Below are 212327 nucleotides of genomic sequence, written 5' to 3'. Positions count from 1 at the left end.
GGTGCCCGGCCGCCGTCGTCGGTGGAGGCCCGACCTGTCCCGGCCCGGCCCGGCCTGTCCCGTCCCGGAGTGGTCACGACACGCCGCCTGCGGAAAGGCGACGCGGCGTGTTGTGACCACTCTGGGTGGGGGTGGGGGTGGGGGTGGGGGTGGGGGCGGAGGTGGAGGTGGAGGCGGGGGTGGGGGTGGGGGTGGGGGTGGGGGTGGAGGACCGCTCAGCTCACAGGCGCACGTGCAGGCGGCGCGCCGCCTCCGCGATGGAACCGGACATGGAGGGGTACACGGTGAAGGTGTCCGCGAGGTCGTCCACGTGGAGCTTGTGGGTCACGGCGAGCGCGAGCGGGTAGATGAGGTCGGAGGCCCGCGGGGCCACCACCACGCCGCCGATCACGGTGCCCGAGCCCTGGCGGGCGAAGATCTTCACGAAGCCCTCCTTCACGCCCTGCATCTTGGCGCGGGGATTGGTCGCGAAGTCCAGGCGCAGCACGTCCGCCTGGTACTTGCCGGAGTCCACCTGCTCCTGGGTGACGCCCACCGTGGCGATCTCGGGGGAGGTGAAGATGTTGGAGGCCAGCAGGTGCGGGCGCAGCGGCTTGAGGGCGTCGCCCAGCAGGTGCGCGACGGCGATGCGCCCCTGCATGGCGGCCACCGAGGCGAGGGCGAGCGCACCGGTGCAGTCGCCCGCGGCGTAGATGCTGGGCACCGTGGTGCGGGAGACTCCGTCGACCTTGACGTGGCCGGACTCGGTCAGCTCCACGCCGACCTCCTTCAGGCCCAGGCCCGCGGTGTTGGGGACGCCGCCCACGGCCACGAGGCAGTGCGAGCCCTCGAGCACGGGGGTGTCCACAGCGCCCTCGCCGGAGAGGTGCACGCGCACGCCGGTCTCCGTGCGCTCGACGGCCTCGGCGCGGGAGCGGCCCACCACGTTCAGGCCGTTCTCGTGGAACACGTGCTCGAGCAGCTCGGCGGCGTCGGCGTCCTCGCCGGGGAGCACGCGGTCACGGGAGGAGACCAGGGTGACCTCCGCGCCGAGGCGGTCGTACGCGGAGGCGAACTCGGCGCCGGTCACGCCCGAGCCCACCACGATGAGGTGCTCGGGCAGCTCCTGCAGCGCGTACAGCTGCTTCCAGTTGAAGATGCGCTCGCCGTCCGGGAGGGCGGTGGGCAGCTCGCGGGGGCTCGCGCCCACGGCCACGAGGATCGCATCCGAGGTGATCACCTCGCGGTCGGCAGCCTCGGCCTCGTCCTCGGGGCGCACCTCCACCTCGTGGGGACCGACGACGCGCGCCGTGCCGTGGATGACGCGGACGCCGAGCGCCGTGAGGGCGGCCTCGATGTCCCGGGACTGCTCCCCGGCGAGGGCCAGGATGCGGCGGTCCACGTCGAGCATGTCCGCGCGGGGCTCGCCGCCGCCGAGGTCCACGCCGAGGTCCTTGGCGGACATCACGCGACGCATGGACTCGGCCGTGGCGATCAGGGTCTTGGACGGGACCACGTCCGTGAGGACGGCGGAGCCCCCCATGCCCTGGCGCTCGATGACGGTGACCCGGGCACCGAGCTTGGCGGCCACCATGGCCGCCTCGTAGCCGCCGGGGCCGCCGCCGATGATGGTCAGGGAGGGGATGAAGGTCGTGTTCTCGTCGCTCACGGTCCTCATTGTGTCCGCCGTGGGCCGGAAAGTCACAGCACCCGGGCCCGGCCCCGGGCCCCGCGCCTAGACTGGCGGCGTGAACGAGCAGACCTCCTCCCCCGCCCCGGCCGTACCCGACTCCACGACCGGCGCCCCCGGGGTCGCCGGTGAGTCCCGGCTCGTCGGCGACCACCCCGGCTTCGCCGAGGCCCGGCAGGCCGCCGCGGCCATCGCCGAGGCGACGGGCGTGCCGGAGCACCGCATCGCCGTCGTGCTGGGCTCGGGCTGGGGCGGCACGGGCGCGCTGCTGGGCGAGGAGGTGGCGGCCGTGCCGCTGGCCGACGTGCCGGGCTTCCACGCCCCGCAGGTGCCGGGCCACAGCGCCGTGGTCCGCTCCGTGCGCCTGCCGGACGGCACGCACGCCCTGGTCTTCGGCTCGCGCACCCACTTCTACGAGTCCCGCAGCGCGCAGGACGTGGCCCACACCGTCCGCACGGCGGCCGCGGCGGGCGCGTCCGTCGTCGTGCTGACGAACGGGTGCGGCGGGCTGGACCCGGCGATCGCCCCGGGCACGCCCGTGGTGATCTCGGACCACGTCAACCTCACGGGCGCCACGCCTCTGATGGGCGCCACGTTCGTGGACCTCACGGACCTCTACTCCCCGCGCATCCGCGCGATCGCCCGCGAGGTGGACCCCTCCCTCACCGAGGGCGTGTACGTGCAGTTCTCCGGCCCGCAGTACGAGACGCCCGCGGAGGTGCGCATGGCCCGCACGCTCGGCGGGGACCTCGTGGGCATGTCCACGGCACTCGACGCCATCGCGGCCCGCCACGCCGGCCTCGAGGTGTTCGGCATCTCGCTCGTGACCAACCCGGGCGCCGGGATCTCCGAGACGCCGCTCTCGCATGCCGAGGTGGTGGAGGCCGGCCGTGCCGCCGGGCCGCGCATCTCGCGCCTGCTCGCCGAGATCGTGGGGCGGATCTGATGAGCGCCCTGGACCCCCGCGTCGTCGCCCTCGCCGAGCGCTGGTCCGTGGAGGACCCGGAGCCCGTGCACCGGGAGATCCTGCGGGCCGAGCTGGACGCCGCCGAGGGCACCGGCCCGGAGGCCGACGCAGCCCGGGCCTCCCTGGCCTCCCGGTTCTCCGGCCCGCTCGCGTTCGGCACGGCGGGGCTGCGCGCGGAGGAGGGCCCCGGCGAGTCGCGCATGAACAGGATCGTGGTGCGCCGCACCGCGGCCGCGCTCGGCGCGCATCTCTGGCAGGTGCTCGGGGCGGACGCCCCGGCCCCGCTCGCGGTGGTGGGCTACGACGCGCGACGCGGCTCGGCCGCCTTCGCGCAGGACACGGCGGCGGTGCTCACGGCGGCCGGCGCGCAGGTGATCCTGCTGCCCTCGGCGCTGCCCACGCCGGTGCTCGCCTTCGCCGTCCGCCACCTCAACGCCGACGCCGGCGTGATGGTCACCGCGAGCCACAACCCGCCCGCGGACAACGGCTACAAGGTGTACCTCGGCGGACGCATGACGGACGCCGCCGGGCGCGGCGCCCAGCTGGTCTCCCCGGCGGACGCGCAGATCGCCGCCCTGATCGACCACGAGGCCTGGCCCGCGGACATCACCCTCGCCGCGGACGGCTGGGAGCTGGCCGGGCCGGAGCTGCTCGAGGCCTACCGGGAGGCCGCGCTCGGCCTGCTGGACCCGGACCGCTTCCCCCACCGCGCCCTGCGCGTGGTCTACACGCCGATGCACGGCGTGGGCGGGGCCGTGCTCCCCGAGCTGCTCGCCGAGGCGGGCTTCGCCGACGTCGAGGTGGTGCCGGAGCAGGCACAGCCGGACCCCGCCTTCCCCACGGTGGCCTTCCCCAATCCGGAGGAGCCGGGCGCCATGGACCTCGCGCTCGCCCTCGCGGCGGAGCGGGACGCGGACCTCGTGATCGCCAACGACCCGGACGCGGACCGCCTCGCCCTCGGCGTGCCGGTCACCGACGCCGCCGGCGCCCGGACCTGGCGGATGCTCTCCGGCGACGCCGTCGGGACCCTGCTGGGGGCCCACCTCATGCCGCAGCTCCGTGCCACGGGGCGCAGCGCCGCGAACTCCGTGGTCTCCGCTCCGCAGCTGGCCGTCCTCGCCGAGGCCGAGGGGGTGGCGCATCACGTGACGCTCACCGGCTTCAAGTGGATCTCGCGCGCCCCCGAGCTGGGCTACGGCTACGAGGAGGCGCTCGGCTACTGCGTGGCCCCGGACCTCGTGCGGGACAAGGACGGCATCACCGCCGCGCTGCTGGCGTGCGAGCTGACAGCCGACCTCGCGGCCTCCGGGCGCACGCTGGCCGACGCGCTGGCCGACGTCGACGCGGTGACCGGCGCGATGCCGGCCGCGCAGGTGTCCGTGCGGGTGCAGGACCTGTCGATCATCGGGGCGACGATGGCCGCGCTGCGCGAGCGGGGCCCCGCCGAGCTCGCGGGCCAGCCGGTGACCATGAGCCGGGACCTGGCCGAGGGCGGCGCGGGCCTGCCCCCCACCGACGCGCTGCTGTTCGCCACGGACTCGGGCACGCGCGTGCTCATCCGCCCCTCCGGCACGGAGCCCAAGCTCAAGTGCTACCTCGGCACGCGGGACGCGGACCCGGACGCGGCGGCTGAGCGGCTCGAGCGGCTGCGGTCGCAGGTGGCGGCGCTCGTCGGGGGATGAGGAGGCCCCTCGCCTCCACCCCGACACCCCGACACCCCCACGCCCCCACATTCCCGCACCCCCACACCCTCACGCCCCGACATTCCCGCGCCCCCGCACGCCCCCAAGGCAGGCAGACTCGCCGCTTCCAGAAAGTGAAGCGGCGAGTCTGCCTGCCTCCGCGGCGGGCGACGGTCATGCGCCCCGGATAGGCTGGCCCGCATGACCGACACCGCGCTCCCGCAGCTGTCCACCGCCGAGCTGGCCCAGTACATCGACGCCACCGCCCTCAAGCCTGAGACGTCCGCCGAGGACATCGACCGCCTCGTCGCCGAGGCCCGCGAGGCCGGCGTCAAGAGCGTCTGCGTGAACCCGGTGTGGGTGCCCCGCGTGCACGCCGCGCTCGAGGACTCCGACGTGCTGACCTGCACCGTCATCGGCTTCCCGCTGGGCGCCACGTCGTCGGCGGCCAAGGCGTTCGAGGCCACGCAGGCCATCAAGGACGGGGCGGACGAGGTGGACATGGTGATCGACGTCGCCGCCGCCCGCGCCGGTGACCGCGAGCGCCTGGTGCAGGACATCCGCGCCGTGGCCGACGCCGCGCACGCCATGGGCCCCGCGGGTGAGGGCGGCGCGCTCCTCAAGGTGATCGTGGAGACCGCCCTGCTCACCGACGAGCAGATCGTGCTCGCGTGCGAGGCCGCCGCCGAGGCCGGTGCGGACTTCGTCAAGACCTCCACGGGCTTCTCCACGGCCGGCGCCACCGCCGGGCACGTGGCGCTCATGCGACGCACGGTGGGCCCGGACATGGGCGTGAAGGCGTCCGGCGGGGTGCGCTCGCGCACCGACGCGCTGACCATGATCGCGGCGGGCGCCACCCGCATCGGCGCGAGCTCCGCACTTGCTATCCTGGGGGACGACTGAACCCCCCGGGCGACTCCGGGGACAGACCAGCAGCTGAAGGAGCTATGACGTGATCCGCAACGGCAAGGCCATCGACCACTCGAACGCGGGCGGCGTCGGCAGCTCCGTGCTCCTCTTCCTGCTCTCCTTCGGCCTGTTCCTCGGCTCGCTGTACGCGATGGGCTTCTGGAGCCTGGACAACGCGTGGCTCGCGGGCCTGATCGCCCTCGCGCTGGCCACGATCGCCTTCCTCATCCCGCAGGGCATCCTGGGCCGCGGCGACACCCTGCACACGCAGTCCATCCACGGCGCCCCGGCCGTCGCCACGCACACCGTGGGCACCACCACGACGCACGGCGCCGCCGGCTCGACCGCGGCGGGCGCGTCGCGCGGTCACTGACCCCGTCCCTGAGGGCGGCACCCCCGCCTCACACCGCCGAAAGGCGTCCACCGCAGTGCCGCGGAGGACGCCCTTCGGCGTCTGATCTGCCCGCCCCTGGCCGCGGGGAGGCTCGCCCCGAAAGGATCACCCCATGAGCTGGACCGCCCGACCGCCCATCCGCTCCCCCTTCGGCGCGCCGACGCCCGACGGCGATGCGCACCGTTCCGACGACGACGCGGCCGGTGCGACCGGTGCCGCCCCCGTGCGCATCCTGACGGTGTGCACGGGCAACATCTGCCGCTCGGCCTACGCGCAGCACGTGCTCCAGGCGCGGCTCGACGAGCTGCTGGGCTCCGGCCGCGCCGAGGTGAGGAGTGCGGGCACGGGGCCGAACCAGGCGCTGGCCGTGCCGGACGAGATCCTTCACCTGGCGCCGAGCAGCGGGGTGATGGACGCGCTCCTGAGCCACCGGCCGCGGCAGCTGACCGCGCGGGTGCTGGCGGGGCAGGACCTCGTGCTGACAGCCACGGAGGCCCACCTGGGCGCCGTGCTGCGCGAGGAGCCGGGAGCCGTGCGGCGGGCGTACACGCTGCTGGAGGCGGGGCGACTGGCCGCCGGGACGGACCTCCCGGACGCGGGCGGCCTGCCTGCCCTGACCACGGCCTGGGCCGCGCGGCGGGACGCCCTGACGGGCGAGCCGCTGGACCTCCCGGATCCCTTCCGCGGGCCGGTGGCCGGCTACGCGGCGATGGCGGACGCACTCGACCCGACGCTCGAGGCGATCGCGCAGGCCGTGGCCCGCGCCGTGGGGGGCGCGGGCACGCAGAGCTGAGGCGGGCGCCCTGAGCCAGGCGAGGCGGGGCGAGCGGGGCTGAGGCCGGGCCGACGTCACTCGGCCGCCGCCGCCGTCAGCCCCAGCGGGCGCGGGCGTCGTGGAGCACCTTCGCCCGTTGCCGCTCGGTGACCTCGGTCTCGAGCGGCGCGTCCTTCTCCTGCAGCGCCAGGCTCGCACCGGTGGCCAGGATGAGCATGCCCGGGATGGTCAGGAAGACCTCGCCGAGCTGGGCGGCGGTGACGAAGATGACCGCGGTGGCGGCCTCCACCGCCACGCGGGAGGGCGTGCGGAGGCGCGTGGTGAAGACCCGCAGGCCGAAGTACAGGTAGGCCGCGAGCACGGCGATCACCAGCACGTAGCCGCCCTCGGTGAAGAGACCCGCGTAGGAGTTGTGGTAGTGCCACGTGGCATCGTCGATGGTCACGTAGGCCTCGGTCAGGCCCCGGCCGAACCACGGGGTCTCCGCCGCCTTCACCGCCGTGGCGTCCTGGATCCAGGAGCGCAGTTGGTCCGTGCCGGTGCGGTCGCCGAAGACGCTCAGCTGGGCGAGGTTCTCCTCGGCGAAGGTCACGGCCCAGCCCATGGCGGCCAGGATCAGGATTCGGAAGACCGGCCCCAGACGCGGGGTGAGCCACATCCAGAGCACCGCGCAGGCAAACCCCGCCATCGAGGTGCGCGAGCCCGTGAGGAAGACGCACGGCGCGGCAGCCGCCAGCACCATCAAGCGGCGCTGCGGGGACCGGACGAAGGCCACCGCCAGCACCGGCATGGCCGCGTAGTAGAGGCCGGCCACGTTCTTGTCCCCCAGGAAGCCGGTGAGGTAGCTGCCGTACGGTGCGGGCACCACGCCCGCGTAGAACAGCGGGACGTTGACGGCCATCGCCGCCAGAAGGCCCCACAGCACCGAGCGCAGGTCCAGGCGCCGCGCGGCGAAGCACCCCACCAGGGCGGCCAGGGCACTGATGCGCACGAGGCGGCGCATCCACGCGAGATCCTCGATGCCGACGGACACCGAGACGACCGCGAGGAAGAGGGCCACCGCACCCGCGGCGAGGGCGGCGACGCCCAGGTCGGAGGCGTCCCGAGTGGCTCGGCGGCACAGGGCGAGCAGCAGGAGCAGCATCATGGCGAGCTCGCTGAGGGGAATGCGCGTGCCACCCACGGGGATGGCGAACACCTCCATGGCCAGCAGTGCACCCAGGAGCAGCTCGGGGATCCGCAGCGGGACCCGCTCGAGCGCGTGCTCGTCGTCCTCCCTGGTCCACGCCGACGTGCCCCGCGCAGTGCGCCGGGCCTGCTCAGCCCGGGCCGCGTAGACCGCCGCGAGGCGGGGGTCCGTCTCCAGCGGCCCCGCGCTGTGGTGCTGCACCGCCATCCGTGCCCTCCTCGTCCGTGCCCTGCCCTCGCGAGCCGGCGGCCCGCGCCGCACGGCCCAGCCTAGTGGCGGAGGTGGCCCACCTGTGCTCCTTGTTAGAGTGAGCTGAGCCGTCATCCCTCCGATCAGGGGCACCATGAACATCCTCGACTTCTTCAAGGTCCTGCGCGCGAACCGTCTGGTGCTCCTGGTGTGCCTCACCGTGGGCGCCCTCGCCGGGCTCGTGTACTCCCTCCTTCAGCCCACGCTGTACACCGCCACCTCCACGGGGTTCGTCACCGTGCAGGGCGAGGCCAGCATCTCCGGCACGGAGACGGCCCAGACCCGGGCGCAGTCCTACATCCCGCTCATCAACAGCCGCACGGTGCGCGATCGCATCGCGCAGACCGAGGGCCTGGACACGCGGGGGGCCCGCCTCAGCGCCGAGGTGGTGGCCGGCTCGAACCTGATCACCGTGTCCGCGACGGCACCGGACGCCACGAACGCGGCCAACCTGGCCAACACGGCCCTCGTGGCGACGGCCGAGGTGGCCAACAACCTGGATCCGACCTCCAACGTGGAGGTCACGGCCTTGGAGGACGCCCTCGCACCCACCGTGCCTTCCAGCCCCAACCATCTCCGCAACATCCTGTACGGGCTGGCCATCGGTGGGCTCATCGGCCTGGCGATCGCCTTCCTGCGCCGGATGCTGGACGTGAACGTGCGCACCACCACGGACGCTCAGGTGGGCGCGGGCGCCGGCCTGCTGGGCGCAATCCCGCAGGACAAGACCTTGAAGGCCGAGCGCACCTCCCGCATCATGGAGCTCTCTCCCCGCGCGGCCGAGACCATCCGCCAGCTGCGCACCAACCTGCGCTTCGCCGCGGTGGACGACCCGCCGCGCACCATCGCCTTCACCAGCTCGAACCCCAGTGAGGGCAAGTCCACCGTCGTCGGCAACCTGGCCCTGGCCATCGCCGCGGCCGGCCAGCCGGTCATCCTCATCGACGCCGACCTGCGCCGCCCCCGCCAGGCCAGCCAGTTCGGCGTGGAGGGCCGCGTGGGCCTCTCCGAGGTCCTCAACGGGGACGTGGAGCTCCAGGACGTGCTGCATCCCGTGGGCGACGACGGCCTCCTGCTCCTGCCGGCCGGTCGCACGCCCCCGAACCCCTCCGAGCAGCTCGGCTCGGAGCGCATGCGCCAGCTCCTTGCGGCGCTGGCCGAGACGCACATGGTTCTCGTGGACGCCCCGCCGGTGCTCCCCGTGACCGACTCCACCCTGCTGGCCGCCGCCGTGGACGGCACGGTGCTGGTGGTCCGCCACGGCAAGACGCGCAAGGACCACCTCCAGGTGGCCAGGGACATGCTGGGCGGGGTGAACGCCCGCGTGCTCGGCGTGGTGCTCAACGGCACGCCCACCTCCGGCGTCGGCGCCGACTACTACGGCGGTGGCTACTCCGCGCATGGTGACTCGTACGGCTCGTACTACCAGGCGCCGCGTCAGTCCCGGCTCGCCCGCTCAGGCCGCCGGGCCGCCCGGGTGGCACGCGATGCGTCCGCCCAGCCGGCTCCCCCGCATCCGGAGGCTCCCGCGGCGGGATCGCACGCCGTCGGCTGACTTGGACCTGGGCCTTGTGGGTGGCGCCGGTTCCCCATCGAGGGGAACCGGCGCCGCCGTCTGCGCCCCAGTCCAGCGCGCACTGCCCATCCGTGGGGCGACGCGAGAGGGCCCCGCCGGGTGGCGGGGCCCTCCATCGAGAGTGCTGGAATCAGCAGCCCTGCGGCGGGGTGTCGTTGAAGCACACCTTGGGAACGACGATGACCTCGCAGTGATCGGTGTCGACCGGCTGGCCACCGACGAGAGAGACGTTGAAGGTGGCGTAGATGCAACCGGAGTCGTTCGCGGAGTTGCCGGTGTCGTTCACGACGAAGAACAACGGAAGCTTCTCACCGGGCTCGAGCGTCAGCAGGTCGCTGCCGGACTCGATCGGCACGCCACCCTTGCACGGATCGGCGGTGTAGAGCAGGGGGGCACCGGACTTGTTGCCGAACTTCGTGAACTCGATGTAGGCGGAACCGCCGGAGATCACGATGGTCTCGGAGGTGTCGTTGGTGAGGGTGACGTCGAAGCCGTAGGCCTGCTTGATGCCTTTGATCTTGCTGTTGCCCGGGAACTTGATGGCGCCGCCGACACCCGAGACCTCGGGGCAGATGACCGGCGACGCGGCAGCGAAGGGGGCCGCGGCAACCGCGGCCACGGCGGGGACGGACCAGGCGATGCCAGTGGTCACCTTGCGGCGGGAGATGGAAGAGGGGGTGTTCATGTGGAGCTCACTCAGGTCGGGTCGAGGTCTAGAGGGCCGGAACGCCGTCGAGGAGGTCCAGCCGTAGAGAGCCCTGCACCGCCGATACATGTGTTTCAGCTGTGGAGCTCCATTCAGGAGTCTAGACGCATACCACGGATGCCACTAGCGACCAGGTGGAAAACACGGTAACGAATCGGCAACATTCGGGCACCACCGCTCCCCACTCGCTCCACTAGTCTGAGATCCATGACCGGCGTCTCCCCTTCCTCCCAGGTCGATGCCGTGCCGCCCCTCGAGCTTCGCGCGCGCGTCCACCTGGCGCACGCGCGCATCGCGCACATCCTCGAGCAGAACGGGGTCCGCGGGCTTCACGTGAAGGGCTACGCCATGGATCTCGGCGTCTACCGCGAGGCTCGCTCCAGCTCGGACGTGGACCTCCTGGTCCACCCGTCGGAGGCGGAGCACGTCCTGGACCTGCTGACGGGCCAGGGCTGGAACACGGTCGCCGCGTTCTCGGAGGGCTCGATCTTCGAGCACGCCGCCACCCTGTGGCACGACCACCTCGGCTACGTGGACGTCCACCGGCTCTTCCCCGGGCTGGGATCCTCGGACGAGCGGACGTTCGAACAGCTCTGGGCCGAACACCGCACGCGCGTCATCGCCGGCAGGGCCGTGCCCGTCCCGAGCCTGCGCCACCAGCGCCTCATCGTGCTGGTGCACGGTGCGCGGGACCCCTACCGCGGCGCCGCCGACGTCGCCCACCTCCGCGAGACCCTCAGTGATCCCGAATGGACGGAGGTGCGCGAGCAGGCCGAGGTCCTCGGTGCGACGGCCGCGTGGCACGTGGCCACGGACGAGGACGCCGCCGGCATGGACGAGCACGACCTCACCCTCTTCACCGCGCTCCGTTCCCAGGAGAGCGGCATGCAGCTGTTCACCACGCGCTGGCGCGCGGCCGAGTCCACCCGCGAGCGGGCCGCGCTCGTGCTGCACACCCTCCCCGTGAACCGGCCCCACCTCCAGATGCGGCTCGGTCGCCCGCCGACGCGCGCGGACATCCTCCGCGAGCAGGCCCACCGCGCTGGCGCCCTGGCCGGATGGATCCGAGAGAAGGCCGTGTCCCGTGGCCGCTGAGCAGCTCCGACCCGCTAACACCGCGACCGCCGCCGCCGCCCCCGCCACGTGGCGCGTGGACCCAGACACCGCGTGGACGCGCACGGCGGACGACGACGCCGTCGTGATGGGCATGGCCGCGGGCATCCCGCTGCGCCTCAGCGCCACGGGTTCGCTCGTGTGGGAGGTCCTCGTCGAGGGCCGCACCCCGGCGGAGGACATCGCCGCTCCCCCGCTCACCCCGTGGACGGAGGAGGACCTCGTGGCCGAGGTCGCCCGCGCCGCCGGCATGGCCCCCGAGTCGATCGCCGCGGACGTCTCCGCCTTCCTCGCCCTGCTCGAGCAGCACGGCGTGGTCGCCCGGGCCTGAGCCCGGGGCTGAGCCCGCAGCCGCCCCGTCCGGCCGCGCCTCAGCCCGCGGCGCCCTCCGGCGCGAACACCGCGCTGACCACCTGGTCCGCCCACTCCAGGAGCGGGGCGTCCACGAGGTCCTGGCCCATGACCGGCTTGGTCTTGGGCCGTGGGATGAGCACGGCGTTGATCCCTGGCTTCACCTGGGCGCCCTTGTACATGCGGGCCAGGCGCAGCCGGCGGGACTCGGGCAGGTCCGCGGCGGGGCCGAACTTCACGTTCTGGCCCAGCAGCATCACCTCGGTGACGCCGGCGGCGCGCGCCCGGTTGCGGAACCGCGCCACCGCCACGAGGGCCTGGGCGGGCTCCGGCGGCTCGCCGTAGCGGTCCTTCATCTCCTCCACCACGGCGTCGATCGCGGCGTCGTCGTTGGCCTTGGCCAGCGCCCGGTACATCTCGAGGCGCAGCCGCTCCCCCGGCACGTAGTCGTGCGGCAGGTGCGCGTTGACGGGCAGCTCCACCTTCACCTCGGCGGGCGTGGTGTCCTCCTCGCCCTTGAAGTCGGCCACGGCCTCGCCGACCATGCGCAGGTAGAGGTCGAACCCCACGCCGGCGATGTGCCCGGACTGCTCGCCGCCCAGCAGGTTGCCGGCGCCGCGGATCTCGAGGTCCTTCATGGCCAGCTGCATGCCGGCGCCGAGCTCGTTGTGCAGGGCCACGGCCTTGAGCCGCTCGAGGGCCACCTCGCCGAGGGGCTTCTGCGGGTCGTAGAGGAAGTAGGCGTAGGCGCGCTCGCGCCCGCGGCCCACACGGCCGCGCAGCTGGTGCAGCTGGCTCAGGCCGTAGCGGTGCGCGTCCTCCACGATCAGGGTGTTGGCGTTGGCGATGTCCAGGCCGGTCTCGATGATCGTCGTGGAGACGAGCACGTCGAACTTCCGCTCCCAGAAGTCCACCATGATCTGCTCGAGGCGGGACTCGGTCATCTTGCCGTGGGCGACGGCGATCCGCGCCTCCGGCACGAGGTCCGCGATCCGCTTGGCCACCTTGTCGATCGTGGTGACGCGGTTGTGCACGTAGAACACCTGGCCCTCGCGCATGAGCTCGCGGCGGATGGCCGCGGTGACCTGCTGGTCCGTGTACGGGCCCACGGAGGTGAGCACGGGGTGCCGCTCCTCCGGGGCGGTGGCCAGCGTGGAGGTCTCGCGGATGCCCGTCAGGGACATCTCGAGGGTGCGCGGGATGGGCGTGGCGGACATGGCCAGCACGTCCACATTGGTGCGCATCTTCTTGAGCGCCTCCTTGTGCTCCACGCCGAAGCGCTGCTCCTCGTCCACGATCACGAGGCCCAGGTCTTTGAACTGCACCTGGTCCGAGAGCAGGCGGTGCGTGCCGATCACCACGTCCACCTCACCGGAGGCCAGCCCGGCGAGCACCTCCTTGGACTCCTTGGCGGTCTGGAAGCGGGAGAGCGCGGCCACCTGCACGGGGAAGCCGGCGAAGCGGTCCGTGAACGTCTCGTGGTGCTGGCGGGCCAGCAGCGTGGTGGGCACCAGCACGGCCACCTGCTTGCCGTCCTGCACCGCCTTGAACGCGGCGCGCACGGCCACCTCGGTCTTGCCGAAGCCGACGTCGCCGGAGACCAGGCGGTCCATGGGCACCTCGGCCTCCATGTCCTTCTTGACCTCCTCGATGGTGGTCAGCTGGTCCGGCGTCTCGATGAACGGGAACGCCTCCTCCAGCTCGCCCTGCCACGGGGTGTCCGGGCCGAAGGCGTGCCCGCGTGAGGCCATGCGCGCCGAGTAGAGGCGGATCAGCTCGCCCGCGATCTCCTTGGTGGCCCGCTTGGCCTTGGACTTCGTCTGCGCCCAGTCCGAGCCGCCCATCTTGGACAGCGCCGGCGCCTCGCCGCCCACGTAGGCGGTGATGAGGTCCAGCTGGTCCGTGGGCACGAACAGCCGGTCCCCCGGAGCACCCCGCTTGGAGGAGGCGTACTCCAGCACCAGGTACTCGCGGTAGGACTCCTCGGCCCCCGGCGCGGTGCGCGGCCCGCCGGTCACCTTGCGGCGCTGCAGCTCCACGAAGCGGGCGATCCCGTGCTGGGAGTGCACCACGTGGTCGCCGGGCTGCAGGGTCAGCGGGTCCACGGCGTTGCGCCGCTTGCGGGCCAGCGGCGCGCCCGCGGCGCGCGTGCCCTGCGTGCGGTGGCGGCCGAACAGGTCCTGCTCGGTGATCAGGGCCAGCTTGGCCTCGGGCACCGTGAAGCCCGTCCCGACGGCGGCCGCGGCCACCGTGACCTGGCCCGCCACGGGCACGGCGGGCACGGGACCGGTCACCACCGACGCGGTGAGCCCGGCGTCGGCGTGCAGCTCGGCGACTCGGCGGGCCGAGCCCGGGCCGTCCGTGAGCAGCACGGCATGCCAGCCCTCGGCGAGGCGCGTGCGCGTGTGGGCCACCATGGCGGCCATGTCCCCCGCGAAGGTCTTCGGCACGCCGAGTGAGGAGCGCAGGGTGGCGGCGTCCGGCAGGAGCTCCTCGTCCGAGGAGAGGGCGGTGGTGGACCAGAACCCCTGGCGCCGGGTCAGCGACTCCTCGCGCAGCTCGGCCACGGAGAGGAAGCCGCCGGCGGCGGACTGGTCGAGCTCGGCCAGGTCCACGGGAGCGGCCGCGCCCTGGGCGGCGCCGGCCCACGCGGCGTGGAGGAACTCCTCATTGGTGGCCAGCAGGTCGTCCGCACGTCCGCGGATGCGCTCGGGCTCCACGAGCACGGTGAGCGAGCCCTCCGGCAGCTGGGCCGGCACGGAGGTCATGGCCTCGGCCAGCAGCGGGGAGAGGGACTCCATGCCCTCCACGGCCACGCCCTCGGCGATCCGCTCGAGCATGTCCGCCGCCCCCGGCAGGCGCACCTGCAGCTCGCGGGCCTTGGCGCGCACGTGGTCCGTGATCAGCAGCTCGCGGCACGGCGGGGCGTGCAGCTCGGTGGGGTGGCCGGTGCCGTCGCCGGACGTGTCCTGGAGGGAGCGCTGGTCGGCCACGGAGAAGAAGCGCATCTGCTCCACCTCGTCCCCGAAGAACTCCACGCGCAGCGGGTGGTCCGCCGTCGGCGGGAACACGTCGATCAGCCCGCCGCGCACCGCGAACTCCCCGCGCCGGGACACCATGTCCACGCGGGCGTAGGCGGCGTCCGCGAGCGCGGCCACGGTCTCCGCGAAGTCCGCCTCCTGCCCCACGCGCAGGCTCACAGGGGCCAGGTCCCCGAGGCCGGCCACGAGCGGCTGGAGCACGGCGCGCACGGGGGCGACGACGACGCGCAGCGGCGACTGCCCCTCCGCTTCCGGGTGGGCCAGACGGCGCAGGACGGCCAGCCGGGCGCCCACGGTGTCCGAGCGCGGGGAGAGCCGCTCGTGCGGCAGGGTCTCCCACGAGGGGAACAGGGCGGCGGAGCCCGCGGGCATCCACGCGGCGAGGTCGGCCATGAGGTCCTCGGCCTCGCGCGTGGTGGCGGTGACCACCAGCACGGCCGCGTCGGCGGCGTGAGCCGTGCCCAGCGCGTCGGCGAGGAGGGCGAAGAGCGGGGCGCGGGCGCCGTCGGGCAGGCCGATCTCCAGCTCCGTGCCGCGGGCGTCCAGGGGGCGGGTGGCGGAGGCGACGGCGGCCTCGAACGCTCGCTCGCCGCCCAGCAGCGGCAGGAGTCCGGCGAGGACGGGGGCGGCCGCGCTCACGCGGTGGCCTCGGCGGCGTCGACGGCGGGCAGCTCGGTGGTCATGATGTCCCGGATCTCCTCGAGGAAGTCGAGCACGTCCTGCGCCCCGCCCACGGGGCCGCCCGCAGTGAGGCGGTCCGTGCCCAGCAGCACGGCCATGGGGAAGCGGGTCAGGCCGACGGCGGAGGCGGCCATGCCGCCCGGGTCCCCGAGGACGAGCTCCGGGGGGATGGCGCCGAGGCTCGCGGGGGTCAGGGCCTCGGGAGAGTGCTGGGGCATGAGCACGCGCAGCTGGACGGGGCCGAGGGCGTCCTGGAACTCGGGCAGGCGGGCGATCACGGAGGAGCACGACCCACAGCCCGTGGAGAGGCGCAGCGCCACCACCGCGTGCTGGGAGACGATCTGGTGCAGGCCCACGTAATGGCCGTCCTGGATCACGACGGCGTCGCCGAAGGGCAGGCGCGGCGGGTCGTCGAGGCCGGCGTCGTCCGGGTGGGCACGGTCCGGGTGGGCGCCGTCATCGGCCGGGGGCACGGACTCCCGGCCCACCAGGAGCGCGGCGGCGGAGAGCAGCAGGACCACGACGAGGGCCCAGGCCCACGCGGCGGGGCCGAAGGCGTCCAGCGGGAGCCAGTTCACGGTGCCGCCGAGCCGCACGAGGGTGAGCACGCCCTCCGCCAGGGCCATGACGGCGAGCGCGAGGAAGAGGACGTTGCGGGCCACGGTGGTCCCGGAGATCGGCGCGGCCGAGGCCTCGCCGAAGCAGCCGCACGAGACGCCGTCGCCCTTGGCGCGCAGCACCAGGAGGAGGAACACCACGAACAGCGCGACGGCGGCCACGCCCACGAACGGGCGCAGCACGGTGAAGGGCTGCACGAGCCCCACGGCCAGGAGGAGCTCCAGGTACGGGAAGGCGCGGGCGAGCGCCGGGGCGTCGAAGGGACGCGGCACCTTGAGGCGCCGGAAGGTCTCCCCCACGTCCTCCCGGGAGCGCAGCGTGGCCACCCCGCTGCAGAGCATGATCACGGCCAGGGCCCACAGTGCCGGCATTCGGGCGCACCTTCTTCGAGGAGGGGGAGAGCGTGTGCGGAACGAGCGTCCGCGGGCCCCGGAGGCGCCGATGAGCGTGCCTCGCACCGCCCGGAACGCGACTGCCAGCATATAGGCTGAGGCGTCGATGCACGCCGCCCTCCCGGCGGCCGAACCCAGAGGAGAGACCGTGGCCTTTTCCGCTCAGCAGTCCATTCCGCACCCCCCGGCCGCCGTGGCCGAGGCCCTCGTCTCCGAGGACTTCCACCGCTCCGTGGTGGAGTCCTTCGGCGGCGCGCTGGTCTCCTTCTCCGTGACCGGGTCCCCCGAGGGCGAGATGACCGTCACCACGGTGCGCTCCGCGCCCGCGGACCGCCTGCCGGACATGGCCCGCAAGGTCATCGGCGGCTCGCTGCAGGTGGAGCAGGTGGAGCGCTGGGGCGCCCCCGCCGCGGACGGCTCCCGCACCGGCACCACCACCATCACCGTCCCCGCCGCCAAGGCGACCGCGGACGGCACCCTGAGCCTGGCCGCCGCCGGCGAGGGCAGCCAGTTCGCCGTGGACGGCACCCTGGTGTGCAAGATCCCGCTGGTGGGCTCCAAGCTGGCCGCCAAGGCCGAGCCCATGGTCGGCAAGGTCGTGGACCGCCAGGCCCGCGCGATCACCGCGTGGATCGAGCGCGGCGGTCAGCCCTCCCAGGCCTGATGCCCCTTCCCCCCTTCCGCCTCACCCGGCCTGGGCCCGCTCCTGCTCCCCGCCGCTCCGCGCGGCATTCGGCGGGCGCAGCCCCGGGCGCCGTGCTCCTCGTCTGCACGGGGAACATCTGCCGCTCGGCCTATGGGGCGCACGCGCTCCAGGCAGAGCTCGACGCGCGGGTGCCCGGCCGGGTCGAGGTGGCCAGTCTGGGCACGGCTCCCGACCGGGCCCTCACGGTGCCCCCGCCCCTCCTGGAGATCGCGGAGCAGCGGGGTGTGCCCGGCTTGGCGGAGCACCGTCCCGCGCCGCTCGTGGCGCCCGCGGTGCAGCACGCCGACCTGGTGCTCGTGGCGTCCCAGCGGCACCGCCCCGCCGTGCTGCAGGACGCGCCCCGGGCCGCCCACCGCACCTTCACCGTGCTGGAGTTCGCCGCGATCCTGCGCGCGATCCGGAAGAGGGCGCAGGCCGGCGCGGAGGTGAGCGAGGACATCGCGGGGATCGAGCTCCCGGACCTGGTGGCCCGCGCGGGGCGCGAGCGCGCACGGGTGCGCGCGGGTGCCGGCACACTGGACATCCGGGATCCGTACGGACTCCCCGACTCGGCCTACGCCGAGATGGCCGACGTCATGGACCCCGCCATCGAGGAGATCGCCCGTGCCCTCACCCGGGCGCTGTCCCCCTCGGAGGGCTGAGCGCCGGCTCAGTGGAACGACTGCTGGGCGGCCTCCAGCCCGTCGGCCAGGAGCTTCTCGACGGCGTCCGCGGCGCGGTCCACGTGGAAGGGCAGCGCCTTCTGCTCCTCGGAGGTGAAGGGACGTAGCACGAAGTCGGCCACGTCCATGCGGCCGGGCGGACGGCCGATGCCGGCGCGGACGCGGACGTAGTCCGGCGTGCCGATCGACCTGGTGATGGACTTCAGGCCGTTGTGGCCGCCCTCTCCCCCGCCGCGCTTCAGGCGCAGCGTGTCGAAGGGGATGTCCAGCTCGTCGTGCACCACCACGAGGTCCGCCGGCTCCAGGCCGTAGAACTTCAGGAGGGCGGACGTGGGGCCGCCGGAGGTGTTCATGTACCCGGTGGACATCGCGAGCACCACGCGGGGCCCACCGATGCCGAGCCGGCCCGTGGCCACCGTGGCGCCGGCCTTGTGGCGGGTGAACCCGCTTCCCATGCGGGAGGCGAGCTCACCCGCCACCATGTGGCCGATGTTGTGACGGGTGCGCTCGTACTCGGGCCCGGGGTTGCCGAGGCCCATGATCAGGTGCGTGCCCGTCACGGCGGATCAGTCCTCGGACTTCTCGGCGTCGCCCTCGGCGGACTCGCCGCCCTCGGACTCGCCCTCGGCACCCTCGGCCGACTCCCCGCCCTCGGCGGCCTGCTCCTCCTGGACGGACTCGTCGCCCAGGTCCTGCTCGACGACCTCGGAGACGGTCGCGATGACGATCTCGTCGTCGAGCTGCAGCACGGAGCCGGCGGGGACCTGCACGTCGGTGGCGTACGCGTGCTCGCCGGCCGCGCGGCCCTCGACGGAGATCGAGACGGACTCGGGCAGGTGGGTGGCCTCGGCCTCGACCGGCACGGTGGGGTAGTCGAGCACGTACTCGTTGCCCTGGGCGACCTCGCCCTCCACGTGCACGGTGACGTCCACGACGACCTTCTCGCCGCGGCGGACCTCGATGAGGTCCAGGTGCTCCACGGTGTCCTTCAGGGCGTGGCGCTGGATGTCCTTGGGGAGCACCATGTGCTCCTCGCCGGCCTCGCTCACCACGGTGAGCAGGGCGTTGGGGTTGCGGACGGCCAGCGTGGTCTCGCGGGCCGGCAGCAGCAGGTGGATGGGATCGGCGCCGTGGCCGTACACGACCGCGGGGATCTGGCCGGCGCGGCGGGCCTGGCGGGCGGCCCCCTTGCCGAAGTCGGTGCGGCGGGTGACCTTGATCTTGATCTTGTCAGACATGGTGTCCTCCTCTGGTGTTCTTGTCCCCACCCCGGGTGCGGGGCGCGGATGTGGCCAGGAAGGGTGCCGGGCCGTCGGGAGCGGAGCTCACCGGGACGGCGCGGCGGCCTCGTCGATCACGGAGCAGCGCTCCCTCGCCTGGGCAACCGGATCAGGATACCACCGGCGGTGGGAGAGCCGAGGCTGGAGCGGGCGACGGCGGTCGACGGCGGGCGATCCGAGGGGTCGAGCTGGAGACGCGCTCACGCGAGGCCGCGCAGCCGGTCCCGCCGCGCCTGCTCCACGATGCGGGCGGTGCGGGACGATGTCCCCGTCTGCGCCGTCTCCGCCTCGTGGGCGGCCAGGAGCAGGGCCATCCCCAGGGCGAGAGCTCCGTAGATCGTGATGAAGACCTCGCCGAGCTGGAGCGAGGTCACGAGGATGACGACCGCTGCAGCCTCCAGGGCCACCCGCGTCGGCGTGCGACGTGTCTGTGTGAACGGGCGCAGGCACACCAGGACATAGGCCCCCACCACGGTCAGGAGGAAGACCCAGCCGCCCTCCGTGATCAGCGCCCAGTAGGAGTTGTGGTAGAAGAACTGCCCCTGCTCCAGGTCGACGACGGCGGTGCTGAGCCCTGAGCCGTACCACGGGGCCGCGGCGGTCTTCGCCTGCGCCGCAGCATGGATCTGCTCGCGGAACCAGTCCGTTCCCGTGCGGTCCCCGAACACGGAGAGGGTGGCGAGGTTCTCCTCGGCGAAGGTCACCAGCTGGGCCATGCCCCACAGCAGGCCCAGCCGCATCACCCGGCCGAGGTACGGCGTCAGGAGGATCCACAGGGTGGCGCACGCGAGCGCCGCGAGCGACGTCCGGGAGCCGGTGAGGAACGTGAGCCCGAACGCCGCGGCCAGGATCGCGGCCTTCACCCACGTCCGCTGGACGGTTGAGACGAGGAGCGGCCCGATGAGCGCATAGAACAGCCCGGCGACGTTCTTGTCCCCCAGGAAGCCCGTCAGGTAGGAGCCGTAGTCCCGGGAGACGAGGCCGGCGTAGAAGAGCGGCACGTTGATCAGCCCGCCCATGGCCATGCCCTGCAGCAGCCCCCGTACGTCGAGGCGCTCCTCAGCGATGGCCACGATGAACAGCATGAGAACCATGATGCGCACGCCGCGCCGCAGCGGGTCGAGGTCGTTCATGAGGGTGACGACGACGAGATAGACGAGGAGCGCTGCCGCCGCCACCGCTACGAGCCCGAACCGGGAGAGGTCGCGCCGCGGCGGACGGAAGGCCGCCACCGCCAGCAGGAGGATGGCGCACATCTCGGGGAAGGGGATTCCGACGGTCCATCCGGGCACCGCCTCCATCATGAGGCCGGCTCCGAGCATCACGTCCAGGAGGCGGGGGGACGCGCTGGAGACCAGCGGGTTCCAGGCCGAGGCCGTCCACGCCGCCTGCGGAGCCGGGGCCAGGCCCGGGAGGCGCCTCGGGCGGCCAGACCGCGAGACACCCGCGGCCGCCCGGGATCCGTCGCCGCTGGTCAGGGTGAGATTCGTCACGGCGGCTGACGGCGGAGGGGTCGCGACCATGCGTCGGCACCCTTTCTTTCTGACGGCGGCGGGCTGACGCCCCTCAGCGTACTGGGCACGGTCGGACGCCACAGAAGGAGCACCGGCCACGCGGCCCGAGCCGCTCGCGTTCTGTTGATACCGTGGGCGCACTGGGGCACCACCCGCCCCGCCTACTGCCATGCCCCGAACGAGGTACCCGTGACGGTCGTCGACTTCCTCCGCCTCCTGCGGGCGAACCTGCTCCTCCTCGCGCTGACCGCCCTGCTGGGGGCAGCGCTCGCCTTTGGCTACTCGGCCCTGCAGCCGCGCCTCTACGCCTCGGAGTCCACGGGCTTCCTGGCGCCCAGCAACACGGAGAACAGCGTGATCACGGGCGGCATGCCGGGCGAGTCCCGCGGCGCGTCCTACCTCGCGCTCACCAACAGCGCCGCCGTGCTGGACCGCGTGCGGGAGGAGACGGGGCAGGACGTGAGCGGCTCGCTCACCGCCGCGATGGTGCCGGACTCCAACCTCATCAAGGTGACGGCCACCTCCACCGACCCTCAGATGGCGGCCACCCTGGCCAACTCCGCCCTCAAGGCGACGGCGGACGTGGCCGCGGAGGTGGACCGGAACAGCCCGGTGGAGGTCATCCCGCTCTCGGACGCCAAGGTCCCCAGCACCCCCATCAGCCCGGACACCTCGAAGAACGTCCTCACGGGTGCCCTGGCCGGCCTGGTCCTCGGCCTGCTGTGGGCGCTGCTGCGCCGCATGCTGGACGTCAAGGTCCGCACCCGGAACGACGTGCGAGAGATCACGGGCGTCGGCGTCATCGGCTCGATCCCCGAGAACATCACCCTGGCGAAGAAGGGCGAGTCCGCCGTGGACCTCGACCCCCGCGCCGGCGAGGCGATCCGCCAGCTGCGCACCAACCTCAAGTTCGTCTCGGTGGACCACCCGCCCCGCGCGGTGGCCTTCACCAGCGCCAACCCCTCCGAGGGCAAGTCCACCGTCGCCTCCAACCTGGCCCGCTCCCTCGCCCTCGCCGGTGAGCGCGTGCTGCTGATCGACGCCGACCTGCGCCGCCCCCGTCAGCACGACCTCTTCCAGGTGCCGGGCGACGTCGGCCTCTCCGAGGTGCTCGCCGGCCAGGTTCCCGCGGACGAGGCACTGGCCGACACGGGCATCGAGAACCTCACCCTCCTGCCCGCCGGGCGGACGCCCCCGAACCCCTCCGAGCTCGTCGGCTCCGAGCGCATGCGCGCCCTGCTCCAGCTGGCCTCCCAGGACTACTTCGTGGTGGTGGACAGCCCGCCCGTGCTGCCCGTTACGGACGCCGCGCTCCTGTCCACCGCCGTGGACGGCACCGTGCTCGTGGTGCGCGCCGGCCAGACCCGCAAGGACCACCTGGAGGCCGCCACCGAGCTCCTCACCGGCGTGGACGCCACGGTGCTCGGGACCGTGCTGAACGGCGTGACCTCCTCCAAGCGGGGCGGGTACGGCTATGGCTACGGATACGGCGACTACCACACGTCGCACGACGCCTACCTGAAGGGCAACGACGCCCGCCCCTCCCGCGCGGAGTCCAAGCGCGCCGCCAGGGAGGCGCATCTCAGCCGCCGCGCGGAGAAGACCCCCGGCCGGCGCCGCAACAGCTGACAGCGCCCCCACTCCGACGCGAAGGGCCCGCACCGATCATCGGTGCGAGGCCCTTCGCCGAGGTGATCCGGTGCGCCGCGCTGCGGGGTTTCCGGCCGGGGTGGGCTCAGCCGCGTGCGGCCAGGTACGCGCGCAGGCGTTCGCGCTGACCCGGGGCGGTGTAGCCGACGGCGGCCAGGGGCCCGAGGTCGAGAGCGCTGTTGGTCGGGCGGGGGGCGATGCCCTCCTTGCCGGCCGTGTACTCCGCCGTGGTGGTGCCGGAGACGCGGCCGGCGTCGTGGCCGGTCTCCTCGAACACCCAGCGGGCGACCTCGTGCCAGGAGACCGCGTCGCCGCTGTTGGTCATGTGGTAGGTGCCGGTGGGCGCCTCGGTGGTGACCAGGTGCAGCAGGGCGTCGGCGAGGTCGTCGGCGAAGGTGAGGCGGCCGTGCTGGTCGGCGACGACGGCCGGGTCGATCCCGCGTTCGGCGAGGGAGGCCATGGTGGCCACGAAGTTCTTCCCCTCCCCGATCACCCAGGAGGTGCGGACGATCCAGTGCCGCGGCACGGTGCGCACCGCGGCCTCGCCGGCGGCCTTCGACTGGCCGTAGACGCCCAGCGGCGCGAGCGGGTGGTCCACCGGGTGCTCCTGCCCCACGGGGAGGGTGCCGTCGAACACGTAGTCCGTGGAGACGTGGGCCAGGGGGACGCCGGCCTCGGAGCAGCGTCGGGCGAGCTCCGCCACGGCCGTGGCGTTGACCGCCCACGCCTGGGCGCGGCCCGCGGGGGTCTCGGCGGCGTCCACGGCCGTCATGGCGGAGGCGTTGACGACGGCGCGGAGGCCGCGGAAGTGCTCGCGCGGCCAGGCAGCAGGGTCGGTGAGGTCCCACGAGGCGCGGTCGTGGGCCTCCACGGGGATGCCCGCCGCTTCGGCCCGGGCCACGAGGGCGCGGCCGAGCTGGCCGCCGGCGCCGAGCACGAGGATCGGGGCGGGCGGCATGGGGGTGACGTCCGCGAGCATCGGGTGGGCGCGGTCCTTGTCCGAGAGCTCGGCGTCCTCGAGCGGGATGGGCCAGGCGATGGCCGCCGTCGGGTCCGCGAGGTTGAGGAACGTGTACCGGCCCTGCGCGTCGGCGGACCAGTGGTCGTTCACCAGGTAGGTGTAGGCGGTGTCCGGCTCGAGCGTCTGGTAGGAGTTGCCCACCCCGCGCGGTACGAAGACGGCCTTCTCCGGGCCGAGCTCCACGGTGGCGACGGCGCCGAAGGACGGCCCCTCGCGCAGGTCCACCCAGGCGCCGAAGATCCGACCGTGGGCGACGGCCACATACTTGTCCCAGGGTTCCGCATGGATGCCGCGGGTGGTGCCGACGGCGTCGTTGAAGGAGATGTTGTTCTGCACCGGGGCGAGCGAGGCGAGGCGGGGGTGCTCGGCGGCGAGGGCGCGGATCTTCTCCCGCTGCCAGTTCTCCTTGAACCAGCCGCGGTTGTCCCCGTGGACGTCGAGGTCGAGGACGAGCAGGCCGGGGATGGCGGTCTCGGTGATGCGCATCAGCGGTTCTCCCTCACTGACCCTGGGCAGCGTACTTGGCCTCGACGGCGTCCTTGGCGGGGCGCCACCAGGCCTCGTTCTCGCGGTACCAGCGCACGGTGTCCGCCAGGCCGGCGCGGATGTCCGTGAACCGCGGCTCCCAACCGAGCTCGGTGCGCAGCGCGGTGTTGTCGATCGCGTAGCGCAGGTCGTGGCCGGGGCGGTCGGCCACGAGGTCGTAGTCGTCTGCGGGGCGGTCGAAGAGCTCGAGGAGGATCTCCACGATCTGCTTGTTGTTCTGCTCCCCATCGGAGCCGATCAGGTACGTGCGGCCGATCTCCCCGCGTTCGAGGATGCGCAGCACGGCCGAGGAGTGGTCCTCCGTGTGGATCCAGTCCCGGACGTTGACGCCCTGGCCGTAGAGGCGGGGGCGGACGCCGTCGATCAGGTTGGTGATCTGGCGCGGGATGAACTTCTCGATGTGCTGGTACGGCCCGTAGTTGTTGGAGCAGTTGCTCAGCGTGGCCTGCACGCCGAAGGAGCGCACCCACGCGCGCACCAGGTGGTCCGAGCCGGCCTTCGAGGCCGAATACGGGCTGGAGGGGTTGTACGGGGTGGTCTCGGTGAACTTCGCCGGATCGTCGAGCTCGAGGTCGCCGTAGACCTCGTCCGTGGACACGTGGTGGAACCGCTTGCCGTGCTTGCGGACCGCCTCCAGGAGGACGAAGGTCCCGACGATGTTCGTCTGGATGAACGGCGAGGGATCGTTCAGCGAATTGTCGTTGTGGGACTCCGCCGCGTAGTGCACGACGGCGTCCGACTCGGCGACCAGGCGGTCCACCAGGGCCGCGTCGCAGATGTCCCCGACCTCGAGAGTGACGCGGTCCTCGGGCAGGCCGGCGAGGTTCTCCCGGTTGCCGGCGTAGGTCAGCTTGTCCAGGACGACGACGTCGTGCCCGGTCTCGCGGACGACATGGTGGACGAAGTTCGAGCCGATGAACCCGGCGCCGCCGGTGACGAGGAGGTGCATGGGGTCAGACTACAGAGGCTCCGGCTCGCCATGCCCGGCACGCTGTATCAACTAGGGCCACATCTCTATTTCCCGTGCAGGCGGCGCAGCCGCGTGAGCAATGCTGCGCCCTTGTTCCACCAGCGAGGCTCCCCCCAGGCGGCGAGCATCTCCCGTGTCGCTTCGATTTCTCGCCGTCGCAATGCCACGAACTCGGGGCTTCCTGACGTGGCACTCATATCAGTCGTGAAGCCACCTCCGCGGATCACCCAATTAGGCCGACGCTGAGCCTGGAACAACCAGTCGTCTCCGCCCCAGATCCGAGGACCGTCAGGGGGGGATGGGCACATAGTCAGAGCGTCGCAGAGCCATGAACACGCCGAAACCCGTCCTGACATCCTCATATGAGGCTGGGCGGAGCCGTAGGCGGGTGTCCCCGGGCATGTTCATCCCTGCTCCATCCACACCGATCATTCCCACCCAGGGAAGATTCAGCCATCTGGCCACCGCATCGAGAACGGAAGGATGGAAGAGGACATCGTCATTCAGGATCGCGACGAGCCTGCCCCGTGCCTGCTCGACACCCAGGTTCCAGGCAGGGTTCACAAAGATGTTCCCCTCCTGTTGCAGGACGCGGATCTTTCCCTGCACCCATGGGAGAGGCTGGGGCGCGTTGTTCACGATGAGCACTTCGAGAACCTGCGGATGGTTCCCACAGAGTTGAGCCACCTCTCGCAGCTCCGCGGATCTCTGCAGCGTGGGGATGATGACGGACAGCGGCGCGGGAGGAGGCATGGGCACGTCAGGAGACTAGCCGCCAGACGGAAGCCACGGGCCTAATTCCCTTGCATCTCGCCTGAAGAACTGCACCCGGTGCACCAACTAGGGTGAGCTCGTGCGATCGGTCGCCCACTCGCCTTTCGAAAGGGACCTCGGTGTCGAACAGCCCCATCCTTTCCGTCATCATCCCCTGCAGCCACAGCGGCGAGAGCCTTCGAGAACAGGTCCAAGCACTGATCGAGCAACGGAATGCGCCGCGGATGGAGATCCTCCTCTGCGACAACGGCGGCAACCCATGGCTCCGGCAGTGGGTAGCCAGACTCAACCAGACGGCTGCCGTGCTCCGTTGCATCGATGCAATGGAGACACGCGGTGCCGCCTACGCTCGCAACAGGGGCATCGCCGCGGCCCAAGCTCCCTTCCTCGCCTTCTGCGACGACGACGACCTCGTCCATCCTGAATGGACACGTACCGCCGTGGAACTGCTTGCCCAATACCCGGTGGTGTCCGGGGGGGTCGTCGTCAGGGACGACGTCGAACTCGCTGGACTCTCCCGAGAGGAACGCCAGAAGCTCCTTGAAGAGGAGACCCGCCCGATTCCTCCGAGACTCGCAGGCAGGGGCTCGCTCGGCCCGGCCCTCATGGGTGGGAACTTCGCCGCCCGGCGGGAGGTGCTGCTGCGGGTGGGGGGCTTCGACGCCGCCCTGGTGGACGGAGGGGAGGACAACGACCTCGGGCTGCGACTGCATCGGGCAGGAGTGCCCGTCTTCGACTGCGGCGCCATGAGCATCCTGTATGCACGCCCGGGGCGCCCCGTGGCCCGCATACGAACACGTCGCAAGGCCGGCCGCGCGCTGGCCCAGGTCGCAGCCACCCGTGGGGCGTGGGCGGATGCCACGGAATTCCGCCGGCCCCCGCTCGTCGAACTCGGGAAGGCGGTCGGAGCGGCGGGCGCCATGGCGCTCGGGATCAAGCGCCGAGACTGGCCCGGGGTCCTGGACCGCGGGGCTGCGGCCTGGGGTCTGACGGAAGGGTGGCTGCAGCATCGCATCCTGCGTCACAGCCCGGCCAGCCACGTCGGCCTCGGTCTCAACAGTCCCGGTGATTCTCCCCTCCAGCGGACGGCCCCTCCGGCATGCGTCGGAACCACTGTCCTCGTCGTCGCGTACAACCACCAGGACTACATTCTGGAGACGTTGGAAAGCATCCGGCGGCAGACGCGCCAGCCAGCAGCCGTGCTCATCACGGACGACGCCTCTCCAGGAGCCACAGCCACCGAGGCCATAGTGCAGGAGTTCCTGTCCGGTGCGCCGACGACCTGGCGGTACATCCCCCAAACGACGAACCTGGGATTGAATCGGACGCTCAACCGTCTGTTGGCGCAGGTCACCACGGAGTTCGTCACCTACATCGCGGCTGACGACACCATGGCTCCGACACGGATCGAGATCCATGAGGACCTGTTGCGCAACAGCGGCCCCGAGGTAGCGCTGGCGTACAGCGACGCGTCTGTCATCGACGGGGAATCCCGCGTCCTCCATGAGACGTCTCGTGTCGAATTCCCCTGGCCGGAAGAACCGGCTCGCAGTTCCGACACACAGGCCTGCCTCGTCCGGGCGAACTGGATCCCCGCCGCATCTTTCTTCATGCGCACAGAGGTGCTGCGCACCTCCGGGGGCTATGCAGAAGACCTGTTCTATGAGGATTTCGAGCTGCTGATGCGACTGTCGGCTCGGCACAGGTTCGTCTACACGGAGGAACCGCTCGTGTCCGTCCGCCGTCTCGAATCGTCGCTGGGGACGACCGGATTCGCGCACAGCAGCCCGCGCTTCATCCGGTCCATGTACGCGGCCCTCCTGCATGCGGAGGAAGGCACCTCCCTCGAAGCCCGCGAAGACGCGCGCGCCCGTCGATGGGAGCTGGCCAAGCGAGCCTCCGCCACCGGGATGCCCCGTTGCGAGGTCCTCGCCAAGATGCGGGAAGCGCGCACCGGTGCGGCATCCCCCCTTCGCGCGATGGCCCACACCGCACGCGCTCTCCTGCACAGGAGATAGAGGCTCACATCACGGCGGCATGACGCCGCAGATGGGCCACCCGGCGTGCAGTCGTCGACTCGAAGTCGTTCCGTCCCACGAGATCGAGGCCTGCACGCCGGGCCCGCTGGAGGAGGGCGGGATCGTCCAGGATGCGGACCAGCTGCTGCAGCAGGCCCTCCACGTCACCGCGGCGGGTCGCCCACCCGATCCCATGCTCCCGCACGAGCGGCGTGAGAGTGGCGTTGTGGAAGCCGAGCACAGGGGCCCCAGATCCCAGCGCCTCGACATAGGTGCATGACGGGTCGCCTTGCTGATGCGGCAACACCATGAGATCCACGCCTTGGCGGACGTCGTCGAGCCAGTGGGTGCGGAAGTCCCGGAACCCTCGGAACTCCATCCACGCCTCAGCCCCTGCCCGCAGGTCCTCCTCAAGGGGTCCGCTGCCGAAGACGCTGAACTCGACAGGCAGTCCTGCCGACCGGGCGCGCCGTGCCAGCTCCACTGCGTATTGCGGCCCCTTGATGGGATCGAGGCGGCCAGAGAACGCCAGCCTCAGGGGGCGATCCCCGTTCCACGCCTCGACACCATTCGCGGCGTGGACGTCGGCCCGCGTGATGCGGTGGTCCATGTAGGGCAAGGGATCCGCGGTGAGGGGCCCGTAGGTCTTGATCGCTGCAGGACCATTGCACTGCAATGACCGGGCGGCACGCGCCTGCTCCCGGATCCCCCGCTCGACCCTCACCAGCCCGACGGCCGCCCGGGCCAGGGGCAGCCCCTTCAGTGTCGCCCGGTAGATCCCCAACCGGATCCCGTAGTTCACCTCCGCGGTCAGCACCGCAGGGGTCCGTGCCGCCGTGAGACCACGCCACGGCGCGGCCAGCAGGCCCGTGACCAAGTCCAAGCCCTGGGCATCGATGGCCTCTGGTTCAGGCTCCGCCTCCACCACGGCGAAGGGGAGATCCGAGAAGGCGATGCGCGAGTGCGCCCGCAGCATGGGGGTGTCCACCGAGATGACAGCGGGGGCGATCACCACCAATTCCCCCGGCCAATGACGCGCCGTCGCTTCCAGAGCCGAGTAGCCGCGCGCCTCCATCAGGACACTGTCCCCGTGGGTCAGGACAGGGCCGGGGAGCACATAGCCCAGCCGGGCCGACTGAGGAGATCGGTGGGAGGGACCCATCACCGCTCCTGCTCGTATTCGTCAGCGGGAATCGCCAGCCACTCGGGAAGGAGCAGAGCAGACTCGCCGTAGGGGTAGTGGCGGCCGAAGAACAGCGGCGCCACCACCCGCTCCGGACGTTCCCCCCTGGGGCGTGAGGTCGCAAGGTACCCCGCCCAATAGGAGAAGGTGGAGTTGGCCAGGATCAGACGCCTCGCCGCCGAGAGCTGGGCGAGATCCTGGAACATGTCATGCGGTTCCGGCATCGTGGTCACGGATGCATCCCCGAAGAGGTCGCTGAGGTTCTCGACGCACCACGCCGGGTCGTCGGAGACCAGGACCACCGGCGAGTCGGCCGGGGCCCCCAAGGCCCGCAGTGCAGCCGAGAGATAACCGCGGATGTTCATCCCGTACTTCGCGCGGTGCTCGGGAACGCTGTAGTAGTCGCCCCGCCGGACATTCACCACCGTCGCATCAGGCACCACCGTGCCCCAACGCCGGGGGAAGTCCGACCCCGCGAGGAGGACCTCCCTGCAGAACGCCTTGAGGTCCGGGTAGAGGAAGTCCTCGTTGATGTCGTGCCCCCACTCCACGGTGCGCGGCTGGAGGAAGGAGACATCCTCTTCCTTGACCGTGAGACGCCACAACGCCGGGAACTCCTGGAGCCAGGGCTGCATCTTGGGCTTGTATCGCACCACCCACGTCGTCCCGGTCGCGCGGTGCCTGGCCCACGCGGTGGCCCACAAGAAGAGGAAGTTGCCCCCGTTCATCGGTTCGTTGCCCCAGATCACCGCGGGCTCGCGATGACGCACTGTCCTCAGCGCCAAGGCGGCGAGATGACGGGGGGCGTGGGAGATGCGCATGGACGTCGCCTTCCGTGGGGAACACGGTCATGGGGAGTGGCCTGCCATTCATGGTGCCGGCGGTTCCAAGGCCACGGGTCGCATGGGGCCCCAGGGGGCCGATACGCAACACCCCCGATTGTCGCATGGCGGGCGCCCACGGCTCCAAGCGCCCGCTACAGTCGTGCCCATGAAGGGCATCATCCTGGCCGGAGGCACCGGTTCTCGTCTGCACCCCATCACCCACGGCATCTCCAAGCAGCTCGTGCCGGTGTACGACAAGCCGATGATCTACTACCCCTTGTCCACGCTGATCCTGGCGGGCATCCGAGACATCCTGATCATCACCACCCCCCAGGACACGGAGCAGTTCCAGCGGCTCCTGGGCGATGGATCGAAGTTCGGCGTCTCTTTGACCTACGTCCAGCAGCCTTCGCCGGATGGCCTGGCCCAGGCCTTCATCCTCGGCGAGAAGCACATCGGCGCGGAAAAAGTTGCCCTCGTCCTTGGTGACAACATCTTCTACGGCCCCGGCATGGGCCAGCAACTTCGGCGTCACACGGAAGTGGACGGGGCCACGGTCTTCGGCTACTGGGTTGCCGATCCCACGGCCTACGGCGTCGTCGAGTTCGATGGGACGGGCAAGGCCATCTCCCTCGAGGAGAAGCCCGCAGAGCCCAAGAGCAACTACGCCGTCCCCGGCCTCTACTTCTATGACAACGACGTCGTGGAGATCGCCAAGAGCCTGAAGCCGTCCAGCCGGGGCGAGCTGGAGATCACCGACGTCAACCGCACCTACCTCCAGCGGGGAGCCCTCAATGTGGAGGTGCTCCCCCGAGGCACCGCCTGGCTGGACACCGGCACGTTCCGCGACCTCAATGACGCCTCCAACTTCATCCGCACGATCGACTCCCGCCAGGGCCTCAAGGTGAGCGCTCCGGAGGAGGTGGCCTGGCGCCAGGGGTTCCTCTCTGACGACGAGCTCCGGGAACGGGCGATCCCACTGGTGAAGTCCGGCTACGGCGCCTACCTGCTCGAACTCCTCGACTCGGATCACTGAGCCGGTCATGAGCGGCGCTGCCTTCCATCGCCCCTCCGGCGCCCGGCACTCGACCAACGTCGGCATCGTCCTCGCCCTCGTGGTGCTGACCATCGGCCTCCCGGCCGCCGCCGCTGCCGCCGCCGGCGCCCTCTGGATCCCCCACAACGACTCGTGGGCGCACTCACGGATCGCGGCAACGCTCGCCGAGACGGGGACGCTGCAGCTGATCGGCTTCAATCGCGCAGCGATGGTGGGGATGATGGCACCGCTCGGGCCCCTCGGTGCCAGCATCGTGGCACAGCACCTGTTCGTCATGGCGTGCGGCAGCGCCGTGGTGGGCTTCAGCTACGCTCTCGCCCGCCAGTTCCTCGGGCGTCGGGCCGCCGCGCTGGTGGCGGCGACCGTGGGCGCAGCACCCGGCTTCGCGCTTCTGAGCACGTCATACATGACAGACGTGCCGATGATGGCAGGGATCTCCGGGGCCCTCTACTTCGGCTCACGGTTCATCAGTGCAGGGAGGCCCCTTCATCTGGCGCTGGCTGCCGGATTCGGACTATGGGGCGTCACGGTCCGCGAGCAGGCCCTGGCCGCACTCGTCGCCGTACTCGCGGCCGGATTGGCATACCGCAGGGATCGTCGCGCAACGAGCGCGCTCATCAGTTTCCTCGCCCTCACGCTCGTCATAGTCTTCGAAGTATGGCGCCGCTCCCAGGCGGGGGACGATCCTCCGCAGCTCGGGCTGGGGCTGGGCTACGCCCTGCGCGGCACCGCTATGGGGTCCATGACACTTCTCTTCGTCTCTTCGCCGGTTCTGCTGGGAACGCTCCGTCGGGCTGGCGGGAAGACTCGGATCCTCATGGGCGCGGCCGCCGCCTTGGCCGGAGGAGCCCTGCTCGGACTGCTGGGGCCCGGCATGCTGTTGGGCAACTACTTCACCCTTGACGGCGCCTACCTGGCGATGTTCTACGGCACACGCGAGACCCTCCCGCAGGCGTATTTCTGGGGCGCTGGCCTCCTGGCGGTGGTCGCCCTCGTGGCCCTCGCCCTGCGCACGAGTGACGTTCTCCTCCTGTCACGGCGGGTGGGACGTGGGCGCATGACCTGGGGTCATGGCCAGACGGCACTGCTGGTCCTCTTCATCGCCCTGTACCTGGGCGGGACCTTCCTTCAGACGTTGAGCGGTCAAGGGATCTTCGAACGCTATTTCTATCCGGTGATCGCACCCCTGGCGATCCTGGCACTGCGTGGAGTGCGCCTGGACCGGGTGCGGACCCTCCTGGCAGTCAGCGCCCTGGCCTTCGTGAGTCTGGGTTCAGCGGCCATCGCCCTCCACACCTGGACCAGCACGGGCGCGGCGTGGCGTGCGGCAGAATCCCTCGTGGCCGAGGGTATGGATCCGAGGGACGTCGACGCCGGTTTCGCCTGGGTCGGCTACCACTCGTCCTCCGCTGTGGCCCCGCAGCCGGTTCGAGACGAGGCACTCGGCGGCTGGACCCTCTTCGAGGATTCGCGGCAATGTGCGCTCGTATCGCTCGCCACGCCCACCGGAGAGACCTCCGACGTCACCTCCGTCCCCTATTCCCGCTACCTCGTGGCGGGCCGCGACCAGGTTCTCATCGAACGACTGCCCGCGTGCCGCTGACCTCCAACCGGAGCCGGTCTGCGACCACCTCGCCCACCGCGGCCCATGTGAGAGTGCGTGCATGAGCCTGGGCGCGCTCTCCCGCCGCTCGGGCCGCCGCGGGATCCGCCATCCTCAGCATCGCCGCGGTGAGGGCACCGGCGTCCTCGGGATCCACGACTTCTCCCCCTCCCCCGATCATGTCTGCGGCACCGCCGACGGTGGATCCGATCGAGGGCATCCCTGCACTGGCGGCCTCGGCGTAGACGATGCCAGCCGGTTCGAGACGGCTGGGGACCACGAGGCAGGTGGACTGCCCGAAGAGGGCGGCAAGCCGGGCCTGCGCCGCCGGGTCTCCCATCGGCATCGGCCCGTGGACCCGGACGCCGGGCTCTTGGACTCCTGGAATCCCGTGGCCGACCAGGTGGAGCCGAGCCTGCGGGTGAAGACGGCGCACCGCCCGGAAGGCTCGGAGGACCATCTCACCATTCTTGCGCGCCCAGTCGTTGCCGACGAAGAGGAAGGTCGGCGTCTGCCAGTTCCGCTCCGACGGGGCAGGCGCCGCACGGTTGATGCCAAGTCCCGTCGCACAGACCTTCGCCGGGTCGATACCGTAGTCCTCCACCACTGAGCGTGCGGACCAGCGCGTGGCCATGAAGCACACAGCAGCGTCCTCATATGCCCGCCGCTGCAGCCTCTCACGCCCTTCGGCGACGCGGGCTGGCAGAGATGCGAACGGGCCCCATCGGTGGCGCCGCGCCTGGGCCACCGTCATGTCCTCGAAGGTCGCCACCACGGGATGCTCCACGCGGTAACCCGTGCCGATCTGCAGCACCGCATGGACGTCCCGGGGGATGCGCAGGCGAGCGACGGCACTCACCAACTGCGCATACGGAGCGCCCTGCCGGGTCACCCCGAGCAGGTGCTCTGGCGATGGGCGGAGCCGGCCAGCCACGGCCCGCGTCCACACCCGCGCCACAGCCGCCGGAGGCGTGAGGTCCACCGGGCGGACATCGACGTCGGCAGCACGGAGTCCTGCCACAAGCCCGGCAGGGGTCCCGGACCAGTGGCGCGGATCAGTCGGGTCTCCGGGGTAGGCCACCGCAACGGTGAGGGGTGCTCCACCTCGTGGTGTTGAGATCATTCGGGGGTGCTCCTCAGGTCGGGGACGGCGCACGGCCGTCACGTGGCAACTCCTCGAGCCAGAGCCGGGGGTGGGGCACGCAGGGGCTCGGCGCGTGCTGTCAGCGTCTCACTGTGGAAGAGCCCCGGCCATGACGCAGACGTCCGATGAGATCCACCGCCCGAGAGGCCTTGCCGACGACCTCGGCCTCGCGCGCGTGTCGGCGAGCCAGGCGCCCTGCAGCGGCATGCCACTGACGCGTTCCGACCAACGGAGCCAGGATCCGGAAGGATTCCTCAGCTTCCTGCCGCCGGAAAGCTTGGAATTCAGGCGATCGTGCGGTCGTGGACATCTCGGTGCGGAACCGTGGCCCCAGAAGCTCGACACTCGGGTACTTCTGGACGAGCAGGAGCCACGAATCGCCGCCCCACACCTTGATGCTCTCCGGGATCGGCACATAGTCCTCCCGACGGAGCATCATGCAGGTGCCGAACCCACGGCGCAGGGAGTAGTCCGATGCCAGCCGGTGTCTGATCCGACCACCGGCGAAACGGCCGAAGGCACGTGGAGAAGGTTCCACCAATCCGACATTCCCGTCGGCCAACAGCCGGGCCGCGTAGGGGAAGACGTCGTCGCTGAACAGCACGTCGTCGTTGACGATGGCCAGGTACTCGCCCTGAGCCGCCGCGGCCCCCAGATTCCATGCCGGGTTCACGAAGATGTTCTCCTCCTGCTGGAAGACGCGCACTTTCGGCGAGGGCCAGCTGAGAGGGGAGGGCGCGTTGTTGATCACGAGCACTTCAAGGACGTCGTCGTGCTCCGCACACTGACGGACCAGCGCGTCCAGGTCGTCCGACCGTTGGAGCGTGGGGATGATGACCGAGAATCGGCCGGTGCCGGGGGCGCGCATGGGCATCAGCTTAAGACCAATTCCCTGCGCGGTTCATCGGCAGAGGACTCCCCGAACCGAGGAACTCGATCTCCTCCAGGATGGCTGCCGCGAACTCCTGCTCGGAGAACCTCCCCGCATGCCTACGCATGGCCAGGCGATCCCACTCGGCTGCCCGGACCCTCCTCACCCCCTCCGCCACCGCGTCCACTCGGGGTCCCGCCACGAATGTCCCGTTCACACCCTCCGCGATCGTGTCCAGGTAGCCGCCTGCACGCAACGCCACCGTCGGCACGCCCCACGCACTCGCCTCCAGCGGGGTGATGCCGAAGTCCTCATGGCTGGCCGCCACGAGTGCCGTGGCGTGGGCGTAGGCCCAGCGCAGCTGGGCGTCGCTGAGATCCTGGCCGAAGACCACATTTGGCCCCGCCATCTCCTTCAGACGGGCCTCCTCCGGCCCTTTGCCGATCACCAGCAGGTTCTGCCCGGTCCGTTCAGCGGCCTGGATCGTCACGTCCACATGCTTGTAGGGCATGAGCCGGGCCACCGAGAGCAGGTAGCCTTCCTCTGCGATCCGTTCAGCCCCGGGAATGGCCTCCTGCGGCCCGTCCACGTCCACCGAATGCGGGGGGAAGACGATCGGCACCTCCCTCATCCCGTAGACGTCCTCGATGCGACGCTTCACCACGGTCGAGTTGGCCACGTAGCGTGATCGGCGCCGGACGGCCGCGCGGTCCCACCCGCGCAGACCCGGGCGCAGGACGCGGGCGATCCGGCCCTTGATGCTGTTCCGACCTCCCTCGCCCAGGTAGTCGTCCAGCAGGTACACCCAGCGCGCGGGCGTGTGGCAGTAGACGAGCGTGGCGCCGTCGTAGCGGAATCCGTGCGCCCAGCCGGAGGTTGAGACGACGGCGACCGGTTCCTTCACGTGCATCAGCGAGGAGGCCAGGGGCAGCAGCGGCAGTGCTCTCCGCGGGTCCGTCCGCAGGAGCCCCACCCGGTTCAGGGGTGAGGTGATGATGTGCGCGTCCTTGAACTCCGGGAAGGTTCCCTCGGGGTCGTAGAACGTCGTGTAGATGGGCGCGTCCGGCCACATCCGGTGCAGGGCGAGCACCACCCGTTCCGCCCCGCCCTTCTGGGTGAGGTAGTCGTGGGCGATGGCGATCTTTGCGGGGGTCTGTTCCGACATCGTGTCCCCTCAGATGGCCCGTTGCGCGCGGTGGGGGTGGGCCCGTCCGGCCTCGGCGGCACCCTCCACCTGGAGGGCGATGAGTCGACGGGCGAGCCCCCGGGGCAGGTGGTCCGCGACGGCGTCGATCAACGCACTGGAGCGCGTGAGCGTGGCTTCGGTGGTGCCCAACGCCACCAGGCGCACGGCAGCACCCCACACGCCTCGCGGAGCACCGATGGTGCCGAGCGGTGCTGCCCCGTGCTTGCTCACGAACAGGTTCCGCGCGGCCGTGCCGTGCAAGGCCCGCACCGCCTTCGAGTGCGTCGTCACGGCGGCGGCGTGGTGCCGCGTCTCCAGCTCGGGGCGGATCACCACGGGATAGCCTGCCGCGTGCAGCCGGTAGCCGTAGTCGATGTCCTCCCACCCGTACTGTCGGTAGTCCGGGTCGTAGCCGCCGCTCTGCTGGTGCAGGGCACGGGGGACGGACACGTTGCCGGCCCAGTGCCGCCACTGCTGATCCGCCGGCAGCGCATACGCGTGTTCGCGGTGCAGGACGTCCTGAGCGTCACCGTAGGCGCGCTGATACGGGGTGGGCTCCAGGACGTTCAAGTAAAGCCCGATCGCTCCGCCGGGCCCGCCCGAGTGGGCGGCCACGTGGTCCCGGATGTAGTGAGGTCCGGGCTCCAAGTCGTCGTCGGCCCGGATGAGGATGCGGCCGGACGTCGCGTCGGCACCTGCGTTGAGCGCGGCGACCCGTCCGCGGTTCTCGGGGAAGACGGTCCAGCTCAGGTCCAGGCCCGGATGTTCCGCGGCCAACTTGGCGAGCACCGCTTCCGACCCGTCCACGTCCCCGTCCACGACCACGTGGACCTCGAACGGCGGGGCGTCCTCCTGCGCGGCGAGCGCGCCGATCAGGCGCGGCAGCCGCTGGGCTCCGCCCCGGCTGGGGACGATCACGCTGGCCTCGGGGGTCAGGGGTGTCTCGGTCATGAGTCCTCCGCGGGGGTCATAGGGACAGGTCATCCAGGAGCTCGGCGACGGCGGCGCGGCCGGCCTCAGGTGAGAACAGCGACTCCCAGCGGCGCCGCTGGGAATGGGCCACCGCCCCCAGATCGACCGCGCGCACGGCCCGCAGGCAGTCCGCGAGCGCGGCAGCGTCCCGCTGCGGAACAACGAAGGGGTGCCCGCTGCCGACCACCTCGGGAACGGCCCCCGCATCGGAAGCCACCACCGGAACGCCCGCGGCCATCGCCTCGGCCGTCACCAGGCCGAATGACTCCGCCACATGAGACGGTACGGCCAGCACGTCCACGGTGGCCAGGAACTCGGCGGTGTCCTGCCAGCCGAGCACCTGGACGTCCTCGCCCGCCGTCTTCAGGGCGGTGGCGAGCCGCTCGGCCTCGTCATCCGCCACGAACCGGCTCTCCCCCGCGACGCGGAACACGAAAGCACCCGGGTCGGTCTTCCGCAGCAGCGCGGCGGCCTCCAGCAGGGTCACGATGCCCTTGTCCTCGGACAGCCGGCCGAGGAATCCCACGGTCACCGGCTCATCGGCACCGCGGGCCCGCCCTGTCTGCGGTGCCGTCGGGGCCGGGACCCAGTTGTGGAGCACGCGGGCCCCGCGGATGCGGTCCGCCGCGAATCGGGAGGGCACGAGGACCGCGAGCGCACCGGGACGCGCCAGGGCGGAGAACACGCGCAGAAGCGGCTTCTCGGGCACCTGGTGCAGGTGCACGATCCGGCGCGGCCGACCGGCCAGCGCCGTCGCCGGCAGCAGCCCGTTGCACCACGCGACGTCGTCCCCGCCTCGGCCACGGTCCCAGGCGCGGAGAGCGCGCAGATACCCCAGGCGTCCGGGCCCACCCAGTCGGACCACGTCGAAGCCGTCCGCGGCCAGGCGATCGGCGGTCTCGGCCGGGTGCGCCGGGGCCACGACGCCCACGTCCCGCCCGATCTCGCGCAGGGCCGTGGCGAGGTGGTGCAGCATCACCTCGCCGCCGCCCACCTCACCCTGGTTCGCCAGGATCCAGATGCGTCCGTTCATCGGGCCGGCTCCCGGGATCGGGGATGTCCGGTCCGCGCGTCCATGATGGAGCGGACGCGGGTCAGCCCCCGCTTGGCCGCGCGGCCGAGGTGCTCCTCGCCGTACCTCTGCAGGGCCCAGGCGAGTACGGAGACCACGGCCAAGGCCACGAGCATGGCCATGTTCCGGCCTACGTATGGCCATAGAGCATGGATGACCAGATAACCGGGAATGACGTGGATGATGTACAGGGAGTAGCTGATCCGGCCGTAGAACTGGAAGGGCGGCGTTGTGAGGAGCCACGTCCTTCGTCGGAGGGCCACAGCAGTGAACAGGGTCGCCGCTGCCAGCACCCAGAGACCAAGGGTCATGTCGCGCAAGACGAAGGGGCTCACGACAGCCGATGCATAGGCTGCGGCCACCGCTCGTCGGTGGCGACCCGTCTCCCGTGCCAGGAACACCACCATGCCCAGGACGAACATGGGCGCATACTCGGCAACAGTGATGTTGTTGACGAGTTTGACCCACGTGGGGTCCCCCGCTGGGCGTGGCGCCGCGGCCTGTGAAGTCACAGCCACCACCGTCCAGGACAACACAGACCAACCCAGGCATGCCCACAGGACCAGACGGTCCGACAGGCGACACCGGCTGAGGATGAGGAGGGTCAAGACAAGTGCGTAGAACTGCATCTCGACCGCCAGGGTCCAGTAGACGTCGACCACATCGTCGACCAGCAACCATCGTTGGACCATCGTGAGATTGACGAAGATCTGCCCCGGACTCAGCGAGTACCCCGGCACCTGAACGAGGGCGAGGATCACCACGGCGAATGCAAGCGAGAGCCAGTACGGCGGGTACAGCCGCGCCACTCGGGAGATGACGAAATCGCTGGGACGCGAGGCACGGCGCGCGGTCATGAGGATCACGAAACCGCTGATAAAAAAAACAGCTGGACCCCCGTGCCACCCCAGACGAAGTCATGAAAAGCCGGGGGATCGTCGCGGTAGTGGAAATTGTGCGTCCCGCCGAAGTGCGAGAACACCACGGCCAGCGCCGCGATCCCCCGAAGGCCGTCCAGCTCCCGGAACCGGGGCCCCGGCACTCGCTTCTCGGCCGGGGCCACCGACGCCGATCCCGGCTCGTTCGGGCTTGCCGCGGTCATCGGTGCCCGCCCTTCCCCGCCCGGCGCCCGAGCACCTCGAGGGTCGCCTCGGCGGTGGCCCGAGCCATGGTCTCCACGTCGCCCACGCGCACCTCGCCCGGGCCGTCGGCCGCGGCACGCACGACGGCGTCAGCGATGGCCGCCGGGGTGGTCTCGTGGACCAGGCGCTCAGGCGGCAGGATCTCTCCGTTGCCGCCCACATCCGTGGCGACGGCGGGCAGGCCGGCGGCCGCGGCGTCGAGCAGGGTGTAGCTGAGGTTCTCCCAAGAGGAGAGCTGCACCAGCACGTCGTGCTCGGCCATGGTGCCCCACGGCTCCACGAAGCCGGGCAGGTCGACCGCATCCGCGACGCCGAGGTCCTCGGCCTGCGCACGCAGCGCCGCCGCGAGCGGCCCGGTGCCGGCCAACGTCAACCGCGCCCCGGGGTCGCGCTCCAGCAGGGCGGGCAGTGCGGCGATCAGCCGGTCGAGGTTCTTCTCGGGGGCCAGCCGGGACAGGGAGAGGATCCGCAACCCCTCCCCCGGTGCGCGCCGCTGCCCCGCGGCCGCGGCGCGCACCGCGGGCCCGTCCACGCCGTTGCGCACCACGGTGAGGGGCGCCCCCGCGCCCCATTTGCGGCGCAGCACGTCCGCGGTGGACTGCGCCACCGCGATCACGAGGTCCGTGCCGCGCAGCCGGGCGCGGTGCGCGGCGTTCTTCACCCGGGCCGCCGCGGCGCGGTTGTACAGCCCGTCGTCCGGGGCGATCCCGTGCTCGGTGCTGAGCAGCGCCGGCGCACCGGCCCGCCGCAGGGCCCGCCCCGCGCCCAGCGCCGTGAAGGCCGCGAGGTCGGCGTAGGCCAGGTGCGTGTGGACCGCGGCCGGGCGCAGGGTGCGCACCGCCGTGCGGAGCGTGCGCACCGAGGCGGCCAGGCCGGCGTCGGGCCCGACGTCCCCCGTGAACACCGCCGCGCCCTGCTCGCGCAGGCGCTCGGCGAGCGGCCCCTCGGGGCAGAGCACCCCCAGCCGCAGGCCGGGCAGGCCGACGCGTGCGACGTCGAGGACGTGCCGGGCCACGCCGCCGAGGTCGGCGACGGGCACCACCCAGAGCGTCAGCGGGGCCGGGGTGGTCGTCGCCGCCTCCGGGATCACAGCCACTGCTCCAGGCGGTCCAGGGCCGTCCAGAAGCCCTCGCCGTTGTTGATGTGGCCCTGCCAGATCTCCGGGATGAAGCTCACCCCGGGCGCCAGGCGGTCCAGCTGCTCGCACAGCACGGGCCAGTCGACGTCGCCCTCTCCGATCTGCGGCCCCTCCCCGTCCACACCGGTGGCGTCCACGAGGTGCAGGTGGATGGTGTGCGGGGTCAGCTTCTCCACCATCTCCGAGAAGGGGATCCCCAGGAACGTGGCCGAGAGCTTGGAGTGGGAGATGTCCAAGCACAGGGGCACCCCCGTGGCCTCCACGAACGCCACGGTGTCGTCCGGGTCCATGAAGAGGTTGTGGTACTGCTGACCGCCCATCAACCATGGGAACGGCGGCAGCGTCTGCGCGGCGATCCGGATGCCGGAGGTGTCCAGGCGCTTCACGGCCTCGGCGATGCGCTCGTACTTCGGCAGCCGCTCCTCCGGGCGGATGTGCCGGTCCAGGGTGAACCCGCCCATGGTGATGACCATGATGGGCTCCTCCTCGGACGGGAACCAGCGCTTCAGGTCCCGGGTGATGTCGATCGTGCGCTGCACCTCGACGATCGAGCGCTCCCACACGGCGTCGTCGTCGCTGGCCAGGTCCACGAGGAAGTCGCCGGAGAAGATGTCCGGCAGGTGGGTGGTGAAGCCCATCGGCATGGGCTCGGTGAACACCGAGTCGATGTCGATCTCGAGGTCCTTGTAGGAGAAGTGGAACTCCAGGAAGTCCGGGGTGCAGTCCTTCGTCAGCGCCGCGACGTCGTGATAGCGCACCGGTAGGCCCCAGGGGCGCCGGAACTGAAACTGGCGCCCGGTGGGCACCGTGTCCGTGAGGTCGCCGGCGAAGAAGAAGTCGCCCTCGGCCATCTCGCGGTGCAACGTGCGGCCGACCAGGCGCGGCAGCTCGTTGGGCTGCAGGCCGCGGCCCGGGGACTTCACGGTCACGTCGTCCGCGGTGATCGTGGCGCCGGCCCGCAGCGGACGGGCCGCCACCAGGGACTTGGCCAGGTTGATGCGGTTCATCGCCTCGCCCGTGGAGACCACGCGCTCGTTCCCGACGCCGATCGACTCCTCGATGTCCCGGGTCTGCCGCACCATCTGCGCGAACTCCTCCGGCAGCAGGGAGACCTTGTGGTCGTTGCCCTCGAGCCCGCGGTCCACGGTGAAGTGCTTCTCGATGATCGCGGCGCCCCGGGCCACCGCGGCCAGGGCCACGTGGAAGCCGCGCTCGTGGCCCGAGTAGCCCACCGGCGTCTGCGCGATCTCCGCGAGCCGGTCCAGGTAGGCCAGATTCACGTCCTTGTAGGGGGCGGGGTACGTGGACTGGGCGTGCAGCATCGCGAAGGGGACGCCGGAGGAGCGCACCAGGGCCGCCGCCTCGCGGATCTCCTCCTCCCGGGACATGCCGGTGGAGAGCACCATCGGCAGGCCGGAGGCGGCCGCGTCCCGCAGCAGACCGTGGTTCGTCAGGTCCGCCGAGGCGATCTTCACGCCGTCCACCGGGTACTCGCGCAGCACCCGCATGGACGGGGCGTCCCACGGGGTGCACATCAGGGCGACACCGGCGTCCCGGACGTGGTCGAACACCCGCACCATGTCCTCGGCGGAGAGCGAGAACTTGGCCAGCTCGTCCAGGGTGCGCTGGGCCCCCAGGTCCTCACCGGCGGTGGCCGCACCGGACTGCCGGTACAGGGCGTCCATGTCCCGCAGCTGGAACTTCACGGCGTCCGCGCCCGCCACGACGGCCAGGTCCACGAGACGGCGGGCCAGGTCCACATCGCCCTGATGGTTGTTGCCGATCTCCGCGATCAGGAACGCCGGGTGGCCCTCCCCGATCCGGTGCCCGCCGATCCGCAGCTCCGCCTCCCGGTTGATCGCCAGGGCCGTCAGGCGGCCGCGCTCGTCCAACAGCGGCAGGTGCAGCGCCCCGGTGGGCAGGGCCTCGCGCATCTCGGCCGGGGAGGCGCCCAGGGGCGCCGTCGCCGGGTCGCGATGGGCGACGTCGGCCGCGGCCACGTCCAGCGACGCCTCCGGCCGCGCCACCAGCCAGCGGCGCACGTCCCCGTCCGTCAGCGAGCCGACGAGGAAGCCGTGGGAGTCCACCACGAACACGGTGCGCTCGCGGTTGTCGGTCATCTTCTGCAGGGCGGCCAGGAGCGAGTCCTCGGGGAAGACGAGATAGGGGGTGAGCCTGCGTTCGATGATCACTGCGTGCCTCCGAGGGTGCGGTTCGGGCCGGTGGTGGGGGTCTCGGCGGTGCGCGGGGCACCGAGGTCGGGGTGCTTCTGCAGCACCTTGTGCACGGCCAGGTACTGGTCCATCTGCTGCTCTGCGAGGGCGAAGTCGAGCTCGGTGTCGATGTCCACTCCCTCGAGGTCGTCCAGCTCCAGCATGCCGATCCGGCCGCCGAGGCGGTTGTGGAGCTCGTCGTACACCCACGGCTTCGTCAGGTAGAGCGAGCCGTTCTCCCGGAAGCGCAGGTCCGTGCGCGTCATGTCCTGACGGCGCTTGCGGTGCGTGACGTCGAAGTCCGGGATGGGGGCCGCCGCCGGGTCCGGTGCATGGCGCCACACGAACGGGGAGACCGGCACGACGCCGACGAGGGAGTCCACGCCGGTGGCGCGGAACTGCGCGACGGCGCGGTCCAGCGTGCCGGGCAGGCGCAGCGGGCTGGTGGCCTGGAGCAGCATCACGCCCTCGGGTTCGACGCCGGCCGCGCGCTCGGCCGCGAGCACGTGCTCGATCACGGGCTCGGTGGGGGTCGAGTCCTGGGCCAGGTGGGCCGGACGCAGGCCCGGCACGTCCGCGCCGTAGCGCGTGGCCACCTCGGCGATCTCCTCGGAGTCCGTGGAGACCACCACATGCAGGTCCGCCTCCGCCTCGAGCGCGGACTGAATGGTCCACGCCACGAGCGGGTGGCCGCCGAGCAGGCGGACGTTCTTGCCCGGCAGGCCGCGGGAGCCGCCGCGCACGGGGATGACGCACAGGATGCTCATGAGGCGCTCCTCCAGAGGTCGGCCGCGATGGCGGCGGCGGGATCGGGCGTGGGCGAAGCCAGCGGCGGCGTGGGATCGGGCCGGTGGCCCGGTCTCCAGCGGCGCATGCCGTAGCGCTCCCAGAACCCCTCGAGCCACGCCGGCGGGTCGGGGTGCGTGACCCACGCGGGCCGGCCCGACTGCGCCGCCTCCAGCACGCCCGTGGAGAAGACCGAGACCACGGGGCCCGTGGTCTGCGTGAGCGGGACGTCGGAGCGGTCGACCGTGATGCCCTGCGCCTCCCAGCGGGCGTGCTGCGCACGGGAGAGTCGGTCCTTCTCGGCCGGATGCGGGCGGTACACGGCACCGGTGACGCGGATGTAGTCCTCCGCCGCCCGGGCGAAGTCAGCACGGGGCAGCTCGGCGCCGTGCAGCTGGCCGAGGAAGACGCCGGGGCCCGCGGCGTCGGGGCCGGCGGGCCGGTGCGCCGCAGTCCGACGGGCGTCCTCCAGGAGGGCGGACCCGACCGCGCGGACGCGCACGTCGGCGCGGCCCTGCGTCCACCACGCGGCGTCCTCGGAGGTGAAGGCGTAGAGCGTGCTCTCGCGAGGCACCGGCGGGGTGGAGACGGCGAGCAGTCCGTGCTGCACCACCGCCACCTCGGCGCCGCGCTCGCGGGCCCAGCGCACGGCCGCGCGGCCAGAGGACAGGTACTCCCCCGCCACCAGCACGCGGCGCAGCCCTGCGAGGCGGGGCAGCAGCAACGGCCCAGCGGCCGCAGGGATCGGCGTCAGGCGCACGCCCGGGGTCCGTGCCCCCGGCAACGCCGCGATCTGCTCCGCGGTGGCCTCCCCGGGGAGGACCCATCCGACGCCGGCGGCAGCCTCCGGCGGCAGGGCCGCGACGGGCGCGGCCAGCGCGGCGAGCTGCGTGGGGCCGAAGGACTCCAGCGCCACGAGCGAGTGAACCTCCCCCTCGGGGAGCATCAGCATCGGGCTCTCGGCGCCGGCCGCGGTGCCCCGGGCGGCACGGATGGCAGAGCGCGCGGCGTCCGCAGCGCGCCGCGAGGCCGGCCACTGGGCCCGTTGCCACCGCTGCCACCGGGGCAGGTCCTCGGGCCTCCAGAACAGGGGGGCGTCAGCGCCGCCGGCCATCAGGTCCACCAGTCCTGCGCGGCGGCGGCGCGGTGCGCGAAGGTGTGCTCCGCGTGGGAGCGGCGGCGGCCGGCGGCGCGGATGCGCTCGCCCCACGCGGGCTCGCGCACCGCGCGGGAGCCCAGCTCCACGAGGTGCTCGGGGCTCTCGAACACGAGGACCTCCGCGCCGGGCTCGTAGAACTCCGCCACGTCCGCCCGGTCCACCAGTTGGAGCCCACCCATGCCGGGCACCTCGAAGGTGCGCATCGCATGGCCGGCCTGCAGGCCGTGGATGTTGATGGCGCCCGCGGCGGCCGCCTGCACGGCGTACGCCTCGTTGAGAGGGATGTCCCGTTCGGCCGGCAGGTCCGGCCGGGCCAGCTCCCACGTGCGCAGACGGTCCACGGGGTGGTGGCTCCACTGCCGGCCGTAGGCGCGCACGGGGACGCCCGCGGCGGCGAGGCGTTCGAGCAGCTCCACACGGTTGGGGTAGCGCGAGCCCACGAACACGAGCTCATCCCTCCGTTCGAGGGACGGCACCTCCAGGTCCGGGTCGAAGCCGTTGGGCAGATAGTGGGCGTCCACGCCGTCGGCCGTGAGCTCGTCCGCCTCGGAGCGGGCATAGCTCAGCACGGGACCCACGGTGCGCAGGAAGTCCAGGGAGTAGTCGTGACGGTGGAGGTCGTCGTAGAGCCACAGCATGCGGGGCACGCCGAGCGCTCGGACTTCGTCCCAGAACTGCTCGCCGAGGGAGTCGCCCTTGATGACGAGCACGCGGTCGGGCTTGGCCTCGCGCAGGGCGGCGACCGCCCGCTGGGTGTCCCACGCGACGCGGGCGGCCGTGCGGTCCATGCCGACCCTCTGCGGCAGCTCCAGGAGGGCCTTGTTGCGCAGCTTCATGGCAGGGGTGACGTACGCGTCGTAGCAGTGCACCGTGACGTCGAAGCCCTGCTGCGCCCACGCGCGGGCGATGGAGCGGTGATAGCCGTGGAAGGCGGGCGAGACGAGGAACAAGCGCTCGGTGCGGCGCCCTGCGGGCACGCCGACGCGGGCGGGAGTGGAGCCCAGGGGCGCGAGGACGGTGTAGGTGCGGGCGGTCATCGGCGGGTCCCCCGCCAGATCAGGCGCAGCTCGTCCTTCGCCACACGGCGCGCGTCCACGTCCGTGCCCCGGGCCTGCCGAAGGGCGTTGACGGCGAGGTTGGCACCCGTGGCCGCGGTGAGCGCGGCCCTGAGCGCGCGCGGCCGGCCGAACTTGCGGGCATAGCGGAACCGCGAGTCCACGAGCCACGCGCGACGCCGCAGCGGATCCGAGGAGCCGTGCAGGCCATGCGTGACGTGGATGGTGGGAATCACGATCGAGGGGATCCCCCGCCGGCGGAGCCGCTGCTGGAGGTCCACCTCCTCGGAGTTCATGAAGTAGGCCTCGTCGAAGCCCCCCACCGCGCGGACCTCGGCCATCGGCAGCAGCAGCACGGCGCCCATCACCCAGTCCACGGGCACGGGCCCGGTGGCCTCAGCCGCGTGCACGTCATGGCCCACGGCCTCGTGCAGCAGGGGCAGGTGGCGGAACCGGGCGAGCGGAGTGAGCCATTCCACGGTCTGGTGCAGCACCGTGGGGAAGTGACGCCCGGACCACTGAGGTGTCCCGTCCTCATTCACCACCTGCGGACTCACCACGGCCGGCTGGAACGGTGCCGCAGCGGCCACGAGCGCGTCGATCTGCTCGCCCGTGATGAGCGCGTCCGAGTTGAGCACGAGGGCGTACTCCGTGCGGACCTCGGCCAGACCGGTGTTCACGTTCGCGCCGAAGCCCCCGTTGGCGGGACGACGCACCACGGTGAGGCGGGCGTCGTCGCTGCCCGGGTAGGGCACGGGCGAGGCGTCATCGGCGACGACGACGCCGGCCAGGCAGGTGGACCGGGCCTCCAGGAGGGAGGCAGCGAGTGCCGCCGTGGGAGCCGGGTCCCCGTAGTGCGGGATCACCACCGTGACGGACGGTTCGGGGACGATCTCAGGCATGGGGTCCTCCGGCAGGCAGACTCAGCGGCGCGAAGGGTGCACGCTGCGGCTCCAGTATAGGCGGCGGGGCGTCGGCGGCCGGCGGCCAGCGGGCGCCGGCCCCGGGCCCCGCAGGCACTCCGTAGACTGGACTCGCCTCTCGGGCCCGTGCCGGAGGGAGGCGGTCGCTCGCCGTGACCTTCGCCCCGCTGCCGAATGGGAGACCTCGATGCCCACCTCTGATGCCGGGACGCCCCGCTCCCTGCGCCTGACGGCAGGCCTGGACACCCTGACGGTGAGCGGCCTCGACGAGACCGCCAGCGAGACGCTGTGCCGTGACTGGTCCCGGTGCAGCCCCACCCCGATCCCCACCCCGGCCGCCGCCGACCTCGAACGGGCCGAGGGTCAGGACTGGGACGTCTTCCACGAGTCGATCGTGTACGCGGCCACGTCCGCGGCGATCGGCTCCTGCCGCGGCACCCACCTGATGTTCCACGGCGCCTGCCTCGCCGTCCCGGAGACGGGCGCCGCCGTCGTGCTGGCCGCCGCCTCCGGCACGGGGAAGACCACCGCGACACGACGCCTCGGCCCCCACTTCGCCTACCTCACCGACGAGACGGCCATCGTGGATCCCGCAGACCTGGGGGTGACCCCGTACGCCAAGCCGCTCTCCCTGCTGGGGGACGCCGGCGTGCGTCCGAAGCACCAAGTGGGACCGGACGGACTCGGTCTGGGGCCGACCGTGCCGGGCACGGTGCGGTGTGTGGCCGTGCTGGACCGCGTGCGCGATGCGACGGAGGACGTGCCCGCCCGGGCGGAGCCCCTTCCCCTGCTGGAGGCGCTGCAGCTGCTGGTGCCGCAGACGTCCTCCCTCTCGCAGCTGCCCCGCGGCCTCGTGACGCTGTGCGGCGTCCTGGACCGCGTGGGCGGCGCCCACCGCCTGGTCTACACCGAGGCGGAGGGACTCCGCCCGGTGCTGGAGGAGCTCCTCGACGATGCTCCGGTCCGGCTCGACCGGTCATGGGATCCGCTGGAGGACGACGAGCTGGCTCCTTCGAGCGAGCCGACGTCCCCGACCTCCCCGACGGATGCGGGCGAGCCCAGCACGGACCCCCGGCGCATCCGCCGCCGCGGAGCCGACGACGGCATCCTCACCGCCGACCACACCCTCGTGCTGCTGCACGACACCGAGCTCGTGATGCTCGCAGGGCTCGGACCGGCGATCTGGTTCCTCTTGACGGAGCCCCTCACGCCGGAGGAGATCCTCGACCGGCTGAGCAGCAACGGGCCCGTGCCCCCAGACGCCGCCGACAGAGTGGAGGCAGCGGTGGCCCAGCTCTCCGAGCAAGGACTCCTCCGCGCCGAATGACCCTCTGCCCACAGCGCGCCGCGGGCCGCCACCCCTCGAGGGTGACGGCCCGCCGTCGTGTCCACGGACGGCTCAGTGCCCGCCCCAGTTCGAGGGCGGCCACACCGTGGTGAACACCTTCCCCACGATGTCGTCACGCCGCACGAAGCGGGCGCAGCCGTCGGTCTGCTCCCCCACGGTGCCCCGGCAGGCGATCACGGAGTCGGCGGAGTTCGAGCGGTGGTCGCCCATCACGAGCATGGAGTCCGCGGGGACGGTCACGGGGCCGAAGCACCGCGACGAGACCACGTCGGACTCGCAGTCGAGCCGGCCGGGCACGAACGGCAGGTCCCCGTACACGTACGGCTCGTCCTGGGGCGAGCCGTCCACCACCACCTGGCCGGCCGAGGTGCAGCAGGAGACCGTCTGCCCGGCCTCACCGATGACGCGCTTCACGAGCGCCTGCTCATGGGAGCGGCCGATGCCCGTGAGATCGCCGAATCCACGCACCACGGCCTCGAGCGGGCCGTCCTCGGGCATCTCCTGGGCCCAGTCCTCGTTGGCGTTGAACACCACCACGTCCTGCTGCTCCGCCCTGCCGTCCGGGTAGGCGGTCCGGTTCACCAGCATGCGGTCCCCGATCTCCAGGGTGTTCTCCATCGAGCCCGACGGCACGGAGTAGACCTTCACCCAGAACGCCTGGACCACCGCCACCACGATGATCGCGACGGCCACGTTCAGCAGCACCGCCAGCCATCCGGGCAGGCGGGCGTGCTTCGGCTCAGCGGCGGCCGTGGTACCCGTCATGCTCAGGCGTCGCCGTCGAACAGGCTGGTCACGGAGCCGTCCTCGAACACCTCGCGGATGGCGCGGGCGATCAGCGGGGCGATCGAGAGCACGGTGAGCTTCTCGAAGCGCTTCTCCGGCGGGATCGGCAGGGTGTTGGTCACCACGATCTCGCGGGCCCCGGAGTCGCCGAGGCGCTGCGCGGCCGGGTCCGAGAACACGGCGTGCGTGGCGGCGATGATGACGTCCTTCGCGCCGGCGTCCTTGAGGATGCGCACAGCGCCGGCGATCGTGCCGCCCGTGTCGATCATGTCGTCGATCAGCACGCACACGCGTCCCTCGACGTCGCCCACCACGGTCTTGGACTCGGCCTTGTTCGGCGTGGTGAGGTCGCGGCTCTTGTGCACGAACGCGAGCGGCACGCCACCCAGGCGGTCCGCCCACTGCTCGGCCACGCGCACGCGGCCGGTGTCCGGGGAGACCACGGTGACCTTCTCCCCCTCCACCTGGCCGCGGATGTAGTCCGCGAGCAGCGGGATGGCGAAGAGATGGTCCACCGGGCCGTCGAAGAAGCCCTGGATCTGCGCGGTGTGCAGGTCCACGCTCATGATGCGCGAGGCACCGGCGGTCTTGTAGAGGTCCGCCACCAGGCGGGCCGAGATGGGCTCGCGCCCGCGGCCCTTCTTGTCCTGGCGGGCGTAGGGGTAGAACGGGGAGACCACGTTGATGCGGCGGGCCGAGGCGCGCTTCATGGAGTCCAGCATGATGAGCTGCTCCATGAGGTGGTTGTTCAGCGGCGCCGGGTGGGACTGGATGACGAAGACGTCCTTGCCGCGCACCGACTCGCCCGAGCGGACGTAGATCTCCCCGTTGGCGAAGTCGTACGCGCTCATGGGCAGCAGCTCGGTGCCCAGGGCATCGGCGATCTCCTGCGCGAGCTCGGGGTGTGCCCGCCCCGTGGCCAACACCAGCCGCTTGTCCTCGCTCCGGCTCAGTTCACTCATGACGTCCCTGCTCTCCGTGGCCGCGGATCCGCGGCCACTGCTCGCTGCTTGTGCCTGCCAGGCGCCCCCCGCGCTGATCCTGCCTCCCATCCTAGGCGTGTGCGCCCAGGCCGAGCGCCCGCTCAGGCGCCCGCGCCGCCGCGCTGATCCGCATCGGTCCCCGTTCCGGCGGCCTCGGCGGCCTGCGCCGAGGAGGTGCCGGGCCGGCGGGAGGTGACCCAGCCCTCGATGGTCCGCTGGCTCACCGCGTTCAGGGCCAGCGCTCCGGCGGGCACGTCCTCGCGCACCACGGCGCCGGCGCCGGTGTAGGCGCCGTCGCCCACGGTCACCGGTGCGGTGAACACGGTGTTGGAGCCGGTGCGCACGTGGGCGCCGATCACGGTGCGGTGCTTGTTCACGCCGTCGTAGTTGGCGGTGATGTTGCCGCAGCCGATGTTGGTGTACTCGCCGATCTCCGCGTCCCCCGCGTAGCCGAGGTGGGAGAGCTTGGCGCCGCGGCCCACGGTGACCTTCTTGGTCTCGTAGAACGCGCCGATCTTGCCCTCCTCGCCCAGCACCGTGCCCGGGCGCAGGTAGGTGAACGGGCCCACGGAGGCGTCGTCACCGATCACGGCTTCGGTGGCGTCGGTGCGCTTGACGGTGGCGCGCTCCCCCACGCGGGTGTCGGTGAGCGTGGAGTCCGGTCCGACGACCGCTCCGGTGGCCACCGTGGTGGTGCCGTGGAGCTGCGTGCCGGGCGTGAGGGTGACGTCCGAGGCGAGCGTGACGGTGACGTCGACCCAGGTGGAGGACGGGTCCACGACGGTGACGCCCTCCTTCATCCAGCGGCGCAGCACGCGGTCGTTGAGCTGGCGGCCGAGGTCGGAGAGCTGGCGGCGGTCGTTGGCCCCCTCCACCTCCCACACGTCCTCCGTGCCCACGGAGGCCACGCGGCCGCCCTCGGCGCGAGCCATGCCCAGCACGTCGGTGAGGTACTTCTCGCCCTGCACGTTCTCCGTGGAGAGCAGCGGGAGGGTGCGGCGCAGCAGGGCGGCATCGAAGGCGTAGATGCCGGAGTTGACCTCGGCGATCTCCACGAAGGAGGAGTCGCCGGTGGACGCGGCGTGGGCCAGGGCGTCCTTGTGCTCCATGATGCGCTCCACGAGGCCCTCCGCGTCGCGGACGATGCGCCCGTAGCCGGTGGCGTCCTCGAGGGTGGCGGTGAGCACGGTGACGGCGTTGCCGTCCGCCTCGTGGGTGGCCACGAGGTCCGCGAGGGTCTCCGGGGTGAGCAGCGGGACGTCGCCGTACGTGACCACCACGGTGCCCGCGAGGTCCCCCGGCAGGGCGGCGAGGCCGAGCTCGACGGCCCGGCCGGTGCCCGGCACCTCGTCCTGGTCCGCGATTGCGAGGCCCGTGATGCCCAGGTCCTGCGCGACGCCCTCGATGTGCTCGGCCACGCGGTCCCGCTCGTGGCGCACGACGGCCACGAGGTGCTCCGGCTGCAGCGACTGCGCGGCGGCGAGCGCGTGGCCCACGAGCGAGCGGCCGCCGATGGCGTGCATGATCTTCGGCGTGGCCGACTTCATGCGGGTGCCCTGGCCGGCGGCCAGCACGATCACGGCGGAGGGACGGACGGCAGGCTGCGTCATGCGCGGGGCTCCTGATGCTCGGGGAAGCGGGGCGTGCCGCGCTCCCGGTCAGGGTGCGGGCGTTCCGCCCCTAGGATTCGAACCTAGACTGCACGGCTCCAAAGGCCGGCGTGCTGCCATTACACCAGGGCGGAGCGTCACGGCCCACGCCGGGCGCGACGACGGCTCATTCTTCCACAGGCTCAGTAGGCGCCCTCGGCGGCCACCACCGCACGGGCGGTGCGGGCGAGGATCACCATGTCCCCCAGGATGGACCAGTTCTCCACGTAGTACAGGTCCAGGCGCACGGCGTCCTCCCACGAGAGGTCCGAGCGCCCGGAGACCTGCCACAGGCCCGTGATGCCGGGCTGCACCAGGAAGCGGCGGTGCACGTGCTCCTCGTACTGCTCCACCTCGTGCGCCAGGTGCGGCCGGGGACCCACGAGGGACATGTCCCCCTTCACCACGTTCACCAGCTGGGGCAGCTCGTCGATGCTCGTGCGCCGGATGAGCTTGCCCACCTTCGTGATGCGCGGATCCTCCTTCATCTTGAACAGCACGTTGCCCTCGCCGGAATCGGACTCCAGCTGCGCCTTGACCTCCTCCGCGTCCGCCACCATGGAACGGAACTTGAGCATGGTGAACGGGACGCCCCCCAGGCCGATGCGCTCCTGACGGAAGAGGACGGGGCCGCCGTCGGTGGCCTTCACGGCGATGGCGACGGCCAGCAGCAGCGGGGAGATGACGACGAGGCCCAGGCACGCGGCCACCAGGTCGAAGGCCCGCTTGGTGAATGCCTTGCCCGGCGCCAGGCGAGGGGTGGAGAGGTGGATCAGCGGCAGGCCGGCCAGCGGCTGCGTGTGCAGCCGGGGCCCGGCCACGTCCAGCAGGGCCGGGGCCATGATGAGGGAGACCCCGCGCTCCTGCAGCCCCCAGCCCAGCTGCCGGACGTCGCTCGGCACGAAGGGGTGGCCCGAGGTGATCACCACCGCGTCGATCTCCAGGGCCTCCACCTGGGCGACCACCTCGGCCACGCCCTCCACGTCCGTGCGGACGGGAACGGGCAGCCATCCGGCCGCGCGCGGCTTGTAGCCGGGCAGCAGCGCGGCCACGGGCGCGTAGCCGGCACCGGCCTCCGAGTCGAGCGCGTCGAACACGTGCTGGACGGCCCGCGGGCCGCCCACCAGCAGCAGGCGACGGCGGAACGCGCCCGTCTGGCGCCGGCGGGCCACCCAGCCGCGCACCACGAACCTGCCGATCAGCAGGAGCAGGACGCCCAGGGGAAGGGCGAGGGCGATGTAGCCGCGGGCCACCTCGAGCCCGGCCGCGAAGGCCACGATGGCCACCACGCCGAAGAGGTGGAGCGTGGCGCGCAGGACCCGTTTGTACTCCTCCGCGCCGACGCTGAGGATGCGGATGTCCCGGGCGCCCTCCACCCCCAGCGTGAGCACCCACAGGACGCTCAGGACCACGTTGATGATCCCGTAGTTCACGGCGTCCAGGCCGGGGATCGGCTCGAGACCGGCGGCGCCGAAGCGCAGTTCGGCGGAGAGGAACGTGGCCAGCACCACGGCCAGCACGTCCACGAGGAGCACGAGTCGCGGCAGCCCCTGCTCCCACGGGGCACCGAGGACGCGGCGTCGGACCGTGGCGCCGGCCGACAGCCCCGAGGGGGCCGGCGACGCTGCGTTGGTGTCAGGCACCTGTCTCGACTCCTCACTCCGTGTTTCACCGTATGACGCAGGTTCCTGAAGAATCATAGACGGAGCGTTCCCCTCCGCACAGCGGATCCTGTGCTGCAGTGGTGCAGCACCCGCCCGGATCAGCCCTCGAGTTCTGCGGCGGCCAGCCACTCCTCCTCGAGGACCTCGAGCTGAGCATCCACGTCGCGCACCTCGGCGGAGACGGCGGACAGCCCGTCGAACTCCTGGGCCTGGCCGAGTTCGGCCATGCGGGCGTCCAGCCGGGCGCGCTTCTCGCGCAGCCGGTCCATCTGCCGCTCGATCCGGGCCATGTCCTTGCGCGCCTGGCGGCGCTCCGCCTCGGAGCCGCCGGAGGCGGCAGCCGACCTCGGGTTTCCCATCCCTGCGCACGTGCCGACGGCGTTGTTCCGCCCCCGCGACGGCGCGCCGGAGCCCGCCGGGGCCGCGGCGCCGTCCTCCATGGCGGCGCGCAGCTCGAGGTACTGCTCCACGCCGCCGGGCAGGCCGCGCACCTTCCCGTCCCCCAGCAGGGCGATCTGGTGGTCGGTGACGCGCTCGAGGAGGTAGCGGTCGTGCGAGACGACGACGAGCGTGCCGGGCCAGCCGTCCAGGACGTCCTCCACGGCGGCCAGGGTGTCCGTGTCCAGGTCGTTGGTGGGCTCGTCCAGCATGAGGACGTTGGGCTCCCCCACGAGCAGGCGCAGCAGCTGCAGACGGCGCCGCTCGCCGCCGGAGAGCTCGTCCACGCGGGTCCACTGACGGGTGGGACCGAACCCGAGCTGCTCCAGCAGCTGCCCCGCGGAGACGTCCTTGCCGCCCACCTGGAATGTGGTCCCCTCGCGTGCCATCACCTCGGCCACGCGCAGGTGGGAGACCTCGTCCAGCTCCTTCACGTCCTGCGTGAGAGTGGCGGTGACCACGGTCTTGCCGCGCTTGATCTTCCCGGAGTCCGGGGCCAGCCTGCCGTCGAGGAGGCGCAGGAGCGTGGACTTGCCCGCGCCGTTGACGCCCACGATCCCGAGGCGCTCGCCGGGGGCGAGGCGCAGGGTGACGTCCTCGAGGATCCGCTTGTCCCCCAGGGTCAGGCTCACGTCCTCGAGGTCCAGCACGTCCTTGCCCAGGCGTGCCGTGGCGGTCTTGGCGAGGGAGACGGAGTCCCGCGGCTCCGGCATGTCCGCGATGATCGCGTTGGCGGCCTCGATGCGGAACTTGGGCTTGGCGGTGCGGGCCGGGGCGCCGCGGCGCAGCCAGGCCAGCTCCTTCTTCATGAGCTGCTGGCGCTTCTGCTCCACCACGGCGCTCTGGCGGGCGCGCTCCGCGCGCGCGAGCACCCAGGCCGCGTAGCCGCCGTCGAAGGGGTCCACGGTGGCGTCGTGGACCTCCCACGTGCGCGTGCACACGGCGTCGAGGAACCAGCGGTCGTGGGTCACGATCACGAGGCCGCCGTCGGTGGGCCGCCAGCGGGAGTTCAGGTGCTGGGCGAGCCAGGCCACGCCCTCCACGTCGAGGTGGTTGGTGGGCTCGTCGAGGAAGACCACGTCGTCGTCCCCGGCGAGGAGCCGAGCGAGCGCGACGCGGCGGCGCTGGCCGCCGGAGAGGCCCTCGACCCTCTGCTCGAGGTCCAGGCCCGTGAGGAGGCCGCCGAGGACGTCCCGGATCGTGGGGTCCGAGGCCCACACGTGGTCGTCCACGTCCCCGACGACAGCGTGGCGCACCGTGTCCTCCGGGTCCAGGCGGTCCTGCTGGTCCAGCACGCCCACGCGCACCCCTCCACGCCGGGTGACGCGCCCCGAGTCCGGCGTCTGCAGGCCGGCGAGGATGCGCAGGAGGGTGGACTTGCCGTCGCCGTTGCGGCCCACCAGGCCGATGCGGTCGCCCTCGTCCACCCCCAGGGAGAGCCCCTCGAGGATGGTGCGGGTGCCGAAGGCGATGCCGATGTTCTCGGCGCCGAGCAGGTGGGCCATGGGGTGGAGGTCCTTCCGGAAGGAGGCGGGGAGAGGCGGGTGCGGGGGGCGAGAGCAGAGGCGCGCGGAGCGTCAGAGCACGTGGGACCCGGGAACGGGGCCGCGCACGGGCAGGGCGTCCACGCCGGTGCGCTCCTGGATGGCCGTGGCCAGGCGCAGGGCGTCCTGCTCCGTGTGCGTCACGAAGAGCAGGGTGGGCCCGGAGCCGGAGACCATGCCGCCCAGGGCCCCCTCGTCCAGGCCCAGGTCGAGCATGTCCGAGAGGTCCGGGAACAGGGCGACCGCCGGGGTCTGGAGGTCGTTGTCCATCGCGGTGGCGAGGTCGAGCGGGTCCGCGGCGGTGAGCGCGCGCAGCACGTCCTGGTTGACCTCCGGTGCCCCGGCGGCATCCGTCAGGACGCCGTCCCGGCGCAGCTCGTCCAGGGTGCGGAACACCACGGGAGTGGAGAGTCCGGCGTCGGCCGGCACGAGCACGAGGTGCACGGGGCGGCGCGCTGCCACGGGGGTGAGGTCCGCCCCGGTGCCCAGCCCGACGGCGGCGCCGCCCATGACGGCGAACGGCACGTCCGCGCCGAGGGGGGCCGCGATCTCGGCGAGCTGGCTGCGGGTCAGGCCCGTCTCCCACAGGGCGGCGCACGCGAGGAGTGCGGCGGCCGCGTCCGCGGAGCCGCCGCCCATGCCTCCGGCCACGGGCACCTGCTTGGCGACCTCGAGGTCCACGCCGTGGGTGTCCGCCTCCAGGCCGAGGGTCTCCCGGAGGTGGACGGCCGCCCGATGGGCGAGGTTGCGCTCGTCCCACGGCACGTCCGCGGTGTCGACGAGGCTCACCTGGCGCTGCGACGGGGCGACCGTGATCCGGGCGTCCGGGCGGACGATGGCCGTGACGGTCTCCCGCAGGCTGACGGCGAGGTACACGGTGGCCACCGGGTGGTAGCCGTCGAGGCCGGGCGGGCCGACCCGCAGGGACAGGTTGACCTTGCCGGGGGCGGTGGCCGTGACGTGGCGGGCGGTGGGGTCCTGGCTCACGGGCGGGCCTCCCCTGCCGCAGGGCGGTGCCGCGCGATGCGCGCGAAGGCGGCGATGTCCAGCTGCTCGCCCCGCGCGCGGGGGTCCACGCCGGCGGCGCGGAGCGCCTCCTCCGCGAGCGCCGGCGTGCCGGCCCAGCTCGCGAGGGCGGCCCGCAGGGTCTTGCGGCGCTGGGAGAACGCGGCGTCCACCGCGGCGAACACGTCCTGGCGGTCGACGTCCGAGACCGGGGGCTCGCGGCGTGTGAAGGCGACGAGGCCGGAGTGGATGCGCGGGGCGGGCCAGAACACCTGCGTGCCGATCACGCCGGCCTTGCGGACGTCCGCGTACCAGGCGGCCTTGGCGGAGGGGACGCCGTAGACCCGGGAGCCGGGCGGGGCGGCGAGGCGGTCCGCGACCTCGTCCTGCACCATCACGAGTCCGTGACGCAGTCCTGGCAGGACCGCGAGCGCGTGCAGCAGCACGGGCACGGCGACGTTGTACGGGAGGTTGGCCACGAGGGCCGTGGGGCCCGTGCCGGCGGCCGCGGGCCGGACCGCGTCCAGCTCGTGCGCGGAGAGGGTCATGGCGTCCGCGTGCAGCACCGCGAGGGCGTCCGCCGCCTCCGGCCGGTAGTCGGCCACCGTGCGGGGCAGCCGCGCGGCGGTCACCGGGTCGATCTCCACCGCGGTGACCGCGGACGCGGCGTCCAGCAGGCCCAGCGTGAGGGAGCCGAGACCGGGCCCGATCTCCAGCACGTGCTCCTCCGGGCCGACTCCGGCCGCCTGCACGATGCGCCGGATGGTGTTGGGATCGATCACGAAGTTCTGGCCCCACTGCTTGGTGGGGCGCAGGTCCAGCTCCGCGGCGATGCGCCGCACGTCCGCTGCGCTGAGGAGCGGGGCCGGCGCGGGTGCCTCGGGGTGCTGGGTCATGCGTGGGAGTCTATCGGCGGAGCGGGACGCGATAGGGGCGGGCGCCTCCGGATCACGTGGACAGGTCGCCGAGCTCGACGAGCTCGCGGAACTCCGGGCTGGTCTCCTGGAGTCCCTGGAAGGTCCCCTGGCCGGCGATGCGGCCCTGGTCCATGAGGACGATCTGATCGCAGTGCTTCACGGTGGAGAGCCGGTGGGCCACCACCAGCACGGTGATCCTCCCGCTGAGAGCCTGGATCACGTCCGTCACGCGGCGCTCCGTGAGGTTGTCGAGCGCCGACGTCGCCTCGTCCAGCACGAGGAGCCGCGGGCGCCGGTACAGCGCGCGGGCGATGCCGAGGCGCTGGCGCTGGCCGCCGGAGACGCCGACGGCGCCCTCGCCGATGACGGTGTCCAGGCCGTCGGGCAAGGCGTCCAGCCACTCGCCGAGCTGGGCGTCGCGGAGGACGCGCTCCACCTCGGAGCGGTCCACGGTCTCGGCGGCCTCGGTGTCCAGCAGGACGTTGTGCAGCACGGTGCCGTTGACCACGGTGACGGACTGCGGGACGAACCCCACGTTGTCCCACCAGCCGCGCGGGTTCGCCTCGAGCTTCTGCCCGTCCACGTACACGCCGCCGGCCTGCGCGTGGTGGAAGCCGATCAGCAGGTCGATGAGCGTGGTCTTGCCGGCGCCGCTGCCGCCCACGAAGGCGTAGGAGGAGCCGAACGGGATGGTGAGGTCGATGTCCTTCAGGACCGGCTCGTCCTTGCCGGGGTAGGTGAAACTCGCGTCCCGTACCTCCAAGGAGCGCGTGAAGTCGATGTGCTCGTACGCGCGGTCTGCCGAGGCGAGCACGGGCTGGGCGTCCTTGAGTTCCGACACTGTGCGCTCGAAGGCCGGCCAGGACGTCCGGATCTCGTTGCTCGTGGCCATGATGGCCGCCATCGAGGGGAGCACGCGGAAGCCCGCCATGGCGAGGAGCGCGAGGGAGCCGAAGGCCTCCTCGCCTCGCCCGGAGAGGAACGCGAAGGCCACCAGTCCGGCGATGGCGGCCACGAAGGCCACCTCGAGCACGTACCGGGGCATCATCGTGAGGATCAACTTGAGCCGGGTGGCGGCCGCGCCCGCGGTGCGGGCGTTGCGGTACTGGTTCATGAAGGCCGAGTCGTTGCCCCGGATCTTCACGTCCTTGTAGTTCTCCAGGCCCTGCAGCGCGGCGGTGTTCGCGGCCTCGCCCGTGGTCACCAGCATCCAGCCGAGCCTGCTGGCAGGGCGGCGGATGAACTGCTTGAGCGCGAAGGTGACCAGCAGGAAGTAGACCGCCATTCCCAGCGCCGTCAGCGGCATGGACACGCCCAGCACCACCGCAACGGCCACGAGGGTGACCGCCTCGGTCAGCAGGGTGACGGCGCCGTTGATCACCCCGGTGTACGCCATGGTGGATGTACCGGTGACATTGTTCACCAGCGTGCCCACCGTGCGGGTCAGATGCAGGCCGTAGTCGGCGCGCAGGTAGTACCGGAGGAGCTTGGACGAGGTTTCGATCAGGTTCCGGTTGGTGAACCCCATGGTCCACCAGCGGAAGGCCAGGACGAGCACGGCCTTGAGGAGGAACGCCACCACGATGATCCCGGAAAACGCGAGGGCCTGCCTGCCCACCGTGGTCGCGCCCCAGCTCGCCAGCAGGCCCTCGAGGACGGGGACGCCGGTCTTCCCGGAGGTCAGGAGGTTCACGAGCGGCAGGATGGAAGCCAGCGCCGCCATCTCCAGGAGCGCGACGACGATGGAGCCGAGCACGACGAACACCAGGCGGATGCGCATGCCCCGGTCGACGAGGTACTGCGTCCCGTCCGGGAGTCGCCTCTTCAGGAATCGGGTCAGCACGCGATCCATCGTAGGCGGAGTACCTGGATCAGCACTCGCCGTAGACCCGAGTGGTGTTGACCATCACGGCCCGTCCCAGGTCGGCCACGTCCTCGCCCCGCGTTTCCGCCATGCCCCGCAGGGTCAGTGGGATCAGGTAGGGCGCGTTGGGTCGGCCGCGGTGCGGGTGCGGGGTGAGGAAGGGAGCGTCGGTCTCCACCAGCAGCAGCTCCGCAGGTGCCAGACGCAGCGCATCGCGCAGTGCGTCGTTGGCCTTGAACGTGACGGGCCCGGCGAAGCTCATGTGCCACCCGTGCTCGATGCACGTCTGCGCCAGTTCGGGTCCCCCGGAGAAGTAGTGGAACACGACGTGGGGCGGCAGGCCGCCGTCGGCCTCCTCCTCGAGCAGGATCCGGACGACGTCGTCGTGCGCGTCCCGGTCGTGGATCTGCAGCGCCTTGCCGAGGGCGCGGGCCAGGCGGATGTGCCAGCGGAAGGCCTCGTGCTGAGCGGCCTGGCCCGCTTCGTCCTGCGTGCGGAAGTAGTCGAGTCCCGTCTCCCCCACCGCGCGCACCCGGGGGTGCCGTGCGAGCTCTTCGATCACCGCGAGCGCCGCGTCCAGGTCGCCGCGCTCGGCGTGCCGGGCGGCGTCGTTCGGGTGGATGGCCACGGCACCCAGCAGCCGCGGCTCGGCCTCGATCGCCTCCACCGTGAAGCGGGCCGACTCGACGTCGCACCCCACCTGCACCGCACCGACCACACCGACAGCCTCCGAGGCGTCCATGGCCTGATGCACGTCCACGCGGACCAGGCCGTCCCGGAAGTCCAGATGCGTGTGGTTGTCCACCACGGCCACCGGCAACGGCTCCGGGGCGGGCGGGTACTCGAGACGGCGCCGGCGTCCCGACTTCTCCTCCCGCGCGTCGCGGCGGGGTCCGGTCCCTGCGTCGTCCGCTGCCACGGAGTCCGAGATCGAGGGCGGCCGATAGGCCACCGGAACGCCGGCCTCGTGATCCGCGTTGTCGGAGTGCGGGGCAGTCGATCGGGGGGCATGCGGGTCGGTCATGCCCACCACTGTAGGTTCACGGCCGTGACGGCACGGCTCAGAGGTCGGACGTCAACGAGCCGACCGGCGCCGGCCGCGGACGCACCGGGGCCCCCGCTGCGGCGCGATCGCTCCACTTGCGGTGCAGCAGTGAGAAGTCTCCCTCGACGTCGTTCCGATGCTCCGTGAAGAAGCGGTTCCACGGGGGACGGGAGTGGTACGCGGGGAACGGCGCCGTGACGAACACGAGCGTGCCGCTGGCCCGAGAGAAGAAGTCCCGGTGGTCGACCATGCGGAGGTCCTCGTCCCACCCCACCTTCCGGAGGGACGCCGTGCGCGCCAGGTACACCTGCGGGGCCTTGGCCACCACGGGCAGCCCGGAGAAGATCCGCCGGGTGCTGCGCACGAAGCGGGCCATGACGGCCGGTCGCTCGAACGTCTTGACGCAGACGGTGACGTCGGAGGCGAGGTCGGCGGTGTCCCGGCCCCGGCAGCGCCAGGCGTCGAGGGCAGTCACGGCCGGCACCGCCGCGGCGAGCGCGGCACGGCGGGCGAGGTTCTTCACGGCTTCCCCCCTCGGAGGATAGCCCGGCGGCCGTGAACGGCACGGCGGCCCGCCGCCCCGTGCATTCCGGGGGCGGCGGGCCGCGTCATGCGCTCGGCGAGAGGTCAGTCGGCGTTGACCGCGCCGTCCTGCGGAGCGGCCGGGGCCGGCGCGTCCGCGTAGGGGTCGGCGATGCCGATGTACTGCACCGTGGTGTACTCCTCGATGCCCTCGGCGCCGCCCTCGCGGCCGAGGCCGGACTGCTTCATGCCGCCGAACGGGGCCGCCGGGTTGGAGATGACGCCCACGTTGTAGCCCATGAGGCCGAACTCGATCTGTTCGGCCACGCGGTACATGCGGGTGTAGTCGCGGGTGAACAGGTAGGAGGCCAGGCCGTACTCGGTGTCGTTGGCCATCTCGATGGCCTCCTGCTCAGTGGAGAAGGTGACGATCGGGGCCACGGGGCCGAAGATCTCCTGCTTCAGGATCGGGTTGCCCTTCTGGACCTTCAGCGCGGTGGGCGCGTAGAAGTAGCCGTCGCCCTCGATCTTCTGCCCGCCGGTGAGCACCTCGGCACCGGCCTCGACGGCCTCGCTGACGAGCGCGTGGATGTCCTCGCGGGCGTCCTCGGAGATGATCGGGCCGAGCGTGGACTCCGGATCGGTGCCGCGCAGGGGCTTGAGGGCCTCCAGCTTGGCGACGAACTTCTGCGTGAACTCCTCGGCGACGTCCTCGTGCACGAGGAAGCGGTTGGCCGCGGTGCAGGCCTCGCCCATGTTGCGCATCTTGGCTGCGAAGGCGCCCTCGACGGCGGCGTCGACGTCCGCGTCCTCGAAGACGATGAGCGGGGCGTTGCCGCCGAGCTCCATGGAGGTGCGCAGCACGTTGTCCGCGGCGTCCTTCATCAGGCGCACGCCCACCGGGGTGGAGCCGGTGAAGGACACCTTGCGCAGGCGCGGGTCCTGCATGATCGGGCCGGAGATGGCCGAAGCGGAGGAGCCGGAGACCACGTTGAGGACGCCCTTGGGCAGGCCGGCCTCCAGCATCACCTGGGCGAAGAGCTGGGTGGTGAGCGGGGTCAGCTTGGCGGCCTTGAGCACCATGGTGCAGCCGGCGGCGACGGCGGGGCCGACCTTGCGCGTGGCCATGGCCAGCGGGAAGTTCCAGGGGGTGATGAGCAGGCACGGGCCGACCGGCTTGTGGTGCACCTGCATCTTCAGGGTGCCCTCCGGCATGGTGAGGGTGCGCCCGTAGTGGCGGACGGCCTCCTCGGAGAACCAGCGGAGGAACCCGTTGCCGTAGACGACCTCACCGCGGGCCTCGGCCAGCGGCTTGCCCATCTCGAGGGTCATGAGCAGCGCGAAGTCCTCGGCGCGCTCGTTGATCATGTCGTAGGCGCGGCGGAGGATGTCCGCGCGCTCGCGGGCCGGGGTGCGGGCCCAGTCGGCCTGCGCGGCGCACGCGGCGTCGAAGGCGGCCATGGCGTCGTCGGAGTTCGCGTCCTGCAGGCTCGCGATGACCTTGCCGGTGGCCGGATCCTTCACGTCGAAGGTCTTGCCGGAGGAGGCGTCACGCCACTCGCCGTCGATCAGCAGGCCCGTGGGGACGGACTCCAGGAGGGCCTTCTCCTGCTCGGGGGTCACGGTCATGGGTGCACCTCTTTCAACTCGGTCGCGGGGGCCGAACGGCATCCCGCACACGCGCAGGTCAACCGCCTGGTGACCCGTCCTATTCCGACGCGCGCGGCACGCGGCGCCCACCTGGGATCCTAGCCAGCGCGCGCCGCCAGCACCGCCTGGTAGAGATCCCGGCTGCGCAGCCCGTGCGCCCCGGCGACGGCGGCCACGGCCTCCTTGAGGCGGGTGCCCGAGGCCACCAGCACGCCGACCTCGGCGACGGCGTCCACCTCGCTGACCTCCTCGGCTCCTTCCGTGGCCGACGCGGGTCCCACCACGAGCACGATCTCCCCCCGGATCCCACCCTCGCTCGCCTCGCGCTCCCGCGCCCAGGCGAGGACCTCCTGCGCGGGGCCGCGCACGACCTCCTCGTGCAGCTTGGTCAGCTCCCTTGCCACGCACACCGGCCGCTGCGGTCCCAGCGTCTCGGCCAGCAAGGCGAGTGCCCCCGCGATCCGCTGCGGCGACTCGAAGTACACCACCGTCCGCGCCTCGCCCCGGATCTCCTCGAAGCGACGGCGCCGGTCGCCGTCCTTGCGGGGCAGGAAGCCGTCGAAGGCGAAGCGGTCCGTGGGCATGCCGGACAGGGCAAGCGCCGTGGTGACCGCACTCGGCCCGGGCGCGCACGTCACGGGGATCCCCTCGGCGACCGCGGCGGCAACCAGCCGGTAGCCCGGGTCGGACACCGTGGGCATGCCGGCATCGGACACCATGACCACGGTCGCGCCGGCGCGCACCTGCTCCAGCAGCCCCCGCGCGGAGGCCTCCTCGTTGTGCTCGTGGTGCGCCATGAGGCGGCCGACGGGGGTCACGCCGAGTCCCTGGCACAGCCGCCGGGCCGTGCGCGTGTCCTCGGCGGCGATGACGTCGGCCTCGGCGAGCAGGTCCCGCAGGCGCTGGGAGGCGTCGCCGAGGTTGCCGATGGGGGTGGCGGCGAGGACGAGGCGGCCGGCGGAGGAGCCCGCCGCGGAGCCAGGGGGAAGGGGTGCCATGTGTCAAGATCGTAGGGGCATCTCCCCGCCCCATTCAGCCGTCGGAAGGCCCCGGACCATGAATGACCTCCCGCGCATCTGCATCACCTCCGGCGGGGATGAGATCCGCCTGCGCTCCTACCTGAACCACGCGATCTACGCCCGCGAACACGGCATGGATTTCCGCCTGGAGACGGGCATCGACCCGGAGATCCGCTCGAAGTTCGACTACAAGGTCTCCATCCTGCGCCGCCTGCTGCCGATGTACGACTGGCTCGTCTGGCTTGACGACGACGCCTTCGTCACGGACTTCGCGGCCACGAACATCCAGGACCTCATCGCAGACGCGGAGCGGGACGGGATCAGCCTGGTGATCGCCGAGGGCCCTCTCGAGCCCAATGGGTTCTGGTCCCGCATCAACACGGGCGTCATGCTCATCCGCAACGACGAGGTCGGGCGGGCGATCGTGGAGGAGACGGCCACGGCGGACCTCACCGAGGTGCGGGCCTGGTGGGATGACAACCGCGACGGGCTCTTCACGAACGGAGACCAGGACCAGATGTGGTGGGTCATCCGCACCCGCGGTCACGAGCATTCCGTCCGCATCGTCGGGCACCGCGAGCTCAACTCGCGAGGCCATTACTACGAGACGTCCCTGGCCGATTCGTTCGTCATGCACTTCACGGGATACCCGGACAAGGAGCTGGGCATCGCCCGGTTCGCCGAGCGCTGGGGCGTGGGTCAGGAACTGGTGCCGGAGGCGTTGCTGGACAAGTACCACGTGAGGGTCCGCAGCCCGTTCGGCGGCTGGCAGCGGACGTGGCGGGAGCGGAAGGGCGACGCCGTCGGCGCGGTGAAGTACCGCCTTCGTCCGCACAAGGAGCAGATCCTGCGGGCGGCGTCCCATCTGCCAGCCCCGGTGCGCAAGCGCCTCCCCATCGTCTTGACCTGAGTCGAGGCGTCAGCCTCGGCCCCCGCCCCGCCGCACCGCCCCCGTAGCATGGGCGCGTGCCCGCCTCCGCCCTCGCCTCGCGCCCGTCGTCCGGCCCTGCCGTCCCTCGGGGGGCGCATGCCGCCCGTCGCGCGCCGTTCTCCGCGCCCGCCCTCCGCGAGCGCCTGGGCGTCCCCGACGCGGCGCTGACCCGCTGGCACTGGATCGTGCCGCTGCTGGTCACGGCGCTGGCCGCCGTCGTCCGCTTCACCAACCTGGGCTTCCCGGACCAGCTGATCTTCGACGAGACCTACTACCCCAAGGACGCCTACTCCCTCCTGGAGTCCGGCTACGAGCGCCGCTGGGAGGAGGACGTGAACGACGCCTTCGCCCGCGGCGAGGCCGAGCCGCTCCCCGACCCCGCCTACGTGGTCCACCCGCCGCTGGGCAAGTGGCTGATCGGCCTGGGCATGCTGGCTTTCGGCGCGGACAACGGCGTGGGATGGCGGTTCAGCGCGGCGGTGGCGGGCACGCTCTCCGTGCTGATCACCACGCTGATCGCCCAGCACCTGTTCCGCTCCGTCGCCCTCGGCGCCGTCGCCGGGCTGCTGCTCGCCACCGAGGGCCACCACCTGGTGATGTCCCGCATCGGCCTGCTGGACATGTTCCTCTCCTTCTTCGTGATCGCCGCCTTCGCGGCACTCCTGGCGGACCGCGTGCACGGGCGGCGGCAGCTGGCCGCGCGCATCGCCCGCGACGTCGGGCGCGGCCACCCCGACCCCCTCGCCACCGGCCCGTGGCTGGGCTGGCGGCCCTGGCGCCTGCTGGCCGGGCTGCTGCTGGGCGCGGGCTGCGCCGTGAAGCTCTCCGGGCTGGCCTTCATGGCCGTGTTCGGCCTGCTCACGGTGCTGTGGGACATGGAGGCCCGCCGGACCGCAGGCATCCGCCAGTGGATCAGCGCGGCCGTGCGCCGGGACGGATTCCTGGCGTTCGCGTCCGTCGTGGGCGGCGGCGCGCTGACGTACCTGGCCTCGTGGACCGGCTGGTTCGTGACCGACGGCGGCTACCACCGGCACTGGGCGGAGGAGAACCCGGCGCAGGGGCCGGCGGCGCTGGTGCCCGGACCGCTGCGCTCGCTGGTGCACTACCACCTCGAGTCCACGGCGTTCCACGAGAGCCTGACGAGCCCCCACGACTACGGCGCCAGCCCGTACACATGGCCCTTCATGGGGCGCCCCGTCAGCTACTACTACGAGGGCGGCAAGCCCGGGGAGGACGGCTGTCCCGCGAGCGCCGCCGCGGACTGCGCGGCGGCCATCACGGACATCGCCAACCCGTTCGTGTGGTGGACCGGCCTGGCGGCCGTGCTCGTCTGCCTGGCCGTGCTCGTCCGGTACCGCGACTGGCGTGCCGGCGCCCTCCTGGGCGCCTACGTGGCCGGGCAGATCGTGTGGTTCCTGTGGCCCGAGCGCACCATGTTCTTCTTCTACTCGATCGCCTACGAGCCCTTCCTCATCCTGATGATCGTGCTCGTCCTCTCCCTGTTGCTGCGCCCCGGCCATCGGCCCGGCCCGCGCTGGGGCGGGGCGATCGTCGCCGCGTACGTGGCGCTCGCCGTCGCCGTGTCCCTGTTCTTCCTGCCCGTGTGGATCGGCGAGACCATCCCCTACCCGCAGTGGCGCTGGCGCATGTGGTTCAGCAGCTGGATCTGAGCGACCCCGGCCTGACATAGCCTGCCCTGACGTGGGTACATGGAACTGACGGCGACCACCGGTATGGCTACCCTCGGGGGGTGACCACTTCCAGCCCGCTCACCGAGTCCGCCACCGACCTCGTGGCGATGCCTCCCGCGGAGAGCAACCTCACCGACCTCATCCTCGCCTCCTGCGCCGAGGATCCGACGGCGCCCGTCTACGCCCTGCGCAACGGCGCCGGCGGCTGGACGGACGTGCGCTTCGGCGCCTTTCTGGACCGCGTCCGGGCCGTCGCGCGGGGACTGATCGCCCGCGGCGTGGCCCCCGGCGACCGGGTCGCGATCTTCGCCCCCACGAGCTACGAGTGGGCTGTCCTCGACCAGGCGGTGTGGTTCGCCGGCGCGGTCTCCGTGCCGATCTACGAGACCTCCTCCGAGAGCCAGGTCCGCCACATCCTCGCCGACTCCGGGACCCGCGTCCTGGCCCACGCCGATGACACGCTCGGCGACCTCGCGCGCGCCGCGGCGGACTCGGCCGGCGTCGAGCTGGACCTGTTCCCCCTGACCGAGGCGGGCCTGGCCGCCCTCGAAGAGGACGGCGCCGCCGTCGCCCCCGAGGAGCTCGAGGCCGCCCGCGCGCGCCCGTCCCTCGCCGACCCCGCCTCGATCGTCTACACCTCCGGCACCACGGGCTCGCCCAAGGGCGCGATCATCACCCATGGGAACTTCGCGGCGGCCGCGATCAACGAGCTGCACTTCGCGCGCGACGTCGTCCAGTGGGGGCCGGGCCTCCACTCCCGAACCCTGATGTTCCTGCCGCTCGCGCACGTGCTGGCCCACGCCGTGCAGGTCATCTGCCTCTACGCGCGGATCCAGGTGGCGCACGCCCCCTCCCCCGCCACGCTCATGCAGGACCTGCCCTCCTACCGCCCGACCTGGCTGCTCGCCGTGCCGCGCGTGTTCGAGAAGCTCGAGGCCGGCGTCGCGGCCAATGCCGAGCGCGCCGGGACTGGACGGATCTACGCCGCCGCGAAGCAGACGGCCATCGCGTTCTCCGAGGCCGAGGAGGCCCGCGCGTACGACGGCGGCCCCGGCCCCTCCCGCGCGCTGCGCGCCCGCCACGCCCTCTTCGACCGCCTGGTCTACCGCAAGATCCGTCAGGCGCTGGGCGGCGAGGTCGTCTCCTGCGTCTCAGGCGCCTCCGCGCTCTCCTCCGAGCTGGTGCACTTCTTCCGTGGCGTCGGCGTGCCGATCGTGGAGGGCTACGGCCTCACCGAGACGACGGCGCCCGCCACCGTGAACATCCCCGCCGCCATGCGCGTGGGCACCGTGGGCCTCCCCGTGCCCGGCGTGACCGTGCGCATCGCCGAGGACGGGGAGATCCTGCTCTCCGGCCCGGTGGTGTTCGGCGGCTACCACGAGCAGCCCGAGGCCAGCGCCGCGGTCATGGAGGACGGCTTCTTCCGCACCGGCGACCTCGGCTCCCTCGACGAGCACGGCTTCCTGCGGATCACCGGCCGCAAGAAGGACATCATCGTCACCGCGGGCGGCAAGAACGTCTACCCGGCGCCCATGGAGGAGAAGCTGCGCGAGCACCGGCTCGTGGGGCACGTCGTGGTGGTCGGCGACGACCGCCCCTTCGTCGGCGCCCTCCTGACGCTGGACCCGGACGAGCTCAAGCGCTGGAGCATGGACCGCGAGCTCGACCTCACCCTGGAGGAGGCCGCGACGCACCCCGCCGTCCTGGCGGCGATCCAGGAGCAGGTGGACGCCGTCAACGCGGGCGTCTCCCGCGCCGAGTCCATCCGCCGCTTCCTCATCCTGGACCACGAGCTGACCGAGGCCTCCGGCCACATGACGCAGTCCCAGAAGCTCAAGCGCTCCCAGGTGCTCGCCGACTACGCCGCGGACATCGAGGCGCTCTACCGCCGATGAGACGCGGCGCGGCCGTGCCTCCGGAATAACCTCCGGCGGCGGCCGGTTGGCGCGGAGGACCATCTCCCCGAGCGATCGGAACCACCGTGCCCTCCCTGTTCGACCCCCTGGACGTCGGCGCCCTGCGCCTGGACAACCGCATCGTCATGGCCCCCCTGACCCGCCAGAGGGCGGGCGAGGACGGCGTCCCCACCGAGCTGCACGCCGAGCACTACGCCCAGCGCGCCACCGCCGGGCTGCTCGTCACCGAGGGCGCCTTCCCCTCCTTCCGCAGCCGGGCGTTCCCCGGCCAGACCGGCCTCGCCGACGACGCCCAGACCGAGGGGTGGCGTGCCGTGGCGCAGGCCGTCCATGAGGCCGGCGGACACGTGTTCGTCCAGGTCATGCACGGCGGGCGCATGTGCCATCCGGACCTGCTGCGCGGCGCGGAGCCGGAGGCCCCCAGCGCCATCGCCCCCGGGGTGCCGGTGCGCGGGTTCAGCGGCAAGACGGAGGGGCCGGTGCCCCGCGCCCTGGACACGGAGGAGCTGCCCCGCGTGGTGGCCGAGTTCGTCGACGCCGCCCGCCGGGCCGTCGAGGCCGGGCTGGACGGCGTGGAGGTGCACGGCGCCAACGGGTACCTGCTCCACGAGTTCCTGGCACCCTCCAGCAACACCCGCGACGACGCCTACGGCGGCTCCCCCGAGAACCGGGCGCGCCTCACGGTGGAGGTGGTGCGCGCCGTCGCCCAGGCCATCGGCGCCGAGCGCACCGCCCTGCGCATCTCCCCCGAGCACAACGTGCAGGGCACCATCGAGGAGGACCGCGCGGACGTCCTGGCCACCTACGACGCTCTCCTGGCCGGCCTCGCCGACCTGGACCTGGCCTACCTCTCCGTCCTCCACCAGGACGTGGCCGGTGACCTCGCGGCGCACCTGCGCGAGTCCTTCTCCGGACCCCTGGTGCTCAACAGCGGCTTCGGCGCGGTCACGGGCCTGGAGGAGGCCCGCCGGATCGTGGAGGACGGCCTGGCCGACGCGGTGGCCGTGGGCCGCGAGCTGATCGCCAACCCGGACCTGGCGCGCCGCTGGCGCGAGGGGCTGCCCCTCAACGAGCCGGACCCGACGACGTTCTACACGGGCGGGGCGCACGGCTACACGGACTACCCGTTCGTGGACGGGTCCCCGTCCTCCTGAGACCCGCACACCCGCCGGACGCACCGCGCCCCGCCTCCCATCACAGGGGGGCGGGGCGCGTTCGTGCGGGGGCCTCAGCGGCCCGTCACCGCAGCTGCGCGTCCTCCTCGCGGGCCCAGCGCAGGCGCGTGGACTCGAAGGCACTGCGCTGGTCCGCGGTGCGCTCGCGACGGCGGCGCGTCGGCCAGGTGAAGACGAGCGTGAGCAGGGCGGTCAGCAGGCTGAGGAGGCCCACCGCGACGGCGGCGTCGATCCAGAACTGGCTCGGGTACAGGCGGATCAGCGCGTCCTGCACGGAGAACGTCCAGGTGCCGTCCGCGAAGAACAGCGAGTGGAAGCCCGCGAAGAACGAGGACCAGCCGATGACGGCCAGGACGGCCAGCACGATGAGGGCCACGATGAACCAGGCCGCCGCGGCGAAGAGCGCGCGGCGCACGCCGCCCGGGCTGTTCCGCAGCAGGTGCACGATCAGCAGGACGCACAGCACGGTCAGGGCCACGAGGGCCACGGTGGCCCAGAGCATCACGGTCTTGACGTCCGCCATGTGGGCGATCTCCGGATCCGTGAACAGCGGCGCCCCCTCGTGCGTCAGGCTCGAGAGGTAGCGCGTGCCCGCCAGATTGCCCAGGTAGTCCAGGCCCGCGGATCCGTAGTGCATGCGGTCGTCCATGGTGAAGCCGAAGCGGTCCGCCGGGAAGCCGGGCCGGTGGTACTCGAGCCACAGGAACGCCGGGCTCGCCACGAGCTTCACGGCGGTCAGCAGCAGCCAGAGCGGCGCCAGGATGGCCAGCAGCGTCTGCGCGACGCGCGGGCCGCCCTTGGGCAGCCGCGCCCGCTCCTCGGGGCTCGGCCCCTCGGCCACGGCGCCCGCCGGGCGGCCGCCCGCCGCCGGCGCGCCCGCAGCGCCCGGCCACGCCTGGGCGGCCGCGGCGGGGGCCACGGCCTCCATGGGCGCGGTGCGGCGCGCCGGCTCCTCGACGTGCAGGGGCGTGGTGCTGGCCACCGGCCGCGAGGCCACGATGTCCTCGGCCGGGGCCGCCGCCGAGGACCCCGCTGCCCCGGACGGGGCGTCGGCGCCGCGCAGGCGGGCCAGCTCGTCCGGGTCCAGGGCGGTGGTGTGCTGGTCGCCTCCGTCCGCGCCCGTGCGCGGCAGCGCCTGGGTGCGGTCGGTCTGCGGCTCATCCTCCGCGAAGGCGCCGTAGTCCAGGCCGGACTCGAACTCTCCGGAGTCGGCACTGCCGGACCCGGAGCGCTCCTCGCGCCCGCGGCCCGCCGGGAATGAACTCATGGGTGTCTCCTTGATCGGTCCTGCGGTGGGCACCCCGGAGGCTCCGCGGCGCGAGGGGGTCAGTAGCGGTAGTGGTCGGACTTGTACGGGCCGGCCACGTCCACGCCGAGGTACTCGGCCTGGGACTTGGTCAGCTCCGAGAGCCCGACGCCAAGGGCGTCCAGGTGCAGGCGCGCCACCTTCTCGTCGAGGATCTTCGGCAGGGTGTAGACCTGCTTCTCGTAGTGCTGACCGGTGAGGGCGCCGGTGCCGGTGGAGCCGCCGAACAGCTCGATCTGCGCCATCACCTGGTTGGTGAAGGACGCGGACATCACGAAGGACGGGTGGCCGGTGGCGTTGCCGAGGTTCAGCAGGCGGCCCTCGGAGAGGACGATGATCGAGCGCTCGGCGTCCGTGCCGGCCTCGAACGTCCACTCGTGGACCTGCGGCTTGATCTCGGTCTTCACCACGCCCGGCACGCGGCCCAGGCCGGCCATGTCGATCTCATTGTCGAAGTGGCCGACGTTGCCCACGATGGCCTTGTCCTTCATGCGCAGCATGTCCTCGGCCATGATGATGTCCTTGCCGCCCGTGGTGGTGACGAAGATGTCGCCGAGGCCCACGACGTCGTCGAGGGTGGCCACCTGGTAGCCGTCCATCGCGGCCTGGAGCGCGCAGATCGGGTCGATCTCCGTGACGATCACGCGGGCCCCCTGGCCGCGCAGCGCCTCCGCGGCGCCCTTGCCGACGTCGCCGTAGCCGCACACCACGGCCACCTTGCCGCCGATCAGCACGTCCGTGGCGCGCATGATGCCGTCCGGCAGCGAGTGGCGGATGCCGTACTTGTTGTCGAACTTGGACTTCGTGACCGAGTCGTTCACGTTGATGGCCGGGAAGAGGAGCGTGCCCTCCTGCGCCAGCTGGTAGAGGCGCAGCACGCCCGTGGTGGTCTCCTCGGAGACGCCGCGCAGGGTCTCCGCGGTGCGGGTCCACTGCTGGGGGTCCTCCTCGAGGGAGCGGCGCAGGGTCTCGAGGACGATGCGGTACTCCTCCGGGTCGTCCTCCGTGGCGGACGGCACGGCGCCGGCGGCCTCGAACTCCACGCCCTTGTGCACGAGCAGGGTGGCGTCGCCGCCGTCGTCCAGGATCATGTTGGGACCCTTCTCCGGGTCCTCGGCGGCGCCGGGCCACGTGAGGATCTGGGAGGCGGTCCACCAGTAGTCCGTCAGGGACTCGTTCTTCCACGCGAACACGGGCACGCCCGCGGGCTCCTCCGGGGTGCCGGAGCCCACCACGACGGCGGCCGCGGCCTCGTCCTGCGTGGAGAAGATGTTGCAGGAGGCCCAGCGGACCTCGGCGCCGAGCGCGGTGAGGGTCTCGATCAGCACGGCGGTCTGCACGGTCATGTGCAGCGAGCCGGCGATGCGCGCGCCGGCGAGCGGCTGGGACTGTGCATACTCCTCGCGCAGGGACATCAGGCCCGGCATCTCGTGCTCGGCGAGGCGGATCTGGTGGCGGCCGGCCTCGGCCAGGCCCAGGTCGCGGACCGTGAAGTCGAACGTGGCGCCGGGGACGGTGGCGCGGTTGGCGTAGGCCGGGTCGACGTCGGGGGTGCGGGGCACGGCGGGGCTGGCGGGGGTCTCAGTCATGCGGTCAGCCTACCGACGTGGGCGCCCCCGCGGGCCGGGTGCCCACAGAATCGTCGGCGGCTCCGTCACCGGTCAGCTCCCCCGGGGGCGGCCAGACGGTGTCAGGGGTGCACCGGATTCTCGGGCCCCTCGTCGCGGACGAGGCGCAGGCCCGGGCGCGCGGCGGGCGCGGGCGGAGCGGCGCAGGCGGACGGCGCGGGCGGCGCCTCGGCCGGGGGCACGGCGCCGGCGGCGCCCTGCGGCGGGACCGGCTCGTAGCGCTCGGGCAGCGCGAGGCGCAGCACCTCCCACCCGCGGGGGGCGGTGGTGCGGCGGGCGTGCTCGCCGCAGAGGTCGTAGGTGTGGGGCTCGGCGCGGCGCGAGAGCGGGCCGATCACCACCGTGGAGTCCGCGTAGTTGTACGTCAGCGTGGCCAGGGCGTCCCCCTGGCATCCGGTCTTGCTGCAGCGTCGCATGGCTCCCACGGCGACCCAGCCTACTCGGCCCCGGGCGCCGGGCCCGCCCCGGGCCTCGTGTCCTACAGTGTCCGCATGACCGCGCCGGACCCTCTCGACCCCCTCGCGCCCGTGCCGGGCGGCGGAACGGGTGACGCGCCGCGCGACGGGACGGGCGCGGGCAGCGGAGCGGACGACGGCTCCCCGGGGGCCGGCAGGCGACGACGGCGCCGTCGCTCCGGCCTGCGCGACCGCCACGCCCGCGGGCTCCGACACCCGCGCCCCTTCGGGGCCCGCTCGGAGCGCGGCCGCAGCGAGGCGCTGCTGACGGCCGTCGAGAAGGCGGTGGAGCGCCTGGGCGACCTCGAGGCGCCGGGCCTGGCCCGCGTGATCGTGCGCGTCGAGCGCATCCCGGACCGCCTGGAGGAACGGCTGCGGCTGCTCCACGCGGGCGCGGAGCAGGACGAGGAGTCGCTGTTCGCGCGGGCGGAGCGCGAGGGCCCGGACGGCGTGCTGCTCACCCTGTTCGAACGTCCCCTCGTGGAGTCGGCGGACCCGGGGGACCTGGACGGCGCGGTCTACGGCGTGGCGCTGAGCCGGTGTGCGCAGGCCCTCGGCGTGGACCCTCAGGTGCTGGACCCGAGCTGGGGCCGGGCCTAGCCCGAAGTGCGGGCCGGACGGCCCTGGGACTCAGCCGCGCTCACGGCGCAGGCGGCGGCGCTCCCGCTCGGAGAGCCCACCCCAGATCCCGAAGCGCTCGTCGTTCGCCATGGCGTAGTCCAGGCACTGGCGGCGCACGTCGCACGCGGCGCACACCTTCTTGGCCTCGCGCGTGGAGCCGCCCTTCTCCGGGAAGAACGCCTCGGGGTCCGTCTGCGCGCACAGCGCGTCCACCTGCCACGCGAGGTCGCCCTCCACGGGCTCCGTCACGACGCCGGGCAGCGCCTCCCACGGGGATCCGACGGCCGGGGCCACAGCGGGCGCGGGCCGCTGCGGCACCTGCTGCGGGAAGAGGGCGGTGACGGTGGCACGCGGGGCGTCGTCGACGTCGTGGGCGGCGAGGAAGGCCGAGGCCTGCGCCTCCAGGCCCTCCTCCTGCGCCCAGCCGGCGGCCGGATCCGCGGGGTCCAGGAACCAGTCGCTCGGCACGGCGCGGGCGCGAGCGGCGGCCTGACGCGACTCCCCCGCGAATGCGTCCTCGGCGCGCTGCATGCTCTCCATGATGACGGCCTCCCGGGGCGTTGCGTGCATGGTTCAGAGCACACCCTACACGGGGAGTTACACGGGTGTGATTCGCAGCCGCCGAGGCCGATCCGCCCCGCGGGAAGGGTGCCACACTGGCCCCATGGTCTCCCTCTCCACGCCCCGTTCCGGCGGCCCGCTCGTGGCCCGCCTCGCCTCCTCCCCGCGCCCCGCGATCGTGCAGGAGCCCTCCCCGGCCGGCGCCCCCGCGGCGGACGAGCACGGCGCCGTGGACCAGCGCATCGAGCTCTCCGGCGCGGTCACCGTGAACTGGGCGGCGAAGGCGGCCGGCCTGCTGGCGGACGAGGGCATCGCCCCCGGTGACGCCGTGCACGTGGACCTGCCCGAGCACTGGCTCTCCCACGCCCTCGCGCTCGGCGCGCTGTGTGCGGGCGCCGAGCTCTCGGCGGGGGCTCCCGACGACGGCGGCGCCGGCCCGGGTCCCTCCCCCGCGCCCGCCGCGGTGCTCACCGACCGGCCGCAGGACTGGACGGACCCGGCGACGGCGGTGCTCGCCGTCGCGCTGCCGCGCGGGCTCGAGCCCGAGTTCGGCGGGGACGCGGACCTGGAGCCCGGCGTCGTGGACGTGGCGGCGGAGATCCGCGCGCAGCCGGACGCGCTCCCCGGCCCCGTGGACCACGTGACGCCGGGGATGCTGCCGGCGGGGGCCGACGGCGTCGGGGAGAAGGTCGGGGAGAAGGAGGATGCCACGACGGGGTCGGGGCGGGCGCGCCTCAGCCTCGCCTCCGTGCGTCACGCCCTGGAGGCGTGGGACGCGGGTCGGGCGGTCAGCGTTCGGGGGTGACGGCGCCGTCCTGGGGCATGGGCTCGCCCGGGTGCCGGTCGTGGTGGTGGAGCACCGGCAGCTGGCCCGTGAGGAGGGCGATGTCCCCCTCGTAGCCCGGCTCGGCGTCCAGCTCGTCCTTGAACACCCAGAAGCGGTAGGCGAAGTACCGGAACGTCGTGCCGAAGAAGAGGCCGATCACGTTGCCGGCGATGAACAGGCCCGTGGGGTCGGTGACGCCCATGAGGTACTGCGCGATGAACACGCAGCCGGCCTGGATGCCCAGGCCGATCGCGTTCATCACGAGGAACATGACGAGCTCGCGGACCACGTTGGCCTGGCGCTTGTGGCGGAAGGTCCAGTAGCGGTTGGCCACCCAGCTGAAGAGGGTGGCCACCACGCCGGCCCAGATCTTCGCCTTGACGTTGGAGCCCTCCATGGGGCCGGTCATGAGCCACCAGAACACGGCGGAGTCGATCACGAAGGCCAGCGCGCCCACGGTGCCGAACTTGGCGACTTCGCGCCAGAGCATCGAGACGAGCCCCGTGAAGCGCTGCCAGAGATCGTTCATGGGCGGGGGCACCTCGTTCGGATGGGAGAAGGGAAGAGGGGGGAGCGCAGAGCGGACCCCCCGGACGGCTGGGAACACTGTAGCCCCGGGTGTGGGCGACGACGCGCCGCGGGCGGGGCGCGTGGGCGGGTTCACAGAGATCCGTGACGGACTTCCCAGACCGCCGGACTACCCTGGCGAGGTGACTTTCCCTCGACTCGGAGTGATCGGCGGCGGCCAGTTGGCGCGCATGATGGCGGCCCCGGCCGCGGAGCTGGGCGTGCCCTTCCGCGTCCTCGCGGAGGCGGAGGACTCCTCCGCAGCCCAGGTGGCCCCGCATGAGGTGGGCGACCACACGGACCTGGCCACGCTGCGCGCGTTCGCCTCCACCGTGGACGTCCTCACCTTCGACCACGAGCACGTGCCCACCGAGCACCTGCGCGCGCTGGAGTCCCTCGACGTCGCCGTGCACCCCGGCCCGGACGCGCTCCAGTACGCGCAGGACAAGCTGCTGATGCGCGAGGCGGTCGAGCGGCTGGGCCTGCCCAACCCCGCGTGGGCCGCGGTGGACACGCTCGAGGACGTGGTGGCGTTCGGCGACGAGCACGGCTGGCCCATGATCCTGAAGACCCCCCGCGGCGGCTACGACGGCAAGGGCGTCCTCACGCTGGACGACGCCGACGACGCCCGCGCGTCCGCGGCGGACGGCACGCTGGGCACGTGGCTCGCGGCCGACATCACGCCCCTGCTGGCCGAGGCCCTCGTGCCCTTCGCCCGCGAGCTCTCCGTCCAGGCGGCGCGCACGCCCTCCGGCGAGGCCGCCGCCTACCCCGTGGTGGAGTCCGTGCAGACCGCCGGCGTGTGCGACCTGGTGATCGCCCCCGCGCCGGACCTCGACCCCGCCGTGGCCGCGGCCGCGAGCGCCGCCGCCGCGCGGATCGCCGAGGAGCTCGGCGTGACCGGCATGCTGGCCGTCGAGCTGTTCGAGACCCCCGGCGTGGGCCCGGGCTTCCAGGTGAACGAGCTCGCGATGCGCCCCCACAACTCGGGGCACTGGTCCATGGACGGCGCCGTCACCGGGCAGTTCGAGCAGCACGTGCGCGCCGTGCTCGGCCTGCCGCTGGGCGAGACCGCCCCGCGCGGCACCGTGGTGATGAAGAACATCCTGGGCGGCGCGCGCGAGGACCTCTACGCCGGCTTCGCCGAGGCCATGGCGGCCCACCCCGCGGCCAAGGTCCACACCTACGGCAAGGACGTCTCGCCGGGCCGCAAGGTGGGCCACGTGAACGTGGTCGCCGCGCCCGGTGAGGCCCTCGCCGACGTCGTCGCCGAGGCTGAGTCCGCCGCGGCGATCCTGCGCGACGGCGCGGCGGCGGCGCCGTCGTCGTCCACCCGCCCGACCACCCCCGACGCCACCGCGTCCGACACCCCGGAGGCCCGCCCGTGAGCGCACCCGAGACCCAGGCCGACGCGCCCCTGACCCAGCCGCTGCAGGACGAGGCGCCCGTCGTCGCCGTCGTGATGGGCTCGGACTCCGACTGGCCCGTGATGAGCGCGGCCGCCGAGGCCCTGCGCGAGCTGGGCGTGCCCGTCGAGGTGGGCGTGGTCTCCGCGCACCGCATGCCCCACGAGATGGTCGAGTTCGGGGCGCGCGCCCACGAGCGCGGCATCCGCGTGATCGTGGCCGGCGCCGGCGGCGCGGCGCACCTGCCCGGCATGCTGGCCGCCGTCACCCCGCTGCCCGTGATCGGCGTGCCCGTGAAGCTCAAGAGCCTGGACGGGATGGACTCGCTGCTCTCGATCGTGCAGATGCCCTCCGGCGTGCCCGTGGCCACCGTCTCCGTGGACGGCGCCGCGAACGCCGGCCTGCTGGCCGCCCGCATCCTCGCCGCGGGCGAGGGCGCGGAGGCCGCCCGCCTGCGGGACGCCCTGGTGGCGCACGCCGCCGGCCTCAACGCCCAGGCCCAGGCCAAGGGCTCCCGCCTGCGAGACCGGATGGCCGCCGAGCGCTGATGGGCAGCATCGCCGCCGCCGACCGCCTGGATCCCGTGCGGGACCCCGTCCGCGACCCCCGCGCCGCCACGCCCACCGAGCGCACCCGCCGCGGGGCCATCCTGCTGGCGCTCACCGCCCTCGTGCCCGGCGGCGCGCAGGTGGTGGCGGGCAGCCGCCGGCTCGGCCGCCTCGCGCTGCGCGTGACCATGGCCGTGTGGGCGGTGCTGATCGTGGGGCTCGTGCTGTGGCTGACGGCCCGCGGCGTCCTGCTGAACCTCCTGGCCCAGGACAGCGTGCTGCTGGCGCTCTCCGCACTGCTGGCCGCGCTGGCCGTGGGCTGGGGCGTGCTGTGGGTGGACACCTTCCGCCTGATCCGCGTGAACCTCCTCGCCCCCGGGGCGCGCAACCTCACCGCCGCGTCCACGATCCTCGCCCTGCTCCTCACCACCGGCGGGCTGCTCTACGGCGGCTGGGCCATGAACGCGGGCCGGAGCACGCTCGGCCAGGTGTTCGGGGACGGGCCGGCGGTGGCCCAGGCCGACGGCCGCTACAACATCCTCGTGATGGGCGGCGACGCCGGCGAGGGACGCACCGGGCTGCGGCCCGACTCCATGCACGTGGCCTCCGTGGACGCGCGCACCGGCCGGATGGTGATGCTCTCCCTGCCCCGGAACCTGCAGAACGCGCCCTTCACGCAGGACTCGCCGCTGTGGCAGGCGTACCCGGACGGCTTCTCCTGCGGCGACGACTGCATCCTCAACGCCCTCTACATGGACGTCACCAAGAAGCACGCCGACCTCTACCCGGGGGCCGCCGACCCCGGAGCGGAGGCCATGATGGACGCCGCCGGCGGCATCCTCGGGCTGGAGATCACCGGGTACGCGCTCATGGACATGGGCGGCTTCGCCCAGCTGATCGACGCCATGGGCGGCGTGGACGTGGTCTCCGGCGGGTACGTCACCCACCGCGGACAGCGCCCGGACGGCGAGTGGGGCAACGTGTGGTGGGCCCCGGGCGAGCACCACTTCAACGGCGAGGACGCCCTCGCCTTCGCGCGCTCGCGGCACTGGTCCTCGGACTACGCCCGCATCCGCCGCCAGCAGTGCATGCAGGCCGCCATGCTGCAGCAGTTCACCCCGGCCACCGTGCTCACCCGCTTCGAGGAGATCCTGAAGGCGGGCCAGCAGGTGGTCACCACCAACCTGCCGCAGAGCCAGCTCGGCACGTTCGTGGACCTGGCCGAGCGCTCCCGCGGCCAGGAGATGGAGCGCCTGACCATCGGCCCCCCGGACTTCGGCACCGCCGAGGACCACTTCACCACCTACCCCGACTACGACGAGGTCCACCGCCGCGTGGACGAGGCGCTCGCCGGGACGGGCTCCTCCTCGGACGCGTCGTCGGAGAACGCGTCGTCGTCGGGCAGGACGGGCGAGGCGGGCAGGACGGGCGAGGCGGGCGTGAGCCCGCTGCCGCTGCTCGCCGTGCTGTCCCAGGCCGCCGCGGAGGAGGACGGCGTGGACAAGGACGACCCGAGGACCTGGCCCGCGGCCCCCACCCGGCCCGACGGGCAGCCCTACACCGCCGAGGACCTCATGCGGGCCGAGGACGCCGGGCAGGAGGACGTGCTGAACCTGGTGTCCTCGACCAACGGACAGTGCGCACCGGCCTGAGCCGCCTGCCCCGAGGCCCCTCGCCTAAGCTGGAGGGCATGCATGTCCTCGAGCCGATCATCCGTGACTACGCGTGGGGCTCCACCACCCTGCTGGCCGGTCTGCAGGGCCGCGAGCCCACCGGTGAGCCGGAGGCGGAGCTGTGGCTCGGCGCCCACCCCGGCGCCCCGTGCGGCGTTCCGATGGGAGACGGGCGGCGCGTGGGCCTCGACGAGCTCGTGGCCGCGGACCCCGAGGCCATGCTGGGAGCCGCGGCCCCCGGCGGGCGGCTGCCGTACCTCGTGAAGCTGCTCGCGGCGGGGCAGCCGCTCTCCATCCAGGCCCACCCCACGCTCGAGCAGGCCCGCGCCGGGTTCGCCGCCGAGGAGGCCGCGGACGTGCCGCGCGACGCGCCGCACCGCAACTACAAGGACGACAACCACAAGCCCGAGATGCTCGTGGCCCTCACGGAGTTCTCCGCCCTGTGCGGCTTCCGCCCCACCGAGGAGTCCTCCCTGAGCTTCGAGCGGCTCGCCCAGACCCTCACCGAGTACGCGGACGGGCAGACGTCCGTGGCCGCCGTCGCCGCCGCCCGCATGAGCCAGGCGCTCGCCACGGGCGATCTGGAGGGGACGTTCTGCGCGCTGCTCGACGGCGAGTCCGCGTGGTCCGCCCCCGGTGCCGTGGCCCAGGCCGTGGAGGCGCTGCAGGGCGCGGAGCAGCTGATCCTGCAGGATCCTGCGCTGGCCACGGCCGTCGAGCTGGCCCGGCACCACCCCGACGACCCGGGCGTGCTCGTGGCCGTCCTGCTCAACCGCGTGGACCTGGCCCCCGGCCAGGCGGTGCACCTGCCGGCCGGCAACGTGCACGCCTACCTGCACGGGCTGGGCGTGGAGGTCATGGCGGCGTCGGACAACGTGCTGCGCGGGGGGCTGACCGTCAAGCACGTGGACATCCCGGAGCTGCGGCGCGTGGTGGCGTTCGAGGCGCTGCCCGTGCCCTACACCGAGCCCGAGCGCGTGGCGGACTCCGTGGTGGCGTACCGGCCGCCGTTCGAGGAGTTCGAGCTGCTGCAGGCCACCCTCGACGACGACGGCGACCGCGCGCTGACGCTCTCCGGCCCGGGCCTCGCGGTGGTCACCCGGGGGCGGGCCCGGCTCGCCCTCGCCGGGCAGGAGGTCGTGCTCGGTCCGGGCGAGGCCGTGTTCCTGCCGGCCGCGGAGACGGCGGGCGGCCCGCTCGTCGTCGCGAGCGCGGACGGCGCCCCGGCGACCGTCCACGCGGCGGGCCTGCCCCGCCACTGAGCACTTTCGCTAGGGAAATCGTCGCCTCCATCCCAGAACGTTGGGATGGAGGCGACGATTTCCCTAGCGAAAAGGCAGGGGGTGGGGGTCAGCGGCTCAGCGCTCCTCGAGCCACTTGGCCCACTTCTTGACGTCGTGCTCGGCGTCCACGGTGCGGACGGTGCCGGACTTCGAGCGCATCACGATCGACTGGGTCTGCACGCGGCCGTTCACGAAGCGCACGCCGCGCAGCAGGTCGCCGTCGGTGATGCCGGTGGCGGCGAAGTAGCAGTGGTCCGAGGTGACGAGCTCGTCCGTGGTGAGCACGGCGTCCAGGTCCAGGCCGGCGTCGAGGGCCTTCTGGCGCTCGGCCTCGTCCACGGGGGCCAGGCGGCCCTGGATCACGCCGCCGGTGGCCTTGATGGCGCACGCGGTGACGATGCCCTCCGGGGTGCCGCCGATGCCCATCATCATGTCCACGCCGGTGTCCGGGCGGGCCGCGGCGATCGCGCCGGCCACGTCGCCGTCGAGGATGAACTTCACGCGGGCGCCGGCCGCGCGGATCTCCTTCACGAGGCCCTCGTGGCGCGGGCGGTCCAGCACGCACACGGTCACCTGGGAGACGGGCTTGCCGAGGGCCTTGGCCACGAGGTTCACGTTCTGCTTCACGGGCAGGCGCATGTCCACGAAGTCGGCGGCCTCGGGACCCACCACGAGCTTGTCCATGTAGAACACGGCGGAGGGGTCGAACATGGTGCCGCGCTCGGCCACGGCGAACACGGAGAGGGCGTTGTTGTAGCCCATCGCGGTGAGGCGGGTGCCGTCGATCGGGTCCACGGCCACGTCCACGGGGGCGCCGGCGCCGTCGCCGACCCTCTCCCCGTTGAACAGCATCGGGGCCTCGTCCTTCTCGCCCTCGCCGATCACCACGGTGCCGTCCATCGCCACGGTGTCCATGAAGGAGCGCATGGCGTCGACGGCGGCACCGTCGGCCTTGTTCTTGTCGCCGTAGCCCACCCACGGGCTCGCGGCGATGGCGGCCGCCTCCGTCACTCGCACCAGCTCCATCGCCAGGTTGCGGTCCGGGACATGGTTCTCGTAGCCGGTCTTCTCCGAGGACGCGTTCGTCATCGTGTCTCCGATCCTTCTCGCGGTGCGCCGTCGCTGCGGACTGGCGTGTGGGCAGCTCTGCCCTCCCCGTCATCCTACGGCGGGAGTGGCAGAATGCCTCGGGTGAGCTCCCCCGCACCCGAGACCGCACCGGCCGCGCCGGCGCCCCGCCCCGTCCTGACCGCCAAGCAGGCGCAGCGGGCCAACCAGCCGTGGATCGGCATGCTGCTCTCGGTGCTCGCCACCCTCGCCCTCGTGCTCGTGGTGGTCGCGCTCAACCCGAACCCCGCGCCGCGCGCTCCCGGGGACCGGGTGGACGTGGCGGAGGCCGCCGCCACGGTCCCTCACGACGACGGCGCCCTCCCGGCCCTGGCCCCCGAGGTCCCGGAGCCCTGGTACGCCAACTACGCCCGACTGCAGCCGATGGACGGGCTGCAGACGTGGGACGTCGGCTGGGTGGTGACGGACACCGTGTTCGCCGGGCTGCGGCAGACCGCGGACGCCGACCCCACCTGGCTCGCGCTCCGCGTGGGCACCGCCCCGGCCGAGGAGTCCGTGGACGTGGACGGGATCACGTGGCAGCACATGGAGCCCAAGGAGTCCGCCGAGCAGCACTTCGTGGCCGAGGTGGACGGCAGCATCGTGGTGCTGACCACCACCGGCGGACGCGAGGTCCTGGAAGACCTGGCCCGCGCCGTCGCAAAGGAGATCCGATGACCACCCCCCAGAAGCCCGCCGCCGCCGCGGCCCCGATGGCCCGGCGCCCGCACACCCCGGCCGAGGCCTGGCGCCTCCTGCAGGAGGGCAACCGCCGGTTCGTGGAGGGCGACCCCGGCCATCCCAACCAGGACGCCGAGCGCCGCTCCCACCTGACCGCCGGGCAGGAGCCCATCGCGGCGATCTTCGGCTGCTCCGACTCCCGCCTCGCCGCGGAGATCATCTTCGACGTGGGCCTCGGCGACGTGTTCGTCATCCGCACGGCGGGCCAGGTCATCGACGACGCCGTGCTCGGCACGCTCGAGTACGCCGTGGACGTCCTGGACATCCCGCTCGTGGTGGTGCTCGGCCACGACTCGTGCGGCGCGGTGACCGCCGCCGTCGAGGCCTACGAGACCGGGACGATGCCGGCCGGCTTCATCCGCTCGCTCGTGGAGCGCATCACCCCGTCCGTGTTCGCCGCGCAGCGCGCCGGCGTGACGGACGTGGACGGCACGGTCGCGGAGCACGTGGACCAGACCTGCGACCGCCTCGTGGAGAGCTCGCGCTCCCTGTACCGCGCCGTCCGGGACGGGCGCGCCGCCGTCGTCGGCCTGACCTACTCGCTGGCCGAGGGCACCGCGCAGCCCGGCCGCGTGCTCGGCGACCTCGAGGTCTGAGCCCCGGCACTTCCGTTCGGGAGATCGTCGTCTCCCCGTCGCCGTCGTGACGGCGAGACGACGGTTTCCCGAGCGAAAGCGAAAGACGGTGCGCGGTAGGGCCCGAGAACTAGGATGGCGGCATGACCGCACAGAACAGTGAGCCGCAGTTCCGCATCGAGCACGACACCATGGGCGAGGTGAAGGTCCCGGTCGACGCGCTCTACAGCGCCCAGACGCAGCGCGCCGTGGAGAACTTCCCGATCTCCGGCAAGACCCTCGAGCCCGCCCACATCCACGCGCTGGCCCAGATCAAGAAGGCCGCCGCGAAGGCGAACGCCGAGCTCGGGATCATCTCCCAGGAGCGCGCGGACGCGATCGTGGCCGCCGCGGACGAGGTGATCGCCGGCGAGCACGACGACCAGTACCCGATCGACGTGTTCCAGACCGGCTCCGGCACCTCCTCGAACATGAACACCAACGAGGTGCTCGCGAACCTCGCCACGCAGTCGCTCCAGGCGGCCGGCTCCGAGGAGACCGTCCACCCGAACGACCACGTGAACGCCTCGCAGTCCTCCAACGACGTGTTCCCCACCTCCGTGCACGTGGCCGTGACCGGCGCGCTGATCAACGACCTGAAGCCGGCCCTGGACCACCTGGCCGCCTCGCTGGAGAAGAAGGCCGAGGCGTTCTCCGGCATCGTGAAGTCCGGCCGCACCCACCTCATGGACGCGACCCCGGTGACCCTGGGCCAGGAGTTCGGCGGCTACGCCGCCCAGGTGCGCTACGGCATCGAGCGCATCGACGCCTCCCTGCCCCGCGTGGCCGAGGTGCCCCTCGGCGGCACCGCCGTCGGCACCGGCATCAACACCCCGAAGGGCTTCTCCGCCCGCGTGATCGAGCTGCTCGCCGAGGAGACCGGCCTGCCGATCACCGAGGCCCGCGACCACTTCGAGGCGCAGGCCAACCGCGACGGCCTGATCGAGGCCTCCGGCCAGCTGCGCAACATCGCCTACTCGATCATGAAGATCAACAACGACCTGCGCTGGATGGGCTCCGGCCCCAACACCGGCCTCGGCGAGATCGCGATCCCGGACCTGCAGCCGGGCTCCTCGATCATGCCGGGCAAGGTCAACCCCGTGATCTGCGAGGCCGCCATCATGGTGTGCGCCCAGGTGATCGGCAACGACACCACGATCGCCCTCTCCTCCACCAACGGCGCGTTCGAGCTGAACGTGGGCATCCCCGTGATGGCCGCCAACCTGCTCGAGTCCATCCGCCTGCTGGCCAACACCGCCCGCGTGATGGCGGACAAGATGATCGACGGCCTCGAGGCCAACGAGGAGCGCTGCACCTTCCTGGCCGGCGCCTCCCCGTCCATCGTCACCCCGCTGAACAAGGTGATCGGCTACGAGGCCGCCGCCGCGATCGCCAAGCACTCGGTGAAGAACAAGATGACCGTGCGCGAGGCCGTGGTGGACCTCGGCTACGTGGAGCGCGGCGAGGTCACCGAGGAGCAGCTCGACAAGGCCCTGGACACCATGTCCATGACGCACCCGGAGTGATCCTCCCGGGCGGCTGAGCGCCGCTGCCCTGACCCACGACGACGAAGGCCACCTCCCGGCGGGGGGTGGCCTTCGCTGTGCGTCGGGGTGTCGGCGACTCTGGCATCTGTGGTGGCCGCGCCGAAGAGTCTCTCAAGGACCCACCGTGACCGACCACGACGTCCGGGCGCCAGTCTGAGCCGCGCCCCCTGGACGTCGTCAGGACTCTCAGCGGACCATCACCAGCACCCCGACGGCCGCCGCCACCATCGCCGGCCCGAACGGCAGCGCAGTGGACCGGCTCGCCCGCCGCAGCGCCACCAGCACGAGCGCTGTGAGCCCGCCCAGCAGGATCGCCCCGACGCCGGCCGCCACCACGGCGGCCGGCCCGCCGGCCACGCCCGTGTAGAGGCCCAGGCCCGCGGCGAGCTTCACGTCGCCCATGCCGAGGCCGCCTCCGCTGAGCAGATGCAGCACGAACATCGCCACGGCGTAGCCGAGCCCGCCGAGCATGCCGCCCGCCACGAGGTCCCACCGTCCCGCGAGCGCCGCTCCCCCGGCCATCCCCACGAGCCCGCCCAGCGCGAGCCGCAGGGTCCAGCGATTCGGCAGCCGGTGCTCCCGCAGGTCCGTCCGCACGAGCACCGCGCAGCACAGCGCGAACCACGCGACGGCCAGCACCCACACCGCCGCCGTCGTGATGTGCCCGGCAGCCACCGCCCACGCCCACCAGCCCATGCGGACCACCCCCCTCCCCGGCCCAGCGTAGGGCCGTCTCCCTGGCGCGCACCCGCTCATCCACAGGCCGCGGATCCCGATGCGCCGCACTTCTCCCGGCCCGCCGTCAGCTCTCTCACATACGGAACACAACGTTGCGTCCCCCGCAAGAGTGGGGCTACAGTTCAGTGATGGTCAGGCCCCAGGGTCGGATCATTCCTGAGACTCCATGGCCCCGATCCCGTTTTTGAGGGGCCATGGTGGCGGGCTTCCTCGGTCCCCAATCCCCCCTCCGCGGGGCCGAGCACCCCCGCCGTTGGGGCCGCTGCCTTGTGCAGCGGCCCCTCTGTCATCTCCGGCGCGGCCTCCCGCTCAGCGCTCCTCCTCGAGCAGCTCGGTCACCAGCGCCGCGATCGGCGAGCGCTCGGATCGGGTGAGGGTGACGTGCCCGAACAGCGGGTGCCCCTTCAGGGTCTCCACCACGGCCGCGATCCCATCGTGCCGGCCCACGCGCAGGTTGTCCCGCTGGCCGACGTCGTGGGTGAGCACCACCTTGGAGTTCCTGCCCATGCGGCTCAGCACGGTCAGCAGCACGTTGCGCTCCAATGACTGCGCCTCGTCCACGATCACCCACGCGTCGTGCAGGGAACGGCCGCGGATGTGGGTGAGCGGCAGGATCTCGAGCATCCCGCGGTCCGTCACCTCATCGATCACGGACGGGGAGACGAGCGCGGAGAGGGTGTCGAACACCGCCTGCGCCCACGGGCCCATCTTCTCGCCCTCTCCGCCGGGCAGGTAGCCGAGCTCCTGGCCGCCCACGGCGTACAGCGGCCGGAACACCACGACCTTGCGGTGCTCCCGGCGCTCCATGACGGCCTCCAGGCCTGCGCACAGCGCGAGGGCCGACTTGCCCGTGCCCGCGCGGCCACCCAGCGAGACGATCCCGACGCTGGAGTCCATCAGCAGGTCGATGGCCAGGCGCTGCTCCGCCGAGCGGCCGTGCAGTCCGAACACGTCCTTGTCCCCGCGCACCAGACGCGCCCGACCGCCGTCGACCACGCGGGCGAGTGCGGAGCCGCGCGTCGAGGAGAGCACCAGCCCCGTGTTCACCGGGAGGCTCTCGGCGCCCGGCTGCTCCTGCCCCGGGCGCTCCTCCACACCCGTGCCGCGCAGGTCCGGGAGCGGCACGCCCTCGAGGGAGACCACGCCCTCCTCGTACAGCGTGTCGAGCCGCTCCTCGTCCAGCGGCAGGGCCACGGTGCCGCGCCAGCCCGAGTCCCGCACGAGCTCGTGGCGGTACTCGTCCGCGGACAGGCCCATGGCCGCGGCCTTCACGCGCATCGGCAGGTCCTTGGACACCACGGTCACCTCCCGCCCCTCGTCCGCGAAGGCCTTCGCGACGGCGAGGATGCGCGAGTCGTTGTCCGTCCCGCGGATGCCGAACGGCAGGACGTCCGTGGAGACGTGGTTCAGCTCAACCCGCAGGGTCCCGCCCTCGGGCGTGAGCGGGACGTCGCGGTCCAGGGCGCCGTGGCGCGTGCGCAGGTCGTCGAGGATGCGCAGCGCAGTGCGCGCGAAGTAGCCCAGGTCCGGATCGGCACGCTTGGCCTCGAGCTCGGAGATCACCACGAGCGGCAGGATCACCTCATGCTCGGCGAAGCGCAGCAGCGCCCGCGGATCCGAGAGGAGCACCGAGGTGTCCACCACATAGGAGCGCTCCCCCACGCTCGCCCTGTCCCCCCGCGGGCTCCGGGTGCCCGTCTCCGCGGTCTGCGCCTGCTGCTCCATGCTGCGTGCCTCCTGTGCCGGGGTGAAGGGCGGGCGGCGCCCGCCTGCGGCTCACGCTAGGTCCGCGCGGGGAACGCGGGCGACGCCGAGGGTGAACCCTGGATGAAGAATCCGGGCACCGGCCGGGTCGGCTTCCTAGACTGGGGCCCAGCCCACCCCGTCCTCCGTCAGGAGCCCCCATGCGCAGCACCCCCGGCCCCCTCGCGTCCCCCGAGTCCTCCCGCGGCGCCGGCCTCGCCTCCCGCGCCGACCGCGCCAGTGCCGGCCTGCTGCGCGCCGCCGCCCCCACCGCCGTGCTGATCGTCCTCATGTGGATCGCCCAGCTCGTGCTGATCGTGGGCGGCCGCCTGATCATCCCCGGCGCCGGGCTGATCCCGCGCCACCTGGCGGGCCTGGACGGCGTGCTCTTCTCCCCGATCCTCCATGCCGGCTGGGGCCACCTGATCGGCAACACCACGGCGCTGATCGTCCTCGGCCCGGTGGCCGCGCTCGTCTCCCGCCGCCCGGTCGCGCTCCTGGCCGCCTCGTGGCTCGGCTCGGGCCTGCTCACCTGGCTCATCGGCACGCCGGGGGTGCACATCGGCGCCTCGGGCATCGTCTACGCGCTCATCGCGTTCCTGCTCGTCTACGGCATCGTGGCCCGGCGCGCCCTGGCCGTCGTGGTCTCCGTGGTCGTGGCGGTCACCCACCTGGGCTCCTCGCTCCTCGGCCTGCTGCCCCAGCCGGGCCTGTCCTGGACGGGGCACCTGGCCGGCGCCGTCGTCGGGGTGCTGCTGGCGCTGTGGTGGGGCCGCCGGGACCGCGCCGCCCGCGCCCTGGAGCGGCGTGCCTCCCGCGACGACGCCGCCCTCGCCTCCGCCCCGGAGCAGCGCTGGTTCTGAGGCAGCACCCCCGCCCGCTGGGCGCAGTACTGCCAAGTAGGTCGCCGCTTACTTGGCAGTACTGCGCCCAGCACAGCGGTGAGGTGACCGGCAAAGCGGTACTGTGCCCGGCACAGCGGTCCGGTGCCCAGCACCGTGGCCGATGCGCCGCGCCTCAGGCGCCGAAGCGACGCTGCCGCGAGCCGTAGTCGCGCAGGGCACGCAGGAAGTCCACGCGGCGGAACGCGGGCCACATGGCCTCGCAGAAGTAGAACTCCGAGTACGCGGACTGCCACGTGAGGAAGCCGGAGAGCCGCTGCTCACCCGAGGTGCGGATCACCAGGTCCGGGTCCGGCTGGCCGCGGGTGTAGAGGCGCGAGGAGATCTTGTCCACCGTCAGCTCGGCGGCCACGTCCGCGGCAGAGCGGCCCTCGGCGTCGGCCTCGCGCAGCAGCTCGCGCACCGCGTCCACGATCTCGAGCCGGCCCCCGTAGCCCACCGCCACGTTCACGTGCACCCCGTCGTGCCCCTGCGTGCGCTCCGCGAGGGCGCGCAGCCGCCGGGCCATGCCGGGCGGGAGCAGGTCCACGGCGCCCACCGGCTGCACGCGCACGGGCCGCCGGCCCTCGGTCGGCTCGGCGAGGCGCTCGGCGGTGGACATGATGATCTCCAGCAGGGGCGCGAGCTCCTCCTCGGGGCGGCTGAGGTTCTCGGTGGAGAGCATGTACAGGGTCACCACGGGCACCCCGACGTCGTCGCACCACCCGATGAAGTCCAGGATCCGCTCCGCACCGGCCTGGTGCCCCTCCTGCGTGCTGGCGCCGAACGCGCGGGCCCAGCGGCGGTTGCCGTCCACGAGCACGCCCACGTGGTGCGGGAGGCGCTCCGCGTCCAGGCCGCGGGCCAGTCGCCGCTCGTACAGGCGGTAGAAGACGTCGGGCTGGCGCACGGCGCACCTCGCTTTCACGGCCGGCCGAGGGGCCGGGCGGCAGGTTCCGGAGGTCTCAGGATACGTGCGTCCGCCTCGGAGGTCCCTGGAGGCGGCACCACCGGCAGAGGAGGAAGATGGAGGGCATGGACGACGCGACGCCCCGCACGGACGCCACCACCCGGCCCCGACCCCCGCGCTGGCGGATCGAACGGGTCCGCGACCCCGAGCACCCCCTGTACAAGCCGCGGCTGCGCGGCTGGGTGCACGCGGTGATGGCCCCGCTCGTGCTCGTGGCGGGCATCGTGCTGATCGCCCTGGCGCCGCCGCACCTGCGCGCCGCGTGCGTGGTCTACGTGATCACCGGGCTGCTGCTGTTCGGCGTCTCGGCCACCTACCACCTCATCCAGTGGAACGAGACGGTCTCCCGCGTGCTCAAGCGGCTGGACCACACGAACATCATGCTCGTGATCTCCGGGACGTACACGCCGCTCGCGCTGGCGATGCTGCCGCCGGACACGGCCCGGCTGCTGCTCACGCTCGTGTGGGTGGGCGCGGTGGCCGGCGTCGCGTTCCGCGTCGTGTGGACGGACGCGCCGCGCTGGCTGTACACGCCCGTGTACGTGCTCCTGGGCCTGGCGGCGCTGCTGTTCATCGGCGACTTCTTCGCCGCGAGCGTGCCCGCCGCCGTCCTCGTGTGCGCCGGCGGCGCGGCGTACATCGTGGGGGCCGTGTTCTACGCCCTGAAGGCGCCCACGATCCACCGTGAGTGGTTCGGCTTCCACGAGCTCTTCCACGTGTTCACGGTGGGCGGGTTCGTGTGCCACTTCGTGGCCATCATGATGGTGGTCCTGGCCGCGCGCTGAGCGGCGACGGCGGCTCCCGCGTCCTGGGGGACGACGCGTGGGTCAGGGGCGTCCGGTGTCCGGCGCCTTCGGCTCCGGGGTGGGCTCGGCGAGGTAGCCGGGGTACTTGGCGCGGAGGCGCTCGAGGCGGTCCTCGGCGTCGGCGTCCAGGTGCTCGCCGCCCTCCCGGACCTCCTCCGGGAGGTGCCGCTGGTGCCGGTCCACGAGCATGGCCTCGGCCTGCGGGGAGCGCTGCTGCACGCGGCGCACGGAGCGGACCATGAGCCGCAGCACGATGACGGCCATGGCCACCATGAGGGCGGTGAACAGGAACCCCTCGATGCCCGGGGTCACGTCCGCCTCCTCGAGGCCGGGACGCAGGGTGGGCTCGGGCGCGGCCGGCAGGGGCGCCGTGCTCGCGGCCGCCGCGGCGGCGGAGAGGGCGAGGGACAGGCCAGACAGGGTGATCACGACCGCCCACTCTACCGGCCGGCCGGCTCAGCGCAGCCCGGCGAAGACGTCGTCCTCCGGCAGCTGGGTGGGCACGCGGGAGTCCACGAGGCAGTAGTCCTCCCACGGCCACGCGGCCCGCAGCATCTCGTTCGGGGCGGCGAAGAACGGGCCGTCCGGGTCCACCTGGGTGCGGTGCGCGCGCAGGGCGGCGTCCCGGTGCTCGAGGTAGTCGGCCACGGGGACCTGCGTGGTCACGGGGTGGTCCGGCATCACCCACGCGGGCACGTGCTCCGGGTCCGGGACGTCCTCCCCGGCCTCCCGACGACGCAGCACCTCCCGCATGGCCTCCATCTGTGCGTAGAAGGACATCCGCTGGCCGAAGGGGGACTCGTCCCCGGCCGCCACGAACGCCTCGTGGAGCGTGCGGTACCTCTCCGGGTTGAACGCGCGGTCGTAGTACAGCTTCGAGACCTCCCACGCGGGGCCGGTCTCGGGGTACGCCGCCGGATCGCCGGCGGCGCGGTAGGCCTCGACCGTCACGTGGTGCGCCTGGATGTGGTCCGGGTGCGGGTAGCCGCCCTCCTCGTCGTACGCGATCAGCACGTGCGGCCGGAAGCTCCGCACGAGGGACACCAGCGGGGCGGCGGCGGTGCGCAGCGGCGTCACGGCGAAGCAGTTCGACGGCAGGGCCGGCAGCGGGTCGCCCTCGGGCAGGCCGGAGTCGAGGAAGCCCAGCCACTCGTGCCGGATGCCGAGCGCGGCCACGGCCTCGGCCATCTCGTCCCGGCGCACCGCGGCGATGTCCCGGTCCGTGCGCACGGCGTCCTCGTACTGCGGGTTCAGCAGGTCGCCGGCCTCGCCGCCCGTGCAGGTCACCACCATCACCTCGGCGCCGGCCTCCACGTAGGCGGCCATCATGGCCGCGCCCTTCGAGGACTCGTCGTCCGGGTGGGCGTGCACGGCCATGAGGCGCAGACCCTGCGAGGCCGGCACCCGCGCGGCCGGATCGGTGGTGGCGGAGGGCTGCGCGTTCACGGTCGGTGGCTCGCTTTCGACGGGGCGGAGGGGGTGCAGGGGAGCGGCTCAGCGGCGCCGCACGGACCGTGCAGGATAGGCTGGGCGGCGATGTCCTCCGCCACCCCGCACGCCGCTCACGCGCAGGAGCCCACCCTAGCCAACCGCTACGGGACGGACCAGTCGCGCCCGGGCCGCCGACGCGCCTGGATCGCCCTGGGTGTCGTCGCGTTCCTCTCCGCCGTGGCCCTGGCGATCGTGATCGGCCTGAGCGTCTCGGTGGGGCGGATCGAGTCCAAGGAGATCGGCTACGAGATCGTGGACGACTCCCTCGCGCGCGTCACGTTCCAGGTGAGCGTCCCGGAGGACGTCACCGCCGAGTGCGACATCGTGGTGATGGACGCCCAGGCCGCCCCGGTGGGCTTCCGGACCGTGCGGCCCGCATCGCTCCCCGCCGACGAGCGGACGCGGCCCTCCGACTCCACCTGGTCCTACACCGTGGACGTCCGCACGGTCGGCCGGGGCGTGACCGGGGTCGTGGACACGTGCCGCGCCGTCTGACGCGCCCCTGACCAGTCGCTGACGCGCCCCCGACCGGCCGGCGGACGATCACCGTCCTCCCGCCGCGCACCCGTGGACCTTGGTGTGACGCCCGCCGCTGACGTAGACTGGCCCGAGTTTCCCGCCCCGCCGGTCAGGCAGGCGCCTGCGGATCCCTCCAGGATCCCGCGGTCACCTGGACGGCGGGGTTCTTCGCATGTGGGCGCAGGCCGGCCCCGGACCCCCGTCCGCGCCGACCACGCCCACCCATCCCCATGACGACGAGAAAGGCGGCCAGCATGACGACGAACCAGTCCGACGCCCCGTGGCTGACCCAGGAGGCGTTCGATCGCCTGTCCAAGGAGCTCGAGCACATCTCCGGCCCCGGGCGCCAGGAGATCATCGAGCGCATCGAGGCGGCCCGCGACGAAGGCGACCTCAAGGAGAACGGCGGCTACCACGCCGCCCGCGAGGAGCAGTCCAAGAACGAGGGCCGCATCGCCGAGCTCAAGCACCTCCTCGAGACCGCCCGCGTGGGCGAGGCCGCCGAGAACGACGGCGCCGTGCACCCGGGCACCGTGGTGACCGCCGTCGTCGCCGGCGACGAGATGACGTTCCTCTTCGGCAACCGCGAGATCGCGGCCGACGACGAGTCCCTCGAGGTCTACTCCGAGCGCTCCCCGCTCGGCGAGGCCATCAACGGCGCCACGAAGGGCCACAAGGTCACCTACACCGCGCCGAACGGCAAGGAGATCAAGGTCGAGGTCAAGGACGTCCAGCCGTACAAGGGCTGACCCCTCCCCCGGGCACGCGCGACGGCGGCCGGAGCACCCGAGAGCGGGCGCACCGGCCGCCGTCGTGCGTCCCCCGGCGTTGCTACGCTGTGGCCATGCTCACCGCCGAGAAGACCCACCTGCTCCTCACCCGCGCCGACGGCCGCTCCGAGTCCCCTGCCCACCACGGGATCGCCCTGTCCGCCGCCGCGCTCGCGGACCTGCGCGAGGCGGGCATGGTGCGGGTGGAGGACGCCCCCGTGGCGTCCGCCCGGCTGTGGGTGGTGGCCGGCGGCACGGCGGGCGACCCCGTGCTGGACGGGCTGCTCCCGGGCGTGGACGCGCTCTCCGGCGAGAAGGTGTCCGCGGTGGTCGCCAAGGGCAGGCCGGCGGCGCTCAAGCCCGTGGCGGCGCACCTCGTGGAGACCGGGGAGCTCGAGGAGCACAAGGCCTTCCTCACCACCCGCCGCGTGCCGGTGACCACCTCCGTCAAGGACGGCCTCACGTCCCACCTCACCGCCGTCGTGCTGGACGAGGCCGATCCCACCGCCGAGGACGTCCTGCTCCTCGGAATCCTCCAGCACCTCAACCTCGCCCGCCGTCTGCTGCCCGGCGCGCACGAGCGCTACGACCGCCGCGAGTTCACCCGCCGCATCGAGGCCCTCACCCGCTCCGACCTGCTGGTGCAGGCCGTGCGGGCGGCGGTGGCCGGGCGCGGCGGCGCGATCGCGGCCACCGCGGCCGGGGTCACGTCCGACTGACGCGCCGGGCGGCGCCTCTCAGAGGTGCTGCCGAGGGCTGTAGCCGGCGGACCGCAGCGCCTCGAGCACCGCGAGGGAGTGCTCATGGCCGCGCGTCTCCATGTCGATCGTGATGTGCACCCCGCCCAGGGAGAGCTGCGGGCCCACGCGCGTGTGGTCCACGCGCACCACGTTGACCTCCTCCTCCGCGATGATCCGGGAGATCGTCGCGAGCTCGCCCGGCCGGTCCCGCAGCGGGATCCGCACGGTCATGTAGCGGCCCGCGGCCGAGAGGCCGGACTGGATGGACTTCAGCAGCAGCATGGGGTCGATGTTCCCGCCGGAGAGCACCACCGCGGTGGTGCCGAGCTCGAAGCCCAGGTCCGCGACGCGCCCGGAGAGCAGCGCCGCCACCCCCACCGCGCCCGCCGGCTCCACCACGAGCTTGGAGCGCTCCAGCAGGTGCACGAGGGCCGCGGCGATCTCGTCGTCGGTCACGGTGACCACTGCGTCCACGAGCGCGGAGACGATCGCGAACGGCACGGCGCCGGGCCGGCCCACCGCGATCCCGTCCGCGATGGTGGAGGTGTGCTCGAGGGCCTGCGCGCGACCCTCGGCGAGCGAGGGCGGATAGGCCGCCGCGCCCGCCGCCTGCACCCCCACCACGCGGACCTCGCGCCCGGAGAGGCGGGCCCTCTCCTTCATGGCGACGGCGACGCCGGAGATCAGCCCGCCACCGCCGATGCCCACGATGACGGTGTCCACCTCGGGCAGGGCATCCAGGATCTCGAGGCCCACGGTCCCCTGGCCGGCCACCACGTCGGCGCTGTCGAACGGGTGGATGAACACCGCGCCCGTCTCGTCGGCGTGCCGCTGGGCCTCCGCGAGCGCCTCGTCCACGGTGGACCCGTGCAGCACGACCTCGGCGCCGTGCTCCCGCGTGGCCTGCAGCTTCGGCAGGGCGACGCCGCGGGGCATCACGATCCGCGCACGGATGCCGAGCCGCGCCGCCGCCGAGGCCACGCCCTGCGCGTGGTTGCCGGCGGAGGCGGCCACCACGCCGCGCGCCCGCTCCTCGGGGGAGAGCGCGGCCATGCGCACGTACGCGCCGCGCACCTTGAACGATCCTGCGCGCTGCAGGTTCTCGCATTTGAGGTGCACCGGGGTGCCCGCCTCCCGGCTGAGCGGACGCGCGTGCTGCAGCGGGGTCACCTCGGCGACGTCGGCGAGCACCTCCCGGGCCCGCTCGACGTCGGCCAGGGTCACGGGCAGGGCACGGCCCGGATCTGCCGCGGGGTCCCGCGGCGCGGGGCGCACCCAGCGCACCCCGACGTCGGATCCGGCCACGTGGCCGACGTCCCCTTCTCCCTGTGCGGCGCTCACGCGCGGTCCGTGTGCGTGGCGGCCTCCTCCTGGGAGGCCAGGGCGGGGTCCTGGTGGTCGTCGGGGACGTGCCTGTGCGATCCCGCGGCGTCCACGGACGCTGCCGGGTCGAGGTGTGCGTCGGAACGGGAGGTGAGGGACTCCGGCTCCTCGACGCTGAGCCCTCGGATGAACGAGTTCACGAACGCGAGCAGCGGCACGGAGAAGACGGCGCCCACGAGGCCCATCACGGTGGAGCCGGTGGCCACGGCGAGGAAGACGGCGAGCGGATGCAGCGCGACCGCCTTGCCCATCACGAGCGGCTGGAGGACGTTCGACTCCAGCTGCTGCACGAGGATGACCACGCCGAGCATGAGCAGCGCGTTGACCGGCCCGTTGGCCATGAGGGCCAGGAGCACGGCCAGGCCGCCGCTGACCACGGCGCCGACCATGGGGATGAAGGAGGCCAGGAAGACGAGCACCGCGAGCGGAATGGGCAGCGGCACCCCGAGGAGCAGCGCGCCCAGGCCGATGCCCACGGCGTCGATGAAGGCCACCAGGATCTGCACGCGCACGTAGGAGCCGAGGGAGCGCCAGCCGGAGCGGCCCGCGCGGTCGGCGGTGTGGCGATGCGCCTTGGGCACGAAGAGCAGCAGGAAGCGCCAGATGCGGTCGCCGTCGTAGAGGAAGAAGATCAGGGTGAACAGGGCGATGAAGACGCCGGTGCCGATGTTGGCCGCGGTGGTGCCGAAGCTCAGCGCGCTGTCCATGACCGCGCCCGAGTGGTCCCGGATCGTCTGCCACATGCTGTCCAGGCTCTCCGAGCTGATCTGCGTGTTCACGCCCATGGTGCCCAGCCAGGCGACGGCGCCGTCCACGGCCTGGCCGAGCCTCTCGCTCAGGTCGGCGAACCCCTGGACGACCTGCTGGCCCGCCAGCGCGGCGAGCCCGACCACCACGAGGATCAGCAGCAGCACGCACAGGAGCGACGCGAGGACCTTGGTGACCCCGCCCTTGCGCAGTGCCTCGTAGACCGGGGCGAGCAGCGTGGCGAGCAGGGCGGCCACGAGCAGCGGGATGATGATCAGGCTGACGAAGCTCGCCAGGTGCCACACGACGGCGAGGCCCACGATGATCGCCACGATGCGCCACGACCACGCCGCGGCCACCGTCAGCCCGTAGGGCACGTCCTTGTTGATCTTGGTCTGCGCGGAGAGCGTGGAGCTCATGCGTCGGTCTCCTCGGGTGCGATGGACGGAATGAGGCCCCACTGGGCGGACCAGCGGGCGCCGGGGGCGAGGCGGTGCAGGCCCTCACCCGAGTTCAGGGCGTCCGCGGGGGCCGTGAGCGGCTCCACGGCGAGGGCGGTCTCCCGGCCCGGGAGCCGGTCGGTCACGAACACGTGGGTCCAGGCGAAGGCCGGATCGGTCCACAGGGTCACGGACCGGCCGTCCGGGGCGCGGAGGGTCTGGCGGTGGCGTCCGTCGTCGTCGGCCCGCAGCTGCGTGAGGCCGACGTCGAGGCCGGCCGTGCCCACGGCGCGTCCGGCGCGGAAGTCGCGGTCCGTGCCCTCCACGGACAGGGTCTCCACGGGGATCAGGTCCTCCCCCGTGCGGATCCAGGCCGCGGCGGGGACGGTGAGCGTGAGGTCCTGGGTCGGCACGTCCCCGACGCGCAGGTAGGGGTGCGCTCCGAACGCGACGGGCGCGGCGGCGGCCGCGTGGTTCTCCAGCTCCATGGTGACCGTGAGGGCGCCGTCGTCGCCGAGCGCGTACGCGACGCGGTGCGTGAGGCGGAAGGGCCAGCCGTGCTGCGGGTGCACCTCCGCGCGCAGGCGCACCTCGTGCGCGGAGACCTGCTCGGGCACGAACTGCGTGTTCCGCAGCAGCCCGTGGATCGCGTGGCCGCGGGCCGGCTCGGTGATGTCCAGCTGCTGCTCGACCCCGCCCAGGCTCCAGCGGCCGGCGGCCACGCGGTTGGGCCACGGACTCATCTGGATGCCGTTGCCGGCGGGCGGGATCACGTCCTCGCCGTAGGGCTCCGTGAGGTCCACCCCGTGCACGCGGTACGTGCGCAGCGCGCCGGCCAGGCCGACGACGACGGCCTCGGCGCCCGCCCGCTCGAGGCGGTACTGGGTGCCGCCGGCCGCGGCCGCGCCGAAGGCGGCCGGAGGCGTCTCAGAGGGGGTCACACGAGCTCCTGAGCAGTGAGGGGGCGGGGGCGATCATGCCCAATCTACGCGTTCAGCACGCAGGCCACCCCGTCCGGTGAGGGACGGGGCGGCCTGCGGGAGCCGGCGGGGGGCGGGAGGCCGCCCGGCGCCGGGTCAGTCGTTGTTGCGGAAGATCGCCAGGAGGCGAAGGATCTCCACGTACAGCCACACGAGCGTGACCGTCAGGCCGAAGGCCACGGTCCAGGAGTACTTCTGCGGAGCTCCGGCCTTCACGCCCTCCGCACCCATCTCGAAGTCCATGGTGAGGGAGTACGCGGCGAGGAGCACGGCCACGGCGCCGATCAGCAGGCCGAGGGGGCCCTCACGCATGCCGAAGCCCTCGAGCACACCGGTCCAGGTCAGGACCATGTTGATCAGGGAGAAGAGGAGGTAGCCGAGCATGGCGGCCATGACGATCTTGGTCATCTTCGGCGTGGGGCGGAACTTGCCCGAGGTGTAGAGCGCGAGCATCACGGCGAACACGGAGAACGTGCCGAGCACGGCCTGCACCACGATGCCCGGGTAGCTGCTCTCGAACACCCGCGAGATGCCGCCGATGAACAGGCCCTCGGCGAGCGCGTAGAGCATGATCAGGGCCGGCGAGGGGTTCTTCTTGAACGAGTTGACCAGGCCGAGGACGAGGCCCACGATCGCGCCGATCGCCATGAGCGCGGGCAGGGCCCAGCCGACCGCCGCGCCCACGATCACGAGGATCAGCATGAGGCCGGTCTTGCCGATGATGTCGTTGTAGGTCATGCGGCCCGTGTGCTCGGCACCGGCGGCGGGGCCGCGGAACGCGTCCTCCATGCTCTGCTGGTGCGCGTGCTGCTGGGCGGCCTGGCCGGCGCCGAACGCCTGGGCCTGGCCGTAGGGCGACGGCGGCTGGCCGTAGGGGGCCTGGGCGCTCTGCGTGCCGCCCTGGTACCACCCCGGCTGCTGCTGGCCGGCATGCATCTGCTGCTGGAAGTTCTGTGAGTTCATCACCGGGTTAGCCACGGCGTGCTCCTTGGGTCATGGTCGGCCCGGTCACGCGGACGCCGGGGGGACGCCGCGCATGCTCCGGAGGATCCGCTCCAGTATATCGGGATGCTCCACGGACGTCTGCGGGCGACGGCGATCCCCCGCATGCGGCCGTCGGCTGTTCACGGTGGGCGCAGTTCCTGGGCCTGCGCTGGGCGGGCCTGCCGGCGCACCGAGCGCATGGCACCCCTGGTGCCCCCGGCGGGACTCGAACCCGCAACACACCGATTTTAAGTCGGCCGCCTCTGCCAGTTGGGCCACGGGGGCGGCGGCGGGGCGGGCCCCGCACACCGCGGACGAGCAGCGGCCCCGCCCGATTCCTCGGACGGGGCCGCCGCGGGTCGGCAGGATCAGATCGCGGGCTCGGCCTGGGCCGTGTCCCGCTCGCGCTGCTCGAAGCGGACGGGCTCCAGCTCGACGCCGGCCGCCGCGCGGAAGGCGTTGAACGGGGTGTCCTGGCCGCTCACGGAGGTGGAGTCACGGCCGAAGAGGGTCTCGGCGATCCAGCCCGAGGCGATGCGGAAGCGGCGCTCCAGGGTGGGCATGGCGTAGATGTGGTAGCCGCGGTGGGCGAGCCAGGCCGGCACGCCGTTGATCTTCAGGCCCATCGGGTTGCCGACGCCCTTGAGGAAGCCGAGGCCGGCGACGGCGCCGAGGGACTTGTGCACGTACTCCGCGACCTCGCCCTCGCCGTGGCGGACGGCCATGTAGTTGGCGGCCAGCTGCTTGGCCTGGCGCACGGCGTGCTGGGCGTTCGGCACGCAGAAGCCGCCGGGGCCGGAGCCGGTGAGGTCGGGCACGGCGCACACGTCGCCGCAGCCCCACGCGCCCTCGAGCACGCCGGACTCGCCGTCCTTCACCTGGAGGGTGGGGGTGACCTCGATGCGGCCGCGCTGCTCCACGGGGAAGTCGGTCTGCTTGGCCACGCCGTTGGCGGCCACGCCCGCGGTCCACACGAGGGTGTCTGCCGGGAACTTCTCCTTGACGGCCTTGTCCTCGCTCTTCATGTCGGTCAGCGTCATGACGCGGCCGGTCGCATCGCCCAGCGAGGTGTTCAGGAGGACCTCGATGCCGCGGTCCTGCAGGTGCTTCACCACGTTCTCGGCCTGGTCCTCGGAGACCTCGGGCATGATGCGGCCCATGGCCTCGACGAGGACGATGCGGACCTCGGACTGGGAGAGACGCTCGTTGCGCTCCACGGCGGTGCGGATGACGTTCTCCATCTCCGCCACCGTCTCGATGCCGGCGAAGCCACCGCCGACCACCACGAAGGTCAGGGCCCGTCGGCGCTCCTCGGCGTCGGTGGACAGGGACGCGGCGTCGAGGCGCTCCAGGATCTGGTTGCGCAGCGCGACGGCCTCCTCCACGGTCTTCAGGCCGATCCCGTTCTCGCCCAGGCCCGGGATCGGGAAGACGCGCGTGGTGGCGCCGGCCGTCATGACGACGTCCTGGTAGGGGAGCTCGAACTCGGCGCCGTCCTCGCCGCGCACGGTGGCGACCTTGCGGGCGTGCTCCACCTTCACGACGGTGCCGCGGACGACCTCGGTGTCCTTGAGGTGGGTCTGGTGGTCCACCACGGCGTGGCGGCCCTCGATGTGGCCGCCCACGATCTCGGGCAGGAAGGGCTGGTACTGCATGTAGGGCAGGGGGTCCACCAGGGTGACGACGCCACCCCGATCCTTCACCTTCGTCTGCAGGGCCTTGGCGATGTGGAAGCCGGCATAGCCGCCGCCGACGATCAGCAGGCGCGGCTGGGGAGAGAGCTCAGGGGTCAGTGACATGGTGCCCATCCTACGCCCAGCCCGGCCGCCGGCTCAGCCCCTCGGGGCCCCTTCAGGAGCGCAGGGACAGCACGATCCCGTCGAGGATGTCGTGCTCGCTCGCCCACGCCTCCGCCACGCCGGAGACCGCTGCGACCCGCTCGAGCAGCTGGGCCCAGATGAGGGAGCCGGCGCCGATCACGTCCGTTCGGCCCGGATGCAGGAAGCCGCGCTCGGCACGCTGGGACCTCGAGGCCGTCAGCAGGGCCTCGGCGGCCGCGCGGAAGCGCTCCACGGGGAGGTGCGTGCCGTGGATCCGCTCGGCGTCGTACTCCTCGAGGCCGAGGGCCTCCGCGGTCACGGTGGTCACGGTCCCCGCCACGCCGACCACGCGGGCGACGCGCTCGAGCGGCAGGCGGGCGGCGACGTCGTCGAGGATCTCCCCGACGGCGGCCCGCGCCGCCGCCACCTCGTCCGCCGACGGCGGGTCCGAGTGCAGGAAGCGCTCGGTGAAGCGCACGCAGCCCATGTCCGTGCTCACGGCGTCCACCACCGCGCCGTCCGCGGTGCCCACCACGAACTCGGTGGAGCCGCCGCCGAGGTCCACCACGAGGATCAGGTCCTCCGCGCCGAGTCCCGCGACGTCCACGGCGGAGACCGCGCCGGAGAAGGAGAGCCGCGCCTCCTCCTCGCCCGAGACCACCTCGGGCTCCACCCCCAGGCGCTCGGCCACCCCGGCCACGAACCCGGCCCGGTTGGAGACGTCGCGGCTGGCGGAGGTGGCCACGAAGCGCACGCGGCCGGCGTGGTGGCGCTGGACCAGGCGGGCGTACTCGTCCACCGCGGCGAACGTGCGCTCGAGGGCGGCCTCGGCAAACGCACCGGTCGCGTCCACGCCCTCCCCCAGGCGCACCACGCGCATCTCGCGCACGACGTCGGCGAGCGGGGCGGCGGCGCCGTCCGCGCCCTCCGCGGGACGGGAGATGAGCAGGCGGATCGAGTTGGTCCCGCAGTCGACGCCGGCCACGGTGATCCGCTCCAGCTCCGCCACGCGCTCCAGGTGTTTCACGTGGCGGGAGAGGTCGCGGGTGGGCACGGCGGCGTCGGCGTCCCACGCGCCCTCGCACGCGCAGGAGTCCGGGGTCCACCACTCGGCCACGAGCGCGAGCGCCTCGTCGCCCAGGCGGTTCACGCCGGGCCCCGCCGCGAGCGCGTGGCCCACGAGCACGTGCAGGCACTTCACGCGCTCCGGCATGCCGCCGGCCGAGATCCCGTCGATCTCCGGGACCTCGCCCGTGCCGGCGTCGGCGCCCACGCGGGCCCGCTCGGCGAGGTAGGCCTCGTGCGCGGCGCGGTGCGCGGCGGCGAGCTCCGGGTCCGTGGCGAGCCTCTCGTTCATGCGTGCCATCTCCCCGTCCGCCTCGAGGCGCGAGACCGCCGCGGTCAGCACGGGGTGCGTCAGGTAGAAGGTGGTGGGGAACGGGATGCCGTTGGACAGCCGCGGGGCCGTGGTGGCCACGAGCGGGTTGCCGCACACGCAGCGCGCGCCGATCTCCACCACGTCGCGCACGGGGCGGCCGAGCTGCAGCGAGAGCGTGTCGCGGTCCTCATCGGTGACGGCGCGGGACGCGGCGTCGGAGGCGGCGGGGCGGGAGGTGTCGGTCATGGCGTCCTTCAAGAGTGGATGGCGGGGGCGGGCCGGGCGGCGGACGGTCACTCCGTGGCGGAGCGGACCACCGAGTCCCACAGGCCCTCGGCCCACGGCAGGCGGGCGTTCACGGCGTCGGTGGGAGCGGGTTGATCCTCGTCCTCCGCCGGCGTGGCGCCCTCCTCGGGCAGGCCGGAGACGGTGTAGAGGGTCTCTCCCGGCATCACGAGGTCCAGGCGGTCCCGGGCCTGCTGCGCCACGTAGGCGGGGTCGTCCCACCGGCGGATGCGCTCCTCGTACCGGGCCTGCTCCTCCTTGCGCTCGGCGATGTCCGCTCGCGTGGCGGAGATCTCCAGCTGCTGGTTCAGGAACACGCGCAGGGTGGGGGCCAGCAGGACGGCGGCCACGAGGAGCGCGGCCACCACGAGGAGGGAGCGGCCCGTGATCTGGCGGGCGGGGACCGGCTCGGGCAGCGGAGCACGACGACGGGCGGCCTGGCTGACCGCACCGGCCTGCGCCGCGCGACGCGGTGCCCGCGGCGGTGCCTCGTCCGCCGTGGCCGGGGCTGATGAGGACGGCGCCGACTCCTCGACGTCCGCCTCTTCCTCCGCGGGGCCGGTGGTCACCACCTGCAGCGTGACCGGCCCGGGGCGGGCCTGCCGGGTGGGCTCGGGGCGGGCCTGCCGGGTGGGCTCGGGGCGGGCCTGCCGGGTGGGCTCGGCGGCCGGGGTCGGATCCGGCGTCGCGCGGGGTGCGGCGGCATCGGGATCCTGCGGCGCGAGCGCGGGGTCCACCCGGGGAACGCGGGGGCGGCGAGGGCTCATGCGCGGCCTCCTTCGGGGATCGCGGGACCGGTGCGGTGCGGTCGCGGGGACGCCTCCAGGGTAGTCGGCCCGCCTGGGAGGAGGGACGGCGACGGCCGCGCCCCGGTGCGGGGCGCGGCCGTCTCGGTGGGCGGAGCGGGTCAGCCCTGGTGGCGCGGGAACGCGGAGCGGCCGGCGTACACGGCGGCGTCGCCCAGGTCCTCCTCGATGCGCAGCAGCTGGTTGTACTTGGCCACGCGGTCCGAGCGGGCCGGGGCGCCGGTCTTGATCTGGCCGGCGTTGGTGGCCACGGCGAGGTCCGCGATGAAGGTGTCCTCGGTCTCGCCCGAGCGGTGCGAGATCATGCAGCGGAACATGTGGCGCTGAGCCAGGGCGATCGCGTCGAAGGTCTCGGTCAGCGAGCCGATCTGGTTCACCTTCACCAGCAGGGCGTTGGCCGAGCGCTCGTCGATGCCGCGCTGCAGGCGCTCCACGTTGGTGACGAAGAGGTCGTCGCCCACGAGCTGCACGCGCTCGCCGAGCTGCTCGGTGAGGTGCTTCCAGCCCTCCCAGTCGTCCTCGTCGAGCGGGTCCTCGATGGAGACGATCGGGTAGTTGTCCACGAGCTCGCCGTAGTAGGCGGCCATGTCCTCCGCGGAGCGCTGCTGGCCCTCGAAGGTGTAGGAGCCGTTCTCGAAGAACTCGGAGGAGGCCACGTCCAGAGCGAGGGCGATGTCCGTGCCGAGGGTGTAGCCGGCGCGGCCCACGGCCTCGCCGATCAGGTCCAGGGCGGCGCGGTTGGACTCCAGCGAGGGGGCGAAGCCGCCCTCGTCGCCCAGGCCGGTGGACAGTCCCTTCTCCTGGAGCACCTTCTTGAGCTCGTGGTAGACCTCGGCGCCCCAGCGCAGGGCCTCCGCGAAGGAGGGCGCACCGATCGGGGCGATCATGAACTCCTGGATGTCCACGTTGGAGTCCGCGTGGGCGCCGCCGTTGAGGATGTTCATCATGGGCACGGGCAGCACGTGGGCGTTCGGGCCGCCCAGGTACTTGTAGAGCGGCAGGTCCGCGGACTGCGCGGCGGCCACGGCCACGGCCATGGAGACGCCGAGCACCGCGTTGGCGCCGAGCTTGCCCTTGTTCTCCGTGCCGTCCATGTCCAGCATGAGGCGGTCCACGGCGCGCTGGTCCGCCGCGAACTCGCCCTCGAGCTCCTCCGCGAGCTCGCCCACGGCGGCGACGGCGTCCCGGACGCCCTTGCCGAGGTAGCGGTCCTTGTCCCCGTCGCGGCGCTCGACGGCCTCGAACTCGCCCGTCGAGGCGCCCGAGGGGACGGCGGCGCGGCCGAGGGAGCCGTCGGTGAGCAGCACCTCCACCTCGACGGTGGGGTTGCCGCGGGAGTCGAGGATCTCGCGGGCGTGGATGGCGTCGATCAGGGCCATGGAACGGGTCTCCTTCAATCGAGTCGAAGCGTGCGCATCGGCGGGCACGTCCTCAGCCTACCGGCGTGCCCCGCGCCACGGACCGCGTGACGGGCGCTCGGTCAGCCGGCGTCGGGGGCGGCGCTGAGCGCGTCCCACTCCCCCGCGCGCACGCGGACGGTGAGGGCGCGCAGGGCCCGCTCGGGGTCCAGGCCGGCGGCGCGGGCACGACGCACCAGGGCGAACAGCTCGCGGCCGAGCTCGGCCTCGTCCGCCCAGCCGGCGACGTCGGCGCCGGCGCCTACGTGCTCGGCCGGGGCGAGCGGCGCGTGCCTCCGGAGCGGGTCCTCGGGCTGCCGGGCGGCACGGTCGGCGATCATCGCGGCGGCAGCCAGCGCGGGGAGCCGGTCGGGGATGTCGCCGAAGGAGACGGCGGCGTCGCCGGCACTGCTCGCGCCCGCACCGCTCTCCCCGTCGTCGCGGAGGCTCGAGGCGGCGCGGGCGCCAGCGGCGCGCTCGGCGGCCTTGACCCGCTCCCACGCCAGCTCGACGGCCTCGGGCGTCACGGCGGCCCGCTCCTCGGCCGAACGCAGGCCGCCCTCGGGGGTGAGCACGAGCGGGTTGCGGCGGATCATCTTGGCCGCGAGCGCGTCCGCGGCGTCGTCGAGGCGGAAGCCGGCCGCCGCCGTCGGCGTCCCCGGCGCACGCGAGACCGCCGCGTGCAGGACCACCTGGAAGAGGACGTCGCCCATCTCCCCGGCCAGCGCCGCGTAGGAGCCGTCCGCGCGCCGCGCCGCCGTGTCCGCCCAGGACGCGGCGTCGCGGGACTCGATCTCGGCGACCGCCTCGTACGCCTCCTCCACGAGGTGCTCCGTGAGGTCGGCGTGGGTGAGCGCGGCCGTCCAGGGGCAGTGGTCGCGCAGCGCCTCGACCACCCCGACCAGTCGGTCGACCGACTCACTCATGGGTGGCCCCGCCCGCGCGGATCAGGCGTCCTCGGCGTCGTCGTCCGACGCGAGCTCCTCGAGCGCGGCGTCGGAGGCGCCGCCGGAGATGGCCTCGCCCCAGCCGGCCACGAGGATCTCGGCGAGGTCCTCCCGCTCGTCCACGGGCAGGAAGGCGGCCTCGGCGGCGTTGAGCTGCAGGTCCAGCAGCTGGGCCAGGGAGTACTCGAAGGTCTCGGCCAGCAGGTACAGCTCGTCCGTGAGGGAGACATCCGAGACCAGGCGGTTGTCCGTGTTCACGGTGACGCGGAAGCCGAGCTGCATGAGCAGGTCGATCGGGTGGCCCACGATGCCCTCGGCGGCGGCGACCGCCCCGGTCTGCAGGTTCGAGGAGGGGCAGACCTCGAGGGCGATCTGGCGGTCGCGCACCCACGCGGCCGTGGGGCCGAGGTCCACGATCCCGGTGTCCTCGGGCAGGCGCTCGCCGTCCTCGTCCACGGCGCCGTACTCCACCGAGATGTCGTCGGCGATCCGCACGCCGTGGCCCAGGCGCAGGGCGCGGCCGTGCACGAGCGCGTCCTGGACGGAGGCCAGCCCGTCGCCCTCGCCGGCGTGCACCGTGACGGGCAGGTGCTGCTCGGCGAGCCAGGTGAAGGTCTCGGCGAAGCGGGAGGGCGGGAAGCCGGCCTCGGCGCCGGCGATGTCGAAGCCCACCACGCCCTTCTCGCGGTGGCGGACGGCGAGCTCGGCGATCTCCTGGGCGCGGTCGGCGTGGCGCATGGCCGTGAGGAGCTGGCCCACGCGGATCAGGTGGCCGGCCTCGTCGGCGGCGTCCACGGCCTCCTCGAGGCCCGCCTGCACGGTCTCGACGGCCTCGTCCAGGCTCAGGCCGGCAGTCAGATGCTGCTCCGGGGCCCAGCGGATCTCCGCGTAGACCACGCCGTCCTCCACGAGGTCCTCCACGAACTCGCGGGCCACGCGGCGCAGCTGCTCGCGGGTCTGCATCACGGACGTGGTCAGGGCGAACACCTCGAGGTACTTCTCGAGGGACTCCCCGTTGGCGTGGGAGGCGATCCACGCGGCGAGGGCGTCCTCGTTCTCGGCCGGGACGTCCGTGCCCGCCTCGCGGGCGAGCTCGAGCACGGTGGCCACGCGCAGGCCGCCGTCGAGGTGGTCGTGCAGGCAGACCTTGGGCAACGCGGCCAGGTCGATCTGCAGGGGCGAGGGGGCGGCGGAGTCCGGGGTCTGCGTGGCGGTGTTCACGGCCTCACTCTACGACAGGGAGCGAGTCAGCCCAGGGCCTCGTGCTCCTGCGGGGTGAGGCCCCCGGCATCCCGCGCGAGGCGGCGGCGCAGCACGGCCTTCACGGCCCGGTCCACCAGGAGTCCCACGGCCCCGGCGACCGCCACGGAGAGCAGGATCTGCAGCACCGCGTTGTGCAGCCAGCCGGCCGTCAGCCGCGCGATCAGGATGGAGTACGCGGACCACGCCATGGTGGAGAACACGTCCAACAGGCCGAACCGCCAGAACGGGTACCGGACCGCCCCCGCGGTGAGGTTCACGGCCACCCGGCCGCCCGGGATGAACCGGGCGGTGAAGAGCATGAGCGCCCCGTGGTCCGTGAGGTGATGACGCGCGACGGCCACGCTCGCCTGGATCCGCGCGGTGCGCATCCAGCGCCAGCGCTCCACCCCGACCGAGCGCCCGATCAGGTAGGCGGCGAGGTCACCGAGGAACGCCCCGAGGAAGCCGGCCGCCCAGAGGGCCCCGAGGGAGAACGGATGGCCGTCGTGCACGATCGAGGCGAGGGCCACGATCACGGACTCGGAGGGGAAGACCGGCACGACGCCGTCCAGCAGGCACAGCGCCGCGGTGAGCGGGAGGACCCACCACTGCGCCGCCGCCTCCCGGATGGTGTCCTCGAGCCAGGCCAGCACGGACGTCCTCAGCCGATCCGGTCCAGGATCACCGAGCGCTCCCGCAGCGCGGCGGCAGCCGCCTCGTCCGCCTCGGCCACGGCCCAGCCGCCGGCGAGCGCCGCCTTCGCGCGCTCGAAGCGCTCCGGGGTGTCGGTGTGCAGGGTCATGAGCGTCTGGCCCTTCGCCACGCGGTCGCCCGGGCGGGCGTGCAGCTCGACGCCCGCGCCCGCCTGGACCGGCTGGCCCTGACGCTCGCGGCCCGCGCCGAGGCGCCACGCCGCCAGGCCCACGGCCATCGCGTCGAGCTCGGTGAGCACGCCGTCCGTCTCCGCGGTCACGGCCTCCGTGTGCGCCGCCGTCGGGAGCTGCGCGCGCGGGTCTCCGCCCTGCGCCTCGATCACGCGGGTCCAGACGTCCATCGCACGGCCGTTGCGGAGGTTCTCCGCGGGGTCCACGCCGGTGACGCCCGCGCCGGCGAGCATCGCGCGGGCGAGCTCCACGGTCAGCTCCACGACGTCGGCCGGGCCGCCGCCGGCGAGCACCTCCACCGACTCACGCACCTCGAGGGCGTTGCCCGCGGTCAGGCCGAGCGGCACGGACATGTCGGTGAGCAGCGCGGTGGTGGTCACCCCGGCGTCGCGGCCGAGGTCCACCATGGTGCGGGCCAGCTCGCGAGCGTCCTCCTCGTTCTTCATGAAGGCGCCGGAGCCGCACTTCACGTCGAGCACGAGCGTGCCGGTGCCCTCGGCGATCTTCTTGGACATGATGGAGGAGGCGATCAGCGGGATGGCCTCCACCGTGCCGGTGACGTCGCGCAGGGCATAGAGGCGCTTGTCCGCGGGCGCCAGGCCGGCGCCGGCGGCACAGATGACGGCGCCCACCTCGCTCAGCTGCCGCATCATCTCCTGGTTGGAGAGGTCCGCGCGCCAGCCGGGGATGGACTCGAGCTTGTCCAGCGTGCCGCCCGTGTGGCCGAGGCCGCGGCCGGAGAGCTGCGGGACGGCCACGCCGTAGGAGGCCACGAGCGGGGCCAGCGGCAGCGTGATCTTGTCCCCCACGCCGCCCGTGGAGTGCTTGTCCGTGGTGGCCAGGGGGCGACCCTCCGGCGTGGTGAGCCCCGCGAAGTCCATGCGCTCGCCCGACGCGATCATGGCGGCGGTCCACTCTGCGATCTCCCGACGCTCCATGCCGTTGAGGAAGATCGCCATGGTGAGGGCGGACATCTGCTCGTCCGCCACGACGTCACGCGTGTAGGCGTCCACCACCCAGTCGATCTGCTCGCGGGTCAGCGCGTGGCCGTCCCGCTTGGCGTGGATGACCTCGATGGCGTCGAACGGCTCGGCGTTGCTCTGGCTCTCGGTGCTCACGGTGTCCTCGTCTCTGGTCGGTCAGGCGTCGGCCGCGACGGCGGCGGGCGCGGCGTCGGGCGCGCGGTCCAGGTCCTCCGGGCCGAAGGCGTCCGGGAGCACCTGTTCCATGGTGCGCTGACCCGACGGGGTCAGCAGGACCATGCCGGGGGCCCGGAACTCCCACAGCAGCTGGCGGCAGCGGCCGCACGGCATGGTCAGCACATCATCCCCGTTGACGCACACGAACGCCACGAGCGCCCCGCCCCCGCCCATGCGGAGGTCCGCCACGAGCGAGCACTCGGCGCACAGGGTCAGCCCGTAGGACGCGTTCTCGATGTTGCAGCCGCGGACCACGCGGCCGTCCGCGGTGAGCGCCGCCGCCCCGACCCGGAAGCCCGAGTACGGCACGTAGGCGTGCGCGGTGGCCGCGAGGGCCTCGGCGCGCAGGGCGGCCCAGTCCACGTCCATGCTCACTCCTTCACGTAGGGCGTGCCGGCCGCGGCGGGACCGCGCGAGCGGCCCACGAGGCCCGCGACGGCGAACACCGTGACGAGGTACGGGAGCATGGCCATGAACTGGCTCGGCACGGGCGTGCCGAGGATGGCGAACACGTACTGCATGTTGGTGGCGAAGCCGAAGAGCAGCGCCGCGAAGAACGCGCCGATCGGATTCCAGCGGCCGAAGATCACCGCCGCGAGGGCGATGAAGCCCTGGCCGGCGGTCATCTCCTTGGAGAACGAGGACGCGGAGACCAGGGTGAAGAACGCGCCGCCCATGCCGGCCACCATGCCGCCCAGCAGCACGTTGACGTAGCGGGTGCGGTTGACGTCGATGCCGACGGTGTCCGCGGCCTTCGGGTGCTCGCCCACCGCGCGGACCCGCAGGCCCCAGCGCGTGCGGAACAGCCCGAACCAGAGCAGGCCCACGATCAGGTACATCCCGTAGCCCAGGATCGTCTGGTCGAACAGGATGGGGCCGATCACCGGGATGTCCGCGAGGCCGGGGATGCGCAGGTTCGGGAAGTGCGGCGGCGAGTTCAGGGTCGAGCCGCCGCCGGAGAGCACCGTGGAGAACAGGAAGCTGGTCAGGCCCGCCACGAGCACGTTGAGCACCACGCCCACGATCACCTGGTCCACGAGGTACTTGATGGCGAACACGGCCAGCAGCAGGGAGACCAGCGCCCCGGCCACGACGGCGGCCAGCAGGCCCGCCCACGCCGAGCCCGTGGCGGAGCCGACGACGGCGGCCGTGAAGGCGCCGGCCAGCAGCTGACCCTCGATCGCGATGTTCACCACGCCCGCCCGCTCGGAGAGGATGCCGGCCATCGAGCCGAAGATCAGCGGCACGGCCAGGGCGAACGAGCCGGCGATCAAGCCGGTGAGGAACACCGTGGTGGTGCCCGCCGAGCCCACCACCCACACGAGGAACGCGGCCACGAACGCGGCGGTGAAGACCCCGGCGAGCCACGCGGGCACGCCCCGGCCGGAGGCGGTGAGCCACCACGCCAGCCCGGCGACCCCGAGCAGGATCGCGCTCAGCAGCCAGCCCCACAGCGGGGCGGACGCCGTGAGGTCCGGGAGCACGACGGCGTCGCCCGGATTGGAGAGGCGGAAGACGGCGGTGGCGTCCGGGGCTCCGAGGGCGAAGAGGCCCAGGGAGAGGAGGGCGAACACCGAGAGCAGCACGGGCGTGGACCAGCGGCGCACGGTGACGCGCTCGGGCTGGGCGGCCTCGGCCCCCGGGGAGGGGGTCTGCTGCGGGGCGGTGCGTCGGGTGGCGGTCGAGCTCATCGGTTCTCCCCCTCGTGCTGGGCGGCGGGCGCGGAGGCCGCCGTCGTCGCGGCGTCCTGCACGCCGGCGGACGGGACGACCGCCTGGCCGGCCGCGCCGGTGGCGGCCGCGCCGGCCACGGCAGGCTGGGTCACGGGGTCCGCGGCGCGGCGGGCGCGGGCGGCACCCGGGGCCGGCAGGCGGAAGATCGTGCGCACGAGCGGCGGGGCCGCGATGAACAGCACGATGAAGGACTGGACCACGAGCACGATGTCGATCGGCACACCGGTCTGGGTCTGCATGGTCACGCCGCCGGCGCGCAGCGCGCCGAACAGCAGGCCCGCGAAGAGCACGCCCACCGGATGGGAGCGGCCCAGCAGCGCCACGGTGATGGCGTCGAAGCCGAAGGAGCCGGCCACCGAGGTGTTCAGGCTGCCCTCCGTGCCGGCCACGTGCACCATGCCGGCCAGGCCGGCCAGGCCGCCGGAGATGGCCATCGCGGCCACGTAGGCGCCCTTCACGGAGATGCCGGCGGTGCGGGCGGCGTCCGGATTGGCGCCCACCGCGCGCAGGCGGAAGCCCAGGGTGGAGCGGCGCAGCAGCCACCACGCGAACGCGGTGGCCGCGAGGGCCACGAGGAAGCCGGCGTGCAGGCGGAAGCCCTCGCCGAAGAGCCGAGGGAACATGGCCGAGTCCGGCAGGAAGTCCGAGACGGGGTTGGACGTGCCCGGGCGGCGCAGCACCGGCGTGTTCAGCAGGTAGGCGAGCAGATTGACCGCCACGTAGTTGAGCATGATGGTGAGGATGACCTCGTGGGCCCCGGTGAGCGCCTTGAGCACGCCCACCACCGAGCCCCACAGCACGCCGCCGAGCACGCCCGCCACGAGCACGAGCAGCAGGTGCAGCACGAAGGGCAGCTGCAGGTGGACGCCGAACCAGGTGGCGAACATGGCGCCGAAGATGAACTGGCCCTGTGCGCCGATGTTGAACAGTCCGGCCCGGAACGCGATCGCCACGCCCAGGGAGACGATGATCAGCGGCGTGGCCACCGTGAGCGTCTCCGCGAGCGGGTAGAGCATGCCCTGGAGCGAGGAGGCCTCGTCGTTGAACACCGCGCCGCGGAACAGCGCCAGGAACGCGCCGGAGAACGCCGTCCAGGCGGCGGAGAGCAGGTCCCCCGGGCGGGCGAAGAAGTAGCCGGCGGCCTCCTGCACGTCCTCGTCGGTGAGGATGATCAGCAGGCCGGAGAGCAGCAGGGAGAGCAGGATCGCCAGGGCGGTCACGGCGCCGTTGCCGGAGAGCATGGCGCGCAGGGCGGAGGGGCCCTGCGCCTCGGGGGACGGCGCGCGGCGCGGCCCGGCGGCTCCGGGCTCGGCCGCGGGCCGCTGGGGGGCGGCGGTGCTCACGGGCGGTGTCCTTCCGAGACGGGGGCGGTGTCGGGGTCGTCCTGGCCGGCCATCATGAGGCCGAGCCGCTCGCGCGAGGCGTCGCCGGGGACGATGCCCACGATCCTGCCGTGGTACATGACGGCGATCCGGTCGGCGAGGTCGCGCACCTCGTCCAGCTCGGTGGAGACGATCAGCACGGGGGTCCCGGCGTCCCGCTCCGCGATGATCCGGTCGTGGAGGAACTCGATCGAGCCGACGTCCACACCGCGCGTGGGCTGGGAAGCGATGAACAGCCGCAGGCCGTCCACCAGCTCCCGCGCCATGACGACCTTCTGCTGGTTGCCGCCGGAGAGCGTGCTCACGGGGACGTCCACGCCCTGCGTGCGCACGTCGAACTCCTCGACCCGCCGCTCGGCGAGCGCGCGGATCGCGCCCGGCCGCACCTGGAGGGCGGATCCGGCCGGGTCGACGTCGAAGCGGTTGAGGACCATGTTCTCGGCCACGGAGAACGAGCCGACAAGGCCGTCCGTGGAGCGGTCCTCGGGCACGTAGCCGACGCCGGCGCGGATGATCTGGCGCGTCGAGCGGCCGAGGAGCTCGTGGCCGTCCAGGACGACGGACCCCGTGGCCCGGTGCAGGCCCAAGATCGCCTCGGTCAGCTCGGTCTGGCCGTTGCCCTGCACGCCGGCGACGGCGAGGACCTCGCCCTGCCGGATGCCGAAGGACACGCCGTCCACGAGCACCTGGCCCGTGGGAGAGACCACGGTGAGGTCGGTGACCCGGAAGGTCTCCTCCCCCGCGCGCGGCGGCGTCTTCTCGCGGTGCAGCACGACGTCGCGGCCCACCATCAGCGCGGCGAGCTCGGAGGCCTCCGCGGAGGGGTCGGCGGTGCCGACCACACGGCCGCGGCGCAGCACCGTGATGTCGTCGGAGATCGCCTTGACCTCGCGCAGCTTGTGGGAGATGAACACGATCGCCGTGCCGTCCGCGCGCAGCTGGCGGATGATCTCCAGCAGCTCGTCGGTCTCCTGCGGGGTGAGCACGGCGGTGGGCTCGTCGAGGATGAGGATGCGGGCGTCCCGCACGAGCGCCTTGATGATCTCCACGCGCTGCTGCACGCCCACGGGCAGGTCCTCGACGACGGCGTCCGGGTCCACGTGGAACCCGTACTGGTCGGAGATCTCGCGGATCCGACGCCGGGTGGCCTCGAGGTCCAGGACGCCGGCGGCGCGGGTGTTCTCGTCGCCGAGGGCCACGTTCTCGGCCACCGTGAACACGGGCACCAGCATGAAGTGCTGGTGGACCATGCCGATGCCGGCGCGCATGGCCTCGCCCGGGCCGGAGAAGCGGACCGGCCGCCCGTCCAGGAGGATCTCGCCCTCGGTGGGCTCGTAGAGCCCGAAGAGGACGTTCATCAGGGTGGACTTGCCGGCGCCGTTCTCGCCGAGCAGGGTGTGCACCCGGCCGGACTCCACGGTCAGGTCCACGTCCTCATTGGCGGCGAAGTCGCCGAAGCGCTTGGTGATGCCGCGCAGTTCGAGCCTCATCGGTGCCCTTCCAGGTGTCGGGTGCTCATCGGCATCCCTCCCCGTGGTCGGGGCCTCCGCGCCACCGCGTGCGGCGGGGCCGGCCCGGTGACCCCGGGCCGGCCCCGCCGCACGCGGAGAGGGTCAGGACTTCGGGGAGTACTCGGAGCCGACCTCGAGCTCGCCGGAGACGATCTGCTCCTGCAGCTTCGCGACCTCGTCCTTGAGCTCCTGCGGGACCTTCGCGTCGAAGTCGTGGAACGGTGCCAGCTCGACGCCCTTGTTCTCCAGCGTGCCCACGTAGGGCTCGGAGGAGAACTCGCCCTTGAGGTCCTGGCCGAGAACGTCGGTGACCGACTGGCCCATGTTCTTCACCACGGAGGTGAGGATGACCTCGCCGTCCTCGGTGGACTCGTAGCCGTCGGAGTCCGGCCAGATGACCTTGACGTCCTTGCCGCCCTGGTTGGCCTCCTTGACCGCGTCCAGGGTGCCGAGGCCCACGGGGCCGGCAACGGGCATGACGATGTCCGCGCCTTCGTTGATGAAGTTGGCCGTGTTGGTCTTGCCCGCGGCCTGATTGGAGAAGTCGCCGGTGAAGGAGCCCGTCTTGGCCTCGGTGTCCCAGCCGAGCACCTTGACGTCCTTGCCCTTGGCCTCGTTGTAGTGCTCCACCCCGCGGGCGAAGCCGTCCATGAAGACGGTGACGGTGGGGATCTCCATGCCGCCGTACGTGGCCACGGTGCCGGTCTGGGTGGTGCCGGCGGCCACGTAGCCGGCCAGGAACGCGGCCTGCGCGGTGTCGTAGGTGAGCTTCTGGACATTGTCCGAGAAGCCGTCCGCGGTGACGTCGACGCCGAAGAAGTGCGTGTCCTTGTTCTGCTCCGCGATGGGCTTCATGGCGTCGCCCAGGAGGTAGCCCACGCCGATCACGGCGTCGCAGTCCGCGTTGACCATGGAGGTCACGTTGGGGGTGAACTCGCTCGCGTCCTTCGACTCCGCCTGCGCGGTCTCGATGCCGTACTGCTCCTTGGCCGCGACCAGGCCCTCGTGGGAGGACTGGTTGAACGAGCGGTCGTCGAAGCCGCCCTCGTCCGAGACGATGCAGGCCTTGTAGTCCTTGTTGTCCGAGCCGGCGGCGGCCTCGGCGGAGGCACCGGTCGAGCCGGCGGCGGAGGAGGAGGACTCCTCCGGCGGGGCGCCGCAGCCGGCCAGCAGGAGGCTGGAGCCGAGCACGGCGGCGGGGATCAGGAGACGGCGGCGGTCGGACGAGGCGGAGACGATGCCCATGGGGTCCTCTTTCGGAAGGCGCGATGCGATGAGAGCGGACCTCCGGGGAGGCCTGCGACGGCGACGGCGGACGGGCCGGTGCGGGGCACGGCGAGCGCCCGCGCGCTCGATGCGCGTGAGTTTACCCAATGTTCTCTCCGTGTCCGCACGCCGTGCCCCGGACCCTCGGGCGGGGTCCAGGTCAGAGGGTCTCCCCCCCGGTCAGCGCCTCGAGCGCGGCCGCCGCGAAGACCCGCATGCCCACGCCGATGGCCCGCTCGTCCGGGACGTAGTCGCCGCGGTGCAGGTCGTACGTGATGCCGCCCGGGGTGCGGGTGCCCAGGCGCAGCATGGAGCCGGGCACCGTCTGCGTCATCCACGCGAAGTCCTCGCCGCCCATGGACTGCGGGGTGAGCTGGATGGCACGGGGGCCGAGCTCGCGGCGCGCCGCGTGCTCGATCAGGGCCGTCTCCGTCTCCGCGTTGTGCACGGGCGGCACACCGCGGATGTGCTCGAGGCCCACGTCCACCCCGTAGGGGGCGGCCACCTGCGTGACCACCTCGTCGAGGAGCTCGCCCGCCTCCTCCCACACGTCCGCGTCGAGGCAGCGCATGGTGCCCGCGAGGTAGCCGGTGTTGTCGATCGCGTTCGGCGCGCTGCCGGCGGCGATCTGGCCCCACACCACGGAGACGGCGGAGCGCACGTCGATGCGGCGCGAGAGCACGGCGGGCACGTTGATCGCGATCTGCGAGAGCGCGAACACCATGTCCTCGGTCAGGTGCGGGCGGGAGGTGTGGCCGCCGCGTCCGGTGAGCGTGATGCGGATGGTGTCCGCGGCCGAGGTGATGGCGCCGATGCGCGTGCCGATCGTGCCGACGTCGACGTGAGGGTCGCAGTGGGCCGCGAGGATGCGCGGCACGCCCTCGAGCACGCCCTGGCGGATCACGGAGAGCGAGCCGCCGGGCAGGCGTTCCTCGGCGGGCTGGAAGATGATGCGCACCCGGCCCCGCACCCGCTCGGCGGCGGCGCGCAGCCGCGGGTCGGGCGTGGAGCCGCGCAGGATGCGGGCGAGGGACAGGGCCGTGCCGAGCATGACGGCGGTGTGCACGTCGTGGCCGCACGCGTGGGCCACCCCGTCCTTGACCGAGACGTAGGGCAGCCCCGTCTCCTCCTCCACCGGCAGCGCGTCGATGTCCGCGCGCAGCGCCAGCACGATCGGCCCCTCGCCGACGTCCACGTAGAGGCCCGTCCCCTCGAGGCGCACGGGGTTCAGTCCGTAGTCCGCGAGCGTCTCCACGATCAGGTCCGTGGTGCGGTACTCCTCGAAGGAGAGCTCGGGGTGGCGGTGCAGCTCGCGGCGCACGGCCACCGCCACGTCCTCGAGGTCACGGACGACCGCGGCCACGGACGGCACGGCCGCGGGCGCGCGGGCGTCGCGGAGGACGGAGTCGGAGGTGCTCATGGGGCAGGACCCTACCCGCAGCGCGGGCGGACGTCCCCGCCCGGTGACCGCCGGCGTCCCCGCGCCCCGCGTCAGGGCCCGCCGTCAGAGGACGTCGTCGGCGCCGGTGGCCTTGAGCGACTCCACGGCCTTCTTCACGTCCTGCGCGTGGGCCGTGGTGGTCACCAGGAGGGCGTCCTCGGTGTCCACGATCACGACGTCCTCGATGCCGATGAGCGCGATCACGCGCTTCGTGTCCGTGACCACCACGCCGGACGCGTCGTCCGAGTACACCCGGGGGGTGTCCCCGATGACGGTGATGCCGGAGGCGTCCTTCACCGGGTTCAGGCGGGCGATCGCGGCGAAGTCGCCCACGTCGTCCCACGTGAAGGTGCCGGGGATGACGGCCACGTCACCGGCCGTGGCGGCAGGCTCGGCCACCGCGTAGTCGATCGCGGTCTTCTTGAGCGTGGGCCACACCCGCTGCATGACCTCGTCACGCCGGTCCGTCGCCCACGCGTGGGCGATCTCCATGAGTCCCGCGTGCAGCTCCGGCTCGTTCGCCTCGAGGTGCTCGAGCATGAGGCCGACCGGGGCCACGAACATGCCCGCGTTCCACAGGTAGCGGCCGGACTTCACGTAGCGCTCCGCCACCTTCTGGTCCGGCTTCTCCACGAAGGCCGCGACGTCGTGCGCGTCCGGGGCGCCGGGCACCTTCAGCGCGCGCCCCTGGCGGATGTAGCCGAAGCCGGTGGCGGCGTGCGAGGGGGTGATGCCGATGGTGACGATCCGCCCCGTGGCAGCGGTGGCCACGGCCTGGCGCACGGCGTCCTGGAACACCTCCACGGGGCCGATCACCTGGTCCGCGGCGAAGGAGCCCATGATCGTGTCCGGATCGCGCAGGGAGAGGATGGCCGCGGCAAGCCCGATCGCGGCGGCGGAGTCCTTGGGCGAGGGCTCGAGCACCAGGTCTCCGTCCTGCAGGGCCGGGAGCTGGTGGCACACGGCGTCCTGGTGCGCCTCTCCGGTCACCACCATCATCCCGGCGGCCAGCGGCGCGAGGCGGTCCCACGTGGCGCGGATCAGGGTCTGGCCCGAGCCGGTGAGGTCGTGGAGGAACTTCGGCGCCGCTGCCCGCGAGAGGGGCCACAGGCGGGTGCCCACGCCTCCCGCGGGGATCACGGCGTGGAAGCGGGCCAGGGCGGGGGCCTCGGCGTCCGAGGGCGCGGCGGCGGGGTTTCGGTCGGTGCTCACCGGCTCAGGGTACGAAACCGCCCCAGGGGGCACCAATCGGCCCCGCGGGCGCGGCGGCGCCGGGCGCGCCCGCGGGGTGCGCCGCCGGGGCGGGCTCCGCGGGCCCGACGGGACGCGTCACAGTGGCGGCGCCCGCACGCGCGGCGGGCCCCCGAGGGTCTACCCTGGTCGGAGGAATCCACTCGCACACGTCCCGCGCCCCGGCAGAACCCTGCCCAGGCCAGGGATCGTGCATTCCCCCTGGAGGTATCAACCGTGTCTAGCGCCACTGCGCAGGCCCCGGCTCAGAGCGGCCGCGGAACCCTGTATCGGGGCCACGGCGGCATGTGGTCCTGGGTGGGCCACCGCGTCACCGGCGTCGTCATCTTCTTCTACCTGCTCGTCCACGTCCTGGACACGTCCATGGTCCGGGTCTCCCCCGAGGCCTACGACGTCGTCATCGGCGCCTACAAGACCTGGTACTTCGCACTCGGCGAGGCCGGCCTCGTGGCCGCGATCCTCTTCCACGCCCTCAACGGCCTGCGCATCATCGCCGTGGACTTCTGGAAGGGCGGCACGCGCCACCACAAGACCCTGCTGTGGATCGTCCTGGCCGTCTGGGCCGTCCTGGTCCTCGGCTTCTGCATCCGCCACTTCGGCCTGGCTCTGGGAGGTCACTGATCATGAGCACCACCGCTGAGACCCCCCTCGCGGCCCCCCGCTCGGGCAAGCTGGACCCCAAGTACACCCGCTCCAAGGGCGGCGAGGGCAACTTCGAGATGCTCGCGTGGCTCTTCATGCGCGTGTCCGGCGTGATCCTCGTGGTCCTGCTCTTCACGCACCTCTTCACCAACCTCATGGTGGGAGACGGCATCTCCGGGATCGACTTCGGCTTCGTGGCCGGCAAGTGGGCGCACCCGCTGTGGCAGTTCTGGGACCTGGCCCTCCTGTGGCTGGCCATGCTGCACGGCGCCAACGGCATGCGCACCATCATCAACGACTACGCCGAGCGCGACCGCGTCCGCTTCTGGCTGTCGATGATCCTGTACATCGCCACCGCCGCGATCATCATCCTGGGCACCCTCGTGATCTTCACGTTCGACGCCTGCATGGTGGACGCCTCCGGCGCTCTCATGGAGCGCTCCCCCGCCATCTGCCGCTGATCCCCACCGGATCCGCCTCCCCCGCTCGCGCGGCGTGACCCCCCGGCCACCGCGCCCGCAAGACACCGAGAGAGAGAAACCTGAATGCAGGTACACAAGTACGACGTGGTGATCGTCGGCGCAGGCGGCGCGGGAATGCGTGCCGCGATCGAGTCCGGCCAGCGCGCCCGCACGGCCGTCCTCACCAAGATCTACCCCACCCGCTCCCACACCGGCGCGGCCCAGGGCGGTATGTGCGCGGCCCTCGCCAACGTCGAGGAGGACAACTGGGAGTGGCACACGTTCGACACCGTGAAGGGCGGCGACTACCTGGTGGACCAGGACGCCGCCGAGGTCATGGCCAAGGAGGCCATCGACGCGGTGCTCGACCTGGAGAAGATGGGCCTGCCCTTCAACCGCACCCCCGAGGGCAAGATCGACCAGCGCCGCTTCGGCGGCCACACCCGTGACCACGGCAAGGCGCCCGTGCGCCGCGCGTGCTACGCCGCGGACCGCACCGGCCACATGATCCTCCAGACGCTCTACCAGAACTGCGTCAAGCACAACGTGGAGTTCTACAACGAGTTCTACGTGCTCGACCTGCTCATGGTGGACGAGGACGCGACCCGCGCCGACGGCACCCCGTTCACGCAGAAGCGCGTGGCCGGCGTCGTGGCCTACGAGCTGGCCACCGGCGAGCTGCACACCTTCCAGGCCAAGTCCGTGGTGTTCGCCACCGGCGGCGCCGGCAAGGTGTACAAGACCACCTCCAACGCCCACACCCTCACGGGCGACGGCATGGCCATCGCGTACCGCTCCGGCCTGCCGCTCGAGGACATGGAGTTCGTGCAGTTCCACCCGACCGGCCTGGCCGGCCTGGGCATCCTCCTCTCGGAGGCGGCCCGCGGCGAGGGCGGCATCCTGCGCAACGCGGACGGCGAGCGCTTCATGGAGCGCTACGCCCCCACCATCAAGGACCTCGCGCCGCGCGACATCGTGGCGCGCTCCATGGCCGAGGAGGTCCGCCAGGGCCGCGGCGCCGGTCCGAACAAGGACTACGTGCTGCTCGACCTGACGCACCTGGAGCCCGCTCACATCGACGAGAAGCTCCCGGACATCACCGAGTTCGCCCGCACCTACCTGGGCGTCGAGCCCTACACGGAGCCGGTGCCGGTGTTCCCCACGTGCCACTACTTCATGGGCGGCATGCCCACGAACATCAAGGCCGAGGTCCTGCAGGACAACGACACCGTGGTGCCGGGCCTGTACGCCGCCGGCGAGGTGGCCTGCGTGTCCGTGCACGGCTCCAACCGCCTGGGCACCAACTCGCTGCTGGACATCAACGTCTTCGGCCGCCGTGCCGGCATCTTCGCCGCCGAGTACGCGGCGACCGCCGACTGGGTGGAGCTCCCGGAGAACGGCGAGGCGCCGACCCGCCAGCACATCGAGAGCCTGCGCTCGGCCACGGGCAGCGAGCGCGTCGCGGACATCCGCGCCGAGCTGCAGGAGTCCATGGACGCGGACATGCAGGTGTTCCGCGACGAGGACTCCATCCGCCGCGCCCTGGCCAAGATCGAGGAGCTGCGCGGCCGCTACGAGAACGTGTCGGTGCAGGACAAGGGCCAGCGCTTCAACCTCGACCTGCTCGAGGGCATGGAGCTCGGCTACCTGCTCGACATCGCCGAGGCCATGACCCTCGCGGCCCTGGGCCGCAAGGAGTCCCGCGGCGGCCACTACCGCGAGGACTACCCCGACCGCGACGACGCCAACTTCATGGCGCACACCATGATCTACCGTGACGAGACCGCGGAGATGGAGGGCGTCAAGGGCATCCGCTTCGAGACGAAGCCCGTCGTCGTGACCCGTTACCAGCCGATGGAGCGTAAGTACTGATGAGCCACGCAGCACACGAGACCGAGACCCCCGTGGCCGAGCAGACCGTCGAGGTCGCCGAGCCGACCGAGCAGAAGACCTCGGGCGGCGTCGGCGAGATCGAGTCGTTCGACATCGTCCTGAAGGTCCGCCGCTTCCTGCCGGACACCTCCGAGGAGTCCTACTGGGACGAGTGGCGCCTGACCATGTACGGCACCGACCGCGTGCTGGACGCCCTGCACAAGGTGAAGTGGGACCTGGACGGCACGCTGTCCTTCCGTCGCTCCTGCGCCCACGGCGTGTGCGGCTCCGATGCCATGCGCATCAACGGCCGCAACCGCCTGGCCTGCAAGACCCTGCTGAAGGACCTCGACCTGTCCAAGCCCATCCTGGTGGAGCCCATCAAGGGCCTGCCGGTGGAGAAGGACCTGATCGTGGACATGGAGCCGTTCTTCCAGTCCTACCGCGAGGTCATGCCGTTCCTCGTGGCCAAGGGCCACGAGCCCACCCAGGAGCGCTACCAGTCCCAGGCCGACCGGGCGATCTACGACGACACCACCAAGTGCATCCTGTGCGCCGCGTGCACCTCCTCCTGCCCCGTGTTCTGGACGGACGGCCAGTACTTCGGCCCGGCCGCCATCGTGAACGCGCACCGGTTCATCTTCGACTCGCGCGACGACGCCGGCGACATGCGCCTGGAGATCCTCAACGACAAGGAGGGCGTGTGGCGCTGCCGCACGACCTTCAACTGCACCGACGCGTGCCCGCGCGGCATCCAGGTGACCCAGGCGATCGCCGAGGTCAAGAACGCCATCCTGGCGCGCTCCTTCTGATCGACTGAGGCCCGGGCTCCCGGGCCTCGCCACCACGACGGCGGCCCGTCTCCCCACGCGGGGAGACGGGCCGCCGTTCTGCGTCCACGGGGTCGCGGCTCAGCCGTCGAAGGCGTCGCGGGTGGAGCGCAGATGCGTGATGAACAGCCACGCCGCGCACGCGATGAGCATGGCCACCACCGACGCGAGCACGAGGGGCCCCGCCCCTCCGGCGGCGACCATGCGGCCGCCGTCGACCATCCAGAAGGCCGCGGTGAGCAGGCCGATCCCCACGAGCACCGTGCCGACCCAGCGGGTGGCGCCGATCAGGCGCGCCGCGCCCCACATCAGGAGCGCGGTGGCCGCCAGGATCCCCACGACGGCGGCCGGCAGCAGCCCCGGCGGGGTGAGGAAGGAGGCGACGTCGGCGTCCGTCACCGCCACCGCCCCCCACGCACGCGCCTCGAGCACCGCGCGGGCGTAGCCCGAGACCGACTGGAGGGCGAGCACGCCCGCCGTGGCGGCGGCGCTGAGCACCCCCGTCACGAGCGTCAGGAACTGAAGGCGACGGATCGGGCGGCGGACCACGCGGTCGTGGACGGCGGCGGCGTCGAGGGACGTCTCGGGCGCCGGGTCGGCGCCCGCGGGCGAGGAGTCAGAGGGGTGCGCGTGCATGTCCCCATCCTCCCCCGGATGCGACGACACCCGCACAGGAGGGGGACTGTTCAGGGATTCCCCCTCCGGTGCGGGAGTCGTTCCGGTCGGCCGGGGTCCGCTGAGCACCGTGCGTCGCGGCGGAGCCGGATGCGCTCACGGAACGGGCAGGCGAGGGTGGAGGGTCCGCGACGGTCGAGCGCCGAGGTCAGGCGCCGGCGGGGCGGCCCTGCCGGGTGTAGGCGGCCTCCTCGCCACTGAACGCGTTCACCAGCCACAGGATGTTCACGACCAGGAGGCCGAGGCTGGCCAGGGACGCGATCACGCCCGCGAGGCCGGGGAACGTGGTGAAGCTGAGGAGTCCGGCGAGGGCGCCGAGCGTGCCCAGGATCGCGGCGACGATGCCCACGATCCGCGCCCAGTTCTTCACGGCCCGAAGGCCGAAGTACACGAGGGCGTACACGGCGAGGCCGATCAGCAGGGCCACCACGACGCCGCCGATGAACGAGGCCCGGAAGAAGGCCTCGAACCTGTCGACGTCCTCCGGCGGAACGCCGCCCTCGGCCGAGACGGACTCGCGGACCACGCGCATCATGTCGTCGAGTCCGAAGAGCGGGGGGACGTTCGCGAGCAGCCACAGCGCCGCGGACGCCAGGGTGAGGGTCAGCAGGGTGCGGTGCCGGCGGGGCTCGGGGAGGACACCGCCCTGGCCCATCGGTGCGTACGGCTGGGTGCCGTACCGCGAGCCGGGGGCCGTGCCCGGTGCGGGGTCCTGGCTGGGCGCGGGGTACTGGCCTGCGGCGGGGTACTGGCCCGGAGTGGAGTACTGGGGCCGGTCGATCGGGTCGGGCTCACCGTAGGGGCTCGGGTTCTGGGGAGGGGTGGTCGTCATGTCGGTTCCTCTCAGGGGATGGTGGACTCAGGCGTGGGCGGGGCCGCTCACTCGTAGCGCAGTGCCTCGATGGGGTCCTTGCGGGCGGCCCGGGCGGCGGGAAGGGTGCCGGCCAGGAACGCGATCGCCAGGATCAGCAGGGCGATCAGCAGCAGGGAGAGCGGCTCGACGGCGTACAGCACCAAGCCGGTGACCCCGCTCAGGGCGCCCTGCGTGAGCAGCGCGTTCGCGGTCAGGCCCACGGCCACGCCCAGCCCGATGCCGATCAGCGACCCCAGCAGGCCGATCATCACGGCCTCCAGGGTGAAGAGCCCGAAGATCCGGCCGCCCGTCATGCCGAGGGCCTTCATGAGGCCGATCTCCCGGGTGCGCTCCTGCACCGCCATGAGGAGGGTGTTGATGATGCCGAAGCTGGCCGCCAGCAGGGCGATCAGGGCGAAGCCGTTGAGCACCCACGTCACCGCGTCGATGATCCCTCGGATCACGCCGAGCTGGTCCTCGAGGGTCTGGGCGGAGTAGCCCTGCTCCGCGAGGGCCGCCTGCACGGCCGCCTCGTTCTCGGGCATGCCCTCCACCGTCACCGTGGCGGAGAAGTAGGTGTCGCGCTGCTCCTCGGGCAGCCCTGCGGTCTGGATCTCGTGCAGGCGGTCCTCGACGGCGCGGGAGGGCACCGGCCCGACACCCGAGCCCGAGGCGACGGCCTCGGTCACGCCGACCACCTCCGCCTCCATCCCGCTCTGCTCGCCCAGCGGATCCGCGGCCACCAGGGTCACCGTCTGCCCGAGGACGTCCTCAGGCTCCGTGCCGCCCAGCGCCTCGACCCAGTCCGTCGGCACCGTGATCTCGGCCGCGTCCTCGGCGGGCTCGCGTCCGGCGGCCATGGAGAGCGTGCCGATCTCGTACGAGGCTCCCATGAAGGGCACGGCCCACTGGCGGCCGTCCGCGCCCTCGATGAACTCCGGCTCCACGAGGCGGGCGGTCTCCACGGCCGTCACGTGCTCGGCGTCCCGGATCGTCTCGAGGTCCTTCCCCGTGAGCAGGGGCATGCCGAACATCTCCCCGGAGGAGGCCCCCTCGGGGTCGTACTCGGAGGGCGCCCCGCCCATGGAGAACCCGCTGCCCATGTCCGCCTGCTTGGTCACGGTCATCTCGTCCGGGGCGCCGAAGCCCTCCACCATGTTGTCCACGTACTTGTTGATGCCGGCGCCGAGGCCCGTGGTCAGGGTGAGGGTGAACGCGCCGATCACGATCGCGATCACGGTCAGGAAGGTGCGCAGCTTGGAGCGCATCGTGTTGGCGAGCGCGGTGCCCACCAGGTCCGTGGTCCTCATGCGCGCGCCCCCGACTCCTCGTCCACGATCATCCCGTCCTGCATCACGAGCCGACGGTCGCAGCGTGCCGCGAGGTCGTCGTCGTGCGTGACCACCACGAGGGTGATGCCCTGCTCCCGCTGGAGGCCGAAGAGGATGTCCTCCACGGACCGCGAGGTGGCCGAGTCCAGGTTGCCCGTGGGCTCGTCCGCGAAGAGCACCGTGGGGCGGTTGACCAGGGCGCGGGCGATGCACACGCGCTGCTTCTGGCCGCCCGAGAGGTCGGTGGCCCGGTTGCCGGCCTTGTCCGCCATCCCGAGCTGGGCGAGCACGTCCATGCCGCGCTCCCGGCGCTCGCGGCGGGGCACGCCCGCGATCTTGAGCGGCAGCACCACGTTCTCCAGCACGCTCTGGTTCCCGTTGAGGAAGAACTGCTGGAACACGAACCCGAAGGTCGCGTTGCGCAGGCGGGACACCTCGGCAGGGCTCACGCCCGAGACCGGCCGGCCGTCCATCGCGACGACGCCGGAGGTCGGGCGGTCCAGCAGCGCGAGCAGGTGCATGAGGGTGGACTTGCCCGAGCCGGACTTGCCCACGACGGCCACGGACTCCCCCGCGCGCAGCTGGAGGGTGACGCCCTTGAGCGCGTCGAAGCGGGACTCGCCGCGACCGTAGACCTTCACCAGGTTCTCGGTCTCCAGGATCGGCTCGACCCCGCCGAACGGCATCGCATCACCCGGGGGGCGTGCCCCCGCGGTCGTGTGGACGGTGTGGCTCACGTGCTCTCCCTCTGCGCTGAGGCCCGCGTCCCGTGCACGGGGCGGGCGGCGCCCGCCCGTCGCGGGCGCCGGCCCCAGCGTGACACAGGGCCCGGGTCGGGCGCCTCCCCCGCGGGGATGATCCTGCCGCGACGAAGGGAGGAGCGGCCTCAGCCGAGCGGAGGAAGGAAGCCGAGCCGGCCGTACACGTCCTGGAGCACCGGGGTGGCCACCTCGCGGGCCTTGGCCGCGCCCACGGCGAGGATCCGGTCCAGCTCTGCGGGGTCGGCGAGCAGCTCGGTGGCGCGCTCCCGGATCGGGCTCAGGCGCTCGACGACGGCGTCCGCCACGTCCACCTTGAGGTGGCCGTACATCTTCCCGACGTAGCGCTCCTCGAGCTGGGCGATCGGGGTGTCCGTGACGGCCGAGAGGATGGTCAGCAGGTTGGAGACGCCGGGCTTGGCGTCGCGGTCGAAGCGGACCTCCGTGCCGTCGTCGGTCACGGCGGACCTGATGCGCTTGGCGATCACCTTCGGCTCGTCGAGGATGTTGATCAGCCCGTTCGGGGACTCCGCGGACTTGGACATCTTCGCGGTCGGGTTCTGCAGGTCGTAGATGCGCGCGCCGGTCTCCGGGTAGAAGCCCGTGGGCACCACGAACGTCTCGCCGTGGTGGTGGTTGAAGCGCTGCGCGAGGACGCGGGTGAGCTCCACGTGCTGGCGCTGGTCGTCGCCCACGGGCACGCCGTGCGGCTGGTAGAGCAGGATGTCCGCGGCCATGAGCATGGGGTAGGCCAGCAGGCCCACGCCGGCGGCGTCGGCGCCCTGCTTGGCGGACTTGTCCTTGAACTGGGTCATCCGCATGGCCTCGCCCATGCCGGTCATGCACGTGAGGATCCACGCGAGCTGCGCGTGCTCGGGGACCTGGGACTGCACGAACAGCGTGGAGCGCTCGGGGTCGATCCCGCCGGCGATGAACTGGGCGGCCGCCACGCGGGTGCGCTGGGCCAGGGCGTCCGGGTCCTGCGGCACCGTGATGGCGTGCAGGTCGGGGATGAAGAAGTAGGCGTCGAAGTCGTCCTGCGTCCTCACCCAGTTCACGAGCGCACCGAGGTAGTTGCCCAGGTGCAGGGAGTCCGCGGAGGGCTGCATGCCGGAGAGCACGCGGTGGCGCGTGGAGGCGCCGGTGAGGTGGGCGGTGGCGGAGACGTCGGTGGCCAGGACGTCCTGCACGGTGTTCTTCTTCTGGGGGGTGTTCACGGCGTGCCTCGATGCTTCGCGTCGGTGGGGGTCAGTACTGGTAGTCGACCACGAGCGGGGCGTGGTCGGAGAAGCGGGTGGCCCAGCTGGGGGCACGGTCCACGACGGCGCCGCTCGCCCTCTCGGCGAGGTCCGGGGTGGCCATGTGGTAGTCGATGCGCCAGCCCGCGTCCGTGTCGAACGCCTTCCCGCGCATGGACCACCACGTGTAGGGGCCGGGCACGTCCCCGGCGAGGGCGCGGTGCACGTCCACCCAGCCGAGCTCGCCGAAGAAGCGGTCGAAGTAGGCGCGCTCCTCGAGGAGGAAGCCGGCCTTCGTCAGGTTGCCCTTCCAGTTCTTGATGTCCCGCTCGGTGTGGCCCACGTTGAGGTCGCCCGTCACGAGGGCCGGGTGGCCGGCGGCGGAGAGCTCGGCCAGGCGGCGGGACATCTCGCCGAGGAAGAGGTACTTGTCGTCCTGCTTGGGGGTGCCGGCCTCGCCCGAGTGCACGTAGGCGGAGACCACGGTCAGGAGCGAGCCGTCCGGCAGGCGCAGGTCCGCCTCGAGCCAGCGGCCGGCGTCGTCGAAGTACCCGCGCTCGTCCCTGATGCCCGCGCGCACGTCCTCGATGGGGAAGCGCGAAGCGATCGCGACGCCGGCGCGGCCCTTCGCGGCGGCCTCGTGGTCCGCGACGTGGACCTGGGTCCACTCGCCGCCCACGATCTCGGGGACGAGCTTCTCCGTGATCGCGCGGGGTGCGCGGACCTCCTGCAGCGTCAGCACGTCCACGCCGCGGCCGGCGAACCACTGGACCATGCCCTTGCGGTGGGAGGCGCGGATGCCGTTGACGTTCACGGTGGCGATGCGCACCGCGCCGTCGGCCTTGGGGGCGCCCGCGTTCGCGTGCACGACGGGCTCGGCCGGCGTCGACTCGCTCATCGCGCGGCCCCGTCGTCCGTCAGCATGTCCCGCGCGTTGGCGGAGGTGATGTGGATGGTCTCGAGGGCGCGGTCCACCATCTCGCGGTCCATGCCGCCCTCCGCGGCGAGCTGCTCCTTCACCACGCGGGCCTGCACCTGGACGATCTTGAAGGAGTGGTCCAGCTTGGTGTCCCGCATCGGGTCGACCACAGGCTCCACGGTCTCGCCCCGCACCATGGGCTTGCCGAGGGCGGCGACGTCGGCGCGCACCGTGTCCACGGTGCGGTCCACCGTGGCCGCCGCCGAGCGCACGCCCGCGCGCAGCTGCAGGAACACGATCACCGCGAAGACCAGCCACCCCGCGGCGATGGCCACCACGAGCCAGCCGATGACGTCGTTCGCGTTGGCCGCGAAGACGATGGCCACCAGGAGCACGATGATCATCACCGTGAAGGCGGTGGAGCCGATGGGCAGTCCCGCGCGGGAGGCGCGGGCGCGACGGCTGGGAGCGGCGGAACCGGTGGGCAGGCTGCTGGACATGGGGATCCTGACGGGAGGCGGACGAGGCTGGCCACCATCATCCCGCACGCGGGCGCCGCGCTCCGAATCGAGCGGCGCACGGGCCCTATCCTTGGGCGGTGACCCCCACCTCCTCTCCCGCGGCCGCGCCCGGCCCCGCAGACGCCCACTTCACCCCGGAGCAGCGGCGCGTGCTCGCGATCCTCCTGATGCCGCTGTTCCTGGCGCTCATGAGCGTGTCCGTGGTGAACGTGGCCCTGCCCGCGATCGAGGCGGGCCTGGGGGCGAGCAGCGCGGACCTCCAGTGGGTGCTCTCGGGCTACACCCTCACGTTCGGCGTCGTCCTCGTGGCGGCCGGACGGGCCGGCGACCTGTGGGGCCGCAAGCCGTTGTTCCTCGCCGGGATCGCGGTCTACGTCCTCGGCTCGCTGCTCGCGGGCCTGGCCTGGAGCCCCGTGGTGCTCAACGGTGCCCGGCTCCTGATGGGCATCGGCGCGGGACTGTTCAACCCGCAGATCATCGGGGTCATCCAGTCCACCTTCTCCGGGCGGGCGCGCGGCACGGCCTACGGGATGTTCGGCACCGTGATCGGCCTGGGCGTGGCGGTGGGGCCGCTCCTGGGCGGGCTGCTCATGGGGCTGCTCGGTCCGGAGGCGGGGTGGCGCGCGTCGTTCCTCGTCAACGCCCCGATCGGGCTGCTCGCCCTGCTCCTGGGCGTGCTGTGGCTGCACCCGCCGACGCGGACCGCCGCCGTCGTCCCGCGCGGGCTGCGCGCCCTGGATCCCGTCGGCGTCGTGCTGCTGGGGGCGGCCACCGTGTCCCTCATGCTCCCGTTCATCCTACCGGGCACCTGGTGGCTGCTGGCCGTGGCGGCCGCCCTCCTCACCGCGTGGTGGCTGTGGGAGAAGCGGGTGCGGGCCGCCGCCCCGCACACGGGGGTCCACCCCATGGTGGACCCGGCCCTGCTGCGGCGCCCCTCGTTCACGTTCGCCACCCTGCACACCTCCGTCTACATGGGCACCATGCCGGGCGCGTTCGCCGTCATCGCGGTGTTCGTGCAGCAGGGCCTGGGGCACTCCGCCCTCGCGGCGGGCATGATCACCCTGGCCTCCGCCCTCCTGGTGACGGCGTCCTCCACGTGGATCGGCTCGCAGGTGCACCGGTTCGGCCCGTGGTTCGTGTTCACGGGCGCGGCCCTGGGCGTGGCCTCCATGCTCGCCCTCATGCTCGCCTTCGTCCGCGTGGCCGACGGCGCGTGGCCCCTCTGGACGCTCGCCGCGCTGCTCATCCCGCAGGGCGCGTCCCAGGCGCTCATCATGACGAGCGCCCAGGTGCTCATGATGGACGACGTCCTCCCCGAGGAGGCGGGGTCGGCCGGCGGCGTCGCCCAGACCGCGCAGCGCGTGGGCACCTCGATCGGCCTGGCCATGGTCACCGGCGTGTACTTCTCCGCCCTCGCGGGCACGGGCCACGCCCCCACCGCCCACGAGTACGGCGTGGCGGGCGGCAGCGCGCTGGCGGTGGTGGCCGGCAGCTGGGCCCTCGTGCTGGTCTCCGCGGGCGCGGACCTGCTGCGCCGCCGTCGGTCCCGGGCCCGCGCGGCCTGAGCGGCACCGCCGACGCGCGGCACCGGGCCGGGCACCCTCAGCGCAGGAACAGCGCGCCCAGCCGCCGCGAGGTGAGCCACACGCCCACGGCGGCCATCGCCACGAAGTAGGCGACGTGCCCGAGCGTGCCCCACGTCATCACACCCACCGCGAGCGCGCGCATCATCTCCACGGCGTGCCACAGCGGGAACACCTGGATGACCCCCTGGATGGCCGGCGGATACACGCTGAGCGGGAAGAACGTGGCGGAGAAGAGGAACATCGGCATGAGGACGATCTGGATCCAGTCCATGTGCTGGAACGTCTTCATGAAGCTGGTGACCGCCATGCCCAGGGAGGCGAAGCCGAGCGCCACCAGCAGCGCGCCCGGGATCATGAGCACGGCCGTCCACGACGTGACCAGGCCGGCGACCGTCATGACGATCAGGAACCCGACCGCGTAGATGAGCCCGCGCAGCAGGGCCATGGCGATCTCGCCGACGGCCACGTCCAGCGGCCCCAGCCGGGTGGCGAGCATGGTCTGGTACGTCTTGGCGTAGCGCAGCTTGAAGAACACGTTCCACGTGGAGTCGTAGATCGCGCCGTTCATCGCGGAGACCGCCAGCAGCGCCGGGGCGATGAACATGCCGTACGGGACGGGCGTGCCGTCGGGCCCCGTGACGTCGCCGACGAGCGTGCCCAGGCCGATGCCCATCGAGGCCAGGTACAGCACCGGCTCGAAGAAGCCGGAGAAGAACACCACCCAGTTGTTGGACTTCAGGGAGAGGAGGGCCCGCTCCATGACGGCCCGCACGTTCCCCGAGTACATGCCGGACAGCGGGCCGCGGCGCACCGTGATGGGCGGCATGGGCGGCACGGCGTCCGCGGCCGACCCCACCGCCGCGGACGACGACGCGCCGGGCCGGGCGGCCGACGCCGCCTCGGCGGGGCTCGGCCTCCCCCCGAGGCGGGAGGCGGTGCGCGTGCGGGGCACGGCGACGGCGTCGCGATCCGGGGCACCCCGCCTCCAGCCGAGCCGGCGCGTGTAGACGCGGACGGCGAGCCACGTGCCGATGCCGGCGAGGGCGAGCAGGACGAGCAGGTGCACGGCCGTGAGCCAGGCGGGCTCGGCCATGCCGTAGGAGAGCACGCGGCCGAGCTGGGCGGCGTGCCACTGCGGGGAGATCCAGCCGATCCACCGCAGCCCCACGGGCAGGGCGTCGAGCGGGTAGAACGTGGCCGAGAAGAGGAACAGCGGCATGATCACGAGGCGCTGCAGGGTGGCGAACTGGCCCCTGTCCTCCGTGAGGGACGCCGCGAACGCCATGATCGGCGCGCCCACGGCCAGGCCGCCGAGCGTGGCCGTGAGCACCTGCAGCCAGCCCCACGGGCTCGAGACCACGCCGAAGGCCAGCATGACCGCGAAGAATACGGCCGCCTGGAAGAGGAACCGCAGGCTCACGGCCGCGAGGTGCCCGAGCGCGATCTGCGCCGGGGACAGCGGGGTGGCCTGCGCGGCGTAGTACGTCCTGTGCCACTGGAACCCGCCCATGACGGGGTAGGAGAACTCCACGGAGGCCGTCATCAGGGCGCCCGAGGCCAGCAGCGCGGGGGCGATGAACGCGACGTAGGAGACGCCGCCGAGGACCTCCTGCGGGGCGCCGCCGCCCATGAGCTGGGCGAGCCCGAGGCCCATGGCGAGCAGGTAGAGGAGCGGCTCGCCGAGCGCGCCGACGATCAGGACCGCCCCGTAGCGGCGCATGGTCCGCAACGTGTGCTCGGCGTAGAAGAGCACGCCACGGGCCCGCACGCGCTCGGCGCTCTCGGCCGCGGAGATCGGGGGCCGCAGGGGGCCGGCGGTCGTCGGGGCGGCGGTCGTCGGGGCGGCGGCGGGCGCCGTCGTCGGGGGCGAGTCCGGGGCGGGCGGGGTGGAGGCGGAGGCGGCCACGGCTCAGTCCACCAGGGTGCGGCCGGTGAGGATGAGGAACACGTCCTCGAGGCTCGCGCGGCGGGTGAGGGTGGTGGCGGGGGCGGGCACGGCGCCGTCGTCGACGAGTCGCTGGAGCGCGTGCTGGAGGTCGTCCGCGCGCTCGGCGTAGAGGAGGACGCGGTCGGGCAGGACCTCCACGCGGTGCACGACGCCGTCGCCCACGTGGGCCTGCAGGGTGCGGGCGGCGGCCTCGTTGCGGTCCGTGCCGAAGCGGGCCTCCAGGACCTCGCGGGAGGCGTGCTCGCGGATGAGCTCCGCGGGCGTGCCGGCCGCCATGATCTCGCCCGCGTCCACCACCACGAGCCGGTCGCACAGCTGCTCCGCCTCGTCCATGTAGTGCGTGGTGAGCAGGAGGGTGGTGCCACGCTCCTTGAGCCGGTAGAGGCGGTCCCACAGGGTGTGGCGGGCCTGGGGGTCCAGGCCCGTGGTGGGCTCGTCCAGGAGGAACAGGGCCGGCTCGTTGACGAGCGCCCGGGCGATCACGAGGCGGCGCTTCATGCCGCCGGAGAGGTCGGTGACCTTGGCGTCGGCCTTCTCGGTGAGCTGGGCGAACTCGAGCAGCTCCTGCGCCTTGGGCTTGAGGTAGGAGTACGGCAAGCCGAAGTAGCGGCCGTAGATGAGGATGTTCTCCCGCGCCGTGAGCTCCTCGTCGAGGTTGTCCTGCTGGGGCACCACGCCCAGGTGCGCACGGACGGCGGGGCCGTCATCCTCCGGGTCGATGCCCATGATGCTCAGCTCGCCCGCCGTCCGCTGCGACGTGCCGGCGAGCATGCGCATCGTGGTGGACTTGCCCGCGCCGTTGGGCCCGAGCAGGCCGAAGCACTCCCCCGGGCGCACGTCGAGGTCGATGCCCTTGACCGCGTGGAAGTCCCCGTACTGCTTGCGCAGGCCGCGCGCGCGGATGACGGGGGCGGCGGCTCCGGGCGTGACGGCGGGGCGCCCGGCGGTCTCGGGCGCGTCAGCGGAGGGAGTGGTGTGGCTCACAGGGAGGGATCCTACGCGAGGCCGCTTCCACCACGTTGGCCAGGAGCATGACGCGGGTCATCGGCCCGACGCCGCCCGGGTTCGGCGCCATCCAGGACGCCTTCTCCTTCACGGCCGGGTCGACGTCGCCGAGCACGCGGCTCCTCCCGTCCTCGCCGGTCACGCGGGAGACGCCCACGTCCAGGACGATCACGCCGTCCTTCACCTGCTCGGGCTTCACCATGTGCGCGGAGCCGGCGGCGGCGATCACGACGTCGGCCTGCGCCAGCAGCTCGTCCAGGTTCGTGGTGCCCGTGTGGGCCAGCGTCACGGTGGCGTTGACCTCGCGGCGCGTGAGCACCAGTCCCGCGGGACGGCCGATGGTCACGCCGCGGCCGATCACGAGGACGTGCTTGCCCGCGAGCTCCACGCCGTGGTGCTTCAGCAGCTCGACGCACCCGGCGGGGGTGCACGGCAGCGGCGAGTCCAGCTCCCCGCCCACGGAGGCCACGAGGCGCCCGAGGTTCATGGGGTGCAGGCCGTCGGCGTCCTTGTCCGGGTCGATGGCCTCGAGGACCTTCTGCGTGTCCACGTGCTTCGGCAGGGGCAGCTGGACGATGTACCCGGTGCAGGCCGGGTCCTCGTTCAGCTCCCGCACGACCTCGAGGATCTGCTCCTCGGTGGCGTCCGCCGGCAGCTCCTTCTGGATGGACTCGATGCCCACCTCGGCGCAGTCGCGGTGCTTGCCGGCCACGTACTTCTGCGAGCCGGCGTCCTCCCCCACGAGCAGCGTGCCGAGCCCCGGGGTGATCCCTCGCTCGGCGAGGGCCTGCACGCGCCCGCGCAGCTCCTGCCTGATGGCGGCCGCCGTCGCCTTGCCGTCCAGCACCTTCGCGGTCATCGGCGGCTCACCAGCCCTCGAGGCCGTCGTACAGCGGGAAGTCCTCGGTCAGCTTCACCACGCGGGCGCGCAGCGCCTCCACGTCCGGGCTCGGCGTGAGGGCGGCCGCGATGATCTCGGCGACCTCGCGGAACTCGGCCTCGCCGAAGCCGCGGGAAGCCAGGGCCGGGGTGCCGATGCGCAGGCCTGAGGTGGTCATCGGCGGGCGCGGGTCCCACGGCACGGAGTTGCGGTTCACGGTGATGCCGACCTCGTGCAGGATGTCCTCGCCCTGCTTGCCGTCCAGCTGGGACTCGCGCAGGTCCACGAGCACGAGGTGGACGTCCGTGCCGCCGGTGAGCACGGAGATGCCCAGCTCCGCCATGTCCGGGGCGGTGAGTCGCTCGGCGAGGATCTGGGCGCCCTGCAGGGTGCGCTCCTGCTTCTCCTTGAAGTCCGCCGAGCCGGCGATCTTGAACGCCACGGCCTTGCCGGCGATCGCGTGCATGAGCGGCCCGCCCTGCTGGCCCGGGAACACGGCGGAGTCGATCTTCTTCTTGAGCTCCTCTTTGGCGAGGATGAAGCCGGAGCGCGGGCCGGCGAGGGTCTTGTGCACCGTCGAGGTGACGACATCGGCATGCGGGACCGGGTTCGGGTGCAGGCCGGCGGCCACGAGGCCCGCGAAGTGGGCCATGTCCACCCAGAGCTTGGCGCCGACCTCGTCGGCGATCTCGCGGAACGCCGCGAAGTCCAGCTGACGCGGATAGGCGGACCAGCCGGCGACGATCACCTTCGGCTGCGCGGCCTTCGCGGCCTCGCGCACCGTGTCCATGTCGATCCGGTAGGTGTCCGGCTCCACCTCGTACGCGGCGATCTTGTAGTTCTTGCCGGAGAAGTTGATCTTCATGCCGTGGGTGAGGTGGCCGCCATGGGCGAGGGACAGGCCCATCATGGTGTCCCCGTGGTCCATCAGCGCGGTCATCACGGCCACGTTGGCCTGCGCGCCGGCATGCGGCTGCACGTTGGCGTGCTCGGCGCCGAACAGGTCCTTCGCGCGCTGGATGGCCAGGTTCTCGGCGACGTCCACGAACTCGCAGCCGCCGTAGTAGCGGCGCCCCGGGTAGCCCTCGGCGTACTTGTTGGTCAGCACGGAGCCCTGGGTCTGCAGGATGGCGCGCGGGACGAAGTTCTCCGAGGCGATCATCTCGAGGGTGCCCCGCTGGCGGCCGAGCTCGTCCGCGAGGGCCGCGGCGATCTCCGGATCCACCTCGGAGAGGGGCTGGGTGTTGATGTCGGGCGACTGCGTCACGGGATTTCCCTTCGACTGGGGGCAGCGGGCACCGGAACGGGCCGGTGCCGCCCATCCTAGTGATCCGGCGGACACTGCGCGGCTCCGCCTCCTCCGGACGCGTGCGGGGGCGCGGCGGCGCCGGACGCCCTCGGCCGGACGCGCCCCGACGAGGCGACCCCCGCCACCGTGACCGGTGGCGGGGGTCGGCTCAGGGGTGGGCCGGCACGCCGGCCCCGGGGTCAGCGCTTGCCCCAGCGGCGCTGCTGCGCCTGGGCCAGCTTGTCCTTGAGGGTGGAGGCGGCCTTCTTGGCCAGCGGCACGGCGGAGTCCACGGCCTTCTCCACGATCGGGGCGGCGGTGTGGACCGCCTTCTCGATGAGGGGGGCGGCCTTGTCCTTCAGCGGGGCGGCCTTCTCGGCGAGCGGGGCCGCCTTCTCCTTGAAGGTCTCGGCGGCCCTGCCGAGGATGCCGGACTCGTGCACTGCCTCGTCCGGGGAGACGGCGACGACCTCGTCGTGGCGGTCCGGGGCGGTGAAGGCCACGCGGCCGGGGACACCGGGGGTGCCGTCCACGACGGGACCGCGCGGAGCGGCCGGGGCCTCCGCCGCGGGGATGGGCGTGGTGGGGTGCGACTCCGCGGTGCCGATCAGGCCGGGGGCCTGGGCGGACGCGCGGGGCGTGGTCGCGGCTGCGGTCGTGGTCGTCGCGGCGGCAGCCGGTGCCACCTGTTCGTCCACGGTCACGCCGGTCCCCCCGGCGACGCCGACGCTCACGGAGGCCGCGGCGGCACCGGCGGCGGAGATCCCCGCGGCCGAGCCCTGCTTCTCGTCCCGCAGGACCTGCCCGGCCACGGGGGTGACGGGCGTCTGGCTGGAGGACGTCGGCGCGGGGTCGACAGCCGGCGCCAGGACCGGCGGGACCATCGCCTCGGCCGGGGCGTCCTCGGCGTCGTGCTCGGCCGTGACGGCGGGGGCGATGGTCTCGTCCGCAGCGGCGGTCTCAGCAGACTTCACGGCCGGGGCGGGCTTCACCGCGACGGCGGGCTGCGCCGGCTCGGCCTTCACAACGGGCTCGGCGGGCTTTGCCGGCTCGGGCAGGTCCACGCCGCCCTGGTTCTCGTCCACCACGACGCCGGTGCCGCCGGCCACGCCCGCCGCGCCGAGGCCGAGGGTGCCCTCGGACGTCGAGGACGCGGAGTCGGTGCGCTCGGTCACGGGCAGCGCGACGGTGGCCGGGGCGGCGGCCGCGGGCTTCGTCACCGCGGAGGTCTCGGCGGCGGGCGCCGCGTCCTCGAGGGCCTCGGCGGCGATCTCGGCGGGAGTCTGGTCCGGCAGCGCCTCGACGGCGGCCGCGAGCGGATCGACGGCCTGCGGGGCGGGGGCGGTCTCGGCGGCCTCGACCGGGGCCGGCGAGGCGGTGGAGCCGAAGGACGGCGCGGGCTTCAGGGACGCTGACGGCGCGGGGGCGGACGTCCCAGCGCCCTTCTCGTCGATCGCGGTCGCGTCGAAGGCGCGGAGGGCAGACGCGCCGGCGCCGTCGGCCTTCGAGGCGGTCGCCCTGTCGTCTGCCGGAGCGGCCGTCGCGTCCAGCGAGGAGAGGCGGGTGCGGGACTGCTCGTCCCCGGCGGGGCGCACCGTCGTCGCGGTGGCCTCGGGGCGCGCGGCGGCAGGGCGGACCGGCTCCTCATGGCGGGTCTCCACGACGTCGTCACCGCGACCGCGGCGGGACATCAGGGTGATCAGGAGGGCGATGGCGATCAGGACGATGATCGCCCCGATGATCCAGTACAGCTGGGCATTCGTCATGAGGGACTCCTCGGTAGCTCGGGGCGGCCGGCCAGCCCGGCGCCACCGTCCGCCCCTCACCGGCAAGGCGGTGTGGCGGACCAGCTCTCAGGGTGTCACACTGCCCCGCCCCGGGGCCACGATGCGCGGCCCCGTCATGAAGCAGACGGGCACCGACGCGTGGCTAGCATCGGGGCATGGACCCCGCCCTGCCCTCCCCCGCCGCACCGCTCGAGCCTCCGCCCGGGGAGAACCCGTTCGTCCTCACCGTCGCGTGCCCGGACCGCAAGGGGATCGTGCACGCGGTGTCCGGGGCGCTGCTGGGCGCCGGCGCGGACATCGCGGAGTCGCAGCAGTACGGCTCCCCCGACTCGGGCGACTTCTTCCTGCGGGTGCAGTTCACGACGCCGGAGGCGCGCTCCGCCGTCGAGGCCGCTCTGGCCCCGGTTCGCGCCGAGTTCGGGATGCGCGCCCAGCTGTGGGACGCGGGCCGCCGCATGCGCACGCTCGTGATGTGCTCGAAGGACGGGCACACGCTCAACGACCTGCTGTTCCAGCAGCGCGCGGGCAGCCTGCCGATCGAGGTGCCCGTCGTCGTCTCGAACCATCTCGACCTGCAGCCCCTCGCCGCCTTCTACGGCGTGCCCTTCGTGCACGTGCCGATCTCCACGGACCCGGCGAGCCGCGGCACCAAGGCCGCCGCCGAGGCGCGCCTGCGCGAGCTGATCCGCGAGCACGACATCGACCTCGTGGTCCTCGCCCGCTACATGCAGATCCTCTCGGACGAGCTGTGCGGGGACCTCGAGGGCATGGCCATCAACATCCATCACTCGTTCCTGCCCTCGTTCAAGGGGGCGCGGCCCTACCACCAGGCGCACGAGCGCGGCGTGAAGATCATCGGCGCCACGGCCCACTACGTCACCGCCGACCTCGACGAGGGGCCGATCATCGCCCAGTCCGTCCAGCCCGTGACCCACGCCCAGACCGCGGAGGACTTCGTGGAGCGCGGCCGGGACGTGGAGGGCTCCACGCTCGTCCAGGCCGTGCGCTGGCACGCCGAGCACCGCGTGCTGGTGGACGGGAGGCGGACGGTGGTGTTCGCGTGAGGCGGCTCGTCACGCGCCCCTGACGGCGGCCGCCCCGCGTGCGTACGCTCGTGGCATGGCACACATCCTCACCGTCCAGGGCGCCACGCCCCGCATCCACGAGACCGTCTTCCTCGCCCCCACCGCCGCGATCACCGGCGACGTGGAGATGGCCGAGCGCTGCTCCGCGTTCTACGGCGTCTCCGTTCGCGGCGACTCTGCGCCCATCCGCGTCGGCGAGCGCACCAACCTGCAGGACAACGTCGTCCTCCACGCGGACGAGCACGTCCCCTGCACCCTCGGTGCGGGCGTCTCCGTGGGCCACGCCGCCGTGGTGCACGGCGCCACGGTCGGCGACGACTGCCTCATCGGCATGTCCGCCACCGTGATGAACGGCGCCGTGATTGGGGCGGGCACCCTCGTGGCGGCGGGCGCCGTCGTGCTGGAGGGCACGCAGGTGCCGCCGGGCTCCCTCGTGGCCGGCGTCCCCGCCACGGTGCGCCGCCCCCTCACCGACGAGGAGCGCGAGGGACTGAAGGCCAACGCCGCGACGTACCTGGAACTGGCCGCCGCCCACCGCGCCGCGGTCGTGACGGAGGAGATGCCCGGGGAGGAGACCGTCACGCAGTCCTGACCTCCCCCGGGACGCCTCAGGCTCGCGGTGCGGCGTCCCGCTGGGTGGCGAGCTCGATCTGCCGGCGGCGCTCGTCCGCGGCGCGGCGGGTCAGCTCCGCACCGGCCTCCGGATCCCGGGTCAGGTTCTCCCCGGACTCGGGGTCGAACAGGTGCAGGCGGGAGGTGTCCACCCACAGGTCCAGGGGCGTCCCGGGGCGGGCCAGGGACTCCGCGGAGAGCGTGGTCACGACGACGGGGCGCATCTCGTCCGCGTCCAGGTCCTTGGCGAGGTCTGCGAGCACGCCCGCGACCTCGGGGTCCGGCTGGAACTCGATGTAGCCGTACTGCTCGTGGCCCAGCCACTCGAGGTGGGTGAGGGAGGCCCGGAACACGGAGCCCGCCGCCTTCTTGTCCTCGTCCACGAGGGAGGCGTCCTCGAAGAACTCAGGGCGCAGGCCGACGAGGACGAGGTCCCGGCCGGCGGCGGCGCGCGCCTTCGCCTCGGGGATCGGGATGTCGCCGATCGGGGAGGACAGCACGTGCCGTCCGCCCTCGGAGCGCAGCGAGGCGGGCAGGAAGTTCATGGACGGCGAGCCGATGAAGCCGGCCACGAACAGGTTCAGCGGCTGCTCGTAGAGCTCGCGCGGGCTGGCGACCTGCTGGAGCACGCCCTTCTTGAGGACGGCCACGCGGTCGCCGAGCGTCATGGCCTCGGTCTGGTCATGGGTCACGTACACGGAGGTGGTGGCCAGGCGGCGCTGCAGCTGGGAGATCTCCGCGCGCATCTGGCCGCGGAGCTTGGCGTCCAGGTTGGAGAGCGGCTCGTCGAAGAGGAACGCGTCCGCCTCGCGGACGATCGCGCGGCCCATGGCCACGCGCTGGCGCTGGCCGCCGGAGAGGTTGCCCGGCTTGCGCTCCAGGTGGTCCGTCAGCTCGAGGACGCGGGCGGCGTCGCGCACCTTGCGGTCGATCTCCTCGTCGGAGGGCTTGCCGTCGCGGACGAGGCGCAGCGGGAACGCGATGTTCTCGTACACCGTCAGGTGGGGGTAGAGCGCGTAGTTCTGGAACACCATCGCGAGGTTGCGGTCCTTGGGGGCCGCCTCGTTCACGCGGCGCCCGCCGATCAGCAGCTCGCCGTCGGTGATGTCCTCGAGGCCCACGATCATGCGCAGGAGCGTGGACTTGCCGGAGCCGGAGGGGCCCACGAGGATGACGAACTCGCCGTCCTCGATGTCGAGGTTCACGTCCGAGATGGCGTGGTAGCCGTCGTCGTAGGTCTTGTCGATGTGGTTCAGGGTGATGGAGGCCATGGGGTGGGTCCTTTCGGGAAGGTCTCGTTCGCGGGCCTCAGCCCTTGACCGCGCCGTTGGTCAGACCGGCGACGATCTGGCGCTGGAAGAGCAGCACCAGGATCACGATCGGGATGGTCACGATGATGGCGGCCGCGGAGATCGCGCCCGTGGGCGACTCGAACTGCGAGGCGCCGGTGAAGAAGGCCAGCGCGGCGGGGACCGTGCGGGCGTCCTCGGTGGAGGTCAGCGAGATGCCGAACACGAAGTCGTTCCACGCGATGAAGAAGGCGATGATCGCCGTCGTGAAGACACCGGGGGCGGCCAGCGGCACGATCACCTTGCGGAAGGCCTCGAGCGGCGTGGCCCCGTCCACCTGAGCGGCCTGGTCCAGCTCCCACGGGATCTGCCGGAAGAACGCGGTCAGGGTCCAGATGGAGATCGGCAGCGTCAGGGACAGGTAGGGGATGATCAGGCCGAGCCAGGTGTCGTAGAGCCCGAGCGTGCGCCACATGTTGAACAGGGGCGTGACGAGCGAGATCACGGGGAACATGGACACCATGAGTGACACGGTGAGCACGAGCTTCTTGCCCGGGAAGTCCAGGCGGGCGATCGCGTAGGCGCACAGCGTGGCCAGGACGACGGCGATCAGGGTGGCGATCACCGTGATGCCGATCGAGTTGCGCAGCGCCGTGAGGAACAGCTCGCGGGAGCCGCCCACGAAGATCTCCTCGTAGTTGACCGTGGACCACTGCGTGGGCAGCAGCTTCCCGTTCGCCAGGTCCGCGGGCGTCTTGAAGCTCGTGGCGAAGATGGAGAACAGCGGGAAGAGGCACCACACGCCGATCACCACGGCGAGGAGCCACCACAGCAGGCTCTGGCGGGCGGCGCCTGGACGGCGGGCGGGAGTGTGGCGGTCGACGGGAGCCGCGGTCAGCTCGGGGTGGTCGGCGGGTTCGACCGAGGGGACGGGGACGGCGCTGCTCACTTGGAACCTCCTCGGTCGGCCAGGTCCACCTTGAAGACCTTCATCGCGATGAACGCCATCAGCGCCACGCACAGGAACAGGAGCACGGAGATCGCGGAGCCCATGCCGATCTCGAGCCGTCCGATGGAGGTGCGGTAGGCCAGCAGCGAGAGGACCTCGGTGCCGTAGGCGCCGTTGGTCATGATGTAGATGGAGTCGAAGATGCGGAACGCGTCCATCGCGCGGAACAGCACGGCCACCATGATGGACGCCTTCATCGTCGGCAGGATCACGAGGCGCATGCGCTGCCACCACGAGGCGCCGTCCACGGCGGCTGCCTCGGTGAGGTCGCCCGGCACCTGGGCCAGGCCGGCCAGCAGGAGCAGGGAGATGAACGGCGTGGTCTTCCAGATCTCCGAGAGCATGATCACGGACAGCGCCGTGGAGCCCTGGGCGAACCAGTTCAGGTCCGTGCTGATCCCCGGCACCCAGTCGAACCAGTGGTTGATGAAGCCGGAGTCGATGGAGAACATGTAGAACCACGCGAAGGCGGACACCACGGTGATGATGCCGTAGGGCACCAGGATCATGGTGCGGATCAGCCCGCGGGTGCTCGTGATGGCGTGGTGCATGGCCAGGGCCAGCAGGAAGCCGAGGATCAGCTCCACCACCACGGTGACCAGGGTGATCAGCAGAGTGATCCCGAGATCCCGCCAGAAGACCGGGTCGGAGAGGATCACGCCGTAGTTGCCGAGCCCCACGAACTCCCGCTCCCCCGGCGCCGTCAAGCGGTAGGTGAACAGCGAGTCGTAGAGCGCCTGCAGGATCGGGTAGAGCACCACGAACAGCATGACGAAGAACGCCGGGCCGGCGAGCATCCAGCCGAGGCGGGCCTCGGACGTCGCGCGAGCGGACTTCCGACGGCGCGGCCGGCGCGACTGCTCCGGTGCGGTGATGGACGTGACAGCGGTGCTCACAGCAGGCGCTCCCCTCGGAGGACTTCCTGGATGAAGGCGTCGGTCTCGGCCGGGGTGACGGCCGGGTCCACGTTCGACGGCGGCGCGTAGCGCTGCTGGATCGCGGTGGACACCTCGTTGTAGTACGGCGTCTGCGGGCGCGGTGCGCCCTGTTCCAGGGACTCCCGGATCGCGGGCGCCATGGGGTACTTCTCGATGACCTCGGGGTCCTCGTAGGCGACGGGGTCGGCCGGCGGGTTGCCGTTGTCCCGGAAGTACTGGGCCTGGTGCTCGGCGGTGGTGATGCACTGGACCGCCTTCCACGCGAGGTCCGCGTGCTCGGACTTCGCGCCCACGCCCAGGTTGATGCCGCCCACGGGCGGGGCGGAGTCCTTCCCCTGCGTCGTCTGGGGGTAGAGGGCCCAGCCGATGTCCTCGGGGAGGTCCTCCGGCAGGGAGCCCTCCTTGACGGAGGCGAGGGTGGCCGGCCACACGAACGGCCAGTTCACCATGAAGGACCCGGAGTCGCCCTGGAAGAGCAGCATCGAGGCGTTCTCGTCCTGCGTGGGGAGGCCGGCGCTGCCGAGCCCCTCCTTGCCGATCGTGGAGATGATCTCGGCGGCCTTGCGGCCGGCCTCGGACCCGAAGTTCGTCTGCACCTCGTCCGCGGGCGCGTCGGGGTTGGCGAGGATGTGCTCGCCACCGCCCTCCACGAGGGCGTTGAGCCACACGGTCATGGACTCCCCGCGGGCGCCCTGGACGCCCAGCTCCTTGTCCTGCTCGCGGGCCACCTCGATGAGCTGGTCCCACGTGACGGGCTGGGACATGTCCAGCCCAGCCTCCTCGGCCACCGACTTGCGGTACCACAGCAGCTGCGTGTTGGCCCAGAACGGGACCGTGACGATCTCGTCCTTCCATGTGGCGCCGGCCAGCGCACCCTCGAGGGCGTGCGCCCTCGCCTGCTGCTGCAGATCCTCCGGCACGGGGGCCAGGAAGCCGGGCTCCGCGAGCTCGGGGACGAAGGGCGGGTCGAGGGACATGATGTCCATCGAGGTGTCGCCCGCCGCGAGCCGGCGCGTCAGCTGCTCCCGCTGGGAGGCCGCGTCCGTGGGCAGCATGGACGTCTCGACGGCGTACTCGCCGCCGGCCGCGTCCGTGCACTGCTTCGCGATGGCCGCCTGCCCGCCGTCGTCCGGGTTGGTGTACCAGGTGAGGGTGGGCGCCCCCTCCTCGGCCGGGGCGCATCCGGCCAGTATGAGCGCTCCGGCGGTCATCACGGAGGCCATCGTCGCCCCCCGTGAGAGCCGAGCCCGCTGCTGTCTCGTCACTGCAAACCTCGTTCGCTCCGGAAGTTGTGACACACACCCTACTCCGCGCGGATGCGCGTGGCCCACCTCACATCAGGCGCCGGCGGCGCGCTTCGTCTTCGCCGTGGGCGACGCCGTCGCGGGGTCCTCAGGCCACGGGTGCTTGGGGTAGCGGCCCCGGTTCTCCGCACGTACGTGGGCGTAGGGTCCCGCCCAGAAGGAGGGCAGGTCCGCGGTGACGGCGAGCGGCCGCCCCGCCGGGGAGAGCAGGTGCAGCACCACGGGCAGCCGGCCGTCCGCCACGGCGGGGCTCTGCGCGGCCCCCAGGAACTCCTGCAGCTTGGCCGCCACCACCGGCGCCGTCTCCTCGTCCGTGGCCGGGTACTCCACGGCCGCCGTCCGCCCGCTGGGGATGGGCAGCCGTTCGGGGGCCAGCTCGTCGAGGCGCCCGGCCTCCGGCCACGGCAGGATCCCGCGCAGCAGCCCGGCGACGTCCACGGAGGCGGCCGAGCGGCCCGCCGCGAGCTCCGCCGCGATCTCGGCCACGAGCGGCCCGAGGTCCGGGAGGGCGGCGGTGGAGAGGTCCGGCCACGGCCGGCCCAGCACCCGGTGCAGGAGGTGGACGCGGCGGCGAAGGCGCTCCCCCGCACCTGGTCCGGCCCCGGGCTCGAAGCGGGCCAGCCCCTCCGCGGCCAGGGCGGCGCGCACGGCGTCCGCGGCCGCGGCGGCGTCGACGCGCGCGGGCCCCTCCGCGAGCGGGATCGCCCCCAGCATCGTCCTGCGGCGGCCCGTGAGCCGTCCGCCCTTCCACGCCGCGTCCGCCTCGTCCCGGAGGAGTGCCGCCGCGGCGTCCTCGGCGATCTCCCGGGTGATCGGGGCGGCCGCGCGGATCACGGCGCCGGTGCCCTCGGCGTCGCCGGCGGCGCGGGAGGCCTCCGCGACGGCGAGCCACGCCGCGCCCCGCAGCTCTCCCCCGCCGCTGCGCGGCAGGGATGCGCGCGTCCCCGAGGCGAGCAGGTAGGCGTCCGTGTCCTCCACCCGCCGCGCCACCCGGCCCGGGGCGCTCAGTGCGACGACGATGCCCGCCGCGTGCGCGGCCCGGCCCCCGTCAGCGCCCCCGTCGGAGGCCCGGCCGGCGCGTCGCCCCGTCTCCCGTCCGCCGCTCGACCCCCGGGTCACGATCCGCTCGAGCCGCTCGGCCTCCCGCCGCCATCGGCCGGACTCGGGGTGGCCCCCGCCCCGCAGCGCGGCGAGCAGCGCCTCGAGGTCGGCGCCGGGCGCGCGCACGTCGAGGGCGAGGAGGGCCACGGCCGCGGCGGCGGCGCGCGCGCCCACGCGGTCCGCGCCGGCCAGGAGCGCGTGGCCGAGCGCCGGGTCCACCGGCAGGCCGGCCAGGACCGTCCCGTGCGCCGTGATGCGGCCGTCCCCGTCCACGGCTCCGAGCTCGGCGAGCGTTCGACGGGCCTCGGCCATCGCGTCGGCGGGCGGATCCTCGGGCAGCACCACGCCCTCTCCGCCCGGCGCGCCCCACGCCGCGAGCGCGAGCGCCACGGGGGCGAGGTCCACCACGGCCAGGGCCGGCGTCGGGGCGGCGGGGGCGGCGCCGAGGGCCGCGGCACTGTGGCAGCGCACCACCGTGCCGGGGCCGAGGCGGGCGGCGCGGCCTGCCCGCTGGCCGGCGGCCGCGCGGGAGGCCTGCACCGTGACAAGGCCGGTCATGCCGCGGCCGCGGTCCCGCCGGGGCTCGCGCGCCAGCCCGGAGTCGACGACGAGCCGGACCCCCGGGACGGTCAGGGAGGACTCGGCCACCGCCGTCGTGACCACCACGCGGGGAACCTCCGGCCGCGTGCGTCCGGCGAGGGCGGCGTCCTGCTCGGCGGCCTCCTGGCGGCCGTGCAGGGTGTGCACCTCGGTGCCGGGGGCGCGCCGCGTGATGCGCTCGGCCACCGCCTCCACCTCCGCGACGCCGGGGAGGAAGACGAGCGCGTCCACGGTGGGGTCGGCCGCGAGGGCCTCCGCGTGGGAGCGGACGGCGACGTCGGCCACGTGGTCCAGGAAGGCCCGCTCGACGCGGCCGTCCGCGGTGAGGCGCGGGGCGCCGAACGGGGCGTGCTCCTCGCGCAGCGGGTGCAGGACGGCCGGGGTGCGCACCACCGGGACGGCGTCGGCGTCGACGCCCATGCCGGCGGCCCAGCGCGCGGCCAGGGACTCGGCGTCCACCGTGGCGGACATGGCCACGAGCAGCAGCTCGGGACGCAGCTGCCGCAGGTCGGCGAGGAGGGCGAACAGGACGTCCGTGTCCAGGTCGCGCTCGTGGACCTCGTCCAGGATCACGGCACCGACGCCGTCGAGGCCCGGGTCGGCCAGGAGGCGGCGCAGCAGCAGGCCCGGAGTCACGAACTCGACCGCCGAGCGGCCTCCGCCCACCGACTCGCCGCGCACCGCGTAGCCGACTGCGTCGTCAGGATCGTCTGAGCCGACGGCCGTGTGCAGGCGCCGCCACGCGGCGCGCACGGCCACCCGGCGCGGCTGCGTGACCAGGGTGCGCCCACCGTCCTGCCGCGCGAGCCGGACGGCGACGGCGGGCGGCACCACGGTGGTCTTGCCCGTGCCGGGCGGGGCGTGGACCACGGCGGCCCCGTGCGCCTCGAGGGCGGCCTCCAGCTCGGGCAGCACCGCGGTGACCGTGAGGCCGGCCCCGAGCGCATCGAGGGCGGCCGCGATCCGGCCCTGCGGCGTCACGGGCGGGGCCCCCGGCCGGCGGGAGGCGACGGGGTCCGAGGGCGTGTGGGGGCGGCTGGCGGAGGTGGGCATCACCGTCCATTGTGGCGGCCGCCGCGGACCTGTCCGGCGCGCGGGGCACTGACTAGGCTGAGGCGCATGATGACTCCCGTCCAGGACCACCTCGACCGCCTGACCGCCGCCTTCCCCGGCGACGACGAGGGCAGGGGCGGCCTGGGCGTGGCCGTGACCCTCGTGGACGGGCACCGCTACGTCTCCGGGTCCTCGGCCGCCGTGCCGCTGGCGGCCCTGGCCTCCCCCGTCCTCCACGCCCTCGCCGTGGAGGACCTCGGCGCGGCGGGCGTGGCCGAGCGGGTGGGCGGCACGCCCGTCCCGGAGGACGACTCCCGGCTCGAGGTGGAGGCGGAGACGGGACGCGCGTTCAACCCGCTGCAGAACACGGGCGTGGTGGCCACCGCCGCCCTCGTCAAGGGCCGCGGCGGGCGGGACCGGGCCGGACGCCTGCTCCAGCTGCTCTCCACCCTCCTGGACCGCGAGGTCAGCGTCACGGAGACGGCCGTCAAGGTGGAGAACCGCGCCCAGCACCAGACGCGCGCCGCCGCGTGGCTGCTGAAGTCCCTGGACGTGCTGGACACGGACCCGGAGCCCTTGCTCGAGGACATCGCGACCCTGCGCGCCGTGCCCGTGAAGGTCGAGGACCTCGCCCTCGTGGCGGGCACCCTGGCCCACGGCGGCATCCACCCCGTCACCGGGGCCCGCGTGCTGGAGGAGGAGACCGTCCGCGCCGTGCTCTCCGTGCTGGACTCGTGCGGCATGGACACCCGGCAGCCCCTGTGGGCGTACGACGTCGGCCAGCCCGGCTGGGCGTCCACCCGCGGCGGCACGATCATGGTGGTCGTGCCCGGGCACATGGGCCTGGCCCTGCAGGCGCCTGACCTGGACGAGCACCGCGTGTCCGCCGCCGGCATGGCCGCGCTGCGCTGCCTCGTGGAGGACTTCGAGCTGCACCCCTCCGTGGTCACCGGCTCGCCCCGGGCCGCCTTCCGCGCCCACTACCGCGTGGACCAGGCACCCTCCGGCGCGGTGCGCAGCGCCCAGGTGCAGGACGCACTGGACGCGTTCGGGAACACGGTGCACGTGCTGGAGCTGGGCGGGCACGTCGGGTTCAGCCAGGTGGACGCGCTCGCCCGCGTGGTGCGCGGCCTCCCGGACGAGCTGGAGACCCTGCTCGTGGACATCCGGTCCGTCAGCACCGTGACCCGCTCCGCCCGCCTGCTCGTGGCGCGGTGGTTCGCCTATGCCCTGGACTCGGGGTTGGACGTGGTGCTCGTGGACCGGGACGAGGCCATGGTGGCGGAGCTGATGGCCGCCGTCGAGGAGTCCGTGGACGTGAGCCTGCCGGATCCCCGCCAGGAGGCCGCGCGGGACCTCGAGTCCGCCCCGGACCGCCCGGAGTTCCTGTTCTTCGACTCCCGCTCCCGGGCCATCCAGTGGGCCGAGCAGCGCCTGCTGGTCCGCCACGCCCCGCAGCTGCTGCCCCACTCGCAGGAGGAGGCCGCGGTGGCGCCCCTACTGCAGCACCTCTCCGCCGAGGACGCGGGCCTGCTCGAGTCCATGATGGACGAGCGCGTGTACACGGACGGGCAGATCATCCGCCGCGCGGGCCAGCCCTTCGGCGGCATCTACGTGATCACGTCCGGCCGCGTGGAGCTCACGGGGCAGGGCACGGGCGGGCGGCGCACCCGCAGGACCGTGCTCACCCCGGGGATGACCTTCGGCGAGATGGCGCTCGGCCAGTCCGGCCGTCAGCCCTCCACGGTGAGCGCCCGTGGCGACGTCACCGCCCGGGTCCTGACCGCGCACGTGATGTACGCCCTGCAGGAGGGCTCTCCGCAGCTGGCCATCAAGCTGTGGGAGGCGCTGGCGCGCGACGCCTTCACTGCCCTGGGCCAGCTCATCCGCGAGACGGGCGCCCTGCAGGACTGAGGGCCGACGGGCTCGGCGCGGCCGCGGCGTGGCGACCGCACCGCGCGGCGACCGCGGCGGGCGACTCAGCGCCCGAGCACGTGGCGCAACGCGCCCTCCAGCTCGTCGTCCCGCATCGCATAGCCCGAGTCCACGAGTCGCCCGGCCTCCACCTTCTGGTCCGCGCGGACGGTCTCCGCGTCCCCCTCCGCGCCGAGCAGGAGCCGCGGCCCGAAGGCGGGCACCGGCAGCACGGACGGACGGTGCAGCACGCGGCCCAGCACGGTGGCGAACTCCTTGGCCGTGACGGGCTCGGGGGCGACGGCGTTGAGCGGCCCGGCCACGTCGTCGTCGAGCACCGCGTGAGCGAAGGCCCCGGCGACGTCGTCGGCCCCCACCCAGCTGACCCACGGGCTCCCGTCGTGGCTCTCGCCGCCGGAGGTAGCCATGGGGCCGCCGAGCCCGGCGAGGAAGAGCGGCAGCACCTGCTGGAGCATGCCGCCTGCGGGGCTGAGCACCACGCCCACCCGCACGCGGGCCACCCGGGCGCCGAAGGCCTCGGCCCGCACGGCCTCGGCCTCCCAGTCCGCGCAGACCTCCGCGAGGAAGTCGTCGCCGGGCTCGAGCTCCTCCCCGAGCCCCGCGCCGAACGGGCCGGTGCCGGCGTGCGCGCCGTAGTAGCCGATGGCCGAGCAGTTCACGAGCGCGGGGACCCGGGGCAGGCGCCCCATCGCGTCGACGAGGGTGCGCGTGCCGCGCACACGGGAGTCGTGCACGGCCTCCTTGTGCGCGTCCGTGAAGCGGCCGGCGATCGGCTCCCCCGCGAGGTTGACGATCACGTCCACCTGGGCGAGCGCGGACTCGTCCACCCGCTCGCGCGCCGGGTCCCACAGGGCGGCGTCCGGGGCCGCAGCCTGCTCCGGGCTGCGCACGAGGCGGATCACGCGGTGCCCGCCGCTCATGAGCAGCGCGGTCAGCTGGGCGCCGATCAGCCCGGACGCCCCGGTGACCGCCACGGTGCGTGCGGGCCCTCCGGTGAGCGGGCCGGGGTGTGCGGCGTGGAAGGCGAGGTCGTCGGCCATCACGCGGGCGCGGTAGGCGAACTGGCGGCGCAGCTCGGCCTCGAAGCCGCGGCCGGCCCATGCGGCCGCGGTGCCGCCGATGCCGGGCACGCGGCCCAGCAGCCCCTCCCCCGGCAGCACGTACTCGATGCGGTCCAGCACCACCGTGCCCGGGGTGCCGGCGGCCGTGTCCGCCTCGCCGGGGGCTGCGTCCTCCAGAGTGTGCGTGTGCGTCCAGGAGCGCAGGGGGCCCGAGACCATCTCGTCCCGGAACATCCGGCCCTCCTCGTATGCCGTGTGCCGCGCGTGCCACGGCACCTTGGGCGTGGCGGCCGCCGGGATGCGGGAGGACACGGCGTCCGGCAGCATGCCGGCCAGCAGGCCCCGGGAGGTGTCCGCGAGCAGTCCGAGCGAGCCCGGCGGGCTGATGCGCAGTCGGGTCTCCGAGCCGACCGCCAGGCCGTTCGTGGGCCCGTGCACGAGTTCGGAGGCGAACGGCGGGTTCATGCGCTGGAGCGCCCCGGGGTTGGCCAGCCAGCGGAACACGACGTCGCGGGGGTGGCGCAGGAGGGTGCGGTGCTCGAACACGTGGGTCTCGGTCATGCCCTCACCCTGGCACACCGGAGCGGGGCGCGCCCGGGCTGACGGACAATGGGGGCATGGACTTCGCCCCCGAGCTGCGCTGGACCGCCGCCGCCCTCCCCGACACGGGCCTGAACCTCGTGGCCGTGTACTCCCCCGAGGACCACACCGTGCGGGCCTCCGGGGTGGCCGTCCCCGACGACGGCGAGCCGCACGCCGCGGCGATCGGCCGCCTCCTGCTGACGCTGATGGACCGACTGGCCGTGCTGGACCCGCCGACGGCGGACCGCGAGATGCACCCGCTGCCGGTCGAGCCCCGTGCGGGCGTGGCGCAGCCCGTGGCCGATGCGCTCGGGGCGTATGCGGCCGGCGACGTCGCCGCGCTCGACGCCCTTGCGGTGGCGCAGCCGGGCACCGCCTTCCGCCAGGCCGCGTGGGCGGCGCTGCGGGGGATCACGCCCGGCGCGCCCGTCTCGTACACGGAGCTGGCCCTGCGCGCCGGGTCGCCGCGAGCCGTGCGTGCCGCCGGCGGGGCGTGCGCCGCGAACCTGGTGGCCGTCGTCGTGCCGTGCCACCGCGTGGTGCCGACCTCCGGCGGGGTCGGACAGTACCTGTACGGCCCCGCCGCCAAGCGGGCGCTGCTGGAGCACGAGGCGCGGCACGCGGCCTGACCCCCGGGCGCACGAGGGCCCCGGCACCATGACGGTGCCGGGGCCCTCGTGTTGTCCCGCCCCCTGAGGGGACGCCGGGCTCAGTGGATCAGACGGACAGCTTGTCCATGATCGCGTTCAGCGTGGCAGAGGGACGCATGACGTCGACGACCTTGTCCATGGACGGCGCGTAGTAGCCCTCGATGTCCACGGGCTTGCCCTGCACGCCGTTGAGCTCGGCCAGGATGGTCTGCTCCTGGGCCTCCAGCTCCTCGGCGACCGGCTTCGCCGCGGCCGCCAGCTCGGCGTCCTCGGTCTGCTTCGCCAGCTCGCGGGCCCAGTACAGCGCCAGGTAGAAGTGGCTGCCGCGGTTGTCCAGCTCGCCGACCTTGCGCTGCGGGGACTTGCCCTCGATCAGCAGGGTGCCCGTGGCGGCGTCCAGGGTGTCCGCCAGGACCTGCGCGCGGTGGTTCTCGTTCGCGACCGCCTCGTGCTCGAAGGACACGGCCAGCGCGAGGAACTCACCGAGGGAGTCCCAGCGCAGGTGGTTCTCCTCCACCAGCTGCTGCACGTGCTTCGGGGCGGAGCCGCCCGCACCGGTCTCGAACAGGCCGCCGCCGTTGAGCAGCGGGACGACCGAGAGCATCTTCGCGGAGGTGCCCAGCTCGAGGATCGGGAACAGGTCCGTGTTGTAGTCACGCAGCACGTTGCCGGTCACGGAGATGGTGTCCTCGCCGCGGCGGATGCGCTCCACCGAGAGCTTGGCGGCCTCCACCGGGGAGAGGATGCGGATGTCCAGGTCCTCGGTGTCGTGCTCCTTGAGGTACTCCTCGACCTTCTTGATGAGCTCGCGGTCGTGGGCGCGGGTCTCGTCCAGCCAGAACACGGCCGGGGTCTGGGACGCGCGGGCGCGGGTCACGGCCAGCTTCACCCAGTCGCGCACCGGGACGTCCTTGGTCTGGCAGGCGCGCCAGATGTCGCCGGCCTCGACCTCGTGGGAGAGCAGGGTCTCCCCGGCGGAGTTCTTCACGGCCACGGTGCCCGCGGCGTCCATGATGAACGTCTTGTCGTGCGAGCCGTACTCCTCGGCCTTCTGCGCCATGAGCCCCACGTTCGGGACGGTGCCCATGGTGGTGGGGTCGTAGGCGCCGTTGGCCTTGCAGTCGTCGATCACGGCCTGGTAGACGCCGGCGTAGGAGGAGTCCGGGATGACGGCCAGGGTGTCCTGGGTCTGGTCGTCCTTGTTCCACATGCGGCCGGAGGTGCGGATCATGGCGGGCATGGAGGCGTCCACGATCACGTCGGAGGGCACGTGGAGGTTGGTGATGCCCTTGGCGGAGTTCACCATGGCCACGTCCGGGCCGTTCTCGTAGGCGGCGGCGATGGCGGCGCGCACACCCTCGGCGGTCTCGGCGTCGAGCTTGTCCAGGCCGCCCTCGATCGCGGCGAGGCCGTTGTTCGCGGACAGGCCGGCGGCGGCCAGCTGCTCGCCGTACTTCTCGAACAGCTCGGAGAAGTAGGCCTTCACGACGTGGCCGAAGATCACCGGGTCGGAGACCTTCATCATGGTGGCCTTCAGGTGCGCGGAGAAGAGGATCCCCTCCTCCTTGGCGCGCTTGACCTGCTCGGCGAGGAACGCGTCCAGTGCCTTGGCGGACATGAACGTGCCGTCCACGACCTCGCCCTTGAGGACCTTCAGGCCCTCCTTGAGCACGGTGGTCTTCCCGTCCTCGCCGGTGAACTCGATCGTCAGCACGTCGGCGGCCGGCAGGGTCACGGACTGCTCGTTGGCGCGGAAGTCGTCCGCGCCCATGGTGGCGACGGCGGTCTTGGAGTCCGCGGACCACGCGCCCATCGAGTGGGGGAACTTCTTGGCGTAGTTCTTCACGGCCTTGGGCGCGCGACGGTCCGAGTTGCCCTCGCGCAGCACCGGGTTCACGGCGGAGCCCTTGACGGAGTCGAAGCGCTTGCGGGCGTCCTTCTCCTCGTCGGTCTGCGGGTCGTCGAGGTAGTCCGGCAGGGCGTAGCCGTCCGCCTGGAGCTCCTTGACCGCGGCGCGCAGCTGCGGCACGGAGGCGGAGATGTTCGGGAGCTTGATGACGTTGGCCTCGGGGGTCTTCACGAGCTCGCCGAGCTCGGCGAGGGCGTCGTCGACGCGCTGGTCCTCGGGGAGGACGTCCTTGAAGGCGGCGAGGATGCGGCCGGCCAGGGAGATGTCCCGGGTCTCGATCTCGACGCCGGCGGTGCCCGCGTAGGCGCGCACGATCGGCAGCAGGGAGGCGGTCGCCAGCATGGGCGCCTCGTCGGTGAGCGTGTAGATGATCTTCGACATGCGGATCTCTCCATTCTGGCCGCGCTCGGGGGCACGTCCGTGGTCGGCATGGGACGGGTGTCTCACCGCCAATCTACCCGGCGGGTCGCACGCGTCACAGCGTGTGGACGCGCGCGACGCCGGCGGGCACGCCCCGGCTGCGCGCTGTCAGCGGGGCTCGGGACCCTGCCGGTCCGGACCCTCCGACGAGTACCAGCCCGGCCTCCTGTCCGCCGATGCCGGCGGCGCGGCCGGGGAGCGGGCGCCGAGGCCGTCGTCCACGCCGGCCTCGCCGCCGGGGTGCGTGCCCGACGCGGCCCTCGCGCCTCGGAACGCCGCCCCGAGGCGCGCGGCGTGATCGATCTGTTCCTGCGCTGCCCGACGCCGGCGCTCCGCCGCGGCCAGAAGGATCCGGGCGATGGTGCCCACCACCATGCACGCGAGCAGCCCTGCCCAGCCGCTGCCGATCAGCACCTCGGTCATCATGCCGTCCCCCATCATGCGCCCAGACTGGACACCGCCGGGGGCGGACGCCATGGTCAGCCGTGGAAGAAGTGCCGCGCCCCGGTGAGGTACATCGTGATCCCGGCCGCCTCGGCCGCGGCCATGACCTCCTCGTCCCGCACGGAGCCGCCGGGCTGGACGACGGCCTTGACGCCGGCGTCGATCAGGATCTGCAGACCGTCCGCGAAGGGGAAGAACGCGTCCGAGGCCGCCACGGCGCCGCGGGCCCGCTCAGGGGCGCCGGTGCCGGAGACGTTCTCCGCGCCGCCCGCCGTCGTGATCTCCTTGACCACGTCCTGGCCGCCGGTCTGCGCCGCGCCGAGCGTGTTGGCGCGCTCCACGGCCAGGCGGCACGAGTCGAGGCGGTTGACCTGGCCCATGCCGACGCCCACGGTGGCACCGTCGGAGGCCAGCAGCACGGCGTTCGACTTGGCGGCGCGCACCGCGCGCCACGCGAAGGCGAGGTCGGCCAGCGTGGCCTCGTCGGCGGCGGGACCGGCGGCGCGGGTCCAGGTCGCCGGGTCGTCGCCCTCGGCGTCCACGGCGTCCGCGACCTGCAGCAGCATGCCGCCGGAGACCTGCTTGGCCTCCACGGAGTCGTGGGCGAAGCCCGCCGGCAGGCTCAGCAGGCGCAGGTTCTTCTTCGCGGAGAGGATCTCCACGGCCTCGACGTCGAAGGACGGCGCCACCACGACCTCCGTGAACACGTCCTTGACCTGCTGCGCCATGGCGGCGGTGACGGGGCGGTTGGCCGCGATCACGCCGCCGAACGCGGAGACGGGGTCGCACGCGTGCGCCTTGGCATGCGCCACGGCCACGTCCTCGCCCTCGCCCGCCACGGCCACGCCGCACGGGTTGGCGTGCTTGACGATCGCCACGGCGGGGGCCGCGTGGTCGAAGGCGGCGCGCACGGCGGCGTCCGCGTCCACGTAGTTGTTGTAGCTCATGGCCTTGCCGTGCAGCAGCTCCGCCTGCGCGATGCCCGGGGTGGCCGCGTGGTCCACGTAGAGCGCGGCCGGCTGGTGCGGGTTCTCGCCGTAGCGCAGGCTCGCGGCGCGCTCGAGGGAGAAGCCGGCGTAGGGCGGGAACACGGGGGTCTCGTCCGCGTCCTCGTCGCCGAAGTGGGACGCGGTCCAGGCGGCCACCGCGTTGTCGTAGGCGGCGGTGTGCGCGAAGGCCAGCGAGGCCAGGCGCCTGCGGGTGCGCAGGTCGAAGCCGCCGGACTGGGCCGCGGCCACGACGTCCCCGTAGCGCGCCGGGTCGACGACGATCGCCACGGAGGCGTGGTTCTTCGCCGCGGCGCGGACCATGGAGGGGCCGCCGATGTCGATCTGCTCGACGACGGCGTCCTCCCCGGCGCCCGACTTCACGGTGTCCACGAAGGGGTAGAGGTTCACCACCACGAGGTCGAAGGGCTCCACCTCGAGGTCGCGCAGCTGCGCCACGTGGTCCTCCCGGCGGCGGTCCGCGAGGATGCCGGCGTGCACACGCGGGTGCAGGGTCTTCACGCGGCCGTCCAGGCACTCCTGGAACCCGGTGACGTCGGCGACCTCCGTGACCGGGACACCGGCGCCGGCGATGCGCTGCGCCGTCGAGCCCGTGGAGACGATCTGCACGCCCGCGGCGTGCAGGCCCGCGGCCAGCTCCTCCAGCCCGGTCTTGTCATAGACGGAGATCAGCGCGCGCTTGAGCGGGACCGTGTCCAGGACGGTGGGGGCGGACTGGGCTGAGGTCACGGGGGACTCTCCTTCGGTGGGGGGGGGGAAGCGGTGCGGGGCCGCCTCCCAGTCTAGGACCGCGCATAATGGCCCCACACCCGTCCCGCCCGGCCGTCACAAGGGAGCCCGTCACCGTGTCCTCAGCCACCCGCACCTCCCCCCTGGACTCCCCCGCCCCGCCCACCGGCGAGTCCGTCGTGCAGGAGCTGCCCTGGCGCTGGTCCGTCCAGGGCCGGATCTTCCTCATCGGCGGCCTCGGCTTCATGTTCGACGCGTGGGACGTGGCCCTGAACGGCGTCATGATCCCGCTGCTCTCCGCCGAGTGGGGCCTCACGCGGCCCGAGGCGGCCTGGATCGGCACCGCCAACCTCATCGGCATGGGCCTGGGCGCGTTCCTGTGGGGCACCGTGGCCGACCGGATCGGCCGCAAGGCCGCGTTCTCCTGGACCCTCCTCGTGTTCGCCGTCTTCACGGTGGCCGGCGCCCTGGCGGACTCGCTCGTGTGGTTCGCGGCGTTCCGCTTCCTGGCCGGCATCGGCCTGGGCGGCACCATCCCCGTGGACTACGCGCTGGTCAGCGAGTTCACTCCGAAGCGGCTGCGGGGCCGGGTGCTCACCGCCATGGACGGCTGGTGGCCGGTGGGCGCGGCCCTGTGTGGCGTGGTCTCCGCATGGCTCGTGAGCACGTGGGGCGACTGGCGCCTGCCCCTGCTCGTCATGGTGCTGCCCGCCCTGCTCGTGTTCGTCGTGCGCCTGGGCATCCCCGAGTCGCCGCTGTTCCTGATGAGCCACCGCCGCGAGGCCGAGGCGCGCCGCGTGATCGACCGGATGGTCGCCGCGACCGGCGCCGAGCCCCGCCCGTACGTGATGCCCGCCGCCCAGGAGCGCCAGGCGGGCGGCCTCGGGGCGATCGGCTCCCAGCTGGCCGCCGTGTGGCGCTTCTCTCCGCGCATCACGGCCGCGGCCTGGGCCCTGTTCGTGACCATCATGCTCACCTACTACATCGCCCTGCAGTGGCTGCCGCAGTTCCTCATCGAGGCCGGCTACGCCGAGGACCGGGCGTTCGTGATGACCTCGGGCATGGCCGCCGTCGGCCTGCTCGGCGTGGTGGTCTCCGCGCTCCTGGTGGAGAGCACGGGCCGCCGCTGGCTGCTCGCCGTCAGCTCGATCCTCGCGAGCGGCGTGCTCGTGGCGCTGGCCGCCGTGATCGGCGTGCCCGCCGCCGCCCTCCCGCTCGTGCTCGTCTTCGGCTTCATCGTGCAGGTGGCCATCCCCGTGCTCTACACCTACGTGACCGAGCTCTACCCCACCTCGCTGCGGGCCTCCGGGTTCGGGTGGGCCTCCGCCGCGTCCCGCGTGGGCGCGGGCCTGGGCCCGCTGTTCTTCGTGGGGACGCTCGTCCCCGCGCTGGGGCTGCCCGGCGCCTTCGCCGTGACGGGCGGCCTCGTGGTGCTCGCCGCCGTCGTGATGTTCGCCTTCGCCCCCGAGACCCGCGGCCGCGCCCTGGAGGTGGACGCGCACTGAGGGCCGCCGGGGCGCGGCGTCAGGGGCGCGGCGCCCCGGACAGCTCGCCGAGGGTGCGCAGCAGCAGCGCGCGCTCCTGCACCTTGATGCGCTCGTGGAGGGTCTCCTCCGTGTCCGTGTCCAGCACCGGGACGGCGGCCTGCGCCAGGATCGGCCCGGTGTCCACGCCGGCGTCCACCACGTGCACGGTGCAGCCGGCGACCTTCACGCCGTGTGCGAGGGCGTCCCGCACGCCGTGGGCTCCGGGGAACGCGGGCAATAGGGCCGGGTGGGTGTTGAGGATGTGCCCGGGGAAGCGCTCGAGCAGGGGCGCGCCGAGGATCCGCATGAACCCGGAGCAGACCACCCAGTCCGGCTCGTGGGCGGCCACGGCATCCGCGAGCGCGGCGTCCCACTCCGCGCGGGAGGCGTGCTCCGCCGGCGGCACCGCGAACACCGGGATCCCGTGTGCTCGGGCGCGCTCCAGGCCCTGGGCGGCGGGAACGTCCGAGCCGACGGCGGCGACCTCCACGTCCAGCGCCCCGGACGCGACGGCGTCCAGGACGGCCTGGAGGTTGGTGCCGGAACCGGAGACGAGGGCAACGATGCGCATGCCCCCATCGTAGGGCGGGCGTCTCGTAGGGTGAGGGGGTGTCCGAGCCCCTGCCTCCCCCCACCTCCCGCACCCCCGACGGCGCCCCGGATCCCGGCCGCGCCCGCGTCGGACGGCTGCTGCTGTGGCAGTCCGCGGCCCTGCTGGGGATGATCGGGGCGTTCTCCCTCCCGCTGCCGTGGAAGCTGCTGACGCTCGCGCTCGCCCTGGCCGCCGTGGTGCTCGGCGTGCGCACCTGGACCGTCTCCCGCCGCGCCGGGCGCAGCGGCGCGGGCAGCGCGGGCTCCCGCGGGTCCGGCGCCGGGGCGACGGGGGCCGGACGTGCGGCGGCCGCCGCCGGGATCGCCCTGGGCCTCCTCGGCCTCACGATCGGCGCCCTGCCCCTGCTCGCGTGGAACCAGACCGTCCAGCTCGAACAGTGCACCGCCTCCGCCCTCACCGTGCGGGCCCAGCAGGAGTGCGCCGCGGAGTTCACGCGTCAGGTGGAGGAGCTCACCGGGCTGCCGCAGGCGGGCTGACGCCCCGGCGTCGCGCTCAGTCCAGGGCGCGGCGCGGCCGCGATCGGGACCGTGGGGTCCGACGTCCAGCATCGGCCGGTGCCGCAGGACGGGCGGGAGCCTCACCGGCGGCGGCTGCCTGACCGGAGGCGGGTGCCTCGCCCGCAGACGGCGCGGCGCTCGAGCCGGAGCCCGACGGCGTCGGCGCGTCCTGGGGTGTCACGGCCCGAGACCCGCGGCGCGGCATGCGTGCGCGCGCGGCGGCCCACCCGTCCTGGCCCGCGCGTCGTCCCCGCACCAGCAGCCCCTCCCCCGCAGAGCGCACGCGCGCACCCGTGGCGAGCGCCCGGTCCCGGACGGCCGACGCACCGCCGGCGGCCCCGCGCCGCGCCGCGGTCCCGGCGCGGGCCCGCGCGCCCTCCCACGGGCGGTCCTGCAGGGCGAGGGCCGCCAGATAGCCGACGGCGCAGCCCAGCGCGAGCCACCCGGCCAGAGCGGCCGCGACGGCCCCCACGTTCGACCCGATCTGCGTCAGCGTGCCCACCCCGAGCGTCCCGTTGGTGAGGGCGAGCGGAAGCAGCGCGAGCAGCGCGGCCACGAGGCCCAGGAGCACCGAGAGCGCGAGCGTGGAGAGCGCGAGGGACGCGGCGCGGTTCGGGAAGCGGGCGTCGAGCCAGTCGTCGAGGTGGTTCTCCCCCTCGCGCAGCAGCCACCAGCCGGCGACGGCCCCGGCGAGCACGGGGACCAGCACGAACACGGGATGCCATGGCTGCCCCGGCGCGGGCAGCGCGGCGAAGACGGGCAGCGCGGGGGCGGCGGACGCCGTCGCCCCGAAGGCCGAGTACAGGCTGTCCGAGCCCACGGAGAACCCGGGGCCCGCCGTCCACGCCGCGGCCCACGCCGTGAAGGTGGGCAGGTAGCCCACGTGCAGGAGCGTGAGCATGGTCCCGCCGAGCGTCCCGGCGCCGACCTCCTGGTAGAGGTGCACGACGGCGGTCCACTCGCCCACGAGGCGCCCCGCGACCAGGAGCGCGCACAGGCCGGCGAGGGTCACGAGCGCCACGACGGCGGCGCGGACCACCGACCACGCGTACGTGCCGGCCCAGCGCTCGTACTGGGACCGGCGGGCGATCCGCTCGGTGAGGTCCACGCCGATCAGGTGGGCCCACGTGCCGGCCTCCCGGCGGGCGCCCGCGAGCGCCGCGCCCGTGAAGAGCAGGGCGGGCAGCAGGGTGCCGGCCCACGGGGAGACCGTGAGCTCCCCCGTGCCCGGCAGCAGGGCCACGGTCAGGCCGACGAGCGCGTAGGCGGCCACCGCGCCCGCGAAGGCCTGCCACGCCTGATCGCGGTACGAGGCCCGGGCGAGCCGCCGCCCGGCGCGCCAGCTGAGCGCGAGCGGGACGAGGGTGAGCCCCCATGGCACGAGCCACGCCGTCCCGACGAGGCTCTCCTCCGCGGCCGAGGGCAGGGCGGTGGTGACCGTGACGGGCACGGCGTGCTGCACGAGCCACAGGGTTCCGCCCACCTGCAGCACGTCGTCGATGCGGGGACGGTGGAACCCGCCGGTCACCCACACCAGCAGGGTGGGGATCAGCACGATGAGCAGGCTGATCAGCGCCGTCACGAGCGCCTCCACCACCCCCTGGAGCCAGAGCGGCAGGGGCAGGGGGCGCAGGAGAGGGGGCATTCGGCGGCTCACCCCCTCTATGGTGCCACCCGCGGCCGGCCGGGCGCGGGCACGGCGGGGTCACCGAACGTTCACCCTCGGGCCACCGGCGGGTCGCCGGGACATGCCCGTGCGGTGGCCCGCGGCCCCTACGCTGGCCCTGTGCGTGTAGCCGTGATCGCTGAGTCCTTCCTGCCCCACATGAACGGGGTCACCAACTCCATCCTCCAGGTGCTGCGTCACCTGCGGGGGCGCGGCGACGAGGCCATCGTGATCGCCCCCGCCGCCTCGTGGACCGCGGGCTGGACCCAGCGCGCGGGCGCCGGCCACGCCCCCCGCGAGGTCGAGGGCTTCCCCGTGCACGCCCTCCCCTCCATGCCCATGTCCGGCTACGCGTCCGTGCGCGTGGCCGCCGGCACCGTGGCCCGCCTGCGCGGCATCCTGGCGGACTTCGGCCCGGACGTGGTGCACATCGCCTCCCCGTTCGTGCTCGGCTGGCGCGGCGTGCAGGCCGCCGAGGAGCTCGGCATCCCCTCCGTGGCCGTCTACCAGACCGAAGTGCCGCGCTACGCCACCAAGTACGGGCTCCCGTGGCTCGAGGACGTGCTCTGGAACCACGTGGCCCGCCTGCACAACACGGCCACCCTCACGCTCGCGCCGTCGTCGTTCACCGTGCGCCAGCTGCACCGCGTGGGCGTGCGCCGCGTGCACCTGTGGGGCCGCGGCGTGGACTCCCGCCGCTTCCACCCCGCCAAGCGGGACGAGGCGCTGCGCGCCGAGCTGGCCCCCCACGGCGAGCGCCTCATCGGCTTCGTGGGGCGTCTGGCGCACGAGAAGCAGGTGGAGGACCTCCGCGCGCTCGCGGACCTGCCCGGCACGCGCCTCGTCGTCATCGGTTCGGGCCCCCTGCGCGAGACGCTCGAGCGCCAGCTGCCCGGCGCCCACTTCGCCGGCTTCCAGGGAGGCGAGGACCTCGCCCGGCACGTGGCCAGCCTGGACCTGTTCGTGCACCCCGGCGAGTCGGACACCTTCGGTCAGACCCTCCAGGAGGCCATGGCCTCGGGCGTGCCCGTCGTGGCCGTGGGCCGCGGCGGCCCGCTGGACATCGTGGACTCCTCCCGCACCGGCTGGATCTACCAGCCCGGCGACCTCGACGAGATGCGGGACCGCGTCGCCGACCTCGTGTACGACGACGTCAAGCGCGCCGCCTTCGCGCACGCCGCGTGGGAGTCCGTGCAGGGCCGCACGTGGCCCGTGCTGTGCGAGCAGCTCGTAGGCTACTACGAGAAGGCCATCCACGTGCAGCACCGCCGCCGCGGCGAGCTGGCGCGGCGTCTGCTCACCTCGCCGGCCCTGCTGGCCCACCGCGTCTTCGGATGAGGCGAGCGGGGCCCGGCCGTCTCAACATACGGACCATCCGACGGTCCGCGTCTCAATTCCGTCATGAACCAGGTCACATGCCAGGATGACGGCGGGCACCGCGGCCTCCCTCCTCCGCTGCGGACGCCGTCGGCGAGGCGGGCCCGCACCGCCCCCGACGAGACGTCCACAAGGAGGACACCATGCATCAGGTTCTGCACACGCTCCGCGACGAGGTCTTCGCCCGCAACCCCGGTGAGGCCGAGTTCCACCAGGCCGTGTCCGAGGTGTTCGAGGCACTGGATCCCGTGGTGGAGCGCCACCCCCAGTACGTGGAGGCGGGCGTCCTGCACCGCCTCTGCGAGCCGGAGCGCCAGATCATCTTCCGCGTGCCGTGGGTCGACGACCAGGGCACCGTGCAGGTCAACCGCGGCTTCCGTGTGGAGTTCAACTCGGCCCTCGGCCCGTACAAGGGCGGGCTGCGCTTCCACCCCTCGGTGTACCTGGGCATCATCAAGTTCCTGGGCTTCGAGCAGATCTTCAAGAACTCCCTCACCGGCATGCCGATCGGCGGCGGCAAGGGCGGCTCGGACTTCGACCCGGCCGGCCGCTCCGACGGCGAGATCATGCGCTTCTGCCAGTCGTTCATGACCGAGCTGCACCGCCACATCGGCGAGCACACGGACGTCCCCGCGGGAGACATCGGCGTGGGCGGGCGCGAGATCGGCTACATGTTCGGCCAGTACAAGCGCCTCACCAACCGCTTCGAGGCCGGCGTGCTGACGGGCAAGGGCCTCACCTGGGGCGGCTCGCTCGTGCGCACCGAGGCCACCGGCTACGGCGCCGTCATGTTCGCCGACTCCATGCTCCGCACCCGCGGCGAGTCGATGGACGGCCAGCAGGTCCTCATCTCCGGCTCCGGCAACGTGGCGATCTACGCCGCGGAGAAGGCGGCCGCCCTCGGTGCCACCGTGCTCACGGCCTCGGACTCCGCCGGCTACATCGTGGACCCGGACGGGATCGACGTCGACCTGCTCAAGCAGCTCAAGGAGGTCGAGCGCGCCCGCATCTCCGAGTACGCCGAGCGCAAGGGCGGCCGCGTCCGCTACGTGGCCGGCGGCTCCGTGTGGGACGTCGAGGGCACGGTCGCGCTGCCCTGCGCCACGCAGAACGAGCTCGACGAGAACGCCGCGAAGACGCTTCTGAAGCAGGGCGTGAAGGCCGTGGCCGAGGGCGCGAACATGCCCTGCACCGAGTCCGCCGCCCACCTGTTCGCGGCCGCCGGCACGCTGTTCGGCCCCGGCAAGGCGGCCAACGCCGGCGGTGTGGCCACGTCCGCCCTGGAGATGCAGCAGAACGCGGTGCGTGACTCGTGGGGCTTCGAGTACACCCACGACCGCCTCGAGCAGATCATGCGGGACATCCACGACCGCTGCGTGGAGATCGCCGAGGAGTACGGCACGCCGGGCAACTACGTGGCCGGCGCGAACATCGCGGGCTTCATCAAGGTGGCCGACGCCATGATCGCCCAGGGCATCGTCTGAGGCCCGGCCATGCCCCTTCCGTGATCCTCCGCCGCCCTGCGACATCACCGCCGTTCTGACGCGCGGTGATGTCGCAGGGCGGCGGTCGTTCGAGGGCACCCGACTCCTGCACAGGACCCCCGATGGCGGGTGCCCTCCACCGTCCGGCGCGGTCGACCCCTCGCGCCCCGGACGGGCCCACGACACTGGGCCGCATGACCCAGCTCTCCGACCACGCGCGTGCGCTGCTCCCGGGACGCGGGCCCCTGCTCAGCGCGGCGGACCCCCACGACGGGGCGGCGCGGCGCCGTCTCGAACGCGCCTGGACCCGCGGGGTCCTCGTGCGGCTCTGCCCGCGCGTGTACATCAGCGCCGGCGACTGGGCCGCGCTGCGTCCGTGGGACAGGGCGGTCGTGTCCGCCGTCGCCCTCTCGATCGCCCGCCCCGCGACGGTGTTCACGGGCCTGACCGCGGCCCGGTTGCACGGTCTGGGGCCGGCCGTCGAGCCGCCCGCGCTCGAGCTGCGCGCCCCCTCGCCCGGGCATCACGGCGCCGGGCCGCTGATCCGCCGTCCCTTCGCCCCCTCCGTGGTGGCCCACGATCGCCGGCTTCCCGTCCCGCCGCGCCGCCGACCCCGATGGGGGCTGCCAGAGGCGGCCCCCGCCGCGCCTCAGCCGGTCGGGGCCGTCCTGTCGGACGGGCAGAGCCTGGGAACCGTCCTGGCGGATCCGCTGCCCACGGTGCTGCTGGTGCTGGGGGCGGCCACCCCGTTCCGCGACGCCGTGGCCCCGCTGGACGCGCTCGTCCGAGCCCGGCCCGAGGAGGCCGCACGCTGGGCGCGGCAGGCGGAGAGCCGACTCGAATCCGCGGCCGCCCTCCGCCGATTCGAGCGGGCCTGGCACTTCGCGGACGCGCGGGCGGAATCCGCCGGGGAGTCCTACAGCCGGGCCATCCTCCACGAGCTCGGCTTCGTCCCGCCCACGGCGCTGCAACATCGCCACCGGGATGCGAACGGACGCGAGGTGGCCCGCACGGACTTCTGGTGGGAGCAGGTGCGGGTGTACGGGGAGTTCGACGGGCTGGGCAAGTACGACCTGTCGTTCTTCGACGGTGACGACACGGCCCGCCGCGCCAGCATCCGCCGGGAGAAGGAACGGGAGGTGGCCCTGCAGCTGGTCACCCGGGCGGGCGCGCACTGGACGTGGGGCGATCTCCTGCGGCCGGACCGGCTGGCGCGGATCCTCACCGCCGCGGGCGTCCCCCGCTCGGTCTGATCCGCGGCCATCCCGCGGGCCCTGTCTCGACTCTGCGAGCCCGAGCGGTCGACCTCCGCTCTGCGACATCGCAGCCGTGCTGCACGGCGGTGATGTCGCTGGGCGGCTGCCGACCGGTCAGCGGCCCACCTCAGCCGGCCAGCGCCGCCCGCTGCTCCGGGGTCACCCGCACCGGGCGGCCGGTGGCGCCGTCGACGAACACCATGACGGACGTGGCGGTGGCGCACAGGGCGTCGTCCACGCCGTCGTGCAGCCGGTAGCCCACGTGCACGGATGCCGCCTTCACCGCGTCCACGCTCACGACAACGCGCAGCGGCACGGGCCGGTACGGCATCTGCGCGCGGTACTTCACGGTGTGCTCGGAGATGAACGTGCGCACGCCCTCGCCGACGCCCTCGAGCAGGTCGATCGGCGCCGGCGCCCCGCCGCCCGCGCCCGTCCCCGAGGGGACGCCGAACGCGAACACGCGCGCCTCCTCGAGCAGCTGCACCACGGCGATGTTGTTGATGTGGCCGTAGGCGTCCATGTCCGCCCAGCGCAGCGGGATGCGCACCTCCACGGAGCGCAGCTCCGCGGCGCCGGTCACGAGCCCTCCGCCACGGAACGCCGCGCCAGCGCGTCGTCCTCCGCCGCCTCGTCCGACGTCTCCCGCACTCCCAGCGCCGTCGCGTCGTCGCCCAGGATGTCCTCCCGCCAGCCCTCCGGGTGCACGTCCACGAACTCCACGGGCAGGATGCCCAGCTTCTCGAGCTGCTCGGACAGGGCGGCCCCGTCCGGCCCGTAGCACCACGGGATGCCGGGGGTGGACTGACGGGTGCCCTCCGCGCGGCCGCCCGCGAGCAGGGCCTCCGAGGGGGTCAGCTGACGGATCACGATCGCCTTGACCTTGTCCGGGTGGCGATGCGCGAAGTCGGCGTAGATCTCGGGGTCGTGCTGGCCGTCGTCGCCCACGAGGATCCACTGCATGTCCGGGAACTCCTCGGCCAGGCGCTGGAGCTGGGTGACCTTGTGCTCCTGGCCGGAGCGGAACCAGCGGTCCTTCGTGGGACCCCACGTGGTGAGCAGCAGCGCGCCCAGCGGGTACAGGTTGCGGCCCAGGAAGCGGGAGAGGGTCTGCGCCACGTTCCATGCGCCCGTGGACAGGTAGATCACGGGCGCGTGCGGCTCCAGCTCGGCGATGCGCCGCAGCAGCACCGCCATGCCCGGAGTGGGCGTGCGGGCGTGCTCGTCGATCACGAACGAGTTCCACGCGGCCAGCATCGGGCGAGGGAGGGACGTGACCACCACGGTGTCGTCGATGTCCGAGACGAGGCCGACGCGCGCCGCCGGGTCCGCGATGTAGAGGTCCATGGTCACGGACTCCTCGTCGCCGACGTCCAGCGTGGCGGTCTGCCAGCCGGGCTCCAGCTGGACGTCGATGACGGCGTCCACCACACCCATGCGGTCGGCGCGCACCGTGGTGGTCCGCTCCCCCACGGTGACCGTGACCTCGGCGTACGCCATGGGCGGGGCCACGAAGTTGCGCCAGCCTCGCACGCCGTCGGCCACGACCTTGGACAGACGCCGGCCGTTGAGGAAGTCGGCGTCGTTGGCGATCACCACGCGGGAGAGGACCCGCACCCACGAGGTGGAGCCGTAGCCCGTGAACGCCATGACCGTGGGCACGTGGCCGGCGCGCAGGGCGCGGGCACGGTGCCACCGGTTCCAGCTCTCCTGGAGGTGGGTGGCCATGTTCTCGGCGGGGGTCGGAACCCCCGCCTGGCGCGGCGGGCGGGCGGGATCGGTGCGGGCGGCGTCGGCGGGCATGGGCCCCAGTATGTCGCATGGGCCCGGTCGGGGGTGCGCCGGGGGGTGCGGCTCTCACCCGACGACGATGACCCGCTCCGTGGAGGGCTCCCGGCCCGCGGGGAAGGCCAGCGTGAGGGCCTCGGCCATGTTCGCGGCCTTTGCGACCGCCCCCGCCACGGTGTTGTGGAGGGAGTCCTTCTCACCGAACCACTCGGGGCGGTCCGCCGCGTCGTGCGCCCAGTCGTAGACCCACAGGTTGGGGTGGCGCTCAGTGGCGGCGACGAGCCCCTCGTTGAAACGGGCCGCACCCTCCATGGTGTAGTTCGGGAGGGCGGCCCACGGCATCAGCATCACGTCCACCCACAGGACGCGTCGGCCCTGGGCGGCCTTCATCACCATGTCGATCCGCGGCTCCCGCTGGTCCCACATGTCCACCTTGGTGAACAGGGCAGCGTCGTTCATGCCGACGTTGACCACGAAGCAGCCGTCCGGGTCGAGGTCGGGCAGATGGGCCGTGATGGCCTGCACGGCGTTGGTCTGGCCAGGGTCCTTCTCGAAGCGCTCGACGATCCCGCGCCCGGGCCGGATGTCCTCCACGACCTCCTCCACGCCCACGTCCTCGTACTGGGCCGTGATGCGCAGGGCGGGGTCCTTGATCACGGTCGCGTCGGTGTTGCCGGAGGCCAGGGAGCTGGAGTCGCCGATGTGCACCACCTCGGTGCAGGAGGTCGTGGCGGGCGCGGGGGCCGACGAGGCGGCGGCCGACGGGCTCGCCGCGGAGGCCGGGGCCGCCACGGGTGAGCCGGGGCCCTCCCCGGGCGGCGTGGAGGCGCCCTGAGCCGGGTCGGCGTCCTGCACTGCCGGGTCCGCGTGCCCGGCCTGCGCCGCGATCTCCCTGGTGGAGGTCTGCGGCAGGGCCGTCAGTCCGGCCAGGCCCGCCGCGGCGAGCGCGGCCACGGCCGCCGCGGCCAGGCCGGACCGCACCCCGCGGGACCCCCGCGAGCGCGCGGAGGCGCCCGACGTCGTCGTCCCCTCCGCCCCGGACCGCCGCGCGGGCGCGCGGCCCGTCAGGACGGCGCGGAGGCCGTGGTGGCGGATGGGGTCCTCCACGAACCGCCAGGACAGGGCCGCGATGAGCAGGGTGAGCCCCAGGATGAGGGCCCCGCGCAGCACGGGCTGGCCGTAGAGCGCGCGGTCCGGCAGGAAGGCGACCACGGGCATGTGCCACAGGTAGATCCCGTAGCTGCGCGCGCCGATCCAGCGCAGCGGCGCGACGCCGAGGACGCGGCCGAGCCGGGACGCGGGGTGCACGAGGGGAAGGACGGCGGCGCACGTGGCCACGGTCAGCGCGGCGATGCCCCACGTGTAGAGGGAGGGCGAGTCCTGGTCCGTGGTGGCCACCAGGGCCAGGATCCCGGCGAGGCCCAGGACGCCCACGAGGTCGAGGGCCCAGACGGCCGCGCCGCGCACCCGCCCCACGCTCGCGGGCCGCCACAGGAGCGCGAGGGCCGCGCCCCACAGCAGGCCGCCGGCCCGCGTGTCGGTGCCCTCGTAGGCCCGCGTCGTGTCCCCCAGCGGATCCGCGAGGAGAGCCAGCAGCACCATGGACGCCGCGCCCAGCAGGACGACGACGACGAACAGCACCACGGTGCGCCGCCGTCCGCCCAGGCCGCGGGTGAGGGCCAGCAGCCCGAGCAGAAGGAGGGGCCAGACGAGGTAGAACTGCTCCTCCACGGCGAGGGACCACAGGTGGTCCAGCGGCCCGGGGCCGTCCATCTGCTCGAAGTAGCTGCCGCCCGTGAGGATCGTGTGCCAGTTGGCCACGTAGAACAGGGCGGCGAGGGACTCGCCGACGCGTTCGTCCCACTCCCCCGGATCCACGAGCGCGGTGGCGGCCAGCACGGCGATCAGCACCAGGACGACGGCCGGCAGCAGGCGCCGGAAGCGGCGGATCCAGAAGTCCTTGAGGTCGAGGTCGCCGTGCCGCTCGTGCCGGCGCAGCAGCAGCGCGGTGATGAGGAAGCCGGAGAGGGTGAAGAACACGCCCACGCCGAGCAGGCCGCCGGAGGCGTGCGGCACGCCCAGATGGTAGGCCACCACGAGCAGGACCGCGAGCGCGCGCAGGCCGTCCAGGCCGGGGAAGTAGGCGGAGTTCGAGGCGACGGGGCGGGGCACCGGGGCGTCCTTCCACGAGCAGGGGCCGAGGCGCCGCCCGGTGCGTGCGGCCCGGCGGCGTCCACCGCCGAGGGTAGTGCACCGCGGCGACCGCGGGTCTCAGCGGGTCTCGGGCACCCACTCCGCGAGGCGGTCCAGCATGCGGGCGACCTTGCCCGTGGCGATCGCCGCCCGGATGTGACCCTCGGAGAACCGCTCGCCTCGCAGCACGTACGTGAACAGCGTGCCGAGGTCTGCCAGGGAGGCCGCGGCGATCCCGCGGTCGCTCACGGCGTCCACGTGCCGCAGGTAGTCGAGATCCACGCCGGAGAGCTCCTGCGCGGCGATCAGCCCGCTCATCACGCGGTCGTCGTCGGCGGACGGGGACGGCGCATCCCCCGCGGGCACGCCCTCCGGCGTCCCCTCGCCCCCGGCCAGCACCGCGCGCAGGGTGCGCACCGCGGCCACGCGCTCCGGGGTGGGCTCCTGGGGGCCGGTCAGCGTGCGGTCCTCGCTCATGGGCGTCTCCTCTGCGTCGGGTCCCCCCATTGTCCCCCGCGCCTACGCTGGGAGCCATGGTCGCCCCCGCCGCCTCCCCCCACGACGTCGTCCCACCCCCCGGTGCCCTGCGCGCCGTCGCGCTCTCGGCGGCCCGGGCGGTGGCGCCCGCGCTGGCCGCGGCGTTCCGTGGCGGCCCCACCCGCGGCGCCCCGGCGTCCGCCGAGACCAAGTCGAACCACCACGACCTGGTCACCGTGCACGACCGGAGGACCGAGGAGCGGATCGTCGCCGCACTGACCGCCGCGGTGCCGGGCTCACGGGTGCTCGGGGAGGAGCTCGGGCGCCACGGGGGCGGCGCGGACGCCGAGGGCGGTCCCCCGCTCGAGTGGATCGTGGATCCGATCGACGGCACCTCCAACTTCGCGCACGGCTTCGCCATGTTCTCCGTGTCCATCGCGGCCGCCGTGCACGGCGAGGTGGTGGCCGGCGTCGTGCTGGACCCGGTCAACGGGCTCGCGTTCTCCGCCGACGAGACCGGGGCGTACCTCGGGGACGCGCCGCTGGCCGACGTCGGGCGCCCGGCCCCCGCCGGCGGTGAGCGTGCGCTGAACGTCGTGACCTCCTATCCGGCGGGCGAGGCGCTGGACGCGGAGGGCGAGGGCGCGCTGCGCCGCTTCGGGCGGCTCGTGGCGACGTACGCCACGGTGCGCCGCACGGTGTCCGGAGCGCTCGAGCTCTGCCACGTGGCCGCCGGCTGGGCGGACGCCGCGCTGCTCGTGGACACGAAGCCGTGGGATGTCGCGGCGGGGCAGCTCATCCTGCGCCGGGCCGGGGGCGCGTACCTGACGCCGGCGGGCCCCGGCGGTGCCGGCCTCACCCCGGACTCGCCGCGCGCGCACGAAGCGGCGTTCGCGCTGGCGCTCGCCCCGCACCGGGCGGCGCCGACCGCGGAGGCGGTGCTGGGCGAGCTGCTGGCCGTCCGCGCCGACAGCCGGGCCTAGAGTGGAGACGTGACCGGCGTCGCATCCCGTGGCGCCGTCCTCTCACCCCCCGAGGAGGCCGTGATGACCGATCGCCACCAGGACCCCACCGCTCCCCCGATGCAGCGCCTCGACCCCGCGGCGCGCCCCGGCGACGGGCTGATGTTCCCGCACGCCGACGGCGAGCCCGTGCTCACCCTGACCGACGAGCAGTCGTGGAGGCTCCTCGGGCACACCCGCCACGCGCGCCTCGGCCTGGCCGTGAACGGCGAGCCGGACATCGTGCCCGTGAACGTGCGCGTCCACGACGGCGGCGTGTACTTCCGCACGGCCCCCGGCTCGAAGCTGGCGGAGCTCGCCGTCAACCCCAACGTGGTGGTGCAGGCGGACGGCATCCTCGCCGACCAGGCGTGGTCCGTGCTCGCCCGCGGCACCGCGCGCCGCCTCGAGACGAAGGCGGAGGTGACCGAGGCCGAGGCGCTCGGCATCACGCCGTGGGTGCCCACACTGAAGGACTACTACGTCCGCGTGGACGTCACCCGCCTGAGCGGCCGCCACTTCACGTTCGGGAAGCACCCCGAGCGCACCGACGACGACGGCGCGGCCAGCATCGACGCGCACCGCACGGACTGATCAGGCCGTCTCGGCCGCGGCGGCCCGTCCGGCCGTGCGGCCGCTGAAGAGGCACCCGCCGAGGAACGTTCCCTCGAGCGCGCGGTGCCCGTGCATGCCGCCCCCGCCGAAGCCGGCCGCCTCGCCCGCCGCGTAGAGACCCGGGATCACGGCGGCGCCGGCGTCCAGCACCCGCCCCTGCAGGTCCGTGTGCAGCCCGCCGAGGGTCTTGCGGGTCAGCGTGCGCAGGCGCACCGCGATGAGCGGCCCCGCCTTCGGATCGGTGAGCCGATGCGGGGCGGCCGTGCGGATGATCCGGTCGCCGAGGTAGCGGCGTGCGTCGCGCACGGCGTCCACCTGGCGGTCCGCGCCGGGGCGCTCGGCCCCGGCCTCGTGCTCGGCGACGGCGGCCCGCACCGCCGCCTCGTCCACCGCGGGGCCGTCCGGGACGAGCGCGTTCATCCGCGCGACCAGCTCCCCCACGGAGTCGGCCTGCACGAAGTCCTCGCCGCGATCCAGGAACGCCTGCACGGGGCCGGGCACGTCCTGCGTGACGCGGCCCAGCACCTGGCGGATCGAGCGACCGGTCAGGTCGGGGTTCTGCTCGGACCCGGAGAGCGCGAACTCCTTGCCGATGATCCGCCGGTTGAGCACGAACCACGTGTGGTCCGCCGGGGGCCGCTGCTCCGTGGCCCGGCCGCCCGCCGCCGTCGAGCCGGGCGAGCGGATGTCCTGCAGCGTGCCGAGGGTGTCGAATCCGGGCCAACGCGGATGCGGCAGGCGCCGGCCCGTCGCGTCGAGCCACAGCGACGACGGCCCGGGCAGGATCCGGATGCCGTGACCAGGCCAGATCGGGTCGTGGTTGGCCACGCCCTCCGTGTAGTGCCACATGCGGTCCGGGTGCACGAGAGCGGCGCCCGCCTCCCGGGCCGCCCGCATGCCGGAGCCGTCCACGGAGGCGGGGACGCCGCAGAGCATCTCGGCGGGCGGAGTCCCCAGCCGGTCGGGCCACGCGGCGCGCACGGCGTCGTGGTCGGCGCCCACCCCGCCGCTGGCCACCACGACGGCGGCCCCGCCCACCCGGAACTCCCCCGTCACGGTGCGGCTGGAGGCCGTGCCGCGGGCGCCGTCGTCGTCGGCGAGGACGTGGCCCTCCACGCCCGTGACGGCACCGGACTCCGTGATCAGGCGCGTGACGCGGTGGCGGGGCAGGTAGGTGAGGCGGCCGTCGAAGGCGGCGCGCTCGACGATGCGGGAGAACGGCTCCACGATGCCCGGGCCGGTCCCCCACGTGATGTGGAAGCGGGGCACGGAGTTGCCGCCCACGCCGGGCGCGGGGACCTTCCGCTCCGCCCAGCCGACCACGGGGAAGAGCCGGTGGCCGCGCTCGCGCAGCCAGGCGCGCTTCTCCCCGTGGGCGAAGTGCACGTAGGCCTCGGCCCACGCGCGGGGCATGGCGTCGTCGGGGTGGTCGGTGAAGCCCGCGGTGGCCTGCCAGTCGGACCAGGCCAGGTCGACGGAGTCCTTCACGCGGAGGCGCCGCTGCTCGGGCGAGTCCACGAGGAAGAGGCCGCCGAAGCTCCACCACGCCTGCCCGCCGAGGTCGACGGCGCGCTCCTGATCCACGAGCACCACGCGCCGGCCCGCCCCGAGCAGCTCGGCGGCGGCCACGAGCCCGGCGAGGCCGTGCCCGAGGACGACGACGTCGGCGCGGTGCTCGGAGCGGGCAGTGACGGGGCTCACAGTGGTCATGGCGCCACTGTACTGAGGTCCCGCCGGGCTCGTCGCTCAGGCGGGGGCGGATCAGACCTCCGGGGCCTCCCCCAGGTGGCTCGGCGCCCACATCGCCAGGCGCGTCTGCACCACGACGACGTTCGGCCCCTCGGCCTGGAACGCTCTCTCGAGCGCGCCCCGCACATCCTCGACCGCCACCGTCTCGGCCGGGACCCCGAACGACTCCGCGAGCCGCTGGAAGTCCGGCCGGTCGAGCTCGGTGGCGGTGGCCTTGCCGAACGCACCCTCCATGTACTCGCGGAGGATGCCGTAGCCGCCGTCGTCGACGATCAGCCACGTGACCGCCGCATCGTGCTGCTTCGCCGCCGCGAGCTCGGCGATGGAGTACATGGCCGAGCCGTCGCCGGCCACGGCGAGCACGCGCCCCTCGATGCCGGTCCGGCCGAGGTGGGCCAGGCCCAGCGCGCCGCCGAACGCCGCGGGGAAGCCGTAGCCGAGGCCGCCGGCGCCCTGCGCCGAGTGGAACTCGCCGTCCTGCGCGTCCCAGCAGTTCCAGCCCCAGTACGCGGCGATGGTCATGTCCCAGTAGGTCTGCATGCCCGCCGGGACCGCGGCGCGGATGTCCGCCATGAGGCGGCGCTCCCGGCCGAGGTCCTGCGCGTCGAGGCGGGCGATGACCCTGGCGTTGGTCTCGGCCACGACGTCGGCCGCGGCCCGGCCGTGCCAGCCCGCCTCCCGCTGGGCGCGGGTGACGCCGGCCTCGCGGAGGGCGTCGGCGAGCATGGCGAGCATCTGGCCGGCGTCGGCGCGGACGCCGAGCGTGGGGTGGTTCGTCTCCAGCACGCGCGGCTCCGCGTCCACCTGGATGAGGCGGCCGCGGGGCTCGAGCGTGAAGTAGTTGGACGTGACCTCGCCGAGCGCGGAGCCCACCACGAGGAGCACCTCGGCGTCCTCGAGCAGGTCCGTGACGACGCGGTCCTCGACCCATCCGCCCAGGGAGAGCGGGTGCTCCCACGGGAAGGCCGTGTTGCCGCCGGGAGAGCAGACCACGGGGGCCTGCAGCAGCTCCGCGACGTCCTTGAGGGACTCCATGGCGGCGCGGCCGGAGCGGCGCACGCCGCCGCCGGCCACGATCGCCACGCGGGAGGCCTCCTTCAGCCAGCGCACGGACTCGTCCACGAGCTCGGCGCGCGGCGGGTGGTCATAGGGCACCGCGAGCGCGTCCTGCACGGGCGGCACCATGACCTCCCCGAGCAGCACGTCCTGCGGGATCTCCACCCACACGGGGCCCTGGGGCACGGTGACGGCGTCCGCCCACGCGTCCTGGATGGCCGAGGGGATGCCGGAGGCGTGGTGCACCGTGAACTGGGCCTTGGTGACGTTCTTCGCGGAGGCCTTCTGGTCGTCCAACTGGTGCAGCATCCCCTTGCGGCGCGCCCCGAGTCCCGAGAGCGGGATCTGGGAGGCGATGACGAGCATGGGCACGCCCGTGGCGTAGGCCTCCTGGAGACCGGCCAGGGACGTCAGCGCGCCCGGGCCCGTGGAGAGGAACAGCACGCCGACCTCGCCGGTGGCCCGGGCGTACCCGTCCGCCGCGAAGGCCGCGTTGTTCTCCACGCGGTTCGAGACGAACTCCAGCGGCGAGCGGGAGAGCGCGTCGAACAGCCCGAGCGCGTGCTGGCCCGGGATGCCGAACACGGTCCTGGCGCCGAGCGCGTGCAGGGTCTCCACGGCCAGGTCGCCGCCGTTGCGCACCGGCGTGTCGCCGCCGGCGTGCTCGGCAGCGGCCGCCATGTCCGCGGCCTCGTGCGGGGCGGAGGCGTGCTGCCCGCTCACGCGGACGCTCCGACCCCGGCGGCCGCGCGCTGGGCGCGGCGGTCGGCCATGAGGGACACCAGGTCGTAGGCCACGTGCGAGGCGGCGACGCCGGTCAGCTCGGCGTGGTCGTAGGCCGGGGCGACCTCCACGAGGTCGGCGCCGACGATGTCCAGGCCGCGCAGGCCGCGGAGGATCTCCAGCAGCTCGCGGCTGGTGAGGCCGCCGGCCTCGGGGGTGCCGGTGCCGGGTGCGTGGGCCGGATCGAGGACGTCGATGTCCACGGAGATGTACAGCGGGCGGTCGCCGATGCGGGTGCGCAGCTGGTCCACGATCTCGTCCACGCCCTTGCGGAACACGTCCGAGGAGGTGACGATGCCGAAGCCCATGCGGTGGTCGTCGTCGAGGTCCTTCTTGCCGTACAGGGGACCGCGGGTGCCGACGTGGGAGATGGCCTCCGTGTCCAGGATGCCCTCCTCCACGGCGCGGCGGAAGGGGGTGCCGTGGGTGTACTCGGCGCCGAAGTAGGTGTCCCACGTGTCCAGGTGGGCGTCGAAGTGGAGCATGGCCACCGGCTGGCCGGCGCGGGCCGCGGCGGCGCGCAGCAGCGGCAGGGCGATCGTGTGGTCGCCGCCGATGGTCATGAGCGAGGAGCCGTCCTCGGTCAGGTCCATCGCGTCCTGCTGGATGGACTCGATGGCCTCGTTGATGTTGAACGGGTTCACCGCCATGTCGCCGGCGTCCACCACCTGGGCCTGCGCGAAGGGGGAGGTGTCCGTGGCCGGGTTGTACGGGCGCAGCAGGCGCGAGGACTGGCGCACGTGGCCGGAGCCGAAGCGCGCGCCGGGGCGGTAGGACACGCCGGCGTCGAACGGCACGCCCACGACCTTGATCTCCGGGGCGACGCCGGCCGCGGCGGCCTCGTCGAGGCGGGGCAGCAGGGCGTAGGTGGGGGCGCCGCCGTAGCGGGGCACGAGGGCGGAGTTCACGGGGCCGAGGCGGCCGTTGTCCTCGACGCGGGGGATCTCGAGCATCTGGATGTCCTCTCTGGGTGGTTCAGTTCGGTCTGGTCGGGCTGGTCGGTGGGGCCTGTCAGGTGCGGGCGCGCCGCACGGGTTCAGGCGTGGCCCACGAGGGTCCACAGCACGACGGCGGGGTGGCCGTCCGGATTGGTCCACGAGTGGGGCTCGCGGCCGGGGAAGGTGACGGTGTCCCCCTCCTCCAGCAGGTGCACGGCCTCGGTGGTCCGCAGCTCGAGGCGGCCGGTGACGACGTGCACCGCCTCCACTCGGCAGTCCACGGTGTACAGCTCCGTCTCACCGCGGCCGTGCGGCGCGATCTCCGCGCGTAGGATCTGCAGGTCGCGGTTGCCGCGCGGGGTGATCAGGCGCTCGCGGATGCCCTCACCGCCGAGGCTGATGGCGGGCGCGTCGGCGAGGCGCACGACCGTCACCTCGGGCGCGTCCAGGACGTCGCCCGGGCTCGCGCCGAGCACCTGGCACAGGGTGACGAGCGTGTTGACGGACGGGCTCGTCAGGTCTCGCTCGAGGCGGGAGAGGAAACCTTTGCTGACCCCGGCCGCCTCGGCCAGCTGCGCCACGGTGAGCCGCCGCGCCTCGCGCAGCGCGCGCAGCCGACGACCGATCAAGGCCTGGGCCGGTGCGGTCTCGCGCGGGAGGGCCTTCATCGCGCTCCTTCCTCGCGTCGGGCGACGTCGCGATGTCATCCTGGACGGCATGTTGCCCGATGGACAACATATGTTTACCATAGACCCTGATCGTGTGATCGGCAACACGCTGGCCGCGCCCCGCTCGCCCACAGCGCCTCCGCATCCCCGGCGCCGTGGATCCCCTCGCCCCAAGGACCACCCGTGACCATCAACCTGACCATCGTCGCCGTCTACCTGGTCGGCATGCTCGCCTTCGGCTGGTGGGGCAAGACCCGCGCAGCCAGCGCGGAGGACTACCTCGTGGCGGGCCGTCGCCTCGGGCCGGCGCTGTTCACCGGCACCATGGCCGCCGCGGTGCTCGGCGGCGCCGCCACCGTGGGCGGCGTCGGCCTGGGGTACCAGTTCGGGCTCTCCGGTGCGTGGCTCGTGGCCGCCATCGGCGTCGGCGTGCTCATCCTGTCGGTGGCGTTCGCCCCGATCCTCGCCCGCCTGAAGATCTACACCGTCTCGCAGATGCTCCGCCTGCGCTACGGCCGCGGGGGAGCATCCCACGCGTCGTCGTTCGTGATGCTCGCGTACACGCTCATGCTCGCCGCCACCTCCACCGGCGCCTACGCGTCGATCTTCGTGGTGCTCTTCGGCTGGGACCGCTGGCTGTCCGTCCTGGTGGGCGGCGGCATCGTGCTGGCCTACTCCGTGCTCGGCGGCATGTGGTCCATCACCCTGGCGGACATGGCCCAGTTCCTCATCATGACCATCGGCCTGTTCGCCCTCATGCTCCCCCTCTCCCTGGCCAACGCCGGCGGCTGGAGTGCCATGCAGGAGCGCCTGGGCGCCGAGTTCTTCAGCTGGGACGGGATCGGCGTGCAGTCGATCATCACCTACTTCGTGGTCTACACCCTCGGCCTGCTGATCGGCCAGGACGTCTGGCAGCGGGTGTTCACGGCCCGCTCCCCGCGCGTGGCGCAGATCGGCGGCGCCACCGCGGGCCTGTACTGCATCGCCTACGGCCTCGCAGGCGCCGTGATCGGCATGGCCGCCCGCACGGTCACCGCGGACATCGCCACCAAGGACGACGTGTTCGCGTGGGTCGCCCAGAACCTGCTGCCCGTCGGCGTCGGCGGCGTGGCCCTGGCGGCCGCCGTCGCGGCCATGATGTCCACCGCCTCGGGCGCGATCATCGCGTCCTCGACCGTGATGCGCACGGACATCCTCCCCATCTTCCGCGGCGAGGCCACCGCCCCCGAGGACGACACCACCGCCGAGGACGAGGCCCCGGAGACCGCGGCGGATCTCGCCTCGAACCGCGGCTGGGTGCTGCTGCTCGGCGCCGTCGTGCTGGGGCTGGCGATCGTCGTCCCGGACGTGGTGGCGGCCCTGACCATCGCGTACGACATCCTCGTGGGCGGCCTGTTCGTCGCGATCGTCGGCGGCCTCGTGTGGAAGCGGGGCACCGGGACGGCGGCCCTGTGGTCCATGGTGGTCGGGACGCTGGGAACCCTCGGCACCATGGGCTGGCTCGAGCTGAACGCGGCGGAGCCCTTCGAGGGCGTCTTCGCGAACGAGCCGATCTACGTCGGCCTGGCCGCCTCCGCCGTCGTGTACGTCCTCCTCAGCCTGGTGACCCCGCCCACCGACCCCGCTGTCCTCGAGGCCTGGCGCGTGCGCTCCCGCCACGGCGTCGACGCCGCGGCCCGAGAGCGTCTCTGACCAGGAATTCCGGGGCCTGCGGTCCTCCGATGCCCGCACGATGGTCAGGCCAGGCGATGCGGCGGCGGGCAATCCTTCCTCTGGCTCCTCCCGGCCCCTAGTGTTGCCGAACAGCCCGTGACAGGGACTCCCCCTCGGGTTCGCCCCTCCTCCCGCCCCGCCAAGGGACTCGCTGGAGACAGAAAGGCAACAGTTCCCATGACCACCAAGAACCGCGCCGTGGCATTCCACGGCATCAAGGACGTGCGCGTCGACGAGCTGGACTTCCCCAAGCTGGAGATGCCTGACGGCTCCGCCGCCCCGCACGGCGTCATCCTCAAGATCGTCGCCACCAACATCTGCGGCAGCGACCTGCACATCTACCGCGGCTCCTTCCCCGTGCCCGAGGGCATGGTGCTGGGTCACGAGATGACCGGCCAGGTGCTGGAGATCGGCAGCGACGTCCAGTTCCTGAAGGAGGGCGACCTCGTCTCCGTGCCGTTCAACGTGGCCTGCGGCCGCTGCCGCAACTGCCGCGCCGGCCGCACCGAGATCTGCGAGACCGCCAACCCGGAGCAGGCCTGCGCCGCCTACGGCTTCAATCTGGGCAACTTCCAGGGCGGGCAGGCCGAGTACCTGTTCGTGCCGTACGCCGACTTCCAGCTGCTGCGCTTCCCGGACCAGGAGCAGGCGATGGAGAAGATCCTGGATCTGACCGTGCTCTCGGACATCCTCCCCACGGCGTTCCACGGTCTCATGGAGGCCGGCGCCAAGCCCGGCTCCACCGTCTACATCGCCGGTGCCGGCCCCGTGGGCCGGTGCGCCGCGGCCGCCGCTCGGCTGCTGGGCGCCTCGTGCATCATCGTGGGCGACCAGGACGCCTCGCGACTGGAGCTGGTGCGCAAGCACGGCTGCGAGACCATCGACCTCTCCGTCACGGAGAACCTGCAGGACGCCGTGAACGACATCCTCGGCGAGCCGATGGTGGACTGCGCGGTGGACTGCGTCGGCTCCGAGGCCCACGGCCTGGGCTCCGCGTCCGATGAGATGCAGCCCATCGCCGCCGTGAACCAGGTCCTGGACATCACCCGTCCGGGCGGTGCCACGGGCATCATCGGCATCTACGGGCCGGACCCGATCGCGGAGACGAAGGCCGAGCAGGAGGGCACCTTCCCGGTGGACTTCGGCAAGGCCTGGATCAAGTCGCCCCACATCATCGGCGGCCAGGCGCCCATCATGCGCTACAACCGTCAGCTGATGATGTCGATCCTGTGGGACCGGATGCCGTACCTGACGGAGATGGTCAACCCGCGCGTGATCAGCCTGGACGAGGCACCCCAGGCCTACGCGGAGTTCGACCAGGGCTCCGTGGACAAGTTCGTCATCGACCCCCACGGCATGATCGCCCGCTGAGCGGTTCGCCTCCGGCGGCACGACGGCGCCCCTCACCTGCCCGCGCAGGTGAGGGGCGCCGTCGTCGTCCGCGGATCAGGCCGCGTGCAGCAGCGTGGCGGTGATCCCGAGGGCCGCCAGGCCCACCACCAGCGCGACCATGCAGGCCACCGACGCCAGGGCCGGCCGGGCCTGCTCCCGCGCGATCCCGTCCGCCTGCGCCACGTAGCGCCGGCGCTGCGTGGCCAGCACAGCCGCCCCGCCGACGGCCGCCACCACCGCAGGCCCGAACGCCCACGCGCCGACGGCCGGCCACCACCTCAGGAACGTGAGGCTGAGGACGCCCAGCGCCAGGACCGTGCGGCCCCAGCTCATCACGGTGCGCTCGGGCTGCAGCCCGGGGTCGTGGTGCAGGCGCATCGCCTCAGCCCCGCGGCAGGACGACGGCGAGCATCAGCACCACGACGGCCAGCACGACTCCCCCCGCCAGGACCGGGACGATCAGTGGCAGCGGCAGCGGACGGCCGCGGCGCATCGCCCGCTCCACCCGGAGCCAGCGCGCACCCGCGCCCAGGGCGAGCAGCGCCGCAAGGACGAGCAGCACCGTGCTCAGCGCCACCCGAACCGGCGGCGCGAACAGGGCGCCGGTGAACGCCTCCACCGCGACCCCGCCGGCCAGCAGCGCCAGCGACGTCCGGACCCAGGCCAGGAACGTGCGCTCGTTGGCGAGCGTGAATCGGGGGTCCGGCTCGTCCCCACCCGCCAGGAGGCGGCGCTGCCAGGCCGGCCGGCCGCCGTCGTGCGCGGTGGCCTCGGGGCCTTCGGGAGTCTGCGCTGCGTCCATGCGGCCATGGTAGTGGCGGCGTAGACTGGCCGGTCGAGCGCGCCCGGCCGCCGCGGCCCGCGACGGCGGCGCCCCATCCCCGTCCCGCCCGTCCGATGGAGCCCCATGAGTCCCGCCCATGCCGCCACCCCCGCGGCACTGCCCGAACCCACCCGTGAACAGGTCCGCCGCTGGCGCCGCTACCTCGCCGACGAGATCGCCGAAGGCCAGATCTACCGCGACATCGCCGCCCGCAAGGACGGTGTGGAGCGCGACATCCTGCTCGGCCTCGCCGAGGCCGAGCGCCGCCACGAGCAGCACTGGCGGGCCCTCCTGGGCGAGCACGCCGAGAACCCGCCGCGCCCCTCCGTCCACCGCATCCTGCTGCGCTGGCTCGCGCGGATCTTCGGCTCCGTGTTCGTGCTGGCCCTGGCCCAGCGCGCCGAGTCGGACACCCCTTACGCAGAGGACCAGGACGCGCCCGAGGGCATGGTGGCGGATGAGGCCATCCACGAGGAGGTCGTGCGCGGCCTGGCCGCCCGGGGCCGCGAGCAGCTGGCCGGCAACTTCCGCGCCGCCGTCTTCGGCATGAACGACGGGCTGGTCTCCAACCTGGCGCTCGTGATGGGCATCGGTGCGACGGGCGTGGCGTCGTCCGTGGTGCTGTTCACCGGCGTGGCCGGACTGCTGGCGGGTGCCCTGTCCATGGCGGCCGGCGAGTACGTCTCGGTGCGGTCCCAGCGAGAGCTGCTGGAGGCCTCCTCCCCCACCCAGATCACCCTCGAGGCGGCCCAGCACCTGGACCTGGACCACAACGAGCTCAAGCTCGTCTACCTGGCCCGCGGCATGACGCCCGAGGACGCCGAGCACCGCGCGCTCGAGCGCCTCGGCTATCTCACGTGCGACTGCAACCCGCAGTTCTCCGCCCGTCCCGACGGTTCCCAGGGACCGGTGGACCACTCGGGCTCCTTCGCGGAGATCGGCTCGGCGTGGAGCGCGTCCCTGTCCAGCTTCGCGTTCTTCGCCTCCGGCGCGCTCATCCCGATCCTGCCGTACATCTTCGGCATGTCCGGGCTGTGGGCCCTGGGCCTGGCGGCGGCGATGGTGGGCGTGGCCCTGCTCTTCACCGGCGGTGTGGTCGGGCTGCTGTCCGGCTCCTCACCGCTGGCCCGGGGCCTGCGCCAGCTCGCGATCGGCTACGGCGCCGCCGCCGTGACCTACGTGCTGGGCATGCTGGTGGGCGGCGACGTGGGCTGACCTCCGGGTGCTCCGGGGTTCGGCCACGGGTGCAAGGGCCGCCACGGCAGCACCAGGCGCGACAGGCGCAACAGGCGGCGTCCACCTGAGCTGGGCGCAGTACTGCCAGGTAACCTCGGGGGTTACCTGGCAGTACTGCGCCCAGCTCATCGGCGGCAGCGTCCATGTCAGCCCTCCCGCACGCAGGAACGACGCAGGAACAACGCAGGAACAACGGGAGCAAGAACGCAGTGGGCCCCGCACCTCCCTCTCGGGAGGCACGGGGCCCGCGTCGTCGGGATCAGCCCGAGATCTGGGGACTCAGAGGCCCTTCATGATCTCACGCATGAGCTCGGCGGTCTCGGAGGGAGTCTTGCCCACCTTCACGCCGGCGGCCTCGAGGGCCTCCTTCTTGGCGGCCGCGGTGCCCGCAGAGCCGGACACGATGGCGCCCGCGTGGCCCATGGTCTTGCCCTCGGGGGCGGTGAAGCCCGCGACGTAGCCGACGACGGGCTTGGTGACGTTGGCCTTGATGTAGTCGGCCGCGCGCTCCTCGGCGTCGCCGCCGATCTCGCCGATCATGACGATGGCCTTGGTCTCCGGGTCCGCCTCGAACGCCTCGAGGGCGTCGATGTGGGTGGTGCCGATGACCGGGTCGCCGCCGATGCCGATGGCGGTGGAGAAGCCGAAGTCACGCAGCTCGTACATCATCTGGTAGGTCAGCGTGCCGGACTTGGACACGAGGCCGATGGGGCCGGAGCCGGTGATCGACGCCGGGGTGATGCCGGCCAGGGCCTCGCCCGGGGTGATGATGCCGGGGCAGTTCGGGCCGATGATGCGGGTCTTCGGCTTGCCGTCCGCGCCGGTCTTCGACTGGGACAGGGCGAAGAACTCGGCGGAGTCCTGCACCGGGATGCCCTCGGTGATGACCACGAGCAGCGGGATCTCGGCCTCGATGGCCTCGATCGCGGCGTCCTTGGCGAAGGCCGGCGGCACGAAGGCGACGGACACGTCGGCGCCGGTCTTCTCCATGGCCTCCGTGACGGAGCCGAAGACGGGCAGCTCGACGGCGTTGCCGTCCTTGTCCTCATGGGACACGGTGGTGCCGGCCTTGCGGGCGTTCACGCCGCCCACGATGTTCGTGCCGGCCTTGAGCATCAGGCGGGTGTGCTTGGTGCCCTCACCGCCGGTGATGCCCTGCACGATGACCTTGGAGTCCTTGTTCAGGTAGATCGACATAGCTGTTCCTCAGTCTTTCCGAACGGTCAGTTCGCGGAGTGGGCGAGCTCGGCGGCCTTGTCGGCGCCCTCGTCCATGGTGGCGGCCAGGGTGACCAGCGGGTGGTTGGCCTCCTGCAGGATGCGGCGGCCCTCCTCCACGGCGTTGCCGTCCAGGCGGACGACCAGCGGCTTGGTGGCGGAGTCGCCCAGGATCTCGAGGGCCTTGACGATGCCGTTGGCGACGGCGTCGCACGCGGTGATGCCGCCGAAGACGTTCACGAACACGGACTTGACCTGCTCGTCGCCGAGGATGACGTCGAGGCCGTTGGCCATGACCTCGGCGTTGGCGCCGCCGCCGATGTCAAGGAAGTTGGCGGGCTTCACGCCGCCGTGCTTCTCGCCCGCGTAGGCCACCACGTCGAGGGTGGACATCACGAGGCCGGCGCCGTTGCCGATCACGCCGACCTGGCCGTCGAGCTTCACGTAGTTGAGGTCGTTCGCCTTGGCCTTGGCCTCCAGCGGGTCCTCGGTGCGCTCGTCGACGAGGGCCGCGTGGCCCTCCTGGCGGAACTCGGCGTTGTCATCGAGGGAGACCTTGCCGTCGAGGGCGAGGATCTTGCCGTCGCCGGTCTTCACCAGCGGGTTGACCTCGACGAGGGTGGCGTCCTCCTTCTCGAAGACGGTCCACAGCGTCTGCAGGACGTCGGCGACGTCTGCACGCAGCTCCTCGGGGAAGTTCGCCTCGGCGACGATCTTCTGGGCGGTCTCGGCGTCGATGCCGGTCAGCGCGGAGACGGGCACCTTGGCGAGGGCCTCGGGGCGCTCCTCGGCGAGGGTCTCGATGTCCATGCCGCCCTCCACCGAGCACATGGCCAGGTAGGTGCGGTTCGCGCGGTCCAGCAGCACGGAGAAGTAGTACTCCTCGGCGATGTCGGCGCCCTGCGCGATCATGACCTGGTGCACGGTGTGGCCCTTGATGTCCATCCCCAGGATGGCCTTGGCGTGCTCGTACGCCTCGTCGGCGGTCTTCGCGACCTTGACGCCGCCGGCCTTGCCGCGGCCGCCGACCTTCACCTGCGCCTTGACGACGGTCACGCCGCCGATCTTCTCAGCGGCCGCCTTGGCCTCTTCCGGGGTCTGCGCCACGATGCCGGCGAGCACGGGGACGCCGTGCTTCTCGAACAGATCGCGCGCCTGGTACTCATACAGGTCCACGGTGGATGTCCTTCTGGGTCGAAGACTTCGGTCTGCCGGGGTGCCGCATCACGGCGCCTCGGCGGGAGCGGGCCCCGCGCCGGTCCGCCGCGCGCGGAGGCGCGGAGACGGCGTCGAGGAGCTCTCCTCCGTCACTGTAGTCCACACCGCCCGGCGCGCAGAGGGCTCTCAGCCCTCCAGCTGGGTGAGGGGTGCATAGCGCAGCAGCAGGCGCTTCTGGGCCCCCGAGTCCTCGAACGTGACCGTGGCCACGGTCTTGTCCCCGGCTCCGGTGACGGCGTCTACGCGGCCCGCACCGAAGGTGGCGTGGGACACGCGGTCTCCGGGGTTCAGGGCCGCGATCTCCTTCTGCGGCTGCACCCGTGAGGGGGCCTTGCCGCGCACCACCGACGACGGCACGGTCAGGTCCGCGGCCTCCTCGCCGCGGGTGAGGCGCGCGGGGCGCGCGCCGGTGCCGTCATCGCGAGAGGCCCACGAGGGCCGGCCGCCCTCGCCGCCGGAGCCGAACCGCCCCGCGTACCGCGAGGTCCCCGCCCCCGTGAGCGAGGTCAGGGAGCCGGCCGAGCGCGTGGTCCCCTCGCGCTCCCACTCGATGAGCCGCTCGGGGATCTCCCCGAGGAACTGGCTGGGCGGGTTGAACTGGTGCTGGCCCCACAGGGAGCGCGCCTCCGCGCGGGAGAGGAACAGCCGTTCACGGGCGCGGGTCAGCCCCACGTAGGCCAGGCGGCGCTCCTCCGCGAGCTCCTTCTCATCCGTCATGGAGCGGGCGTGCGGGAAGACGCCGTGCTCCATGCCCGTGAGGAAGACGACCGGGAACTCCAGGCCCTTGGCCGTGTGCAGCGTCATGAGCGTCACCTGGCCCTGCGCCTCGGCGAGGTCCGCGCCCTCGGCGTCCGACGGCGAGGGCAGCTGGTCCGCGTCCGCCACGAGCGCCACCTGCTCGAGGAAGTCCGAGAGCGTGCCGTCCGGGTGGGCGGTGGAGAAGGCCCGCACCACGGCCACGAGCTCGCCGAGGTTGTCCGCGCGGGACTCGTCCTGCAGGTCCTCCGACTCGCGCAGTGCGGCGAGCATGCCGGACTGCTCGAGGACGGCCTCGAGGACGGTGGCCGGGCTCTCGCCCTCCGCCAGCTGCATGAGGTCGTCCATCATCTGGACGAACCCGCGGATCGCCTTCACGGATCGCGCGGCCATGCCCGGGGCGTTCTCCGCGTCCCGCAGGGCGTCGAAGAACGTGGTGCGCTGGCGCTGCGCCCACGCGGCCACGGCGCCCTCAGCACGGTCGCCGATGCCGCGCTTGGGCTCATTGAGGATGCGGCGCACGTTGACGTCGTCGGCCGGGTTGACCACCACGCGCAGGTACGCGAGGGCGTCCTTGATCTCCTTGCGGTCGTAGAACCGCGTGCCGCCGATCACGCGGTACGGGATGCCGCGGGTGACGAGGCGCTCCTCGAGGGCGCGGGACTGGGCGTTGGTGCGGTAGAACACGGCGACGTCGGCCGGGCGCACCCCGCCCTCGTCCTGGAGGCGGTCGATGGTGGAGGAGATCCACTCGGCCTCCGCGGACTCGTTCTCCGCGGCGTAGCCGGTGATCTTCTCCCCCGCACCCTCGGCCGTCCACAGATCCTTCTTGCGGCGGTCCGGATTGTTCTGGATGACCGCGTTGGCCGCGTCCAGGATGGTCTGCGTGGAGCGGTAGTTCTGCTCGAGCCGGATGGTGGCCGCGTCCGTGAAGTCCTGCTCGAACTCCACGATGTTGCGGATGTCCGCGCCGCGGAAGGCGTAGATCGACTGGTCCGAGTCGCCCACCACGGTGAGCTCGCCGCCGGGGGTGTCCACACCCTCGGGCTCGCCGGCCGGGCCGGTGAGCAGCCGCACGAGGCGGTACTGCGCGTGGTTGGTGTCCTGGTACTCGTCCACGAGCACGTGGCGGAAGCGGCGGCGGTAGCTGTCCAGCACGCGCGGGAACGCCTCGAACATGTGGACGGTCATGCCGATCAGGTCGTCGAAGTCCAGGGCGTTGGCCTGGCGCAGCCGCGCCGTGTAGTCGCGGTACACCGCGGCCACCGCCTGGGCCCACGGATCCGTCTCGGACACGGTGCCCGCATAGTCGTCCGCCTCGATGAGCTCGTTCTTGAGGGAGCTGATGCGGTTGAGCAGGGCCTTGGGCGCGAAGCGCTTGGGGTCCAGCTCGTGCAGCTTGGCGATCGTGGTGACCAGCCGCAGGCTGTCCGCCGCGTCGTAGATGGTGAAGGTGGACTTCAGCCCGATGCTCGCCGCCTCGTTGCGCAGGATGCGCACAGCGGAGGAGTGGAACGTCGAGATCCACATGCGCTGCGCCGTGGGGCCGATGAGCCCGGCGACGCGCTCGCGCATCTCCGCGGCGGCCTTGTTCGTGAAGGTGATGGCCAGGATCTCGTGCGGGCGAGCCCGCCCCGTGGCCAGCAGGTGCGCGATCCGATGGGTCAGCACGCGCGTCTTGCCCGAGCCGGCCCCGGCGACGATCAGCAGCGGCGCCCCGGCATGGGTCACCGCCGCCGCCTGCTGGGGGTTCAGCCCCTCCACGAGGGACTCCGGGGTGTGGGCGGCGGTGCCCGCGCCGTTCCCGTCGTCCTGCCCCCACGCCCCGGGGTCGGCCGCGGCGCGCGTGACGGCCGTGGGAACGAGCCCGGGCAGGGTGGTCTCCGGGTCCGCGGGGCGGCGGGTCCGGGCGGTGGTCAGCGGGTCGCGTCCGAGCGAGGAGAAGAGGTCAGCCATGGCGGATCCAGTCTAGGCGGGGCCCCGGACAGCGCAGCCGACACCGGGGCGGGCCGCTCCCCCGCGTGGGCTAGGGTCTTGCGGGAGTTCCGCGCCCTGTGCCGGCGGGGCCTCACATCCCCACCGCCACCACGCCTCAGGAGCGACGATGCCCCCTGTCCAGGAGCAGCCCCGTCCGCCGACCCACGGCTCCACCTCCCCCCGGGAGCACTGGATGGACGCCCTGCGCGGGGTAGCCGTGCTCCTGGTGGTCTTCACCCACACCTACACGATGCCCCAGGGGCTGGACGCGACCTTCAGCTCCGTCGCCTTCGCGAACATCGTGCAGGTGTTCCAGTCCTGGCGGATGCCGATGCTCGTCTTCCTCGCCGGTGTGCTCCTGCCGCGCTCCGTGGCCAAGCCGACCGCCACGTACTACCGCGGCAAGGCCGAGCGCATCCTGTGGCCGTTCCTCGTCTGGATGGTCCTGCTCGCCCTGGCCCTGGGCACGCCGGAGTCCCTCGGCTCGTGGGAGTACTGGCGCGGCGGCGCATGGCACCTGTGGTTCCTGTGGGTGCTGATGCTCTGCTACCTGGTGGGCCCGCTCACCCGGTGGGTCCCCGCACTGGTGGTGGCCGCCGTCGTCTTCGTGGTGCTGTTGGAGCTCGTCAGCGGCCCCCGCGACTGGGTGCGCCCGCTGTACTGGGGCGTGTACTTCTTCCTCGGGGCCGCGTCGGCCCGCCTGCTGCCTCGCATCCGCCGGGCGCCGCTGGCCGTGGGCGCGATCGCCCTGATCCTGATGGTCCTCACGGTGGTCGCCACCCGCGCCGGGGAGCTGGTGGTCGCCGAACGCCATCCGTGGTCGGTGTTCGCGGCCCTGCCCGGGATCCTGGCGGTGCTGTGGATCGGGCCGCGGCTGCCCCGTCTGCCGTTCCTCGAGTTCTGCGGCCGCCGCTCGGTGGTCCTGTACGTGACCCACATGCCCGTGCTGATCCTGGCCGTCGGCTGGGCCCAGGGGCTCGCGGCGACCCGGCCCATCGACTTCTACCTCGCCGTGGCCGGCCCGTCCTTCCTCGTCCCCCTGTTGCTGGCCGCCGTCTACCCCCGAGTCCGGTGGCTCTACGAGTTCCCCACCGCGGGTCGGGGCCGCACCCCGCGGCCGCCCGTCGCCGCCGCCACCACCACGACGACGCCGCTGCGGCCCCGCCACGCGGGCTGAGCCCTCCCGGCGCCCGTTCCACGTCCGAGAGTGGACCGTCTCCGGGTCTGGGATGATGGTCGGCGGAGGTGCCCGTGTCCCAGAAGTCCCGCAAGTCCCGTCCCCGCCCGTCGCAGCCCGCCGCGCGCGCCGGCTCGTCCACCGCGCGCCCGGAGGCCGACCCCGCCCGCGCCCAGCCCACCCTGCGGGACGTCGACGTCCGCGCGGACCTCGCCGACGCCGGCCGGCAGGAGGGCAGCCCGGCGATCCCGGTGAGCGCCCTGATCGCCACCACCCTGCTGGTGGGCGCCTACCTGCACCTGCTGGTCCTCCAGCAGATGACCCAGCTCTCGGGCGGCCTGGCCATGCCCGACTCCCTGCTCCTCTACGGGCCGGACCACATCCGTGCGCTGGCCGGCGTCATGGACGAGGACGCGCGCGGCCAGCTCAACTGGGTGCACAAGACCGCCGGGGTGATCTTCCCGGTGGCGGTGGCCCTCACCGTGGCCGCGGTCGGCGCGTGGCGGCTGCGGCCCGTGGGGGCCAAGTGGGCGGCCCTCGGCGCGGGCGTGCTGTTCGCCGTGGTGGACATCGCCGAGAACGTCGCGATCGAGCACGCGATCGCCGCCGGCGGTCCGGGCGCCGAGCTGGCGGCCGCGCTGACGCTCACCCGCTGGGTCCTGCTGGCGCTGATCGCGCTCGCGGTGGCGGTGATGCTGGTGGCCGGGCGGCGTCGTCGCCCCGCTGCGCGGCGGGTCTGAGCCCTCGGCTAGACTCGCTCACCGGACCGCGGGCACGACGCGCGGTCCGCGCCCCAGTAGCTCAGTTGGATAGAGCGACCCTCTCCTAAAGGGTAGGCCGTCGGTTCGATTCCGGCCTGGGGCACCCAATACCTTTGAGTTGAGCCAGCCAGGGGGAACCAGTGACCGAATTTATTGATCAAATTGTTTCTCAAGTTAATGCAATTAGAAGGTATCTAAAGTCGCATCCTGACCTCGCCAAAGATCCAGGTACGCGCACTTTGCGCACACTCACCTACGATACCTTAAAATGGGGGTCTTCGAACGCTCCGAGTTCATTGAATTCTGACACCTTAGATAATATCTATAGTCTTTGGAATAGAATTCTAGAAATCCTGAATTTAATAGACGATAATTCACACGAAAATCAGCGCGCCCACCTACTGCAAAGGGCGACTAAATACGCTGAAATGGCTGCTTTCGAAGCTGGAATCAACACTGGAATGACCGATGAGGGAGATAGGACTCCTCCCTCCGAAATATCAGACCCGGCGCGGCAAGCTAACTCTATAGAAGCGAGACTTGCCGCTCTGCAGTCACACTTAGATCAGCTGGAACAGAGGGTTAAGGAATCAAGTTCTTCAGCACTTAAGGAGAGTGAAGTCATAAGGGCGGAGACCCGGAATAGACTCATTGCGTTTGAGGAAAACATTCAGACGAGAATGACAGCTGCATACGAGGAGTCCTTCTCCGCATTTAACACGGAGACTAGGAGAATCACCGAAGCGGGCGAGGAGGCGCTCACTGAGATCAAGAACCTCCGCGACGACACAAAAACTATCTCCCAAATATCTGCTGGAAAGTTTGTTTCTGAAAGCTACAATAAATCTTCTAGAACGGAGTTCAAGACGTCCCTGTTCTCCTACCTTGTGGGAGTTGTCATACTTGTTCTCACTTTGTTGTACCTAACTATATCCAGCCCGATCGACATGGCCGAGAACGGCCAGTGGTCATACATTGTTAACCGCCTTACGGTGACAGCAATTGCCTTAACCGCTACAACTGTGGCATTCAAACTTGGGTCCAAATTCCTTGACTCATCGCAGCAGCATAAGCGACTCTCTATGGACGTTAGCGCCATGGGCCCCTTCCTCGCAGAAATCAGTGACCAAACCCTTCGAGATGCCGCACGGAGTAGCTTCTCTGAGCGCACCTTCAGCCCATCCAAGATGGATCCTTCCAAGGCCGGGGATAAAGAAGTCAGCTCGTCCGGTAGCGAGTCCCAAACAGGTCTTATCCAATTCCTCATTGCACTCACCCAGGCCTCGCGACCTGAGAAGTCGTAATAGCGCGAGACTCAGTACCGGGCCCGCACGCCATCCAGATTCTTTAGGCCAGGTCGTACAGAGCAGGCGCTGTGAACTCCACCTAGGGGCTTGGTGAACCGGTCGCCTCCGCTGGCATAGCTGTGGCCAGGAGGGCCCACAGGCCGCCTGACGCCCGCCCCTCACTCCGCGTCCGCGAACTGCGTGGTGTAGAGCTCCGCGTACCGTCCGCCCGCCGCCAGCAGCTGCGCGTGCGGGCCGCGCTCCACGATCCGTCCGGCCTCGACCACGAGGATCTCGTCCGCATTGCGCACCGTGGAGAGCCGGTGCGCGATCACGATCGCCGTCCGCCCGGCCAGCGCCTCCCCCAGGGCCTCCTGGATGGCGCGTTCGTTGGTGGAGTCCAGGGCCGCCGTCGCCTCGTCCAGGACCACGACGCGCGGGGCGGCCAGCAGCAGCCGGGCGATGGTCATGCGCTGGCGCTCGCCGCCGGAGAGCCGGTATCCGCGTTCGCCCACCACGGTGTCCAGTCCGTCCGGGAGCGCCTCGATCACCGGCCGCAGGCGCGCCCGCTCGACGGCGTCCCACAGCTGGGCGTCCGTGGCGTCCGGGCGGGCCAACAGCAGGTTGTCCCGCACGGAGTCGTGGAACAGGTGCCCGTCCTGGGTCACCATGCCCACGGCCTCCTGCAGGTCCGCGAAGGTCAGGTCCCGCACGTCCACGCCGCCGAGCTCCACCGCGCCGGAGGACACGTCGTGCAGGCGGGTGACCAGGGAGGCGATCGTGGACTTGCCGGCGCCCGAGGAGCCCACGAGCGCCACGGTGGCGCCGGCGGGGACGCTGACGTCGATCCCGTGGAGCACCTCCTCGCCGCCGCGGGTGTCCAGCACGGCCACCTCCTCGAGGGAGGCCAGGGACACCTGCTGCGCGGACGGGTAGGCGAACCGCACGTCCCGCAGCCGCACGGACAGCGGCCCGGCCGGCAGGGCCGCCGGATGCTCCGCCTCGGTGATCAGGGGCTGCAGGTCCAGCACCTCGAACACCCGCTCGAAGCTCACGAGCGCGCTCATGATCTCCACCCGGGCGTTGGCCAGGGCCGTCAGCGGGGCGTACAGGCGGGTGAGCAGCAGGGCGAGGGTGACGACGTCGCCGGCGTCGAGGGTGCCGGCGATCGCCTGCAGGCCGCCCACCCCGTACACGGCGGCGAGCGCCAGCGCGGAGACCAGGGTGAGCAGCGTGGTGAACACGGCCTGGCGCACGGAGATGTCCACGCCGGTGGCGCGCACGCGGTCCGCGCGGCGGGCGAACTCGGCGGACTCGGCGGCGGGGCGGCCGAAGAGCTTGATGAGGGTGGCGCCGGGGGCGGAGAAGCGCTCGGTCATCTGGTCGCCCATGGCGGCGTTGTGCCCGGCCCGCTCGCGGGACAGCCCCGCCAGCTTCGAGCCGACCGCCCGCGCCGGGAGGAGGAACACGGGCAGCATCACGAGGGACAGGACGGTGACCTGCCAGCTGGTGGCCACCATGACGCCCAGGGTCAGCGCCACGGAGACCACGTTGGCGACCACGCCGGAGAGCGTCCGGGAGATCGCCGACTGCGCGCCGATCACGTCGTTGTTCAGGCGGGAGACGAGCGCCCCGGTGCGGGTGCGCTGGAAGAAGGCCACGGGCATGCGCTGCACGTGGTCGAAGACCTGCGTGCGCAGGTCGAAGATGACCCGTTCGCCGAGGCCCGCGGAGAGCCACTTGGTGAACACGCCGAGGACGGCGTCGGCGATGGCGACCGCGGCGATGAGCAGCGCGAGCCGCACGATCAGGTCGCCGTCCCGGCCGCCGGTGATCGCGTTGACGACGTCGCCCGCGAGGACCGGCGAGGCGACGCCGAGCACGGCCCCCAGGATCGAGGCGAGGACGAACACGACCAGCCGGGCGCGGTACCGTCCGGCGAACGCGACCGCGCGCCGCACGGTGCCCTTCTTGAGGGACTGGGACGCCTCCGGGCCGCTGCGCGTCATGCGCATCATGGACGCCCGTGCCGCCGACTCCATGCTCATGCGCATCACTCCCCTGTCGTCTCGTGACCGAGAGCAGTCTAGGGAGCGCCCCGGGAGCGGCGGGGGGATTCCGCTGGGAGCGTCAGGCCGCCAGGCCCAGGTAGCCCTGCCACGCCTCGGCGGGGCGGTCGAGCTCGCGGATACGCCACTGCGCACCGCGCGGGCGCACCGGGTCCACGCGCAGCCGCCACCCCAGGGACTCGAGCGAGCGGTCCGCCTTGGCGCCGTTGCAGCGCAGGCAGCACGCCACCAGGTTCTCCCACGAGTTCTCCCCGCCGCGCGAACGGGGCCGGACGTGGTCCACCGTGGTGGCGTGGGCCCCGCAGTAGGCGCAGCGGTGGCCGTCCCGGCGCAGCACGCCCTTGCGGGAGACGGGTGCCGCCTCCCCGTGGGGGACGCGGATGTACTGGTGCAGGAGGATCACCAGGGGGCGGCCCCACGCGCGCGTCGGGCTCAGCATGGGATCCCCGCCGTCCTCCAGGACGCTGGCCTTGCCCGTGGCCACGAGCAGGAGCGCTCGGCGGTCGGAGACCACCGAGAGGGGTTCGTAGCCGGCGTTGAGGACGAGTGTGCGCATGGCGGGCCTCGGGACGGGGAGCGGACGGTCCCACGCTACGGGCCTCCGGTCCCTGCGCGCGGCGTGTCGCACGCGGGTGCGCAAAGTCTTCACCGATCGGTCACCTGCGCCTCACGCGCCGGTCACTCGCCGGGCAGGGCCTCCACCCACACGTGCGCGGCGGTGTCCCCGTGCAGCTCCAGCGCGTCGCCGGCGGCGGCGTCGCCGTCCGCCTCCGCCTCGATCCGGACGTATCCGGCCTCGAGCGCGGGCTGCGCCCGGAGGACGCCGCCGGGCACGACGCCCGCGGCGGCGAGGTCCGTCAGGAGCTCCGGGTCGGCCTGGATCCCCTCGGCGAGGCTGAGGACGCGGAACCGGCCGGGGGTGGCGGCCGCCGTCGCCAGCCTCTCCCCGGCGAGGCCCATGTCCCGGCTCCAGTCCTCGGCGGAGCGCTGCTCGGGGCGCGGCGGGATCGGGGTGCCGTACGGGGTGACGCTCGGGTTCTCCAGGATCTCGAGCAGGCGGCGCTCCACCTGGTCGCTCATGACGTGCTCCCAGCGGCAGGCCTCGTCGTGCACGAGCGCCCAGTCCAGGCCGATGACGTCCGAGAGCAGGCGCTCGGCCAGGCGGTGCTTGCGCAGCACGGCAACGGCACGCTCGCGCCCGTCCACGGTGAGGTCCAGGCGGCGGTCGGCGCCGACGTGCACGAGGCCGTCGCGCTCCATGCGGGCCACCGTCTGGGAGACCGTGGGGCCGGAGTGGTCCAGCCGCTCCACGATGCGCGCACGCAGGGGCGTGATGCCCTCCTCCTCGAGCTCGAGGATGGTGCGCAGGTACATCTCCGTGGTGTCGATCAAATCGGTCATCGCGCCGTCCTCTTCCCGTGGTCTTCCTCTCGCGCCATCCTAGCCACGGGACCGGGGTCACGTTCACGGGGCGCGAGCGCCGCTGGGCCACAATGAGGACGACCCCGTCCCCTGCCCAGGAGCGCACCATGAACCCGACCTCCCCCGCCGAGATCGTCATCCCCACGGACATGCTGCCGGCGGACGGCCGGTTCGGCGCTGGACCGTCCAAGGTCCGCCCCGAGCAGCTGCAGGCCGTGGCCGACGCCGCCGGGCTCATGGGGACCTCCCATCGCCAGAAGCCCGTGAAGGACCTCGTGGGCCGCGTGCGCGCCGGCGTCGCCGAGCTCTTCTCCGCCCCCGCGGGCTACGAGGTGGTCCTCGGGGTCGGCGGGTCCACCGCGTTCTGGGACGCCGCCTCCTTCGGACTGGTCCACGAGCGTGCGCAGCACCTGAGCTTCGGCGAGTTCGGCTCCAAGTTCGCCCGCGCCACGGACGCCGCCCCGTTCCTCGGCGCCTCGGACATCCGCATCGCGGAGCCGGGCACGCGCCCGGAGCCGGAGGCCGTGGCCGGCGTCGACGTGTACGCGTGGCCCCACAACGAGACGTCCACGGGCGTCATGGCGCCCGTGGAGCGCCCCGCGGGGATCGACGACGACGCGCTCGTGCTGATCGACGCCACCTCCGCGGCCGGCGGCCTGCCCGTGGACGTGGCGCAGGCGGACGTCTACTACTTCGCCCCGCAGAAGAACTTCGCCTCCGACGGCGGCCTGTGGCTCGCGCTGTTCTCCCCCGCTGCGCTCGAGCGGGTGCAGGAGGTCTCGGCCTCGGGCCGGTGGATCCCGGAGTTCCTGGACCTGGCCACCGCCGTGGACAACTCGCTCAAGGACCAGACGTACAACACGCCGGCCCTGGCCACCCTGGTGATGATGGACGCGCAGCTGCAGTGGATGAACGGCAACGGCGGCCTGGACTTCACCACCGCGCGCACCGCCGAGTCCTCGCGCCGGGTGTACGAGTGGGCCGAGCGGCACGCGGTGGCCACCCCGTTCGTGACGCGCCCCGAGGACCGCTCCGCCGTCATCTGCACCGTCGACTTCGACGAGGCGGTGGACGCCGCCGCCGTGGCGAAGGTGCTGCGCGCCAACGGCGTCGTGGACGTGGAGCCCTACCGCAAGCTCGGGCGCAACCAGCTGCGCATCGCCACGTTCGCGGCCATCGAGCCGGACGACGTCACGGCGCTGCTGGCCTGCATCGACCACGTGGTCGAGCGCCTGGGCTGAGCAGGGCTCAGGCCTCGTCGGGGACGCGGCCCTCGGCGACGGCCGCCAGACGCTCGCGCTCGTCCTCGTTCACGCGCTCGGCGTAGGGCACCCACGGCGGGGCCACGAGGGCCCCGTCATGCGCCTGGATCCCCAGCTCGCACACGGTCACGTGCTTCGAGCGCGGGGCCCGGGCGAGGGTGCAGTACCAGGCCCACCCCGCGTAGCCGGGCAGGTGCGCGGCGAAGCGGTGGGTGACGAGCCGGTCGTCGTCCGCCGTGGCGTCCAGGTGCTCGCCCACCTGGCCCTCCTCCGCATCCTCGGCCAGCGCGGCGCGCGCGGTCTCCACGGCCTCCGCCAGCAGCTCGTCCCGCTTGGGGGCCCGACGCCGGACGGGAGGCGCCGGCACGGCGGCCGCCTCGGTCTCGGGGCTCTGACCGCTCGCGGACGGCGTCACAGGCTGCTCCGTCTCGTGCTTCACGGCGCTCATGCCTCGAGGTCGTCCGCGACGCGGCGCAGGACCTGCGCGATCTTGCCGGCCTGGGCGGGCTGCGGGTAGCGCCCGCGGCGCAGGCCGTTGGAGGTCTGGTCCAGCACCCGGATGAGGTCCTCCAGGAGGACCGCCATCTCATCGGGCTTGGGGCGGTGGTTGCGGACCACGGAGGGGGCGGAGTCGAGCACGCGCAGGGAGAGCGCCTGCTTTCCGCGCCGCCCCTCGGCCACGCCGAACTCGACGCGAGCCCCGGAGTGGAGCTCCGTCACGCCCGCGGGCAGGGCCGACGAGGGCACGTGGACCTCCTCGCCCTCGTCGGTGTGGGCGAATCCGAACCCCTTGGCGGAGTCGTAGAACTTGATGCGACCGGTGGGCATCTCTGGTACCTGCTTCTTCGTCGTCGGGTCGCCCAGCGGCCTCTCCGGCGGGCGCCGCCGCCGTCTCCGACGGGCGCTCGGCCGGGTCTCGCCCGAGGGATCGGCGGGGTCCTGGACTGCACCGGCGCGGTGAGGCCGCGGCATCGGGGGGACCGCCTCTGACCGTGAGCCCTCGAGGGACGGCGATGGACGTGCTGCACTGATCCTCCAGGATAGCCGGACTACAGTGGCGGCCATGCCTGCCACCGTCCCCTCCGCCGCGCGCCGACCCGCCACCGACCTCGCGGAAGGCCGCGCGCCCAGCCCGTGGCTGCGCGCGGTGCTCGTGGCGGGCGTGGCCGTCACGGCGGTCTCCGCCCTCGCGCTGGCGGCCCTCCTGGTGGCCTACTTCCTCTCGGCCCCGGCCCTGCCCCTCCTGTACCGCCTGGCCCTCTACGGGCTTCCCGCGGGGTTCGGCCTGCTGGTGCTGCACCTGGTCCTCTCGGCCGTGCGGCGCGCCCGCTCCTGAGCGGCCCGGCACGTCAGCGAACGCCCAGCGGACTCCCAGGTGGAGTGGCCAGACTGGACTCATGCAGTCTCAGAACCCTGAAGCCCGCCTCCTCGTGGTGGACGACGAGCCCAACATCCGCGCGCTCCTCTCCACGTCCCTGCGCTTCGCGGGCTTCGAGGTGCGCGCCGCCGCCAACGGCCACGACGCCCTCGAGGCGGCGGAGGAGTTCCAGCCGGACCTGGCGGTGCTGGACGTGATGCTCCCGGACATGGACGGATTCACCGTGACCCGCCGGCTGCGCGCCGCGGGCCGCCACTTCCCCGTGGTGTTCCTCACCGCCCGGGACGGCACCGAGGACAAGGTCACCGGCCTCACCGTGGGCGGGGACGACTACGTTACCAAGCCCTTCTCGCTGGACGAGGTGGTGGCCCGCATCCGCGCGGTGCTGCGGCGCACCGCGTCCCTGGACGACGACGGCGCCGTGCTGCGCGTGGACGACCTCGAACTGGACGACGACGCGCACGAGGTGCGTCGCGGCGGCGAGGTGGTGGACCTCTCCCCCACCGAGTTCAAGCTCCTGCGCTACCTGATGATGAACCCGAACCGCGTCCTCTCCAAGGCCCAGATCCTGGACCACGTGTGGGAGTACGACTTCAACGGGGACGCCTCCATCGTGGAGTCCTACATCTCCTACCTGCGTCGCAAGATCGACGTGGGCGGGCGGGACCGCATGATCCACACCAAGCGCGGGGTGGGCTACATGCTGCGCACGGCCGACAAGCGCTGAGGTGGCGGAGCGCCTCCGCGTCGCGTCGTCCCGGCTGCGGTACCCCCGCACGTGGGCTCGGGGCGCGTGGTCGGCCCAGTCCCTGCGCACCAAGCTCGTCGTGATGATCACGGCGCTCATGCTCACCCTCGTGGCGGTCACCGCCCTCGTCACCTCCGCCCTGTTCCGGCAGGAGCTCGTGCGGCAGCTGGACGAGGACATGGTCACCAACCGGGACGCGGTGTCCGTGTACCTGACCACCGTGGTCCAGACCGGCGGGTACTACACGCCCCAGCACGGGATCCTGCGCTTCTACGGCGCCCTGTGGGACACCACGGGCGCGCCGGTCGTCAGCACCCCCGTGATCATGGACGCGGACGCCCCGCGCCTCGAGGGGCTCTCCCTGGATCGCGTGCGCGAGATCGGCTCCGAGTCCTTCGAGGTGCCCGGCACGCAGGCGGACTCGAACGGCTGGCGGGTCCAGCTGTACCCCCTGCGCAGCGGCGAGGGCTCCATCGCCATCGCCCTGCCCCTGCACACCGTCTCCTCCTCCGTGGAGCGGGTCACCGCGCTCGTGGTGACCATCGGGCTGCTGGCGACGGCGGGCGCCGTCGTGGTGGCCAACCTGGCGGTGGAGCGCGCCTTCCGGACGCTGAACCGCGTGGAGCGCACGGCCGCGAAGATCGCGGCGGGCGATCTGAGCCAGCGCGTCGAGACCGCGCCCCCGGACACCGAGGTGGGGCGACTGTCCCGCTCGCTCAACGCGATGCTCGCTCACATCGAGTCCGCCTTCCGGGACAAGGAGGTCTCCGAGGGCAAGATGCGCCGGTTCGTGCAGGACGCGTCCCATGAGCTGCGCACCCCGCTCGTGACCATCCGCGGCTTCTCCGAGCTCTACCGCCACGGCGGCATCACGAAGGAGGAGGACGTGGCCGCGGCGATGGGCCGGATCGAGTCCGAGGCGGCCCGCATGACGCGCCTCGTGGAGGACCTGCTGACCCTCGCCCGCCTGGACGAGCAGCGGCCCCTCGAGCACGCGCCGGTGGACCTGCTCGTGCTGGGCGTGGACTCCATGATGGACGCCTCGGTCAACGCCCCGGACCGCACGGTGCGGCTCGTCGGGCTGGACGGCGGACGGGCCTCCTCGGCCCCCCTCATGGGCGACGAGAACCGCATCCGCCAGGTGGTGGTCAACCTCATGACGAACGCGCTGCGGTACACCCCGGCCGGCACCCCGATCGAGATCGCGGTGGGCACCGTGGAGATCCCCTCCGGCGGCTCCGGCGGCCCCGGCGGGGGACCGGACCGGGACTCGGTGATCGAGATCCGCGACCACGGCCAGGGCGTCTCCGAGGAGGACCGCGCACGGATCTTCGAGCGGTTCTACCGCGCGGACTCCTCGCGCCACCGCGAGACCGGCGGCACAGGGCTGGGCCTGGCGATCGTCGCCGCGATCGCCGCCCAGCACGGCGGCTCCGTCCGGCTCCTGGAGACCGAGGGCGGCGGCGCCACGTTCTCCGTGCACCTGCCGTGGACCCCCTTCGAGGACGACGACCTCGAGGATGACGGCGAATCCGGGCACGAGGACGACGTCGACGCCGGCCTCGAGGAGGACGGCCCGGAGGGCGGGCGTCCGACGGCGGATCCCGCCGGACGCGCCTCCTCCTCTGCGGCCCCCTCGGGGGCGGGCGCCTCGTCCGCGGTCCAGCGCCGTCGGCTGACGCGGGTCGCCGGACGACTGCGCCGCGCTGCGGCCAGCCGTCGCGACCGCGGCCCGCGCGACGGCGGCTGAGTCCCGCGGCCCGGCCGCGGCTCCTGCACAGGGCTCACCGCTCCCCCGGCCGGTCCCCAGACCGCGGGGACCGACGGCGGGCCGGCAGCGGCCGTCCCTAGCGTGGGGGTCAGCGGAGCCGGCCGCACCTCCGGCGTTCACAGAGGGGACACGCACATGACCATCGTCCAGATCGACATCGAGGACCTGCGCGCCAAGAGCGGCGCCGTCGAGGGGTCCATCGGCCGCCTGCAGGCCGAGGTGAACACCATGGAGGCGAGCCTCCGCCAGCTCCAGGACACGTGGCGCGGCCAGGCGTCCAGCAACTTCCAGGGCGTGCTGACCGAGTGGCGCGCCACCCAGCAGCGCGTGGAGGCCTCCCTGGCGTCCATCCGCCAGGCCATGGACGCCGCCGCCCAGCAGTACCAGGACGCAGAGGCGGCGAACGCCTCGATGTTCCGCTTCTGATCCGGGGCCCGTGCCGCGCGCGGCCTAGAGTGGCGGTCATGAGCGTGCTCATCGACCCACCCGTCTGGCCCGCGCACGGCACGGTGTTCTCGCACCTCGTCTCGGACGCCTCCCTCGAGGAGCTGCACGCCTTCGCGCGGACGGCTGGCCTCAGCCCGCGCGCCTTCGACCTGGACCACTACGACGTGCCTGCGCACCGCCACGCGGACCTCGTGGCGGCAGGGGCGGAGGAGGTCAGCGGCGCGGAGCTGGTCCGGCGCCTCGTCCGATCGGGCCTGCGCGTTCCGGCCCGACGCCGGCCGGCGCGGATCGCCCCGGTGCTGCGCCGCCGTTGGGAGCGGCTCTTCGCGGGGGCCGGTGCCCACCCGGACGCGGTGCTCGCGACGGGTCAGGAGCTGCTGACGCGGTGGGCCGAGGAGCACCGCCACTACCACTCCCCCGCGCACCTGCTCGCCGTGCTCGAGGCGCTGGACGAGCTCGACGCCGCTGGTGAGGACCTCGGCGCGGACCCCCGCGCCGTGCGTCTGGCGGCCTGGTTCCACGACGCCGTCTACGCGGCGGACCAGACGGCCGACCCCGGCCAGGACGAGGCGGACTCGGCCGAGCTCGCCCTCCACCTGCTCGGCGATCCGCGGCTGCGGGTGCCCACCGCCCTCGTCGCCGAGGTCGAGCGGCTCGTGCTGCTCACCGTGGACCACCGCCCAGCCCCGGGCGACCCCGCCGGGGCTGCTCTGAGCGACGCGGACCTCGCGGTGCTCGGCAGCTCCCCCCAGGGGTATGACCGCTACGTCGAGGCCGTGCGCGCGGACTTCGCGCACGTCGCTGACGCGCACTGGCGCACCGGGAGGGCTGCCGTCCTCCAGCACCTGCTCTCCGCCGAGCACCTCTACGCCACCGCCACCGGCCGCGCCCGCTGGGAGCAGCCGGCGCGTCTGAACCTGCGCCGCGAGCTGGAGGCCCTGTGCTCCTGAGCCGACACGGCGAGGCCCGCCTCCCCGGACCGGGAAGACGGGCCTCGCGTGCTGGGCGCCCGGGAGGACCGGGCGGGCTCAGCGGGTGGTCACATCATGCCGCCCATGCCGCCCATCGGGTCCATGCCCTCGGCACCGCCGGCCGGGTTCTTCTCCGGCTTGTCGGCCACGACGGCCTCGGTGGTGAGGAACAGGCCCGCGATGGACGCGGCGTTCTGCAGGGCGGAGCGGGTCACCTTGACCGGGTCGTTGATGCCCGCGGCCAGCAGGTCCTCGTACTCGCCGGTGGCAGCGTTCAGGCCGTGGCCGGCCTCGAGGGTCTTGACCTTGTCCGCCACGACGCCCGGCTCCATGCCCGCGTTGAAGGCGATCTGCTTCAGCGGGGCCTCGATGGCGACCTTGACGATGTTCGCGCCGGTGGCCTCGTCGCCCTCGAGCTGCAGGCCCTCGAACGCCTTCGCGCCGGCCTGGATCAGGGCCACGCCGCCGCCGGCGACGATGCCCTCCTCCACGGCCGCCTTGGCGTTGCGCACGGCGTCCTCGATGCGGTGCTTGCGCTCCTTGAGCTCCACCTCGGTGGCCGCGCCGGCCTTGATGACGGCCACGCCGCCGGCCAGCTTGGCGAGGCGCTCCTGGAGCTTCTCGCGGTCGTAGTCCGAGTCGGTGTTCTCGATCTCGGCGCGGATCTGGGCCACGCGGCCGGCGATCTGCTCGGCGTCGCCGGCACCCTCCACGATGGTGGTCTCGTCCTTGGTGATGACCACCTTGCGGGCGGTGCCCAGCAGGTCGAGGGTGGCGTTCTCCAGGGAGAGGCCGACCTCGGAGGAGATGACCTGGCCGCCGGTGAGGATGGCGATGTCGGCGAGCATGGCCTTGCGGCGGTCGCCGAAGCCCGGAGCCTTCACGGCCACGGACTTGAAGGTGCCGCGGATCTTGTTGACCACCAGCGTGGCCAGGGCCTCGCCGTCGACGTCCTCGGCGATGATCAGCAGCGGCTTGCCGGACTGCATGACCTTCTCGAGGATCGCCACCATGTCCTTCACGGTGGAGATCTTCGAGTTGACGATGAGGATGTAGGGATCCTCGAGGACGGCCTCCTGGCGGTCCGTGTCCGTGACGAAGTAGCCGGAGATGTAGCCCTTGTCGAACCGCATGCCCTCGGTGAGCTCGAGCTCGAGGCCGAAGGTGTTGGACTCCTCGACGGTGATGACGCCCTCCTTGCCGACCTTGTCCAGCGCCTCGGCGATGAGGGCGCCGATCTGCGGGTCGGCGGCGGAGATGGACGCGGTGGCGGCGATCTGCTCCTTGGTCTCGATCTCGCGGGACGCGGAGAGCAGCTCGGCGGTGACGGCCTCGACGGCCTTCTCGATGCCGCGCTTCAGGGAGAGCGGATCGGCGCCGGCGGCCACGTTGCGCAGGCCCTCGCGCACGAGCGCCTGGGCGAGCACGGTGGCGGTGGTGGTGCCGTCGCCGGCGACGTCGTCGGTCTTCTTGGCGACCTCCTTGACGAGCTCCGCGCCGATCTTCTCGTAGGGGTCCTCGAGCTCGATCTCCTTGGCGATGGACACGCCGTCGTTGGTGATGGTGGGGGCGCCCCACTTCTTCTCGAGCACCACGTTGCGGCCGCGGGGGCCGAGCGTCACCTTCACGGCGTCCGCGAGGGTGTTCAGACCCTTCTCCAGACCGCGGCGGGCCTCTTCGTCGAATGCGATGGTCTTGGCCATGAGTGCATGTCCTTTCTGGACGTCACGTTCCTTGCTGGTGGCTGACCCGCACCGATGCCCGCGACGGACGGCCCGGAACGGGGCCTCACCGATGGACAGGTCCTCCTCCACGGGGGTGCCGGCCGGGGTACGACTGGCAGTCCCACCTTCGGAGTGCTAACCCCATTATGAGCACTCTCCCCGGGAGAGTGCAAAAGGCTGGGGCGTCGTCCGCCCGCATCCGCACCGGGCGGACGACACGAGGACGGCGTGCGGGTCCGGATGCACGCGACCCCCGTGGGCGCCGTCCCCTCAGGGGGTGGCGCCCACGGGGGTCGCACAGCGTCGGCGGACGCGCCGCCGACGGGGTCAGCCGGTGACGACGACGGCGACGCCATCGACCTGCAGGTTCGGGCTCTGGACGACGGGGAGGCCCAGCTCGCGGCCGACGGCCTCGGCGGCGGCCTTGTCCCCGGAGCGGTTGTACATCACGGTGGAGGCGCCCACGCGGGGGCCGCTCCAGTTCTGGGCGGACACCGACGTGAAGCCGGCGTTCTTGAGCTCCTGCGCGTTGCGGGCGGCCAGGCGGTTGATGCGGGTCGCGTTGTACACCGTCACACGGGTGCTCTTCGCCGCTGCGGCGGCACGGGAGGCCTCGGCCTTGCGGGACGCCTCGGCGGCCTGCGAGCGGGAGGCCTCGGCAGCCTGGGAGCGCGATGCCTCGGCGGCCTGCGAGCGGGAGGCCTCGGCAGCCTGGGAGCGCGATGCCTCGGCGGCCTGCGAGCGGGAGGCCTCGGCAGCCTGGGAGCGCGATGCCTCGGCGGCGCGGGCGGCCTCGGCCGACGCGGCGGCCGAGCGGGAGGCCTCCGCGTCACGGGACGCCTGGGCGGCGGCCTGCGCGGCGGCGGAGGACTCGGCGGCCTGCGCGGCAGCGGAGGACTGCTCGGCGGCGCGGGAGGCCTCCGCGTCACGGGACGCCTGGGCGGCGGACTCCTGCGCGGCACGGGAGGACTCGGCGGCCGGGGCGGGCCCGCTGCTCGACGCGTCCGTGGTCGCGGAGGGCGGGGCAGGCTCGGTCGAGGACGCGGCGGCCTCGGAGGAGGAGGCCGGGGCCTCGGTCGTGCTGTCCGTGGGTGCCGAGGAGGACGAGGAGTCCGCCGCGCCGGCCGTCGGGCGGTCGTCCCCGCCGGTGAGCCACGGCAGGATCACACCCAGGAACAGGCCCGCGAGCAGCACGAGCCCGGCGAGCAGCAGCAGCGGGCGGAGAGCGCCCCCGCCTGCGCCGCCGGACGCGGCGGTGGCGCCGGCGGCGGCCGGTGCGAAGGACGCGCGGTGCGCGCCGCGCTGGTCGGTGTACTCGGGGACGTCGTCGAAGCGGTCGGGCCGGTATGCCATCGGTCAGTTCTCCTGGCGGGGGGAAGCGGGAGCGGTGGACGAGGGAGTCACGGGCCTCCTGATCGCCCGGCGCCGGGTGCCGCGCGTGCGCAGCAGGCGGCGGACGAGGAGGGGGCGGTAGGCCAGGGCGGCCTCGCGATCCAGCAGTCCGTTCAACACCTGATAGTAGGCGGTCGGCGCCAGTCCGAGGCGCTCCCGGATCGCGTGGTCCTTCGCGCCGGTGTGCCGCCAGGTCGCGGCCTCGAGGTCGAGGACGGCCCGTTCCTGCTCCGTGAGACCGCCGAGGGGCGCGCGGGAGGCGCGCGCGGCGGCGTCGTCGGGGCGGAGATCCGGCTGAGGCATGACGGCCACTGTAGTGACCGTCGCGGCCGTCGGCGCGCGGATACGCTCGGAGCATGGATCTCCTCGCACCCCTGGACCCCGGATGGGAGAGGGCGCTGGCCGCGCAGTCGGACGCCTTCGAGCACGTCGGCGCCGCCCTGCGCGCGCGCCGCGACGCCGGCGAGCACGTCCTGCCCGCGCCGGAGGACATCCTCCGGGCCTTCCGCCAGCCCTTCGACGGCGTGCGCGTGCTGGTGCTGGGCCAGGACCCCTACCCCACGCCGGGCCACCCGATCGGGATGTGCTTCGCGGTGGACCGCCGTGTGCGTCCGCTGCCGCGCTCCCTGGCCAACATCTACCGGGAGCTCCACGACGACGTCGGCGTCACGCCCCCCGAGCACGGCGACCTGACCGCGTGGACGGACCAGGGGGTGCTCCTGCTCAACCGCGTCCTCACGGTGCGCGCGGGCGCGCCGGCGAGCCACCGAGGGATGGGCTGGGAGCAGATCACCGAGGCCGCCGTGCGGGCGCTGGCAGGGCGCGGCACCCCCCTCGTGGGCCTGCTGTGGGGCGCCGATGCCCGGCGCATGGCTCCGGTGCTGCGCGAGGCGGGGTGCGGCGTCGTGGAGTCCCCGCACCCCTCCCCCTGAGCGCGCAGCGGGGCTTCTTCGGCTCGCGGCCGTTCAGCCGGGTCAACGCCCTCCTCGCCGAGGCGGGCGCGGAGCCGGTGGACTGGCGCCTCCCGGCCTGAGTCGGTCCCGCCCGCCCCGACGACGCCGGGCGGGTCCCGTCAGCGCAGGCGCGGCGGCAGCGCGCGGGGCGAGGAGTCCCGCAGGCGGTCCGTGACGGGCTTGGCCACCGTGTTGCCCAGGGCCACGCCGGCGGCGATCGCGGCGACGATGACGATCGCGTCGACGATCCCGACGATCCCGAGCATCTCCGACTTGGACTCCACGGTGAATCCGTAGAGGGAGCGGAAGATGGTCAGGCCGGGGAGCAGGAAGAGCACGCTGGGCAGCGCGACCACGAGGGCGGGAGCACCGATCCGCTCCGCCACGATCCGCGCCGTGAAGCCGATCGCGGCCGCCGCGATCGCCGGGGCGAGCCGACCGCTCGTGCCCGCCGCGGTGACCGCCGTGAAGACGAGGTAGCCCACCGCGGAGACGGCCCCGCTCGCGAGGATGGCACGACTGCGGTTCTGCTCCACCACCGCGTCGGACATGGACGCCACCGCCACGAGGGCCAGCAGGAGCAGGAACGGGTGGCTCTCCTGCGAGGTCTCGGCGAGGTCCAGCGGCGGCAGCCCGACCATCTCCGCCACCCCCACCGCGAGCATGATCCCGCCCATGATCCCCGCGTAGACGAGCAGGGCGGAGATGAAGCGGCCGGCGGCCGTGACGGGGAACCCGTTGATCGCGTCCTGGGTGGCCGTCACGAACCGCACCGTCGGCAGGAGCATCATGATGCCGCCCGCGGTCACCACGGCGGGGTTGACGGGCACCCGGAGGGCGAACGCCACCAGGGCGATGACCGTGGCGAGGAAGGCGGCGAACATGGCGGAGAAGATCTCGGGGAAGCGGGCCCTGTCCGCCTGGACCTTGAGCCAGAACACCAGCCACGTGGAGACCATGCCCAGCAGAGCGCCCTCCCAGGAGCCGCCGATGAACGGGACGAAGCAGCCCGCGAACACGCCCGCGAACAGGACCTCGAAGAAGGGCGGGAACGGCTTGGGCCGGTGGCGGATCTCCACGAGACGGCGCTGCGCCTCGGAGCGCTCGACCTTCCCCTCGGAGATCTGCTCCACGAGGCGGTGGACGGCCACGAGGCCGTCGAAGTGCGTGGACGAGGAGCGCACCACGCGCTGCAGCGTGTACGGCACCTCGCCGCGGGAGGAGTCGGGCGCGTAGTTGAGGGAGATGGCCTGGTTGGTCAGGTCCACCTCGGTCTCCTGGATGCCGTAGGCCTGGGTCACCACGATGATCGAGGTCTCCACGTCCAGCGAGGTGGCCCCGAAGCTGAACATCGTCTCCCCCAGCTTGAGGGCGAAGTCCAGGGTGGTCCGCGCCTCGACGGAATGGTGCTCGACGTCCCTGCGCTGCTGGAGGGTGGAGCGCATCCTGCGCCCGTACGGCGAGCTCTGCAGACGCTCCACCATGGCGAGGGTCTGCGTGGGCAGGGCCTCCTCGAACACGGCGCGGTCCTGGCGCCCCCGCCGCCCTCGGCGCCGGCCCTTCTTCTCCGGCGGGCCGTGCGGGACCACCGGGTCCGGGACGGTGACGTCCGGTTCGGGGATCACGGCCGGCGCGGGCAGGGCGCCGTCGGCGTCCGCCGGGGAGAGCACCGAGGTGGGCACCTGCTCCGAGAGCGGCGGCTCGGTCAGGGGCGAGTCGGCGGCCGGGGTGGGAGTGGCGTCCTCCGCCCCGTCCGCCTGGACGACGCCCTGGTCCGGGTGGAGGCCGGGGTCTGCCGCGAGCCCGGTCTCGTTGACGGCGTCCTCGTCCAGCAGCAGCGGGTCCAGGTCCACCGCCGAGTCCGGGGTGAGCATCACCGGGGGCACCGGCCGCCCGGGGGACTCCGCGGCGGCCGCGGGGCGGATCACGGGGATCAGGGTGGGCTCCGCGGCGGGCTCGGGGATGCGCGGGTCGAAGCGCTCCGCCTCCTGGGGGCCGTCCGGGTCCACGCCGTCCACCGTGTCCTTCCTGCGCTCTGCGCCTGGCTGCTCCTCGATCGCGGCTGGTCGCCGGTGACATCCAATCACGCCGGACGCACCTTCGGGCACGCAAAAGGGCCCTCCCGAAGGAGGGCCCCGCTGCGGTGGATCTTACTGGACTCGAACCAGCGACCTCTCGCGTGTGAAGCGAACGCTCTAACCAACTGAGCTAAAGATCCGCGTGCGTCCCGATCCGCCGTGGCGGACCGGACAACTCGCAGAACTCTACCGGATCCCCCCGGCGGGGGCAAGTCCGCGCGGCGGCAGGAGGGCCGGCCGGCCCTCCTGCCGCTCACCTCACTTCGCGGAGAGCGCGAGGTCGTCGAGGCTGAAGGCCGTCCAGGCGGACGAGTCCTCCACGCCCCGGAACTGCAGGGTCACCGTCCTGCCCGCGAAGCGGGAGACGTCCACGGTGTGCTGCACCCAGCCGCGACCCTTCTCCAGGTTGGAGTGGGTCTTGAGGGTGTACGTGCCGTACGCGCCGTCGCGGACCTGCACGGACAGCTTGTCGTACGCGGTGGACGAGCTGGTCTCGGCCGAGTCGACGCGCACCCAGTAGGACAGCGTCGTGGTCGTGCCGGCGGGCACGGCCACGGTCTGCGAGAGGGTCGCGGTGTTCGCGTAGCCGAGGTTGTTGAGCACGCCGTGGTAGATCCCCGAGTGCGGGGAGACGGACTCGTACCGCGACCGGCCGGTGCCGCTCCAGCCGGTGGCGCCCGACTCGAAGCCCGGGTTCACCAGCAGGTTGCCGGAGGGTGCGGGGGCCGGCTCCACGGGAGCAGTCGGGTCGGTCGGCGCCGTCCCGCCGACGGCGGCGACGGCCGCGGTGGCGTCGGCCAGGCCGGCGCCGCAGCCCTCGGAGCAGGTCACGGGCATGGCGCGGGCGGTCGACTTCAGGGTGGACTCGACCTGTGCCGGGGTCAGGCCGGGCTGCTTCGTGAGCATGAGCGCGGTCAGGCCCGCCACGTGCGGGGTGGCCATCGAGGTGCCGTTGTAGGAGGCGTAGCCCGCGCCGGACGGCCGGGTGGTGCCCGTGTTGACCGTGGAGATGATGGAGCTGCCCGGCGCCGTCACGTCCACGGCGCTGCCGTAGTTGGAGAAGGAGGAGCGGCGGCCGGAGGAGTCGGACGCGGCCACGGTGATGGTGTTCTGGCAGTTGGCGGGGCGGGCGTTGGCGGCGGGCTGGTTCTCGTTGCCGGCGGCCACGACGACGGGCACCCCGCGACCCACGGCCGCGTTGATGGCGTTCTGGTAGGTGGTCCCGCAGGTGCCGGAGCCGCCGAGGGACATGTTGATCACGTCGGCCGGGGTGGCGTTCAGGGGGGCGCCGGGCACGGAGCCGCCCGCGGACCACACGATCGCATCGGCGATGTCGGCGAGCGAGCCGCCGCACTTGCCCAGCACGCGCACCGGCTGGATCTTCGCGTTCGGGGCCACGCCCACGACGCCCACCGTGTTCGCCGCGGCCGCCACGGTGCCGGCCACGTGCGTGCCGTGCCAGGACGAGTTCGACGGGTTGGGATCGCCGCACTCGCCGGCGAGGTACCAGTCGCCCTCGTCGGCGGGGTTGGCGTCACGGCCGTTGCCGTCACGCGAGGAGGTGGTGTTGGAGATGAAGTCGTAGCCGGCCACCACGTTGGCGTTGAGATCCGCATGGGAGGTGATGCCGGTGTCGATCACGGCGACGATCGAGCCGGTGCCCGTGGTGCTGTCCCACGCCCCCGGCACGCGCATGCCGTTCACCCCGGTGAAGCCCCACTGCTGCCCGTAGGACGGATCGGCGGGGGTGAGGCCGCTCGCGGTCATGATGGCGTTCGGCTCCACGGCCTCCACCAGGCTCGAGGCCTTCAGGTCCGCCATGAACGCGGCGGACGCGGAGGGGCTGAGCTTCTCGTCCGTGGCGATCACGTGGGAGCCGAGCGCGGTCTCGCGCAGCTCCTTCACGGACACGCCCGCCTCCTTCGCCGCCTTGCCCCACGCGAGGGCCCTGCCCTTCGGGCGGGAGACGGACGCGGTCTCCTTGTAGGTGACGATGAAGGAGTCGTAGCCGTCCGCGTTCGGGTCCGCGGCGGTGGACGCGGCCGTGCGCGCCGGGGCGGAGGCCGCAGGGCGTGAGGCGTCGGGGACGGCGTCGACGGCGACGGCCGGCGAGGCGCCGAGGGCGCTGCCGGCCACGACGGCGGCGGCGAGCAGGGCGCCGAGACGACGCGTACGGGAGGGGGGAGAGGGCGTCATCGTGCTGCTCCTCGAGGGGACGGGCCACCGCCTGCGGTGGAGTCCGAGGGATCGGGCACCGGGGGTGACGCGGCTCACGCTAGGGCATGTCGCGCGGAATTGACCAGCACGGATGCAGAGGTCGTCGCGAGCCCCCTACCGGATTCGAACCGGTGACCCTCTGTTTACAAGGCAGATGCTCTGGCCAGCTGAGCTAAGGGGGCGGGCAGGGGGCCGGGTCCGCGCGGGCGCGGCACCGACCCCCTGAAGGATACCGGGATCAGCCCTCGATCTTGGCGGACGCCCAGTCGCCGAAGGAGTCCTCGGCGCCGTCGATGGCCCAGTTCTTGCCGTCCATGAGCACGGTCGGCGTGCCGCCGACGCCGGCGGCCTTGGCCTTGGCGGTCGCGTACGCCACGGCGGGCCGGTAGGCGTCGTCCTTCACGCAGGAGGAGATGTCCGCGCCGAGCTCCTCGGCGCGGTCCACGAGCTCGTCGTCGGAGATGCCCTTGCCCCCGTGCTGCTGGTAGGCCGCGAACAGGCCCTCGACGAAGGCGTTGTAGGCCTCGGGCTTCTGCTCGGCCACGCAGTACGCCGCGTTCGCGGCGCGGGCCGAGTAGTTCTGGTTGCCCGGGGTGCTGAGGAAGTCGACGATCCGGTACTCGACGGTCGCCTTGCCCTCGTCGAGCCACGTGTTCAGCTGCTCGGCGTTGCTCTTCTCGAACTCGGCGCAGTGCACGCAGTTGAAGTCGGCGTACACCACCACGTGGTGGGGCTCCCCGTCGGCGGGCGCCTCGGCGCCCGGGACACTCTCCGGCTGGCCGCCGGCGCCCTCGGGGACCTGCACGTCGGCGGCCTTGACCTCGCCGACGTCCTCCCCGCCGTCGGCAAGCGCGGTGGTGGAGGTGAGGGCCACGCCGCCCTCGGTGTTCGCGACGGCGGGCAGGGGCCCGGCCTCGGCGGCGGCGTCGCGGCCCTGGTTCGCCACGAGCGCCACCACGAGGGCGGCCGCGAGCGCGGCGGCGAGCACGGCGCCCCAGATCCAGAGGGAGCGGCGGCGGCGGTCCCTGCGCTGCTGCTCCTCCTGCATGCGGCGGGCGCGCGCTCGGGCGTCGGTCGACGGCGTCGAGGCTCTGCTGCTGGCCAAGGGTCCTCCTGGGGTCGAAGTGTGCGTCCCGGTGCGCTCCGGGCGGCGGGCGCGGGCACCTGCCGGGGCCGGGCTCGCGATGCCCGAGGCGAGCATATCCGCCCAGTCTGGGAGGATCGGCGGCATGGCCCCCCCGGAGACGAACGCCCCCTCCCCCGCCGACCGCCTGACCGTCACCGGCGCCCCGTCCGGCGACGCGACCGAGGACCCCGCGACGGCCCTGCTCGCGCTGCCGTGGTCCACGCCGCTCGAGGAGTGGCCGGAGGACGTCCTCGCCGCCCTGCCACGCGGCATCTCGCGGCACGTGGTGCGCTTCGCCCACGTGGGCGGGAGCATCGTGGCCGTCAAGGAGACCACGGAGGAGCTCGCCTTCCGCGAATATCGGCTGCTGCGCCGCCTCGCGGACCGCCCGCCGCCGTCGGTGGAGCCCGTCGCGGTCGTCACCGGACGCACCCGCGACCACGGCACGCCCCTGCCCGCGGCACTGGTCACCCGGCACCTGCGCTTCTCCCTGCCCTACCGCGCCGTGTTCTCCGAGCGGCTGCAGCGGCCGACCCTCGTGCGGCTCATGGAGGCGCTGGCGACCCTGCTGGTGGAGCTGCACCTGGAGGGGTTCTTCTGGGGCGACGTCTCGCTCTCCAACGTGCTGTTCCGCCGGGACGCGGGCGGATTCGCGGCGCACCTGGTGGACGCGGAGACCGGCGAGCTGCGGGAGCGGCTCTCCACGGGCCAGCGCGAGCACGATCTCGAAGTGGCCCGCGTGAACGTGGGCGGCGAACTGCTGGACCTGCTGGCCAGCGGGCTCGCCGACCCGGACGTGGACCCCGCGGCCACCCCCGACCTCATGGTGGACTCGTACCGCCGGCTGTGGGAGGAGCTGACCGCTCCGGTCGCCTTCCCCCGTGCCGAGCCGTGGCGCATGGACCGCCGATTCCGCCGCCTCGGCGAGCTCGGCTTCGAGGTGGAGGAGTACTCCCTGCGGGCGGCGGAGGCCCCCGGCATGATGACGGCCCGGCCCACGGAGGTCCTCGCAGGGTTCCACCGGCGCCGCCTCGAGCGGCTCACGGGCCTGCACGTGCAGGAGAACCAGGCCCGACGCCTGCTCGTGGACATCGACGCGGCCCGGCGGGCCTGGGACCCGTACCTGGACATGGAGGGGGCCGCCCACCGCTGGGTCGTGGAGGTCTTCGATCCCGTGGTGCACTCCGTCCCACTCGAGCTGCGCGCCAAGCTCGAGCCTGCCGAGATCATGCACCAGCTTCTCGAGCACCGCTGGTACCTCTCCGAGGCGCGCGGCGCAGCCGTGCCCCTCCAGGAGGCCGTGGACTCCTACGTGGACACGATCCTGCGCGCCCGCAGGGACGAGGACGCGCTCGCCCTGCACCCCACCACCACGATGCTGCGGGCCGTGCCCGACCCGGAGCCCGGCGCGGGCTGAGCCGGCTCAGCGCTGCAGCAGCAGGAAGCCCGGCGCGGCCACCTCCACCGGCGCGGCGGCGGGCGCGTCCGCGTCCGCGGCGAGCGGGCCGGCGTCGGTGTGGCCGGCGAGCACGTGCGCGCCCCGCAGGTCCTCCGGGACGGTGAGCGGGAGGTCGCCGAGGGCGGCGAGGAGCACGACGTCGCCGCACGCCGCCTGCTCGGCCCGTCCGCGCTCGAGGCGCACGTGCCGTCGCTCGGGGTCCACCCACGCGCGGGTGAGCGAGCGCCGCGGCTCCGTGAGTGCCGGCAGGGTGCGGCGCAGCCCGATGAGGCGGCGGTACGTCTCCTGCACGCGGGCCCCGCGGCCCTGCCCCGGCTCGGCCCAGTCGAGCACCGCGGAGTCGCGGGTGACCCGGTCCTGGGGGTCGGGCACGTCGGCCGGGTCCCAGCCGTGCTCGGCGAACTCGCGACGCCGGCCCTGGCGCACCGCCTCGCCCAGCTCCTCGTCCGGGAACGAGGTGAAGAACGCCCACGGTGTGCTCGCCGCGAACTCCTCGCCCATGAAGAGCAGGGGCACGTTCGGGCCGGTGAGCAGGAGGGCCGCCTCCGCGGCCAGCGACCCCTCGCTCAGAGTCGCCCCGGTGCGGTCCCCGGCGGCGCGGTTGCCCACCTGGTCGTGGTTCTGGATGCTCACGATGAACGCCTCGTTCGGCACGTCCGCCGGAACGGGACGTCCGTGGTCCCGTCCGCGGAACGTCGAGCGGGTGCCGTCGTGGAAGTACGCCCGCTCCATCACCTTGGCCACCGCCTCCAGGGGTGCGAAGTCCGCGTAGTAGCCGCCCGTCTCCCCCGTCGTCGCGACGTGCAGGGCGTGATGGACGTCGTCGTTCCACGCGGCGGCCAGCCCCAGCCCGCCGGCGGAGCGCGGGAGCACGAGCCGGGGGTCGTTGAGGTCGGACTCCGCCATGAGCGGCACGGGGCGGCCCGCGCGGGCCGCGGCCTCGTCCGCGAGCGCGGCCATCTCCTCGAGGAGGTGCACGGCGCGGGTGTCCCGCAGGGTATGCACGGCGTCCAGGCGCAGCCCGTCCACGTGGAACTCCTCGATCCACATGCGCAGGTTGTCCAGGATGTGGCGGCGCACCTCGTCCGAGTCCGGACCGTCCAGGTTGACGCCCTCGCCCCAGCCGGTGTCCCCCGCGGTGAGGTACGGGCCGAAGGCCCCGAGGTAGTTCCCCGCGGGGCCGAGGTGGTTGTAGACCACGTCCTGCACCACGCCGAGCCCCGCGGCGTGCGCGGCGTCCACGAAGCGCCGGTACGCCTGAGGGCCGCCGTAGGACTCGTCCACCGCGAACCACGCGACGCCGTCGTAGCCCCAGTTGCGGGGGCCGTTGAAGGAGTTCACGGGCAGCAGCTCGAGATGGGTCACGCCCAGCTCGACGAGATGGGGAAGCCGCTCGATCGCGGCCTCGAGCGTCCCCTCCGCCGTGAAGGTCCCCACGTGCAGCTCGTACAGCACCGCGCCGCGCAGCCCCCCGCCCTGCGGGGCGGCCGGATCCGCGAGCACGCCGGCCGGCCCGCGCCAGTCAGCGTCCGTCCACGCGAAGTCCGCGCCCTCGACGTCGCGGCGGGAGGGCCCGTGCACCGTGTCCGGCTGGCGGCGCGAGCGCGGATCCGGCACGGGGTCGCCGCCGTCCACGCGGTAGCCGTAGCCGGGGTCGGCGGGGGCCGGGGCGCCGAGCACGGCCGCCGGGTCCTGCGACGGCGTCCACCGCCCGCCGGCCGCGCGGTCCATGGCCACCGCGCGGGCGCCCGCCCAGCGGTCCTGCGCGTCGTGCCGCGACCCGGGCACGGTGTCCACGAGCACGAGTTCGACGGTCTGCGCGTGCGGAGCCCAGACCGCGTAGGGGGTGCGCCGCGCCTGGGCCGCGGCCTCCGGCTCCGCACCGGTGGGGTCCACCGGGTCGGCCCCGATGCGGCGCAGGCCGAGGCCCGCATCCGGCACGGGGGCGGCGGCGACGACGTCCGCGGCGGCCTGCGGCGCGCGGGAAGGGGCGGTGTCGGGGGCGGTGTGGTCGCGCATGGCGGGTCTCCTGGGGTGGACGGATCGGTCAGGCGGCGGGCACGAGCAGCGCCACCGGGAGGTCGTGCAGCAGCTCGGCGAGCCGCACGGCGCCCCGCTCGTCCGGTTGGACGCGGCGGCCCGTCACGGCGTCCTCCCACGCCCCGGCCGGGACGGTCACGGTGGTCTCCCCCCAGCCGCCGCGCTCGGTGAGCGTGGCGGGCCAGCGGGTGGCCACGGCGAGGGCGCCTCCGCGGCTGAAGGCCACGGCGTGCTCGGCGGCCGGACCGGAGACGTCCAGCGGGCGGTATCCCGTGAACAGCTCCGGTCGGTCGCGGCGGGTGCGCAGCGCCGCGGCGACCACGGCGAGCTTGGCCGCGTCGGGGTCCTGGCGCGTGGGGCGCCACCCCGTGTCGAGGCGGTCGAGGAGGGCGGCGCGGGCCGCGAAGTCCACCGGGCGGCGGTTGTCCGGGTCCACGAGCGAGGGGAACGGGAGCTCGGTGCCCTGGTAGACGTCCGGGACGCCCGGCGCCGTGAGCTGCACGAGCTTGTGGCCCAGCTGCACCGCGAGCCCGGCCTCGGAGATCCGGTCCGCCACCGCCTGCACGAGGCCGCGCGCGGGGCCGTCCGCCGCCGTGACGGCGTGGGCCAGCTCCGCGAGGCGGGCCTCGTAGTCGGCATCCTGGTCCGTCCACGTGGTGTGGACGGCGGCCTCGCGCGCCGCCTTCTGGAGGAAGCCGAGCACGCGCTCGGCGTCCGGCGCGGTGCCGTCCGTGGGCCACACGCCCACGATGGACTCCCACACCAGGCGCGCGGCGTCCGGCTCCCCCAACGGGTGGAGGGCACACAGCTGCGTCAGATCGGCCGCCCAGCGCTCGGGGTCCTCGGCCAGCACGGCGATGCGGGCGCGCACGTCCTCGCTGCGCTTCGTGTCATGCGTGGTGAGTGTGGTCATGGAGGTGGGCCAGGACGCCTGCCGGGCCTGCTGCGCAGCGTGGAACCCGCTCAGGGTGAGGGCGACGTGCGCGGGGTCCCCGCCCACCTCGTTGAGGTTGGCCCACCGGGCATACCGGTAGAAGGAGCGGTCCTCCACGCCCTTGGCCATCACCATGCCGGAGGTCTGCTGGAAGCGGCGGGCCACCGGGGACTCCGGGTCCGAGAGCACCGCGAAGAGGTCCGCGAGCACGGGTGCGAGCTCCGGTCGCTCCGCGGCGGCCGCCTCGACGGCCTCCTCGAGGTGGCCCTGTCCCACGGGGAGGTAGGTGCGGTACACGGGCAGCTGGGCGAGCACCTCCGCCAGGCCCGCGGTGAGGGCTTCGTCGTCGTGGGCGCCGAGGACGCCGTCCGCGCGGGCCTCCCGCACGAGGCGCCCGGTCTCGGCCGCGAGGGAGCCGGTGGCCACGTCCTCCTTGGCCTCGGCGATCAGCTCGTGCCATTCCGCGCGGCGGGCCGCGTCCTGCTCGGGCGTCCCCACAGCGGCGCGGGGCATGAACACGCGCTCGACCTCGCCCAGGGCGTCGTAGCCGGTGGTCCCGTCCGCGTCCCACGCCGCAGGCAGGAGCTCGCCGGGCTCCAGGATCTTCTCCACGACGAGCCAGCCCTGCGGCAGCACGCGTCGACGCAGGAGGCGGAGGTAGCCGGCCGGGTCCGTCAAGCCGTCCGGATGGTCCACGCGCAGCCCCGAGACGAGCCCCTCGCGCACCCATCGGGCGATCTCCGCGTGGGTGGCGTCGAAGACCTCCGGGTCCTCGACGCGGACGCCCGCGAGGGTGGTCACGGTGAAGAAGCGCCGGTAGTTCAGCTCGGCGTCCCCGCGGCGCCAGCCGATGAGGCGGTAGTGCTGCAGCTCGTGCACGGCGTGGGCCAGGCGGGCGAGCTCGGGGGTCGGATCGTCCTCGGGGCGGGCGCCGGCGAACACCTCAGCGGCGCGCAGGCCGGTGGCGGCCTCGGCACGCTCGAGCGAGCCGGGGGCCAGCGGATAGGCGGTGTCCCAGTGCAGGAGCCGGCCGGCGTCCGTCCCCTCGCCCGGGACCACCACGAGGCGCTCGATCGCGGCGTCGTCCCCGCGATCGTCTCCCTCAGGACCGTCCTCCAGGACGGGAATGAGCACACGGCCGTCCCCGGCCCCCCAGTCCACGTCGAACCACGCGGCGTGCTGCGCTTCCCGGCCGTGCGCCAGCAGGTCCCACCACGCCGGGTTCGCCTCGGGCGTGGCCACTCCCACGTGGTTGGGGACGATGTCCACGAGGACCTTCATCCCCACCTCGTGCGCGGCGCGCGCCACCTCGGCGAGGCCCTCGGCGCCTCCGCGGGCGGGGTCCACGCGGCTGGGGTCCACGACGTCGTAGCCGTGGTCCGAGCCCGGCTCCGCGGCGAGCAGCGGGGAGAGGTAGAGCCAGTCCACCCCGAGCCGGTGCAGGTACGGCACGAGCTCGGCCACGGAGGGCAACGGGAGGTCCGGGCTGACCTGGAGCCGATAGGTGGAAGCGGGCACGGGACGCTCAGCGGGGATCACTCCGCCGACGCTAACAGAGGCTCCGGACGCGGCAGGAGGACCGGACGTCGCCGCCCGCGCCGAGGGGGCTCAGCGCCCCCGGGCAAGTCGTAGAAGATGTCCTCCCCCACCAGGGGCTCCCCCGTGGGCTCGAGGAGCACCAGCTCGTCCTCCAGAACCGTGCCGTCCGCGGTGGTGAGGTCGGCCGTGAAGCCGCTGCCGGACTGCCGGATGCCCTCCACGGCCGTGTAGCCGTACTTCCGCACGAGGTTCTCCCGGAGGCCGGCGAGCCCGCTGAGGTGCAGCCAGACGCCGAGCCCCAGCAGCAGCCCCGTCACCGCGAGGAATCCCATGCCCACGCGGCGCTGCGTGCGGGTGTCCCGCAGCAGCCGCACGTCCTGGTTGCGCCCCGTCGACGCCGCGAACCGGCGGTGCCGGTGCGCGCGCCACGCCCCCGCGACCACGAGGGCGACGCCCGCCACGGCCGCGACCGCGGCCGTCCAGTAGAGGATCCAGGGCGTCCAGAGGTCCACACGCGAGAAGTCCATGGCTCCATTGTGGGCCATGTCACATCGAGTGCCCGTGCCGCGGACGCGGATTCACCCGCTCCGCCCTGGAGGGCGGGGTCAGGGCAGGTTCTCGCCGCGCGCGGCGGTCCAGAGCCGATGCCACTGCGCCGCATCCATCGCGGCGGCCACCTCGGGCGCTGCGGCGCACGCCGCAAGTCGGCCGGGGTCCTGGCTTCCCACCACGGGGCGCACGCCCCACGGCAGCTTGAGCAGCCAGGCGAGGACCACGGCCTCCCGCCCCGCGCCCAGCTCTTGTGCCACCTGCGCCACGACGGCTGCCGGCCCGCCCGCCGAGGCCAGCGCGGCGGCCTCGGCGGGGTCGGTGGGCACCGAGCCGTCCGAGCCCGGGGTGAAGCGGCCCTGGCCGAGCGGACCCCAGGCCTGAAGCTCGATCCCCTCCTCGGCGCACACCCGCCCCAGGTCCGCCGCGCCGGCGGTGGCCGGGGCCGCGCCGTGATTGGCGAGGACCTCGGCCTCCACGAGGGTGCGGTGGTGCAGGCCCAGCTCGAGCTGCGCGCAGGCCAGGCCCGTGCCGTCTGCGGCGAGGCGGCCGAGGGCGCGCTGGAACGACAGGAGGCGACCGGTGCCGAGGTTGGACACCCCGAGCCGGCGCACCAGCCCGGCCTCCCGCGCGTCGAGGAACGCCCGCACCGTGTCCTCTACGGGAGTGAGCACGTCCGGGCGGTGGATGATCAGCGTCTCCACCGCGCCCGTGCCCAGGCGGCTCAGCGAACCCTCGAGGGCGCGGCGCACGTGCGCCGGAGAGGAGTCGTAGCGCGTGACGCCGCCTCCCGCGGGGTCCTGCCCGGGGAGCACGATCCCGGCCTTCGTCTGCACACGCAGGCGCCCCCGCTCGGCCGGGTCCAGCTCGGCCAGCAGGGCCCCGGTCGTCGACTCGGAGAGGCCGCCGCCGTAGATGTCCGCGGTGTCCAGCACCGTGATGCCGGCCTCGAGGCCAGCGCGCAGTGCGCCGCGCGCCCGCGCCAGGGCGACGTCGGCGCCGGGGCCTGCGCTGTGGGGACCCTCGCCGTCGTCGACGGGGACGCCCCATCCCATGGTGCCCAGGATCAGCGGGGACGCGGCGGCGTGCTCGGCGGTGCTCATGCCCTCAGCGTCTCATGGGGCCCTGTGGTGAGATGGGCGCATGAAGCTCGCCACGTTCCGCCAGCCCGACTCCGACGCCGCCTACCCCGGGGACACCTTCGCCGCCGTCGTCACCTCGGTGCACCCGGATGACCCCGAGGTCGCGGTGCGCGCCGTGGCCCTCCCCGGCTGCCGCGACGTCGGCGAGCACCTGACCTCGACGCCGCAGGAGCAGAAGGAGCGCGTGGAGCTGGCGCTGCGCGCCGCCAAGGAGGACCACTCCCTCCTGCTGGACACCACGCAGCTGGTGTACGACACGCTCATCCCGTTCCCCACGAAGGTGATCTGCGTGGGGCTGAACTACACGGACCACATCGCGGAGACGGGCCAGGAGCGCCCCGAGCATCCCACGCTGTTCGCGAAGTTCGCGCAGTCGCTCACGGGCGCGCTGGACCCGATCGAGGTCCCCGAGGAGGACCACCGCGTGGACTACGAGGGCGAGCTGTGCATCGTGATCGGCGAGCCCGGGCGGCGGATCGCGGTCGAGGACGCGCGCGAGCACATCGCCGGGTTCGCCGTGGCCGACGACGTCTCGATGCGCGGCTTCCAGGGCCGCACCTCCGAGTGGCTCCAGGGGAAGGTCTGGGAGGCTTCCACCCCCGTGGGCCCGTGGCTCGTCACCCCGGACGAGCTGTCCAAGGACGCCCGCATCCTGACCCACGTGAACGGGGAGGTGCGGCAGGAGAGCCGCGTGGCCGACGTCGTGTTCTCCCCCGAGCAGCTCGTGGCCTACGCCTCGCAGCTGATCACGCTGAACCCGGGCGACCTCATCCTCACCGGCACCCCGGCCGGCGTCGCGCTGGCCCGCAAGGACGAGGAGGGCCGCCGCCCGTGGCTGCGCGCCGGCGACGTCGTGGAGGTGGAGATCACCGGGCTGGGCCGGCAGCGCAACGAGCTCTGCTGATCCGCGCAGACGGCGACGAGCCCTGCGTCGTCGCTGCCATCCGGGGGCCGCCCCGGGCGGCCCCCACCGCCGGGGGGGGGCGCGGGGGGGGG

General features: G+C 73.0%; 180 protein-coding genes, 5 tRNA genes and 3 pseudogenes. 65 read left to right on the top strand and 123 right to left on the bottom strand.

Annotated features, from left to right (window positions below):
• Positions 1-220 precede the first annotated feature (220 nt).
• On the bottom strand, positions 221-1657 hold the full coding sequence (locus KZX60_RS02790) for an NAD(P)H-quinone dehydrogenase (RefSeq protein ID WP_248115497.1): 1437 nt from the start codon (positions 1655-1657) through the stop codon (positions 221-223).
• A 202-nt stretch (positions 1658-1859) separates the two neighbouring features.
• On the opposite strand from KZX60_RS02790, the gene KZX60_RS02785 reads away from it, so the two are divergent.
• From KZX60_RS02785 to KZX60_RS02765, 5 genes are all read left to right on the top strand, one after another.
• Positions 1860-2615, top strand: coding sequence for a purine-nucleoside phosphorylase (locus KZX60_RS02785; protein ID WP_248115513.1), 756 nt, complete (start codon positions 1860-1862; stop codon positions 2613-2615).
• A complete protein-coding gene (locus KZX60_RS02780; RefSeq protein WP_248115496.1) occupies positions 2615-4318 on the top strand; it encodes a phospho-sugar mutase in 1704 nt (567 codons plus the stop codon). Before KZX60_RS02785 ends, KZX60_RS02780 begins: the two co-directional genes overlap by 1 nt.
• Before the next feature lie 201 nt (positions 4319-4519).
• Entirely contained in the window at positions 4520-5221 is a 702-nt protein-coding gene (deoC, locus tag KZX60_RS02775; RefSeq protein ID WP_248115495.1) for a deoxyribose-phosphate aldolase, read from the top strand.
• Between the two features lie 49 nt (positions 5222-5270).
• Entirely contained in the window at positions 5271-5600 is a 330-nt protein-coding gene (locus tag KZX60_RS02770; protein ID WP_248115494.1) for a hypothetical protein, read from the top strand.
• Between the two features lie 133 nt (positions 5601-5733).
• On the top strand, positions 5734-6414 hold the full coding sequence (locus tag KZX60_RS02765; protein WP_248115493.1) for a phosphotyrosine protein phosphatase: 681 nt from the start codon (positions 5734-5736) through the stop codon (positions 6412-6414).
• Between the two features lie 76 nt (positions 6415-6490).
• Here the strand turns inward: KZX60_RS02765 and KZX60_RS02760 are convergent, their stop codons facing one another.
• The gene (locus KZX60_RS02760; protein WP_248115492.1) at positions 6491-7792 is read right to left on the bottom strand and encodes an O-antigen ligase family protein; all 1302 of its coding nucleotides are present in this window, start codon (positions 7790-7792) and stop codon (positions 6491-6493) included.
• 136 nt (positions 7793-7928) lie between these two features.
• Here KZX60_RS02760 and KZX60_RS02755 point away from each other — a divergent pair, with 136 nt between their 5' ends.
• Positions 7929-9389 (top strand): polysaccharide biosynthesis tyrosine autokinase, encoded by a 1461-nt coding sequence (locus tag KZX60_RS02755; protein ID WP_248115491.1) that lies wholly within the window; start codon positions 7929-7931, stop codon positions 9387-9389.
• A gap of 151 nt (positions 9390-9540) precedes the next feature.
• Here the strand turns inward: KZX60_RS02755 and KZX60_RS02750 are convergent, their stop codons facing one another.
• Positions 9541-10095, bottom strand: coding sequence for a hypothetical protein (locus KZX60_RS02750; RefSeq protein WP_248115490.1), 555 nt, complete (start codon positions 10093-10095; stop codon positions 9541-9543).
• Positions 10096-10323: 228 nt separating this feature from the next.
• Here KZX60_RS02750 and KZX60_RS02745 point away from each other — a divergent pair, with 228 nt between their 5' ends.
• Both KZX60_RS02745 and KZX60_RS02740 read left to right on the top strand, forming a co-directional pair.
• A complete protein-coding gene (locus KZX60_RS02745) occupies positions 10324-11211 on the top strand; it encodes a nucleotidyltransferase family protein (RefSeq protein ID WP_248115489.1) in 888 nt (295 codons plus the stop codon).
• Complete coding sequence (locus KZX60_RS02740) at positions 11201-11560, top strand: PqqD family protein (RefSeq protein WP_248115488.1); 360 nt, start codon at positions 11201-11203, stop codon at positions 11558-11560. Before KZX60_RS02745 ends, KZX60_RS02740 begins: the two co-directional genes overlap by 11 nt.
• Before the next feature lie 40 nt (positions 11561-11600).
• Here the strand turns inward: KZX60_RS02740 and mfd are convergent, their stop codons facing one another.
• Together mfd and KZX60_RS02730 are read right to left on the bottom strand one after the other, a co-directional pair.
• Positions 11601-15260, bottom strand: a complete 3660-nt coding sequence (gene mfd / locus KZX60_RS02735) for a transcription-repair coupling factor (RefSeq protein WP_248115487.1) — start codon at positions 15258-15260, stop codon at positions 11601-11603.
• Positions 15257-16291: a MauE/DoxX family redox-associated membrane protein gene (locus KZX60_RS02730; protein ID WP_248115514.1), complete on the bottom strand. Its 1035-nt coding sequence runs from the start codon at positions 16289-16291 to the stop codon at positions 15257-15259. The genes mfd and KZX60_RS02730 overlap by 4 nt, the downstream gene beginning before the upstream one ends.
• A 169-nt stretch (positions 16292-16460) precedes the next feature.
• On the opposite strand from KZX60_RS02730, the gene KZX60_RS02725 reads away from it, so the two are divergent.
• Positions 16461-16976 (top strand): DUF2505 domain-containing protein, encoded by a 516-nt coding sequence (locus KZX60_RS02725; RefSeq protein ID WP_248115486.1) that lies wholly within the window; start codon positions 16461-16463, stop codon positions 16974-16976.
• Positions 16976-17659, top strand: coding sequence for a phosphotyrosine protein phosphatase (locus KZX60_RS02720; protein WP_248115485.1), 684 nt, complete (start codon positions 16976-16978; stop codon positions 17657-17659). The genes KZX60_RS02725 and KZX60_RS02720 overlap by 1 nt, the downstream gene beginning before the upstream one ends.
• 8 nt (positions 17660-17667) lie before the next feature.
• Here KZX60_RS02720 and pth read toward each other — a convergent pair whose 3' ends face one another.
• The 3 genes from pth to KZX60_RS02705 form a co-directional block, all read right to left on the bottom strand.
• Positions 17668-18240: an aminoacyl-tRNA hydrolase gene (gene pth, locus KZX60_RS02715; protein ID WP_248115484.1), complete on the bottom strand. Its 573-nt coding sequence runs from the start codon at positions 18238-18240 to the stop codon at positions 17668-17670.
• Between the two features lie 6 nt (positions 18241-18246).
• On the bottom strand, positions 18247-18918 hold the full coding sequence (locus KZX60_RS02710; protein ID WP_248115483.1) for a 50S ribosomal protein L25/general stress protein Ctc: 672 nt from the start codon (positions 18916-18918) through the stop codon (positions 18247-18249).
• Between the two features lie 242 nt (positions 18919-19160).
• Complete coding sequence (locus KZX60_RS02705; protein ID WP_248115482.1) at positions 19161-20483, bottom strand: hypothetical protein; 1323 nt, start codon at positions 20481-20483, stop codon at positions 19161-19163.
• A gap of 180 nt (positions 20484-20663) precedes the next feature.
• Here KZX60_RS02705 and KZX60_RS02700 point away from each other — a divergent pair, with 180 nt between their 5' ends.
• A complete protein-coding gene (locus tag KZX60_RS02700) occupies positions 20664-22103 on the top strand; it encodes a polysaccharide biosynthesis tyrosine autokinase (protein ID WP_248115481.1) in 1440 nt (479 codons plus the stop codon).
• A gap of 106 nt (positions 22104-22209) precedes the next feature.
• On the opposite strand, the gene KZX60_RS02695 is transcribed toward KZX60_RS02700, so the two are convergent.
• The 3 genes from KZX60_RS02695 to KZX60_RS02685 form a co-directional block, all read right to left on the bottom strand.
• The gene (locus KZX60_RS02695; protein ID WP_248115480.1) at positions 22210-23631 is read right to left on the bottom strand and encodes a bifunctional dTDP-4-dehydrorhamnose 3,5-epimerase family protein/NAD(P)-dependent oxidoreductase; all 1422 of its coding nucleotides are present in this window, start codon (positions 23629-23631) and stop codon (positions 22210-22212) included.
• A 13-nt stretch (positions 23632-23644) separates the two neighbouring features.
• On the bottom strand, positions 23645-24640 hold the full coding sequence (gene rfbB, locus KZX60_RS02690; RefSeq protein WP_248115479.1) for a dTDP-glucose 4,6-dehydratase: 996 nt from the start codon (positions 24638-24640) through the stop codon (positions 23645-23647).
• A gap of 309 nt (positions 24641-24949) precedes the next feature.
• Positions 24950-25414 (bottom strand): glycosyltransferase, encoded by a 465-nt coding sequence (locus tag KZX60_RS02685; RefSeq protein WP_248115512.1) that lies wholly within the window; start codon positions 25412-25414, stop codon positions 24950-24952.
• A 140-nt stretch (positions 25415-25554) separates the two neighbouring features.
• Between KZX60_RS02685 and KZX60_RS12060 the strand changes: the two genes are divergently transcribed.
• Entirely contained in the window at positions 25555-27453 is a 1899-nt protein-coding gene (locus tag KZX60_RS12060; RefSeq protein WP_248115478.1) for a glycosyltransferase family 2 protein, read from the top strand.
• Positions 27454-27457: 4 nt separating this feature from the next.
• On the opposite strand, the gene KZX60_RS02675 is transcribed toward KZX60_RS12060, so the two are convergent.
• Complete coding sequence (locus KZX60_RS02675; protein ID WP_248115477.1) at positions 27458-28528, bottom strand: glycosyltransferase; 1071 nt, start codon at positions 28526-28528, stop codon at positions 27458-27460.
• Between the two features lie 86 nt (positions 28529-28614).
• The gene (locus KZX60_RS02670) at positions 28615-29457 is read right to left on the bottom strand and encodes an alpha-1,2-fucosyltransferase (protein ID WP_248115476.1); all 843 of its coding nucleotides are present in this window, start codon (positions 29455-29457) and stop codon (positions 28615-28617) included.
• 169 nt (positions 29458-29626) lie between these two features.
• On the opposite strand from KZX60_RS02670, the gene rfbA reads away from it, so the two are divergent.
• Both rfbA and KZX60_RS02660 read left to right on the top strand, forming a co-directional pair.
• A complete protein-coding gene (gene rfbA, locus KZX60_RS02665; protein WP_248115475.1) occupies positions 29627-30496 on the top strand; it encodes a glucose-1-phosphate thymidylyltransferase RfbA in 870 nt (289 codons plus the stop codon).
• A gap of 7 nt (positions 30497-30503) precedes the next feature.
• Complete coding sequence (locus tag KZX60_RS02660; protein ID WP_248115474.1) at positions 30504-32120, top strand: glycosyltransferase family 39 protein; 1617 nt, start codon at positions 30504-30506, stop codon at positions 32118-32120.
• On the opposite strand, the gene KZX60_RS02655 is transcribed toward KZX60_RS02660, so the two are convergent.
• The 12 genes and pseudogenes from KZX60_RS02655 to KZX60_RS02600 form a co-directional block, all read right to left on the bottom strand.
• On the bottom strand, positions 32092-32979 hold the full coding sequence (locus KZX60_RS02655) for a glycosyltransferase family 4 protein (protein WP_248115473.1): 888 nt from the start codon (positions 32977-32979) through the stop codon (positions 32092-32094). The two genes, KZX60_RS02660 and KZX60_RS02655, sit on opposite strands and share 29 nt — an antisense overlap.
• Positions 32980-33343: 364 nt before the next feature.
• Positions 33344-34132 (bottom strand): glycosyltransferase, encoded by a 789-nt coding sequence (locus KZX60_RS02650; RefSeq protein WP_248115472.1) that lies wholly within the window; start codon positions 34130-34132, stop codon positions 33344-33346.
• Between the two features lie 10 nt (positions 34133-34142).
• On the bottom strand, positions 34143-35300 hold the full coding sequence (locus tag KZX60_RS02645) for a glycosyltransferase (RefSeq protein ID WP_248115471.1): 1158 nt from the start codon (positions 35298-35300) through the stop codon (positions 34143-34145).
• Positions 35301-35309: 9 nt separating this feature from the next.
• The gene (locus KZX60_RS02640; RefSeq protein WP_248115470.1) at positions 35310-36272 is read right to left on the bottom strand and encodes a glycosyltransferase; all 963 of its coding nucleotides are present in this window, start codon (positions 36270-36272) and stop codon (positions 35310-35312) included.
• 16 nt (positions 36273-36288) lie between these two features.
• The gene (locus tag KZX60_RS02635) at positions 36289-37326 is read right to left on the bottom strand and encodes a glycosyltransferase family 4 protein (protein ID WP_248115469.1); all 1038 of its coding nucleotides are present in this window, start codon (positions 37324-37326) and stop codon (positions 36289-36291) included.
• Positions 37323-38467: pseudogene (locus tag KZX60_RS02630) on the bottom strand (acyltransferase). Before KZX60_RS02630 ends, KZX60_RS02635 begins: the two are co-directional and overlap by 4 nt.
• Positions 38464-39603 carry a glycosyltransferase gene (locus KZX60_RS02625; protein ID WP_248115468.1) on the bottom strand — a complete coding sequence of 380 codons (1140 nt, stop codon included), beginning with the start codon at positions 39601-39603 and terminating at the stop codon, positions 38464-38466. Before KZX60_RS02625 ends, KZX60_RS02630 begins: the two are co-directional and overlap by 4 nt.
• Complete coding sequence (locus KZX60_RS02620; RefSeq protein ID WP_248115467.1) at positions 39594-41837, bottom strand: N-acetylneuraminate synthase family protein; 2244 nt, start codon at positions 41835-41837, stop codon at positions 39594-39596. The genes KZX60_RS02625 and KZX60_RS02620 overlap by 10 nt, the downstream gene beginning before the upstream one ends.
• Positions 41834-42625 (bottom strand): acylneuraminate cytidylyltransferase family protein, encoded by a 792-nt coding sequence (locus tag KZX60_RS02615; RefSeq protein WP_248115466.1) that lies wholly within the window; start codon positions 42623-42625, stop codon positions 41834-41836. The genes KZX60_RS02620 and KZX60_RS02615 overlap by 4 nt, the downstream gene beginning before the upstream one ends.
• Positions 42622-43758: an RNA-binding protein gene (locus KZX60_RS02610; protein WP_248115465.1), complete on the bottom strand. Its 1137-nt coding sequence runs from the start codon at positions 43756-43758 to the stop codon at positions 42622-42624. The genes KZX60_RS02615 and KZX60_RS02610 overlap by 4 nt, the downstream gene beginning before the upstream one ends.
• On the bottom strand, positions 43758-44840 hold the full coding sequence (locus KZX60_RS02605; RefSeq protein ID WP_248115464.1) for a glycosyltransferase: 1083 nt from the start codon (positions 44838-44840) through the stop codon (positions 43758-43760). Before KZX60_RS02605 ends, KZX60_RS02610 begins: the two co-directional genes overlap by 1 nt.
• Positions 44837-45760, bottom strand: coding sequence for a glycosyltransferase (locus KZX60_RS02600; protein WP_248115463.1), 924 nt, complete (start codon positions 45758-45760; stop codon positions 44837-44839). The genes KZX60_RS02605 and KZX60_RS02600 overlap by 4 nt, the downstream gene beginning before the upstream one ends.
• Before the next feature lie 208 nt (positions 45761-45968).
• On the opposite strand from KZX60_RS02600, the gene KZX60_RS02595 reads away from it, so the two are divergent.
• Positions 45969-47108 (top strand): PqqD family protein, encoded by a 1140-nt coding sequence (locus KZX60_RS02595; RefSeq protein WP_248115462.1) that lies wholly within the window; start codon positions 45969-45971, stop codon positions 47106-47108.
• A 72-nt stretch (positions 47109-47180) separates the two neighbouring features.
• Here the strand turns inward: KZX60_RS02595 and lepB are convergent, their stop codons facing one another.
• From lepB to rsmI, 13 genes are all read right to left on the bottom strand, one after another.
• The gene (gene lepB / locus KZX60_RS02590; RefSeq protein ID WP_248115461.1) at positions 47181-47894 is read right to left on the bottom strand and encodes a signal peptidase I; all 714 of its coding nucleotides are present in this window, start codon (positions 47892-47894) and stop codon (positions 47181-47183) included.
• 2 nt (positions 47895-47896) lie between these two features.
• A complete protein-coding gene (locus KZX60_RS02585) occupies positions 47897-48877 on the bottom strand; it encodes a ribose-phosphate diphosphokinase (RefSeq protein ID WP_248115460.1) in 981 nt (326 codons plus the stop codon).
• A 122-nt stretch (positions 48878-48999) separates the two neighbouring features.
• On the bottom strand, positions 49000-50508 hold the full coding sequence (gene glmU / locus KZX60_RS02580) for a bifunctional UDP-N-acetylglucosamine diphosphorylase/glucosamine-1-phosphate N-acetyltransferase GlmU (protein ID WP_248115459.1): 1509 nt from the start codon (positions 50506-50508) through the stop codon (positions 49000-49002).
• Positions 50509-50570: 62 nt separating this feature from the next.
• Positions 50571-50642: transfer RNA gene (locus tag KZX60_RS02575), tRNA-Gln, on the bottom strand.
• Between the two features lie 48 nt (positions 50643-50690).
• The gene (locus KZX60_RS02570; protein ID WP_248115458.1) at positions 50691-52190 is read right to left on the bottom strand and encodes a sugar transferase; all 1500 of its coding nucleotides are present in this window, start codon (positions 52188-52190) and stop codon (positions 50691-50693) included.
• A 119-nt stretch (positions 52191-52309) separates the two neighbouring features.
• Positions 52310-54154, bottom strand: a complete 1845-nt coding sequence (locus KZX60_RS02565) for an ABC-F family ATP-binding cassette domain-containing protein (RefSeq protein ID WP_248115457.1) — start codon at positions 54152-54154, stop codon at positions 52310-52312.
• 72 nt (positions 54155-54226) lie between these two features.
• Entirely contained in the window at positions 54227-55180 is a 954-nt protein-coding gene (locus tag KZX60_RS02560) for a 4-(cytidine 5'-diphospho)-2-C-methyl-D-erythritol kinase (protein ID WP_248115456.1), read from the bottom strand.
• Complete coding sequence (gene rsmA, locus KZX60_RS02555; protein ID WP_248115455.1) at positions 55177-56094, bottom strand: 16S rRNA (adenine(1518)-N(6)/adenine(1519)-N(6))-dimethyltransferase RsmA; 918 nt, start codon at positions 56092-56094, stop codon at positions 55177-55179. The genes KZX60_RS02560 and rsmA overlap by 4 nt, the downstream gene beginning before the upstream one ends.
• A gap of 52 nt (positions 56095-56146) precedes the next feature.
• On the bottom strand, positions 56147-57967 hold the full coding sequence (locus KZX60_RS02550; RefSeq protein ID WP_248115454.1) for an ABC transporter ATP-binding protein: 1821 nt from the start codon (positions 57965-57967) through the stop codon (positions 56147-56149).
• A 19-nt stretch (positions 57968-57986) separates the two neighbouring features.
• Complete coding sequence (locus KZX60_RS02545) at positions 57987-59003, bottom strand: TatD family hydrolase (protein ID WP_248115453.1); 1017 nt, start codon at positions 59001-59003, stop codon at positions 57987-57989.
• Positions 59004-59040: 37 nt separating this feature from the next.
• Positions 59041-59547, bottom strand: a complete 507-nt coding sequence (locus tag KZX60_RS02540; RefSeq protein WP_248115452.1) for a hypothetical protein — start codon at positions 59545-59547, stop codon at positions 59041-59043.
• Between the two features lie 104 nt (positions 59548-59651).
• A complete protein-coding gene (locus KZX60_RS02535) occupies positions 59652-61175 on the bottom strand; it encodes an NAD-dependent succinate-semialdehyde dehydrogenase (RefSeq protein ID WP_248115451.1) in 1524 nt (507 codons plus the stop codon).
• 119 nt (positions 61176-61294) lie between these two features.
• Entirely contained in the window at positions 61295-62194 is a 900-nt protein-coding gene (rsmI, locus tag KZX60_RS02530) for a 16S rRNA (cytidine(1402)-2'-O)-methyltransferase (protein WP_248115450.1), read from the bottom strand.
• A 58-nt stretch (positions 62195-62252) separates the two neighbouring features.
• On the opposite strand from rsmI, the gene KZX60_RS02525 reads away from it, so the two are divergent.
• The 4 genes from KZX60_RS02525 (at position 62253) to KZX60_RS02510 (ending at position 67907) form a co-directional block, all read left to right on the top strand.
• Positions 62253-63125, top strand: coding sequence for a hypothetical protein (locus tag KZX60_RS02525; RefSeq protein WP_248115449.1), 873 nt, complete (start codon positions 62253-62255; stop codon positions 63123-63125).
• A 56-nt stretch (positions 63126-63181) separates the two neighbouring features.
• Positions 63182-64816: a phospholipid carrier-dependent glycosyltransferase gene (locus KZX60_RS02520; protein WP_248115448.1), complete on the top strand. Its 1635-nt coding sequence runs from the start codon at positions 63182-63184 to the stop codon at positions 64814-64816.
• An 80-nt stretch (positions 64817-64896) separates the two neighbouring features.
• Complete coding sequence (locus tag KZX60_RS02515; protein WP_248115447.1) at positions 64897-66732, top strand: long-chain fatty acid--CoA ligase; 1836 nt, start codon at positions 64897-64899, stop codon at positions 66730-66732.
• A gap of 86 nt (positions 66733-66818) precedes the next feature.
• Positions 66819-67907 (top strand): alkene reductase, encoded by a 1089-nt coding sequence (locus KZX60_RS02510; protein WP_248115446.1) that lies wholly within the window; start codon positions 66819-66821, stop codon positions 67905-67907.
• Positions 67908-67992: 85 nt separating this feature from the next.
• Here the strand turns inward: KZX60_RS02510 and KZX60_RS02505 are convergent, their stop codons facing one another.
• The 3 genes from KZX60_RS02505 to KZX60_RS02495 all read right to left on the bottom strand — a co-directional run bounded on the left by KZX60_RS02505 (position 67993) and on the right by KZX60_RS02495 (position 71278).
• On the bottom strand, positions 67993-69195 hold the full coding sequence (locus KZX60_RS02505) for a TIGR01906 family membrane protein (RefSeq protein WP_248115445.1): 1203 nt from the start codon (positions 69193-69195) through the stop codon (positions 67993-67995).
• 59 nt (positions 69196-69254) lie between these two features.
• Complete coding sequence (ahcY, locus tag KZX60_RS02500) at positions 69255-70823, bottom strand: adenosylhomocysteinase (RefSeq protein WP_248115444.1); 1569 nt, start codon at positions 70821-70823, stop codon at positions 69255-69257.
• 101 nt (positions 70824-70924) lie between these two features.
• Complete coding sequence (locus KZX60_RS02495) at positions 70925-71278, bottom strand: DUF3499 family protein (RefSeq protein ID WP_248115511.1); 354 nt, start codon at positions 71276-71278, stop codon at positions 70925-70927.
• 75 nt (positions 71279-71353) lie between these two features.
• Here KZX60_RS02495 and KZX60_RS02490 point away from each other — a divergent pair, with 75 nt between their 5' ends.
• Positions 71354-71917 carry a hypothetical protein gene (locus KZX60_RS02490; RefSeq protein WP_248115443.1) on the top strand — a complete coding sequence of 188 codons (564 nt, stop codon included), beginning with the start codon at positions 71354-71356 and terminating at the stop codon, positions 71915-71917.
• Between the two features lie 30 nt (positions 71918-71947).
• On the opposite strand, the gene KZX60_RS02485 is transcribed toward KZX60_RS02490, so the two are convergent.
• The gene (locus KZX60_RS02485) at positions 71948-72478 is read right to left on the bottom strand and encodes a WhiB family transcriptional regulator (RefSeq protein WP_248115510.1); all 531 of its coding nucleotides are present in this window, start codon (positions 72476-72478) and stop codon (positions 71948-71950) included.
• Between the two features lie 124 nt (positions 72479-72602).
• Here KZX60_RS02485 and KZX60_RS02480 point away from each other — a divergent pair, with 124 nt between their 5' ends.
• On the top strand, positions 72603-73304 hold the full coding sequence (locus tag KZX60_RS02480) for a TIGR03089 family protein (RefSeq protein WP_248115442.1): 702 nt from the start codon (positions 72603-72605) through the stop codon (positions 73302-73304).
• Here the strand turns inward: KZX60_RS02480 and KZX60_RS02475 are convergent.
• Complete coding sequence (locus KZX60_RS02475) at positions 73288-73854, bottom strand: GtrA family protein (RefSeq protein ID WP_248115441.1); 567 nt, start codon at positions 73852-73854, stop codon at positions 73288-73290. The genes KZX60_RS02480 and KZX60_RS02475 overlap by 17 nt on opposite strands.
• Positions 73855-74035: 181 nt before the next feature.
• Between KZX60_RS02475 and KZX60_RS02470 the strand changes: the two genes are divergently transcribed.
• From KZX60_RS02470 to manA, 4 genes are all read left to right on the top strand, one after another.
• Positions 74036-75280 (top strand): 5-(carboxyamino)imidazole ribonucleotide synthase, encoded by a 1245-nt coding sequence (locus tag KZX60_RS02470; RefSeq protein WP_248115440.1) that lies wholly within the window; start codon positions 74036-74038, stop codon positions 75278-75280.
• Positions 75281-75354: 74 nt separating this feature from the next.
• Positions 75355-75846: a 5-(carboxyamino)imidazole ribonucleotide mutase gene (purE, locus tag KZX60_RS02465; protein WP_248115509.1), complete on the top strand. Its 492-nt coding sequence runs from the start codon at positions 75355-75357 to the stop codon at positions 75844-75846.
• Positions 75846-77498 carry an LCP family protein gene (locus KZX60_RS02460; protein WP_248115439.1) on the top strand — a complete coding sequence of 551 codons (1653 nt, stop codon included), beginning with the start codon at positions 75846-75848 and terminating at the stop codon, positions 77496-77498. Before purE ends, KZX60_RS02460 begins: the two co-directional genes overlap by 1 nt.
• A 38-nt stretch (positions 77499-77536) precedes the next feature.
• On the top strand, positions 77537-78781 hold the full coding sequence (gene manA / locus KZX60_RS02455; RefSeq protein WP_248115438.1) for a mannose-6-phosphate isomerase, class I: 1245 nt from the start codon (positions 77537-77539) through the stop codon (positions 78779-78781).
• Positions 78782-78877: 96 nt separating this feature from the next.
• Here manA and glpX read toward each other — a convergent pair whose 3' ends face one another.
• Positions 78878-79891, bottom strand: coding sequence for a class II fructose-bisphosphatase (gene glpX, locus KZX60_RS02450; protein ID WP_248115437.1), 1014 nt, complete (start codon positions 79889-79891; stop codon positions 78878-78880).
• Between the two features lie 93 nt (positions 79892-79984).
• Here glpX and KZX60_RS02445 point away from each other — a divergent pair, with 93 nt between their 5' ends.
• The 3 genes from KZX60_RS02445 to KZX60_RS02435 all read left to right on the top strand — a co-directional run bounded on the left by KZX60_RS02445 (position 79985) and on the right by KZX60_RS02435 (position 82790).
• Complete coding sequence (locus KZX60_RS02445; RefSeq protein WP_248115436.1) at positions 79985-80587, top strand: DUF4245 domain-containing protein; 603 nt, start codon at positions 79985-79987, stop codon at positions 80585-80587.
• A gap of 35 nt (positions 80588-80622) precedes the next feature.
• Positions 80623-81246, top strand: a complete 624-nt coding sequence (locus KZX60_RS02440; protein WP_248115508.1) for a carbonic anhydrase — start codon at positions 80623-80625, stop codon at positions 81244-81246.
• A gap of 122 nt (positions 81247-81368) precedes the next feature.
• Positions 81369-82790, top strand: a complete 1422-nt coding sequence (locus KZX60_RS02435) for a class II fumarate hydratase (RefSeq protein ID WP_248115435.1) — start codon at positions 81369-81371, stop codon at positions 82788-82790.
• A gap of 207 nt (positions 82791-82997) precedes the next feature.
• On the opposite strand, the gene KZX60_RS02430 is transcribed toward KZX60_RS02435, so the two are convergent.
• Both KZX60_RS02430 and KZX60_RS02425 read right to left on the bottom strand, forming a co-directional pair.
• Positions 82998-83507, bottom strand: a complete 510-nt coding sequence (locus KZX60_RS02430) for a prepilin peptidase (RefSeq protein WP_248115434.1) — start codon at positions 83505-83507, stop codon at positions 82998-83000.
• Between the two features lie 351 nt (positions 83508-83858).
• The gene (locus KZX60_RS02425; protein ID WP_248115433.1) at positions 83859-85274 is read right to left on the bottom strand and encodes a PhoH family protein; all 1416 of its coding nucleotides are present in this window, start codon (positions 85272-85274) and stop codon (positions 83859-83861) included.
• A gap of 179 nt (positions 85275-85453) precedes the next feature.
• Between KZX60_RS02425 and KZX60_RS02420 the strand changes: the two genes are divergently transcribed.
• Entirely contained in the window at positions 85454-86155 is a 702-nt protein-coding gene (locus KZX60_RS02420; RefSeq protein WP_248115432.1) for a rhomboid family intramembrane serine protease, read from the top strand.
• Positions 86156-86309: 154 nt separating this feature from the next.
• Here KZX60_RS02420 and KZX60_RS02415 read toward each other — a convergent pair whose 3' ends face one another.
• A complete protein-coding gene (locus KZX60_RS02415) occupies positions 86310-87083 on the bottom strand; it encodes an isoprenyl transferase (protein WP_248115431.1) in 774 nt (257 codons plus the stop codon).
• A gap of 125 nt (positions 87084-87208) precedes the next feature.
• Between KZX60_RS02415 and KZX60_RS02410 the strand changes: the two genes are divergently transcribed.
• Positions 87209-87928 carry a hemolysin III family protein gene (locus KZX60_RS02410; protein WP_248115430.1) on the top strand — a complete coding sequence of 240 codons (720 nt, stop codon included), beginning with the start codon at positions 87209-87211 and terminating at the stop codon, positions 87926-87928.
• A 42-nt stretch (positions 87929-87970) separates the two neighbouring features.
• Here KZX60_RS02410 and KZX60_RS02405 read toward each other — a convergent pair whose 3' ends face one another.
• Positions 87971-88378, bottom strand: a complete 408-nt coding sequence (locus KZX60_RS02405) for a hypothetical protein (RefSeq protein ID WP_248115429.1) — start codon at positions 88376-88378, stop codon at positions 87971-87973.
• A gap of 27 nt (positions 88379-88405) precedes the next feature.
• Positions 88406-89326 (bottom strand): mycothiol conjugate amidase Mca, encoded by a 921-nt coding sequence (gene mca, locus KZX60_RS02400; protein WP_248115507.1) that lies wholly within the window; start codon positions 89324-89326, stop codon positions 88406-88408.
• A 159-nt stretch (positions 89327-89485) separates the two neighbouring features.
• On the opposite strand from mca, the gene KZX60_RS02395 reads away from it, so the two are divergent.
• From KZX60_RS02395 to KZX60_RS02385, 3 genes are all read left to right on the top strand, one after another.
• Positions 89486-89935 (top strand): DUF4307 domain-containing protein, encoded by a 450-nt coding sequence (locus tag KZX60_RS02395; protein ID WP_248115428.1) that lies wholly within the window; start codon positions 89486-89488, stop codon positions 89933-89935.
• Between the two features lie 278 nt (positions 89936-90213).
• On the top strand, positions 90214-90708 hold the full coding sequence (greA, locus tag KZX60_RS02390) for a transcription elongation factor GreA (RefSeq protein ID WP_248115427.1): 495 nt from the start codon (positions 90214-90216) through the stop codon (positions 90706-90708).
• 95 nt (positions 90709-90803) lie between these two features.
• The gene (locus KZX60_RS02385) at positions 90804-91448 is read left to right on the top strand and encodes a GPP34 family phosphoprotein (RefSeq protein WP_248115426.1); all 645 of its coding nucleotides are present in this window, start codon (positions 90804-90806) and stop codon (positions 91446-91448) included.
• 18 nt (positions 91449-91466) lie between these two features.
• Here the strand turns inward: KZX60_RS02385 and ilvA are convergent, their stop codons facing one another.
• From ilvA to KZX60_RS02280, 20 genes are all read right to left on the bottom strand, one after another.
• Complete coding sequence (gene ilvA / locus KZX60_RS02380; RefSeq protein ID WP_248115506.1) at positions 91467-92744, bottom strand: threonine ammonia-lyase; 1278 nt, start codon at positions 92742-92744, stop codon at positions 91467-91469.
• A gap of 62 nt (positions 92745-92806) precedes the next feature.
• On the bottom strand, positions 92807-94018 hold the full coding sequence (locus tag KZX60_RS02375; protein WP_248115425.1) for an AI-2E family transporter: 1212 nt from the start codon (positions 94016-94018) through the stop codon (positions 92807-92809).
• Positions 94015-94980 (bottom strand): aldose 1-epimerase family protein, encoded by a 966-nt coding sequence (locus KZX60_RS02370; protein ID WP_248115424.1) that lies wholly within the window; start codon positions 94978-94980, stop codon positions 94015-94017. Before KZX60_RS02370 ends, KZX60_RS02375 begins: the two co-directional genes overlap by 4 nt.
• 135 nt (positions 94981-95115) lie before the next feature.
• Positions 95116-95997, bottom strand: a complete 882-nt coding sequence (locus tag KZX60_RS02365) for a Bax inhibitor-1/YccA family protein (RefSeq protein WP_248115423.1) — start codon at positions 95995-95997, stop codon at positions 95116-95118.
• Positions 95998-96211: 214 nt separating this feature from the next.
• Positions 96212-96288, bottom strand: a tRNA-Leu gene (locus KZX60_RS02360).
• 83 nt (positions 96289-96371) lie between these two features.
• Positions 96372-97802: an FAD-dependent oxidoreductase gene (locus KZX60_RS02355; RefSeq protein ID WP_248115422.1), complete on the bottom strand. Its 1431-nt coding sequence runs from the start codon at positions 97800-97802 to the stop codon at positions 96372-96374.
• Between the two features lie 52 nt (positions 97803-97854).
• The gene (locus KZX60_RS11930; RefSeq protein ID WP_282442498.1) at positions 97855-99447 is read right to left on the bottom strand and encodes a DUF501 domain-containing protein; all 1593 of its coding nucleotides are present in this window, start codon (positions 99445-99447) and stop codon (positions 97855-97857) included.
• Between the two features lie 47 nt (positions 99448-99494).
• Complete coding sequence (locus KZX60_RS02340; protein WP_248115421.1) at positions 99495-100253, bottom strand: septum formation initiator family protein; 759 nt, start codon at positions 100251-100253, stop codon at positions 99495-99497.
• A gap of 140 nt (positions 100254-100393) precedes the next feature.
• Complete coding sequence (gene eno, locus KZX60_RS02335) at positions 100394-101671, bottom strand: phosphopyruvate hydratase (RefSeq protein ID WP_248115420.1); 1278 nt, start codon at positions 101669-101671, stop codon at positions 100394-100396.
• A 101-nt stretch (positions 101672-101772) separates the two neighbouring features.
• Positions 101773-102615 carry a MazG nucleotide pyrophosphohydrolase domain-containing protein gene (locus tag KZX60_RS02330; RefSeq protein ID WP_248115419.1) on the bottom strand — a complete coding sequence of 281 codons (843 nt, stop codon included), beginning with the start codon at positions 102613-102615 and terminating at the stop codon, positions 101773-101775.
• 21 nt (positions 102616-102636) lie between these two features.
• Positions 102637-103857 carry an adenosine deaminase gene (locus KZX60_RS02325; protein WP_248115418.1) on the bottom strand — a complete coding sequence of 407 codons (1221 nt, stop codon included), beginning with the start codon at positions 103855-103857 and terminating at the stop codon, positions 102637-102639.
• A 26-nt stretch (positions 103858-103883) separates the two neighbouring features.
• Complete coding sequence (locus tag KZX60_RS02320) at positions 103884-104531, bottom strand: DedA family protein (RefSeq protein ID WP_248115417.1); 648 nt, start codon at positions 104529-104531, stop codon at positions 103884-103886.
• Positions 104532-104539: 8 nt separating this feature from the next.
• Positions 104540-105880, bottom strand: coding sequence for a thymidine phosphorylase (locus KZX60_RS02315; RefSeq protein ID WP_248115416.1), 1341 nt, complete (start codon positions 105878-105880; stop codon positions 104540-104542).
• A gap of 21 nt (positions 105881-105901) precedes the next feature.
• Positions 105902-106330, bottom strand: a complete 429-nt coding sequence (locus tag KZX60_RS02310; protein WP_248115415.1) for a cytidine deaminase — start codon at positions 106328-106330, stop codon at positions 105902-105904.
• Positions 106331-106332: 2 nt separating this feature from the next.
• A complete protein-coding gene (locus tag KZX60_RS02305) occupies positions 106333-107652 on the bottom strand; it encodes an ABC transporter permease (protein WP_248115414.1) in 1320 nt (439 codons plus the stop codon).
• Complete coding sequence (locus KZX60_RS02300) at positions 107649-109037, bottom strand: ABC transporter permease (RefSeq protein WP_248115413.1); 1389 nt, start codon at positions 109035-109037, stop codon at positions 107649-107651. Before KZX60_RS02300 ends, KZX60_RS02305 begins: the two co-directional genes overlap by 4 nt.
• Positions 109034-110566: an ABC transporter ATP-binding protein gene (locus KZX60_RS02295; RefSeq protein ID WP_248115412.1), complete on the bottom strand. Its 1533-nt coding sequence runs from the start codon at positions 110564-110566 to the stop codon at positions 109034-109036. Before KZX60_RS02295 ends, KZX60_RS02300 begins: the two co-directional genes overlap by 4 nt.
• A 123-nt stretch (positions 110567-110689) precedes the next feature.
• Positions 110690-111832 carry a BMP family ABC transporter substrate-binding protein gene (locus KZX60_RS02290; RefSeq protein ID WP_248115411.1) on the bottom strand — a complete coding sequence of 381 codons (1143 nt, stop codon included), beginning with the start codon at positions 111830-111832 and terminating at the stop codon, positions 110690-110692.
• Between the two features lie 181 nt (positions 111833-112013).
• On the bottom strand, positions 112014-113273 hold the full coding sequence (locus tag KZX60_RS02285) for an amidohydrolase (RefSeq protein WP_248115410.1): 1260 nt from the start codon (positions 113271-113273) through the stop codon (positions 112014-112016).
• 84 nt (positions 113274-113357) lie between these two features.
• Positions 113358-114506, bottom strand: coding sequence for a mannose-1-phosphate guanylyltransferase (locus KZX60_RS02280; RefSeq protein ID WP_248115409.1), 1149 nt, complete (start codon positions 114504-114506; stop codon positions 113358-113360).
• Positions 114507-114761: 255 nt separating this feature from the next.
• Between KZX60_RS02280 and sdhC the strand changes: the two genes are divergently transcribed.
• From sdhC to KZX60_RS02260, 4 genes are all read left to right on the top strand, one after another.
• Positions 114762-115166, top strand: coding sequence for a succinate dehydrogenase, cytochrome b556 subunit (gene sdhC / locus KZX60_RS02275; protein ID WP_298714032.1), 405 nt, complete (start codon positions 114762-114764; stop codon positions 115164-115166).
• A 2-nt stretch (positions 115167-115168) separates the two neighbouring features.
• Entirely contained in the window at positions 115169-115648 is a 480-nt protein-coding gene (locus KZX60_RS02270; RefSeq protein ID WP_248115408.1) for a succinate dehydrogenase hydrophobic membrane anchor subunit, read from the top strand.
• An 84-nt stretch (positions 115649-115732) separates the two neighbouring features.
• Entirely contained in the window at positions 115733-117520 is a 1788-nt protein-coding gene (gene sdhA, locus KZX60_RS02265; RefSeq protein ID WP_248115407.1) for a succinate dehydrogenase flavoprotein subunit, read from the top strand.
• The gene (locus KZX60_RS02260; RefSeq protein ID WP_248115406.1) at positions 117520-118332 is read left to right on the top strand and encodes a succinate dehydrogenase iron-sulfur subunit; all 813 of its coding nucleotides are present in this window, start codon (positions 117520-117522) and stop codon (positions 118330-118332) included. The genes sdhA and KZX60_RS02260 overlap by 1 nt, the downstream gene beginning before the upstream one ends.
• 99 nt (positions 118333-118431) lie before the next feature.
• Here KZX60_RS02260 and KZX60_RS02255 read toward each other — a convergent pair whose 3' ends face one another.
• The 7 genes from KZX60_RS02255 to KZX60_RS02225 form a co-directional block, all read right to left on the bottom strand.
• Positions 118432-118986 (bottom strand): hypothetical protein, encoded by a 555-nt coding sequence (locus KZX60_RS02255; RefSeq protein WP_248115405.1) that lies wholly within the window; start codon positions 118984-118986, stop codon positions 118432-118434.
• 187 nt (positions 118987-119173) lie between these two features.
• Positions 119174-119857 carry a hypothetical protein gene (locus KZX60_RS02250; protein WP_248115404.1) on the bottom strand — a complete coding sequence of 228 codons (684 nt, stop codon included), beginning with the start codon at positions 119855-119857 and terminating at the stop codon, positions 119174-119176.
• 47 nt (positions 119858-119904) lie between these two features.
• Positions 119905-121188 (bottom strand): ABC transporter permease, encoded by a 1284-nt coding sequence (locus tag KZX60_RS02245; RefSeq protein WP_248115403.1) that lies wholly within the window; start codon positions 121186-121188, stop codon positions 119905-119907.
• Entirely contained in the window at positions 121185-121895 is a 711-nt protein-coding gene (locus tag KZX60_RS02240) for an ABC transporter ATP-binding protein (RefSeq protein ID WP_248115503.1), read from the bottom strand. Before KZX60_RS02240 ends, KZX60_RS02245 begins: the two co-directional genes overlap by 4 nt.
• Positions 121896-122095: 200 nt before the next feature.
• Positions 122096-123145: a tryptophan--tRNA ligase gene (gene trpS / locus KZX60_RS02235; RefSeq protein ID WP_282442512.1), complete on the bottom strand. Its 1050-nt coding sequence runs from the start codon at positions 123143-123145 to the stop codon at positions 122096-122098.
• A 70-nt stretch (positions 123146-123215) separates the two neighbouring features.
• Positions 123216-124103, bottom strand: a complete 888-nt coding sequence (locus tag KZX60_RS02230) for an exodeoxyribonuclease III (RefSeq protein WP_248115402.1) — start codon at positions 124101-124103, stop codon at positions 123216-123218.
• Positions 124100-124624 carry a phage holin family protein gene (locus KZX60_RS02225; RefSeq protein WP_248115401.1) on the bottom strand — a complete coding sequence of 175 codons (525 nt, stop codon included), beginning with the start codon at positions 124622-124624 and terminating at the stop codon, positions 124100-124102. Before KZX60_RS02225 ends, KZX60_RS02230 begins: the two co-directional genes overlap by 4 nt.
• A gap of 98 nt (positions 124625-124722) precedes the next feature.
• Here KZX60_RS02225 and KZX60_RS02220 point away from each other — a divergent pair, with 98 nt between their 5' ends.
• On the top strand, positions 124723-126210 hold the full coding sequence (locus KZX60_RS02220) for an MFS transporter (RefSeq protein ID WP_248115400.1): 1488 nt from the start codon (positions 124723-124725) through the stop codon (positions 126208-126210).
• 37 nt (positions 126211-126247) lie between these two features.
• Here the strand turns inward: KZX60_RS02220 and KZX60_RS02215 are convergent, their stop codons facing one another.
• The 6 genes and pseudogenes from KZX60_RS02215 to KZX60_RS02190 form a co-directional block, all read right to left on the bottom strand.
• Positions 126248-127057 carry an ABC transporter permease gene (locus tag KZX60_RS02215; protein ID WP_248115501.1) on the bottom strand — a complete coding sequence of 270 codons (810 nt, stop codon included), beginning with the start codon at positions 127055-127057 and terminating at the stop codon, positions 126248-126250.
• Between the two features lie 198 nt (positions 127058-127255).
• Positions 127256-127951, bottom strand: a pseudogene (locus KZX60_RS02210) (ABC transporter permease); the annotation flags it as partial.
• Between the two features lie 189 nt (positions 127952-128140).
• Positions 128141-129163 (bottom strand): ABC transporter ATP-binding protein, encoded by a 1023-nt coding sequence (locus tag KZX60_RS02205; protein WP_248115399.1) that lies wholly within the window; start codon positions 129161-129163, stop codon positions 128141-128143.
• Positions 129138-130043: a bifunctional methylenetetrahydrofolate dehydrogenase/methenyltetrahydrofolate cyclohydrolase gene (locus KZX60_RS02200; protein ID WP_248115398.1), complete on the bottom strand. Its 906-nt coding sequence runs from the start codon at positions 130041-130043 to the stop codon at positions 129138-129140. The genes KZX60_RS02205 and KZX60_RS02200 overlap by 26 nt, the downstream gene beginning before the upstream one ends.
• Before the next feature lie 7 nt (positions 130044-130050).
• The gene (gene glyA / locus KZX60_RS02195; RefSeq protein ID WP_248115397.1) at positions 130051-131331 is read right to left on the bottom strand and encodes a serine hydroxymethyltransferase; all 1281 of its coding nucleotides are present in this window, start codon (positions 131329-131331) and stop codon (positions 130051-130053) included.
• 221 nt (positions 131332-131552) lie between these two features.
• A complete protein-coding gene (locus KZX60_RS02190; RefSeq protein WP_248115396.1) occupies positions 131553-133118 on the bottom strand; it encodes a hypothetical protein in 1566 nt (521 codons plus the stop codon).
• Between the two features lie 176 nt (positions 133119-133294).
• Here KZX60_RS02190 and purU point away from each other — a divergent pair, with 176 nt between their 5' ends.
• Positions 133295-134203: a formyltetrahydrofolate deformylase gene (purU, locus tag KZX60_RS02185; protein WP_248115395.1), complete on the top strand. Its 909-nt coding sequence runs from the start codon at positions 133295-133297 to the stop codon at positions 134201-134203.
• 55 nt (positions 134204-134258) lie between these two features.
• Entirely contained in the window at positions 134259-134816 is a 558-nt protein-coding gene (locus KZX60_RS02180) for a gamma carbonic anhydrase family protein (RefSeq protein WP_248115394.1), read from the top strand.
• 16 nt (positions 134817-134832) lie between these two features.
• On the opposite strand, the gene ugpC is transcribed toward KZX60_RS02180, so the two are convergent.
• The 5 genes from ugpC to KZX60_RS02155 all read right to left on the bottom strand — a co-directional run bounded on the left by ugpC (position 134833) and on the right by KZX60_RS02155 (position 142130).
• On the bottom strand, positions 134833-136107 hold the full coding sequence (gene ugpC, locus KZX60_RS02175) for a sn-glycerol-3-phosphate ABC transporter ATP-binding protein UgpC (RefSeq protein WP_248115393.1): 1275 nt from the start codon (positions 136105-136107) through the stop codon (positions 134833-134835).
• 37 nt (positions 136108-136144) lie between these two features.
• Positions 136145-136960: a carbohydrate ABC transporter permease gene (locus KZX60_RS02170; protein WP_248115500.1), complete on the bottom strand. Its 816-nt coding sequence runs from the start codon at positions 136958-136960 to the stop codon at positions 136145-136147.
• 110 nt (positions 136961-137070) lie between these two features.
• Entirely contained in the window at positions 137071-138030 is a 960-nt protein-coding gene (locus KZX60_RS02165; RefSeq protein ID WP_248115392.1) for a sugar ABC transporter permease, read from the bottom strand.
• A complete protein-coding gene (locus KZX60_RS02160) occupies positions 138027-139283 on the bottom strand; it encodes an extracellular solute-binding protein (protein WP_248115499.1) in 1257 nt (418 codons plus the stop codon). Before KZX60_RS02160 ends, KZX60_RS02165 begins: the two co-directional genes overlap by 4 nt.
• A gap of 126 nt (positions 139284-139409) precedes the next feature.
• Positions 139410-142130 carry an ATP-dependent helicase C-terminal domain-containing protein gene (locus tag KZX60_RS02155; RefSeq protein WP_248115391.1) on the bottom strand — a complete coding sequence of 907 codons (2721 nt, stop codon included), beginning with the start codon at positions 142128-142130 and terminating at the stop codon, positions 139410-139412.
• Between the two features lie 66 nt (positions 142131-142196).
• Here KZX60_RS02155 and KZX60_RS02150 point away from each other — a divergent pair, with 66 nt between their 5' ends.
• Positions 142197-144044, top strand: a complete 1848-nt coding sequence (locus KZX60_RS02150) for a glutaminase (protein ID WP_248115390.1) — start codon at positions 142197-142199, stop codon at positions 144042-144044.
• Positions 144045-144109: 65 nt separating this feature from the next.
• On the opposite strand, the gene KZX60_RS02145 is transcribed toward KZX60_RS02150, so the two are convergent.
• Entirely contained in the window at positions 144110-145687 is a 1578-nt protein-coding gene (locus KZX60_RS02145; RefSeq protein WP_248115389.1) for a TIGR01777 family oxidoreductase, read from the bottom strand.
• A 56-nt stretch (positions 145688-145743) separates the two neighbouring features.
• Here KZX60_RS02145 and KZX60_RS02140 point away from each other — a divergent pair, with 56 nt between their 5' ends.
• Positions 145744-146337, top strand: coding sequence for a methylated-DNA--[protein]-cysteine S-methyltransferase (locus KZX60_RS02140; protein WP_248115388.1), 594 nt, complete (start codon positions 145744-145746; stop codon positions 146335-146337).
• An 88-nt stretch (positions 146338-146425) separates the two neighbouring features.
• Here the strand turns inward: KZX60_RS02140 and KZX60_RS02135 are convergent, their stop codons facing one another.
• The 3 genes from KZX60_RS02135 to purH form a co-directional block, all read right to left on the bottom strand.
• Positions 146426-148648, bottom strand: a complete 2223-nt coding sequence (locus tag KZX60_RS02135; RefSeq protein WP_248115387.1) for an NADP-dependent isocitrate dehydrogenase — start codon at positions 148646-148648, stop codon at positions 146426-146428.
• Between the two features lie 147 nt (positions 148649-148795).
• Positions 148796-149128, bottom strand: coding sequence for a hypothetical protein (locus tag KZX60_RS02130; RefSeq protein ID WP_248115386.1), 333 nt, complete (start codon positions 149126-149128; stop codon positions 148796-148798).
• Positions 149129-149166: 38 nt separating this feature from the next.
• On the bottom strand, positions 149167-150867 hold the full coding sequence (purH, locus tag KZX60_RS02125) for a bifunctional phosphoribosylaminoimidazolecarboxamide formyltransferase/IMP cyclohydrolase (protein WP_248115385.1): 1701 nt from the start codon (positions 150865-150867) through the stop codon (positions 149167-149169).
• Between the two features lie 116 nt (positions 150868-150983).
• Here purH and KZX60_RS02120 point away from each other — a divergent pair, with 116 nt between their 5' ends.
• Complete coding sequence (locus tag KZX60_RS02120; protein WP_248115384.1) at positions 150984-152372, top strand: MFS transporter; 1389 nt, start codon at positions 150984-150986, stop codon at positions 152370-152372.
• Positions 152373-152391: 19 nt separating this feature from the next.
• Here KZX60_RS02120 and purN read toward each other — a convergent pair whose 3' ends face one another.
• Positions 152392-152964, bottom strand: a complete 573-nt coding sequence (gene purN / locus KZX60_RS02115) for a phosphoribosylglycinamide formyltransferase (RefSeq protein ID WP_248115383.1) — start codon at positions 152962-152964, stop codon at positions 152392-152394.
• 38 nt (positions 152965-153002) lie between these two features.
• On the opposite strand from purN, the gene KZX60_RS02110 reads away from it, so the two are divergent.
• Positions 153003-153482 carry a hypothetical protein gene (locus KZX60_RS02110; protein ID WP_248115382.1) on the top strand — a complete coding sequence of 160 codons (480 nt, stop codon included), beginning with the start codon at positions 153003-153005 and terminating at the stop codon, positions 153480-153482.
• Positions 153483-153498: 16 nt separating this feature from the next.
• Here the strand turns inward: KZX60_RS02110 and KZX60_RS02105 are convergent, their stop codons facing one another.
• Positions 153499-155148, bottom strand: coding sequence for a DUF6350 family protein (locus KZX60_RS02105; RefSeq protein ID WP_248115381.1), 1650 nt, complete (start codon positions 155146-155148; stop codon positions 153499-153501).
• 141 nt (positions 155149-155289) lie between these two features.
• On the opposite strand from KZX60_RS02105, the gene KZX60_RS02100 reads away from it, so the two are divergent.
• From KZX60_RS02100 to KZX60_RS02090, 3 genes are all read left to right on the top strand, one after another.
• Positions 155290-156507, top strand: a complete 1218-nt coding sequence (locus KZX60_RS02100; protein WP_248115380.1) for a glycosyltransferase family 1 protein — start codon at positions 155290-155292, stop codon at positions 156505-156507.
• Positions 156508-156689: 182 nt separating this feature from the next.
• Complete coding sequence (gene gdhA / locus KZX60_RS02095) at positions 156690-158030, top strand: NADP-specific glutamate dehydrogenase (RefSeq protein ID WP_248115379.1); 1341 nt, start codon at positions 156690-156692, stop codon at positions 158028-158030.
• Positions 158031-158224: 194 nt separating this feature from the next.
• Positions 158225-159283 carry a hypothetical protein gene (locus KZX60_RS02090; RefSeq protein ID WP_248115378.1) on the top strand — a complete coding sequence of 353 codons (1059 nt, stop codon included), beginning with the start codon at positions 158225-158227 and terminating at the stop codon, positions 159281-159283.
• Positions 159284-159413: 130 nt separating this feature from the next.
• Here the strand turns inward: KZX60_RS02090 and KZX60_RS02085 are convergent, their stop codons facing one another.
• From KZX60_RS02085 to KZX60_RS02070, 4 genes are all read right to left on the bottom strand, one after another.
• Positions 159414-159869: a thioesterase family protein gene (locus KZX60_RS02085; protein ID WP_248115377.1), complete on the bottom strand. Its 456-nt coding sequence runs from the start codon at positions 159867-159869 to the stop codon at positions 159414-159416.
• Positions 159866-161089, bottom strand: a complete 1224-nt coding sequence (locus tag KZX60_RS02080; protein WP_248115376.1) for a phosphatase domain-containing protein — start codon at positions 161087-161089, stop codon at positions 159866-159868. Before KZX60_RS02080 ends, KZX60_RS02085 begins: the two co-directional genes overlap by 4 nt.
• 54 nt (positions 161090-161143) lie before the next feature.
• Entirely contained in the window at positions 161144-163246 is a 2103-nt protein-coding gene (locus KZX60_RS02075; RefSeq protein WP_248115375.1) for an acyltransferase family protein, read from the bottom strand.
• A gap of 99 nt (positions 163247-163345) precedes the next feature.
• Positions 163346-163744 carry a DUF6508 domain-containing protein gene (locus KZX60_RS02070; RefSeq protein WP_248115374.1) on the bottom strand — a complete coding sequence of 133 codons (399 nt, stop codon included), beginning with the start codon at positions 163742-163744 and terminating at the stop codon, positions 163346-163348.
• A gap of 56 nt (positions 163745-163800) precedes the next feature.
• Between KZX60_RS02070 and KZX60_RS02065 the strand changes: the two genes are divergently transcribed.
• Entirely contained in the window at positions 163801-164727 is a 927-nt protein-coding gene (locus KZX60_RS02065; protein WP_248115373.1) for an inositol monophosphatase family protein, read from the top strand.
• A gap of 63 nt (positions 164728-164790) precedes the next feature.
• Complete coding sequence (locus KZX60_RS02060) at positions 164791-165339, top strand: pyridoxamine 5'-phosphate oxidase family protein (RefSeq protein WP_248115372.1); 549 nt, start codon at positions 164791-164793, stop codon at positions 165337-165339.
• On the opposite strand, the gene KZX60_RS02055 is transcribed toward KZX60_RS02060, so the two are convergent.
• The 4 genes from KZX60_RS02055 to KZX60_RS02040 all read right to left on the bottom strand — a co-directional run bounded on the left by KZX60_RS02055 (position 165340) and on the right by KZX60_RS02040 (position 170554).
• A complete protein-coding gene (locus KZX60_RS02055; RefSeq protein ID WP_248115371.1) occupies positions 165340-167070 on the bottom strand; it encodes an FAD-binding dehydrogenase in 1731 nt (576 codons plus the stop codon). It abuts the gene before it with no gap.
• Between the two features lie 51 nt (positions 167071-167121).
• Positions 167122-168846, bottom strand: a complete 1725-nt coding sequence (locus KZX60_RS02050) for a thiamine pyrophosphate-binding protein (protein ID WP_248115498.1) — start codon at positions 168844-168846, stop codon at positions 167122-167124.
• A gap of 38 nt (positions 168847-168884) precedes the next feature.
• Positions 168885-169901 (bottom strand): agmatinase, encoded by a 1017-nt coding sequence (gene speB, locus KZX60_RS02045; RefSeq protein ID WP_248115370.1) that lies wholly within the window; start codon positions 169899-169901, stop codon positions 168885-168887.
• 83 nt (positions 169902-169984) lie between these two features.
• Complete coding sequence (locus tag KZX60_RS02040) at positions 169985-170554, bottom strand: XRE family transcriptional regulator (protein WP_248115369.1); 570 nt, start codon at positions 170552-170554, stop codon at positions 169985-169987.
• Positions 170555-170737: 183 nt separating this feature from the next.
• Here KZX60_RS02040 and KZX60_RS02035 point away from each other — a divergent pair, with 183 nt between their 5' ends.
• Positions 170738-172246 carry a sodium:solute symporter gene (locus KZX60_RS02035; RefSeq protein WP_248115368.1) on the top strand — a complete coding sequence of 503 codons (1509 nt, stop codon included), beginning with the start codon at positions 170738-170740 and terminating at the stop codon, positions 172244-172246.
• A gap of 198 nt (positions 172247-172444) precedes the next feature.
• On the top strand, positions 172445-173638 hold the full coding sequence (locus tag KZX60_RS02030) for an alcohol dehydrogenase catalytic domain-containing protein (RefSeq protein ID WP_248115367.1): 1194 nt from the start codon (positions 172445-172447) through the stop codon (positions 173636-173638).
• A 75-nt stretch (positions 173639-173713) separates the two neighbouring features.
• Here KZX60_RS02030 and KZX60_RS02025 read toward each other — a convergent pair whose 3' ends face one another.
• Both KZX60_RS02025 and KZX60_RS02020 read right to left on the bottom strand, forming a co-directional pair.
• On the bottom strand, positions 173714-174037 hold the full coding sequence (locus tag KZX60_RS02025; protein ID WP_036317009.1) for a DUF202 domain-containing protein: 324 nt from the start codon (positions 174035-174037) through the stop codon (positions 173714-173716).
• A 4-nt stretch (positions 174038-174041) separates the two neighbouring features.
• A complete protein-coding gene (locus KZX60_RS02020; RefSeq protein WP_248115366.1) occupies positions 174042-174461 on the bottom strand; it encodes a DUF202 domain-containing protein in 420 nt (139 codons plus the stop codon).
• A 105-nt stretch (positions 174462-174566) separates the two neighbouring features.
• On the opposite strand from KZX60_RS02020, the gene KZX60_RS02015 reads away from it, so the two are divergent.
• Positions 174567-175697 (top strand): VIT1/CCC1 transporter family protein, encoded by a 1131-nt coding sequence (locus KZX60_RS02015; RefSeq protein ID WP_248115365.1) that lies wholly within the window; start codon positions 174567-174569, stop codon positions 175695-175697.
• Between the two features lie 300 nt (positions 175698-175997).
• On the opposite strand, the gene sucD is transcribed toward KZX60_RS02015, so the two are convergent.
• From sucD to pcrA, 3 genes are all read right to left on the bottom strand, one after another.
• Positions 175998-176915 carry a succinate--CoA ligase subunit alpha gene (gene sucD / locus KZX60_RS02010; RefSeq protein ID WP_248115364.1) on the bottom strand — a complete coding sequence of 306 codons (918 nt, stop codon included), beginning with the start codon at positions 176913-176915 and terminating at the stop codon, positions 175998-176000.
• Positions 176916-176941: 26 nt separating this feature from the next.
• The gene (gene sucC / locus KZX60_RS02005) at positions 176942-178111 is read right to left on the bottom strand and encodes an ADP-forming succinate--CoA ligase subunit beta (RefSeq protein ID WP_248115363.1); all 1170 of its coding nucleotides are present in this window, start codon (positions 178109-178111) and stop codon (positions 176942-176944) included.
• Between the two features lie 168 nt (positions 178112-178279).
• Positions 178280-180865: a DNA helicase PcrA gene (gene pcrA / locus KZX60_RS02000; protein ID WP_248115362.1), complete on the bottom strand. Its 2586-nt coding sequence runs from the start codon at positions 180863-180865 to the stop codon at positions 178280-178282.
• 148 nt (positions 180866-181013) lie between these two features.
• Here pcrA and KZX60_RS01995 point away from each other — a divergent pair, with 148 nt between their 5' ends.
• The 4 genes from KZX60_RS01995 (at position 181014) to KZX60_RS01980 (ending at position 184128) form a co-directional block, all read left to right on the top strand.
• Positions 181014-182063 carry an acyltransferase gene (locus KZX60_RS01995; protein WP_248115361.1) on the top strand — a complete coding sequence of 350 codons (1050 nt, stop codon included), beginning with the start codon at positions 181014-181016 and terminating at the stop codon, positions 182061-182063.
• A 74-nt stretch (positions 182064-182137) separates the two neighbouring features.
• Complete coding sequence (locus KZX60_RS01990; protein ID WP_248115360.1) at positions 182138-182803, top strand: hypothetical protein; 666 nt, start codon at positions 182138-182140, stop codon at positions 182801-182803.
• 50 nt (positions 182804-182853) lie between these two features.
• A tRNA-Arg gene (locus KZX60_RS01985) sits at positions 182854-182927 on the top strand.
• A gap of 325 nt (positions 182928-183252) precedes the next feature.
• Positions 183253-184128 carry a hypothetical protein gene (locus KZX60_RS01980; protein WP_248115359.1) on the top strand — a complete coding sequence of 292 codons (876 nt, stop codon included), beginning with the start codon at positions 183253-183255 and terminating at the stop codon, positions 184126-184128.
• Between the two features lie 161 nt (positions 184129-184289).
• Here KZX60_RS01980 and KZX60_RS01975 read toward each other — a convergent pair whose 3' ends face one another.
• From KZX60_RS01975 to KZX60_RS01965, 3 genes are all read right to left on the bottom strand, one after another.
• Positions 184290-186158 (bottom strand): ABC transporter ATP-binding protein, encoded by a 1869-nt coding sequence (locus KZX60_RS01975; RefSeq protein WP_248115358.1) that lies wholly within the window; start codon positions 186156-186158, stop codon positions 184290-184292.
• 82 nt (positions 186159-186240) lie between these two features.
• Positions 186241-186735: an HNH endonuclease gene (locus tag KZX60_RS01970; protein WP_248115357.1), complete on the bottom strand. Its 495-nt coding sequence runs from the start codon at positions 186733-186735 to the stop codon at positions 186241-186243.
• Positions 186736-186857: 122 nt separating this feature from the next.
• Positions 186858-187580, bottom strand: coding sequence for a metal-dependent transcriptional regulator (locus tag KZX60_RS01965; protein WP_248115356.1), 723 nt, complete (start codon positions 187578-187580; stop codon positions 186858-186860).
• A 128-nt stretch (positions 187581-187708) separates the two neighbouring features.
• Here KZX60_RS01965 and serC point away from each other — a divergent pair, with 128 nt between their 5' ends.
• Positions 187709-188842 (top strand): phosphoserine transaminase, encoded by a 1134-nt coding sequence (serC, locus tag KZX60_RS01960; protein ID WP_248115355.1) that lies wholly within the window; start codon positions 187709-187711, stop codon positions 188840-188842.
• A gap of 7 nt (positions 188843-188849) precedes the next feature.
• Here the strand turns inward: serC and KZX60_RS01955 are convergent, their stop codons facing one another.
• Both KZX60_RS01955 and KZX60_RS01950 read right to left on the bottom strand, forming a co-directional pair.
• Positions 188850-189311 (bottom strand): DUF3027 domain-containing protein, encoded by a 462-nt coding sequence (locus KZX60_RS01955; RefSeq protein WP_248115354.1) that lies wholly within the window; start codon positions 189309-189311, stop codon positions 188850-188852.
• Positions 189308-189691, bottom strand: a complete 384-nt coding sequence (locus KZX60_RS01950; protein WP_248115353.1) for a cold shock domain-containing protein — start codon at positions 189689-189691, stop codon at positions 189308-189310. Before KZX60_RS01950 ends, KZX60_RS01955 begins: the two co-directional genes overlap by 4 nt.
• 235 nt (positions 189692-189926) lie before the next feature.
• Between KZX60_RS01950 and KZX60_RS01945 the strand changes: the two genes are divergently transcribed.
• From KZX60_RS01945 to KZX60_RS01925, 5 genes are all read left to right on the top strand, one after another.
• Complete coding sequence (locus KZX60_RS01945) at positions 189927-190199, top strand: hypothetical protein (RefSeq protein ID WP_248115352.1); 273 nt, start codon at positions 189927-189929, stop codon at positions 190197-190199.
• A 61-nt stretch (positions 190200-190260) separates the two neighbouring features.
• On the top strand, positions 190261-190968 hold the full coding sequence (locus KZX60_RS01940) for a response regulator transcription factor (protein WP_248115351.1): 708 nt from the start codon (positions 190261-190263) through the stop codon (positions 190966-190968).
• A gap of 1 nt (position 190969) precedes the next feature.
• On the top strand, positions 190970-192739 hold the full coding sequence (locus KZX60_RS01935; RefSeq protein WP_248115350.1) for a HAMP domain-containing sensor histidine kinase: 1770 nt from the start codon (positions 190970-190972) through the stop codon (positions 192737-192739).
• 156 nt (positions 192740-192895) lie between these two features.
• Positions 192896-193186 (top strand): WXG100 family type VII secretion target, encoded by a 291-nt coding sequence (locus KZX60_RS01930; RefSeq protein WP_248115349.1) that lies wholly within the window; start codon positions 192896-192898, stop codon positions 193184-193186.
• A gap of 38 nt (positions 193187-193224) precedes the next feature.
• Entirely contained in the window at positions 193225-194157 is a 933-nt protein-coding gene (locus tag KZX60_RS01925; RefSeq protein ID WP_248115348.1) for a DUF4031 domain-containing protein, read from the top strand.
• Between the two features lie 89 nt (positions 194158-194246).
• Here KZX60_RS01925 and groL read toward each other — a convergent pair whose 3' ends face one another.
• The 3 genes from groL to KZX60_RS01910 form a co-directional block, all read right to left on the bottom strand.
• Complete coding sequence (gene groL / locus KZX60_RS01920) at positions 194247-195881, bottom strand: chaperonin GroEL (RefSeq protein ID WP_248115347.1); 1635 nt, start codon at positions 195879-195881, stop codon at positions 194247-194249.
• A 348-nt stretch (positions 195882-196229) separates the two neighbouring features.
• Positions 196230-197255 (bottom strand): LytR C-terminal domain-containing protein, encoded by a 1026-nt coding sequence (locus KZX60_RS01915; protein WP_248115346.1) that lies wholly within the window; start codon positions 197253-197255, stop codon positions 196230-196232.
• Positions 197256-197258: 3 nt separating this feature from the next.
• Positions 197259-197597 carry a DUF3263 domain-containing protein gene (locus KZX60_RS01910; protein ID WP_248115345.1) on the bottom strand — a complete coding sequence of 113 codons (339 nt, stop codon included), beginning with the start codon at positions 197595-197597 and terminating at the stop codon, positions 197259-197261.
• A gap of 53 nt (positions 197598-197650) precedes the next feature.
• Between KZX60_RS01910 and KZX60_RS01905 the strand changes: the two are divergent.
• Positions 197651-198327: pseudogene (locus KZX60_RS01905) on the top strand (uracil-DNA glycosylase).
• Between the two features lie 39 nt (positions 198328-198366).
• On the opposite strand, the gene KZX60_RS01900 reads toward KZX60_RS01905, so the two are convergent.
• The 5 genes from KZX60_RS01900 to KZX60_RS01880 all read right to left on the bottom strand — a co-directional run bounded on the left by KZX60_RS01900 (position 198367) and on the right by KZX60_RS01880 (position 203647).
• Entirely contained in the window at positions 198367-200355 is a 1989-nt protein-coding gene (locus KZX60_RS01900) for a threonine/serine exporter family protein (RefSeq protein WP_248115344.1), read from the bottom strand.
• 36 nt (positions 200356-200391) lie between these two features.
• Positions 200392-200465: transfer RNA gene (locus KZX60_RS01895), tRNA-Val, on the bottom strand.
• A 118-nt stretch (positions 200466-200583) separates the two neighbouring features.
• Positions 200584-202521, bottom strand: a complete 1938-nt coding sequence (locus tag KZX60_RS01890) for a S8 family serine peptidase (protein WP_248115343.1) — start codon at positions 202519-202521, stop codon at positions 200584-200586.
• Positions 202522-202650: 129 nt separating this feature from the next.
• Positions 202651-202724 (bottom strand) — tRNA-Thr (locus KZX60_RS01885).
• Positions 202725-202780: 56 nt separating this feature from the next.
• Positions 202781-203647 (bottom strand): thioredoxin domain-containing protein, encoded by an 867-nt coding sequence (locus KZX60_RS01880; RefSeq protein ID WP_248115342.1) that lies wholly within the window; start codon positions 203645-203647, stop codon positions 202781-202783.
• A 124-nt stretch (positions 203648-203771) separates the two neighbouring features.
• On the opposite strand from KZX60_RS01880, the gene KZX60_RS01875 reads away from it, so the two are divergent.
• Complete coding sequence (locus KZX60_RS01875; protein ID WP_248115341.1) at positions 203772-205085, top strand: DUF4032 domain-containing protein; 1314 nt, start codon at positions 203772-203774, stop codon at positions 205083-205085.
• A gap of 6 nt (positions 205086-205091) precedes the next feature.
• Here the strand turns inward: KZX60_RS01875 and treZ are convergent, their stop codons facing one another.
• The 4 genes from treZ to KZX60_RS01855 form a co-directional block, all read right to left on the bottom strand.
• Positions 205092-207146, bottom strand: coding sequence for a malto-oligosyltrehalose trehalohydrolase (gene treZ / locus KZX60_RS01870; RefSeq protein ID WP_248115340.1), 2055 nt, complete (start codon positions 207144-207146; stop codon positions 205092-205094).
• A 28-nt stretch (positions 207147-207174) separates the two neighbouring features.
• Complete coding sequence (treY, locus tag KZX60_RS01865; protein WP_248115339.1) at positions 207175-209640, bottom strand: malto-oligosyltrehalose synthase; 2466 nt, start codon at positions 209638-209640, stop codon at positions 207175-207177.
• Positions 209637-210167: a hypothetical protein gene (locus KZX60_RS01860; RefSeq protein WP_248115338.1), complete on the bottom strand. Its 531-nt coding sequence runs from the start codon at positions 210165-210167 to the stop codon at positions 209637-209639. Before KZX60_RS01860 ends, treY begins: the two co-directional genes overlap by 4 nt.
• Positions 210168-210245: 78 nt before the next feature.
• Entirely contained in the window at positions 210246-211292 is a 1047-nt protein-coding gene (locus KZX60_RS01855; RefSeq protein ID WP_248115337.1) for an aldo/keto reductase, read from the bottom strand.
• A 40-nt stretch (positions 211293-211332) separates the two neighbouring features.
• On the opposite strand from KZX60_RS01855, the gene KZX60_RS01850 reads away from it, so the two are divergent.
• A complete protein-coding gene (locus KZX60_RS01850; protein ID WP_248115336.1) occupies positions 211333-212235 on the top strand; it encodes a fumarylacetoacetate hydrolase family protein in 903 nt (300 codons plus the stop codon).
• Positions 212236-212327: the final 92 nt, after the last annotated feature.

The sequence above is a fragment of the Micrococcus sp. EYE_212 genome, assembly GCF_023147585.1.
Classification (GTDB): domain Bacteria; phylum Actinomycetota; class Actinomycetes; order Actinomycetales; family Micrococcaceae; genus Micrococcus.
Note: the sequence above shows the minus strand (reverse complement) of the source record. Positions and strands in the feature narration are given on the sequence as shown.

Bases quoted from the DNA above. Each gene is read 5' to 3' on its own strand.
- KZX60_RS02790 (WP_248115497.1), bottom strand. From the start codon at position 1,657: ATGAGGACCGTGAGCGACGAGAACACGACCTTCATCCCCTCCCTGACC.
- KZX60_RS02780 (WP_248115496.1), top strand. From the start codon at position 2,615: ATGAGCGCCCTGGACCCCCGCGTCGTCGCCCTCGCCGAGCGCTGGTCC.
- deoC (WP_248115495.1), top strand. From the start codon at position 4,520: ATGACCGACACCGCGCTCCCGCAGCTGTCCACCGCCGAGCTGGCCCAG.
- KZX60_RS02765 (WP_248115493.1), top strand. From the start codon at position 5,734: ATGAGCTGGACCGCCCGACCGCCCATCCGCTCCCCCTTCGGCGCGCCG.
- KZX60_RS02760 (WP_248115492.1), bottom strand. From the start codon at position 7,792: ATGGCGGTGCAGCACCACAGCGCGGGGCCGCTGGAGACGGACCCCCGC.
- KZX60_RS02755 (WP_248115491.1), top strand. From the start codon at position 7,929: ATGAACATCCTCGACTTCTTCAAGGTCCTGCGCGCGAACCGTCTGGTG.
- KZX60_RS02750 (WP_248115490.1), bottom strand. From the start codon at position 10,095: ATGAACACCCCCTCTTCCATCTCCCGCCGCAAGGTGACCACTGGCATC.
- KZX60_RS02745 (WP_248115489.1), top strand. From the start codon at position 10,324: ATGACCGGCGTCTCCCCTTCCTCCCAGGTCGATGCCGTGCCGCCCCTC.
- KZX60_RS02730 (WP_248115514.1), bottom strand. From the start codon at position 16,291: ATGCCGGCACTGTGGGCCCTGGCCGTGATCATGCTCTGCAGCGGGGTG.
- KZX60_RS02720 (WP_248115485.1), top strand. From the start codon at position 16,976: ATGCCCCTTCCCCCCTTCCGCCTCACCCGGCCTGGGCCCGCTCCTGCT.
- KZX60_RS02710 (WP_248115483.1), bottom strand. From the start codon at position 18,918: ATGTCTGACAAGATCAAGATCAAGGTCACCCGCCGCACCGACTTCGGC.
- KZX60_RS02705 (WP_248115482.1), bottom strand. From the start codon at position 20,483: ATGGTCGCGACCCCTCCGCCGTCAGCCGCCGTGACGAATCTCACCCTG.
- KZX60_RS02695 (WP_248115480.1), bottom strand. From the start codon at position 23,631: ATGCGCATCACCGAGACCGCCATCCCCGGCCTGCTCGTCCTCGACCTC.
- rfbB (WP_248115479.1), bottom strand. From the start codon at position 24,640: ATGCACCTCCTCGTCACCGGCGGCGCCGGGTTCATCGGCTCGAACTTC.
- KZX60_RS02685 (WP_248115512.1), bottom strand. From the start codon at position 25,414: ATGCCTCCTCCCGCGCCGCTGTCCGTCATCATCCCCACGCTGCAGAGA.
- KZX60_RS02675 (WP_248115477.1), bottom strand. From the start codon at position 28,528: ATGGAGGCGCGCGGCTACTCGGCTCTGGAAGCGACGGCGCGTCATTGG.
- KZX60_RS02670 (WP_248115476.1), bottom strand. From the start codon at position 29,457: ATGCGCATCTCCCACGCCCCCCGTCATCTCGCCGCCTTGGCGCTGAGG.
- rfbA (WP_248115475.1), top strand. From the start codon at position 29,627: ATGAAGGGCATCATCCTGGCCGGAGGCACCGGTTCTCGTCTGCACCCC.
- KZX60_RS02660 (WP_248115474.1), top strand. From the start codon at position 30,504: ATGAGCGGCGCTGCCTTCCATCGCCCCTCCGGCGCCCGGCACTCGACC.
- KZX60_RS02650 (WP_248115472.1), bottom strand. From the start codon at position 34,132: ATGCGCGCCCCCGGCACCGGCCGATTCTCGGTCATCATCCCCACGCTC.
- KZX60_RS02645 (WP_248115471.1), bottom strand. From the start codon at position 35,300: ATGTCGGAACAGACCCCCGCAAAGATCGCCATCGCCCACGACTACCTC.
- KZX60_RS02640 (WP_248115470.1), bottom strand. From the start codon at position 36,272: ATGACCGAGACACCCCTGACCCCCGAGGCCAGCGTGATCGTCCCCAGC.
- KZX60_RS02635 (WP_248115469.1), bottom strand. From the start codon at position 37,326: ATGAACGGACGCATCTGGATCCTGGCGAACCAGGGTGAGGTGGGCGGC.
- KZX60_RS02615 (WP_248115466.1), bottom strand. From the start codon at position 42,625: ATGAGCATCCTGTGCGTCATCCCCGTGCGCGGCGGCTCCCGCGGCCTG.
- KZX60_RS02610 (WP_248115465.1), bottom strand. From the start codon at position 43,758: ATGGCCGGCGGCGCTGACGCCCCCCTGTTCTGGAGGCCCGAGGACCTG.
- KZX60_RS02605 (WP_248115464.1), bottom strand. From the start codon at position 44,840: ATGACCGCCCGCACCTACACCGTCCTCGCGCCCCTGGGCTCCACTCCC.
- KZX60_RS02600 (WP_248115463.1), bottom strand. From the start codon at position 45,760: ATGCCTGAGATCGTCCCCGAACCGTCCGTCACGGTGGTGATCCCGCAC.
- KZX60_RS02595 (WP_248115462.1), top strand. From the start codon at position 45,969: ATGCCCACCTCTGATGCCGGGACGCCCCGCTCCCTGCGCCTGACGGCA.
- lepB (WP_248115461.1), bottom strand. From the start codon at position 47,894: ATGACGGGTACCACGGCCGCCGCTGAGCCGAAGCACGCCCGCCTGCCC.
- KZX60_RS02585 (WP_248115460.1), bottom strand. From the start codon at position 48,877: ATGAGTGAACTGAGCCGGAGCGAGGACAAGCGGCTGGTGTTGGCCACG.
- glmU (WP_248115459.1), bottom strand. From the start codon at position 50,508: ATGACGCAGCCTGCCGTCCGTCCCTCCGCCGTGATCGTGCTGGCCGCC.
- KZX60_RS02565 (WP_248115457.1), bottom strand. From the start codon at position 54,154: ATGGCCCACCTGCTCGGCGCCGAGAACATCGGCATCGCCTTCGGCACC.
- rsmA (WP_248115455.1), bottom strand. From the start codon at position 56,094: ATGACCCAGCACCCCGAGGCACCCGCGCCGGCCCCGCTCCTCAGCGCA.
- KZX60_RS02550 (WP_248115454.1), bottom strand. From the start codon at position 57,967: ATGGATCGCGTGCTGACCCGATTCCTGAAGAGGCGACTCCCGGACGGG.
- KZX60_RS02545 (WP_248115453.1), bottom strand. From the start codon at position 59,003: ATGACCGACCCGCATGCCCCCCGATCGACTGCCCCGCACTCCGACAAC.
- KZX60_RS02535 (WP_248115451.1), bottom strand. From the start codon at position 61,175: ATGACCGTGACCCCCGAGCAGGAGAAGGCCCTCCTGGAGTCCGTCCCC.
- rsmI (WP_248115450.1), bottom strand. From the start codon at position 62,194: ATGGCACCCCTTCCCCCTGGCTCCGCGGCGGGCTCCTCCGCCGGCCGC.
- KZX60_RS02525 (WP_248115449.1), top strand. From the start codon at position 62,253: ATGAATGACCTCCCGCGCATCTGCATCACCTCCGGCGGGGATGAGATC.
- KZX60_RS02505 (WP_248115445.1), bottom strand. From the start codon at position 69,195: ATGAGTTCATTCCCGGCGGGCCGCGGGCGCGAGGAGCGCTCCGGGTCC.
- ahcY (WP_248115444.1), bottom strand. From the start codon at position 70,823: ATGACTGAGACCCCCGCCAGCCCCGCCGTGCCCCGCACCCCCGACGTC.
- KZX60_RS02495 (WP_248115511.1), bottom strand. From the start codon at position 71,278: ATGCGACGCTGCAGCAAGACCGGATGCCAGGGGGACGCCCTGGCCACG.
- KZX60_RS02490 (WP_248115443.1), top strand. From the start codon at position 71,354: ATGACCGCGCCGGACCCTCTCGACCCCCTCGCGCCCGTGCCGGGCGGC.
- KZX60_RS02485 (WP_248115510.1), bottom strand. From the start codon at position 72,478: ATGGAGAGCATGCAGCGCGCCGAGGACGCATTCGCGGGGGAGTCGCGT.
- KZX60_RS02480 (WP_248115442.1), top strand. From the start codon at position 72,603: ATGGTCTCCCTCTCCACGCCCCGTTCCGGCGGCCCGCTCGTGGCCCGC.
- KZX60_RS02475 (WP_248115441.1), bottom strand. From the start codon at position 73,854: ATGAACGATCTCTGGCAGCGCTTCACGGGGCTCGTCTCGATGCTCTGG.
- purE (WP_248115509.1), top strand. From the start codon at position 75,355: ATGGGCTCGGACTCCGACTGGCCCGTGATGAGCGCGGCCGCCGAGGCC.
- KZX60_RS02460 (WP_248115439.1), top strand. From the start codon at position 75,846: ATGGGCAGCATCGCCGCCGCCGACCGCCTGGATCCCGTGCGGGACCCC.
- manA (WP_248115438.1), top strand. From the start codon at position 77,537: ATGCATGTCCTCGAGCCGATCATCCGTGACTACGCGTGGGGCTCCACC.
- glpX (WP_248115437.1), bottom strand. From the start codon at position 79,891: ATGACGAACGCGTCCTCGGAGAAGACCGGCTACGAGAACCATGTCCCG.
- KZX60_RS02445 (WP_248115436.1), top strand. From the start codon at position 79,985: ATGCCTCGGGTGAGCTCCCCCGCACCCGAGACCGCACCGGCCGCGCCG.
- KZX60_RS02440 (WP_248115508.1), top strand. From the start codon at position 80,623: ATGGCCCGGCGCCCGCACACCCCGGCCGAGGCCTGGCGCCTCCTGCAG.
- KZX60_RS02435 (WP_248115435.1), top strand. From the start codon at position 81,369: ATGACCGCACAGAACAGTGAGCCGCAGTTCCGCATCGAGCACGACACC.
- KZX60_RS02430 (WP_248115434.1), bottom strand. From the start codon at position 83,507: ATGGGCTGGTGGGCGTGGGCGGTGGCTGCCGGGCACATCACGACGGCG.
- KZX60_RS02425 (WP_248115433.1), bottom strand. From the start codon at position 85,274: ATGGAGCAGCAGGCGCAGACCGCGGAGACGGGCACCCGGAGCCCGCGG.
- KZX60_RS02420 (WP_248115432.1), top strand. From the start codon at position 85,454: ATGCGCAGCACCCCCGGCCCCCTCGCGTCCCCCGAGTCCTCCCGCGGC.
- KZX60_RS02410 (WP_248115430.1), top strand. From the start codon at position 87,209: ATGGACGACGCGACGCCCCGCACGGACGCCACCACCCGGCCCCGACCC.
- mca (WP_248115507.1), bottom strand. From the start codon at position 89,326: ATGGCCGTGCACGCCCACCCGGACGACGAGTCCTCGAAGGGCGCGGCC.
- KZX60_RS02395 (WP_248115428.1), top strand. From the start codon at position 89,486: ATGTCCTCCGCCACCCCGCACGCCGCTCACGCGCAGGAGCCCACCCTA.
- greA (WP_248115427.1), top strand. From the start codon at position 90,214: ATGACGACGAACCAGTCCGACGCCCCGTGGCTGACCCAGGAGGCGTTC.
- KZX60_RS02385 (WP_248115426.1), top strand. From the start codon at position 90,804: ATGCTCACCGCCGAGAAGACCCACCTGCTCCTCACCCGCGCCGACGGC.
- KZX60_RS02375 (WP_248115425.1), bottom strand. From the start codon at position 94,018: ATGAGCTCCACGCTCTCCGCGCAGACCAAGATCAACAAGGACGTGCCC.
- KZX60_RS02355 (WP_248115422.1), bottom strand. From the start codon at position 97,802: ATGTCACTGACCCCTGAGCTCTCTCCCCAGCCGCGCCTGCTGATCGTC.
- KZX60_RS11930 (WP_282442498.1), bottom strand. From the start codon at position 99,447: ATGACCGACACCTCCCGCCCCGCCGCCTCCGACGCCGCGTCCCGCGCC.
- KZX60_RS02340 (WP_248115421.1), bottom strand. From the start codon at position 100,253: ATGAGCCCTCGCCGCCCCCGCGTTCCCCGGGTGGACCCCGCGCTCGCG.
- eno (WP_248115420.1), bottom strand. From the start codon at position 101,671: ATGGCCCTGATCGACGCCATCCACGCCCGCGAGATCCTCGACTCCCGC.
- KZX60_RS02330 (WP_248115419.1), bottom strand. From the start codon at position 102,615: ATGAGTGAGTCGGTCGACCGACTGGTCGGGGTGGTCGAGGCGCTGCGC.
- KZX60_RS02310 (WP_248115415.1), bottom strand. From the start codon at position 106,330: ATGGACGTGGACTGGGCCGCCCTGCGCGCCGAGGCCCTCGCGGCCACC.
- KZX60_RS02305 (WP_248115414.1), bottom strand. From the start codon at position 107,652: ATGAGCTCGACCGCCACCCGACGCACCGCCCCGCAGCAGACCCCCTCC.
- KZX60_RS02295 (WP_248115412.1), bottom strand. From the start codon at position 110,566: ATGAGGCTCGAACTGCGCGGCATCACCAAGCGCTTCGGCGACTTCGCC.
- KZX60_RS02290 (WP_248115411.1), bottom strand. From the start codon at position 111,832: ATGGGCATCGTCTCCGCCTCGTCCGACCGCCGCCGTCTCCTGATCCCC.
- KZX60_RS02285 (WP_248115410.1), bottom strand. From the start codon at position 113,273: ATGAGCACCTCCGACTCCGTCCTCCGCGACGCCCGCGCGCCCGCGGCC.
- KZX60_RS02270 (WP_248115408.1), top strand. From the start codon at position 115,169: ATGAGCACCACCGCTGAGACCCCCCTCGCGGCCCCCCGCTCGGGCAAG.
- sdhA (WP_248115407.1), top strand. From the start codon at position 115,733: ATGCAGGTACACAAGTACGACGTGGTGATCGTCGGCGCAGGCGGCGCG.
- KZX60_RS02260 (WP_248115406.1), top strand. From the start codon at position 117,520: ATGAGCCACGCAGCACACGAGACCGAGACCCCCGTGGCCGAGCAGACC.
- KZX60_RS02255 (WP_248115405.1), bottom strand. From the start codon at position 118,986: ATGCACGCGCACCCCTCTGACTCCTCGCCCGCGGGCGCCGACCCGGCG.
- KZX60_RS02250 (WP_248115404.1), bottom strand. From the start codon at position 119,857: ATGACGACCACCCCTCCCCAGAACCCGAGCCCCTACGGTGAGCCCGAC.
- KZX60_RS02245 (WP_248115403.1), bottom strand. From the start codon at position 121,188: ATGAGGACCACGGACCTGGTGGGCACCGCGCTCGCCAACACGATGCGC.
- KZX60_RS02240 (WP_248115503.1), bottom strand. From the start codon at position 121,895: ATGCCGTTCGGCGGGGTCGAGCCGATCCTGGAGACCGAGAACCTGGTG.
- KZX60_RS02230 (WP_248115402.1), bottom strand. From the start codon at position 124,103: ATGAGCGAGTCGACGCCGGCCGAGCCCGTCGTGCACGCGAACGCGGGC.
- KZX60_RS02225 (WP_248115401.1), bottom strand. From the start codon at position 124,624: ATGTCCAGCAGCCTGCCCACCGGTTCCGCCGCTCCCAGCCGTCGCGCC.
- KZX60_RS02215 (WP_248115501.1), bottom strand. From the start codon at position 127,057: ATGCCGCCCATCACGGTGCGCCGCGGCCCGCTGTCCGGCATGTACTCG.
- KZX60_RS02200 (WP_248115398.1), bottom strand. From the start codon at position 130,043: ATGACCGCGAAGGTGCTGGACGGCAAGGCGACGGCGGCCGCCATCAGG.
- KZX60_RS02190 (WP_248115396.1), bottom strand. From the start codon at position 133,118: ATGACGAATGCCCAGCTGTACTGGATCATCGGGGCGATCATCGTCCTG.
- purU (WP_248115395.1), top strand. From the start codon at position 133,295: ATGGACCCCGCCCTGCCCTCCCCCGCCGCACCGCTCGAGCCTCCGCCC.
- KZX60_RS02180 (WP_248115394.1), top strand. From the start codon at position 134,259: ATGGCACACATCCTCACCGTCCAGGGCGCCACGCCCCGCATCCACGAG.
- ugpC (WP_248115393.1), bottom strand. From the start codon at position 136,107: ATGGCCTCCATCACCCTGAACCACATCGACAAGACCTACGACGACGGC.
- KZX60_RS02160 (WP_248115499.1), bottom strand. From the start codon at position 139,283: ATGACCGCCGGAGCGCTCATACTGGCCGGATGCGCCCCGGCCGAGGAG.
- KZX60_RS02155 (WP_248115391.1), bottom strand. From the start codon at position 142,130: ATGCCCACCTCCGCCAGCCGCCCCCACACGCCCTCGGACCCCGTCGCC.
- KZX60_RS02150 (WP_248115390.1), top strand. From the start codon at position 142,197: ATGATGACTCCCGTCCAGGACCACCTCGACCGCCTGACCGCCGCCTTC.
- KZX60_RS02145 (WP_248115389.1), bottom strand. From the start codon at position 145,687: ATGACCGAGACCCACGTGTTCGAGCACCGCACCCTCCTGCGCCACCCC.
- KZX60_RS02140 (WP_248115388.1), top strand. From the start codon at position 145,744: ATGGACTTCGCCCCCGAGCTGCGCTGGACCGCCGCCGCCCTCCCCGAC.
- KZX60_RS02135 (WP_248115387.1), bottom strand. From the start codon at position 148,648: ATGTCGAAGATCATCTACACGCTCACCGACGAGGCGCCCATGCTGGCG.
- KZX60_RS02130 (WP_248115386.1), bottom strand. From the start codon at position 149,128: ATGATGGGGGACGGCATGATGACCGAGGTGCTGATCGGCAGCGGCTGG.
- purN (WP_248115383.1), bottom strand. From the start codon at position 152,964: ATGCGCATCGTTGCCCTCGTCTCCGGTTCCGGCACCAACCTCCAGGCC.
- KZX60_RS02105 (WP_248115381.1), bottom strand. From the start codon at position 155,148: ATGCCCCCTCTCCTGCGCCCCCTGCCCCTGCCGCTCTGGCTCCAGGGG.
- gdhA (WP_248115379.1), top strand. From the start codon at position 156,690: ATGCATCAGGTTCTGCACACGCTCCGCGACGAGGTCTTCGCCCGCAAC.
- KZX60_RS02090 (WP_248115378.1), top strand. From the start codon at position 158,225: ATGACCCAGCTCTCCGACCACGCGCGTGCGCTGCTCCCGGGACGCGGG.
- KZX60_RS02080 (WP_248115376.1), bottom strand. From the start codon at position 161,089: ATGCCCGCCGACGCCGCCCGCACCGATCCCGCCCGCCCGCCGCGCCAG.
- KZX60_RS02070 (WP_248115374.1), bottom strand. From the start codon at position 163,744: ATGAGCGAGGACCGCACGCTGACCGGCCCCCAGGAGCCCACCCCGGAG.
- KZX60_RS02065 (WP_248115373.1), top strand. From the start codon at position 163,801: ATGGTCGCCCCCGCCGCCTCCCCCCACGACGTCGTCCCACCCCCCGGT.
- KZX60_RS02060 (WP_248115372.1), top strand. From the start codon at position 164,791: ATGACCGATCGCCACCAGGACCCCACCGCTCCCCCGATGCAGCGCCTC.
- KZX60_RS02055 (WP_248115371.1), bottom strand. From the start codon at position 167,070: ATGACCACTGTGAGCCCCGTCACTGCCCGCTCCGAGCACCGCGCCGAC.
- KZX60_RS02050 (WP_248115498.1), bottom strand. From the start codon at position 168,846: ATGGCGGCCGCTGCCGAGCACGCCGGCGGCGACACGCCGGTGCGCAAC.
- speB (WP_248115370.1), bottom strand. From the start codon at position 169,901: ATGCTCGAGATCCCCCGCGTCGAGGACAACGGCCGCCTCGGCCCCGTG.
- KZX60_RS02040 (WP_248115369.1), bottom strand. From the start codon at position 170,554: ATGAAGGCCCTCCCGCGCGAGACCGCACCGGCCCAGGCCTTGATCGGT.
- KZX60_RS02030 (WP_248115367.1), top strand. From the start codon at position 172,445: ATGACCACCAAGAACCGCGCCGTGGCATTCCACGGCATCAAGGACGTG.
- KZX60_RS02025 (WP_036317009.1), bottom strand. From the start codon at position 174,037: ATGCGCCTGCACCACGACCCCGGGCTGCAGCCCGAGCGCACCGTGATG.
- KZX60_RS02020 (WP_248115366.1), bottom strand. From the start codon at position 174,461: ATGGACGCAGCGCAGACTCCCGAAGGCCCCGAGGCCACCGCGCACGAC.
- KZX60_RS02015 (WP_248115365.1), top strand. From the start codon at position 174,567: ATGAGTCCCGCCCATGCCGCCACCCCCGCGGCACTGCCCGAACCCACC.
- sucD (WP_248115364.1), bottom strand. From the start codon at position 176,915: ATGTCGATCTACCTGAACAAGGACTCCAAGGTCATCGTGCAGGGCATC.
- pcrA (WP_248115362.1), bottom strand. From the start codon at position 180,865: ATGGCTGACCTCTTCTCCTCGCTCGGACGCGACCCGCTGACCACCGCC.
- KZX60_RS01995 (WP_248115361.1), top strand. From the start codon at position 181,014: ATGCCCCCTGTCCAGGAGCAGCCCCGTCCGCCGACCCACGGCTCCACC.
- KZX60_RS01980 (WP_248115359.1), top strand. From the start codon at position 183,253: ATGGCTGCTTTCGAAGCTGGAATCAACACTGGAATGACCGATGAGGGA.
- KZX60_RS01975 (WP_248115358.1), bottom strand. From the start codon at position 186,158: ATGAGCATGGAGTCGGCGGCACGGGCGTCCATGATGCGCATGACGCGC.
- KZX60_RS01970 (WP_248115357.1), bottom strand. From the start codon at position 186,735: ATGCGCACACTCGTCCTCAACGCCGGCTACGAACCCCTCTCGGTGGTC.
- KZX60_RS01965 (WP_248115356.1), bottom strand. From the start codon at position 187,580: ATGACCGATTTGATCGACACCACGGAGATGTACCTGCGCACCATCCTC.
- serC (WP_248115355.1), top strand. From the start codon at position 187,709: ATGAACCCGACCTCCCCCGCCGAGATCGTCATCCCCACGGACATGCTG.
- KZX60_RS01955 (WP_248115354.1), bottom strand. From the start codon at position 189,311: ATGAGCGCCGTGAAGCACGAGACGGAGCAGCCTGTGACGCCGTCCGCG.
- KZX60_RS01950 (WP_248115353.1), bottom strand. From the start codon at position 189,691: ATGCCCACCGGTCGCATCAAGTTCTACGACTCCGCCAAGGGGTTCGGA.
- KZX60_RS01945 (WP_248115352.1), top strand. From the start codon at position 189,927: ATGCCTGCCACCGTCCCCTCCGCCGCGCGCCGACCCGCCACCGACCTC.
- KZX60_RS01940 (WP_248115351.1), top strand. From the start codon at position 190,261: ATGCAGTCTCAGAACCCTGAAGCCCGCCTCCTCGTGGTGGACGACGAG.
- KZX60_RS01930 (WP_248115349.1), top strand. From the start codon at position 192,896: ATGACCATCGTCCAGATCGACATCGAGGACCTGCGCGCCAAGAGCGGC.
- KZX60_RS01925 (WP_248115348.1), top strand. From the start codon at position 193,225: ATGAGCGTGCTCATCGACCCACCCGTCTGGCCCGCGCACGGCACGGTG.
- groL (WP_248115347.1), bottom strand. From the start codon at position 195,881: ATGGCCAAGACCATCGCATTCGACGAAGAGGCCCGCCGCGGTCTGGAG.
- KZX60_RS01915 (WP_248115346.1), bottom strand. From the start codon at position 197,255: ATGGCATACCGGCCCGACCGCTTCGACGACGTCCCCGAGTACACCGAC.
- KZX60_RS01910 (WP_248115345.1), bottom strand. From the start codon at position 197,597: ATGCCTCAGCCGGATCTCCGCCCCGACGACGCCGCCGCGCGCGCCTCC.
- KZX60_RS01890 (WP_248115343.1), bottom strand. From the start codon at position 202,521: ATGACGCCCTCTCCCCCCTCCCGTACGCGTCGTCTCGGCGCCCTGCTC.
- KZX60_RS01875 (WP_248115341.1), top strand. From the start codon at position 203,772: ATGGCCCCCCCGGAGACGAACGCCCCCTCCCCCGCCGACCGCCTGACC.
- treZ (WP_248115340.1), bottom strand. From the start codon at position 207,146: ATGCGCGACCACACCGCCCCCGACACCGCCCCTTCCCGCGCGCCGCAG.
- KZX60_RS01860 (WP_248115338.1), bottom strand. From the start codon at position 210,167: ATGGACTTCTCGCGTGTGGACCTCTGGACGCCCTGGATCCTCTACTGG.
- KZX60_RS01855 (WP_248115337.1), bottom strand. From the start codon at position 211,292: ATGAGCACCGCCGAGCACGCCGCCGCGTCCCCGCTGATCCTGGGCACC.
- KZX60_RS01850 (WP_248115336.1), top strand. From the start codon at position 211,333: ATGAAGCTCGCCACGTTCCGCCAGCCCGACTCCGACGCCGCCTACCCC.